This is a genomic window from Pseudomonas sp. B1-22 (assembly GCF_050474425.1).
GTDB lineage: Bacteria > Pseudomonadota > Gammaproteobacteria > Pseudomonadales > Pseudomonadaceae > Pseudomonas.
On sequence record NZ_JBCHVH010000006.1, the window covers coordinates 391,984 to 615,448 of the forward strand.

General features: G+C 66.2%; 208 protein-coding genes, 1 pseudogene and 5 riboswitches (1 of these 214 cut by a window edge). Of the genes and pseudogenes, 100 read left to right on the forward strand and 109 right to left on the reverse strand.

The window, feature by feature from the left end; all coding sequences use genetic code 11:
- The 4 genes from ACQ5BL_RS23800 to ACQ5BL_RS23815 form a co-directional block, all read left to right on the forward strand.
- A protein-coding gene (locus ACQ5BL_RS23800; protein WP_243805265.1) for a sensor histidine kinase crosses the window boundary here: on the forward strand, positions 1-1,557 show its 3' portion. Its footprint begins 333 nt before the window's first position; only the last 1,557 of its 1,890 coding nucleotides appear in the window; the start codon falls outside the window, past its left edge; its stop codon occupies positions 1,555-1,557.
- On the forward strand, positions 1,554-2,879 hold the full coding sequence (locus ACQ5BL_RS23805; RefSeq protein WP_430293299.1) for a sigma-54-dependent transcriptional regulator: 1,326 nt from the start codon (positions 1,554-1,556) through the stop codon (positions 2,877-2,879). Before ACQ5BL_RS23800 ends, ACQ5BL_RS23805 begins: the two co-directional genes overlap by 4 nt.
- A 157-nt stretch (positions 2,880-3,036) precedes the next feature.
- On the forward strand, positions 3,037-3,486 hold the full coding sequence (locus ACQ5BL_RS23810) for a hypothetical protein (RefSeq protein WP_207884517.1): 450 nt from the start codon (positions 3,037-3,039) through the stop codon (positions 3,484-3,486).
- A gap of 1,124 nt (positions 3,487-4,610) precedes the next feature.
- Positions 4,611-4,853 (forward strand): hypothetical protein, encoded by a 243-nt coding sequence (locus ACQ5BL_RS23815; RefSeq protein ID WP_243805264.1) that lies wholly within the window; start codon positions 4,611-4,613, stop codon positions 4,851-4,853.
- Between the two features lie 8 nt (positions 4,854-4,861).
- Here the strand turns inward: ACQ5BL_RS23815 and ACQ5BL_RS23820 are convergent, their stop codons facing one another.
- Complete coding sequence (locus ACQ5BL_RS23820; protein WP_243805263.1) at positions 4,862-5,473, reverse strand: class I SAM-dependent methyltransferase; 612 nt, start codon at positions 5,471-5,473, stop codon at positions 4,862-4,864.
- A gap of 230 nt (positions 5,474-5,703) precedes the next feature.
- Between ACQ5BL_RS23820 and ACQ5BL_RS23825 the strand changes: the two genes are divergently transcribed.
- From ACQ5BL_RS23825 to prpF, 5 genes are all read left to right on the forward strand, one after another.
- Positions 5,704-6,426 (forward strand): GntR family transcriptional regulator, encoded by a 723-nt coding sequence (locus tag ACQ5BL_RS23825; RefSeq protein WP_207884520.1) that lies wholly within the window; start codon positions 5,704-5,706, stop codon positions 6,424-6,426.
- The gene (gene prpB, locus ACQ5BL_RS23830) at positions 6,423-7,310 is read left to right on the forward strand and encodes a methylisocitrate lyase (protein WP_243805262.1); all 888 of its coding nucleotides are present in this window, start codon (positions 6,423-6,425) and stop codon (positions 7,308-7,310) included. The genes ACQ5BL_RS23825 and prpB overlap by 4 nt, the downstream gene beginning before the upstream one ends.
- A 193-nt stretch (positions 7,311-7,503) precedes the next feature.
- On the forward strand, positions 7,504-8,664 hold the full coding sequence (gene prpC / locus ACQ5BL_RS23835; RefSeq protein WP_243805261.1) for a bifunctional 2-methylcitrate synthase/citrate synthase: 1,161 nt from the start codon (positions 7,504-7,506) through the stop codon (positions 8,662-8,664).
- Positions 8,664-11,273 carry a Fe/S-dependent 2-methylisocitrate dehydratase AcnD gene (gene acnD / locus ACQ5BL_RS23840; protein ID WP_243805260.1) on the forward strand — a complete coding sequence of 870 codons (2,610 nt, stop codon included), beginning with the start codon at positions 8,664-8,666 and terminating at the stop codon, positions 11,271-11,273. The genes prpC and acnD overlap by 1 nt, the downstream gene beginning before the upstream one ends.
- Before the next feature lie 132 nt (positions 11,274-11,405).
- The gene (gene prpF, locus ACQ5BL_RS23845) at positions 11,406-12,593 is read left to right on the forward strand and encodes a 2-methylaconitate cis-trans isomerase PrpF (RefSeq protein ID WP_243805259.1); all 1,188 of its coding nucleotides are present in this window, start codon (positions 11,406-11,408) and stop codon (positions 12,591-12,593) included.
- Between the two features lie 306 nt (positions 12,594-12,899).
- Here prpF and ACQ5BL_RS23850 read toward each other — a convergent pair whose 3' ends face one another.
- From ACQ5BL_RS23850 to ACQ5BL_RS23860, 3 genes are read right to left on the reverse strand one after another with little or no spacing between them, the layout of a single operon-like run.
- Positions 12,900-13,490 (reverse strand): LON peptidase substrate-binding domain-containing protein, encoded by a 591-nt coding sequence (locus ACQ5BL_RS23850; RefSeq protein WP_243805258.1) that lies wholly within the window; start codon positions 13,488-13,490, stop codon positions 12,900-12,902.
- Between the two features lie 18 nt (positions 13,491-13,508).
- Positions 13,509-14,222, reverse strand: coding sequence for an LrgB family protein (locus tag ACQ5BL_RS23855; protein ID WP_243805257.1), 714 nt, complete (start codon positions 14,220-14,222; stop codon positions 13,509-13,511).
- Complete coding sequence (locus ACQ5BL_RS23860) at positions 14,222-14,584, reverse strand: CidA/LrgA family protein (protein WP_243805256.1); 363 nt, start codon at positions 14,582-14,584, stop codon at positions 14,222-14,224. Before ACQ5BL_RS23860 ends, ACQ5BL_RS23855 begins: the two co-directional genes overlap by 1 nt.
- 185 nt (positions 14,585-14,769) lie before the next feature.
- Between ACQ5BL_RS23860 and ACQ5BL_RS23865 the strand changes: the two genes are divergently transcribed.
- From ACQ5BL_RS23865 to ACQ5BL_RS23880, 4 genes are all read left to right on the forward strand, one after another.
- Complete coding sequence (locus ACQ5BL_RS23865) at positions 14,770-15,225, forward strand: MaoC family dehydratase (protein ID WP_243805255.1); 456 nt, start codon at positions 14,770-14,772, stop codon at positions 15,223-15,225.
- A gap of 80 nt (positions 15,226-15,305) precedes the next feature.
- A complete protein-coding gene (locus ACQ5BL_RS23870; protein WP_152220258.1) occupies positions 15,306-15,518 on the forward strand; it encodes a TM2 domain-containing protein in 213 nt (70 codons plus the stop codon).
- A gap of 85 nt (positions 15,519-15,603) precedes the next feature.
- A complete protein-coding gene (locus ACQ5BL_RS23875) occupies positions 15,604-17,322 on the forward strand; it encodes a C13 family peptidase (protein WP_243805254.1) in 1,719 nt (572 codons plus the stop codon).
- Positions 17,323-17,363: 41 nt separating this feature from the next.
- Complete coding sequence (locus tag ACQ5BL_RS23880; protein ID WP_207884530.1) at positions 17,364-18,005, forward strand: oxidoreductase; 642 nt, start codon at positions 17,364-17,366, stop codon at positions 18,003-18,005.
- Between the two features lie 328 nt (positions 18,006-18,333).
- On the opposite strand, the gene ACQ5BL_RS23885 is transcribed toward ACQ5BL_RS23880, so the two are convergent.
- From ACQ5BL_RS23885 to ACQ5BL_RS23910, 6 genes are all read right to left on the reverse strand, one after another.
- Positions 18,334-18,621 carry a YceK/YidQ family lipoprotein gene (locus tag ACQ5BL_RS23885; RefSeq protein ID WP_243805584.1) on the reverse strand — a complete coding sequence of 96 codons (288 nt, stop codon included), beginning with the start codon at positions 18,619-18,621 and terminating at the stop codon, positions 18,334-18,336.
- A complete protein-coding gene (gene ubiX / locus ACQ5BL_RS23890; protein ID WP_243805253.1) occupies positions 18,611-19,240 on the reverse strand; it encodes a flavin prenyltransferase UbiX in 630 nt (209 codons plus the stop codon). Before ubiX ends, ACQ5BL_RS23885 begins: the two co-directional genes overlap by 11 nt.
- 65 nt (positions 19,241-19,305) lie before the next feature.
- Positions 19,306-21,120, reverse strand: a complete 1,815-nt coding sequence (locus ACQ5BL_RS23895; protein ID WP_243805252.1) for a DUF4034 domain-containing protein — start codon at positions 21,118-21,120, stop codon at positions 19,306-19,308.
- On the reverse strand, positions 21,120-22,670 hold the full coding sequence (locus tag ACQ5BL_RS23900; RefSeq protein ID WP_243805251.1) for a M48 family metallopeptidase: 1,551 nt from the start codon (positions 22,668-22,670) through the stop codon (positions 21,120-21,122). Before ACQ5BL_RS23900 ends, ACQ5BL_RS23895 begins: the two co-directional genes overlap by 1 nt.
- A gap of 162 nt (positions 22,671-22,832) precedes the next feature.
- The gene (gene mpl, locus ACQ5BL_RS23905; RefSeq protein ID WP_243805250.1) at positions 22,833-24,185 is read right to left on the reverse strand and encodes a UDP-N-acetylmuramate:L-alanyl-gamma-D-glutamyl-meso-diaminopimelate ligase; all 1,353 of its coding nucleotides are present in this window, start codon (positions 24,183-24,185) and stop codon (positions 22,833-22,835) included.
- Positions 24,186-24,644: 459 nt separating this feature from the next.
- Positions 24,645-26,558: a sigma-54-dependent Fis family transcriptional regulator gene (locus ACQ5BL_RS23910; protein WP_243805249.1), complete on the reverse strand. Its 1,914-nt coding sequence runs from the start codon at positions 26,556-26,558 to the stop codon at positions 24,645-24,647.
- A 320-nt stretch (positions 26,559-26,878) separates the two neighbouring features.
- Here ACQ5BL_RS23910 and exaC point away from each other — a divergent pair, with 320 nt between their 5' ends.
- On the forward strand, positions 26,879-28,399 hold the full coding sequence (exaC, locus tag ACQ5BL_RS23915) for an acetaldehyde dehydrogenase ExaC (RefSeq protein WP_243805248.1): 1,521 nt from the start codon (positions 26,879-26,881) through the stop codon (positions 28,397-28,399).
- Between the two features lie 291 nt (positions 28,400-28,690).
- On the opposite strand, the gene qhpR is transcribed toward exaC, so the two are convergent.
- Positions 28,691-29,743 (reverse strand): AraC-like transcriptional regulator QhpR, encoded by a 1,053-nt coding sequence (qhpR, locus tag ACQ5BL_RS23920; RefSeq protein WP_243805247.1) that lies wholly within the window; start codon positions 29,741-29,743, stop codon positions 28,691-28,693.
- Between the two features lie 324 nt (positions 29,744-30,067).
- On the opposite strand from qhpR, the gene eat reads away from it, so the two are divergent.
- From eat to ACQ5BL_RS23965, 9 genes are all read left to right on the forward strand, one after another.
- A complete protein-coding gene (gene eat, locus ACQ5BL_RS23925; RefSeq protein WP_243805246.1) occupies positions 30,068-31,435 on the forward strand; it encodes an ethanolamine permease in 1,368 nt (455 codons plus the stop codon).
- A gap of 11 nt (positions 31,436-31,446) precedes the next feature.
- Positions 31,447-32,841, forward strand: a complete 1,395-nt coding sequence (locus ACQ5BL_RS23930; RefSeq protein ID WP_243805245.1) for an ethanolamine ammonia-lyase subunit EutB — start codon at positions 31,447-31,449, stop codon at positions 32,839-32,841.
- Positions 32,842-32,856: 15 nt separating this feature from the next.
- Positions 32,857-33,654 (forward strand): ethanolamine ammonia-lyase subunit EutC, encoded by a 798-nt coding sequence (gene eutC, locus ACQ5BL_RS23935; protein WP_243805244.1) that lies wholly within the window; start codon positions 32,857-32,859, stop codon positions 33,652-33,654.
- 284 nt (positions 33,655-33,938) lie between these two features.
- The gene (locus ACQ5BL_RS23940) at positions 33,939-34,403 is read left to right on the forward strand and encodes a GNAT family N-acetyltransferase (protein WP_207884539.1); all 465 of its coding nucleotides are present in this window, start codon (positions 33,939-33,941) and stop codon (positions 34,401-34,403) included.
- A gap of 83 nt (positions 34,404-34,486) precedes the next feature.
- Positions 34,487-35,371, forward strand: a complete 885-nt coding sequence (locus tag ACQ5BL_RS23945) for a substrate-binding periplasmic protein (protein WP_243805243.1) — start codon at positions 34,487-34,489, stop codon at positions 35,369-35,371.
- 202 nt (positions 35,372-35,573) lie between these two features.
- The gene (locus ACQ5BL_RS23950) at positions 35,574-36,233 is read left to right on the forward strand and encodes a DedA family protein (protein ID WP_207884541.1); all 660 of its coding nucleotides are present in this window, start codon (positions 35,574-35,576) and stop codon (positions 36,231-36,233) included.
- Positions 36,234-36,239: 6 nt separating this feature from the next.
- Positions 36,240-37,058, forward strand: a complete 819-nt coding sequence (locus ACQ5BL_RS23955; RefSeq protein WP_243805242.1) for a zinc-dependent peptidase — start codon at positions 36,240-36,242, stop codon at positions 37,056-37,058.
- A gap of 80 nt (positions 37,059-37,138) precedes the next feature.
- Positions 37,139-37,669, forward strand: coding sequence for an inorganic diphosphatase (gene ppa, locus ACQ5BL_RS23960; protein WP_243805241.1), 531 nt, complete (start codon positions 37,139-37,141; stop codon positions 37,667-37,669).
- Positions 37,670-37,965: 296 nt separating this feature from the next.
- Positions 37,966-38,592 carry an START domain-containing protein gene (locus ACQ5BL_RS23965; protein WP_243805240.1) on the forward strand — a complete coding sequence of 209 codons (627 nt, stop codon included), beginning with the start codon at positions 37,966-37,968 and terminating at the stop codon, positions 38,590-38,592.
- Positions 38,593-39,620: 1,028 nt separating this feature from the next.
- Here ACQ5BL_RS23965 and ACQ5BL_RS23970 read toward each other — a convergent pair.
- From ACQ5BL_RS23970 to ACQ5BL_RS24005, 8 genes and pseudogenes are all read right to left on the reverse strand, one after another.
- Entirely contained in the window at positions 39,621-40,067 is a 447-nt protein-coding gene (locus tag ACQ5BL_RS23970; protein ID WP_243805239.1) for a hypothetical protein, read from the reverse strand.
- Between the two features lie 160 nt (positions 40,068-40,227).
- Positions 40,228-40,347: pseudogene (locus ACQ5BL_RS23975) on the reverse strand (transposase); the annotation flags it as partial.
- Between the two features lie 198 nt (positions 40,348-40,545).
- Positions 40,546-40,818 (reverse strand): DUF6966 domain-containing protein, encoded by a 273-nt coding sequence (locus ACQ5BL_RS23980; protein WP_243805238.1) that lies wholly within the window; start codon positions 40,816-40,818, stop codon positions 40,546-40,548.
- A gap of 449 nt (positions 40,819-41,267) precedes the next feature.
- Positions 41,268-41,540 carry a YrhB domain-containing protein gene (locus ACQ5BL_RS23985; protein ID WP_243805237.1) on the reverse strand — a complete coding sequence of 91 codons (273 nt, stop codon included), beginning with the start codon at positions 41,538-41,540 and terminating at the stop codon, positions 41,268-41,270.
- Positions 41,540-41,926, reverse strand: a complete 387-nt coding sequence (locus tag ACQ5BL_RS23990) for a toxin glutamine deamidase domain-containing protein (RefSeq protein ID WP_347881012.1) — start codon at positions 41,924-41,926, stop codon at positions 41,540-41,542. The genes ACQ5BL_RS23985 and ACQ5BL_RS23990 overlap by 1 nt, the downstream gene beginning before the upstream one ends.
- A gap of 49 nt (positions 41,927-41,975) precedes the next feature.
- Positions 41,976-42,488, reverse strand: a complete 513-nt coding sequence (locus ACQ5BL_RS23995; RefSeq protein WP_243805236.1) for a hypothetical protein — start codon at positions 42,486-42,488, stop codon at positions 41,976-41,978.
- Positions 42,488-55,264 carry a filamentous hemagglutinin N-terminal domain-containing protein gene (locus tag ACQ5BL_RS24000; protein WP_430293300.1) on the reverse strand — a complete coding sequence of 4,259 codons (12,777 nt, stop codon included), beginning with the start codon at positions 55,262-55,264 and terminating at the stop codon, positions 42,488-42,490. The genes ACQ5BL_RS23995 and ACQ5BL_RS24000 overlap by 1 nt, the downstream gene beginning before the upstream one ends.
- A 105-nt stretch (positions 55,265-55,369) precedes the next feature.
- Positions 55,370-57,070 carry a ShlB/FhaC/HecB family hemolysin secretion/activation protein gene (locus ACQ5BL_RS24005; RefSeq protein WP_243805234.1) on the reverse strand — a complete coding sequence of 567 codons (1,701 nt, stop codon included), beginning with the start codon at positions 57,068-57,070 and terminating at the stop codon, positions 55,370-55,372.
- Between the two features lie 351 nt (positions 57,071-57,421).
- Between ACQ5BL_RS24005 and ACQ5BL_RS24010 the strand changes: the two genes are divergently transcribed.
- The 17 genes from ACQ5BL_RS24010 (at position 57,422) to ACQ5BL_RS24090 (ending at position 74,035) form a co-directional block, all read left to right on the forward strand.
- Positions 57,422-57,667: an exodeoxyribonuclease VII small subunit gene (locus ACQ5BL_RS24010; protein ID WP_081517239.1), complete on the forward strand. Its 246-nt coding sequence runs from the start codon at positions 57,422-57,424 to the stop codon at positions 57,665-57,667.
- Positions 57,664-58,551 (forward strand): (2E,6E)-farnesyl diphosphate synthase, encoded by an 888-nt coding sequence (gene ispA / locus ACQ5BL_RS24015; protein WP_243805233.1) that lies wholly within the window; start codon positions 57,664-57,666, stop codon positions 58,549-58,551. The genes ACQ5BL_RS24010 and ispA overlap by 4 nt, the downstream gene beginning before the upstream one ends.
- Positions 58,552-58,686: 135 nt before the next feature.
- A complete protein-coding gene (locus tag ACQ5BL_RS24020; protein WP_207884740.1) occupies positions 58,687-59,355 on the forward strand; it encodes a GntR family transcriptional regulator in 669 nt (222 codons plus the stop codon).
- Between the two features lie 113 nt (positions 59,356-59,468).
- On the forward strand, positions 59,469-60,413 hold the full coding sequence (locus ACQ5BL_RS24025) for a 4-hydroxyproline epimerase (RefSeq protein ID WP_243805232.1): 945 nt from the start codon (positions 59,469-59,471) through the stop codon (positions 60,411-60,413).
- Positions 60,410-61,522, forward strand: coding sequence for an NAD(P)/FAD-dependent oxidoreductase (locus tag ACQ5BL_RS24030; RefSeq protein WP_243805231.1), 1,113 nt, complete (start codon positions 60,410-60,412; stop codon positions 61,520-61,522). The genes ACQ5BL_RS24025 and ACQ5BL_RS24030 overlap by 4 nt, the downstream gene beginning before the upstream one ends.
- Positions 61,515-61,751 carry a (2Fe-2S)-binding protein gene (locus ACQ5BL_RS24035; protein WP_243805230.1) on the forward strand — a complete coding sequence of 79 codons (237 nt, stop codon included), beginning with the start codon at positions 61,515-61,517 and terminating at the stop codon, positions 61,749-61,751. The genes ACQ5BL_RS24030 and ACQ5BL_RS24035 overlap by 8 nt, the downstream gene beginning before the upstream one ends.
- Positions 61,748-62,995, forward strand: a complete 1,248-nt coding sequence (locus ACQ5BL_RS24040; protein WP_243805229.1) for an NAD(P)/FAD-dependent oxidoreductase — start codon at positions 61,748-61,750, stop codon at positions 62,993-62,995. Before ACQ5BL_RS24035 ends, ACQ5BL_RS24040 begins: the two co-directional genes overlap by 4 nt.
- 167 nt (positions 62,996-63,162) lie before the next feature.
- The gene (locus ACQ5BL_RS24045; protein WP_243805228.1) at positions 63,163-63,915 is read left to right on the forward strand and encodes an AraC family transcriptional regulator; all 753 of its coding nucleotides are present in this window, start codon (positions 63,163-63,165) and stop codon (positions 63,913-63,915) included.
- 237 nt (positions 63,916-64,152) lie between these two features.
- Positions 64,153-64,965, forward strand: coding sequence for a transporter substrate-binding domain-containing protein (locus tag ACQ5BL_RS24050; RefSeq protein WP_243805227.1), 813 nt, complete (start codon positions 64,153-64,155; stop codon positions 64,963-64,965).
- A gap of 22 nt (positions 64,966-64,987) precedes the next feature.
- On the forward strand, positions 64,988-66,754 hold the full coding sequence (locus tag ACQ5BL_RS24055; protein ID WP_243805226.1) for an aconitase X: 1,767 nt from the start codon (positions 64,988-64,990) through the stop codon (positions 66,752-66,754).
- The gene (locus ACQ5BL_RS24060; RefSeq protein WP_243805225.1) at positions 66,754-67,419 is read left to right on the forward strand and encodes an amino acid ABC transporter permease; all 666 of its coding nucleotides are present in this window, start codon (positions 66,754-66,756) and stop codon (positions 67,417-67,419) included. Before ACQ5BL_RS24055 ends, ACQ5BL_RS24060 begins: the two co-directional genes overlap by 1 nt.
- A 12-nt stretch (positions 67,420-67,431) precedes the next feature.
- Positions 67,432-68,082, forward strand: a complete 651-nt coding sequence (locus ACQ5BL_RS24065) for an amino acid ABC transporter permease (protein WP_207884596.1) — start codon at positions 67,432-67,434, stop codon at positions 68,080-68,082.
- Entirely contained in the window at positions 68,075-68,797 is a 723-nt protein-coding gene (locus tag ACQ5BL_RS24070; RefSeq protein WP_207884597.1) for an amino acid ABC transporter ATP-binding protein, read from the forward strand. Before ACQ5BL_RS24065 ends, ACQ5BL_RS24070 begins: the two co-directional genes overlap by 8 nt.
- A 36-nt stretch (positions 68,798-68,833) precedes the next feature.
- On the forward strand, positions 68,834-69,865 hold the full coding sequence (locus tag ACQ5BL_RS24075; RefSeq protein WP_243805224.1) for a trans-3-hydroxy-L-proline dehydratase: 1,032 nt from the start codon (positions 68,834-68,836) through the stop codon (positions 69,863-69,865).
- A gap of 123 nt (positions 69,866-69,988) precedes the next feature.
- Entirely contained in the window at positions 69,989-70,906 is a 918-nt protein-coding gene (locus ACQ5BL_RS24080) for a dihydrodipicolinate synthase family protein (RefSeq protein ID WP_243805223.1), read from the forward strand.
- 155 nt (positions 70,907-71,061) lie between these two features.
- Positions 71,062-72,435 (forward strand): fosfomycin efflux MFS transporter AbaF, encoded by a 1,374-nt coding sequence (abaF, locus tag ACQ5BL_RS24085; RefSeq protein WP_279577214.1) that lies wholly within the window; start codon positions 71,062-71,064, stop codon positions 72,433-72,435.
- Positions 72,436-72,448: 13 nt separating this feature from the next.
- On the forward strand, positions 72,449-74,035 hold the full coding sequence (locus ACQ5BL_RS24090) for an aldehyde dehydrogenase (NADP(+)) (protein WP_243805222.1): 1,587 nt from the start codon (positions 72,449-72,451) through the stop codon (positions 74,033-74,035).
- A gap of 257 nt (positions 74,036-74,292) precedes the next feature.
- On the opposite strand, the gene ACQ5BL_RS24095 is transcribed toward ACQ5BL_RS24090, so the two are convergent.
- Complete coding sequence (locus ACQ5BL_RS24095) at positions 74,293-75,297, reverse strand: Ldh family oxidoreductase (RefSeq protein ID WP_243805221.1); 1,005 nt, start codon at positions 75,295-75,297, stop codon at positions 74,293-74,295.
- Positions 75,298-75,551: 254 nt separating this feature from the next.
- Here ACQ5BL_RS24095 and dxs point away from each other — a divergent pair, with 254 nt between their 5' ends.
- On the forward strand, positions 75,552-77,456 hold the full coding sequence (dxs, locus tag ACQ5BL_RS24100; RefSeq protein WP_243805220.1) for a 1-deoxy-D-xylulose-5-phosphate synthase: 1,905 nt from the start codon (positions 75,552-75,554) through the stop codon (positions 77,454-77,456).
- 41 nt (positions 77,457-77,497) lie between these two features.
- Positions 77,498-77,681, forward strand: a riboswitch (cobalamin riboswitch).
- Positions 77,682-77,773: 92 nt separating this feature from the next.
- Positions 77,774-79,645 carry a TonB-dependent receptor domain-containing protein gene (locus ACQ5BL_RS24105; protein ID WP_243805219.1) on the forward strand — a complete coding sequence of 624 codons (1,872 nt, stop codon included), beginning with the start codon at positions 77,774-77,776 and terminating at the stop codon, positions 79,643-79,645.
- A gap of 341 nt (positions 79,646-79,986) precedes the next feature.
- Here the strand turns inward: ACQ5BL_RS24105 and ACQ5BL_RS24110 are convergent, their stop codons facing one another.
- Genes ACQ5BL_RS24110 through ACQ5BL_RS24125 form a run of 4 tightly spaced genes read right to left on the reverse strand, consistent with a single transcriptional unit; the run spans position 79,987 to position 83,621 of the window.
- On the reverse strand, positions 79,987-80,586 hold the full coding sequence (locus tag ACQ5BL_RS24110) for an HAD family hydrolase (protein WP_243805218.1): 600 nt from the start codon (positions 80,584-80,586) through the stop codon (positions 79,987-79,989).
- The gene (tesB, locus tag ACQ5BL_RS24115) at positions 80,583-81,452 is read right to left on the reverse strand and encodes an acyl-CoA thioesterase II (protein WP_207884607.1); all 870 of its coding nucleotides are present in this window, start codon (positions 81,450-81,452) and stop codon (positions 80,583-80,585) included. Before tesB ends, ACQ5BL_RS24110 begins: the two co-directional genes overlap by 4 nt.
- A gap of 13 nt (positions 81,453-81,465) precedes the next feature.
- The gene (locus ACQ5BL_RS24120) at positions 81,466-83,082 is read right to left on the reverse strand and encodes a SagB/ThcOx family dehydrogenase (protein WP_243805217.1); all 1,617 of its coding nucleotides are present in this window, start codon (positions 83,080-83,082) and stop codon (positions 81,466-81,468) included.
- Positions 83,079-83,621, reverse strand: coding sequence for a GNAT family N-acetyltransferase (locus tag ACQ5BL_RS24125; RefSeq protein ID WP_243805578.1), 543 nt, complete (start codon positions 83,619-83,621; stop codon positions 83,079-83,081). Before ACQ5BL_RS24125 ends, ACQ5BL_RS24120 begins: the two co-directional genes overlap by 4 nt.
- A gap of 210 nt (positions 83,622-83,831) precedes the next feature.
- Between ACQ5BL_RS24125 and ACQ5BL_RS24130 the strand changes: the two genes are divergently transcribed.
- Together ACQ5BL_RS24130 and ACQ5BL_RS24135 are read left to right on the forward strand one after the other, a co-directional pair.
- Positions 83,832-85,037 carry an MFS transporter gene (locus tag ACQ5BL_RS24130; protein ID WP_243805216.1) on the forward strand — a complete coding sequence of 402 codons (1,206 nt, stop codon included), beginning with the start codon at positions 83,832-83,834 and terminating at the stop codon, positions 85,035-85,037.
- 87 nt (positions 85,038-85,124) lie between these two features.
- Complete coding sequence (locus tag ACQ5BL_RS24135; RefSeq protein ID WP_243805215.1) at positions 85,125-86,048, forward strand: histone deacetylase family protein; 924 nt, start codon at positions 85,125-85,127, stop codon at positions 86,046-86,048.
- Here ACQ5BL_RS24135 and ACQ5BL_RS24140 read toward each other — a convergent pair.
- Positions 86,033-86,533, reverse strand: a complete 501-nt coding sequence (locus ACQ5BL_RS24140; RefSeq protein WP_243805214.1) for a hypothetical protein — start codon at positions 86,531-86,533, stop codon at positions 86,033-86,035. The two genes, ACQ5BL_RS24135 and ACQ5BL_RS24140, sit on opposite strands and share 16 nt — an antisense overlap.
- Before the next feature lie 337 nt (positions 86,534-86,870).
- On the opposite strand from ACQ5BL_RS24140, the gene ACQ5BL_RS24145 reads away from it, so the two are divergent.
- Both ACQ5BL_RS24145 and ACQ5BL_RS24150 read left to right on the forward strand, forming a co-directional pair.
- Positions 86,871-88,112 (forward strand): TIGR03862 family flavoprotein, encoded by a 1,242-nt coding sequence (locus ACQ5BL_RS24145; RefSeq protein WP_279577213.1) that lies wholly within the window; start codon positions 86,871-86,873, stop codon positions 88,110-88,112.
- Between the two features lie 59 nt (positions 88,113-88,171).
- Positions 88,172-88,777 (forward strand): GNAT family N-acetyltransferase, encoded by a 606-nt coding sequence (locus ACQ5BL_RS24150; protein WP_243805212.1) that lies wholly within the window; start codon positions 88,172-88,174, stop codon positions 88,775-88,777.
- A 116-nt stretch (positions 88,778-88,893) separates the two neighbouring features.
- Here the strand turns inward: ACQ5BL_RS24150 and ACQ5BL_RS24155 are convergent, their stop codons facing one another.
- From ACQ5BL_RS24155 to ACQ5BL_RS24195, 9 genes are all read right to left on the reverse strand, one after another.
- On the reverse strand, positions 88,894-90,369 hold the full coding sequence (locus ACQ5BL_RS24155) for an aldehyde dehydrogenase family protein (protein ID WP_243805211.1): 1,476 nt from the start codon (positions 90,367-90,369) through the stop codon (positions 88,894-88,896).
- 25 nt (positions 90,370-90,394) lie between these two features.
- Positions 90,395-91,213 carry an ABC transporter permease gene (locus tag ACQ5BL_RS24160; protein ID WP_207884615.1) on the reverse strand — a complete coding sequence of 273 codons (819 nt, stop codon included), beginning with the start codon at positions 91,211-91,213 and terminating at the stop codon, positions 90,395-90,397.
- A gap of 1 nt (position 91,214) precedes the next feature.
- Positions 91,215-92,126 carry an ABC transporter permease gene (locus tag ACQ5BL_RS24165; protein WP_207884616.1) on the reverse strand — a complete coding sequence of 304 codons (912 nt, stop codon included), beginning with the start codon at positions 92,124-92,126 and terminating at the stop codon, positions 91,215-91,217.
- Positions 92,127-92,257: 131 nt separating this feature from the next.
- Positions 92,258-93,400 carry an ABC transporter substrate-binding protein gene (locus tag ACQ5BL_RS24170; RefSeq protein ID WP_207884617.1) on the reverse strand — a complete coding sequence of 381 codons (1,143 nt, stop codon included), beginning with the start codon at positions 93,398-93,400 and terminating at the stop codon, positions 92,258-92,260.
- A gap of 51 nt (positions 93,401-93,451) precedes the next feature.
- Positions 93,452-94,567, reverse strand: a complete 1,116-nt coding sequence (locus ACQ5BL_RS24175; protein WP_243805210.1) for an ABC transporter ATP-binding protein — start codon at positions 94,565-94,567, stop codon at positions 93,452-93,454.
- A 425-nt stretch (positions 94,568-94,992) separates the two neighbouring features.
- A complete protein-coding gene (locus ACQ5BL_RS24180) occupies positions 94,993-95,811 on the reverse strand; it encodes a LuxR C-terminal-related transcriptional regulator (protein WP_207884619.1) in 819 nt (272 codons plus the stop codon).
- Between the two features lie 169 nt (positions 95,812-95,980).
- Positions 95,981-97,348 (reverse strand): DEAD/DEAH box helicase, encoded by a 1,368-nt coding sequence (locus ACQ5BL_RS24185; protein ID WP_243805209.1) that lies wholly within the window; start codon positions 97,346-97,348, stop codon positions 95,981-95,983.
- 50 nt (positions 97,349-97,398) lie between these two features.
- Positions 97,399-97,875, reverse strand: a complete 477-nt coding sequence (locus ACQ5BL_RS24190) for an NYN domain-containing protein (protein WP_243805208.1) — start codon at positions 97,873-97,875, stop codon at positions 97,399-97,401.
- 77 nt (positions 97,876-97,952) lie between these two features.
- The gene (locus ACQ5BL_RS24195) at positions 97,953-98,639 is read right to left on the reverse strand and encodes a DUF2076 domain-containing protein (protein ID WP_243805207.1); all 687 of its coding nucleotides are present in this window, start codon (positions 98,637-98,639) and stop codon (positions 97,953-97,955) included.
- Positions 98,640-98,782: 143 nt separating this feature from the next.
- Between ACQ5BL_RS24195 and ACQ5BL_RS24200 the strand changes: the two genes are divergently transcribed.
- Positions 98,783-99,451 carry a YciC family protein gene (locus tag ACQ5BL_RS24200; RefSeq protein WP_347881011.1) on the forward strand — a complete coding sequence of 223 codons (669 nt, stop codon included), beginning with the start codon at positions 98,783-98,785 and terminating at the stop codon, positions 99,449-99,451.
- Between the two features lie 90 nt (positions 99,452-99,541).
- A complete protein-coding gene (locus tag ACQ5BL_RS24205) occupies positions 99,542-99,982 on the forward strand; it encodes a VOC family protein (protein WP_243805205.1) in 441 nt (146 codons plus the stop codon).
- 111 nt (positions 99,983-100,093) lie between these two features.
- Here the strand turns inward: ACQ5BL_RS24205 and ACQ5BL_RS24210 are convergent, their stop codons facing one another.
- Both ACQ5BL_RS24210 and ACQ5BL_RS24215 read right to left on the reverse strand, forming a co-directional pair.
- Positions 100,094-100,942, reverse strand: coding sequence for an SDR family oxidoreductase (locus tag ACQ5BL_RS24210; RefSeq protein ID WP_243805204.1), 849 nt, complete (start codon positions 100,940-100,942; stop codon positions 100,094-100,096).
- A 10-nt stretch (positions 100,943-100,952) separates the two neighbouring features.
- Entirely contained in the window at positions 100,953-101,192 is a 240-nt protein-coding gene (locus ACQ5BL_RS24215; RefSeq protein ID WP_207884625.1) for a CDGSH iron-sulfur domain-containing protein, read from the reverse strand.
- Positions 101,193-101,316: 124 nt separating this feature from the next.
- Here ACQ5BL_RS24215 and ACQ5BL_RS24220 point away from each other — a divergent pair, with 124 nt between their 5' ends.
- Together ACQ5BL_RS24220 and ACQ5BL_RS24225 are read left to right on the forward strand one after the other, a co-directional pair.
- Positions 101,317-102,399 (forward strand): endonuclease/exonuclease/phosphatase family protein, encoded by a 1,083-nt coding sequence (locus ACQ5BL_RS24220; protein WP_243805203.1) that lies wholly within the window; start codon positions 101,317-101,319, stop codon positions 102,397-102,399.
- A 104-nt stretch (positions 102,400-102,503) separates the two neighbouring features.
- Entirely contained in the window at positions 102,504-103,268 is a 765-nt protein-coding gene (locus ACQ5BL_RS24225; RefSeq protein ID WP_243805202.1) for a substrate-binding periplasmic protein, read from the forward strand.
- Between the two features lie 151 nt (positions 103,269-103,419).
- Here the strand turns inward: ACQ5BL_RS24225 and hrpB are convergent, their stop codons facing one another.
- A complete protein-coding gene (gene hrpB / locus ACQ5BL_RS24230; RefSeq protein ID WP_243805201.1) occupies positions 103,420-105,951 on the reverse strand; it encodes an ATP-dependent helicase HrpB in 2,532 nt (843 codons plus the stop codon).
- 194 nt (positions 105,952-106,145) lie between these two features.
- On the opposite strand from hrpB, the gene ACQ5BL_RS24235 reads away from it, so the two are divergent.
- From ACQ5BL_RS24235 to ACQ5BL_RS24245, 3 genes are read left to right on the forward strand one after another with little or no spacing between them, the layout of a single operon-like run.
- A complete protein-coding gene (locus tag ACQ5BL_RS24235; protein ID WP_207884629.1) occupies positions 106,146-106,562 on the forward strand; it encodes a polyribonucleotide nucleotidyltransferase in 417 nt (138 codons plus the stop codon).
- Between the two features lies 1 nt (position 106,563).
- Positions 106,564-107,076: a DinB family protein gene (locus tag ACQ5BL_RS24240; RefSeq protein ID WP_243805200.1), complete on the forward strand. Its 513-nt coding sequence runs from the start codon at positions 106,564-106,566 to the stop codon at positions 107,074-107,076.
- Positions 107,076-107,972, forward strand: a complete 897-nt coding sequence (locus tag ACQ5BL_RS24245) for a cation diffusion facilitator family transporter (protein ID WP_243805199.1) — start codon at positions 107,076-107,078, stop codon at positions 107,970-107,972. The genes ACQ5BL_RS24240 and ACQ5BL_RS24245 overlap by 1 nt, the downstream gene beginning before the upstream one ends.
- 6 nt (positions 107,973-107,978) lie before the next feature.
- Here the strand turns inward: ACQ5BL_RS24245 and ACQ5BL_RS24250 are convergent, their stop codons facing one another.
- Positions 107,979-109,172 (reverse strand): DUF6515 family protein, encoded by a 1,194-nt coding sequence (locus ACQ5BL_RS24250; protein ID WP_243805198.1) that lies wholly within the window; start codon positions 109,170-109,172, stop codon positions 107,979-107,981.
- A gap of 439 nt (positions 109,173-109,611) precedes the next feature.
- Here ACQ5BL_RS24250 and ACQ5BL_RS24255 point away from each other — a divergent pair, with 439 nt between their 5' ends.
- Complete coding sequence (locus ACQ5BL_RS24255) at positions 109,612-110,091, forward strand: Lrp/AsnC family transcriptional regulator (RefSeq protein ID WP_152220126.1); 480 nt, start codon at positions 109,612-109,614, stop codon at positions 110,089-110,091.
- A 713-nt stretch (positions 110,092-110,804) separates the two neighbouring features.
- On the forward strand, positions 110,805-111,008 hold the full coding sequence (locus tag ACQ5BL_RS24260; RefSeq protein WP_207884632.1) for a DUF2788 domain-containing protein: 204 nt from the start codon (positions 110,805-110,807) through the stop codon (positions 111,006-111,008).
- A gap of 27 nt (positions 111,009-111,035) precedes the next feature.
- Here the strand turns inward: ACQ5BL_RS24260 and ACQ5BL_RS24265 are convergent, their stop codons facing one another.
- Positions 111,036-111,602, reverse strand: a complete 567-nt coding sequence (locus tag ACQ5BL_RS24265; protein WP_243805576.1) for a pseudouridine synthase — start codon at positions 111,600-111,602, stop codon at positions 111,036-111,038.
- Between the two features lie 147 nt (positions 111,603-111,749).
- On the opposite strand from ACQ5BL_RS24265, the gene ACQ5BL_RS24270 reads away from it, so the two are divergent.
- A complete protein-coding gene (locus tag ACQ5BL_RS24270; protein WP_243805197.1) occupies positions 111,750-112,796 on the forward strand; it encodes an MBL fold metallo-hydrolase in 1,047 nt (348 codons plus the stop codon).
- Between the two features lie 93 nt (positions 112,797-112,889).
- Here ACQ5BL_RS24270 and deoC read toward each other — a convergent pair whose 3' ends face one another.
- The 6 genes from deoC to ACQ5BL_RS24300 all read right to left on the reverse strand — a co-directional run bounded on the left by deoC (position 112,890) and on the right by ACQ5BL_RS24300 (position 118,492).
- On the reverse strand, positions 112,890-113,666 hold the full coding sequence (gene deoC / locus ACQ5BL_RS24275; RefSeq protein WP_243805196.1) for a deoxyribose-phosphate aldolase: 777 nt from the start codon (positions 113,664-113,666) through the stop codon (positions 112,890-112,892).
- A gap of 58 nt (positions 113,667-113,724) precedes the next feature.
- Positions 113,725-115,209 (reverse strand): AMP nucleosidase, encoded by a 1,485-nt coding sequence (amn, locus tag ACQ5BL_RS24280; protein ID WP_430293301.1) that lies wholly within the window; start codon positions 115,207-115,209, stop codon positions 113,725-113,727.
- 312 nt (positions 115,210-115,521) lie between these two features.
- Entirely contained in the window at positions 115,522-115,806 is a 285-nt protein-coding gene (locus ACQ5BL_RS24285; protein ID WP_243805195.1) for a type II toxin-antitoxin system RelE family toxin, read from the reverse strand.
- On the reverse strand, positions 115,799-116,077 hold the full coding sequence (locus ACQ5BL_RS24290; RefSeq protein WP_207884637.1) for a type II toxin-antitoxin system Phd/YefM family antitoxin: 279 nt from the start codon (positions 116,075-116,077) through the stop codon (positions 115,799-115,801). Before ACQ5BL_RS24290 ends, ACQ5BL_RS24285 begins: the two co-directional genes overlap by 8 nt.
- A gap of 100 nt (positions 116,078-116,177) precedes the next feature.
- Complete coding sequence (locus ACQ5BL_RS24295) at positions 116,178-117,827, reverse strand: acyl-CoA dehydrogenase family protein (protein WP_243805194.1); 1,650 nt, start codon at positions 117,825-117,827, stop codon at positions 116,178-116,180.
- Positions 117,824-118,492 carry a TetR/AcrR family transcriptional regulator gene (locus ACQ5BL_RS24300; RefSeq protein WP_243805193.1) on the reverse strand — a complete coding sequence of 223 codons (669 nt, stop codon included), beginning with the start codon at positions 118,490-118,492 and terminating at the stop codon, positions 117,824-117,826. Before ACQ5BL_RS24300 ends, ACQ5BL_RS24295 begins: the two co-directional genes overlap by 4 nt.
- Positions 118,493-118,876: 384 nt before the next feature.
- Here ACQ5BL_RS24300 and ACQ5BL_RS24305 point away from each other — a divergent pair, with 384 nt between their 5' ends.
- Positions 118,877-119,896, forward strand: coding sequence for a branched-chain amino acid aminotransferase (locus tag ACQ5BL_RS24305; protein WP_207884640.1), 1,020 nt, complete (start codon positions 118,877-118,879; stop codon positions 119,894-119,896).
- Between the two features lie 180 nt (positions 119,897-120,076).
- On the opposite strand, the gene ACQ5BL_RS24310 is transcribed toward ACQ5BL_RS24305, so the two are convergent.
- On the reverse strand, positions 120,077-122,467 hold the full coding sequence (locus tag ACQ5BL_RS24310; RefSeq protein WP_243805192.1) for a hybrid sensor histidine kinase/response regulator: 2,391 nt from the start codon (positions 122,465-122,467) through the stop codon (positions 120,077-120,079).
- A gap of 210 nt (positions 122,468-122,677) precedes the next feature.
- Here ACQ5BL_RS24310 and ACQ5BL_RS24315 point away from each other — a divergent pair, with 210 nt between their 5' ends.
- From ACQ5BL_RS24315 to ACQ5BL_RS24330, 4 genes are all read left to right on the forward strand, one after another.
- On the forward strand, positions 122,678-123,475 hold the full coding sequence (locus ACQ5BL_RS24315; protein WP_243805191.1) for a hydroxymethylpyrimidine/phosphomethylpyrimidine kinase: 798 nt from the start codon (positions 122,678-122,680) through the stop codon (positions 123,473-123,475).
- A gap of 28 nt (positions 123,476-123,503) precedes the next feature.
- Positions 123,504-124,133: a thiamine phosphate synthase gene (gene thiE / locus ACQ5BL_RS24320; protein ID WP_243805190.1), complete on the forward strand. Its 630-nt coding sequence runs from the start codon at positions 123,504-123,506 to the stop codon at positions 124,131-124,133.
- Positions 124,134-124,175: 42 nt separating this feature from the next.
- The gene (gene hemL / locus ACQ5BL_RS24325) at positions 124,176-125,462 is read left to right on the forward strand and encodes a glutamate-1-semialdehyde 2,1-aminomutase (RefSeq protein ID WP_243805189.1); all 1,287 of its coding nucleotides are present in this window, start codon (positions 124,176-124,178) and stop codon (positions 125,460-125,462) included.
- Between the two features lie 213 nt (positions 125,463-125,675).
- Entirely contained in the window at positions 125,676-126,221 is a 546-nt protein-coding gene (locus ACQ5BL_RS24330; RefSeq protein ID WP_207884645.1) for a tetratricopeptide repeat protein, read from the forward strand.
- A 144-nt stretch (positions 126,222-126,365) separates the two neighbouring features.
- Here the strand turns inward: ACQ5BL_RS24330 and ACQ5BL_RS24335 are convergent, their stop codons facing one another.
- Positions 126,366-126,698, reverse strand: a complete 333-nt coding sequence (locus tag ACQ5BL_RS24335) for a DUF1820 family protein (protein WP_430293302.1) — start codon at positions 126,696-126,698, stop codon at positions 126,366-126,368.
- Between the two features lie 138 nt (positions 126,699-126,836).
- On the opposite strand from ACQ5BL_RS24335, the gene miaB reads away from it, so the two are divergent.
- From miaB to lnt, 5 genes are all read left to right on the forward strand, one after another.
- A complete protein-coding gene (gene miaB, locus ACQ5BL_RS24340; protein ID WP_243805188.1) occupies positions 126,837-128,174 on the forward strand; it encodes a tRNA (N6-isopentenyl adenosine(37)-C2)-methylthiotransferase MiaB in 1,338 nt (445 codons plus the stop codon).
- A 105-nt stretch (positions 128,175-128,279) separates the two neighbouring features.
- The gene (locus ACQ5BL_RS24345) at positions 128,280-129,281 is read left to right on the forward strand and encodes a PhoH family protein (protein ID WP_243805187.1); all 1,002 of its coding nucleotides are present in this window, start codon (positions 128,280-128,282) and stop codon (positions 129,279-129,281) included.
- On the forward strand, positions 129,274-129,735 hold the full coding sequence (ybeY, locus tag ACQ5BL_RS24350) for an rRNA maturation RNase YbeY (RefSeq protein WP_243805186.1): 462 nt from the start codon (positions 129,274-129,276) through the stop codon (positions 129,733-129,735). The genes ACQ5BL_RS24345 and ybeY overlap by 8 nt, the downstream gene beginning before the upstream one ends.
- A 20-nt stretch (positions 129,736-129,755) precedes the next feature.
- Positions 129,756-130,595, forward strand: coding sequence for an HlyC/CorC family transporter (locus tag ACQ5BL_RS24355; RefSeq protein WP_207884650.1), 840 nt, complete (start codon positions 129,756-129,758; stop codon positions 130,593-130,595).
- Positions 130,596-130,864: 269 nt separating this feature from the next.
- Positions 130,865-132,397, forward strand: a complete 1,533-nt coding sequence (gene lnt / locus ACQ5BL_RS24360; protein ID WP_243805185.1) for an apolipoprotein N-acyltransferase — start codon at positions 130,865-130,867, stop codon at positions 132,395-132,397.
- Positions 132,398-132,540: 143 nt separating this feature from the next.
- On the opposite strand, the gene ACQ5BL_RS24365 is transcribed toward lnt, so the two are convergent.
- Both ACQ5BL_RS24365 and ACQ5BL_RS24370 read right to left on the reverse strand, forming a co-directional pair.
- Positions 132,541-133,302: a YdcF family protein gene (locus tag ACQ5BL_RS24365; protein ID WP_243805184.1), complete on the reverse strand. Its 762-nt coding sequence runs from the start codon at positions 133,300-133,302 to the stop codon at positions 132,541-132,543.
- 42 nt (positions 133,303-133,344) lie between these two features.
- The gene (locus tag ACQ5BL_RS24370) at positions 133,345-133,788 is read right to left on the reverse strand and encodes a hypothetical protein (RefSeq protein WP_243805183.1); all 444 of its coding nucleotides are present in this window, start codon (positions 133,786-133,788) and stop codon (positions 133,345-133,347) included.
- A 235-nt stretch (positions 133,789-134,023) separates the two neighbouring features.
- On the opposite strand from ACQ5BL_RS24370, the gene leuS reads away from it, so the two are divergent.
- The 3 genes from leuS to holA all read left to right on the forward strand — a co-directional run bounded on the left by leuS (position 134,024) and on the right by holA (position 138,414).
- The gene (leuS, locus tag ACQ5BL_RS24375; protein ID WP_243805182.1) at positions 134,024-136,645 is read left to right on the forward strand and encodes a leucine--tRNA ligase; all 2,622 of its coding nucleotides are present in this window, start codon (positions 134,024-134,026) and stop codon (positions 136,643-136,645) included.
- 80 nt (positions 136,646-136,725) lie between these two features.
- On the forward strand, positions 136,726-137,340 hold the full coding sequence (lptE, locus tag ACQ5BL_RS24380; RefSeq protein WP_207884655.1) for an LPS assembly lipoprotein LptE: 615 nt from the start codon (positions 136,726-136,728) through the stop codon (positions 137,338-137,340).
- 36 nt (positions 137,341-137,376) lie between these two features.
- The gene (gene holA, locus ACQ5BL_RS24385) at positions 137,377-138,414 is read left to right on the forward strand and encodes a DNA polymerase III subunit delta (protein ID WP_207884656.1); all 1,038 of its coding nucleotides are present in this window, start codon (positions 137,377-137,379) and stop codon (positions 138,412-138,414) included.
- 170 nt (positions 138,415-138,584) lie between these two features.
- On the opposite strand, the gene ACQ5BL_RS24390 is transcribed toward holA, so the two are convergent.
- Positions 138,585-138,935, reverse strand: coding sequence for a YciI family protein (locus tag ACQ5BL_RS24390; RefSeq protein WP_243805181.1), 351 nt, complete (start codon positions 138,933-138,935; stop codon positions 138,585-138,587).
- Positions 138,936-139,113: 178 nt separating this feature from the next.
- Between ACQ5BL_RS24390 and arfA the strand changes: the two genes are divergently transcribed.
- The 3 genes from arfA (at position 139,114) to ACQ5BL_RS24405 (ending at position 141,147) form a co-directional block, all read left to right on the forward strand.
- Positions 139,114-139,266 (forward strand): alternative ribosome rescue factor ArfA, encoded by a 153-nt coding sequence (arfA, locus tag ACQ5BL_RS24395; protein ID WP_207884748.1) that lies wholly within the window; start codon positions 139,114-139,116, stop codon positions 139,264-139,266.
- A gap of 71 nt (positions 139,267-139,337) precedes the next feature.
- Positions 139,338-139,637 (forward strand): hypothetical protein, encoded by a 300-nt coding sequence (locus ACQ5BL_RS24400; protein ID WP_243805180.1) that lies wholly within the window; start codon positions 139,338-139,340, stop codon positions 139,635-139,637.
- A 247-nt stretch (positions 139,638-139,884) separates the two neighbouring features.
- Positions 139,885-141,147, forward strand: coding sequence for a lytic murein transglycosylase (locus ACQ5BL_RS24405; protein ID WP_243805179.1), 1,263 nt, complete (start codon positions 139,885-139,887; stop codon positions 141,145-141,147).
- Positions 141,148-141,189: 42 nt separating this feature from the next.
- Here ACQ5BL_RS24405 and lipA read toward each other — a convergent pair whose 3' ends face one another.
- From lipA to ACQ5BL_RS24465, 12 genes are all read right to left on the reverse strand, one after another.
- Complete coding sequence (lipA, locus tag ACQ5BL_RS24410) at positions 141,190-142,185, reverse strand: lipoyl synthase (RefSeq protein WP_243805178.1); 996 nt, start codon at positions 142,183-142,185, stop codon at positions 141,190-141,192.
- A gap of 5 nt (positions 142,186-142,190) precedes the next feature.
- A complete protein-coding gene (gene lipB, locus ACQ5BL_RS24415) occupies positions 142,191-142,835 on the reverse strand; it encodes a lipoyl(octanoyl) transferase LipB (RefSeq protein WP_207884665.1) in 645 nt (214 codons plus the stop codon).
- Positions 142,835-143,134: a DUF493 domain-containing protein gene (locus ACQ5BL_RS24420; protein ID WP_207884666.1), complete on the reverse strand. Its 300-nt coding sequence runs from the start codon at positions 143,132-143,134 to the stop codon at positions 142,835-142,837. The genes lipB and ACQ5BL_RS24420 overlap by 1 nt, the downstream gene beginning before the upstream one ends.
- Positions 143,135-143,324: 190 nt before the next feature.
- Positions 143,325-144,482, reverse strand: a complete 1,158-nt coding sequence (locus ACQ5BL_RS24425; RefSeq protein WP_207884667.1) for a D-alanyl-D-alanine carboxypeptidase family protein — start codon at positions 144,480-144,482, stop codon at positions 143,325-143,327.
- A 96-nt stretch (positions 144,483-144,578) separates the two neighbouring features.
- A complete protein-coding gene (locus ACQ5BL_RS24430) occupies positions 144,579-145,607 on the reverse strand; it encodes a septal ring lytic transglycosylase RlpA family protein (RefSeq protein WP_430293303.1) in 1,029 nt (342 codons plus the stop codon).
- Positions 145,604-146,626 carry a lytic murein transglycosylase B gene (mltB, locus tag ACQ5BL_RS24435; RefSeq protein ID WP_207884750.1) on the reverse strand — a complete coding sequence of 341 codons (1,023 nt, stop codon included), beginning with the start codon at positions 146,624-146,626 and terminating at the stop codon, positions 145,604-145,606. The genes ACQ5BL_RS24430 and mltB overlap by 4 nt, the downstream gene beginning before the upstream one ends.
- 8 nt (positions 146,627-146,634) lie before the next feature.
- On the reverse strand, positions 146,635-147,738 hold the full coding sequence (rodA, locus tag ACQ5BL_RS24440) for a rod shape-determining protein RodA (protein ID WP_207884751.1): 1,104 nt from the start codon (positions 147,736-147,738) through the stop codon (positions 146,635-146,637).
- A gap of 44 nt (positions 147,739-147,782) precedes the next feature.
- Positions 147,783-149,672, reverse strand: coding sequence for a penicillin-binding protein 2 (mrdA, locus tag ACQ5BL_RS24445; RefSeq protein WP_207884669.1), 1,890 nt, complete (start codon positions 149,670-149,672; stop codon positions 147,783-147,785).
- Positions 149,673-149,687: 15 nt separating this feature from the next.
- Complete coding sequence (gene rlmH / locus ACQ5BL_RS24450; protein ID WP_015475414.1) at positions 149,688-150,155, reverse strand: 23S rRNA (pseudouridine(1915)-N(3))-methyltransferase RlmH; 468 nt, start codon at positions 150,153-150,155, stop codon at positions 149,688-149,690.
- Positions 150,156-150,162: 7 nt separating this feature from the next.
- On the reverse strand, positions 150,163-150,516 hold the full coding sequence (gene rsfS, locus ACQ5BL_RS24455) for a ribosome silencing factor (RefSeq protein ID WP_207884671.1): 354 nt from the start codon (positions 150,514-150,516) through the stop codon (positions 150,163-150,165).
- A gap of 20 nt (positions 150,517-150,536) precedes the next feature.
- Positions 150,537-151,193, reverse strand: a complete 657-nt coding sequence (gene nadD / locus ACQ5BL_RS24460) for a nicotinate-nucleotide adenylyltransferase (protein WP_207884672.1) — start codon at positions 151,191-151,193, stop codon at positions 150,537-150,539.
- On the reverse strand, positions 151,193-152,458 hold the full coding sequence (locus tag ACQ5BL_RS24465) for a glutamate-5-semialdehyde dehydrogenase (RefSeq protein WP_243805177.1): 1,266 nt from the start codon (positions 152,456-152,458) through the stop codon (positions 151,193-151,195). The genes nadD and ACQ5BL_RS24465 overlap by 1 nt, the downstream gene beginning before the upstream one ends.
- A gap of 360 nt (positions 152,459-152,818) precedes the next feature.
- On the opposite strand from ACQ5BL_RS24465, the gene ACQ5BL_RS24470 reads away from it, so the two are divergent.
- A complete protein-coding gene (locus ACQ5BL_RS24470; RefSeq protein ID WP_243805176.1) occupies positions 152,819-154,045 on the forward strand; it encodes an alpha/beta fold hydrolase in 1,227 nt (408 codons plus the stop codon).
- A gap of 191 nt (positions 154,046-154,236) precedes the next feature.
- Here the strand turns inward: ACQ5BL_RS24470 and ACQ5BL_RS24475 are convergent, their stop codons facing one another.
- A complete protein-coding gene (locus ACQ5BL_RS24475) occupies positions 154,237-155,091 on the reverse strand; it encodes a class I SAM-dependent methyltransferase (RefSeq protein WP_243805175.1) in 855 nt (284 codons plus the stop codon).
- 63 nt (positions 155,092-155,154) lie between these two features.
- Between ACQ5BL_RS24475 and ACQ5BL_RS24480 the strand changes: the two genes are divergently transcribed.
- Positions 155,155-155,874, forward strand: a complete 720-nt coding sequence (locus tag ACQ5BL_RS24480) for a DNA-3-methyladenine glycosylase (protein WP_243805174.1) — start codon at positions 155,155-155,157, stop codon at positions 155,872-155,874.
- Positions 155,871-157,187 carry a bifunctional DedA family/phosphatase PAP2 family protein gene (locus tag ACQ5BL_RS24485; protein ID WP_243805173.1) on the forward strand — a complete coding sequence of 439 codons (1,317 nt, stop codon included), beginning with the start codon at positions 155,871-155,873 and terminating at the stop codon, positions 157,185-157,187. The genes ACQ5BL_RS24480 and ACQ5BL_RS24485 overlap by 4 nt, the downstream gene beginning before the upstream one ends.
- Before the next feature lie 3 nt (positions 157,188-157,190).
- Here the strand turns inward: ACQ5BL_RS24485 and ACQ5BL_RS24490 are convergent, their stop codons facing one another.
- Positions 157,191-158,105, reverse strand: coding sequence for a LysR family transcriptional regulator (locus ACQ5BL_RS24490; RefSeq protein WP_243805172.1), 915 nt, complete (start codon positions 158,103-158,105; stop codon positions 157,191-157,193).
- Between the two features lie 103 nt (positions 158,106-158,208).
- Here ACQ5BL_RS24490 and ACQ5BL_RS24495 point away from each other — a divergent pair, with 103 nt between their 5' ends.
- A complete protein-coding gene (locus ACQ5BL_RS24495) occupies positions 158,209-158,496 on the forward strand; it encodes a putative quinol monooxygenase (RefSeq protein ID WP_243805171.1) in 288 nt (95 codons plus the stop codon).
- An 11-nt stretch (positions 158,497-158,507) separates the two neighbouring features.
- On the forward strand, positions 158,508-159,521 hold the full coding sequence (locus tag ACQ5BL_RS24500; RefSeq protein WP_243805170.1) for a zinc-binding alcohol dehydrogenase family protein: 1,014 nt from the start codon (positions 158,508-158,510) through the stop codon (positions 159,519-159,521).
- A 102-nt stretch (positions 159,522-159,623) separates the two neighbouring features.
- On the opposite strand, the gene ACQ5BL_RS24505 is transcribed toward ACQ5BL_RS24500, so the two are convergent.
- The 13 genes from ACQ5BL_RS24505 to nrdR all read right to left on the reverse strand — a co-directional run bounded on the left by ACQ5BL_RS24505 (position 159,624) and on the right by nrdR (position 169,595).
- Positions 159,624-160,430: a cobalamin-binding protein gene (locus ACQ5BL_RS24505; protein ID WP_243805169.1), complete on the reverse strand. Its 807-nt coding sequence runs from the start codon at positions 160,428-160,430 to the stop codon at positions 159,624-159,626.
- Complete coding sequence (locus ACQ5BL_RS24510) at positions 160,430-160,846, reverse strand: MFS transporter (protein WP_243805168.1); 417 nt, start codon at positions 160,844-160,846, stop codon at positions 160,430-160,432. Before ACQ5BL_RS24510 ends, ACQ5BL_RS24505 begins: the two co-directional genes overlap by 1 nt.
- Complete coding sequence (ribA, locus tag ACQ5BL_RS24515; protein WP_207884683.1) at positions 160,843-161,472, reverse strand: GTP cyclohydrolase II; 630 nt, start codon at positions 161,470-161,472, stop codon at positions 160,843-160,845. The genes ACQ5BL_RS24510 and ribA overlap by 4 nt, the downstream gene beginning before the upstream one ends.
- Positions 161,473-161,589: 117 nt before the next feature.
- Positions 161,590-162,237 (reverse strand): retropepsin-like aspartic protease family protein, encoded by a 648-nt coding sequence (locus tag ACQ5BL_RS24520; protein ID WP_243805167.1) that lies wholly within the window; start codon positions 162,235-162,237, stop codon positions 161,590-161,592.
- Positions 162,238-162,242: 5 nt separating this feature from the next.
- Positions 162,243-162,986 carry a substrate-binding periplasmic protein gene (locus tag ACQ5BL_RS24525; RefSeq protein ID WP_207884685.1) on the reverse strand — a complete coding sequence of 248 codons (744 nt, stop codon included), beginning with the start codon at positions 162,984-162,986 and terminating at the stop codon, positions 162,243-162,245.
- Positions 162,987-163,051: 65 nt separating this feature from the next.
- Positions 163,052-163,567 (reverse strand): phosphatidylglycerophosphatase A family protein, encoded by a 516-nt coding sequence (locus tag ACQ5BL_RS24530; protein ID WP_207884686.1) that lies wholly within the window; start codon positions 163,565-163,567, stop codon positions 163,052-163,054.
- Between the two features lie 2 nt (positions 163,568-163,569).
- A complete protein-coding gene (thiL, locus tag ACQ5BL_RS24535) occupies positions 163,570-164,529 on the reverse strand; it encodes a thiamine-phosphate kinase (protein WP_243805166.1) in 960 nt (319 codons plus the stop codon).
- A 102-nt stretch (positions 164,530-164,631) separates the two neighbouring features.
- A complete protein-coding gene (gene nusB / locus ACQ5BL_RS24540) occupies positions 164,632-165,054 on the reverse strand; it encodes a transcription antitermination factor NusB (protein WP_243434567.1) in 423 nt (140 codons plus the stop codon).
- Positions 165,055-165,104: 50 nt separating this feature from the next.
- Positions 165,105-165,581, reverse strand: a complete 477-nt coding sequence (gene ribH / locus ACQ5BL_RS24545) for a 6,7-dimethyl-8-ribityllumazine synthase (RefSeq protein ID WP_081517125.1) — start codon at positions 165,579-165,581, stop codon at positions 165,105-165,107.
- A gap of 230 nt (positions 165,582-165,811) precedes the next feature.
- The gene (gene ribBA, locus ACQ5BL_RS24550) at positions 165,812-166,918 is read right to left on the reverse strand and encodes a bifunctional 3,4-dihydroxy-2-butanone-4-phosphate synthase/GTP cyclohydrolase II (protein WP_207884689.1); all 1,107 of its coding nucleotides are present in this window, start codon (positions 166,916-166,918) and stop codon (positions 165,812-165,814) included.
- A gap of 16 nt (positions 166,919-166,934) precedes the next feature.
- Entirely contained in the window at positions 166,935-167,603 is a 669-nt protein-coding gene (locus tag ACQ5BL_RS24555) for a riboflavin synthase (RefSeq protein WP_243805165.1), read from the reverse strand.
- Between the two features lie 156 nt (positions 167,604-167,759).
- Positions 167,760-167,922, reverse strand: a riboswitch (FMN riboswitch).
- 111 nt (positions 167,923-168,033) lie between these two features.
- On the reverse strand, positions 168,034-169,134 hold the full coding sequence (ribD, locus tag ACQ5BL_RS24560; RefSeq protein ID WP_243805164.1) for a bifunctional diaminohydroxyphosphoribosylaminopyrimidine deaminase/5-amino-6-(5-phosphoribosylamino)uracil reductase RibD: 1,101 nt from the start codon (positions 169,132-169,134) through the stop codon (positions 168,034-168,036).
- Positions 169,131-169,595, reverse strand: a complete 465-nt coding sequence (nrdR, locus tag ACQ5BL_RS24565) for a transcriptional regulator NrdR (protein ID WP_207884752.1) — start codon at positions 169,593-169,595, stop codon at positions 169,131-169,133. The genes ribD and nrdR overlap by 4 nt, the downstream gene beginning before the upstream one ends.
- Before the next feature lie 139 nt (positions 169,596-169,734).
- Here nrdR and ACQ5BL_RS24570 point away from each other — a divergent pair, with 139 nt between their 5' ends.
- The 3 genes from ACQ5BL_RS24570 to trxA all read left to right on the forward strand — a co-directional run bounded on the left by ACQ5BL_RS24570 (position 169,735) and on the right by trxA (position 171,921).
- Entirely contained in the window at positions 169,735-170,190 is a 456-nt protein-coding gene (locus tag ACQ5BL_RS24570; RefSeq protein ID WP_243805163.1) for a YbaY family lipoprotein, read from the forward strand.
- A complete protein-coding gene (locus ACQ5BL_RS24575; protein WP_243805162.1) occupies positions 170,187-170,843 on the forward strand; it encodes a class I SAM-dependent methyltransferase in 657 nt (218 codons plus the stop codon). The genes ACQ5BL_RS24570 and ACQ5BL_RS24575 overlap by 4 nt, the downstream gene beginning before the upstream one ends.
- 208 nt (positions 170,844-171,051) lie before the next feature.
- Positions 171,052-171,921 (forward strand): thioredoxin, encoded by an 870-nt coding sequence (gene trxA, locus ACQ5BL_RS24580; RefSeq protein WP_243805161.1) that lies wholly within the window; start codon positions 171,052-171,054, stop codon positions 171,919-171,921.
- Between the two features lie 91 nt (positions 171,922-172,012).
- Here the strand turns inward: trxA and ACQ5BL_RS24585 are convergent, their stop codons facing one another.
- Positions 172,013-172,360, reverse strand: a complete 348-nt coding sequence (locus tag ACQ5BL_RS24585) for a hypothetical protein (protein ID WP_243805160.1) — start codon at positions 172,358-172,360, stop codon at positions 172,013-172,015.
- A 129-nt stretch (positions 172,361-172,489) separates the two neighbouring features.
- Between ACQ5BL_RS24585 and ACQ5BL_RS24590 the strand changes: the two genes are divergently transcribed.
- The 6 genes from ACQ5BL_RS24590 to ACQ5BL_RS24615 all read left to right on the forward strand — a co-directional run bounded on the left by ACQ5BL_RS24590 (position 172,490) and on the right by ACQ5BL_RS24615 (position 176,998).
- Positions 172,490-173,068, forward strand: a complete 579-nt coding sequence (locus ACQ5BL_RS24590; RefSeq protein WP_243805159.1) for a DUF2796 domain-containing protein — start codon at positions 172,490-172,492, stop codon at positions 173,066-173,068.
- Positions 173,069-173,084: 16 nt separating this feature from the next.
- Positions 173,085-173,792, forward strand: a complete 708-nt coding sequence (locus ACQ5BL_RS24595) for an ABC transporter ATP-binding protein (RefSeq protein WP_243805158.1) — start codon at positions 173,085-173,087, stop codon at positions 173,790-173,792.
- Between the two features lie 2 nt (positions 173,793-173,794).
- Positions 173,795-175,060: an ABC transporter permease gene (locus ACQ5BL_RS24600; protein ID WP_243805157.1), complete on the forward strand. Its 1,266-nt coding sequence runs from the start codon at positions 173,795-173,797 to the stop codon at positions 175,058-175,060.
- 152 nt (positions 175,061-175,212) lie between these two features.
- Complete coding sequence (locus tag ACQ5BL_RS24605; RefSeq protein WP_243805156.1) at positions 175,213-175,731, forward strand: DUF3299 domain-containing protein; 519 nt, start codon at positions 175,213-175,215, stop codon at positions 175,729-175,731.
- A 133-nt stretch (positions 175,732-175,864) separates the two neighbouring features.
- Positions 175,865-176,584 (forward strand): OmpW/AlkL family protein, encoded by a 720-nt coding sequence (locus tag ACQ5BL_RS24610; RefSeq protein WP_207884700.1) that lies wholly within the window; start codon positions 175,865-175,867, stop codon positions 176,582-176,584.
- A 57-nt stretch (positions 176,585-176,641) separates the two neighbouring features.
- Complete coding sequence (locus ACQ5BL_RS24615) at positions 176,642-176,998, forward strand: SirB2 family protein (RefSeq protein ID WP_243805155.1); 357 nt, start codon at positions 176,642-176,644, stop codon at positions 176,996-176,998.
- On the opposite strand, the gene ACQ5BL_RS24620 is transcribed toward ACQ5BL_RS24615, so the two are convergent.
- The 4 genes from ACQ5BL_RS24620 to ACQ5BL_RS24635 all read right to left on the reverse strand — a co-directional run bounded on the left by ACQ5BL_RS24620 (position 176,979) and on the right by ACQ5BL_RS24635 (position 181,184).
- Positions 176,979-177,926 (reverse strand): NAD-dependent epimerase/dehydratase family protein, encoded by a 948-nt coding sequence (locus tag ACQ5BL_RS24620; RefSeq protein ID WP_243805154.1) that lies wholly within the window; start codon positions 177,924-177,926, stop codon positions 176,979-176,981. The two genes, ACQ5BL_RS24615 and ACQ5BL_RS24620, sit on opposite strands and share 20 nt — an antisense overlap.
- The gene (locus tag ACQ5BL_RS24625; RefSeq protein WP_207884703.1) at positions 177,919-178,803 is read right to left on the reverse strand and encodes a sugar nucleotide-binding protein; all 885 of its coding nucleotides are present in this window, start codon (positions 178,801-178,803) and stop codon (positions 177,919-177,921) included. The genes ACQ5BL_RS24620 and ACQ5BL_RS24625 overlap by 8 nt, the downstream gene beginning before the upstream one ends.
- A 141-nt stretch (positions 178,804-178,944) precedes the next feature.
- On the reverse strand, positions 178,945-179,523 hold the full coding sequence (locus ACQ5BL_RS24630) for a DUF934 domain-containing protein (RefSeq protein ID WP_243805153.1): 579 nt from the start codon (positions 179,521-179,523) through the stop codon (positions 178,945-178,947).
- The gene (locus ACQ5BL_RS24635; RefSeq protein ID WP_243805152.1) at positions 179,520-181,184 is read right to left on the reverse strand and encodes a nitrite/sulfite reductase; all 1,665 of its coding nucleotides are present in this window, start codon (positions 181,182-181,184) and stop codon (positions 179,520-179,522) included. Before ACQ5BL_RS24635 ends, ACQ5BL_RS24630 begins: the two co-directional genes overlap by 4 nt.
- Positions 181,185-181,528: 344 nt before the next feature.
- Here ACQ5BL_RS24635 and ccoG point away from each other — a divergent pair, with 344 nt between their 5' ends.
- Positions 181,529-182,938, forward strand: a complete 1,410-nt coding sequence (gene ccoG, locus ACQ5BL_RS24640; protein WP_243805151.1) for a cytochrome c oxidase accessory protein CcoG — start codon at positions 181,529-181,531, stop codon at positions 182,936-182,938.
- Positions 182,939-183,024: 86 nt separating this feature from the next.
- A complete protein-coding gene (gene mapR / locus ACQ5BL_RS24645) occupies positions 183,025-184,434 on the forward strand; it encodes a GntR family transcriptional regulator MpaR (RefSeq protein ID WP_243805572.1) in 1,410 nt (469 codons plus the stop codon).
- A 296-nt stretch (positions 184,435-184,730) separates the two neighbouring features.
- Here mapR and cobM read toward each other — a convergent pair whose 3' ends face one another.
- From cobM to ACQ5BL_RS24665, 4 genes are all read right to left on the reverse strand, one after another.
- Entirely contained in the window at positions 184,731-185,477 is a 747-nt protein-coding gene (gene cobM / locus ACQ5BL_RS24650; RefSeq protein WP_243805150.1) for a precorrin-4 C(11)-methyltransferase, read from the reverse strand.
- Positions 185,474-185,890 carry a cobalamin biosynthesis protein gene (locus tag ACQ5BL_RS24655; protein ID WP_243805149.1) on the reverse strand — a complete coding sequence of 139 codons (417 nt, stop codon included), beginning with the start codon at positions 185,888-185,890 and terminating at the stop codon, positions 185,474-185,476. Before ACQ5BL_RS24655 ends, cobM begins: the two co-directional genes overlap by 4 nt.
- Before the next feature lie 69 nt (positions 185,891-185,959).
- A complete protein-coding gene (locus ACQ5BL_RS24660) occupies positions 185,960-186,670 on the reverse strand; it encodes a CbtA family protein (protein ID WP_243805148.1) in 711 nt (236 codons plus the stop codon).
- A 127-nt stretch (positions 186,671-186,797) separates the two neighbouring features.
- Complete coding sequence (locus ACQ5BL_RS24665; RefSeq protein ID WP_243805147.1) at positions 186,798-186,986, reverse strand: CbtB domain-containing protein; 189 nt, start codon at positions 186,984-186,986, stop codon at positions 186,798-186,800.
- A gap of 104 nt (positions 186,987-187,090) precedes the next feature.
- Positions 187,091-187,305: riboswitch (cobalamin riboswitch) on the reverse strand.
- Positions 187,306-187,376: 71 nt separating this feature from the next.
- Positions 187,377-187,571, forward strand: a riboswitch (cobalamin riboswitch).
- Between the two features lie 235 nt (positions 187,572-187,806).
- Here ACQ5BL_RS24665 and cobW point away from each other — a divergent pair.
- Together cobW and cobN are read left to right on the forward strand one after the other, a co-directional pair.
- Positions 187,807-188,859 carry a cobalamin biosynthesis protein CobW gene (gene cobW / locus ACQ5BL_RS24670; protein WP_243805146.1) on the forward strand — a complete coding sequence of 351 codons (1,053 nt, stop codon included), beginning with the start codon at positions 187,807-187,809 and terminating at the stop codon, positions 188,857-188,859.
- Between the two features lie 97 nt (positions 188,860-188,956).
- Positions 188,957-192,688 (forward strand): cobaltochelatase subunit CobN, encoded by a 3,732-nt coding sequence (gene cobN / locus ACQ5BL_RS24675; protein WP_243805145.1) that lies wholly within the window; start codon positions 188,957-188,959, stop codon positions 192,686-192,688.
- Between the two features lie 271 nt (positions 192,689-192,959).
- On the opposite strand, the gene ACQ5BL_RS24680 is transcribed toward cobN, so the two are convergent.
- Positions 192,960-194,057, reverse strand: a complete 1,098-nt coding sequence (locus ACQ5BL_RS24680) for a 3-deoxy-7-phosphoheptulonate synthase (protein ID WP_243805144.1) — start codon at positions 194,055-194,057, stop codon at positions 192,960-192,962.
- 305 nt (positions 194,058-194,362) lie between these two features.
- Positions 194,363-194,497 (reverse strand): hypothetical protein, encoded by a 135-nt coding sequence (locus tag ACQ5BL_RS24685; protein ID WP_279577211.1) that lies wholly within the window; start codon positions 194,495-194,497, stop codon positions 194,363-194,365.
- A gap of 143 nt (positions 194,498-194,640) precedes the next feature.
- On the opposite strand from ACQ5BL_RS24685, the gene ACQ5BL_RS24690 reads away from it, so the two are divergent.
- The gene (locus ACQ5BL_RS24690; protein ID WP_243805143.1) at positions 194,641-195,648 is read left to right on the forward strand and encodes an ATP-binding protein; all 1,008 of its coding nucleotides are present in this window, start codon (positions 194,641-194,643) and stop codon (positions 195,646-195,648) included.
- Between the two features lie 2 nt (positions 195,649-195,650).
- Positions 195,651-196,304, forward strand: a complete 654-nt coding sequence (locus ACQ5BL_RS24695; RefSeq protein ID WP_243805569.1) for a vWA domain-containing protein — start codon at positions 195,651-195,653, stop codon at positions 196,302-196,304.
- 65 nt (positions 196,305-196,369) lie between these two features.
- Here ACQ5BL_RS24695 and ACQ5BL_RS24700 read toward each other — a convergent pair whose 3' ends face one another.
- Genes ACQ5BL_RS24700 through cbiE form a run of 3 tightly spaced genes read right to left on the reverse strand, consistent with a single transcriptional unit; the run spans position 196,370 to position 199,407 of the window.
- Complete coding sequence (locus tag ACQ5BL_RS24700; protein WP_243805142.1) at positions 196,370-197,098, reverse strand: cobalt-precorrin-6A reductase; 729 nt, start codon at positions 197,096-197,098, stop codon at positions 196,370-196,372.
- Positions 197,095-198,192: a cobalt-precorrin-5B (C(1))-methyltransferase gene (locus ACQ5BL_RS24705; protein WP_243805141.1), complete on the reverse strand. Its 1,098-nt coding sequence runs from the start codon at positions 198,190-198,192 to the stop codon at positions 197,095-197,097. The genes ACQ5BL_RS24700 and ACQ5BL_RS24705 overlap by 4 nt, the downstream gene beginning before the upstream one ends.
- A 3-nt stretch (positions 198,193-198,195) precedes the next feature.
- On the reverse strand, positions 198,196-199,407 hold the full coding sequence (gene cbiE, locus ACQ5BL_RS24710; protein WP_243805140.1) for a precorrin-6y C5,15-methyltransferase (decarboxylating) subunit CbiE: 1,212 nt from the start codon (positions 199,405-199,407) through the stop codon (positions 198,196-198,198).
- Between the two features lie 70 nt (positions 199,408-199,477).
- Positions 199,478-199,722: riboswitch (cobalamin riboswitch) on the forward strand.
- An 86-nt stretch (positions 199,723-199,808) separates the two neighbouring features.
- Here cbiE and cobG point away from each other — a divergent pair.
- From cobG to ACQ5BL_RS24745, 7 genes are all read left to right on the forward strand, one after another.
- A complete protein-coding gene (cobG, locus tag ACQ5BL_RS24715) occupies positions 199,809-201,152 on the forward strand; it encodes a precorrin-3B synthase (protein WP_243805139.1) in 1,344 nt (447 codons plus the stop codon).
- Complete coding sequence (locus tag ACQ5BL_RS24720; RefSeq protein ID WP_207884721.1) at positions 201,145-201,771, forward strand: precorrin-8X methylmutase; 627 nt, start codon at positions 201,145-201,147, stop codon at positions 201,769-201,771. The genes cobG and ACQ5BL_RS24720 overlap by 8 nt, the downstream gene beginning before the upstream one ends.
- Positions 201,771-202,511, forward strand: coding sequence for a precorrin-2 C(20)-methyltransferase (locus tag ACQ5BL_RS24725; protein ID WP_207884722.1), 741 nt, complete (start codon positions 201,771-201,773; stop codon positions 202,509-202,511). The genes ACQ5BL_RS24720 and ACQ5BL_RS24725 overlap by 1 nt, the downstream gene beginning before the upstream one ends.
- Complete coding sequence (gene cobJ / locus ACQ5BL_RS24730; RefSeq protein WP_243805138.1) at positions 202,511-204,172, forward strand: precorrin-3B C(17)-methyltransferase; 1,662 nt, start codon at positions 202,511-202,513, stop codon at positions 204,170-204,172. Before ACQ5BL_RS24725 ends, cobJ begins: the two co-directional genes overlap by 1 nt.
- 265 nt (positions 204,173-204,437) lie before the next feature.
- On the forward strand, positions 204,438-204,935 hold the full coding sequence (locus tag ACQ5BL_RS24735) for a sigma-70 family RNA polymerase sigma factor (protein WP_243805137.1): 498 nt from the start codon (positions 204,438-204,440) through the stop codon (positions 204,933-204,935).
- Positions 204,932-205,897, forward strand: a complete 966-nt coding sequence (locus tag ACQ5BL_RS24740; protein ID WP_243805136.1) for a FecR domain-containing protein — start codon at positions 204,932-204,934, stop codon at positions 205,895-205,897. Before ACQ5BL_RS24735 ends, ACQ5BL_RS24740 begins: the two co-directional genes overlap by 4 nt.
- Positions 205,898-206,075: 178 nt before the next feature.
- Positions 206,076-208,520 carry a TonB-dependent siderophore receptor gene (locus tag ACQ5BL_RS24745; protein WP_243805135.1) on the forward strand — a complete coding sequence of 815 codons (2,445 nt, stop codon included), beginning with the start codon at positions 206,076-206,078 and terminating at the stop codon, positions 208,518-208,520.
- A gap of 159 nt (positions 208,521-208,679) precedes the next feature.
- Here ACQ5BL_RS24745 and ACQ5BL_RS24750 read toward each other — a convergent pair whose 3' ends face one another.
- The 3 genes from ACQ5BL_RS24750 to ACQ5BL_RS24760 all read right to left on the reverse strand — a co-directional run bounded on the left by ACQ5BL_RS24750 (position 208,680) and on the right by ACQ5BL_RS24760 (position 210,949).
- On the reverse strand, positions 208,680-208,868 hold the full coding sequence (locus ACQ5BL_RS24750) for a hypothetical protein (protein ID WP_207884727.1): 189 nt from the start codon (positions 208,866-208,868) through the stop codon (positions 208,680-208,682).
- A gap of 176 nt (positions 208,869-209,044) precedes the next feature.
- The gene (gene ssb / locus ACQ5BL_RS24755) at positions 209,045-209,542 is read right to left on the reverse strand and encodes a single-stranded DNA-binding protein (RefSeq protein WP_207884728.1); all 498 of its coding nucleotides are present in this window, start codon (positions 209,540-209,542) and stop codon (positions 209,045-209,047) included.
- An 18-nt stretch (positions 209,543-209,560) separates the two neighbouring features.
- On the reverse strand, positions 209,561-210,949 hold the full coding sequence (locus ACQ5BL_RS24760; RefSeq protein WP_207884729.1) for an MFS transporter: 1,389 nt from the start codon (positions 210,947-210,949) through the stop codon (positions 209,561-209,563).
- A gap of 214 nt (positions 210,950-211,163) precedes the next feature.
- Here ACQ5BL_RS24760 and uvrA point away from each other — a divergent pair, with 214 nt between their 5' ends.
- Positions 211,164-213,998 (forward strand): excinuclease ABC subunit UvrA, encoded by a 2,835-nt coding sequence (gene uvrA, locus ACQ5BL_RS24765; protein ID WP_207884730.1) that lies wholly within the window; start codon positions 211,164-211,166, stop codon positions 213,996-213,998.
- Between the two features lie 119 nt (positions 213,999-214,117).
- On the opposite strand, the gene bfr is transcribed toward uvrA, so the two are convergent.
- From bfr to rpsH, 15 genes are all read right to left on the reverse strand, one after another.
- Positions 214,118-214,582 carry a bacterioferritin gene (gene bfr / locus ACQ5BL_RS24770; RefSeq protein WP_243805134.1) on the reverse strand — a complete coding sequence of 155 codons (465 nt, stop codon included), beginning with the start codon at positions 214,580-214,582 and terminating at the stop codon, positions 214,118-214,120.
- A gap of 133 nt (positions 214,583-214,715) precedes the next feature.
- On the reverse strand, positions 214,716-216,164 hold the full coding sequence (katA, locus tag ACQ5BL_RS24775; protein WP_243805133.1) for a catalase KatA: 1,449 nt from the start codon (positions 216,162-216,164) through the stop codon (positions 214,716-214,718).
- A 261-nt stretch (positions 216,165-216,425) separates the two neighbouring features.
- Positions 216,426-216,815, reverse strand: coding sequence for a 50S ribosomal protein L17 (rplQ, locus tag ACQ5BL_RS24780; protein WP_015475338.1), 390 nt, complete (start codon positions 216,813-216,815; stop codon positions 216,426-216,428).
- A gap of 43 nt (positions 216,816-216,858) precedes the next feature.
- Positions 216,859-217,860 carry a DNA-directed RNA polymerase subunit alpha gene (locus ACQ5BL_RS24785; protein ID WP_009617182.1) on the reverse strand — a complete coding sequence of 334 codons (1,002 nt, stop codon included), beginning with the start codon at positions 217,858-217,860 and terminating at the stop codon, positions 216,859-216,861.
- Positions 217,861-217,882: 22 nt separating this feature from the next.
- Positions 217,883-218,503, reverse strand: coding sequence for a 30S ribosomal protein S4 (gene rpsD, locus ACQ5BL_RS24790; protein WP_207884733.1), 621 nt, complete (start codon positions 218,501-218,503; stop codon positions 217,883-217,885).
- Between the two features lie 16 nt (positions 218,504-218,519).
- Positions 218,520-218,909 (reverse strand): 30S ribosomal protein S11, encoded by a 390-nt coding sequence (rpsK, locus tag ACQ5BL_RS24795; RefSeq protein WP_003093689.1) that lies wholly within the window; start codon positions 218,907-218,909, stop codon positions 218,520-218,522.
- An 18-nt stretch (positions 218,910-218,927) separates the two neighbouring features.
- A complete protein-coding gene (gene rpsM / locus ACQ5BL_RS24800) occupies positions 218,928-219,284 on the reverse strand; it encodes a 30S ribosomal protein S13 (protein ID WP_017521894.1) in 357 nt (118 codons plus the stop codon).
- Between the two features lie 130 nt (positions 219,285-219,414).
- Positions 219,415-219,531: a 50S ribosomal protein L36 gene (gene rpmJ, locus ACQ5BL_RS24805; RefSeq protein WP_014854209.1), complete on the reverse strand. Its 117-nt coding sequence runs from the start codon at positions 219,529-219,531 to the stop codon at positions 219,415-219,417.
- Between the two features lie 24 nt (positions 219,532-219,555).
- Complete coding sequence (gene secY, locus ACQ5BL_RS24810) at positions 219,556-220,887, reverse strand: preprotein translocase subunit SecY (protein ID WP_207884734.1); 1,332 nt, start codon at positions 220,885-220,887, stop codon at positions 219,556-219,558.
- The gene (gene rplO, locus ACQ5BL_RS24815; protein ID WP_152219918.1) at positions 220,888-221,322 is read right to left on the reverse strand and encodes a 50S ribosomal protein L15; all 435 of its coding nucleotides are present in this window, start codon (positions 221,320-221,322) and stop codon (positions 220,888-220,890) included.
- A gap of 3 nt (positions 221,323-221,325) precedes the next feature.
- Entirely contained in the window at positions 221,326-221,502 is a 177-nt protein-coding gene (gene rpmD / locus ACQ5BL_RS24820; RefSeq protein WP_016490545.1) for a 50S ribosomal protein L30, read from the reverse strand.
- Between the two features lie 2 nt (positions 221,503-221,504).
- Positions 221,505-222,005 (reverse strand): 30S ribosomal protein S5, encoded by a 501-nt coding sequence (rpsE, locus tag ACQ5BL_RS24825; protein ID WP_009617173.1) that lies wholly within the window; start codon positions 222,003-222,005, stop codon positions 221,505-221,507.
- Between the two features lie 3 nt (positions 222,006-222,008).
- Positions 222,009-222,359, reverse strand: a complete 351-nt coding sequence (rplR, locus tag ACQ5BL_RS24830) for a 50S ribosomal protein L18 (protein ID WP_152219916.1) — start codon at positions 222,357-222,359, stop codon at positions 222,009-222,011.
- Between the two features lie 10 nt (positions 222,360-222,369).
- Positions 222,370-222,903 carry a 50S ribosomal protein L6 gene (gene rplF, locus ACQ5BL_RS24835; RefSeq protein ID WP_152219913.1) on the reverse strand — a complete coding sequence of 178 codons (534 nt, stop codon included), beginning with the start codon at positions 222,901-222,903 and terminating at the stop codon, positions 222,370-222,372.
- An 11-nt stretch (positions 222,904-222,914) separates the two neighbouring features.
- Positions 222,915-223,307 (reverse strand): 30S ribosomal protein S8, encoded by a 393-nt coding sequence (gene rpsH, locus ACQ5BL_RS24840; RefSeq protein WP_015475331.1) that lies wholly within the window; start codon positions 223,305-223,307, stop codon positions 222,915-222,917.
- Positions 223,308-223,465: the final 158 nt, after the last annotated feature.

Consider the following 223,465-nt stretch of genomic DNA (forward strand, 5'->3'; position numbering starts at 1 on the left):
GCCGGTAGCCGCGCCATCTACCTGCTGGACACCTCCGGACGGGTGCTGGCCACCAGCAACTGGCAGAACGTGGACAGTTACCAGGGCGAGGACCAGTCGTTCCGCGCCTACTTCCAGGACGCCATGGCGGGCCGGCCGGGACGCTTCTACGGCATGGACAGCACCACCGGCGAGCCCGGCTACTACCTGGCCCACGGTCTGGTCAGCGGCGACCAGATCATCGGCGTGGCGGTGGTCAAGGTGAAGATGGAAGCGCTCGAAGAGCGTTGGCAGAAAGCCCGCCTGCAAGCCTTCGTCAGCGACGAGAACGGCATCATCATCCTCTCCAGCGATCCCGCCTTGCGCCTGAAGGCCGTGCGCCCGCTCAGCGCCGACGACAAGGAACGCATGGCGCGCAGCCTGCAGTACTACTGGTGGGCGCTCAACGAATGGCAGCCGCTGGCACGGCGCTCGCTGGGCGATGGCGTGGAGGAAATCAGCTTCCCGCCGCAGTCGCCCGAAGCCGACGGCCACAACCCGGTCAGCTACCTGATGCAGACCCGCCGTCTCAACGACACCTCGTGGAACTTCACCCTGCTCAGCCCGCTGCACGACGTGCGCCGCGAAGCCATGATCCACGGCATGCTCGCCGCCCTGGGCTTCGCCCTGCTGGCCTTCCTGCTGATCGCCTCCAACGAGCGGCGCAAGGTCATCGCCACCCGCCTCGCCGCCCGCGAGGCGCTGGAGCAGGCCAACAACGCCCTGGAGCGGCGCATCGCCGACCGCACCAGCGACCTGCGCGCCAGCAACCAGCACCTGCGCGAACAGATCCGCGAACGCCGCCAGGCCGAAGACACCCTGCGCAAGGCCCAGGACCGACTGGTGCAGGCCGGCAAGCTGGCGGTGATCGGGCAGATGTCCACCAGCATCGCCCACGAACTCAACCAGCCGCTGGCGGCGCTGCGCACCCTCTCGGGCAACACCGTGCGCTTCCTCGCCCGCGGCAAGCTGGACGTCGCCAGCAGCAATCTGGAAGTCATCAACGAGATGGTCGACCGCATGGGCCGCATCACCGCCAGCCTCCGCGCCTTCGCCCGGCGCGCCGACGACCACGGCCAGGCCGGCCTGGGCAAGGCGGTGGATGCCGCGATGATGGTCCTGCAGGTGCGCCTCAAGGAGGTGCCGGTGAGCCTGCACCGCGACTTCCCCGACGCCCGTCTGGCCATCGACCAGACCCGTCTGGAGCAGATCCTGGTCAACCTGATCGCCAACGCCCTGGACGCCATGAGCCCGCAGGACGACCGCCAGCTCTGGCTCGAAGGGCGCGCCGAGGGCGACCGCTATCGCCTGATCGTGCGCGACAACGGCCCCGGTATCCCTCAGGACGCCCGCGCGCACCTGTTCGAACCCTTCTTCACCACCAAGCCCGGCGAACTCGGCCTGGGCCTGGGCCTGACCCTTTCGGCCAGCCTCGCCACCGCCGCCGGCGGTAGCCTGGGCGTGACCTACCCGGAGGCCGGCGGCACCGCCTTCGAGCTCTACCTGCCGCTGCTGCCTGCCCTGGAGAACCCCGCATGAGCGAAGAATCCCTGCGCGTCCTGATCGTCGAGGACGACCCGCACGTACTGCTCGGCTGCCAGCAGGCGCTGGCCCTGGAAGACATCGACTGCGACGGCGTGGGCAGCGCCGAGGAAGCGCTGAAGAAGATCGGCGCCGATTTTCCCGGCATCGTCGTCAGCGACATCCGCATGCCCGGCATGGGCGGGCTGCAACTGCTGGAGAAGCTCAGGGCGCTGGACCCCAGCCTGCCGGTGGTGCTGATCACCGGCCACGGCGACATCGCCATGGCGGTGAAGGCCATGCGTGACGGCGCCTACGACTTCATGGAGAAGCCCTTCTCCCCCGAGAAGCTGGTGGACACCGCGCGCCGAGCCCTCGCCCAGCGCGCGCTGACCCGCGAAGTCAGCCAGCTGCGCCGCCAGCTCGCCGGCAAGCAGGCCCTGGAAAGCCGGCTGATCGGCCGCTCGCCGGCCATGCAGGCGCTGCGCGAGCTGATCGCCAACGTCGCCGACACCTCCGCCAACGTGCTCATCGAAGGCGAGACCGGCACCGGCAAGGAACTGGTCGCCCGCTGCCTGCACGACTACAGCCGGCGCCAACCCAAGCCCTTCGTCGCGCTCAACTGCGGCGGGCTGCCGGAAAGCCTGATCGACAGCGAAATCTTCGGCCACGAAGCCCACGCCTTCACCGGCGCCGGCAAGCGCCGGATCGGCAAGATCGAGCACGCCGACGGCGGCAGCCTGTTCCTCGACGAGATCGAGAGCATGCCGCTGAACCTGCAGATCAAGCTGCTGCGCGTGCTGCAGGAACAGCAACTGGAACGCCTGGGCTCCAACGAACTGATCCGCGTGGACTGCCGGGTGATCGCCGCGACCAAATCCGACCTCGCCGCCATGGGCCGCGACGGCAGCTTCCGCAGCGACCTCTACTACCGCCTCAACGTCATCACCCTCAACCTGCCGCCGCTGCGCGAACGCCGCGAAGACATCCTGATGCTCTTCGAGCACTTCCTGCAGCAGTCCTCGCTGCGCTTCGACCGCCCGGCACCGGCCATCGACAACACCACCGCTGCCACCCTGATGGCCCACGACTGGCCGGGCAACGTGCGGGAACTGCGCAACGTCGCCGAACGCTTCGCCCTCGGCCTGCCGGTGCTGGCCGGCGGCAACCTCGGCCCGGATGCCGGCGAGCCGCGCTTCGCCGAGGCCGTGGAGGCGTTCGAGAAGAGCCTGCTGTCCGCCGCCCTGGAACGCTACGCCGGCAACCTCAGCCAGGCAGCGGCGGCCCTGGGCATGGCCAAGACCACGCTGTTCGACAAGGTGAAGAAGTACGGCCTTTGACCTGTAGGAGCGGACCATGCCCGCGATCCGGCCGCAGGCCGGCCTGTTACGCATTCGCGGGCGTGGCCCGCTCCTACACGATGCATTCCCATTGATCTGCACCGCCCGGTCCCGGACACTATCGCCCTTTGAACCGGCCGCACGAGCGGGAGCCCCCATGTCCACCCAAGCCGAAACCCTCTGGAACCAGCTCTGCGCCGATGCCGGCGTCGACCCGCAGCAGCGCATGGCCGCACGCCGCGCCATCCTCGCCAGCGCCGATGCACTGGACGCCGACGTCTACCGCCCGGACGACAACGACCCGGACGCCGAAGAGCTGGACATGGGCAGCGCCAAGGTGCTCTTCCTCGGCCCCTTCGAAGCCCCCGTCGAGTGGGATGCCGCCGAGCGCGAAGACTTCTTCGACGACGCCGACCCTGCGCTGTTCTTCAATGCACGCCTCGAATCCGAGGCCGAGCCGGGCACGCCGGGCTTCTTCGTGCCGGAGATCGGCGATTTCCTGGCGGTGATGGACGGCGGCAAGATCCAGATGTATTTCCTGCACGACTGGAGCGAAGACAACGACGGCTGCACCTGTGTGCTGATCCGCGACGATATCCAGCTCTGATTCCGCAGGTGCGCCCCATGGGCGCGAATCGCGGGCATCGCCCGCGCCTGTTGCGCCGGCGTTGAATTGTAGGAGCGGACCTTGTCCGCGAAATCCATCGCGGCGGAATCCGCGCCGACAGGTGAACACCACCGTCTCGTGCCCGCCCCTGTGCTGCGGCATTCATCCTGCAACGCGGGGATGGCGGTGGGACTTCGCGGACAAGGTCCGCTCCTACGAAAAGCCCCTCCCCCGGCTCTGGCTCTGGCTCTGAAGACTTCCAGAGAAACGCCCGCGCACTCCGACTGCCCCGTTCAGGAGGCCTCGTTGAAGCGCAGTTTCAGGGGTTGAGCGACATGGATGTCGCGAGAGCTGCGATGGGCCAGGGACGGCCCTTCGCAGCGGGCCCCTGAAACTTCGCTTCAACGAGGGAATTTTTCGCCCCAAGCGAAAAACCGGATGTCCGGGGCAAGACCTTTGCCTCCTTTGGGGCGTTTGCCAAAGGAGGTCGCCCGAGGGGGCGAAACAAGAAGTCCCAGCGCACGCTGAAGCGGCGCGGAACACCGAAATCAAAAGCATCGCGGACAGAGTCCGCTCCTACATTGTTTTTGGATCCCCGCGTTCGCGGGGGATGACGCTGAGGAGCGTGAATCACCCCCATCACTCCCGCGAACGCGGGAGCCCAAAAGATAGTTGCTCCTACGAGATCAAGCCCCCTCACCCTGACCCCGGCTGCGCGCCCCGCTCCTCAAGCGGGAAAGGGAACCGTTCGGTGCAGGATGAAACCACAGCGTGAGCCAGCACAATCTGCCCCCTCTCCCTCCGGGAGAGGGTTGGGGTGAGGGCATGCGCTGGCACGGGCTTCCAAGAAGACAGTTGTTCCTAGTCCAGCCCCGGTAAGGGCGTCTGGCGATCCCCCCCGACGCTATACGCCATTTGTCCTCGCTCTCAGGCGCTCCGCACTCCACGTCGATGCCGTTCGAGGCTTCCGCCAAGGACCGGGCGGCAGCCTTTTCCGCGTCGCCGTCGGACGAGCTCGTGGGATAAAAATAATTTCCTACAAATTAACCAGATGTCTCTGATGAATTTTGCACAGGGCGGATGTCTAGAGTAGGCACCCCATTTTCCCCACCGGACCATCCGCCATGCACACCGATCCCGACAGCCTCTGGGTCGAAGTGGAGACCTGGTCTCCCTACCGCCCGCAACGCATTCTCCACGGCCGTATCAGCCGCGAGCACTTCCTCGCCCTGCACGAAGGCCATGCGCCCGCCATGGTGCGCCTGGACGACTGCCAGAACGGCGAGGCGCCCAGCGGCGCCGTATCGGACCTGTTCCTCGCCAGCTCGCACATCCTCAGCGTCACCCCACTGCACCGCGCCGCCTGAGAGCCCGCTCAGTCGGCCACGCCACGATAGACGTAGGTCATCGGCCGCGGCCCCGGCAGGTAGTCCTGGACCAGCTCGCGCAGCATGAAGCCGCCGTCCTGGATCAGCGCCGGCATGTCGCGATCGAGGTGACAGCCGCCGGCCAGCGGCTTCCATACCGGGGTCAGCCGGTGCTGCCAGGCGCGCACGCTGGCGTCCGGCGCCAGGCCGTGTTCGCAGAAGAGGAACTCACCGCCGGGTTTGAGCACCCGACGCATTTCCTTCAGCGCCGCCACCGCATCGGGAATGCTGCACAGGGTGAAGGTGCAGACGATGCTGTCGAAGCTGCCGGAGTCGGCGCGGATCTCGCCCAGCTCCAGCGCCACCATCTCCACCGGAATGCCGATGCGCGCCACGCGCTCGCGGGCGAGCTTCTGCATCTGCGCCGCCGGGTCGACCCCGACGATTGTCGACACTTTCGCCGGATCGTAGAACGACAGGTTCAGCCCGGTGCCCATGCCGATCTCCAGCACCCGGCCGTGGGCGCGCGGCACCAGCAGCGAGCGCTGCTTCATCACATCGCCCAGGCCGCAGGCGAAATCGATCAGCCGGGGCAGGACATAACGGTCGTAGAGTTGCATGCGCGCGATCTCCGCTTTTCCCCTGATCCTAGCGGCCTTCAGCGGCGCCGGCTCAGCGCCTGACGAGGGGATATCCGCCAACTTCGCGGGCGACAGCGCCGACTGACCAATCCCCTTGGGCATAAACCCAAGGGGTTGTTAGACGATTGTCGACACTTCATCAAATCTTGATTGACCCAGAGGCTTTCGAGGGGTAGCTTTCGCCGCACATCAAGAAGATTGTCGACACCATGAACGATAGCCTGACTCTGCCAAGCCCCGTTTCCGACGACAGCGAGACCCTCTCGGAACACGTGTTCCGCAAGATCCAGTCCGCCATCGTCAAGGGCGAGATTGCCCCCGGCAGCAAGATTTCCGAGCCGGAACTGGCGCGCACCTACGGCATCAGCCGGGGCCCCCTGCGCGAGGCGATCCACCGCCTGGAAGGCCAGAAGCTGCTGGTGCGCGTGCCGCACGTCGGCGCGCGGGTGGTGTCGCTGAGCCATGAGGAGCTGCTGGAGCTCTACGAGATCCGCGAATCCCTCGAAGGCATGGCTTGCCGCCTGGCCGCCGAGCGCATGAGCCAGGCCGAGATCGACGAACTGCGCCGCGTGCTCGACACCCACGAGCGCGACGAGGCCTTCCAGGCCGGCCGTGGCTACTACCAGCAGGAAGGCGACTACGACTTCCACTACCGGATCATCCAGGGCAGCGGCAACCGCACCCTCACCCGCATGCTCTGCGGCGAGCTGTACCAATTGGTGCGCATGTACCGCCTGCAGTTCTCGGCGACGCCCAACCGGCCGCGCCAGGCCTTCGCCGAGCACCACCGGATTCTCGATGCCATCGCCGATCGTGACGGCGAACTGGCCGAGTTGCTGATGCGCCGTCACATCGGCGCCTCGAAACGCAATGTGGAGCGTCACTACCTGGACGCCCAAGCCAAGACAGCCAACGAACGAGGTGAACAATGAGCTACAAGACCGCCGGCCAACGTTTCCGTGACGCCCTTGCCGAAGAAAAGCCGCTGCAGGTGATCGGCGCGATCAACGCCAACCATGCCCTGCTGGCCAAGCGCGCCGGCTTCAAGGCCATCTACCTCTCCGGTGGCGGCGTGGCGGCGGGTTCCCTCGGCCTGCCGGACCTGGGCATCAACACCCTGGACGACGTGCTCACCGACGTGCGCCGCATCACCGACGTCTGCGACCTGCCGCTGCTGGTGGACATCGACACCGGCTTCGGCCCCAGCGCCTTCAACATCGAGCGCACCGTGAAGAGCCTGATCAAGGCCGGCGCCGCCGCCGCCCACATCGAGGACCAGGTCGGCGCCAAGCGCTGCGGCCACCGTCCGGGCAAGGAAATCGTCTCCACCGAGGAGATGGCTGACCGCGTGAAAGCCGCTGCCGATGCCAAGACCGACCCGAACTTCTTCCTGATCGCCCGTACCGACGCCATCCAGGCCGAAGGCGTGGACGCCGCCATCGAACGCTGCCTGCGCTACGTCGAGGCCGGCGCCGATGCGATCTTCGCCGAAGCCGCCTATGACCTGCCGACCTACAAGCGCTTCGTCGACGCGCTGAACGTGCCGATCCTGGCCAACATCACCGAGTTCGGCGCCACCCCGCTGTTCACCCGCGACGAGCTGGCCTCGGTCGGCGTGGCCATCCAGCTGTATCCGCTGTCGGCCTTCCGCGCCGCCAACAAGGCCGCCGAAGCCGTGTACACCGCAATCCGCCAGGAAGGCCACCAGCAGAACGTGATCGAGCTGATGCAGACCCGTGCCGAGCTGTACGACCGCATCGGCTACCACGCCTTCGAGCAGAAGCTCGACGCGCTGTTCGCCGCTGGCAAGAAGTGAGATGAACCGGCGAATCGGGCCCCGTGCCGGATTCGCCTTTGTTTCTGGGTCCCCGCGTTCGCGGGGATGACGAAGCAAGCGAACGTAGGGCGCATAACGCCGCAGGCGTTATCCGCCGACCAGATTCGAACCGAAACCTCGGCCCATGCCGGGGGACAAGAGCAAGCAACCGGATTTGATGAGGAGACACGCGATGAGCGCTACCGCAGAAACCACCACCGGCTTCAAGCCGAAGAAGTCCGTGGCCCTGAGTGGCACCGCCGCTGGCAACACCGCCCTGTGCACCGTCGGCCGCACCGGCAACGACCTGCACTACCGTGGCTATGACGTCCTGGACTTCGCCAACCGCTGCGACTTCGAGGAAATCGCCCACCTGCTGGTCCACGGCAAGCTGCCCAACGCTGCCGAACTGGCCGGCTACAAGGCCAAGCTGAAGGCCCTGCGCGGCCTGCCGGCCGGCGTGAAAGCCGCCCTGGAAACCCTGCCGCCCTCGGCCCACCCGATGGACGTGATGCGCACCGCCGTGTCCGTGCTCGGCTGCCTGTCGCCGGAGAAGGACGACCACAACCATCCTGGCGCCCGCGACATCGCCGACAAGCTGATGGCCTCCCTGGGTTCCGCCCTGCTCTACTGGTACCACTTCAGCCACAACGGCAAGCGCATCGACGTCGAGACCGACGATGAGTCCATCGGCGGCCACTTCCTGCACCTGCTGCACGGCCAGAAGCCGCGCGAGTCCTGGGTGCGCGCCATGCACACCTCGCTGAACCTGTACGCCGAGCACGAGTTCAACGCCTCCACCTTCACCTCCCGCGTGATCGCCGGCACCGGCTCGGACATGTACTCCTGCATCGCCGGCGCCATCGGCGCGCTGCGCGGCCCGAAACACGGCGGCGCCAACGAGGTGGCCTTCGAGATCCAGAAGCGCTACGACAACCCGGACGAAGCCGAGGCCGACATCCGTGCCCGCGTCGAGCGCAAGGAAGTCGTGATCGGCTTCGGCCACCCGGTCTATACCGTGTCCGACCCGCGCAACAAGGTGATCAAGGAAGTCGCTCACCAGCTGTCGAACGAGCAGTCCAACACCAAGATGTATGACATCGCCGAGCGCCTGGAAAGCGTGATGTGGGAAATCAAGAAGATGTTCCCCAACCTCGACTGGTTCAGCGCCGTCAGCTACCACATGATGGGCGTGCCCACCGCCATGTTCACCCCGCTGTTCGTGATCGCCCGCACCGCCGGCTGGTCCGCCCACGTCATCGAGCAGCGCATCGACGGCAAGATCATCCGCCCGAGCGCCAACTACGTTGGCCCGGAAGATCTGAAGTTCGTGCCGCTCAAGGACCGCAAATGATGAACACTCAATTCCGCAAACGCCTGCCCGGCACTGCGCTGGATTATTTCGATGCCCGCGAGGCGGTCGATGCGATCCAGGCCGGCGCCTGGGACAAACTGCCCTACACCTCCCGCGTGCTCGCCGAACAGCTGGTGCGCCGCTGCGAACCGGAAGACCTGACCGCCTCCCTGGAGCAGCTGGTCTACCGCAAGCGCGACCTGGACTTCCCCTGGTACCCGGCGCGCGTGGTCTGCCACGACATCCTCGGCCAGACCGCGCTGGTCGACCTCGCCGGCCTGCGTGACGCCATCGCCGAGAAAGGCGGCGACCCGTCCAAGGTCAACCCGGTGGTGCCGACCCAGCTGATCGTCGACCACTCGCTGGCCGTGGAAGCCGCCGGCTTCGATCCGGATGCGTTCGAGAAGAACCGCGCCATCGAGGATCGCCGCAACGAGGATCGCTTCCACTTCATCGACTGGACCAAGACCGCGTTCAAGAACGTCGATGTGATCCCGGCCGGCAACGGCATCATGCACCAGATCAACCTGGAGAAAATGAGCCCGGTGATCCAGGCGCGTGGCGGCGTGGCCTTCCCCGACACCTGCGTCGGCACCGACTCGCACACCCCGCACGTGGACGCCCTGGGCGTGATCGCCATCGGCGTCGGCGGCCTCGAAGCCGAGACCGTGATGCTGGGCCACCCGTCGATGATGCGCCTGCCCGACATCGTCGGCGTCAAGCTCACCGGCAAGCGCAAGCCGGGCATCACCGCCACCGACATCGTCCTGGCGATCACCGAGTTCCTGCGCAAGGAGCGCGTGGTCGGCGCCTACGTCGAGTTCTTCGGCGAGGGTGCGGACAGCCTGTCCATCGGCGACCGCGCGACCATCTCCAACATGTGCCCGGAATACGGCGCCACCGCCTCGATGTTCTACATCGACGGCCAGACCATCGACTACCTCAAGCTCACCGGCCGCGAGCCCGAGCAGGTGGAGCTGGTGGAGAACTACGCCAAGACCCTCGGCCTCTGGAGCACCGCGCTGGAGACCGCCGAGTACGAGCGCGTGCTGGAGTTCGACCTGGGCAGCGTCGTGCGCAACATGGCCGGCCCGTCCAACCCGCACCGCCGCCTGCCGACCTCGGCGCTGGCCGAGCGCGGCATCGCTGACGAAGCCAAGCTGCAAGCCGGCAAGGGTGAAGAAGCCCAGGGCCTGATGCCCGACGGCGCGGTGATCATCGCCGCCATCACCAGTTGCACCAACACCTCCAACCCACGCAACGTCATCGCCGCCGGCCTGGTGGCGAAGAAGGCCAACGCGCTGGGCATGGTTCGCAAGCCGTGGGTGAAGACCTCCTTCGCGCCGGGTTCGAAAGTCGCCAAGCTGTACCTGGAAGAAGCCGGCCTGCTGCCGGAGCTGGAGAAGCTCGGCTTCGGCATCGTCGCCTATGCCTGCACCACCTGTAACGGCATGTCCGGCGCGCTGGACCCGGCGATCCAGAAAGAGATCATCGACCGCGATCTGTACGCCACCGCCGTGCTCTCGGGCAACCGCAACTTCGACGGCCGTATCCATCCCTACGCCAAGCAGGCCTTCCTCGCCTCGCCGCCGCTGGTGGTCGCCTACGCCATCGCCGGCACCGTGCGCTTCGACATCGAGCAGGACCCGCTGGGCACCGACAAGAACGGCAACCCGGTCACCCTGAAGGACCTCTGGCCGTCCGACGAAGAGATCGACGCCATCGTCGCTTCCAGCGTCAAGCCCGAGCAGTTCAAGCAGGTCTACATCCCGATGTTCGACCTGGGCAGCGTTCAGGAAGCCGAAAGCCCGCTGTACGACTGGCGCCCGATGTCCACCTACATCCGCCGCCCGCCGTACTGGGAAGGCGCGCTGGCTGGCGAGCGCACGCTCAAGGGCATGCGTCCGCTGGCGATCCTGCCGGACAACATCACCACCGATCACCTGTCGCCTTCCAACGCCATCCTGGCGGACTCGGCCGCCGGTGAATACCTGGCGAAAATGGGCCTGCCGGAGGAGGACTTCAACTCCTACGCCACCCACCGCGGCGACCACCTGACCGCCCAGCGCGCCACCTTCGCCAACCCGCAGCTGGTCAACGAAATGGCCGTGGTCAACGGGGAAGTGAAGAAGGGTTCGCTGGCCCGCGTCGAGCCGGAAGGCAAGGTGATGCGCATGTGGGAAGCCATCGAAACCTACATGAACCGCAAGCAGAACCTGATCATCGTGGCCGGCGCCGACTACGGCCAGGGCTCGTCCCGCGACTGGGCGGCCAAGGGCGTTCGCCTGGCGGGCGTGGAAGTGATCGTGGCCGAAGGCTTCGAGCGCATCCACCGCACCAACCTGGTGGGCATGGGCGTGCTGCCGGTGGAGTTCAAGCCGGGCACCACCCGCCTGACCCTGGGCCTGGACGGCACCGAGACCTACGACATCAAGGGCGATGTGTCGCCGCGCTGCGACCTGACCCTGGTCATCCATCGCAAGAGCGGTGAAGTCGTCGAAGTCCCGGTCACCTGCCGCCTGGACACCGCCGCCGAAGTGAAGGTGTACAACGCCGGCGGCGTGCTGCAGCGCTTCGCCAAGGACTTCCTCGAGTCGTCCGTGGCGTGATGCAACGGCTCCGGCACGCCACGCGGCGTGCCGGATCGAACCCTGTAGGAGCGGGCCATGCCCGCGACCGGCCTCCGCGCGGGGATGTCGCGGGCATGGCCCGCTCCTACATTGAACTGCCAGGAATATCCCATGCCCCACGTACCCCAAGTGAAGATCCCCGCCACCTACATCCGCGGCGGCACCAGCAAGGGCGTGTTCTTCCGCCTGCAGGACCTGCCCGAGCGCTGCCAGGTGCCGGGCGAAGCCCGCGACAAGCTGTTCATGCGCGTGATCGGCAGCCCCGATCCGTACAGCGCGCACATCGACGGCATGGGCGGCGCGACCTCCAGCACCAGCAAGTGCGTGATCCTGTCGAAAAGCACCCAGCCGGACCACGACGTCGACTACCTCTACGGGCAGATTTCCATCGACAAGGCCTTCGTCGACTGGAGCGGCAACTGCGGCAACCTCTCCACCGCCGCCGGCTCCTTCGCCATCCACGCAGGCCTGGTCGATCCGTCGCGCATTCCGGACAACGGCACCTGCGTGGTGCGGATCTGGCAGGCCAACATCCAGAAGACCATCATCGCCCACGTGCCGATCACCAACGGCCAGGTGCAGGAAACCGGCGACTTCGAACTGGACGGCGTGACCTTCCCCGCCGCCGAGATCGTGCTGGAGTTCCTCGACCCGTCCGACGACGGTGAAGACGGCGGCGCCATGTTCCCCACCGGCAACCTGGTGGACGACCTGGAAGTCCCCGGCATCGGCACCTTCAAGGCGACCATGATCACCGCCGGCATCCCGACCATCTTCGTCAATGCCGAAGACATCGGCTACAAAGGCACCGAGCTGCGCGAAGCGATCAATGGCGACCCCGAGCAACTGGCGCGCTTCGAGAAATTCCGCATCGCCGGCGCCCTGCGCATGGGCCTGATCAAGACCCCGGAAGAAGCCGCGACCCGCCAGCACACGCCGAAGATCGCCTTCGTTGCGCCGGCCAAGGACTACGTTACTTCCAGCGGCAAGCAGGTGCAGGCCGGCGACGTCGATCTGCTGGTACGCGCGCTGTCCATGGGCAAGCTGCACCACGCCATGATGGGCACCGCCGCCGTGGCCATCGGCACCGCCGCCTCCATCCCCGGCACCCTGGTGAACCTCGCCGCCGGCGGTGGCGAACGCAGCGCGGTGCGCTTCGGCCACCCCTCCGGCACCCTGCGTGTGGGCGCAGAGGCCAAGCAGGTGAACGGCGAATGGACCGTGACCAAGGCCATCATGAGCCGCAGCTCGCGCATCCTCATGGAAGGCTGGGTTCGGGTGCCGGGCGATTCGTTCTAAGCGCTCGCCCTGCCCGTAAAAGCACAAGGCCCGCACTCGCGGGCCTTGTCGTTCCAGGTCACGTAGGAGCGGATTCATCCGCGATGCTCTTGCGCGGTGCCGAGGCCGATCGCGGACGGAGTCCGCGCACCGCATCCCCCCTGTAGGAGCGGGCCATGCCCGCGATCGCGGACAAGGTCCGCGTTTCCATGAACACACCGCGCCGACAGGTTGAATGGGCATTCCCCGGCAACGGCGCCTGTCGGCGCCATCGCGGGCATGGCCCGCTCCTACAGGGTGTAGCCGGTGTGCAGCGTGAGCCGGCGGTCAGGCGACGAAATCGCCCTGCAACTGCTCCAGCAGCACCTGGATGCGCGCCAGGCGCACGGTAGGGTCATCCATCTCCAGCAGCACCTGCTTCTGGTCGCGCTCGAAGGGCAGCAGGTAGGCGAGCTGGCAGGCCAGTTCCTGCTGGCCGTTGACCTCCCCGCCCATCTCCAGCGCAGAGACCATCGGGTGCATGGACAGCGCCTCGAGCAACGCCGCGAGGTCTTCATGTTCCTTGGTCAGCGGCTGGTCGGGCATCTCGTCCAGCCACTCCACCTCGGCCACGGTCAGCTGGTCCGGCTGCACATTGGCGGAGAGCACGCGGAAGCGCCGCCCGCCCTCGACACGAATGCCCAGCAAACCGTTCGGGCGCTGCTGCCAATCGCGGATCAGCGCCTCGCAGCCAACCAGGCTATAGCGCTCCGGCGCATCGCCGACTTCCTCGCCCTCGACGATGGCCACCACGCCGAACCCGCCGTTCTGCTTCATGCAGCGGCCGATCATGTCCAGGTAACGCGCCTCGAATATCTGCAGGTCAAGGCGGCAGCCGGGAAACAGCACGGTGTTGAGGGGGAACAGCGGGAAACTCATGGACACTCCGTCGATTCGTCAGGCGATCAGCGCTACCGCCAACGGTAGCAGCACAGCAGTCGCCACGCCCATCAGGCTCATCGCCAGGGCGGCGAAGGCGCCGCACTCCTCGCCTTCCTGCAGGGCACGGGAGGTGCCCACGGCGTGGGCGGTCATGCCCAACGCCATGCCCTGCGCAGCCGGGTGATGGACGCCCACGCGGCGCAGCAGTTCCGGGCCGAGGATGGCGCCGAGCACGCCGGTGATCAGCACGAACACCGCTGCCAGTGCCGCCACGCCGCCGATCTGGCTGGCCACCAGCATGGCAATCGGCGAAGTCACCGACTTGGGCGCCAGGCTCATCAGCAGCTCGTGGTCGACGCCGAACAGCCAGCCCAGGCCGATGCCCAGACCGGTGGCGAACAGGCCGGCCACCACCAGGGTGATCAGGGTCGGCCAGAACAACTGGCGAATGCGCTTGAGGTTGAGGAACAGCGGCACCGCCAGCGCCACGGTGGCGGGGCCCAGGAGGATGGTCAGCACCTTGGCGCTGGTGCTGTATTCGGCATAGTCGATGCCGCAGGCCAGCAGCACGCCGATCACGATCAGCATCGACACCAGCACCGGCTGCAGGAACACCCAGCGCGTGCGCTCGTAGGCGGCCAGCGCCAGTTGATAGGCCCCCAGGGTGACGCCGACGCAGAACAGCGGATGATGAATGACGGAGGAAACCGCGCCTTGCCAGTCGACCATCAGGCGCTCTCCTTCTGCTTGCGCTGGCGGTCGATGAGCTTCTGCATCAGCCAGCCGGCGAACACGAAGGACACCAGCAGCGACAGTGCAAGCGCCCCGGCGATGGCCCAGAAGTCCGCGGCAATCTGCTTCGCATAGGCCATCACTCCGACCGCCGCCGGCACCAGCAGCAGCGGCAGGTAGCGCAGCAGCGAGGAGGCCGCCTCGTTCACCGGCTTGCCCACCTCGCCGTTCCACACCAGGAAGGCGAACAGCAGCACCAGCCCAATGATGGGGCCGGGAATCATGTGCAGGATGAGAGCATTCAGACCCGTGCCGAGCAGTTGGAACAGCACCAGCCAGGTCAGGCCGCGTAACAGCATGGGGACATCTCCAGCGCAAGGAAGCGCCATTATGCCCAGCCGTGCGGCGCTATGGCACGGCATTCGCCCAAAGCATGAATCGCCAAGTGTGCTTGACCATCCCCGGTGCCCATGCTGATCTACGGGCTGCTTTACGACCTGCTGGACGCACTTAGAGAAGAAAAAACGCATTCCCCGGAGGAAACATGGCATTCGTACCCGTAAGCGCACTGAAGGACTACATCGGCAAGGACCTGGGCCACTCGCAATGGATCACCATCGATCAGGAGCGCATCAACCAGTTCGCCGAATGCACCGAGGACCACCAGTTCATCCACGTCGACCCGGAAAAGGCGAAGAAGACGCCGTTCGGCGGCACCATCGCCCATGGTTTCCTCTCCCTGTCGCTGATCCCCAAGCTCTGCGAAGGGCTGCTGGTACTGCCGGAAAATCCGAAAATGGTGGTCAACTACGGCCTCGACAGCGTTCGATTCATCCAGCCCGTGCCGGTCAACTCCCGCGTACGCCTGCAGGTGACCATCAGCGACATCACCGAGAAGAACCCCGGCCAATGGCTGATCAAGGCGCGCTGCACCCTGGAGATCGACGGCCAGGCCAAGCCGGCCTACATCGCCGAATCCCTGAGCCTGTGCTTCGTCTGAAACATTCCTTGACGGTTATGGATTAGACTGTCGGAGGCCGCAGGTTCGCGCGGCCTCCGGCAACTCACAAGGACAGTCCCATGACCGAAAAACGCATTCTCCCCGCCTTCCTGCTGTGCTTCTTCCTCGGCACCTTCGGCGCCCACCGTTTCTATGTGGGCAAGATCGGCACCGGCATCCTGCAGATCCTCACCCTGGGCGGCCTGGGCATCTGGACGCTGGTCGATTTCATCATGATCATCGTCGGTGCCTTCAAGGACAAGGAAGGCAACAAGCTCACCCAGTGGACCTGATCGGGAGCCACTGAAAAAAGCCCGCGCCCGCGGGCTTTTTTACGTCCACACTGAAACCGCGCCCCACCGCAATTCGAGACATCCCATGCCACGCCACCTCCTGCCCCTCGGCCTCGCCCTGCTCCTTGCCGCCTGCGGTGAAGGCGAGCCCCTGACGCCGCCCGACGGCCGCCTGCCCGATGGCGCGCGCTATCGTGGCGATCTGGTGAACGGCCAGTTACAGGGAAAAGGCCGCCTGGATTACCCCAACGGCGCCTGGTACGACGGCGAGTTCGACAAGGGCCTGCAAAGCGGCCAGGGCAAATGGCACGGCGGTGACGGCTCGACCTATGTCGGCGGCTTCCGCGAGGGTCTGTTCGAGGGCCGGGGGCACCTGCAATTTGCCGACGGCAGCGACTACGAGGGCCAGTTCAGGAAGGGCGAGTTCGACGGCGAAGGCCGCCTGACACAGGGCAAGACCCGCTACAGCGGCGGCTTCCGCAAGGGCCGCTACGACGGCGCCGGCACCCTCGAACTGCCCGACGGCACCCGCCACCAGGGCTGGTTCGCAAGCGGCGAAGCCAACGGCGAAGGCGCACGCGTGGACAGCCTCGGCAACCAGTACACCGGGCAGTTCAAGAACGGCACGCTCAACGGCAAGGGCACCTTCCGCGACGATGCCGGCGATCACTACAGCGGCGAATTCCGCAACGACCAGTTCGACGGCAAGGGGCGCTTCGAGAACCTCGCCGGCGACGTCTGGCTGGGCACCTTCAAGGAAGGTTCGCTGGATGGCGAAGGCGAGTTCCTCGGCAGTGACGGCAGCCGCTACCAGGGCGGGTTCCGCCAGTGGCGCTTCGACGGCAAGGGCACCCTCAGCCAGGCCGACGGACAGGTCTACCGCGGCGGCTTCGCCCGCGGCGAGTACGCAGGCGAGGGCACCCTCACCCGCAGCGACGGGAACGTCCAGCGCGGCAGCTGGAGCGGCGGCCAGCGCATCCGCGACGAACGCGGCGCGCTGCTGCCCAACGCACTGGAAATCGGTCTGCTGGAACAGGGTCTGTTGCTGAACAAGGCGCTGGCGGCCATCCCGCCGTCCACACCAGCCATCGAGCTCTACGGCCTGAGCGTCGGCGGCGACGGCAAGCAGAGCGTCTTCCTGCGCGAGGCCGATTATGTCGCCAACCTGCTGGGCAAGCGCTTCGGCGCCCAGGGCGTGGTGACCCTGGTGAACCACCGCGACCACCTCACCGACCGGCCGATGGCCACCCGCGAAAGCCTGACCCGCACCCTGCGCACTCTGGCCGAGCGCAGCGGGCCGGAGGACCTGATCTTCATCTACCTGACCAGCCACGGCTCCAGCGACCACCAGCTGGTGCTGGACATGCCCGGCCTCAAGCTCAACGACCTCCCGGCCAGCGAACTGGCCACCCTGCTGGCGCCCTTGAAGGACCGCTACAAGGTGCTGGTGATCTCGGCCTGCTACAGCGGTGGCTTCATCCCTGCGCTCAAGGACGACAAGACGCTGATCATGACCGCCGCCCGCGCCGACCGCGTATCCTTCGGCTGCTCCGAAGAAGCCGACTTCACCTACTTTGGTGACGCGCTGTTCGCCAAGGCCTTCCAACAGACGGACGATCTCAAGGAAGCCTTCGCGATAGCCAGCGACACGGTCGCCCGGCGCGAGAAGGAGGAACAGTTCGAAGCGTCGGAACCGCAACTTTGGGCGCCGCCGGCGGTTCTAAACCATTGGAAGGCCCTGCGCGCGCAGCAGCGACGCGGGCCGCTGGATGCCAAGAGCGTCGCCGTACAGGCAAAACAATAGGCCGGCAACTAAGCTTGTCAGTGTGTCAGGGAGAAACACAGATGTACTCAACACCGACGAATATCCTGCTTGCCGGAGCGACCGGTCTTACAGGTGAACACCTGCTCGACCGCATGCTCAACGAGCCCACCGTCAAGCGCGTACTGGCTCCCACCCGACGGAAGCTGGCCGAACACCCGCGCCTGAAGAACCCCATCGGCCCGCTGGCCGAACTGATTCCGGACCTGACCGGACCGGTGGATACCGTGTTCTGCTGCCTGGGCACCACCATCAAGGAAGCCGGCTCCGAAGAGGCCTTCCGCGCCATCGATTTCGACCTGCCGCTGGCGCTCGGCGCACGCGGCCTGGAGCTGGGCGCGCGGCACTATGTGGTGATCAGCGCGCTGGGCGCCGACAGCAAATCGTCGATCTTCTACAGCCGGATCAAGGGCGAACTGGAAGACGCCCTGCGCCAGCAAGGCTGGCCGCAGCTGACCATCGCCCGCCCTTCGCTGCTGCTGGGCCAGCGTGAAGACGTCCGCCTGGCCGAACTGCTCGCCGCCCCCTTCGCCCGCATCCTGCCGGGCAAGCTGCACGGCATCGAAGCCTGCGCCCTGGCCCGTGCGCTCTGGCGCCTGGCGCTGGAAACCGGCAAGGGCACCCGCGTCGTCGAGTCGGACGAACTGCGCCGGCTGGGCAAGTAATCCCGCACGCACATTCGCGCCCCAGTCCGTAGGGCGTACAACCGTTCGCGGTTGTACGCCGTTTCACCGCGCTCATCGTCGACGCCACGGCCAACCCCGGAGCGCCCTGTCGCTAAGGCCAATCGGCGTATAACGTTGAACGCTGTACGCCCTACCGCACCGAGCGCCCCAGGATACCCGTAGGAGCGGGCCATGCCCGCGAAAGCGCCCCTGGGGCGTTCCTGCCAGGGAATGCCCATCCATCACCCACCTGAAGTGCGACCGAGTGGACGCGGACCGTGTCCGCGATCGCGGGCATGGCCCGCTCCTACAGGGAGAGTCCGGCGACTCAGTTCCCGCCACGCACCTGCAGGCCGACGCCCAGCTCCGCGGCAATCGAGAACGGCAGCAGCAGCGTATCCAGCAACGCGCTGCCCGGCAGGTCGAAGCCCGGATAGGCCGGCGCCTCGGCGCCGAAGCGGTCCATCGGGCAGCAGCCGCCATTGAGCGAATACCAATCCAGCCGGGTGCCGGCATAGATCAGCGGCGCACCTGGCTTGCTGGCATTGAGGGTCTTCACGGTGGCGCAGCCGCCCAGCTGCAGCAGCAACAGGGCGGCGAGCAGCTTATTCGTCACTGACAAGATGGTGTTCGCCCCAGCGCGGCAGCATGTCCTGGGGAATGCCCAGCTGATTGAGGATGCGCGCGACGACGAAGTCGATCAGGTCGTCCACCGTCTGCGGCTGATGGTAAAAGCCCGGCGCCGCCGGCAGGATCACCGCGCCCAGGTTGGACAGCTTGAGCATGTTCTCCAGGTGGATGCTGGAGAACGGCGCCTCGCGCGGCACCAGGATCAGCTGGCGGCGCTCCTTCAGTGCCACATCGGCGGCGCGTTCGATCAGGTTGTTGCAGGCGCCGGTGGCGATGGCCGAGAGCGTCCCCGTCGAGCAGGGCACCACCACCATCGCGCTGGGCGCACCGGAGCCGGAGGCGACCGGGGCCATCCAGTCTTCCTTGCCGTACACACGAATCTGCCCAGGGGCGGCGCCGGTGTATTCGCTGAGGAAGGCCTGCATCGCCTGCGGCTTGCTCGGCAGGGTCACGTCGGTCTCGGTGGCCACCACCAGCTGCGCAGCCTTGGAGATCAGGAAGTGCACCTCGCGGTCTTCCTGCACCAGGCAGTCGAGCAGGCGCAGGCCGTACTGGGCGCCGGAGGCGCCGGTCATGGCGAGGGTGACGCGTTCGGCTCCACTCATAATCCGTCTCCGGAACACTATTGGCGGCACATAATAGCGGCCGGAGAGGGATTCGTAAGCTGCCGTCAGCCCCAGAAGTCAGGAATCTCGCTCTGCCGGCGCAGCGTGGGCAGGCGACCGAACAGCTTGCGCAGGCGCCAGCCGAGCCAACCACGCGACACCTGGCGGCGAATGCTGCGCAGTTCGTCGCTGAAGCGCTGGTCGACCTCGACCGTACCGTCCTTCTGCCATTTCAGCAGGCGTTCGATCTCCTCGTTGAGGTACTTCATCGTGGCCCACTCGTGCTTGTTGGTCTCATGCAGCGAAACGCAGTAGGACAACGACGCATCGGCGTGGAAGGTACTCACCAGCAGCGCGTTCAGCACCTCGTAGGCCTGCTGGTGATCGACCCGGCCGAACCAGCCTTCGGCCAGGCCGCGTCCCAGGGCATAGGCGCAATCCGTCGACTCCAGCGCACCCTGGCTCAGCCAGAGCAGCGCCTCGTCCGCCCGCTCCTGCTCCCAGCACTCGCGCGCCATGGCGCGGATTGCCTTACTGTCGCCGCTCTCGGCGGCCTGCAGACGTACCTCCCGCAGCAAGGCCACATCCTGACTGCCCGAACGCAACAGGAAGCCCTGCAATTCCGAGGCGGCCGAACGCTGCCCGCGCTCGCCAGCCAGCCGATACAGGCGAACGATCTCATCGTGCTGACCAGTACCTTCGCAGCGCTCGAGCAAGGCCGCCAGCCGCATTGGGGCTTCCGCGCTGCCCTCGGCGATGGCCTGACGGTAGAGACGCTGCGCCTCTGCCGGCCGGTCTTCCGCTTCATGGAGGGCCGCGCAGGCGCAAGCCATCTCCGCCCGGCGCTCGGCGCGATCAGCCAGCTCCAGGCCGCATGCATACCAGTACAGGGCCTGCGCGGTATCGCGTGCCACCCCACCCTCGCCCTCTTGCCAGCTGATGCCGAGGAAGCGCGCGCACCAGTATCCATACTCCCCGCCCAGTTCGGCGCCACGCTGCACGTGCGGCAATGCCTCGGGAAGGCGCCTGGCATCATCGAGGGCGACGCCGAGGCGGAAGCGGTACTCAGCACTGTCCGGCACGGCCGCCACGGCAGCCTCCCAGGCGGCCAGCGCGGCTTCAGGGCGCTCCAGTTCCTTGAATAGGTAGGCGCGGTACTCCTGGATATCGCCAGTACCGCCTGGCGTCACGGCCAACGTCAGCGCTTCGTCGAGGACCTGCAAGGCCTGTGGATAGTCGGACTCCCAGTAATACAGGTAGTTGCCGCGCCACCAGAGGTGCAGGGAGCGCAGGCGCTGACGCTGCATGGCCGATTCGAGCACGGTTTCGGCCTGATCCAGCAGCGCTTCCATATCCGCCAGGCTGCCGCCCCAGCGCGGCTCGCGAATGGCCTGGATCTCCCGCCAGCCACCGAACCATTGCGGGTCTTCCACCAACAGGCGGCTGAAATAACGCTCGGCGGCCGTACGGCTGCCTTGAATCTTCTCGCGCTCCATGAGGCAGGCCAGTGCGATCCCGGCCGGTACGCCGAGTTCCAGGGCACGCAGCAGGTGATCGCGGGCGGCACCGTAGCCGGCGTTGACCTTCTCCCATTGCTCGGCGCTGACCTGGTCGGCGGTCGCCGTTCCGCGCGCTGCACGCGCTTGATTGCCCAGCCGTACCCCTTGCGCGAGATGCGCAACGGCGCTATCGGGAAATTGCCCGAGCCAGGCATCCAGCTCTGCTCCGCTGTCAGCGCAGGCATCGATGAAATCGCTCCAGGCCGCTTGTTGTTCGATGCCAGGCTGCTCGCGATATTGCGCAATCCGCTCGGCTGCCAGCCTCTCCAGTTCGGCGAAATCCTGTACCTGCAGCAGGGACTCAATGGTCGTGGCCAGCATCACGCAACCTCCCCGGTACGGCGCAATAGCACCTCCATCATCTTGTGGCGCAGGGGGTCATCGGCGAAATGCTCCATCAGAACGCTCGCAGCCTGGCCACGCAGTTGCGGGTCGAGGCGCATGCACTCGAACAAGGTCTTCACCGCCTGCGTCTGTGCCTCGCCGAGATTGCGGCGCGCCCAGGCCAGCCGGCTGAGTGCATGGGCGGGATGCTGCTGGATGAACTGCCAGACCTCGTCGTCGGGGTTGGCGACTTCATCGGCATCGATACGTGCGACCAGCAGGTCCCAGGCTTCGTCATCGTTCAGAGCGGTGGCATCGCGGCCTTCCAGTTCCGCGCGGCGCTGACGCTGCTCGCGCAGGTTTTCGTGACGCGAGCGCCAGGCCTCGCCGACCGACTCGGCCCAGCGCTGATCGAAGCCGTCGAGCACCGTCGCCAGGCGTTCGCCGAACCAGGATTCGGCGGCCGTGCGTTCCGCCACCGGCGGCAGCGACTGGCCAACCCCCAGGTAATGGGTGGTATCGAACTGCAGTGCGGCCAGTCGGTCGCGCAGAGCCGGGTGAGTGTCCAGCGCGGCGGTTTCTTCGTGCAACGCATCGCGCAGCAGGTCAGCCGCGAGGTCGTCGTTATGCGTCTCCCGCACCAGAGCAGGCAGCCGCGACCAGGGGCGCACCTGCTGGGGGTCGGCCTGCTCGCCGACCTGACCGTGAATACGCGGCCAGAAATCACGGTGAATGTAGTTCTCTGCCACCCGCAGGCGCATCAGCGCCTGGGCGGCGGGCGTGGCGCCGATCAGTTGGCTGCCGGCACGGTCGGCGGCATATTCGGAGGCACGGCACAGGGCGAAAGCCAACTGGTCGAATCGGGGGATGTACCAGTTCAGCAGGCGTCCCAGCCAGCGCGACGGCCAGTCGTCCCATTGGCCAGCCTGCTGCAGCAACTCCAGCAGGCGCCAGCGCAGGCGATAGACGAAGGCGTCGAAGCGCGAGGGATGCCCGGAGATATGCCCGTACTCGTGCGCCACTACCGCCAGAGCCTCATCCTCGGAGAGAGTCTGGATCAGCGGAACCCCGAGGCCGATGTAGTGCTGGCGGATGAACAGGAACCAGAACCCGGCCAGCGGGCGCGACATTGCGTAGGCATTCATTTCGTCGATGAGGAACACGCCGCTGATGCGCGGGCCCTTCATTTCCCGGCGCATGCGCTCCAGCGCCTCGAACAGCGCGGGAGCTTCATCGCGTTGCAATTGCCGCCCGGACGGCTTGGGCATCCGCCAGCACAGTGCGCGAACACTGATGCGCAGCATGCCCCAGAGCGGCAGAAGGAGCAGCCAGACCACCTTGATCAGCTTGGCGGCAACGACCCAGGCCTTGCCGGTGGCCAACAGCAGCGCCAGCAATGCCAACACGCCAAGCGAGCCCAACACGATCAGACCGAAGAGCAGCAGCCCCAGCAACAACTGGAGCAGCACCTTGAAGCGGAAAAGCATGGGGTGACGATGCAGAAAGGCTTCCTGGCGATGCACCAGGTTGAGGTCGAGCGCGGGCATGGTCGCATCCTTTTCGGGTATGACGGCCGAGGACTCCTCCCCCGGCCGGCGATGGGGCAGACGCCAGTGGAAAACAGGTTATCCACTGGCGCACATCGCCAGAAAGGTCACTGTCCTAAGACAATGCCTTTCCACATTGTAGGTCTTGTCTGAAAACCTGGCTTAGCCCTCCAGCGCCTGGGCCAGCTTGCCGTGCAGGCCGCCGAATCCGCCGTTGCTCATGATCACCACCTGGGTGCCCGGCGTGGCGATGGCCTTCACGCCCGCGATGATCGCGTCCAGCGAATCGCATACTTGCGTGGGCACGGTGGAGCTGGCGACGGTGGCGGCCAGGTCCCAGCCGAGATTCGGCGGCGCGTACCAGAACACCTTGTCGGCCTGCACCACGGACTCCGGCAGGCCGTCGCGGTGGGCGCCAAGCTTCATGGAGTTGGAGCGCGGCTCGACCACGGCGATCACCGGCGCATCGCCAACGCGCTTGCGCAGGCCGTCGAGGGTGGTGGCGATGGCGGTCGGGTGGTGGGCGAAGTCGTCGTAGATGGTCACGCCGTTGACTTCCGCGACCTTCTCCATGCGCCGCTTGACGCTCTTGAAGGCCGACAGCGCGGCGCAGCCCAGCTCCGGCACCACGCCCACATGGCGGGCCGCCGCGAGGCAGGCCAGGGCGTTGGCGACGTTGTGCTGGCCGGTCAGTTCCCAGTCCACGGTGCCCTGCACCTGGCCGTCGAACAGCACCTCGAAGCGCGAGCCGTCCTCGCTGAGCAGGCGCGCCTGCCACTGGCCGCCTTCGCCGGTGGTTTGCACCGGGGTCCAGCAGCCCATGTCGATCACACGCTTGAGCGCGGTTTCGGCAGTGGGATGGATGATCAGGCCTTCGCCGGGAATGGTCCGCACCAGGTGGTGGAACTGCCGCTCGATGGCGGCGAGGTCGGGGAAGATGTCCGCGTGGTCGAATTCCAGGTTGTTCAGGATCGCCGTGCGTGGGTGGTAATGGACGAACTTGGAGCGCTTGTCGAAGAAGGCGCTGTCGTACTCGTCGGCCTCGACCACGAAGAACGGGGTGCCGCCCAGGCGCGCGGAGACGCCGAAGTTCTGCGGCACGCCGCCGATCAGGAAGCCCGGACTCATGCCGGCATGTTCCAGCACCCAGGCCATCATGCTGCTGGTGGTGGTCTTGCCGTGGGTGCCGGCGGCGGCCAGGACCCAGCGGCCCTGCAGCACGTGGTCGGCCAGCCACTGCGGGCCGGAGACATAGGGCAGGCCCTTGTTCAGCACGTATTCCACCGCCGGGTTGCCGCGCGACAGCGCGTTGCCGACCACTACCAGGTCCGGAGCCGGCTCCAGGTGCGCGGGGTCATAGCCCTGCATCAGCTCGATGCCCTGGGCTTGCAGTTGGGTACTCATCGGCGGATAGACGTTGGCGTCGGAACCGGTCACGCGGTGGCCAAGCTCCTTGGCCAGGACGGCCAGCGACCCCATGAAGGTGCCGCAGATGCCGAGGATGTGGATATGCATGCAGACTCCTGCAATCAAGCCTTTCAAGGCGCTTCGAATGGGCGGCAGAGTAGCACAGCGCGCGCCCGCGCGGCCCGCCGCCGGGGCATCAGACGACGAGGTGGGGAGGCGGTTCCCGGTGGGCGGGGAATGTTGTCACGGGAACGAACCGTAGGGCGTACAACCGTTCGCGGTTGTACGCCGATACACCGTTGTTTGCCGCCAGCGCCTGGTTAAGTCCGGAGCACCCTGCGATCAAGGTCAAACGGCGTATAACGTCGAACGTTATACGCCCTACGCTCCTTCGGTGAGGGGGCGAAGTCAGCCGGGGGAATCCACCTCAAGCCTGACATCTGTTCGCGAGCAAGCTCGATCCTACGAAGAGCATGTGTGCCGAACCTGTAGGAGCGAGCTTGCTCGCGAACCGCATGGCACAAAGCCAATCGCGGACGGAGTCCGCTCCTACGGTGACCGTCCCGTTCAGGTCCTGCGGCTCAGCCCGTGCCGGTTCAGCTTTCGGTACAGCGTATTGCGGCTGATGCCCAACTGCTGCGCCACCCGGCTGACGTGCCAGTGATGCGCTTCGAGCACTTCCAGCAGCGCCAGGCGCTCGGCATTGCCCAGCGCATCGCCACTCTCCTCGCTCACAACAACCGGCATGGCAGCAGCGGGAGTCGGCGTACGGCGCAAATCCGGCGGCAGGTCGGCCATCTGGATACGCCCGCCCTCACACAGTGCGCACAGCGTGCGCAGCACGTTGCGCAACTGGCGCACGTTGCCCGGCCAGGGGAAGTCCAGCAGGTGCCGGCGCACGTCGTCGTCCAGGCGCACGCTGCGGCCCTTGCTCTCCTCGGCCAGCAGATGGTCGAGCAGCGCGCCGCGGTCTTCGCGCTCGCGCAGCGGCGGCAGCGCGACGACCAGGCCGTTGAGGCGGTAGTAGAGGTCTTCGCGGAACTGCCCGGCGGCCACCAGCGCTTCCAGGTCGCGGTGACTGGCGCTGATCAGGCGGATGTCCACGTCCTGCGGCTCGCCGCCGATGGGCACCACCTGGCGCTCCTCCAGCACGCGCAGCAGGCGCGTCTGCAGGGCCAGCGGCATGTCGCCGATCTCATCGAGGAACAGGGTGCCGCCGTCGGCCTGTTGCAGCTTGCCGCGCATGCCTTCCTTGCGCGCGCCGGTGAAGCTGCCGCCGCGATAGCCGAACAGCTCGCTTTCGATCAGGGATTCGGGAATCGCCGCGCAGTTCAGCGCGACGAAGGTCTTGCTGGCGCGTTCGCCGCCCTGGTGCACGGCGCGGGCGAAGGCTTCCTTGCCGGTGCCGGTCTCGCCCTGCAGCAGCAGCGGCACGTCGTGGGCGTAGACCTTCAGCGCACGGCGGAAATCATGGGCAAGTTGCGGATCGTCAATGCACAGCCCCTTCGCCAACGGCGCACGCGGCAGCACCGGCGCGGCGACAATGGGGCGCTTGCCACGCAGCAGTGCGAACAGCGTGCGGCCGGAATGGGTACGCAGCGGCCAGCTCGCATTGGGCTGCGGATCGGCGCGGCTGAAGAGATCGTCCAGCCGGCAGTCGAAGAATTGTTCCAGCGAACGCCCGAGCAGGCTCTCGCGATGGCTGCCAAGCAGGTTGATGGCGCTCTGGTTGGCCGCCTGGATGCGGCCGGCACCGTCGAACGCGATCATGCCTTCGCTGAACAGGCCGAGGCCGTCCGGCTGCAGGTGGAAGCGCAGCAGCCACTGGTCCTCGAAATGGCGCAGGAAGTAGCAGCTCTCGATAGCCTTGGCCGAGAGGTTGACCAGCGCCATGGTGTGGAACTGGCTTTGCCGCGACACCTCGCTGCGCGCGGAAGACACATCCAGCACCGCCAGCAGATCGCCCTGCGGGTCGAACACCGGGCTGGCCGAGCAGGTCAGGCCGGTGTGGCGGCTGCGGAAGTGCTCGTCCTGGTGGATGGTCAGCGCCTGGCGCTCGACCAGGCAGGTGCCGATACCGTTGGTGCCTTCGCTGGCCTCGCTCCAGTCGGCTCCGAGCCACAGGCCGGCCTGTTCGAAGGTGCGCCGTTCGGCGGCCTCGCTGACGCAGTTGAGGATGACGCCACGGGAGTCGGTGAGGAGGACGGCATGGCCGGCGCCGGAAAGCTGCTGGTGCAGGCTGTTCATCTCGCCGCTGGCGATTTCCAGCACCTGCTGCAGGCGCTCGCGGCGCTCCAGCATGCGGGCATGTTCCAGCACCGTGGGCGCCATGGTCTGCGCCGGGTCCAGGTGGTACTGCTCCAGGCAGCGCATCCAGGAACGGGCGATCGACGGATCGGCGCCGGGATCACCGGCACGGACGCGGCCCTCGGCGACGGTCATGACCTGGCGGGCGTGGCGGCTCATATCGTTGGCACGCATTCTTGTTGTTCTCCGCAATGGGGACGGGGAGGCAGCCCCGAAGGTCCGTCGCCGTCATGAATCGGCCACGAACCTCGGACAGCATCCTCCACGCGTCCGGGCAATGCAACGCTTGTCCGACCGTCAGGTCACGACTGTCACGGATACGGGACAAAGTGTCACGGCGCACTGTCCCGAGCGTGTCACAGCGGGCTTTTCGACTTCCCCAGACGAAAGCCTCGAGGCCTAGTGCGGCGCGGATTGCGCTGGCATGGCCCGGCCCTTGCTCTACGCTTGATCAACGTCCTCCCCAACAAGCACAAGACCCAGGAGATTCGACCATGCGTTATGCCCATCCCGGTACCGAAGGCGCCAAGGTTTCCTTCAAGGCGCGCTACGGCAACTACATCGGCGGCGAATTCGTCCCGCCGGTGAAGGGTCAGTACTTCACCAATACTTCGCCGGTGAATGGCCAGCCCATCGCCGAATTCCCCCGTTCCACTGCCGAAGACATCGACAAGGCACTGGACGCCGCCCACGCCGCCGCCGACGCTTGGGGCCGCACTTCGGTACAGGACCGCTCGAACATCCTGCTGAAGATCGCCGACCGCATCGAACAGAACCTGGAACTGCTGGCCATCACCGAGACCTGGGACAACGGCAAGCCGATCCGCGAAACCTTGAACGCCGACATTCCGCTGGCCGCCGACCACTTCCGCTACTTCGCCGGCTGCATCCGCGCCCAGGAAGGCTCCGCCGCCGAGATCAACGACAGCACCGTCGCCTACCACATCCACGAGCCGCTGGGCGTGGTCGGGCAGATCATCCCGTGGAACTTCCCGCTGTTGATGGCTGCCTGGAAACTGGCCCCGGCCCTGGCCGCCGGCAACTGCATCGTGCTCAAGCCGGCCGAGCAGACCCCGCTGGGCATCTGCGTGCTGATGGAACTGATCGGCGACCTGCTGCCCAAGGGCGTGCTCAACGTCGTCCAGGGCTTCGGCCGCGAGGCCGGCGAGGCGCTGGCCACCAGCAAGCGCATCGCCAAGATCGCTTTCACCGGCTCAACCCCGGTGGGCTCGCACATCCTCAAGTGCGCCGCCGAGAACATCATCCCGTCGACCGTGGAACTGGGCGGCAAGAGCCCCAACATCTACTTCGAAGACATCATGCAAGCCGAGCCGACCTTCATCGAGAAGGCCGCCGAGGGCCTGGTGCTGGCCTTCTTCAACCAGGGCGAGGTGTGCACCTGCCCGTCCCGCGCGCTGGTACAGGAATCCATCTACCCGCAGTTCATGGAAGTGGTGATGAAGAAGGTCAAGGCGATCAAGCGCGGCGACCCGCTGGACACCGACACCATGGTCGGCGCCCAGGCTTCCCAGCAGCAGTACGAGAAGATCCTCTCCTACCTCGACATCGCCCAGCAGGAAGGTGCGCAGGTGCTGACCGGCGGCTCGGTCGAGAAGCTCGATGGCAGCCTGTCCACCGGCTATTACATCCAGCCGACCCTGCTCAAGGGCAACAACAAGATGCGCGTGTTCCAGGAGGAAATCTTCGGACCGGTGGTGGGCGTCACCACCTTCAAGGATGAGGCAGAGGCGCTGGCGATCGCCAACGACACCGAGTACGGCCTGGGCGCCGGCCTGTGGACCCGCGACATCAACCGTGCCTACCGCATGGGCCGTGGCATCAAGGCCGGCCGCGTGTGGACCAACTGCTACCACCTGTACCCGGCGCACGCCGCGTTCGGTGGCTACAAGAAATCCGGCGTGGGCCGCGAGACCCACAAGATGATGCTCGACCACTACCAGCAGACCAAGAACCTGCTGGTGAGCTACGACATCAACCCGCTGGGCTTCTTCTGATCCACCCGCCCGGCGCGCGCCGGGCATTCTCTCCAATCGATCTTTGCGCGGCCTGCGGGCCGCGCTTTTTTATGTCCGGGGAAAAGTCATCGGTGAGCTGCTTTTCGTAGGAGCGGACTCCGTCCGCGATGGTATCCGGCGCGCCGCGAACCTATCGCGGACGGAGTCCGCTCCTACGCAAGGTTTAAGCATCGTACGGACCTGTAGGAGCGGGCCATGCCCGCGACCCGTATGCAGGCCGCCGGCATGGCCGGCGATCGCGGGCATGGCCCGCTCCTACCTTAGGAAATCTCAGCTGGCGTCGCTGCGCCACTGCCGGGGGCTGACCCCGAACCAGCGGCGGAAGGCACGGGAGAAGGCGCTGGTCTCGGAATAGCCGAGCAGCGGCGCCAGTTCGGAGATGGGCCGCTGGGGCTGGCGCAGGTAGTGCAGCGCCAGCTCTCGGCGGGTGTTTTCCACCAGTTGGCTGAAGCTCAGCCCGGCCTCGCGCAGGCGGCGCTGCAGACCTGCCGTGGTGAGTTCGAGTTGCTCGGCAATCATCTCCAGCGACGGCTCGCCTTCGCTCAATGCCAGGCGAATCTGCGTACCGGCATCCTCCACCAGATTGGGCGCGCCGCCCTGCTCGCCCAGGCGACGGATCACGTCCTGCACCAGGAACAGCAGGTTGGCGTCACGCTCGGGCATCTGCCGGCCGTAGAGGTCGCGCTTGGGAATCAGCATCGAGTTGCAGCCACGCTGGAACAGCACCGGCGCATCGAACACTCGGCCATGCTCCTGCCAGCCTTCCGGCCGTGCGTGCTCGAAGCTCACCGCACGCGGCGCCCAGGTGGGGCCGAGCGCATGGCGCATCAGGTTCAGCGCCATGCCCAGGGTCAGCTCGGCGTCCTGGCGGCGTTCGAGGATGGCGCCATGGCGCACCTGGTAGTCGAAGCGGTAGCACTCGCCGCAATCCACCAGGCGGATCAGGGTGTCGTGCTGGTGATAGGGAAAGGCCGCGGCGAAGTTCTTCAGCGCGTCTTCCAGCGTCTCCGAGCAGAGCCCCACATAGCCCAGCAGGCCCAGCTCGCGGGGCCGGAACTGCTCGCCATAGCGCAGCCCGAAGTTGTCGCAGCCGGACTGCCGCGCCGCTTCTTCGAGCACCTGGCAATAATTGGTCAGCGCCAGGCTCAGGGTGGGATGCAGCAGGCGCTCGGGATCGATACCCGCACGGCCGAAGACCCTGTCGATGTCGCCACCCTGGTCGCCGATGAAGCGGCCAAGACCGCTGGCGGCAGCGGACAGCACACCGATGTTGTTGGCCAGAGGCACGCTCAGGCCGGGATGGGAAAACAGGGGCTGGCTCATGACGGTTACCGATCTTGTTATGAAACACGCAAGCAGGTTGCCCCCTGAATAGCGGGGGCTGTTTTACAAAGCAAATCCCGTGCCTCACAGCCATCGCACAAAACGCGAACACAGCGCCACGCCTGGCTTGCAGGTGCCACCCCATGGGGCAGCTGGCACGATTCCGGCACCATGTTCGGGCGTTTCACCCTGTGTGGGGCGATGAGTAACAGCAAGTTGACCCTGCACGGCAAAAGCCGGTTCCAGCGGTCAAGTCTAACGGGGCTTTGCGCCACTACCATCGAGGCTCAGGTATCCGTCCACGCCCCTTGCGGCAGAGGAATCATGATGAGCGCATCACAACTAAAACCGACGCTTGGAACCTTGCATCTCTGGGGGCTCGCCGTGGGCCTGGTGATCTCCGGCGAGTACTTCGGCTGGAGCTACGGCTGGGCCGCCGCCGGCACCCTGGGCTTCCTCGTCACCACGCTGATCGTCGCGGTGATGTACACCTGTTTCATCTTCAGCTACACCGAACTGACCACCGCCATCCCCCACGCAGGCGGCCCCTTCGCCTACAGCCTGCGGGCCTTCGGCAAGACCGGCGGGATGATCGCCGGCATCGCCACCCTGATCGAGTTCGTCTTCGCCCCGCCGGCCATCGCCATGGCCATCGGCGCCTACCTCAACGTGCAGTTCCCCGGCCTCGACCCGCGATGGGCGGCCACGGGCGCCTACGTGATCTTCATGACCCTGAACATCCTCGGCGTAAGCATCGCCGCCACCTTCGAGCTGGTGGTGACCTTGCTGGCCGTGGCTGAACTGCTGGTGTTCATGGGGGTAGTGGCGCCGGGCTTCAGCTTCAGCAACTTCGTGCTCAACGGCTGGGCCGGCTCCGACGTATTCGGCGCCCCGGCGATGGCCGGCATCTTCGCCGCGATCCCCTTCGCCATCTGGTTCTTCCTCGCCATCGAGGGTGCGGCCATGGCCGCCGAGGAAGCCAAGGACCCGAAACGCACCATCCCGCGCGCCTACATCGCCGGCATCCTGACCCTGGTGGCGCTGGCCATCGGCGTGATGATCTTCGCTGGCGGCGTGGGCGACTGGCGTGCCCTGTCGAACATCAACGACCCGCTGCCGCAGGCGATGAAAGCCGTGGTCGGCAACAACTCCACCTGGATGCACATGCTGGTGTGGATCGGCCTGTTCGGCCTGGTGGCGAGCTTCCACGGCATCATCCTGGGCTACTCGCGGCAGTTCTTCGCCCTGGCGCGCGCCGGCTTCCTGCCGCGCGGCCTGGCCAAGCTGTCGCGCTTCCAGACCCCGCACCGCGCCATTCTCGCCGGCGGCGCCGTGGGCATCGCGGCGATCTTCAGCGACGGCCTGGTCAGCTTGCAGGGCATGACCCTGACCGCCGCGATGATCACCATGAGCGTGTTCGGCGCCATCGTCATGTACATCATGAGCATGTTCAGCCTGTTCAAGCTGCGCCGCAGCGAGCCGGACCTGGAGCGCAGCTTCCGCGCGCCGGGCTACCCGGTGGTGCCGGCGATCGCGCTGGTCCTGGCGCTGGTCTGCCTGGCCGCGATGCTATGGTTCAATAGCGTCATCGCCTCGGTGTTCCTGGTGCTGATGATCGGCGGCTGCTCCATCTGCAGCATCGTCATCAGCCTCAATCGCGGCACCGACGCATCGTTCGCCAGCCAGGGTTGAGGAGAAGCGTCATGTCCGGATTCGCCCACAGCGTCGGTGGCCAGACCTGGCGCTTCGACAGCCTGCGCGAGGTGATGGCCAAGGCCAGCCCGGCGCGCTCCGGCGACCGGCTCGCCGGAGTCGCCGCCAGCAGCGACGCCGAGCGCGTCGCCGCGCAGATGGCGCTGGCCGACATCCCGCTCAAGCGCTTCCTCGACGAAGCGCTGATCCCTTACGAGAGTGACGAGGTCACCCGGCTGATCATCGATACCCACGACCGCCAGTCCTTCGCGCCGGTCAGCCACCTCACGGTGGGAGGCCTGCGCGACTGGCTGCTCGGCGATGCGGCCGACGAAACCAGCCTGCGCGCCCTGGCGCCGGGGCTGACGCCGGAAATGGCGGCGGCGGTGTCGAAGATCATGCGCGTGCAGGACCTGGTGCTGGTGGCGCAGAAAATCCGCGTGGTCACCCGCTTCCGCAACACCATGGGGCTGCGCGGGCGCATGTCCACGCGGCTGCAGCCCAACCACCCCACCGACGACCCGGCCGGCATCGCCGCCAGCGTGCTCGATGGGCTGCTCTACGGCAACGGCGACGCCATGCTCGGCATCAACCCGGCCACCGACAGCCTGCAGTCGATCTGCACCCTGCTGGAGATGCTCGACGCGATCATCCAGCGCTACGAGATTCCCACCCAGTCCTGCGTGCTGACCCACGTCACCAGCTCCATCGAAGCGATCAACCGCGGCGCGCCGCTGGACCTGGTGTTCCAGTCCATCGCCGGCACCGAAGCGGCCAATGCCAGCTTCGGCGTCAGCCTGTCGATCCTCAAGGAAGGCTACGAGGCGGGGCTGTCGCAGAAGCGCGGCACCCTGGGCGACAACCTCATGTACTTCGAGACCGGCCAGGGCAGCGCGCTTTCGGCCAACGCCCATCACGGCGTCGACCAGCAGACCTGCGAGACCCGCGCCTATGCGGTGGCGCGGCACTTCAAACCGTTCCTGGTGAATACCGTGGTCGGCTTCATCGGCCCGGAGTACCTGTACAACGGCAAGCAGATCATCCGCGCGGGCCTCGAAGACCACTTCTGCGCCAAGCTGCTCGGCGTGCCCATGGGTTGCGACATCTGCTACACCAACCACGCCGAAGCCGACCAGGACGACATGGACATGCTCCTGACCCTGCTGGGCGTGGCCGGCATCAACTTCATCATGGGCATCCCCGGCTCCGACGACGTGATGCTCAACTACCAGACCACCTCCTTCCACGACGCGCTCTACGTGCGCCAGACGCTGGGCCTGCGGCCGGCGCCGGAATTCGAGGCATGGCTGGCGCGCATGGAAATCCTCCGCCAGCAGGACGGCCGCGTGCAGATGGCCGGCCAACTGCCCGGCGCCTTCCGCCACGCGCTCGCGCAACTGTCCTGAGTTGAGGAGTCTTCGATGAGCGACAGCTTCACCCCCAACCCCTGGCAGGAACTGCGCCGCCTGACCTCCGCGCGCATCGCCCTGGGCCGCGCCGGCACCAGCCTGCCGACCGGCGCGCAACTGGATTTCCAGTTCGCCCATGCCCAGGCGCGCGACGCCGTGCACCTGCCCTTCGACCGTGACGGCCTGGCCCGGCAACTGGCCGAGCGCGGCCGCGAAACCCTGCTGCTGCACAGCGCTGCCGCCGACCGCGACACCTACCTGCAACGGCCCGACCTGGGCCGCCGTCTGAACGAAGAATCGGCGGATATCCTGCGCCGGCACGCCGATCGCCATCCGCAAGGCTACGACCTGGCGGTGGTGATCGCCGACGGGCTCTCCTCGCTGGCCGTGCAACGCCACAGCCTGCCCTTCCTCGAACGCATGGAAGAACAGGCGCGCAACGAAGGCTGGAGCCTCTCGCCGGTGGCACTGGTGCAGCAGGGCCGCGTCGCCGTGGCCGACGAAGTGGCCGAGTTGCTGCGGGCGAAGATGGTGGTGATCCTGATTGGCGAACGCCCCGGCCTGTCGTCGCCAGACAGCCTCGGCCTGTACTTCACCTGGGCGCCCAAGGTCGGCCTGAACGACGCCTACCGCAACTGCATCTCCAACGTGCGGCTGGAAGGCCTGAGCTACGGCCTGGCCACCCACCGCCTGCTCTACCTGATGCGCGAGGCCTGCCGCCGGCAACTGTCGGGGGTGAATCTGAAGGACGAGGCGGAACTTCCGACACTCGAAGGCAGCGGGCCGGGGGCGAATTTCCTGCTGACCTGAATGCCCGTCCGCTGCGTAATGCACTCCTACATTTCCGCGCGGAACAAAAACACCCCGTAGGAGCGGACTCCGGCCGCGATGGCCTCCGGCGCGATTCGGACCTATCGCGGACAAAGTCCGCTCCTACGCCCCTGGCGCCCTACCTTGCCAACCACTCCAGATCAAACGCTTGCTTGGATTGCGTTTTCAACAATTTCTGGTGCAGCATCGGACAAGATGGCTATCCGCTGGCATAGCCCCTGCATTGCCATACCAGCCCATTCACACCACGCCGAGGCCCGCCCATGCGTATCGTGCAAGCCACGCTCGACCACCTCGATCTGCTCGCGCCGCTGTTCGTCAAATACCGCGAGTTCTACGGCATGCTCCCCTACCCCGAATCCTCGCGGAAATTCCTGGAGAAGCGCCTGCGCCGCAAGGAATCGGTGATTTACCTGGCCCTGCCGGATGACGACGACAGCAAGCTGCTGGGCTTCTGCCAGCTCTACCCGAGCTTCTCCTCGCTGTCGCTCAAGCGCGTATGGATCCTCAACGATATCTATGTCGCCGAGGAAGCCCGCCGCCAGCTGGTGGCCGACCACCTGCTGCAGACCGCACGGCAGATGGCCCGCGAGACCCAGGCCGTGCGCATGCGCGTGTCCACCAGCGTCAACAACGAAGTGGCGCAGAAGGTCTACGAGTCCATCGGCTTCCGCGAAGACACCGAGTTCAAGAACTACATCCTGCCGATCAGCGACGACCTGACCTGACGGCAGACCCGGGGCCCGCTGGAATCGGCGGGCCAGGCGCACTAGAGTGATGACCGGCCATCACCTCGCCATCAAGGGATTCCATGCGTCGCGCCCTGCTCTTCAGTCTCCTCTTCGCGCTCCTGTGCACCGGCAGCCAGGCGCAGACCCTGCGCATCGCCACGCTGGACTGGGCGCCGTACGTCGGCCCTGACCTGCCCGGTCATGGCCTGGCCAGCCGCATCCTCGACGAAGCCCTGGCGCTCAATGGCGACAAGGCCGAGCTGGTCTTCCTGCCCTGGCAACGGGCGCTCAACGAAACCCGCGAAGGCCGTTTCGACGCGCTGATGCCGGCCTACCTCTCCGCCGACCGCAGCCGTGACTTCTACACCTCGATGCCGCTGCTGGATTCCCAGCTGGGCTTCTTCCGTCGCCGCGACCATGCCATAACGATCACCCCCGGCGACCTCGACAGCCTGCGTCCCTACCGCATCGGTGTGGTGCGCGGCTACGTCAACCAGAGCGCCTTCGACGCCGCCGACTTCCTCAACAAGGAAGTGGTCAGCAACGACTGGCAGAACCTGGAAAAGCTCCTGCGCGGCCGCATCGACCTGGCCGTAGCGGACCGCTACACCGGCTATCAACTGCTCGACCAGAACGCCCCGGCGCTGCGCGACCAGCTGGTGTTCGTGGAACCGCCGCTGGACATCAAGCCACTCTACGTCCTGGTTCCCAAAAACCGTCCGGAAGGCGAAGCGCTGGCCGCCAGCCTCGACCGCAGCCTGCGCACCCTGCGGCGCAGTGGCCGCCTGCAGCAACTGATTGCCGAGGCGCACCTGGAAACCGCCATGCGCACCCAGGAAGTGGCGGACCACCCCGTCGCCAAGCAGCTACCGGTGCCCGCCACATCGCCCGCGCAGCACCTCGGCGCCGCCCAGGGCCCGGCCCCCCTGCCGGAGTTGCTGAGCTGGCAGGCCAGCCTGCTGTGACACAGGCCTGCGCCAGGGCGGAGGGCTCAGGCACATTTGTCACAGCGCGTTTCCATCATCGCCCCAACCGAATTTTCACCTTCGACCTGTAATATCCTGAGTTGACGTTCGTCGCAGGACGCGATGAACCGCGTTTCCGGCGCGCAACCGTCCCTATAATGCGCACCCCGGACGTTCACCCCGCTGTCAAAACAGGCTTCTCATGGATTTCAACCCGATCGACCTGATTCTCCACCTCGACACCTACCTGTCGCTGGCGGTGGCCAACTATGGCACCTGGATCTACGCCATCCTCTTCCTGGTGATCTTCTGCGAGACCGGCCTGGTGGTGACGCCCTTCCTGCCGGGCGACTCCCTGCTGTTCATCGCCGGCGCCATCTGCGCCGCCGGCGGTATGGACCCCTGGCTGCTCGGCGGCCTGCTGCTGCTCGCGGCGATCAGTGGCGACAGCACCAACTACGTGATCGGCCGAACGCTGGGCAAACGCCTGTTCAGCAACCCCGACTCCAAGGTGTTCCGCCGCGACTACCTGGACCAGACCCACGCCTTCTACGAACGCCACGGCGGCAAGACTGTGACCCTGGCGCGCTTCCTGCCCATCGTCCGTACCTTCGCGCCCTTCGTCGCCGGCATGGCCTACATGCCTTACCTGCGCTTCCTGGCCTTCAGCGTGGCCGGCAGCATCGCCTGGGTCGGCGGCCTGGTGACCCTGGGCTACTTCTTCGGCAACGTGCCGTTCATCAAGCAGAACCTCTCGCTGATGATCATCGGCATCATCGCCTTCTCCCTGCTGCCCATGATCATCGGGGTCATCCGCCACAAGCTGCGCCCCTCGGCCAAGGCCCAGACCGGCGAGCGCTGATCGCCCATGTGGTCCTTCAGCGACTGGCGCCGCCGGCGCTTCCTCGCCCGCCATCCGCTCGACGCGCAGCTGTGGGCGCAGGTACGCCGGCACCTGCCGATCCTCGACGGCCTGAACGATGACGAACTGCGCCTGCTCGGCGAGCGGGCGCTGCTGTTCCTGCGCGACAAGCACCTCTCCGCCCTGCCCGGCGTCGAACTGGACGACTTCCGTCGCCTGCTGCTCGCCACCCAGGCGCAACTGCCGCTGCTGCACCTGCCGGAGCTGAACTGGTACCAGGGCTTCCACGAACTGGTGCTCTACCCCGACGACTTCGTCAGCCCGCAGAAGCACCGCGACCCGGCGGGCGTCATCCACGAGTTCGACGACGAGCGCGCCGGCGAAACCTCGCTGCAAGGCCCGGTGATCCTCGCCTGGCCCGGCGTGGAAAGCGGCGGCGGATGGGACGCCTACAACCTGGTGATCCACGAACTGGCGCACAAGCTGGACATGCTCAACGGCGACGCCAACGGCCTGCCGCCGCTGCACCGCGACATGCGCGTCGCCGACTGGGCCTCCGCGATGCAGAGCGCCTACGACGACATGAACCGTCACCTCGACCGCGACCCGCAGGCGCACACCGCCATCGACCCTTACGCGGCCGAAAACCCGGCGGAGTTCTTCGCCGTCACCAGCGAGTACTTCTTCACCGCCCCGGACCTCCTTCAGGAGGCCTATCCCAAAGTCTATGAACAGCTTTCGCTGTTCTACCGGCAAGATCCGCTTTCGCGCCTGAAGCAGCTTCAGCGCGAACACCCCGAATATCAGGAAACTCAGGCGCACTAGGCGATGTCTGTGGCTTGGACACGGCAATCTGCCTATAATCCGCCGCACTTTTTCGGCCCGACCATTATCTGGAGTCGTCCATGAGCTACAGCAGCATCCCGGCTGGCAAAGACCTGCCGAACGACATTTACGTCGCCATCGAGATCCCGGCCAACCACGCGCCGATCAAGTACGAAATCGACAAGGACACCGACTGCCTGTTCGTCGACCGTTTCATGGCCACCCCGATGTTCTACCCGGCCAACTACGGCTACATCCCGAACACCCTGGCCGACGACGGTGACCCCCTGGACGTGCTGGTCGTGACCCCCTACCCGGTCGCTCCGGGCTCCGTGATCCGCGCCCGTCCGGTCGGCGTGCTGAACATGAGCGACGAAGCCGGCGGCGACGCCAAGCTGATCGCCGTACCGCACGACAAGCTGACCGTGCTGTACAAGGACGTGAAGGAATACACCGACCTGCCGGCCCTGCTGCTGGAGCAGATCAAGCACTTCTTCGAGAACTACAAGGATCTCGAAAAGGGCAAGTGGGTGAAGGTCGAGGGCTGGGGCGACGCCGACCAGGCTCGCGACTACATCACCAAAGCCGTCGCCGCCTATCAGGCCAAGTGATGGTCGCGCGGACCATCCGCGCAGAAAGAAGCCCCGCCAATGCGGGGCTTTTTCATGACCGGGATTAGGCTTTTCGTTCCGACTTTGCTACCATCTGCGCCCCGCACGCAGCTCACTGCGTTGCCACAGAATCAAGGCGGTCTGCCGTACCAGAAGTAAGGTTGGACCACCCCCTGAAAGCCGGCCACAAGCCGGCTTTTTTAATGCCTGCGAAAAGCCCCACCACCGCTCGCCGGCCATTGCGCCCGTGTCACCCCATGCGCCTAAGATCGGTCTATCTCCTGGGGAACGCCGCCATGAAACGCCTCTCGCTGCTCATCGCCCTGCTGCTGACCGCCCCGGCCATCGTCCAGGCCCAGGCGGAGCACTGGCAACTGGCGAAGGAAGAGAATGGCATCCGTGTCTACCTGAGCGACGTGCCAGGTTCGCAGTACAAGAGCTTCCGCGGCGTGACACTGGTGAAGTCCGACGTCGCCACCCTTGGGCACTTGCAGGAGAACCTGCGCGTTTCCTGCGCCTGGCTCTATGCCTGCGCACAGATGCGCCTGCTCAAGTACAGCGACGAAGCCATCTGGGTCTACCTCGACACCAAACTCCCCTGGCCCGCCGCGCCCCGTGACCTGGTGCTGCAAGTCACCACCGAGGAAACCCCGGACGGCGGCATGATCCGCCATCTCCAGGCGGCGCCGGACTACATTCCGCCGGTGAAAGGCCGCATCCGCGTGCCGGTACTGTCCGGCACCTGGCGGATGGTCCCCAAGGGCCCGAAGCTCACCGAAGTCACCTACCAGATGCGCGCCGAACCTGGCGGCAACGTGCCGTCCTGGCTGGCGAACCAGTTCGTGGTAGATGCCCCGTTCGAGTCATTACGGATGCTGAAGGTGGTGGCGGAGCACCAGGGGATAAGAGATGTTGGGTACTAGAGCAAAGAGCAGAGGGGACAGCTCTATTCCCTGTACTCTAATCCTGACTCACCAGCCCGTTTTAGAGTAGAAAAATAAATCTTTCCCCTTTTCCACTATATTGGAGAAATAAGTCTATCCGCTCTTCAGCTATTTGCTGCGCAGAAGCTTTCGCAAAGATGGGCGTGGGTCTAGATCCATCCTACAACCATTTTTCGCTGAAGAGTCCAGCCAAACCAAGATCTGTTTCAGCGACTCGGTGTCCGTGGGATTCTCCGCGCTACCTAGTATGTATTCGGCTTCGGCTCGGAATTGTTTCTGTGAAAGTAGAACAGGTTGAGCGGTCGAGCTTGCGAAGCACTCACTGACGGCGAGTGGAAATGGATAATACGCTTGAGCTGGATCGTTTTTCGTTAGAGAGAGGGAAAGAGTCTGAAGGGCAGACTGATGCTCAGGGCTTGAATCATCGAAACGCAGATAAGCCTCGTTGCACTTTCTGAATTCCACTACAGCCGCAGCCACAAAGCCTTTTCTGGCCCAAGACTCCAGTAGGGAACAGGTACGATCACGAGTTTCACCACTAACTCCCGTCACACCCAGGGTCAATAGTGCCTGATAAAGAGCAGCGGCCGGATGCCCCTGTTCGGCAGCCCGTTCAAGATTGCTATTGACACTTCTTTTAGCTGCCTCCCAGGCTACTGGGGAAGTTCGTGTAGTGTTGCTGAGAAGTTGTTGCACATGCTCTATGCCCACAAGAGCCTGTTGATAATGCTGCTCGGCTTCGGCGGAGATAGTTCCGGCCAATATCTGACAACTGACACATGCCAAACCCAGCGCGAGTAGCATGATGGTTATTTTGTGCACATGCATAATTTAAAAAGTTGATAGAGATTTAATAAAAAATAAGAAAAAATGGGACAGACGTATTCTTATCATTCCATTCCAACTCCCCAATCAGATCTAGAGCAGAAAAATACCCCCCTTTTAGTGCATGGAATAATGCAGCGAGCAGGAGGATAATTCCCTGCTCTCAAGGTTAAAAAGGCTCGCTAACTTCCTTCTTTCTTGAAGATAAATTTAGCGGAAACCAAATGTTGCTCATCCACCGAAACAGAGCAGTCTCTACCAATCTCAGTTCGACTACTCCCGCCAAGAACTGGGGTGCATTTTAGAAACACCCGCTTACCCTCGTAATCACGCTCAATACCTTTTGTAGTCTCGCTAGCCAGCGCAGACATGAATTTGCGATTCCAAGGGCCAAATTTAATTTCAGGCTCACCGTGCATGAAGAATCCTGAAGTTAGGGCAGAACAAAGCGTCCCTACCATACGCTCACCATCAATGATGTTTGCGTCTTCGTGGCAATATAGCAGACCGGTATCAGAGGCCTCCATTGTGGCGGGGCCTCGGTTTGTCCACGTTTCCGGCTTGAATTGGGCACATCCACCTAGAACAGTTACAGACACAATTGGCAGAAAAACCGAGAGCCTTTTCATAATTCCTTATCCGGTACTGATCCGACTATTGAGTAATCTGTTACATGCTGGGAAATCGACAAAAAAGAGCGACCAAGAAGGGACAGATTTATTTTCTGCACTCTAATCCTGACTCACCAGCCCGTTTTAGAGTAGAAAAATAAATCTGTCCCCTTTTTCCAAGGTCTGAAAGGTAACGTTCATAGTCTTCCCGCTCAACAAAGACCACCTGCCGATTATGGCCTCGCTGCACTATGTGGTGGGGGTAATTTGGCAACATGACACGGCCAATCCTAGGCATTGCTCTCTCCGTACGTCCTTGGCTTCGGAGCAAGACTGCCACGCCTAACTCATCGCAGTCTCCTTCACAGCGGCCGAGATTAGAGTAGGAAAAATAAATCTGTCCCCTTTTCGCATGATATGGAGCGGCCTCGTAGTCCAGCCGGCGCATAGCGCCTGCGCTTTCGCCCGCCCCCGTAGCCCCTTTTGCACTTAAGCTTTACTTTATCCCTTTACAAACCTCATACAGCCGGGTCCGCAGCGAGTCAAACTCATTATTCTCCGCAACAAGAACTTTTCGATCTCTATAGAGAACGACATCATTTAACGACCCCATCCCTCCATACATGGAGATCAATTTCAATGACATCCCGACAGGATCTTCATCAAAACTCAACCTAACACTCTCAAGAGCGACCGCCCAATCATCCACCCCACCCACACCAAGGAGCTCAACCATTCTCTTCAGAATCACACCGACATCATTTTGCATAATCATTTCAATGGACTCGAATTTATCACTTCAACCCCATCAATCATCCAGGGCTTCTGAATTACTATTTGTTGCGTTCCACCAGTATAGAAGCCTCCCTGAGCTCCTACCTCACCTACATACACTTTCGTTCCTGCAGGTATCTTTACTTCAAAAGTCGTATCTAGCGGAGACTTCGCTCCACCTGGCCACTCAGGTAGTACAGCCTTATCGATTCGGGTTTGTATAACTCCCAATGGCGGCTCGCTACTAAAAAATTGCCCAAGCGGCTTATCGGCAGTCCCTGCACGATAAAGCACCGTGTCTTTCTCAAGAGTAACAACAGAGTATCGGCCGCCAGAGAAAGTTTCAGCTATATTATCGGCCAATGGCCCAGGCTTAACTGCTGAATAGGTGCCCTCAACTCGTCCAAGAGTTGATAGCCCGCCTATCTCTTTTGCACTATTGGATTACGCCAACTTTCCTTTAGCGTAATCATCAAGGTACTCCTTCAGTGGCTTCGCGGTCCCGAGAACATGCAACTCCCCGCTCTGTTTATCAATCAGAAATGGACCATTTCCGGCTAACTGGGCCGATGGATTACCAGTATCCAAATATTCTTCGGAGTCAAAGCAAAAAAACCACCCTTCTGAAAACTCACCCTCTTGAGTTATTCGCAAAGGTATTTCTGAGTCGCTCAGATACTCCTTAGCCCGCGCCAACGCATATTCATAGGTAACCATCAATTAGTCCTCAACAGTTGCAACGTCTTGAAATCACTCAGATTCGCAGGCTTGCCTGTCTGCCCATCGAGGTAACGAACAACACCGTTCTGGTTTACCACGTTAAACACGTGACCTGGCTGTCCCGGACCATAAGAGCCAAAGACGATACCGCGTGCACCATCACCTGCGCTGGTCATTTGCTGACTAATACTCTCGGGCGCCGATACGCTGCCAAATTTAGCTCCAAACTGTTTTTCCAATACAGTCAACGGAACCCCTTTGGTGGAGCTAATCGGCAAAGCTGATGCAGGGTTCCCTGCCAAAGTGGCGTCCGTAGCAATCGAACAGTTAACGCAGTTGTGAGTACGACCAGCTTCTGGATATCCAGGATTGACATTCCGAATCGAACCGGCCGTTTCGTCGAGTGCGCCAGTCGCTTTTGCAGCACCGGGGTTAAATCAGGCCAAACCCTCGCAATTGCTCCTGGCTTGCAAACGCCAAACCACCTACCTCAACCCTAGATCCATCTGAATACTGCGAGCACCCACACACATCACACTGGTAAGCCAGAAGACCATTATTTCTACCTATGAATGCACGCATCCATTCATTTCCGCACCTAGGGCACTCCTTATTAACCTCTATAGTTATCAAAGCTTCCAGTGTGTCCCGTAGAAAGCGCGCAACAGACTCCGTTTCATTTGGTTTATAGCTAAGAATGGCTTTCTTGACATGATCGATGTCGCCATGCTTGAGCGATGAATAATCTACAGGCATTGAGCTTTCATCGATCTCTACAAAGCTACTAAGCCCATAAGCAGAGAATGGCTCGGATTCACTCAAATTAATATTGGTTCTTATCCAGAAAAGAATCGCGCTAAGCAAGTCTCTCAATGAGGACTGCTCATTTAATTGCACGACCGCCAGCTGCAGCTCTCTCCAAATACTCACAGGTATAGATTTCATCAGTTCGGCGCCTTGACTGGGAATGCCGTTATCAGGTTTCCAGCCCTATCAGTAAACACCTTTATGACTGAGGTGGGAACACCACCATCTTTCAAGGTAGAGGTGCCAATCACCCTCCCCACATCGACAGTTCTTACAAACTGCCCATCCGGCATGGCAGTGACTGGTGATTTAACTACGGAGCTACTCTGCAAAATACCTTTCAATTCACTTGGACTGACTGTAAATACAGAGCGCGAGTTTGACACTTCTACATCAAAATGTCCTTTCAGAACATGGTCAAAACCTGCGGACACCGGATTGCCGTTGTCTCGCAGTGGAGTAGTTGCAGTGCGGCCATCGGCAATATTTATACGAGACTGCACCCGTCCCGGTATCTGAGCAGCCGCCTCACTTGCCCCTTTTGCAACCAGCTTATTAAAGCTACTGCCACTACCACCAATCAAGCCACCAGCTGCCGACTGAGCCAATGCCATCTTGAGCAGTTCAGTCGTACCGCCTGTCTGAGCAAGATACTCGGAGGTGGCTGTATCCATCGCCATGCGGTTCGACTGAATATAGTTAGTCGAGATGACGGCTTCCAACCCTACCGTTTGGGCCTTGTGCAGACTCAGCGCCAGCTCGACGTTCTGCGGGTCTTCCGCCATCAGACGGGCCGCGATCTTTCCGCACGCAGCCAAGTCGCTCTGGCAAAGGGAGGGGAATGCGTTGTTGCGTTGTTGATCCAGCTCTGCATAAGACAGGCCAATACGATCTTTACAGTCCGTATCCTTTCCACATCCCTGGATTTTTCTGGCCATCTCATCCAGTTCTTCGTGGAAGAGATAGTTGTACTGCGTTGAGTTCTTGGCGGCCCAAACCCCGGTTTCAAGCTGGTCAGTGCTGGCGTTCTGGATGACAGCCGCCGTGGCGACCAGCCCGACCAACTGGGAGCTGGTCGTCAGCAGTTGCTCTCGTTGGTCCGGGCTCAGCTTTTTGAAGGTGCCATCGAGGCTCGCAACCATCGCCTCGTTGGCGCCAGCAGCCACCGCGCCTGTGGCGAAGTCTCCACCGCTGACGACCGAGGCCAGGCCACCCATCAATGCATGCATGGCCACCATTGGAGCGCTTCCAGGGGCATAACCATTGATGGCCCCAATGTCACCCACCTGATTGAAACCAGCCGCTGCGAAGGTGTTGTAGAGGCTGTTCTTCAACGCATCACCAAAGCTACCGCCTTGGTCCAACGCTTGGCTCAACGCTGTGCTGGTGAAGTTCTGCATGCCCTGGCTGGCAGCGAAACTACCAACGCCACCCCAACTGCTCAGATCGGCAACTGTCTTACCTCCCACGATCTTTGTATGTGTATCTGCCCCACTCAAGCTGTTGAAGTACTCCGCCGTCAGCCCGCCTGTCAGGCTGGCAATCGCCATCTGCTTAAGGTTGTCGCTGCTGAAGCTGTCGCTGAGTACCTTGCCCAAGTCGCCCTTGTTGTTGATCAGGCTGACGCCAGCCGTTCCTGCGAGGCTGCCAGCAGCCCCCACACCGGCGCCCATGGCAAAGGTTCCCCCCGCCACTCCCGCGCCACTGAGCGCCCCCGCCGCCGCCATCCCGCCAATCGCCGCCGCCGCAATGGCCACGGCCAGTTGCGTGGCCGGGCCCATGCCGGACTGGCTGTAGCTGTAGGAATCATGGAATTCCTTCACCGCCCGCCAATCCACATCCCCACGGGCCTCGGCATCCTTCAGCCACGCCAGGTTCGGGTCGGCCTTGACCATCGCGTCGATGGCCTGGCTGACCGACTGCTGGTCGATCTGCTTGTAATCGATCTTCAGCCCGTCCACGGCCTTGATCGCCAGGTTGCCCTGGGCGATCAGTTCGCTCTGGCGCAGGCTTTCGTCCGTTTTTCCCTTGCCGCTGGAGCTGCTCCAGGACAGGTCGCTGTTTTCCTTGCTGTGCGCCTCCTGGTGCAGGTCCTTGACCGCTTCAAAGGTCACCGCCCCGCCGCTGACGATGGCGATGTCATTGCCGCTGTCGAGCTTGGCGGCCTGGTATTTCTGGTCGCCGCCGCTGAGCAGGGTGATGTCGCCGCCAGCGCTGATTTCACTGCTCACCGCTTTGACGTCGGTGACTTCGTCGTGGCGGGTCTGCTTGCTGCCCCAGGAGCCTTTGTCCTTCTTGTCGTAGAGGCTGTAGTCGCTGTCGTTGGCGGCGAGGACTTTGATCTTGTCGCCGGCCACCAGGTAGGCTTCGTTGCCGGCGCCGATCTTGCTGCTGATCAGGGTGAGGTCCTGGCCTGCGCTGATCAGCACATCGCGGCCAGCGCTCAGTTCGGTGCCGCGCTGGGTGACGTGGTCTTCCTGGGCGGTGACTTTCTTGCTCTTGTCGTAGCTGTGCTGCTCGTCGGCGGCGGAGGCCAGGGTGACGTCGCGGCCGGCGCTCAGGCCGGCGTCGCGGCCGACTTCGATGCGGCTGCCGACGACGCTGATGTCGCGCCCGGCTTCGACGGTGAAGTCGCGGCCGACGCTGATGTCGCTGCCCAACTGGGTGGTGCTCTGATTGAAGTTGCGGCCGCTGGTGCGGCTGTTTTCCAGCTCGACGCTGTGCAGGTTGATGTCGCGCCCGGCCTGCATCGAAAGGTCGCTGCCGCTGCTGATCGCGCCGCCAAGGTTGTTGATGTCGCGGCCGGCGCTGATCTCCAGTTTGCCGGCGGCTTCGATACGCGCGGTGCTGTCGGCGAAGCTCTGGGTCCAGGTGCGGTTGCCGATGCCGCCTTCGTGCACGGTGACGCTGCGCTGGTTGATCACGTCGCCGGTGAGGGAGGTGAGGCTGACGTCGCGGCCGCTGATTATGCCGCCCTGGTGGTTGCTGAGGTTGTTCAGGGCGAGCAGGTCGAGGCGTCCGCTGGCTTCGATCAGACCCGTGTTGTCGAGGTTGGCGGCGCTGGCGGACAGGTTGCCGCTGGCGCGCAGGGTGCCTTGGTTGACCAGGTTGCCGCCGCTGATGAGGGACACGTCGTTGCCCATGATCAGCGCGCCGTTGGGGGCGAGGCGGTTGTTGGCCTGGGCCAGGTAGAGCACCGGGACCAGGACCTTTTCGCCATTCACCTCGGCCTCTTCGAGCCAGACGAGGTCATGGGTCAGCGCGGCGACCTGTTCCGCGGTGAGGGCGACGCCCAGGCTGAGGTGGACCTTGTCCTTGTAGGCGATGGCGTTGTCCATCAGGTACTTGAACAGGTTTTCGTCATCGGTGATGCCGTTGATGTAGCGCTGGCCGGTGCGGGCGACCACGGCGTCGCGGATCAGGCGCTGTTCGTAGAGGCCATCGCCCAGACGCTTCTGGGATTTGTCCGGGTCGTAGCCAAGCAGGCCCAGCAGGTAGTCGGAGCTCAGGAAGCTCTTGAGGCTGGTGAGCTCGGGGTTGGTTTCGATGAGGTATTTGTGGCGGTTGTCCGGGCGCGCGGTGCTGGGCACACCCTGGACCTGGGCGACGCTCAGGGAGGCGCCGGCCGCTGCACCCTGGGCAATGGCGCCGTTGCTCAGTTGCACGGTGTCGGCGGTGCCGGTGGTACCGCTGATGCGCTGGACGTCGCCGCTCATGCCGGTGCCGCCGCTGCGCGGGATGTCGCCGCTCGTGCCGCTGGCGTCGCTGCGCTGGATCTCGCCGGTCATGCCGGTGGCGCCGCGCTGGATATCGCCGGCCAGGCCGATGGCGTCGCTGTCGCGCTGGATGTCACCCGCCTTGCCGGTGGCGCTGTCGAGGGCGCGCTCGCGTTGGGACAGGCTGATGCTTTGGCCGGCAAAGTCGTAGCTGCCACCAGCACTGATGGTCTGGGCGCTGCTTTGGCTGCCTTCCTGGCCGCTCAGGCGGAACAGGCCGTTGCTGCCGGTGGGCAAGGTGAAGCCCGGCAGGGTGATGGGGTTGACCTGTTGCTGGGCGAGGTCGGGCGGCAGTTGGGCATTGAGGGCGACTACCGTGGCGGTATTGCCGCTGACGCCGGTCTCGCCCACGCGGGAGGCGCCGGCCGATTGCGAAATGCCTTCGCGGATGACGCTGTTGGTGAGGTCCTGGGTGGCGTTGATGGCGACATTGCCGCCGGCCTGGACCACGGCGTTGACGAACGAGCTGCCGGGGCTCTGGACGATCAGTTCGTCAAAGACGGGGGCGTTCTGGACTACTGCCGGAGCATCGACCCGGGCGCCCGGCTGGTAGTGCGGCAACTGGAAGTCGGCGAAGGGCGAAGCGCCGGGGAATTCAACGCGAATGGAGCCGAACTGGCCAAAGCGAGTCGCTTCCCGGCCACCGGCGCGGATGGTGACCAGCTCCAGCGACTCGTCCCAATCCCGGTTCCAGAAGTGGAGGTTCGGACGTGTCATGTCGCCGCTGGGCGAGCGTAGGCCTGAGTCGTAGTCCGGGTCGTTCGCGGCGTTATACGCCATGACCTGGTTCCAGAAGCTCACGGCGGCTGAGAGATCGCCATAAGCGCCCGAGGTACTGTATGGAATCTCGAAGGAGCGCCGCACGGAGTAATCGCCAATGGCGACGCCGCTGTTAGTGAAGCTGTCCAGCCTCATGGCGATGTTGCCGCTGGCGGCGATCGTCGATGCCTGGTTGAGCAGGCTCTGGCCTTCGATGTTCAGATTGCCGCCCGCGCTGATGGCGGCCGAGGGAGAGCTTTCGCCCAGTTCGCCCCGGTAATTCTCGACCCAGACCAGATGGCTGCTGGGAACGCGGGTTTCGCCGATCTGCGGGGCTGCGGTGCAGTCATAACAACGCACGCCGATGGCCGCGGACAGCAGCTCGCCGGCCGTGGTGTTGAGCACGTCGGTGCGGTTCTCCGTCGTGCGGACCCGCAGGCTCATGTCGCCCAGGCTTTCCAGGGTTGCCGAGATGTTTTTCAGCGCGCCGGCCAGAGCGTCCGGGGTGGCTCCGGTGATATCCAGGTCGCCCAGGCTGTAGATGTCGGCGTAGCGGTTGGTGAGCGTGCCGCCTACGCGCAGGGCCATGTCGTCGCCGCTGAAGATCAGCGCGCCGCTCAGTTGGCCGTCATTGGTCAGGTCGCCGGTGTTGATTTGCAGGCGCCCGGTGCTGCCGAGGGTGGCGAAGTTGTTCAGCGCCCCAGTGTTGGCGGTGAGGTCGCCGGTGGCGGTGATGCGGCCGTGGTTGTCGAGCTGGCTGGCGCCGAGGGTGAGGTTCTGCCCACCGGCGATGCTGCCGTTGTTGGCGAGGTCGATGCGGTTGGCGGAGAGGTTGAGCGCGCCCAGGCTGGTGACGCGACCGGCGCCGCTGTAGGTGCCGGTCAGCTGGATGTCGAGGGTGCCGTCGCTGGCCAGCAGGCCATCGTTGTTCCAGTTGCCGCCGCGCCCGGTCAGGGCCTGGCTGGCGAGCAGCTTGCCGCTGGCGGTCTGGGTGAACTGGCCGATGTTGAGGTTGAGCCAGCCAGCCTGCAGGACACTGCTGTTGCTCCAGCTGTCGGCGGTGATATCGAGGTGGCCGGTGGTGATGAAGCTGCCGCCAGCCTGGACGATCTGCCCGGCGTTGACGCCGAACTGCCCCGTGCCAACGTGCAGGAAGGTACCGCCGTCGTTGGCGAGCCCGCCGAGGCTGAGCGCCAGGTCGGTGTTGGCTGTTTCCAGTCGGCCATTGCGGTTGTCGAGGTAGCCGGCGTTCAGGGTGGTGCTACCGCTCTGGCCCAGGGCGCGCAGGCGGCCGCCCCGGTTGTCGATGGCGCCAGCGCTGAGGCTGAAGCTGCCGCTGCTTTCGATCAGGCCGTTCTGGTTGAGCAGGCTGTTGCCCAGGCTGAAGTCGAGGGTATGCGCGCCGACTTGGCCGCCCTGGTTGAGCAGGGTATCGCCACGGACACTGAGCAGGTTGCCGGCATAGAGGCCACCCCCCTGGTTGTCGACGGTGGTGGTGGTGATGCGGTTGTCGCCCGTCACGGCGGAGAGGTGACCGCCTCGGTTGTCGAGGCCGCCATTGGCGGTGATGTCGAGTTGCTGCGCCTGAGTGATGCCGGCGTTGTTGTTGAAGGAACCGGTGAGCAGGCGTAGCAGGCCGGTAGCGCTGTAGAGGATGCCGCCGGCGCTGTTGTCGAGGCTGTCGCTTTGCAGCAGGAGCTGGCCTGCGCGGCTCTGGATGCGCCCTTGCTGGCTGTTGTCGAGCAGGCCGGAGAGTTGCAACTGGGCATCGCGCTGGCTATTGAGCGTGCCGCCTTGATTGCGCAGTTGGCCGGCCTGGAGGGCAATCGCGCCGCTGGCGCTGTGCAGCAGGCCGTCGGCGCTATTGTCGAGCGTGCCGGTGCCCAGGTTCAGGGTCAGGTCCTGCTGGCTGGCGAGGGTGCCGCGCTGGCTGTTGTCCAGGGACCCGGCGGTCAGCTCCAGGCGTTGCTGGCTGGCCAGTTGGCCGCCCCGGTTGTTCAGGCTGGCAGCGCGCAGCAATAGTTCACCGCCGCTGGCGAGGCGTGCGTTGTTGGCGTTGATCAGGGCGCCGCTGAGGGTGCCGTGCAGGGCGCCCTGGCTGAGCAGCAGGCCGCCACTGTTGTCGAGGCTGCGGGCGGTAAGGTCGAGACTACCGGCGCTGATCTGCCCGCCCTGGTTGAGGATGTCAGTCTGGGCCAGGTTCAGCGCCAGGTGCTGCTGGGCGTTGATCAAGCCGCCGGTGCTGTTGTCCAGCATGCCGGCGATGGCCAGGTCGAGGTTCTGCTGGCCGGAGAGGATGCCGCCCCGGTTGTCGAGGTTGGCCGCGCGGATGTGCTGATCGCCCAGGCTGACCAGGGCGCCTTCGCCGTGGTTGTCGAGCTTGCCGCTCAGGGTGAGTTCCAGGCTGCCCTGCTTGCTGGAAAGGGTGCCGCTGGCGCTATTGTCGAGGTCGGCGGCATTGATGAGCAGGCCTTGCCAGCCGGAGAGCAGGGCCTGGTTGGCGTTGCGCAGGGCGCCTGTGGTCAATTGCAACTGGCCGGCGCTGATGATCCGGCCGGCATCGCCGTTGTCGAGGCTGGCGGCGCTCAGCTGGAAGCTGTTCTGGCTGGAGATTTCGCCGCCCCGGTTATCCAGGTGGCGCAGGTTATCGATGCGCAGCAGGCCGCCGACGCTGAGGACGGCGTTGCGGTTGTCGAAGTCGCTGCCGGCCATGTCGAGCGTCAAGTCGCCACCGGTGATCAACCGGCCCTGCTGCTGGATCAATTGCTGCACGCGCAGTTGCAGTTCGCCGCCAGAAGAGAGTTCACCGCCCTGGCTGTTGTCCACACGGCTGGCGGAGAGTTCCAGCCGACCCTGGGTGGTGATGAGTCCGGCGCGGTTGTCGAGGGTCAGGGCCTCCAGGCTCTGGCCTTGCTGGCCGCTGAGGATGCCGTTGCGGTTATCCAGGTCGCCGGCCGTAGCATTGAGCTGGCCCTGGGCGATGATGCGGCCGCCCTGGTTATCGGTGGCGTGGGTAGCGAGTCTGAGTTCCTGGCCTGCGGAGAGGCTGCCGGCCTGGTTGTTCAGGCTGGCGCTGGTGACGCTGAGCGAGCTGCCCGCCGCCAGGGCGCCGTCAGCGTGGTTGTCCAAAGCGCCATCGAGGCTGGCCTGGATTGCCCCCTGGCTGGCGAGGGTGCCGCCCTGGCTGTTGTTCAGGTCGTGTGCGTTCAGCTGAAGCTGATTGCGGCCAAAGAGGACGCCGGCCTGGCTGTTGTCGACTGTACTCTGGGCCCGCAGGGTAAGCACATCGCTGGAGAGGATGCGGCCGCCCTGGTTGTTCAAGTCGGCCAGGGCAAGCAGGACGCTCTGCTGGCTGGAGAGTTCGCCGCCGTTGCTGTTATTCAACTGCGCCAGGTTGCGCAGCAGCAGCGCCCTCGGCGTGGCGAGCAGGCCACCGGCGCTGTTGTCGAGATTGCCGCCGGCAAAGTCGAGATCGATGCCGCTGCTGCCGATCAGTCGTCCTGCGCCATGCTGATCCAGCGCCTTGACCTGTCCGCTCACGCGGCCGGCCACCTCGATGCGCCCCTGGCCGCTGTTGTCCACGCGCGCCTGGACGAGCAGCAGATCGGCGCCGCCGAGGATGCGACCGGACTGGCTGTTGAGGAGGTTCGTGCCGCGCAGGCCGAGTGCGCCCTTGGCGCTGATCACGCCGCCCTGGCGGTTGTCGAGCGTCTGCGCGTTGACGTTCAGCGTGCTGTCGGTCAGCAGTTTGCCGCCCTGGTTGTTGAGGATGCTGCTGGTGACGGCCACGGCGCCGCCGCTGGAGAGCACGCCGGACCGGTTGTCCACCTGGGCCGCGTTGACGTTCAGGGCTCCCTCGCTGATCAGTTGGCCGCCGGCCTGGTTATCCAGCGTCCCGGACAGCTCCAGGTGAATGTCGCGCTGGCTGCTAAGCAGGCCCTGGCGGTTGTTCAGGTTGCCGCCGCGCAGGGTCACGCCGCCCTGCCCGATCAGGTCGCCCGCCTGGTTGGCCAGGTTGTCGCTGCGCAGTTGCAACAGGTCATCGCTGGCGATGCGGCCGGCGCTGTTGTCGAGCTGGCCGGCGTCGATGCTCACGCGGGTGCGGCTGCTGATCTCGCCGCCCTGGTTGAGCAGTTCGGCCGCCTGCAGTTCGATGCCCTGCAGGGCGCCGATCCAACCGTCCTGGCGGTTGTCGATGGAATGAGCAGTGAGGTTCAGCGCGCCTTCGCTGAGCAGCTTGCCGCCCTGGTTGTTCAGGGCGGTCAAGTGCAGGGCGAAGCCCTGTTGGCTGGAGACTTCACCGCCGACGCTGTTGTTCAGCTGCGCCAGGTTGCGCAGCAGCAGCGCACCGGGCGTGGCGAGCAGGCCAGCGACACTGTTGTCGAGGCTGCCACCGGCGAAGTCGAGGTCGATGCCGCCGTTGCTGACCAGTTGCCCGGCGCTGTGCTGGTCCAGGGTCTGGATCTGTCCGGTCACGCGCCCCACCGCTTCGATGCGGCCGTGGTCGCTGTTATCCACACGGGTCTGAGCGAGTAATAGATTGGCACCGCCAAGGATGCGCCCGGACTGGCTGTTGAGCAGGGTTGCGCCGCGCAGGTTGAGTGCGCCCTTGGCGCTGATCACGCCGCCCTGGCGGTTGTCGAGGCTTTGTGCGGCGACGTTCAGTGCGGCGTCGCTGAGCAGCTTGCCACCCTGGTTGTTCAGGGTCGCCGATTGCAGGGCCAGGTTGCCCTGGCTGGACACCTCTCCTCCGGCGCTGTTGCTCAGCTGCACCAGGTTGCGCAGTTGCAGGGTGCCCGCGCTGGCGAGCAGGCCACCGGCGCTGTTGTCGAGTGAGCCACCGGCGAAGTCGAGGTCGATGCCGCCGTTGCTGACCAGTTGCCCGGCGCTGTGCTGGTCCAAGGTCTGGATCTGCCCGCTGACGCGCCCTACCGCTTCGATGCGGCCTTTGTCGCTGTTGTCCACGCGGGTATGGGCGAGCAACAGGTCGGCGCCGCCGAGGATGCGCCCGGACTGGCTGTTGAGCAGCGCCGCGCCGCGCAGGGTGAGTGAGCCCTTGGCGCTGATCACGCCACTCTGGCGGTTATCGATAGTCTGCGCGGTCAGGTTCAGCGCGCCGTCGCTGAGCAGCTTGCCGCCCTGGTTGTTCAGCCCGGAAAGGCTCAGGGCGAAGCCCTGTTGGCTGGAAACTTCGCCACCGGCGCTGTTGTTCAATTGCGTCAGGTTGCGCAGCAGCAGGGCGCCCGGCGTGGCGAGCAGGCCACCGGTACTGTTGTCGAGTGAGCCACCGGCGAAGTCGAGGTCGATGCCGCCATTGCTGACCAATTGGCCGGCACCGTGCTGATCCAGGGTCTTAACCTGGCCAGCGACACGCCCCACCGCTTCGATGCGGCCTTTGCCGCTGTTGTCCACGCGGGTGTGGGCCAGTTGAAGATCGGCACCGGCCAGGATGCGCCCTGACTGGCTGTTGAGCAGACTTTCGCCGCGCAGGTCGAGCGCGCCCTTGGCGCTGATCACGCCGCCCTGGCGGTTATCGAGGGTCTGTGCGGTCAGGTTCAGGGCGCCGTCGCCCAGCAACTTGCCGCCCCGGTTGTCCAGGGTCGCCAGGTGCAGGGCGAAGCGCTGTTGGCTGGACACCTCACCGCCGGCGCTGTTGTTCAGTTGCGCCAGGTTGCGCAGCAGCAGTTGACCAGGGGTGGCGAGCAGGCCGCCGACGCTGTTGTCGAGGCTGCCACCGGCGAAGTCGAGGTCGATGCCGCCGTTGCTGACCAACTGCCCGGCGCCGTGCTGATCCAGGGTCTGGACCTGCCCGGTCACGCGCCCCGCCGCTTCGATGCGGCCTTTGTCGCTGTTGTCCACGCGGGTGTGGGCAAGCAGCAGGTCGGCACCGCCAAGGATGCGCCCGGACTGGCTGTTGAGCAGCGTGGTGCCGCGCAGGCTGATCGTTCCCTTGGCGCTGAGTACGCCGCCCTGGCGGTTGTCCAGGGTGGGCGCAGTAACCATCAGCGTGCGGTCGGTGACCAGTTGACCGCCCTGGTTGTTCAGCGTGGTGCTGGTGACCTTCACCGGACCGCCGCTGGAGAGTAAGCCGACGCGGTTGTCGATCTGGGTGGCACTAAGGCTCAGGGCGCCTTCACTGAGCAGCTGACCGCCGGACTGGTTGTTCAGCGAATCGGTGAGGGCCAGGTTGAGGTCGCGCTGGCTGCTCAGCTTGCCGCCCTGGCTGTTGTCCAGAGTACGACTGGTGACGCTCAAGCCCCCCTGCCCCACCAGGCTGCCCGCGCGGTTGACCAGGTTGTCGCCCTGCCACTGAAGTTGGCCGTCGCTGACGATACGGCCGGCGCTGTTGTCGACGCTGGCGATACGCAGGTTCGAAACGCCGCGACTGGAGATTTCGCCGCCCTGGTTGAACAGCGCGTCGGCTTGCAGCTCGATGCCCTGCATGGCGCCGATCCAGCCACCCTGGTGGTTGTCGATCTGTTGGGCCGATACCTGCAGGTACGCCTCGCTGAGCAACTCGCCGCCGTTTTGGGTCAGGCTGCCGACCTGGGCATTGAGGTCGCCCTTGGCAGCGATCTGCCCGCCCGCCGCGTTGGCGACGGTGCGCGCATGCAGTCGCAGGGCGCCGTCGCTCTGGATCGCCCCGGCGTTGTTCAGGCTGTCGAGCGTGAGCTGTGCCCCCTGGCCCGCGCTGACCAGGCCCTGGTCGCGGTTGTCCAGGCCGCTGCCGGTGAGGTTCAGGTGGGTTGCGCTGACGACGCTGCCGGCTCGATTGTCGAGCTGGTCTGCATTGAGGCTCAGCGCGCCCTGGCTGGAGACCCGGCCTCCCCGGTTGCTCATCTGCCCGGCGTTCAGACGTTGATCGCCAGCACTGACCAGGGTGCCGTTCCGGCTGTTGTCCAGCGTGCCGCTGATGTCCGCCACCAGGGCGCCACGGCTACTGAGCGTGCCTCCCTGGTTATTGAGGCTGCCCAGTTGCAGGCTCAGGGTCTGCTCGGCGCTGAAAAGGCCGAAGCGGTTGTCCAATGAGCCGCCGCGGACCTGGATGGACTGCGCGCCGACCTGGCCATTGACGTTGCTCAGCTGTTGAGCGGAGAGGCTCAGGGCATTGCCAGCCAGCACACGGCCCTGGTTGTTCAGGGTGGTGGCGCCCAGCGTGGTGTTCGCCCCACGCAGGCTGCCGCCCTGGTTATCGAGAGTGCCGCTGGCATTGACATCGAGGCTGCGGCTGGCAACCACGCTGCCGCTGTTGCGCACGTTCTGCGCGTTGATCGCCACGTCGCCCTGGGCATTGCGGCTGTTGTCCGGATTGATCCCGGCCTCGACGATGCCGCTGTTGCTGACCTGCGCGCCATGCAACTGGATACGTGAGCCCGCCGCCAGTTGCCCCTGGTTATTCAGTGCGCCGTTGGCCTGCAGTTCGACGTTGCCCGCCGCATAGGCCGGCGCGTTCACGCTGATGTCCTGCGCCTTAGCCCGTAGGCTACCGGCCGTGCTGGTCTGCGCCAGGCTCAGCTGGCCATTGGCATCGATCCGGATATCGCCGGCACTGGCGGCCATGTTGCCGGCCAGCTTTACGCCCACGCCCTGCTCGGTGCCCACCAGGCGGATCGCCCCGGCGTACATGCCGCCCAGCGCGGAGCTGTCGATGGCCAGTTGCGGCTTGGCGCTGCCGTTGTCGGGCTTGGCGGTGGCGGCCAGGGTTTCGGCGTCTACCTGGTTACGACCGGTGACGACGTCCAGTTGGTTGGCGTACAGGTCGGCGTTGAGCTTGGCGCTGCGGGTGATCAACTCGAAGCGGTCGAGGTTGGAAGCATTGAGCCCGGCGCCTTCGATGGCGATGTCGCCACCGTCGACGTCGTAACCTTGCAGGCGCCCGCCATTGAGAATCGGTTTGCCGGTAGTGAGGGTGGCGCGCGGCGTATTGATGAAGCCGCAGCCGTTGCAGGTGATGCCGTTGGGGTTGGCGACTATGACGTGGGCACTCTGCCCCGCTACTTCGGTATAGCCACGTAGCTGCGAGGGGTTGGCCCCGTTGACTTCGTTGAGAATCTTCTGCGCGGCCCCGCCCTTGAGGTTGGGGTTGCCGATGATGATGCCGCCCAACTGGGTGGACTGGGTCTTGCCGGTGGCGTTGTTGAGGATCAGGCCTTTCTGGCCGACGTTATAGTCGCTGAACTTGTTATGGGAGAGACCCGCGCCGTTGGGTGTGGCGATATTCACCACCGGCACGCCGTTGCCCGCCGCGCCGATCTGCGTATTGCCGCCCGCCGCCGCATCCACCGCCAGTTCGGCCGCCGCCGCGACGATAGGATTGAGGATCAGAAGGCCTGACAGGACGCTGGCGATCAGTTTGCAGGCGGGGTGGCGAATGTCCATTTTGCGCGTCTCGTCGCAGAAAACCGGGACGCGAACACTAACGGGCAGTCACAAAGCATCCGAGTCGGCGCCTTCCTGACTGTTTGTGCGATCCGTCTGCACTCGTCAGAAGAATAAATCGAGGCGGAAATAAACCGGGTGCTCCCGGCGCTCGACGATGTCGGGGCGCTCCAGCGAGTGCGCCAGGGTCACGGAGGCGGCGGCGTACTGGCCGCGCGCACTGAATTCCACGCCCTGGCCGCTCATGCGCCCGGAGAGCTCCGGGTTGTAGCGGCCGTGCTCGATGGCGCCGAAGTCGTAGGCGTAGGCCACGCCGTATTCCTGCAGCCAGGGCAGCAGCGGTTCCCAGGTCACGGCGCGGCGCCAGCGCAACTGGTTGCGCCAGTAATAACCGGAGTCGCCGGAGAGGGTCTGGTCCTTGAAGCCGCGAATCGAGGTGAGACCGCCCAGGCTGATGCGCTGCGGACTGTAGAGCACGTCTTCGCTGTGCTGGCCGGTGGCGAGGCTTTCGAAGCTGAAGGCTTCATCCCACAGTTTGAACGGCTGCAGGTAGCTCAGGGTCAGGCTGTATTTGTTGTAGCGAGCGGCGGGGCTGCCGTGCGGGGAATCATGCTCGTCGTCCTGCGCGCCAAATGCACCGACGCCCCGCTGCCAGCCGGCATCGAGGTTGACGAAGGCGCTACCGATACGCCGGCCATGGTTGAGACCCAGGCGCGCCTCGCTGAGATGGGTGCTGGAGACATCCAGCAGGGTATCGTCGATGTAGTTGCGGGTGCGCTGGTGGCTGAGGCCAAAGTTGATGGCGGTCTTGCTCACATCGTCGCGGTGGATCACCCGTTCGGCGCCCAGTTGGTGGGTCTCGTTGTCACCGTCGTACTTGAAGGCGAAGCCGCTGTCCTCGTTGCGGGTGCGGTAGTAGTTGCGGCTGTAGCTGTAGTTGAAGGTCCACCAGCCGTAGGGGACGCTATACCACAGGCTCTGGTTGTCGGAGTGCTTCCAGTGGTCACTGACCACATCCTGCCCGGCGCGCAGGCCGAACTGGTCGGCCAGGCCCAGCGGGCTATCCCAGTCCAGTCCAACCCCGGCCTGCTGTTCGCCGGAGGTGGAGTCGCCGTTGTTGTCACGGCTGGCCGACACGCGCCAGGGTTTGCTGCGCTCGCCCTTGAGCTGCACGCGGCTGCCACCGACTTCCTTGCCCGGCACCAGTTCCATCTGCGCCTGACGCGAAGGCAAGCGGTTGATCTGATCGACCAGTTGCTCCAGATCGCGCAGGTTCAGCACGTCCCCGGTATGGCCGGGGAAGGTCATGGCCAGTTCGCGTGGAGAGGCCAGCTCGGACTGGTCGAAGCCCTCGAAACGACCCTCGACCACAATGATTTTCAGCTCGCCTTTGGAGAGGTCCTGCTGCGGCAAGTAGGCACGGGTGGTGACGAAGCCACGGCTCAGGTAATGGTCGGTGATGCCCTTCAGCAGCTCGTTGAGTTGGTTAACCCCCAGGCAGCGATTGCGATAGGGCGCGAGCAGGGCTTCACGGGCGCGTTCGTCGAGGTGCTCGGCACCTTCGAGGGTGATGGTGCGGATGGTGAAGCAGCGTGTATCCGGCGCAGTGGAGGCAGGCGCCTCGGTGGGAGCCTTGCCGGGGAGTTGCTGGAGTTCTTCCAGGCGCTGGCGCTGTTCCCGCAGGAGTTGTTCCTGGCGTTGGCGCTGGAGGTCATTGTCACCCGGCGTGGAGAACGGCTCGGCCAGCACACCGGTCGCCAGGCAGAACAGACAGGCTGGCAACCAGTAACAACGGAGATTGGGCATCCTTTCGCCTCCTGGATTTAGCCAATGGCCAGACTTTGGGGGGCGAAATTTGAGCACGCAGGGTCAGGAATAATTGCAGGAATACAACCTCAAGAACCGTAAGAGCAGTCTGAACAACCTCAAGCAAAACACCGCAATAAAGACCACGAAACGGATTACAAACAGGCAAATTCTGACAGCCAAAGCCCTGCAGGGGCCGACCGGGCCAGAGGCACGAGCTCTCGCCAAGGAGCCCCTTCTGGAGTGATCCGAGAAGCAAAGCAGACTGCTTCGCCCCGCCTGTGAATTTGCCCGCAAACCCCGTCTCTGCTAGTGTCGCGAGGTTTCCGAATCCCCCGCCGAGATGTCCGCATGGCCCGCAAGAAAGCTTCCCTCGACTTCGAACAGTCCCTCGCCGAGCTGCAAACGCTGGTGGAGCGCCTGGAAAGCGGCGAGCTGTCGCTGGAGGATTCGCTGGGCGCCTTCGAGCAGGGCATTCGCCTGACCCGCGATTGCCAGGCGGCGCTGACCCAGGCGGAGCAGAAGGTACAGATCCTGCTGGAACGCGACGGCGAGCTGAGCGAGGCACCCTTCGATCCGGAAGGCGACGACGCATGATCGCCGCCTACCAGGCGCGCTGCCAGGCGCGTGTCGATGCTGCGCTGGAAACCCTGTTCGTCGCCCCCCGTGAAGAACTCACCCGCATCTATGCCGCAATGCGCTACAGCGTGGTCAACGGTGGCAAGCGCGTGCGCCCGCTGCTGGCCTACGCTGCGTGTGAAGCACTTGGTGGCGAGCTGGAACGCGCCGACGGCGCAGCCTGCGCGGTGGAGCTGATCCACGCCTATTCCCTGGTGCACGACGACCTGCCAGCGATGGACGACGACGACCTGCGTCGCGGCCAGCCGACCACCCATATCGCCTTCGATGAAGCCTGCGCGATCCTCGCCGGCGACGGCCTGCAGACGCTGGCCTTTGAGGTGATTGGTAACGCCCAGCTCAACCCGCAGGACGCCCAGACCCGCCTCGATATGCTGCTGATCCTGACCCGCGCCGCCGGCTCCGCCGGGATGGTGGGCGGCCAGGCGATCGACCTCGAATCGGTCGGCCGCAAGATCGACCAGGCCGCGCTGGAAACCATGCACCGGCACAAGACCGGCGCGCTGATCGAGGCCAGCGTACAGCTTGGCGCCCTGGCCAGCGGCCGCGTCGGCGCCGCCGATCTGGAAGCGCTAAGCCGCTACGCCCGGGCCGTCGGCCTGGCCTTCCAGGTGCAGGACGACATCCTCGACGTGGAAAGCGACACCACGACCCTCGGCAAGACGCAGGGCAAGGACCAGGCCAACGACAAGCCCACCTACCCCGCCCTGCTCGGCCTCGATGCCGCCAAGGCCTATGCCCTGACCCTGCGCGACCAGGCGCTGGCCGCGCTGGAAGGCTTCGGCGACTCCGCCGAGCCGCTGCGCGCGCTGGCGCGCTACATCGTCGATCGCCGCAACTGACCCCTGTTACCGGCACGCGCCTTGCGTGTCCATTGCCGTGAAGCGCCCGATCACCGGGCCCTCCCAGTGCTGCGCCCGTTTCGTATACAATATTCGACAACAGCCACCTGATCGGAGCGCATCGTGACGCTACCCCTGCGCAACGCGCCCAACCTGGGCATCGTCCCTTCCGCCTCGGAGATCATCGCCAAGCATCTGCGCGAGGCGATCATTTCCGGTCAGTTGCCGGAAAACGAGCCGATCCGCCAGGACGACATCGCCCAGGTGTTCAACGTCAGCAAGATTCCCGTGCGCGAGGCGCTCAAGCGCCTGGAGGCCGAGGGCCTGGTGGAATTCCAGCGCAACAAGGGCGCGCTGGTGACCAAGATTTCCGAGCCGGAACTGGCGCAGATGTTCGAGGTGCGGGTGATCCTCGAAGCCCAGGCGATCCGCCTGGCGGTGCCGAACATGACGGCGGAGACCTTCGAGCGCGCCGAGCGCATCTGTGCCGAGTTCGTCGGCGAGGATGATGTGGGCCGCTGGGCCGAGCTGAACTGGGAGCTGCATGCCTGCCTTTACGAACCGGCGCAGCGGCCGTACCTGATCGGCCTGATCCGTTCGATCCACGACAAGCTGGAACGCTACCTGCGCATGCAGATGAGCCTGTCCGCCGGCAAGGAGCGCGCGGATCACGAGCACCACGACATCCTCAACGCCTGTCGTGCTGGCGACGGCGAGCTGGCCGCGCGGCTGCTGGAAGAGCACATCAACGGCGTCTGCCGGACCCTCTACGAACACCTGCCGAACCGTCCCTCGCCGAGCTGACCGGCACCTCTCCCTGTGCCGATTTCATCATCGGCACAGGGGAAAATCCTCAAGCGCCCGCCTCCCCCGCCGCGCCACCCTAGGGTCAACGACAAGACACCCCAGGGGGCAGCATGAAACGCATCCAGGTTCTCGATTCCCACACCGGCGGCGAACCCACTCGCCTGGTGCTCGACGGCTTTCCCGATCTGGGCAAGGGCAGCATGGCCGAGCGCCGCGCGCTGCTGGCCAAGGAGCACGACGACTGGCGCGCCGCCGCCGTGCTGGAGCCGCGCGGCAGCGACGTGCTGGTCGGCGCGCTGCTCTGCGAGCCGGTGGACCCGGGCGCCTGTGCCGGGGTGATCTTCTTCAACAACACCGGCTACCTGGGCATGTGTGGCCACGGCACCATCGGCCTGGTGGTCTCGCTGGCACACCTGGGGCGCATCGGGCCCGGCACGCACAGGATCGAGACACCGGTGGGCACTGTCGAAGCGACCCTGCACGACGACCGCTCGGTGAGCGTGCGCAACGTGCCCGCCTACCGCTACCGCAAGCAGGTGCCGGTGGAAGTGCCCGGCCATGGGCGGGTGCACGGCGATATCGCCTGGGGCGGCAACTGGTTCTTCCTGATTTCCGATCACGGCCTGCGCGTGGCCGGCGACAACCTGGAGGCCCTCACCGCCTACACCGTCGCCGTGCAGAAGGCTCTGGAAGACCAGGGCATCCGTGGCGAAGACGGCGGGCTGATCGACCACATCGAACTGTTCGCCGCCGACCCCGAAGCAGACAGCCGCAACTACGTGCTCTGCCCCGGCAAGGCCTACGACCGCTCGCCCTGCGGCACCGGCACCAGTGCCAAGCTGGCATGCCTGGCGGCCGACGGCAAGCTCGCTGCCGGCGAGCCCTGGCGCCAGGCCAGCGTGATCGGCAGCCAGTTCGAAGGCCGCTTCGAATGGGCCGGCGAGCCGTCCGAAGGGCGCATCATCCCGACCATCCGTGGCCGCGCCAACATCAGCGCCGAGGCCACCCTGCTGCTGGAAGAGGACGATCCCTTCGCCTGGGGCATCCGCCCGTGAGCGATGCGGACATCATCGTCATCGGCGCCGGCATCGTCGGCGCCGCCTGCGCCCATGCCCTCGCCCGTCGCGGACTGGACGTGCTGGTGCTGGACGCGCGCCTGCCCGGCGCCACCGCCGTCGGTATGGGCCACTTGCTGGTACTCGACGACAATGCCGCCGAACTGGCCCTGAGCGACTACTCGCTGCAGCGCTGGCGCGAGTGGGGCCGCGACATGCCCGCCGAGTGCGCCTACCGCAGCAACGGCACGCTGTGGCTGGCCGCCAATGACGAGGAGATGGCCGAAGCCGAGCGCAAGTTCGCCGTACTGCGCGAGCACGGCGTGGCCGCAAAACTGCTGAACAGCACCGAACTGCTGCGCGAAGAACCCGAGCTGCGCAGCGACCTGCACGGCGGCCTGGAGATCACCGGCGACGGCATTCTCTACGCGCCGCGCGCCGCCGCCTGGCTGCTGGAATCGGCGCCCAGACCGATCCGCCAGCGCCAGGCGAAAGTGGTGGAAATCGACGAACCCCGCGTGCGCCTCGACAGCGGCCAGTGGCTGAGCGCCAGGGCCGTGGTGCTGGCCAACGGCATCCAGGCCGGCGAGCTGTGCCCCGGCCTGCCCATCGAGCCGAAGAAGGGCCACCTGCTGATCACCGACCGCTACCCCGGCAAGGTGCGCCGCACCCTGGTCGAGCTGGGCTACGTGACCAGCGCGCACAACGCCAGTGGTCCCTCGGTGGCCTGCAACATCCAGCCGCGCCCCACCGGTCAGCTGTTCATCGGCGCCTCGCGCCAGTTCGGCACCACCGACCCGCAGGTGGAAGGCTGGATGCTGGCGAAGATGCTGCGCCGCGCCGTGGACTACATGCCTGGCCTGGCGAATCTCAATGTGATTCGCAGCTGGACCGGCTTCCGCGCCGCCAGCCCGGACGGCCTGCCGCTGGTAGGCGAACACCCGCAGCGCCCCGGCCTGTGGCTGGCGGTCGGCCACGAAGGCCTGGGCGTGACCACCGCCCCCGGCACCGCCGATCTACTTGCCGCGCAGCTGTGCGACGAGCCGCTGCCGCTGGCCGCCGAACCCTATTCCCCGCACCGCTTCCTCGGAGTCACCGCCCATGCCTGAGCTGATCCTCGACGGCCGCCCGTTGCGCGTCGTCGCCGGCACCACGGTCGCCGCCGCACTCGCGCAGCGCGGCGACGGCACCACGCGCACCTCGGTCAGCGGCCAGCGTCGCGCCCCGCTGTGCGGCATGGGCGTCTGCCAGGAATGCCGGGTGAACATCGACGGCCAACGCCGCCTGGCCTGCCAGACCCTGTGCCGCGATGGCATGCAGGTGGAGAGCCGCCCATGAACGCTGCGGCCGATATCGTCATCATCGGCGCCGGCCCGGCAGGGCTGTCCGCCGCCCTCGCCGCCGCACCGAGCGGCGCCAGCATCGTCATCCTCGATGACAACCCGCTGCCCGGCGGGCAGATCTGGCGCGACGGTCCGAACGCACATTTGCCGCGCGCCGCCACCGAGCTGCGTGAGCGCGTCGCCGCCTGCGCCAATATCCGCATTCACAACGGCACCCGCGTGGTCGCGCTCGCCGGTGAACACGGGCTGCTGCTGGAAGACTTCGAGCGCGGCTGGCGGCTGGACTATCGCAAGCTGATCCTCTGCACCGGCGCCCGCGAACTGCTGTTGCCCTTCCCCGGCTGGACGCTGCCCGGCGTGACCGGAGCCGGCGGTTTGCAGGCGCTGATCAAGGGTGGCGTGCCGGTGGACGGTCAGCGCGTGGTGATCGCCGGCAGCGGCCCGTTGCTGCTGGCCAGCGCCGCCACCGCGCGCAGCAATGGCGCGAAGATTCTGCGCATCGCCGAACAGGCGTCCTGGCCGGCGCTCGCACGTTTCGCCATGAAGCTGCCGCGCTGGCCGAACAAGCTGCTGCAGTCCTTCGGTCTGTACGACCGCGCCTACCGCGCCGACAGCCATGTGGTTGCCGCGCTGGGCACGGATCAGCTGGAAGGCGTGCGCCTGAACCAGGGCGGCAAGACGGTGGAGATCGAATGCGACCGGCTGGCCTGCGGCTTCGGCCTGATCCCCAACGTGCAGCTGGGCCAGGCGCTGGGCTGCGCCATCGAGAACGGCGCGATCCGTATCGACGCCTGGCAGGCGACCACCCGTGCCGGTATCTACGCGGCGGGCGAATGCACCGGTTTCGGCGGATCTGAACTGGCGCTGGTGGAAGGCCGCATCGCCGGCCACGCGGCGGTGGGCGAGCACGAAAGTGCCCGTGCGCTGTGGCCGCAGCGCCAGCGCTGGCAGCGCTTCGCCGATGCACTGCGGCGCGACTTCGCCCTAGATCCACGCCTGAACCAGCTGGCCGAACCGGACACCCTGGTCTGCCGCTGCGAGGACGTGCCCTACTCGGCGCTAGCCGGCAAACCCGACTGGACCGCCGCCAAGCTCGCCAGCCGCTGCGGCATGGGCGCCTGCCAGGGCCGCGTGTGCGGCGCAGCGGCCAAGCAGCTGTTCGGCTGGCAACCGCCGGCGCCGCGCCCACCCTTCAGCCCGGCGCGCGTCGATACGCTGCTGCAACTCGCCGAAGACTGAAGAGCCGCACTCATCCCGTAGGGCGCATAACGCCTCTGGCGTTATCCGCCATCCGCCTGCGGACGCAAGCAAAGATGGCGGATAAAGCGTTCCGCTTTATGCGCCCTACCATCTCGTCACTTTGTCCCGTATCTTCAGCCGTGTTCCGTCAGCCAAGCCGCTCCCCGATGCACGACCTGATTCCCCAGGGCGCCCGCGACCTGGACAGCCTGCTGCAGACCCTGCGGCAGATCGCCCCGCTGCTCGATGCCATGCCCGGCGTGGTGTTCTTCATCAAGGACACCAGCGCGCGCTACGTGCTGGTCAACCAGACCCTGGCGCGGCGTTGCGGTGTGAAGGACGCAAGCGAGTTGCTCGGGCGCACCGCCGAAGACGTCTTCCCTTCGCGCTTCGGGCCGATCTATACCGAGCAGGACCGCCGCGTACTGGATACCGGCGCGCAGCTCAGCGACCAGTTGGAACTGCACCTCTATCCCGCGCGCCAGCCGGGCTGGTGTCTGACCCACAAGCTGGCCCTGCGTGACGCGGGCGGCAAGGTGATCGGCATGGCCGGGATCTCCAGCGACCTGCAGGCGGCGCAGTCCACGCACCCGGCGTACCAGCGCCTGGCGGCGGTGGATGCGCATATCCGCGAGCACTTCGACAAGCCGATCAACCTCAGCGAACTCACCGAACTGGCCGGGCTCTCCGTCGCCCAGCTGGAGCGCCACTGCAAGCGCATCTTCCAGCTCACGCCGCGGCAGATGATCCACAAGGCCCGCCTCGGCGCGGCCACCCGCCTGCTGGCGGAAGACCTGCCGATCACCGAGATCGCCCTGCGCTGCGGCTACACCGACCACAGCGCCTTCAGCCGCCAGTTCCGCGCCCTCACCGGGCTGTCGCCGACCCAGTACCGCGAGTCGCAGACCACAGTGCGCTGATGCGCAGTGCTTCGATTCGGGGCAGCGAAACACTCGCCTGCTTCATTCGGTAACAGCCTTCAGAAACATCCTCCAGACGCCTCGCCCGCCTTCGAATGGCCCGCCCCCTCAACGGCGGGGCCTGCGCCCCTCGGCTCCCCTTCGGACGATTTCTGGCACATGCCTTGCTCTAGAAAATATCGTATACGAAATCCCTAATACAAAATCACTGCCCAACACAGACCCAGAGAGGCCCCCATGAAATTCAGTCGAATCGCTGTAGCCCTCACCGCTGTTGCCAGTACCTTCCTTATCAGTCAGGCCCAGGCCGACAAGCTCGACGACATCATCGAATCCGGCAAGCTGCGCTGCGCGGTGACCCTGGACTTCCCGCCCATGGGTTCGCGCGATGCGCAGAACAACCCGGTGGGCTTCGACGTCGACTATTGCAACGACCTGGCGAAAGTCCTCGGCGTGACCGCCGAAGTCGTCGAGACGCCTTTCCCCGACCGTATTCCCGCGCTGGTTTCCGGCCGCGCCGACGTCATCGTCGCCTCCACCTCCGACACCCTGGAGCGTGCCAAGACCGTGGGCATGACCGTGCCCTACTTCGCCTTCCAGATGGTCGTGCTGACCCGCGAAGACACCGGCATCAACAGCTATGCCGACATCAAGGGCCGCCCGGTGGGCAATACCAGCGGCACCTACGAAGCCATCGCCCTGGAGAAGGACGTGAAGAAGTGGGGCAACGGCAGCTTCCGCGCCTACCAGACCCAGAACGACACCATCCTCGCCGTCGCCCAGGGCCATATCGACGCCACCGTGGTCACCAACACCGTCGCCGCCTCCACCCTGAAGTCCGGCAAGTACAAGGGCCTGAAGGTGGCGGGCAACGCCCCCTACGTCATCGACTACGTGTCGCTGGCCGCCCAGCGCAACGAGTTCGGCCTGATCAACTACCTCAATCTGTTCGTCAACCAGCAGGTGCGCACCGGCCGTTACGCCGAGCTGTACGAGAAGTGGGTTGGCGGCAACCCGGTCGAGCTCACCGTTCCCCACGTGTACTACTGACGGCGGACCGACGATGTCTTCGATGCACACATCAGACGTTGCGGATGTGGCTCTCACCGGCCGCGTCCTGATGGGCGGCAGCGCCGAGGGGGCGTTGTTGTACGCGGGGACGGGGCTGAGCCTGTGGGGGGGCGTCGATCCCTACACGAGCGAAGTCATCGACCGCCACCACCCGCTCAGCGGCAGCCTGCTGTCCGGCCGGGTGCTGGCGATCCCCAGCGGACGCGGCTCCTGCACCGGCAGCAGCGTCATGCTGGAAATGCTGCTCAACGGCCACGCGCCCGCGGCCCTGCTGCTGGCCGAACCGGACGAAATCCTCACCCTCGGCGTACTGGTGGCGCAGGTGCTGTTCGGCCGCGCGATCCCGGTGCTGTGCCTGGGGCGCGAAGGCTTCGAACGGCTTGCCGGCGGCGTCTGGGCACGCATCGAAGACGGTCGGGTAACACTTCACCCACAACGCCCCGCCGACGATTGGCGGGGTGTGATGGCCAGCGATGCCGGGCCACTGCCCGAGGGCCTGGCGCTGGACGCCGATGACCGCGCGCTGCTCGACGGCGCGCACGGCAAGGCCGCACAAGCTGCCATGCAGATTCTCCTGCGCATGGCTGCATTGCAGGGCGCCAAGGACCTGCTGGACGTGACCCAGGCGCATATCGACGGCTGCATCTATACCGGCCCCGCGAGCCTGCGTTTCGCTCGCCAATTGGTCGAGTGGGGTGCCAAGGTGCGCGTGCCGACCACCCTCAATTCGATTTCCGTGGACCACCGCCGCTGGCGCGAGCTGGGGGTCGACAAGGACTTCGGCGAGCCCGCCAGCGCGGTGGGCGACGCCTACATGGCGATGGGCGCGCAGCTCAGCTACACCTGCGCGCCCTACCTGCTGGACAGCGCCCCCGGTCTTGGCGACCAGGTGGTCTGGGCCGAGTCCAACGCCGTGGTATACGCCAACAGCGTGCTCGGCGCGCGCACCCTGAAGTACCCGGACTACCTCGACATCTGCATCGCCCTCACCGGCCGCGCGCCGAACGTCGGCAGCCATCGCGACGAAGGCCGGCTGGCCACGCTGCGGGTGGATGTCGAGCTGCCGGCGGCGCACGACGAGTCGATCTACCCGCTGCTGGGTTACCACATCGGTTCGCTGTGCGGCAGCCGCATCCCGGTGGTCGACGGCCTGCAACCGCTGGCCCCGGACAGCGACGCGCTGAAAGCCTTCGGCGCGGCCTTCGCCACCACCTCGGCTGCGCCGATGTTCCATATCGCCGGCGTGACCCCGGAGGCGCCGGACGTTGCCACCGCCTTGGGCGGACAGGCGCCGCGCCTGCAGTTGCGCGTCACCCCGGCGGACCTGGTCGCCACCTGGCGCGAGCTGGACCGCGCCAGCGAGCCGACCGTGCAGCTGGTATCCCTGGGCAACCCGCACTTCTCCGCCAGCGAATGCGCCAGCCTCGCAGCGCTGCTGGCCGGGCGCCGCAAGCATCCGGACGTGGCGCTGGTCATCACCCTTGGCCGCGCCGTACAGGAACAGGCACGGGCGGCGGGCCATGTGCAGGTGCTGCAGGACTTCGGCGCACTGCTGGTCAACGACACCTGCTGGTGCATGCTCGGCGAGCCGATCATCCCGCCGCACTGCACCACGCTGATCACCAACTCGGCGAAGTACGCCCACTACGGCCCGGGCCTGGCTGGCCGGCAGGTTCACTTCGGCAGCCTGGCCGCGTGCGTTGAGGCGGCCTGCAGCGGCCGTGGCGACGGCGGCGTGCCGGCCTGGCTGGGCGGGGAGGCAGGCTGATGTTCAATTACAGCTTCCACTGGCGCTCGGCCTTCCAGGCCCTGCCGGACATGCTCGGCGGCGCCCTGGTGACCCTGGAAACCGCCGCCCTGTCGATGCTGCTGGGCGTGCTCATCGCCCTGCTGCTGACCGTCATGCGGCAGATGAAGAATCCGTGGCTGAAGGGCTTCGCCGACACCTGGGTATCCATCGCACGCAACACGCCGTCGCTGTTCCAGATCTACATCCTGTACTTCGGCCTGGGCTCCTTCGGCCTGCACGTCAGCTCCTGGGTGGCGCTGCTGGCGGGGATCACCTTCAACAACGCCGGCTACCTCGCGGAGAACTTCCGCGGCGGCCTCAAGGCCGTGCCGGACACCCAGATGCGCGCCGCGCGCTCGCTGGGCATGAGCGCCTTCCAGGCGTACCGGCTGATCGTCATTCCGCAGCTGTTGCGCATCGTCTTCTATCCGCTGACGAACCAGATGGTCTGGGCGGTGCTGATGACCTCCCTGGGCGTGGTGGTTGGGCTGAACAACGACCTCACCGGCGTGACCCAGGACTTCAACGTGCGCACTTTCCGCACCTTCGAATACTTCGCCCTGGCCGCGGTGCTCTATTACGTCATCGCCAAGGTCATCGTGGCGGCCGCCCGCCTGCTGGGCTGGCGTCTGTTCCGCTACTAAGGGAGGCACGGCATGTTCGAAACGAGCTTCACCGCCAATGACCTGCAGTTCCTCCTCCAGGGGGCCTGGGTCACCGTCAAGCTGACCGTCGCCGCGATGCTCATCGGCACCCTGGCCGGCGTGCTGCTGGGCTGGCTGCGCGCCACCCTGCCACGCGCCAGCCTGCCGCTGGGCTGGTTCCTCGACCTGTTCCGCAGCGTGCCGCTGCTGATCCAGTTCGTGCTGTTCAACTCGCTGAAAAGCATCGCCGGGCTGAACTGGAGCGCCTTCTCCGTCGGCTGCCTGGTGCTGGGCATCTACGCGGCGGCGTACTGCACCGAGATCGTCCGCAGCGGCATCCTCGCCGTGCAGCCCAACCTGCGCCGCGCCAGCCGCTCGCTGGGGCTCTCGTACTGGCAGGACCTGCGCTACATCGTCCTGCCGCTGGCCACCCGCGTGGCCTTCCCCGGCTGGCTGAACCTGGTGCTGGGGGTGATGAAGGACACCGCGCTGGTCATGTGGATCGGCATCGTCGAGTTGCTGCGCGCGTCGCAGACCATCGTCACGCGCATTCAGGAGCCCCTGCTGGTGCTGTGCATCGCCGGGATCATCTATTACCTCATGAGCTGGGTGGTGGCGCGCCTCGGCACCCGTCTGGAAAGAAGGTGGCAGGAAAATGATTGAAATCGACAACGTGCACAAAGCCTACGGCGACCTCGAAGTGGTCAAGGGCGTGAGCCTGAGCGTGAAGAAGGGCGAAGTGGTCTCGATCATCGGCGGCTCGGGTTCGGGCAAGTCCACCCTGCTGATGTGCATCAACGGCCTGGAGCCGATCCAGAAGGGCAGCATCCGCGTCGACGGCACCGAGGTGCATGCCAAGGGCACCGACCTGAACAAGCTGCGGCAGAAGATCGGCATCGTCTTCCAGCAGTGGAACGCCTTCCCGCACCTCACCGTGCTGGAGAACGTGATGCTCGCCCCGCGCAAGGTGCTCGGCCAGAGCAAGGAGGAAGCCGAGGCGATGGCGGTGAAGCAGCTCAGGCACGTGGGCTTGGGCGACAAGCTCAAGGTGTTTCCCAACAAGCTTTCCGGCGGCCAGCAGCAGCGCATGGCGATCGCCCGCGCGCTGGCCATGTCGCCGGACTACATGCTGTTCGACGAAGCCACCTCGGCGCTCGACCCGCAACTGGTGGGCGAGGTGCTCGACACCATGCGCCTGCTCGCCGAGGAAGGCATGACCATGGTGCTGGTGACCCACGAGATCCGCTTCGCCCGCGATGTATCCGACCGCGTGGCGTTCTTCCGCAACGGGCTGGTCCACGAGATCGGCGCGCCGGAGCAGGTGATCGGCAATCCGCAGCGGGCGGAAACGGCGGAGTTTCTTCGTTCGGTGAACTGACCCCATCCATTGGCCCAATCGCAAAGGGAGAGAGACATGCGTTCGAGCAAGATCATCCACGTGGTCAGTTGCCACGCCGAAGGCGAGGTTGGCGACGTCATCGTCGGCGGCGTCGCCCCGCCGCCGGGCGACACGGTGTGGGCACAGTCGCGCTGGATCGCCAGCGACAACACGCTGCGCAACTTCGTCCTCAACGAACCGCGCGGCGGCGTGTTCCGCCACGTGAACCTGCTGGTCCCGGCCAAGGACCCGCGCGCGCAGATGGCCTGGATCATCATGGAGCCGGCGGACACTCCGCCGATGTCCGGCTCCAACTCGCTGTGCGTGAGCACCGTGCTGCTCGACAGCGGCATCCTGCCGATGCAGGAGCCGCAGACCCGCCTGACCCTGGAGGCCCCCGGCGGCCTGATCGAAGCCGTGGCCGACTGCAAGGACGGCAAGGTGCAGCGCGTCGAAGTGCGCAACCTGCCCTCCTTCGCCGACAAGCTCGACGCCTGGATCGAGGTGGAAGGCCTGGGCTCGCTGCAGGTGGACACCGCCTACGGCGGCGACAGCTTCGTCATCGCCGACGCCCACGCCCTGGGCTTCAGCCTGCACGCCTCGGAAGCCGCCGACCTGGTCGCCACCGGGCTGAAGATCACCCATGCGGCGAACCAGCAGCTGGGCTTCAAGCACCCGGAAAACCACGACTGGGCGCACATCTCCTTCTGCCAGTTGGCCGCCCCGGTGGAGCGCATCGATGGCGTGCTGCACGGCCGCAACGCGGTGGTGATCCGCCCCGGCAAGATCGACCGTTCGCCCTGCGGCACCGGCTGCTCGGCGCGCATGGCGGTGCTGCATGCCAAGGGTCAGCTGAAGGACGGCGAGCGTTTCGTCGGCCACTCGATCATCGGCTCGCAGTTCCACTGCCGCATCGACGGCCTCACCGACGTCGGCGGCAAGCCCGCCATCCACCCGCGCATTGCCGGGCGTGCCTGGATCACCGGCACCCACCAGCACCTGCTCGACCCGGACGATCCGTGGCCCGAAGGCTACCGGCTCTCCGACACCTGGCCCAACGGCTACTGATTCAAACCGAACCCTTTTCGCCGCGTAGCGGCACCCAACAGGCTCGCGCAGCGGGTCGAACCACGAAATGCAGCGGACATCTCCAACCCATTTCGTATACGAAATACGCCAATTGGAGGCAACATGAGCAAGAAGGTTAATTGGAGCGGTGTATTCCCTGCGGTCACCACTCAGTTCAACGATGATTTCTCGGTCAACCTGGACGCCACCCACAAGGTGATTTCCAACCTGGTGCGCGACGGCGTATCCGGGCTGGTGGTGTGCGGCAGCGTGGGCGAGAACACCTCGCTGACCATCGAGGAGAAGATGGCCGTCACCGAGGTCGCCAAGGACGCCTCCGGCGGCCGCGTACCGGTGATCTGCGGCATCGCCGAGTTCACCAGCCACGGCGCCTCCCAGGTGGCCAAGGCGGTGCAGAAGGTCGGCGTCGACGGCCTGATGGTGATGCCGGCGCTGGTGTATTCCTCCAAGCCGCACGAGACCGCCGCGCACTTCCGCAGCGTGGCCACCGCCACCGACCTCCCAGTGATGGTCTACAACAACCCGCCGATCTACAAGAACGACGTCACCCCGGACATCCTCATCTCCCTGGCCGACTGCGAGAACATCGTCTGCTTCAAGGACAGCTCCGGCGACACCCGTCGCTTCATCGACGTGCGCAATGAAGTGGGCGACCGCTTCATCCTCTTCGCCGGCCTCGACGACGTGGTGCTGGAGAGCATCGCGGTGGGCGCCGAAGGCTGGATCTCCGGCATGTCCAACGTCTTCCCGCAGGAAGGCGAGACCATCTTCCGCCTGTGCAAGGCCGGCCGCTTCGAGGAAGCCATGCCGATCTACGAATGGCTGATGCCGATCCTCCACCTCGATGCCCGTCCGGACCTGGTGCAATGCATCAAGCTCTGCGAAGAGATCGCCGGCCGCGGCACCGCCCTCACCCGCCCGCCGCGCCTGGCGCTGCAAGGCGCCGACCGCGAGCACGTCGAGCGGATCATGGCCAAGGCCCTGGCCACCCGGCCGAAGCTGCCTGACGTAGGGCTCTGAGTTATTCGAGACAGCCCTCTCCCAGAGGAAGAGGGGACTGTTCGTGCCGGCTGAGCGCCTTGTCTTCGCCGGCATGAACAGCTCCTCCCTCCGATAGAACAGAGGCGCAGACAACCTACCCTCTTTCCACCGTGGACCAACGGAGCCCCACCGCCATGACCTCCACGACTACCGCCGCATCCCGTGACCTGTCCCGCGAAACCACCCATGCACCCGCCGGCCTGAAGCGCGTGGTCGCCGCCGCCATGGCCGGCACCGTGGCCGAGTGGTACGAATTCTTCCTCTACGGCACCGCCTCGGCGCTGGTCTTCGGCCAGTTGTTCTTCCGCCAGACCGACAGCCCCATCGACGGCATCATCGCCGCGTTCGCCCTCTATGCCGTGGGCTTCCTCGCCCGGCCGCTGGGCGGCCTGGTGTTCGGTCACTACGGCGACAAGCTGGGCCGCAAGCACCTGCTGCAGATCAGCCTGATCGTCGTCGGTATCACCACCTTTCTCATGGGCTGCCTGCCCACCTTCGAGACCATCGGCTACGCCGCGCCGGTCCTGCTGGTGCTGCTGCGGCTGATCCAGGGCTTCGCCTTCGGCGGCGAATGGGGCGGCGCGATCCTGCTCGTCTCCGAACACAGTCCGGACGACCGCCGGGGCTTCTGGGCCAGTTGGCCGCAGGCCGGGGTACCGGCCGGCAACCTGGTGGCGACCGTCGCCCTGTTGCTGCTGTCCACCGGCCTGTCGGAGCAGCAGTTCCTCGAGTGGGGCTGGCGCGTGGCCTTCTGGTTCTCCGCCGTGGTGGTGCTGATCGGCTACTGGATTCGCAGCCGGGTCGATGACGCACCGATCTTCAAGGAAGCCCAGGCGCGCCAGCAGCATGTCCAGCAGGCCCAGCTCGGCGTGGTGGAAGTGGTCACCCGTCACTGGCGCGCGGTGCTGGTCGGCATCGGTGCACGATTTGCCGAGAACATCCTCTACTACACCGTGGTCACCTTCTCGATCACCTACCTCAAGCTGGTGGTGCACAAGGACACCTCGCAGATCCTCCTGCTGATGTTCGGTGCGCACCTGCTGCACTTCTTCATGATCCCGCTGATGGGCTACCTGTCCGACATCGTCGGGCGCAAGCCGGTGTACCTGACCGGCGCGCTGCTCACCGCGCTGTGGGGCTTCGTCGGCTTCCCGATGATGGACACCGGCAACGACTGGCTGATCATGGCCGCCATCGCCCTGGGCCTGGCCATCGAGTCGATGACCTACGCGCCCTATTCGGCGCTGATGGCCGAGCTGTTCCCCACCCACGTGCGCTACACCGCCCTGTCGCTGTGCTACCAGGTGGCGCCGATCTTCGCCGGCTCGCTGGCGCCGCTGATCGCGGTCAGCCTGCTCAAGCAATACAACAGTTCCACCCCGATCGCCTGGTACCTGGTCGGCGCCTCGCTCATCTCCCTGGTCGCCGTCGGCCTGACCCGGGAAACCCGCGGCAAGTCGCTGCGCGAGGTCGACGCCGAAGCCGCCGCCCGCCACGCCCAATCCTGATCCGGAGTCCCCGATGACAGTCGAATTCGCCCACAACTTCATCGCCGGCCGCCGCAGCGGCGCCGGCAGCCTCCACCTGCAAAGCCTCGACGCCACGACCGGCGAGGCCCTGCCCCGCGTCTTCGTCCAGGCCACAGCCGAGGAAGTGGACGCCGCCGCGCTTGCCGCCGAAGCCGCCTTCCCGATTTACAGCCGCCTGCCCGCCGAGCGCCGCGCCGAATTCCTCGACGCCATCGCCGGGGAGCTGGAGGCGCTGGGCGACGACTTCGTCGCCACCGTCTGCCGCGAAACCGCCCTGCCCGCCGCACGCATCCAGGGCGAGCGCGCTCGCACCGCCAACCAGATGCGCCTGTTCGCCAAGGTGTTGCGCCGTGGCGACTTCCTCGGCGCCCGCATCGATCGCGCGCTGCCTCAGCGCCAGCCGTTGCCGCGCCCGGACCTGCGCCAGTACCGCAGCGGCGTCGGCCCGGTGGCGGTGTTCGGCGCCAGCAACTTCCCCCTGGCCTTCTCCACTGCCGGTGGCGATACCGCCGCCGCACTGGCTGCGGGCTGCCCGGTGGTGGTGAAGGCCCACAGCGGGCACATGGCGACCGCCGAATGGGTGGGTGAAGCCATCGTTCGCGCCGCCGAAGCCACCGGGATGCCGGCCGGGGTGTTCAACATGATCTACGGCGGCGGTGTCGGCGAGGCGCTGGTGAAGCACCCGGCGATCCAGGCGGTCGGCTTCACCGGATCGCTGAAGGGCGGCCGTGCCCTGTGCGACCTGGCCGCTGCACGCCCGCAGCCGATCCCGGTGTTCGCCGAAATGAGCAGCATCAACCCGGTGCTGATCCTGCCGGCCGCCCTGCAAGCGCGCGGCGAGCAAGTCGCTCGCGAGCTGGCCGACTCGGTGGTGCTCGGCTGCGGCCAGTTCTGCACCAACCCCGGCCTGGTCATCGGCATCGCCTCAACGGCCTTCAGCCTGTTCACCGCCCAGCTGATCGCCGAACTCGGCCAGCGTCCGCCACAGACCATGCTCAACGCCGGCACCCTGAAGAACTACGAGCAGGGCCTGGCGCGCCTGCACGCCCACCCCGGCGTGCGCCACCTCGCCGGGCAGGCGCAGGAAGGCCGGCAGGCACGACCGCAGCTGTTCCAGGCCGACGCCCGTCTGCTGCTGGAGGGTGACGAGTTGCTGCAGGAGGAAGTCTTCGGCCCGACCACCGTACTGGTGGAAGTCGCCGACGAGGCCGAACTGCGCCGCGCCCTGGTGGGCCTGCACGGCCAGCTCACGGCGACCCTGATCGCCGAGCCCTCCGACCTCGAACACTTCGCCGCGCTGGTGCCGCTGCTGGAACGCAAGGCCGGGCGCCTGCTGCTCAACGGCTACCCGACCGGCGTGGAAGTCTGCGATGCCATGGTCCACGGCGGCCCCTACCCGGCCACCTCCGATGCCCGCGGCACCTCGGTGGGCAGCCTGGCCATCGACCGATTCCTGCGCCCGGTGTGCTACCAGAACTACCCCGATGCGCTGTTGCCCGACGCGCTGAAGGACGCCAACCCGCTGGGCATCGCCCGGTTGGTGGATGGCGAGACGACGCGGGAGGCGATTACCCGCTGAGGGTTCGTTGGTGAGGGAGTGAACTGTCGGCCAGTCCCTGCCGATGCTCAGCCCCGGCCTTGCGCCGGGGCTTTTTTATGCACGGGATTCTGGCCAAACGGCTCTTCGTAGGAGCGGACTCCGTCCGCGATGACTCCACGACGCGCCGGATCCCATCGCGGACGAAGTCCGCTCCTACCGTTCAGGCACCGCGCCAACCTGTAGGAGCGCGCCATGCGCGCGATCGCGGGCTTGGCCCGCTCCTACAGGGATATGAATTATTCCAGCAGCCTGCGCAGGTCGGAATGCAGCGAATCGCTGATCTCCACGCCCTCGGCTAGGCTGCGTTTGCGCGCGGCGAAGCGCCGTTGCGACGGCAGGCGCGCGCCCATGTCGACGATGGATTCGAACAGGGTTTCCGCCCGTGCCAGATGCTGCGCGGCATCGGCGCCAAGGAAACGCGCCGGGTCCAGCGCAATCAGCAACTCGCCGTGGTAAGGCGAGGACTTGGTCCCGGCATCGAACACTGTGGATTCGGCACTGGTCAGGTCGCCGATCAGCGGGCCGGCGATCAGCTCGACCATGGTCGCCAGCGCCGAGCCCTTGTGCCCGCCGAAGGTCAGCATGGCGCCGTCGAGCACGGCGCTCGGGTCGGTGCTGGGATTGCCCTGGGCATCGATACCCCAGCCCAGCGGAATCGCCTTGCCCTCGCGCTCGTGCAGCTGGATTTCCCCCCGTGCCACCACCGTCGTGGCGAAGTCGAACACGTACGGATCAAGCTCGCCGCGCGGCCAGCCGAAAGCAATGGGATTGGTGCCGAACAACGGCCGCGTGCCGCCAGCCGGGGCCACGTAGGCCTGGGCCGGCGTGACCGCCAGGGCGACCAGGCCATGGGCGGTGATCCGCTCGATCTCCACCCACAGCGCCGAGAAGTGCACGCAGTGGTTGATCGCCAGCGCGGCAATGCCCTGGCTGCGGGCTTTCTCCACCAGTTTCGGCAGGCCGAGGTCGAAGGCGCACTGCGAGAAGCCGCCCCTGGCATCCACGCGCACCAGCGCCGGCGCAGGTTCGGACAGCTCCGGCACGGCATCGGGCACCACCTTGCCGGAACGCGCCGTATGGATGCAGCCCAGCAACCGCCACACGCCGTGGGACGTGCAACCATCGCGCTCGCCCGCCAGCACGGTGTCTGTCACCGCCTGCACATGGGGCTCGCTGAATCCATGCCGGCGCAGGATCGCCACCGACAGTTCGCGCAATTCTTCCAGGGTCAATCGGGTCACGCCGTCCTCCTCAATCCTTACCAGTGGTTTCCACCCGCTGCGGCAATCCGCCACCGGACCGGGCAGGTCTACAGTGGCCGCTCAGGCGGCGCATCGCTTGCGCGCAATCGGCAGCCCTGGCGACGATTTCAGCACAGCTTCCGGGCGACACCCCGACTATCCGGTCAGCAAAAGGATTGGCCCCACGTTGCTTGGGGCAATCGGGCGCTTCGGGTAAACTGCCGCATCTTTGCCTTCTCATAACGATCAGCCTGATGCCCACGACGTTCCACGAGATTCCCCGCGAGCGCCCTGCCACGCCCCTGCTCGACCGCGCCAGCACGCCGGTCGAGCTGCGCCGGCTGGGCGAGGCGGAGCTGCTGACCCTCGCTGACGAACTGCGCCAGTACCTGCTGTACAGCGTCGGCCAGACCGGCGGCCACTTCGGCGCAGGGCTCGGCGTGATCGAACTGACGGTCGCCCTGCACTACGTCTTCGACACCCCGGACGACCGGCTGGTGTGGGACGTGGGCCATCAGGCCTACCCGCACAAGATCCTCACCGGCCGCCGCGAGCGCATGGGCACCCTGCGCCAGAAGGACGGCCTGGCCGCCTTCCCCCGCCGCTCGGAGAGCGAGTACGACACCTTCGGCGTCGGCCACTCCAGCACCTCCATCAGCGCCGCCCTCGGCATGGCCATCGCCGCGCGCATGCAGGGCTCGGGCCGCAAGTCGGTGGCGGTGATCGGCGACGGCGCAATGACCGCCGGCATGGCCTTCGAGGCGCTCAACCACGCGTCGGACGTGAAGGCCAACATGCTGGTGGTCCTCAACGACAACGACATGTCGATCTCCAAGAATGTGGGCGGCCTTTCCAATTACCTGGCCAAGATCATCTCCAGCCGCACCTATTCGAGCATGCGCGAGGGCAGCAAGAAGATCCTCTCGCGCCTGCCCGGCGCCTGGGAGATCGCGCGCAAGGTCGAGGAACACGCCAAGGGCATGCTGGTCCCCGGTACCCTGTTCGAAGAGCTGGGCTGGAACTACGTCGGCCCCATCGACGGCCATGACCTGCCGACCCTGATCGCCACCCTGCGCAACATGCGCGACCTGGACGGCCCGCAGTTCCTCCATGTGGTGACCAAGAAGGGCAAGGGCTTCGGCCCGGCCGAGGTCGACCCGATCGGCTACCACGCCATCACCAAGCTGGAGCCGATCAAGGCCCCGGCGGAACCGAAGAAGCCGTCCGGACCCAAGTACTCCAGCGTGTTCGGCCAGTGGCTGTGCGACATGGCAGCCCAGGACCCGCGCCTGGTCGGCATCACCCCGGCGATGAAGGAAGGCTCCGACCTGGTGGCCTTCGCCGACAAGTTCCCGGACCGTTACTTCGACGTCGCCATCGCCGAGCAGCACGCCGTGACCCTGGCGGCCGGCATGGCCTGCGACGGCGCCAAGCCGGTGGTGGCGATCTACTCCACCTTCCTGCAGCGCGGCTACGACCAGCTGATCCACGACGTCGCGGTGCAGAACCTCGACGTGCTGTTCGCCATCGACCGCGCCGGTCTGGTGGGTGAAGACGGCCCGACCCACGCCGGCAGCTTCGACCTCTCCTACCTGCGCTGCATCCCCGGCATGCTGGTGATGACCCCCAGCGACGAGAACGAACTGCGCAAGCTGCTCACCACCGGCCATCACTTCGAAGGCCCGGCGGCGGTGCGCTACCCGCGTGGCACCGGCCCCAACGCCACCATCGAGGCGGCGCTGGAACCGGTGGAGATCGGCAAGGGCGTGCTGCGCCGCGAAGGCAAGGCCGGCAAGGTCGCCTTCCTGGTGTTCGGCGTGCAATTGGCGGAAGCGCTGAAGGTCGCCGAGCAGTTCGACGCCACGGTCGCCGACATGCGCTTCGTCAAGCCGCTGGACGAGGCACTGGTGCGCCAGTTGGCCGCCAGCCACGAACTGCTGGTGACCCTCGAGGAAAACGCGGTGATGGGTGGCGCCGGCGCCGCCGTCAGCGAGTTCCTCGCCCGCGAAAACATCCTGCAGCCAGTCCTGCACCTGGGCCTGCCGGACTACTACGTCGAGCATGCCAAGCCGGCGCAGATGCTCGCCGAGTGTGGTCTTGACGCCACCGGCATCGAACGCTCGGTGAGCGCTCGCCTGGAGGCGCTCGGCAACCGCTGAGCGCATGCCTCTCCCGGAGTATTGCCAGTGACGGGCGCACCTGAGTAAGGTGCGCCCGTTTTCGTTCGAGGTAACGGGAAGCAGGTGAAAGACCTGCGCTGCCCCCGCAACGGTAACCGACCGCAGGCCCCGGCCTGCCGCGCTGCGAACCGCCACTGTGCATCCGCATGGGAAGGCCGCAGGCGTGAGCGTCGGCAGCCCGGAGACCGCCCTCGTACGCCCCGACAGGTGTTGCGGAGGGCCGCACCGTCAAGTGCGGTCTGCCGCCCTTGCCACGCCCTCCTCGAAAGTCATCCGCCCGCTTTTGAGGACGTTCCATGAAACTGACCCGACTCGCCCTGGCCACCGGCCTGCTGCCCGGCCTGGCCTTGGCCGACGCCAGCGTTCCGACTGGCGATATCTATGCCATGCCGGCGCTGGTGATCACCTCCGGCCGCCAGGCCCAGCCGCGCATCCAGGCGACGTCCGCCAACAGCGTGTTCACCCGCAAGGAGATCGAGCAGTTGCAGGTGCGCAGCGTGCCCGAGCTGCTCAAGCGCGTGCCCGGCGTACAGATCGGCAGCTCCGGCGGCGTAATCTCGTATTCCGTGCGCGGCACCAGCACCGCGCAGACCCTGGTGCTGGTCGACGGCCAGCGCATCGCCTCGGCCAGCAGCGGCATCGCCCGCCTGGACTACCTGAGCATCGACAACATCGAGCGCGTGGAAGTGACCCGCGGTCCGCGCTCCTCGCTGTACGGCGCCGATGCCATCGGCGGCGTGATCCAGATATTCACCCGCCACGGCGAAGCCGGGCTGCACCCGGAAGTGCGCCTTGCCGCCGGCAGCCACGGCACCTTCGAGCGCAGCGTGAACCTCTCCGGCGGCGATGAGCGCACCACCTACAGCCTGGGTGGCAGTCTCGACGAGAGCGATGGCTGGGACCGCACCAGCGACAACGTCGGCGCCGACAGCGACGACGACGCCCAGCGCAACAAGGCCGTGCACCTGAACCTCAACCACCGCCTCAACGAGGACTGGAAAGCCGGCCTGAACCTCAACGACCAGCGCGGCAAGAACGAGTACGACGACGCCTACAACTTCGAGCCGGGTTCTCCCCGCGACGAGTTCCGCGTCAGCAGCTACAGCGCCTACCTCGACGGCCAGCTGACCGACATCTGGGGCAGCCGCCTGGAGCTGGGCCGCAGCTTCGACCGCAACAAGGCCGTGGGCGCCGCCGACAGCTGGAACAACGGTTCCCTGGAAACCACCCGCCACTCGGCGAGCTGGATCAACCGCCTACAGCTGGACGCGGCCAACCAACTGGCGCTGGGCGCCGACTGGTATGAAGACAAGGTCGACGGCAGCACCGTGTTCGCCGAAGACAGTCGCGAGAACCACGCCGTCTTCGCCCAGCACAGCTTCAAGGGCGAATCCTTCGGTACCGAGCTCGGCCTGCGCCACGACGACAACCAGGCCTACGGCACCCAGAACAGCTGGAACGCCGCCTTCAGCCTGCCGGTGGGCGACCACCAGAGCTGGATCGCCAGCTACGGCGAAGGCTTCCGCGCACCGACCTTCAGCGACCTCTACTACCCCGGCGCGGGCAACCCCAACCTCAAGGCCGAGACGTCAAAGACCTACGAGTTGCAATGGCGCGGCGACTTCTCCGGCACCCAGCTGGAGGCCTCGCTGTACCGCACCGAAGTCGACGACCTGATCGCCTGGGACAGCGCCAGCAACCAGCCGGAGAACATCGCCAAGGCGCGCATCGACGGCTTCGAGGCCAGCGTCGCCCGCGAGGTACTAGGCTGGCAGGCCAACCTGGGCCTGAGCCTGATCGACCCGCGCGACCGCGACACCGGCCACACCCTGCCCTACCGCGCGCGCCGCACCCTGAGCCTGGACCTCGACCGCCAGTTCGGCGCCTACGGCGTCGGCGGTTCCTGGCGCGCGGTCAGCCAGCGCTACGACGACGCGGCCAACACCCGCGAACTCGCCGGCTACGGCGTGCTCGACCTGCGCACCAGCTGGCTGGCCAGCAACGAACTGCGCTTCGACCTGAAGCTGGATAACGCACTGGACCGCGACTACACCCTGGGCGACTACCTGCGGCCGACCAGTCCGATGGACTTCATGGGTGAAGCGCGCCCGTACCAGGAGCCGGGCCGCACCGCGCTGCTGGCGGTGACCTGGACGCCGGAGCTGTAAGGCTCCACGCCGGGACTCCGAAGGGTGCTCCGAAGCCCGGCCCGCGCGTAGGAGCGGATTTATCCGCGATGATCCGGCGCGGCCGGATACCGATCGCGGACGGAGTCCGCTCCTACGCAATATCCAACATCTGTAGGAGCGGGCCATGCCCGCGAATCGCGCCCATGGGGCGCTCCTACGGGGAACAATGGCGCGGAAGTCGTTAACCGTAGGGCGCAAACCTGGAACAGGTTATCCGCCGATAGCCCAACAACATGACACCGGACTCAACCTGTAGGAGCGGGCCATGCCCGCGATTCGCGCCCATGGGGCGCTCCTACAGGGGATATCGGTATCCGGGCCTACACCAGAACGCCCGCCATCCGCCCCAGCTCCGCGCAATCCTGCGCGTGCCAGTCGGTCAGCTCCGGCCAGGGGTTCTCTGCCAGGTTCACCAGCGCACTGTGCGCCCCGGCCGCGCGGGCGCAGTCGAGGTCGAAGCGGTAGTCGCCGACCATCAGCATCCGCTGCGGCGCCACGTCCCAGCGCGCCGCCAAACGCAGCAAGCCGTCCGGGCTGGGCTTCGGATCGGCCTCGCCACGGCCGAGAACGTCCTCGGTGGCGAAGCAATCGCCAATGCCGATGGCCTCCAGAGTGATCAATGCCAGTTCATGGGCATTGCGGGTCAGGATGCCCAGTCGATAGCCCACGCCATGCAGCGCGCGCACCAGCGCCACCGCACCGGGCGCGGCGGTGGAGGCCACCGCCAGCTCGCGTTCGTGCTCCAGCAGCCAGGCATGCTTGGCCGCCGCCTCGTCCTCTGGCAATGCCGCAAGGTGCGAGAGGATGTCGTGCTCCTGGGGAATCCCCAGGGCCCGCTTGATCGCCGGGAAATCGTGCACCGCCAGGGTCAGGGTGCCGTCCATGTCGAACACCCAGTGGCGGATTTCGTCGAGTCTCACGACCAGTCCTCGCGGTGGCGGATCAGGCCTTCCTGGGTCGCCGAAGCCACCAGCTGGCCGTCACGGTTGAACACGCTGCCGCGCACGAAGCCACGGCCGTTGCCGGCCCACGGACTGTCGATAGCGTAGAGCAGCCACTCGTCCGCGCGCAGGTCGCGGTGGAACCACACGGAATGGTCGATGGTGGCGACCTGCATGTCCTTCTGCCACACCGAGCGGCCGTGGGGCAGCAGCGAGGTGGTGAGGAAGCCGAAGTCCGAGGCGTAGGCGAGGATGTACTTGTGCAGCGCCGGCACGTCCGGCAGCTTGCCGTCGGCGCGCAGCCAGAGGTACTTGATCGGCTCGCCGACCAGCGGGTCGTAAGGATCGTTCTGGGTGACCGGGCGGATCTCGATGGGCTTGGGGTACAGCAGCTTGTCGCGGATCAGCTCGGGGAACTGCTCGGCGCTGCGCCGCTTGAGTTCGGTGTCGGTGGGCAGGTTTTCCGGGCCGACCACGTCGGGCATGCTGATCTGGTGCTCGAAGCCTCCCTCGTCGGTCTGGAACGAGGTGCTCAGGGCGAAGATCGGCTGGCCCTTCTGGATCGCGGTGACGCGGCGGGTGCTGAAGGTGCCGCCATCGCGCACGCGGTCGACCTGGTAGACGACCGGTTTGCTCGCGTCCCCCGGGCGCAGGAAGTAGCCGTGCATCGAGTGCACGTGGCGCTCCGGGTCCACCGTCTGGCTGGCCGCCGAGAGCGCCTGGCCGAGCACCTGCCCGCCGTACAGCTGGCGGAACCCGAGTTCCTGGCTCATGCCGCGGAACAGGTTCTCTTCGATCTGCTCCAGGCTCAGCAGAGCCACCAGGTTGTCCAGGATCTGGGTCATGCGCTTTATTTCCTCAATTGCGGTCTTGCTGAAGTGGGAGTCGGCGTGGCGACGGATAAGCGGGAAGGCTGGTGAGGCGTTCATCCCATACCGCGCGGCCGATGGTGAAATGATAGAGGCTGACCGGGCAGTCCGGACCGCCGCCGAGCAATTCGTCCAGCGCCGGGTCGAAATAGCAGCCGATGCCGGTGCCCGACAGGCCCGCCGCTTCGGCCTCCAGATAGAGCAACTGGCCGACCTGCCCGGCCTCCCAGTAAAGGCGCGGATAAGTCCAGGCACCTTCGGCCAGGGCAGCATCGAGATCGGCGAGCATGGCGAAGGCGGCACAGCCATCGCTGGCGATGTCCTGCCCGCAGGAGAGGAAGGCCGACAGGCCGCGCGCATCCCCTTCCAGCAGGCGATACAACGGCAGGCCCGACTCGCGGACCGGCTGCCACTGGAAGTCTTCGCGCAAGCCGCCCGGCTCCCGACCGCTGCGGCCCAGCCAGTAGAGCCCCGGCGCCAGGTCCTGGACGCGGTGGACGAAGAGCAGCAGGTCAATGCGCGCCGGCTCGCCGGTGCAGGCGAACGGCACCGGCGAATTTTCCGGCATCAGGCGGCGCAGCCAGGCATACAGCAGTTCGGCATGAATGCCGCTGCGGCCGCCCATGGATTGCGCGCTGCGCCGCCGATGCAGGATCGGGCGCAGCGGCAGACCGGGGTTCTCCACCACGGATTCGGTTTTCGGCGTTGACCAGTCGCGAGCCGGCAGCGCGGGCGCGCGACACAGCTGGTGCACCCGCTCCAGCTCCGGCCAGTGCCGGTAATCCCGCGAGAGGCGATTGGGCGTGCCGGCCAACGGCAGCTCGGCCAGCCCCTTGATCAGGTCACTGGGCAGCGGGAATTCGTCGGATTGTGCCGGGCCGATCCACAGCAGCGCATCGGCGAACTCGTGTTCGCTGAAGCCTTCGCGGTCGAGGCCGACCAGCACATCCAGTCGCGCTTCGGCAACACCGCGCAACAGGCGCACCTCCCAGCCCTGGATCGCCGCGGCGATGCCGAGGCAGGCCAGCGCGTGGCCGAGGTCGTGATTGCAATAGCGATAGGCGCGCTCGCCGTACTTCCAGGCCTCGCGCCAGGGAATGCTCGCCAGTGCCAGCAGGAAACCGCCGGAGGGCAAGGCATCGTTCAGTTGTTTGGCCAGCGGCGCCGGCAGCTCGGCGCGCACTTCCAGCACATGCTCATCAGCGCTGTAGTGCGCCAGCAGCGCGACGTTATCCACAGCCCCGGGAGGCAGCAGCATATAGGCTTCGGTCGGGTGAAGGTTGCCGCTGGAGGGGTTGACCCGCAGCGCCCAGCGATTGCCGCCGGCCTCCTTCCAGGCCGAGATCGCCAGGCTGTCGTAGAGCAACTGCGAAACACTGTGCAGATTCAGCGGCGCCGGCCTGCCGATGGGGCCGGCGAACGCTTCGTCGTAGCCCGGTGACTCCTCCTGCGGCCGATGCAGCAACTCGATGAGGCGCGTGTCGGCATAACGGCGGAACGGCGCCGGCTGGGTCGCCCAGTCCAGCTGGCCAGGGCCGGGAGCGAAGCGCTCCGGGCGGTGGCAGCTGAGCGAGTGGTAGGCGCGCACGCCGTCTTCAGACTTCATGGGCGACGAATCCGGTAGAGCACGTGCCGACGCAGTGCATGACCTTCCGGCAGGCGCGGATGCTCGAAGTCGCCGGCCTCGTCACGCTGCATGCCCAGGCGCTGCATCAGGCCTTGCGACGGCAGGTTGGCCGGCACGGTGAAGGCCACCACTTCCTCCAGCCCCAGGCGCTCGAAAGCGAACGCCAGCGCCGCGCGGGCCGCTTCCAGCGCGTACCCCTGACGCCAATAGGCGGTATTGAAGCGCCAGCCGATTTCCACCGCCGGGGTGAAAGGCGCGTCGAAGGACACGCGCGCCAACCCGAGCACACCGATGAACGCTTCATCCTCGCGGCGCTCGACTATCCACTGGCCGAAGCCGTGCTCGTCGAAGTGCAGCAGGATGCGCGCCGCCAGCAGGTCGCTGTCCTCGCGGCTCAGGCAGGCGGGGAAGTGCTGCATCACCTCGGCATCGGCGTTCAACGCAGCGAAGGCCGGCAGGTCGGCGGCGCGCCAGGGCCGCAGCCGCAGGCGCTCGGTGGTCAGGCTGGGGATATCCATCGACAGGCCTTGGTTTTTCATCGGAGCACCATGATACCCGTAGAAAGGTCTGACAGACGCAGCCCGTCCGGCCAGCGCAATCGTTTCAGCAAAGCACCGTCCGCTTCTGGTATTTTTGTCCCACTCTCGCTGTCGGTCACTGCCTTGACCCTGCCCTGCGCAGACAGCCGCGCCGCCACGGCGCACCTCGAAAAAGACCAAGGAAAATCCATGACGACCTCCACCACCGGACTGCACCGCAGTACGGCCCTGGTGCTTTTCGCGCTTGCCGTCGGCGGCTTCGCCATCGGCACCACCGAATTCGCCACCATGAGCCTGCTGCCCTACTTCGCCCCGGCCCTGGGCATCGATGCCCCGACCGCCGGCCACGTGATCAGCGCCTACGCGCTGGGCGTGGTGGTCGGCGCGCCGCTGCTGGCGGTGCTCGGCGCGCGCCTGCCGCGGCGCACCCTACTGGTGCTGCTGATGGGGCTGTTCGCCGTGGGCAATGGTCTGAGCGCCCTGGCGCCGACCTACCACTGGATGCTGCTGTTCCGCTTCATCAGCGGCCTGCCCCATGGCGCCTACTTCGGCATCGCCGCGCTGGTCGCCGCCTCGGTGGTACCGCCGCACCGGCGCACCGTCGCGGTCGGGCGGATGTTCCTCGGCCTCACCGTCGCCACCATCATCGGCGTGCCGCTGGCCAACTGGCTGAGCCAGGCCGTGGGCTGGCGCTGGAGCTTCGCCCTGGTCGCCGCGCTAGGCATCGCCACCATGATCTGCGTGCGCCTGTTCGCGCCTCACTCGCCGGCCGAGCCGGATTCCAGCCCGCTGCGTGAGCTGGGCGCGCTCAAGCGCGGCCAGGTCTGGCTGACCCTCGGCATCGGCGCCATCGGCTTCGGCGGATTGTTCGCGGTATACACCTACCTGGCTGACATCCTCGGCGCGGTCACCCACGTGTCCCCCAGCATCGTGCCGCTGGTGATGGCCGTGTTCGGCATCGGCATGACCCTGGGCAACCTGTTCATCCCGGTGCTCGCCGACCGCGCCGTGATGCCCACCGCCGGCGGCCTGCTGGTGTGGAGCGCGGTGGTGCTGGCGATCTTCCCGTTCACCGCGGGGAACATCTGGACCATCGGTATCTGCGTGTTCTTCGTCGGCTTCGGCGGCGCCCTCGGCACCGTGCTGCAGACCCGCCTGATGGACGTCGCCGAAGACGCCCAGGGCCTGGCGGCGGCGCTGAACCACTCGGCGTTCAACTTCGCCAACGCGCTGGGCCCGTACCTGGGCGGCCTGGCCCTGGCCGCCGGCTACGGCTGGACCTCGCCGGGCTGGGTCGGAAGCCTGCTGGCCATCGGCGGCTTCGTGCTGTGGTCAATTGCGGTAGCCACCAGCCGCAGCGCCCAGCGCGACACGGCGCTCTCCAGCGAAGGTTGAATGCAAGAGGGCCGGCGCAATGCCGGCCCTTTCGTCTGCGCACTCCGCCGACGTACCCTGTGGCGTCTCCTCCGATCTGCCGACGCCATGCCGCTGCCCCTGGTCTACCACGACGACTACAGTCCGCCCTTTCCGGACAACCATCGCTTCCCGATGGAGAAGTTCCGCCTGCTGCGCGATCACCTCGTCGACAGCGGACTGACCCGTGACGCCGAGCTCCTGCGCCCGGAGCTCTGCCCGGCGGACGTCCTCGCCCTGGCCCACGACCGCGCCTACATCGAGCGCTATTGCAGCGGCGAGATGAGCCGCGAGGAACTGCGCCGCCTCGGCCTGCCCTGGAGCGAAGCCCTGGCAAGGCGCACCGTGCGGGCAGTGGGCGGGTCGGTGCTGAGCGCGGAACTGGCGCTGCAACACGGCCTGGCCTGCCACCTGGCCGGCGGCACGCACCACGCGCACCATGACCACGCCTCGGGCTTCTGCATCTTCAACGACCTGGCGGTGATCAGCCTGTACCTGCTGGAAAGCGGCAAGGCCAACCGCGTGCTGATCTTCGATTGCGACGTGCACCAGGGCGACGGCACCGCGCGCATCCTGGAGAACGTCCCGGACGCGGTGACGGTGTCATTGCACTGCGAGAAGAACTTCCCGGCACGCAAGGCACAGAGCGACTGGGATATTCCCCTGCCGCTGCACCTGGGCGATGCCGAGTACCTGAAAGTCGTGCAGGAAGCGCTGGACTACCTGCTGCCGCTGTACCAGCCGGACATCGTGCTCTACGACGCCGGTGTGGACGTGCACAAGGACGATGCCCTGGGCTACCTGCAACTCACCGACGCCGGGCTGGCGGCCCGCGACGAACACGTCATCCGCCGCTGCCTTTCCAGCGACATCCCGGTGGTGGGTGTGATCGGCGGCGGCTACGACAAGGACCGCCAGGCCCTGGCGCGGCGCCACGGCATCCTGCACCACAGCGCCAGCCGGGTGGCGACGGAGCTTCAATTGATACGGTAGCGCGAATTGCTGGTGTCCATCCGCGAGGGAAGGCGCTGCTGCTCCCAGCGCGCCAGTTCCTGCTCGGAGAACCCCAGCAGGACCGCCGCACGTTGCCGGGCGTCCGCGCCAAAGACCTTCTCGCAGACCGCCATTACCTGCTCCGGAACGTGGTGCTTGAGCAGCTCCTGGGCGCGCAGCGGGCCGGCGTACTCCAGGTAACGCGGCAGGAAGCGGCTCCAGTTGGTGAACACATAGAGGTTGTGCAGCGCCACCTGCAGCGAGATGCGTTCGAGCAGCTTCTGCTCGAACTTCAGCTTCGACTGCCGGATGTTCTTTTCCAGGCGCACCAGCATGTGCGCCACGGCTTCGTTCAGCAGGTCACGAATCTCTTCGCTGGGCAGCCGTCGGATGACGATATCAACGCCATTGACGCGCACTCGGGTATCGTTGCCCTCACCCCACAGGTGGGCTTCATGGGCACGGAGGTAATCACGCACTTTCATCGTCAGACAGGACCGTATTTGCAACTGGCCGGCATGCTGACGGATTCACAAAAGCGCCAGAATCAGGCGTCCTCCTCATCCCCTGTAGGAATTGTCGCAATCACTACTGAGTGAGAACCAGAAGGCAGCGCGATACGCAGCTCCCATGAATGCTTCGGCCCCGCTCCCGCGGTTGTCCACGGCAACTGTGGAGCAGCCTGTGGATAAGCTGCGGGAAAGCACATGCAGCGCCGATGCACACGGCCTTCGGCGGCACTGGTTGGAAAATGTTCAGCCGGCAAGCGAAGCCGCTGCGCTAGAATTGCGCCCCGACCGCCCTTCCCCGCCTGGCCACCGCATGATCCACACCTCCGCCCCCGCTTCCCGTACCGCTGCCATCGTCGGCGGAGGCCCCGCAGGCCTCATGGCCGCCGAAGTCCTTGCCGGCGCCGGGGTGAAGGTCGAGCTGTTCGACGCCATGCCCTCGGTCGGGCGCAAGTTCCTGCTGGCCGGCGTGGGTGGCATGAACATCACCCACTCGGAGGCACGCGAGCCGTTCCTGTCGCGCTATGGCCAGCGCGCACAATCCCTGGCGCCGCTGATCGACGCATTCGACAACCAGGCGCTGTGCCAATGGATTCATGGCCTGGGCATCGACACCTTCGTCGGCACTTCCGGCCGCGTCTTCCCCACCGACATGAAAGCCGCACCGCTGCTGCGTGCCTGGCTCAAGCGCCTGCGCGACGCCGGCGTGGTTATCCACACCCGCCACCGCTGGCAAGGCTGGGATGCCGACGGCGCGCTGTTGATCGACAGTGCGGAAGGCCAGCGCAGCATCGCCGCCGACGTCACCGTGCTCGCGCTCGGCGGCGGCAGCTGGCAGCGCCTGGGCTCCGACGGCGCCTGGGTGCCGCTGCTGGCCGGACGCGCTGTGGATATTTCGCCGCTGCGCCCGGCCAACTGTGGCTTTGAGGTGGAAGGCTGGAGCGAGTTCTTCCGCGACAAGTTCGCCGGCGCGCCGGTCAAGCCGGTGGCCCTGTGCGTGGCCGGCGGCGAACCGCGCCAAGGCGAGTTCGTGGTCACCGCCGGCGGCATCGAGGGCAGCCTGGTCTATGCGCTGTCCGCCGCCATCCGCGAACGCATCGAGCAGACCGGCAGCGCGACGGTGCACCTCGACCTGCTGCCTAACCGCAGCCTGGAACAGGTGGCGAAGGCCGTGGCCCAGCCGCGCGGCTCCAAGTCCATGGCCAACCACCTGCGTGGCCGCCTCGGCCTCGACGGCGTGCGCGCCGGGCTGTTGCGGGAGTTGTCCACAGCCGCCGACTACGCCGATCCGCAGCGCCTGGCCACGCTGATCAAGGCCCTGCCGCTGACCGTGGTGCGCACCCGCCCGCTGGACGAAGCCATCAGCAGCGCCGGCGGCGTGACCTTCGAGGCCCTGGACGAAGCCCTGATGCTCAAGGCGCTGCCGGGGGTGTTCTGCGCCGGCGAGATGCTCGACTGGGAAGCGCCCACCGGCGGCTACCTGCTCACTGCCTGCTTTGCCAGCGGCCGCGCCGCCGGGCTCGGCGCCCTGCGCTGGTTGCAGCGGAATAACTGAGCACTGCGAAACTGGAACTATAGTGCTAGATTTCAGACTCCCATCCAGGAGTCGCCTGCATGCCGCTGACCTTCCGCCGTGCCCGCCCCGATGATGTCGACGCCGCCATCCCGCTGATTTACAGCTCCGGTCCCGACGCCTTCGACTACGCCTTCGCCCGTCCCGGCCGCAACAGTGCCCAGGACTTCCTGCGCTACGCCTTCCTCCAGGGCGGCGGCCAGTTCGGCTGGCGACAGCATTGGGTCGGCGAGCGCGACGGCGAAGTGGTGGCGGCGGGGACGGTGTTCGGCGGCGAGGTAAACCTGGGCTACATGCTCGCGGCCACACGGCAGATATTCGGCTACTTCGGGCTGGGCGCGCCGAGGGTGATAGTGCGGGGCCTGCAACTGGAACGGATCATCTGCCCGCCACCCCGCAAGACGCTATATCTCGCGCACCTGGGCGTCACTCAGGACCTGCGCGGCGAAGGGCTGGGCAGCCAGTTGATCGATCACTTCCTGCAATGCGGCCGTCACGCCGGCCTGCCGATGGCAGCGCTGGATGTGTCGGTGGCCAACCCCAGGGCCCAGGCGCTCTACGAACGTTTCGGCTTCAGCGTGCAGGCCGAGCGCACCTCGACGCTGCCGGGCGTTGCCAGCCATCGCTACATGCAGCGGCCGTTGTGAGCCAGCCCCGGACATAGGGTGTACAAGCGTTCGCGGGCATGGCCCGCTCCTACAGGGGGCTTCGGCAAGCTCTTGTAGGAGCGGGCCATGCCCGCGACGCTTTTCAGGGGAAGCCGTCAGCCCTTCAGGTACCACCCCCACGGCTGATCCGAGATGTACTCGGTCACCTGCTTTACTTCCAGGTAGTTCTCCAGCCCCCACACGCCCAGCTCGCGGCCGATGCCGCTCTGTTTCATGCCGCCCCAGGGCGCCTGGGTGAAGGTCGGTTGCGAGCAGTTGACCCAGACGATCCCCGCGCGCAGTCCGTCGGCCACCCGCGCGGCGCGCTGCGGGTCGCCGGACATCACCGCGCCGGCCAGGCCGAAGCGGCTGTCGTTGGCCAGGCGCAGCGCCTCGGCTTCGGTCTTGAAGCGCTTCACGCAGAGCACAGGGCCGAAGATTTCCTCGCGCCAGATCAGCGCCTCCTCGGTCGGCTCGTCGAAGATCGCCGGCTCGATGAACCAGCCTTCGTCCAATCCCGCCGGACGCTTGCCACCGGTGAGCAGCCGGGCACCGCCGGTACGACCGCGTTCGACGAAGCCGAGCACCTTCTCGTGCTGCCCCTGGCTGACCAGCGGGCCGAGCAGCACGCCCGGCTGCATACCGTTGCCGATGCTGATGGCGCGGGTCGCCTCCACCAGCCGCTCGATCAGGCGCGGGGCGATACCTTCCTGCACCAGCAGGCGCGAGGTTGCGCTGCACACCTGGCCCTGGTTCCAGAAGATGCCGAACAGAATCCACTCCACCGCCGCCTCGACGTCGCTGTCGTCGAAGACGATGAAGGCCGACTTGCCGCCCAGCTCCAGGCTGACGTTCTTGATGTCCTGGGCCGCCGTCGACATGATCCGCGAGCCGGTCGGCACGCTGCCGGTGAAGGCCAGCTTGTCCACGCCCGGATGCTGGCTGAGCGGCCCGCCAGCCTCGGCGCCGAGGCCCGGCAGCACGTTGAGCACGCCCGCTGGCAGGCCCACGGCGTCCGCCGCTGCGGCCAGTTCCAGCGCGCTCAACGGCGTCAGCTCGGAGGGTTTGAGCACGCAGGTGGCGCCCGCCGCCAGGGCCGGCGCAACCTTCCACGCGGCCATCAGCAGCGGGTAGTTCCAGGGGATGATCTGCCCGGCCACGCCCACCGGCTCCTGGCGGATGCGGCAGCGGAAACGCTCGTCGGGCAGCGGCAGGATCTGGTCCTGGCGCTCGTCCAACTCCCGCGCCAGCCCCGCGTAGTAGCGGAAGCAACCGATGGCGTCAGCCACGTCCCACTGCGCCTCGGGCAGCGGCTTGCCGTTGTCGCGTACTTCCAGTTCGGCCAGGGCCTCCTGGTTGCGTTCCAGTTCGCCGGCCAGCGCCTCCAGCCATTCGGCGCGCTCGGCGCCACGGCTCTGCCCCCAGCCGCGATTGAACGCGGTACGTGCGGCGCGCACCGCGTGATCGACGTCTTCCTCGGTCGCCGCCGGCACTTCCTGCAGGGGCTGGCCGGTGGCGGGGTCGAACGTGGTGAAGCGGCCACCCAGGTCCGGCCTGACCCACTGCCCATTGATGTAGAGCTGGTCGCGCATCCTTCAGTCTCCTTGAAGTCGGCCCTCAGGCGGCCTGAACGCCGGTGCGGCGGTTCTGCAGGTAGCGAGAGGTGAACAGCAGCGCCAGCGAGGCGCAGATGATCACCGTGGAGATGGCGTTGATTTCCGGCGTGATGCCGCGACGGATCGACGAGAAGATGTAGATCGGCAGCGTGGTCTCGGAGCCGGCGACGAAGAACGCGATGATGAAATCGTCGAAGCTGAAGGTGAACGCCAGCAGGAAGCCGGCGAGGATGGCCGGGGCGATCTGCGGCAGGGTCACCCGCCAGAAGGTATCCAGCGGCGGCGCGTAGAGGTCGGCGGAGGCTTCCAGCAGCGACTTGTCCATGGCCTCGACGCGGGTGCGGACGATCACCATCACCAGCGCCATGGTGAACAGCGAGTGCGCCGCCATGACCGTGCCGAAGCCCATGTTGAGTTTCGGCAGGCCGATGTCCAGCAGCGCCAGCAGCGGGTTGAGCACGTCGAACAGGGTGATGAAGGCGATCAGCGTGGCGATGCCGATGACGATGCCCGGCACGATGATCGCGCAGTAGGTTAGCGCGTCGAACAGCAGGCGCACGCGCTTGCCGACCCGCTGCAGGCCGAACACCGCGAGGGTGCCGAACAGGGTGGCGATCAGCGCCGAGCAGGTGGCGATCAACGCGCTGTTGCCCAGGGCCTCCATGATGAACGGGTTGCCGAAGGCGCGGCCGAACCACTGCACCGAGCAGCACTGGAAGCTCAGCCCGCTGCGCCCGGCATTGAAGGCGAAGAGCATGATCAGCGCGATGGGCGCGTAGAGGAACAGGTAGACCGAGGTGGAGTAACTGCGCAGCCACATGTCAGAGCACCCCGTCGTTGCGCGAGCCGCCGTAGCGGGCCACGAGTTTCAGATACACGCCGATGATCACCAGCATCATCGCCACCAGGGTCATCGCCACCGCGCTGCCGAATGCCCAGTTGCGCGATTGCAGGAACAGGTCGACCAGCGCGTTGCCGACGAAGAACACCTTGCCGCCGCCAAGGATCGCCGGAATCAGGAACTCGCCCATGAGCAGGATGAACACCAGCATCACCCCGGTGATCACGCCTGGTGCGGAGAGCGGCAGGGTGATCCGGCGGAAGGTCTCGAAGGCGCTCGCACCGAGGTCGCCGGAGGCTTCCAGCAGGCGCTTGTCGAGCTTCTCCAGGGTCACGTAGATGGGGAACACCATCAGCGGAAGATAGCCGTAGACGATGCCGATCAGCACCGCGTAGGGCGTGTTGATCAGGCGCACGTCGGCGATGCCGAAGGTCTCCAGCAGCGCCGGGATGCCGCGGCCGCTGAGCAGGAAGATCCAGGCGTAGGTGCGGATCAGGAAGCTGGTCCAGAACGGCACGATGACCAGCGTGAGCAGCAGCGACTTGTTGCGCCGCACCTTCACCGCCAGGAAGTAGGCCAGGGGGTAGGCCGCCAGCAGGCACGCCAGGGTGCCCAGTGGCGCCAGGGTCAGGGTGTTCCAGAAGGCCTGGGCGCGGGAGCCGAGGTTCAGGTAGTTCTCCAGCGTCAGCCCGCCGCCGTAGCCACCCACGGCGCTCCGCTCGCCGACGCTGAAGACCAGGATGATCACCAGCGGCATCAGGAGCAGCAGCAGGAACCACAGGGTGGACGGCAACAGCAGCAGGAGCGTGACGCGTCGGCCGAGGCTTTTCGCGCGCGAGACCGGGGGCGTCGCCCGGGTCTGCGGCAACGGTGCGCTGACAGCGATGTTCATGTTCGATTCCCTACGCATGGATTTGCACGAGGCCGCTTTCGTAGGAGCGAGCTTGCTCGCGAACGAATTCCCCGGCAGCTCGGAAGCTGGGCGGGTTCGCGAGCAAGCTCGCTCCTACAAGAGCATCGTCCTCAGGCGGCCTTGAACCGCGCCATCAGTTCGGCGCGCGCCGGGCTGGTGAGGGTCGCCGCGGCGCCGAACTCCAGCGGCGCCAGCCGCTCGGCCGCCGGGTACATGATCGGGTCGTCGAGCATCTCCTTCGAGAGCAGCGCATCGACGCGCTTGTCGCCGCTCGGGTAGCCGTGGGAGAGCACCTCCAGCTTGTTGTGCTGCGGGTCGAGCAGGTAGTTGATGAACGCGTAGGCGGCATCGCGGTGCTCGGCGCTCTTGGGAATGGCGAAGAAGTCGCTCCAGATCTCGCCGCCTTCCTTGCCCAGCACGAAGGTCATCTCCGGGTTGTCGCGGTGCAGCTGGGAGGCGTCGCCGGTCCAGGCCATGGCCATCCAGGCGTCACCGTTGCGCAGCGAGGGCTGGATGTCGGAATTGATCGCGAACAGGTGCGGCTTGGCCTGGATCAGCAGCTTCTCGGCCTCGGCCAGCTCCTTCGGGTCCAGCGAGTTGAAGCTGTAGCCGTAGTACTTGAGCGCGTTGCCGATGGCGGTGAGCTGGTAGTCGTGGACGATGGTGCGGCCCGAAGCGCTGGTCAGGGTCAGGTCCCAGAATTGCTTCCAGGAATCCGGGTTGCCCTTCACGTGGCTAGCGTCATAGACGATGCCGGTGGTGCCCCAGTTCTTCGGCACCGCGTAGACCTTGCCGTCCACCGTGCCCTGGGCCATGAAGCGTTCCTCGAAGGCCTTGGGGTCGAAGTTGGGAATGCGCGAGAGGTCCAGCGGTTCGATCAGCCCGAGCTGCACGTAGGTGCTGATGGTGTAGTTGGTCGGCACGAAGACGTCCCAGCCGCTGCCGCCGGCCTGCAGCTTGGCGAGCATCTCCTCGTTGGAGCCGAACACGTTCATCTGCACCCGCGCGCCGGTGGCCTTGGCGAAGGCATCGAAGTTCTCCTGGCTGTGGTAGTTCGGCCAGGTGGCCAGGGCCAGGCGGTCACCGATGTTGCTGCCCTCGGCGGCGTAGGCCTTGCCGCTCAGCAGACCGGGGGTGTTGGCGGCGACCACCGCCATCGCCAGCCCGAGGCCGGTCCTGCCGAGAAACTCGCGCCGCGTGATGGAGCCGTTTTCCCAGCTGCGCATCGTCTTGATGAAACTCTTCTTGTCCATCGTCACTCCCCGCCTGTCTGCTGATTATTCGTCGTTAGGGTTGGATCGTTCTCAGAGCGCCATCGCCAGGGCGCTCGCCTGGTTCCAGCCGACCTGCACCGGCGCGCCATGCTCGAAGGCTTCCGCCTCGCCGCCCGCCTTGCGCGGCACGCGCACGCAGACGATGCCGAAGGCGTCGGTGCGCACGCGGTATTCGGTGAGGTTGCCCAGGTAGATGCGGTCTTCGACGCGGCCCTTCAGGCGCACGTCGCGCTGCAACTCGGAGTCGGCGGCGGCGATGCCGACCAGCTCCGGGCGCACCGCGATGCAGCCTTCGGCCTGGGGTGCGAGCGAGGGGCCGGTGGGCGTCGCCGGGCTGCTCAGTTCCAGCCCGGCCGGGGTACCCAGCACCACCCGCTCGCCATCGAAGCGGCGCACGGTGCCGGAGAACAGGTTGGATTCGCCGATGAAGTCGGCCACGTAACGGCTCGCCGGGGTTTCGTAGAGCGCTTCGGGGGTGGCGGTCTGGATGATCAGGCCGTCCTTCATGATGCTGATGCTGTCGCTCATCGACAGCGCCTCTTCCTGGTCATGGGTGACCAGTACGAAGGTGATGCCGACCTCACGCTGCAGACGCAGCAGCTCCGACTGCATCTCCTTGCGCAACTTGCGGTCGAGCGCGGCGAGCGGCTCGTCGAGCAGCAGCACGGTGGGCTTGTTCACCAGCGCGCGGGCCAGCGCCACGCGTTGCTGCTGGCCGCCGGAAAGCTCGTGCGGCTTGCGTGTGCCGAAGCCGGAGAGGCGCACCATTTCCAGCGCCTCGTCGGCCATGCGGCGCTGCTGCGCGCGGTCCGGGCGCGGCGTGCGGTAGCGCAGGCCGTAGGCGATGTTCTCGGCCACCGTCAGGTGCGGGAACAGCGCGTAGTGCTGGAACACCATGTTCACCGGGCGCTGGTGCGCCGGCACCCCGGCCACCGACTGGCCGGCCAGCAGCACTTCGCCTTCGCTGGGCTGTTCGAAGCCGGCGATCATCCGCAGGGTGGTGGTCTTGCCGCAGCCGGAGCTGCCGAGGAAGGAATGGAAGGCGCCGCGCTTCACCCTGAAGCTCAGCCCGTTGACCGCCGGCACGCTGCCGTAGCGCTTGACCACGTTACGGAATTCGATATCGAAGTCCTGACCGCTTTCCATCACCGCGCTCCCACTTTGTTCTTGTTGGGGCTCACGCTAGCAATGGGGCTTTCGGGGTGTATATATCCCTCGGGGGATAGATGGCGGGATTGGGCTCCTCGCTACGCACTCGTGCAATGGGCTCTCCCTGTAGGAGCGCGCCATGCGCGCGATCGCGGGCATGGCCCGCTCCTACAACGGGCACCCCGAGCTGAGGGTAACTGTAGGAGCGAGCTTGCTCGCGAACGAGATTCCCCGGCAGCTCCAATGCTGGGCGGTTCGCGAGCAATAACGATGGCGTCCCCCTCGCTCCTACAAAAGATATCCTCCGGCAACTCCGGCGCTGGCCGGTCACGTAGGGCGCATAACGCCTCAGGCGTTATCCGCCGCGAGCAACGCAACCAGAGGCAACGGCGGATAACCGTGAACGGTTATTCGCCCTACCGTCAGCCGACCGCCCGCATCCCACCCGCCGCATCGCGCCCCGCCAGTTCGCGGATGAACAGCCCGAGCAGCTCCGACTGGCTGCCGATGCCGAGCTTGGCGTAGATGTTCTTGCGGTGGATCTTCACCGTGCCGGGGCTGATGTCCAGTTGCTCGGCCACCGAGGCGCTGGAGTGGCCGCGCAGCAGCAGCTGGACGATCTCCTGCTCGCGGGCGGTGAGCACCTGCGCGCCGAACTGGTCGAAGGCCTCGCGGATCTGATAGTCCAGATCCTGCTCCGGGCGCGGTTGCGCGCGGCGCAGTTCCCAGGCCTCGCGCACCACCTGCTCCACGACCGGCCGCGCGCACTCCAGCAGTTGCATCTCGTCGCGGCTGAAGGCCGGACTGGAAGTCTTGCGCATCAGCGAGAGCACGGCGGTGGCGCCATCGGCGAGGTCGATGAAGAAGGCGATCTCCTCGGTCAGGCCGGTCTGCTGGTAATACGTCTGGTAGTACTCGCCCAGGTAGAAGTGGTCCGGCGCGAACTGGCGCAGGCGCCACAGCCCCGGCGCCTGCTGGCGGGTGCAGGCGAGGTAGAAGGGGTCGAGCAGGTAGGGGCCGACCTGGTAGTCCTCGACATAGACATGACGGACATCGGCCGGGAAAGTGTCGAACAGGTCCAGCGGCCGGTGGTTGCCCTCATAGACGAAGAGCACGAAGTTATCCACCGTGCAGACCTGCTGCAGCCACTGGCTGAGACCGAGCAGACGCGGACGACCGGGGGCCAGCGGGAGCAGATGGGCGACTCCGCCGGTCCAGGCTTTGAGTTCCTTGTGGCGCATGGGCTGTCGTTCTTGTTGTGTGCGCGATGGGCACACTATAGGCGTTCGGGATTCCACACGGAAATGCAGCTTTTGCGCCACACCCCGCAAAGCCCCGCCACGCCTGGCGACAGCAGCAGATTCAGCCTCCGGCGCGCACCGCGATGAGGCAGGCGCGCGCCTTGTCGGCTCAGGGGCGACGACCGCCCTTGCCGCCCGGCTTGCCAGAGGACGACTTGCCGCCAGCCGGCTTGCCACCGAGGCCAAAACCCGGCGCCTTGCGCACCGCCTTGACTTGCGGCTTGTCGTCCAGCAGCGAGCCGAGGTGCACCTTGCCCGGCTTTCCTTCCGGCACCTTGGGTTGCTTGGGCTTCTTCGGCTTCTTCATGACCTGGCCGCCGGGCGCGGTGACGGGCACCCGGTGCTCCGCCTCGAAACCGTCTTCTTCCTTGCGCTGCAGGGTCTGGCCGATCAGCGTCTCGATGGCCGCCAGCTGCTGTACTTCATCGGCGCAGACCAGCGAGATCGCCTGGCCGCTGGCGCCGGCGCGGCCGGTCCGGCCGATGCGGTGCACGTAATCCTCGGGGACGATGGGCAGGTCGAAGTTGACCACCAGCGGCATCTCCTCGATATCCAGGCCGCGCGCGGCGACGTCGGTAGCGATGAGGAAGTCCACCTCGCCGGCCTTGAACCGCGCCAGGGCGCGCAGGCGCGACGGCTGTGGCTTGTCGCCGTGGATCGAGTCAGCGCGGATGCCTTCGCGCTGCAGCAGGTCGACCAGTTCGTCGACGCCCTTGCGGGTCTTGGCGAACACCAGCGCCTGGCGCCAGCCCTGCTCGCGCAGCAGGTGCAGGAACAGCTCGGCCTTGCGTTTCTTGTCCACGGTGAGCAGGTGCTGCTTCACCGTTTTCGCCGCCGTGTTGCGCGGCGCCACGTCGATGGTCAACGGGTCGCGCAGCAGGGTGCGGGCCATCTGGCGGATGGCGTCGGAGAAGGTCGCGGAGAACAGCAGGGTCTGCCGACGCCTGGGCAGCGCGGCGAAGACTTCGTCCAGCTCGCGGGCGAAGCCGAGGTCGAGCATGCGGTCGGCCTCGTCGAGCACCAGGGCCTGGAGCTGGGTGAATTTCAGGGCGTTCTGCCGGTACAGGTCGAGCAGGCGGCCGGGGGTCGCCACCAGCACGTCGACGCCCTTGCGCAACTTCATCATCTGCGGGTTGATGCTGACGCCGCCGTAGGCCACGGCAGTGCGCAGCGGTACGTGCTGGCCGTAGGCGCGGAAGCTCTCGTGCACCTGCTCGGCCAGCTCGCGGGTCGGCACCAGCACCAGCGCGCGGATCGAGTTGGCGGCCACCTGCGGACCTTCCTGCAGCAGCTTCTGCAACAGCGGCAGGGCGAAGCCGGCGGTCTTGCCGGTGCCGGTCTGGGCGGCGGCGAGCAGGTCGCGGCCCTTGAGCACCGCGGGGATGGCCTGGGCCTGCACCGCCGTCGGGTTCTGGTAGCCGAGCCCATCGAGGGCGCGCAGGAGGGGGTCGATCAGGCCAAGGTTGGCGAAGGTCATGGAGCGCTCGCAGAAACGATTCGGAATGGGCGGCATTGTAGCCGCAAGGGTCAGGAACGCAGCAGCAGCGAGCCTTCGATGGGCACGTAGCGGCTGGCGGCACGGATCAGCGCCTGGGCGGTGAGGCCCGGAACGCCGTAGGCGGTGGCGTCGGTGCCGCCGGCGCGGACGCGGTCGAGCAGCAGGTCGAAATCGCCGTCGCCGGAGGCCAGGACGATCTCGTCCACGTTCGGCGCGGCGTCGAGGATGTCGATGGTGATGCCCACGTCCCAGTCACCCTTGGCCGAGCCGTCGGCGCGCTGGATATAGGGCTTGAGCTTCACGGTGAAGCCGAGCTTGCGCAGGATCTGCTGGAACTGCTGCTGCTTCGCGTCGCCCCGGTCGATGGCATAGGCGTAGGCCTGGACGATGCTGCCCTGGGCGCTCAGCTCGGCCCACAGGGCGGCATAGTTGAAGTGGCAGCCGTAGGCCTGACGCACGGTGTAGTAGAGGTTCTGCACGTCGGCGAACAGGGCGATGGTCTTCAACGATGACTCCGGGACACGAACAGCGGGGGCGCATTATCGGCACAGCGCGCGGCCCCCGCCAGTCCCGGCGGGCGGGATCAGCTGAACATGTCGCCGTCGTCGTCGAAGAAGCCGGAATCGCCGCCATCGTCGTAGTTACCGCCGTTGTCGGCGTAGCGATCGCCGCCACCCAGCGCGTCATCGAAGTTCGACGGCTCCGGTTGCACCGGCTGTTCCTGGATCACTTCGACGATTTCCTGCGGCTGGTTGTGGTGGAACATGCTGGTCAGCAGGTCCGCCACCATCACGCCACCGGCCACGCCGGCCGCGGTCTGCAGCGCGCCGCGCATGAAGCCGCCGCCTTGCGGGGCAGCCTGGGCGGGCGCGGAAGCAGGACGGAAATCATTGGGGTTGCTGGCGTAGCTCGCATTGCCACCGGGCTGGGAGAAACGCGTCTGGCCCCAGCCGTCCGGGCGCTGCTGCGCTTGCGCGGGGCGCGATTCCTGGCCCTGGCCGCCGCCGAACAGGCCGGCGAGGAAGCCGCCGCTGCTGGGGCGATTCTGCTGGACCTGGGCTTCGAGCTCCTTGACCCGCTGGTCCAGGCGCTTGATCGCCGCTTCCTGGATCAGCATCGCCTGGGCCATGTAGTACGGCGCCGCCGGCTGCTGCACCAGGTGCCGGTTGATCTGCGCCTCGGCCTGGGCGTCGCGCGGCGCGGTCTGCGCCTCGGCATCGCGCAGGCGGGCGAACAGACCATCGATCAGGGATTGCTCTTCGGAATTCATGGCAGGCCTCGAGTGAGCGGGGTATGGAACAGAAGATTGGATCAGGACGGCAAAAAACAAGTTCCGCCGACTGAAATGTCCTACCTTCAACTGAAGGTTTGCTTAAGTTAGAGTCGAGGCCCGTCGATCCGTCTCCCATGCCGATGAATCCCATCTCAGTCCTGCGCGACACCTGGTTCTTCTTCACCCGTCACATCGGCACACTGCTACCGCTGTGCCTGCCGTGGATCATCGTGGAAACGCTGGTCCAGCAGCAGATCGACGTTGCCGTCGACTCGCAGAACTTCGCCCCCTGGGGCATGGCCGCCGGGCTGGTGTTCTATCCGCTGTACACGGCCAGCCTGATCCTCTTCATGATCGACGCCGGCGAGGGGCGCGAGCGGGGAGTCCGCGAGCTGTGGAATGCGGCGCTGCGGCTGTGGCCGGCCTTCGCCCTGCTCTCGGCGCTGAGTTCGCTGCTGATCCTGGTGGGCCTTGCGCTCTACGTGCTGCCGGGGCTGTTCTTCATGGTCAAGATGACCTTTTCCGAGTTCCTCCTGGTGCAACGCGGCAATTCGCCCATCGACGCCATGCGCGAGAGCTTCCGCCTGACCACCGGTCACTTCTTCCTGCTGCTCACCACCACCCTGGTGATCCTTGCGCCGGTCTGGATGGCGGAGGGCTGGATCACCCAGGTCGCCCAGGACTCGCCCGGCCTGGGCGTGCTGCTGCACTCGCTCAGCGGCTTCTTCCAGCTGCTGGTGACGGTGGCGGCCTACCGCATCTTCATCCTCGGCCCCGGGCGCGAGGAAAACGAAGGGCGTGAGGCCTGAGGCCCGCAGCAATCGGCAACACTTCCCCACGGCGAACGGTTCGTTCGCCTTCTACGCTGGAGCCTCCCGCCTTTTGACTGGAGGTTCCCCGTGAGCGACCAACCGAGCTATCCGCCCAGCTGCCTTTCGCACATTTCCATCGGCACCAACGACTACGCCCGCGCCAAGGCGTTCTACGACGCGGTGCTACCCACCCTGGGCTGCCGGACGATCATGGAGCACCCCGGCGCCGTGGCCTATGGCCGCGAATTCCCGGAATTCTGGGTACAGACACCGATCGACGGCCGCCCCGCCAGCGTCGGCAACGGCACCCACTTCGGTTTCATCGCCAACACCCGCGAGGCGGTGGACGCCTTCTACCAAGCCGCGCTGGCCGCCGGCGCCACCGGTGACGGCGCACCCGGCCCGCGCCCGCTCTATGGCGAGCCCTACTACGGCTGCTTCATCCGCGACCTGGACGGGCACAAGATCGAGGCGGCGTTCTGGGACATGGAACTGGCGGGCAACGCCCACGACTCGCACGCGCACTGAGCTGATTGATATCCCTGTAGGAGCGGGCCATGCCCGCGATCCATGAGCAGGGCTCACGGCGCAACGCCTGACCGCGCGGACCTTGTCCGCGTTCGCGGGCATGGCCCGCTCCTACGACAACCGTCTGCGCCCCGGCTTGAGCCCGGACATCTTCGGCACCAGCAGCTTCTCGAACAGCCTTGGGAAGAACCGCGCCAGCAAGCGCGCCCGCCAGTTGACGTTGGACAAGACCAGCAAGCGCTTGCGGCGCAGCGCGCCCTGGTAGATCGCCTCGGCCACGTCGCGCGGCGATGCCACTTCCGCCCCCAGCACCACCGCCGGCTGACGGATCACCGAGCCATCGCCGACCAGCGCGTTCTTGCGCAGGTCGGTGGCGGTGAAGCCTGGGCACGCCAGGGTGATCGCCACGCCCGTGCCGTCCAGCTCCATGCGCAGCGTGTCGAACAGCCCATGCAGCGCATGTTTGCTGGCGTTGTAGGCGCTGCGGTAGAGCAGCGGCGCGAAGCCGGTCAGCGAACTGAGCACGACGATCTGCCCGCGCCGCGCCAGCAGGCTCGGCAGCGCCGCCTGGGTACAGTGCAGCGCGCCGTAGAAATTCACCGCCATGACCCGTTGGAACACCCCAAGGTCCGTGTCGGCAAACTGGCTGCGATGGGTGATGCCGGCGTTGTTCACCAGCACGTCGATACCGCCGAAGCGCTCGATGGCCAGCGCCACGCAGCGACGCACCGCTTCGGCATCGGCAATGTCACAACGCAGGCCGAGGGCCTCGACGTTGTGATGCTCGCGCAGGTGCTGCACCAGGCTGTCCAGCGCCGCCTGGTCGAGGTCGAGGATCACCAGGTGCGAGCCGGCCTGGGCGAAGCGCAACGCCAGGGCGCGGCCGATCCCCGAACAGCCGCCGGTTACCAGCACGACCTTGTGCCGATAGGCCTGGTGGGTGAACAGTTTGCGCGGCATGGGATCGTCCTCAGAGGGATGCATGGGTCCCGTCGCAGCACGGCGGCGTGTGGGTGTGCTTGCAGCCGCAGAAGAACAGCAGCTCGTCGCGTGGGGCGTGGTACTTCAGCGGAAAAAGGCCGGTGCCCTTGTGCGAGCCGTCGCAGAACGGCTGGTTGGCGCTACGGCCGCAGCGACACCAGAAATAGTCTTCGCCGGCATGGACCTCCACCGCAAAGGGCCCACGCTGGGCAATCAGCGCCTCGGTCATGGGATGAACCTCCCGGCGCCGTCGCGCCTCAAGGTACAGAATGACTCGCCAAAGGAAACGCACAGGTGAAATGCGCGGTCACAGACACTATCCTCTCGCACATCAAGGATAGTCCCTAAGCTGAATGAACCTCTCGTTGCCGCGCCGCCTCCTGTTCCTGCTGCTCGTCCTCCTGCTGCTCGCCGCCACCGCCGGCGCCTGGCTGACGGCCTGGCATCCCGCCGACCGCGAGGCGGTGGCCGCGCAGTGCCGCGCACCGGCGCCGCAACTGCAACCGGGGCAGACGCTCAAGGTGATGACCTGGAACGTCCAGTACCTGGCCGGCAAGCGCTACATCTTCTGGGACGACCTGCCCGACACCACCGGCCCGGACGACAAGCCCAGCGCCGAAGACATCGCCTACAGCCTCGACGAAGTGGTGCGGGTGATCCGCGAGGAAGCGCCGGACATCGTGCTGCTGCAGGAAGTCGACGACGGCGCGGCGGCCACCGGCAAGCAGGACCAGCAGGCGCTGATCGGCGACCGCCTGACCGACCTCTACCCCTGCTCCACCGCCGCCTTCGACTGGAAGGCGCGCTTCGATCCCAACCCTCACGTGTTCGGCAGCGCCGGACGCAAGCTGGTGACCTTCAGCCGCTTCCAGATCGCCAGCGGCGAACGCATCGCCCTGCCGCAGCGTTCGTCGATTCCGCTGCTGCGCCTGTTCGCCCCGCAGCCAGCCCTGCTGCAGAGCGACCTGCCGATCCGCGGCGGCGGCCAGCTCAGCGTGATCAACACGCGCCTGGAGCGTCCCAACGGCGACGACACCCCGCAGCGCCAGGTCGAAGCGCTGGAAGCCCACCTGAGCACCTTGCAGGCCGCCGGCCGGTCCTGGCTGCTGGGCGGCGACCTCGGCCTGCTGCCGCTGGGGCAGTACCCCTACCTGCCCGAAGTGCTGCGCGCGCCCTACCGCGCCAACAGCGAGCTGAACCTGCTGGCGGCGCGCTTCCCGGTGATCCCGGCAGTGCAGGAGTCCAGCGGCGCCGAGCAGGCGCAGTGGTACACCCACTTCCCCAACGACCCGCGCGTGCACGCCCCCGATCGCACCCTCGACTACCTGATCTACAGCCCCCGCCTGAGCCGCCTCGATGCCGGAGTGCGACGCGACGACACCCTGCGCATCTCCAACCACCTGCCGCTCAACGGGCGCTTCCTGCTGCCGCACTGAGGGCTGCGGCACGCCCTCGCCGGCCGGCGCTGGACAAGCACGCCGGCACCGACGCATGCTGCGCCCGCCGCGCACAATAACGACAAGACTCCCCGCAGGTAGCCATGCTTTTTCGCCGTATCGCCTGGCTGTTCGCCATGCTGTTCTGCCTACACGCCCATGCCAGTGGCACTCCGAGCCTGGCCGACCGCCTGCCGCGCCCGCTGCCGGTGCTGGAGGTGGGTTACTACGAATTCCCGCCCTATACCTACACCGCTTCCGACGGCAGCACCCGTGGCAGCGGCGCCGAGATGGTCCGGCACATCCTGCGCAAGGCCGGCTACCGCGCCCGCTTCCGCTCGCTGCCCAGCGCGCGCCTGTACCTCGGCCTGCAGGACGGCAGCGTGCAACTGTGGGCCGGCGCGCCCGGCAAGCCCGAGCTGGCCGGCAGCACCCTGGAGTGCGAGCGCACGCTCGGCCACGTCGACCTCAACCTCTACCGCCTGGCGTCTCGCGCAGCGCCTCAGCTGCCGCAGGGCCTGAGCGGCGCCCGGATCATCCTGATCAGCGGCTACAGCTACTGGAAGCCGGTCACCGACCTGCTGGACGATCCGCACCTGAAACTGGAACTGCACCGCACCAGCACCCATGTGGCGGCCTTGCAGATGCTCGGCCTGCAGCGCGGCGACTACCTGATCGACTACCAGGCGCCGGTGGAGCAGGCCTGCCGCGAACTGGGGATGGCGCCGCTGGCCTTCGACCGGCTGTACAGCGTGCCGACCAAGCTGATCGTCTCCCGCCGCGCGCCCGATGCCGAACGACTGCGCGAACAGCTGGATAACGCCTACGACGCGTTGAAGGCGGAAGGCTATGAGATGGAGTTGCCCTGAACTGGGAAGGCGGGCATTGCGTAGGAGCGGACTCCGTCCGCGATTGCCCCGCACCGTGCCCGAACTTCACGGATGAGTTGGCGCTCAACCTGCAGGAGCGCCCCATGGGCGCGATCGCGGGCATGGCCCGCTCCTACAGTGAGCACAGCGGTCACGTCCCGCGCGGCTTCGCCCGCGCCGTCGGCTCGGCGATCAGCGGATCATCCGGCCAATAGTGCTTGGGATAGCGCCCCTTCAAGTCCTTCTTCACCTCGGCATAGGTACTGCGCCAGAAATTGGCCAGGTCCTGGGTCACCTGTACCGGCCGCTGCGCCGGCGACAGCAGGTGCAGCTTCACCGCCAGCCGCCCGCCAGCGATGCGAGGGGTGTCGGCCAGGCCGAACAGCTCCTGCAGGCGCACCGCGAGCACTGGAGGGAATTCGGTGTAGTCCAGGCGGATGTTCGAACCGGACGGCACCTGCAGTGTGCGTGGCGCCAGCTCGTCAAGGCGCTGTGGCAGCGGCCAGGGCAGCACGTTGTGAAGAATCCCGGCCAGTTCCAGGTTGGCGAAGTGCGCCAGCCGCGAAACCTTGCCCAGGTACGGCAGCAGCCAATCCTCCAGCGAATCCAGCAAGGCGGTATCGCTGACGTCCGGCCATTCGCTCTCGCCCTTGCTTTCCAGGTCCAGCCGACGCAGCAAAGCGACCCGCGCCTGCCACTGGCGCAGCTCCGCGGTCCACGGCAGCAGCTCCAGGCCCTTGCGCCGCACCAGCCCGAGCAGTGCGCGACTGCGCGCTTCCTCGTCGAGCGACGGCAAGGCTTCGGTGGCCAGCACCAGCTCGCCGACCTTGCGCTGGCGCTCGGCACGCAGCACGCCTTCGCGCTCGTCCCAGTCCAGCTCGTCGTGGACGCTGACCTGCTCGGCGAGGATCGACTCGAACAGCGCAGGCTCCAGCGCCGCCGCCAGATAGATGCGCTCCTCGCGCTGGCCCTGGCGGCTGCCCAGGTCGGCGATCACCAGCCAGGGCTCCTTCATCAGCGCATCCGGCTCGCCGAACAACGCGGCACGACCGTTGGCCAGTCGATATTCGCCACCACCGGCACGACGCTGGCGGGCGATGCGGTCCGGGTAGGCGAAGGCCAGCAACCCGCCGAGCCAGCGCGGATGATCCGGATCGCTCACCGGCTCGCGGGCCGGACCGCGCAAGTAACCCTTGAATTGCCGCGACAGTTGCCGCACCCGCTGCACCGCGCCACGGCTGGCGCGCGGGGCGTTCTGCTCGCCGGCCAGCAGGGCGATGCGGTGGTGCAGGTCGGCGTCGTTGCCGCGCAGGATGTCCCGCTCGCCCAGCAGCGCGGCGAGGTCGCAAGCCAGCAGCCCCAGGCCCAGGGCATGGCCGCGCAGCAGCAGATGGGCAATGCGCGGATGCGCCGGCAGCTCGGCCATCGCCTGGCCGTGGGGCGTCAGGCTGCCACCGCCAGTGCGGGACGCCAGGGCGCCGAGACGCTCCAGCAGGTCGAGGGCCTGTGCATAAGCGGCGGCGGGCGGCAGGTCGAGCCAGGCCAGCTCCTGCGGGGCAACGCCCCAGCGCACCAGCTGCAGGGCGAGACCGGCCAGATCGGCCTGGAGAATTTCCGCCGTGCCATAGGCCGGCAACTGGTCATGTTGCGCTTCCGACCACAGCCGGTAACAGGCGCCCGGTTCCAGGCGTCCGGCACGGCCCGCGCGCTGTGTGGCGGAGGCGCGGGAAATGCGCTGGGTGTCCAGGCGGGTCATGCCGCTGCCCGGATCGAAGCGCGGCACCCGCGCAAGACCTGCGTCCACCACCACGCGCACGCCGTCGATGGTCAGGCTGGTTTCGGCAATGTTGGTCGCCAGCACCACCTTGCGCTTGCCCGCCGGCGCGGGCTCGATGGCGGCGCGCTGGGCATCGAGGTCCAGCTCGCCGTGCAGGGGGCAGATGAGAACTTCGGAGCGACCGGCCAAGGCCTCCCCCAGTTGCTCGGCCACCCGGCGGATCTCCGCCTGGCCGGGCAGGAACACCAGCAGGCTACCGGACTCGTCGGCCAGCGCCTGCTGCACCGTCTGCACCACGCGCGGTTCGATGAACTCGCCGGCCTGCCAGGGGCGGCCCCAGCGAATATCCACCGGGAACATGCGGCCCTCGCTGCGCACCACCGGCGCGTCGTCGAGCAGCGCGGACAGGCGCTCGCCCTCCAGGGTCGCCGACATCACCAGCACCTTCAGCGGCGGCTCGTCGCGCAGCAGCGCGCGGCCGTTGAGGGTCAGCGCCAGGGCGAGGTCGGCGTCCAGGCTGCGTTCGTGGAATTCGTCGAAGATCACCAGGCCGACGCCGTCCAGCGCCGGGTCATCCTGCAGGCGGCGGGCGAGGATGCCCTCGGTGACCACTTCGATGCGCGTCTTCGGGCCGACCTTGCTGTCCAGGCGGATGCGGTAGCCGACGGTTTCGCCGACCTTCTCGCCCAACTCGGCGGCCAGGCGCTCGGCAGCGGCGCGAGCGGCCAGGCGACGTGGCTCCAGCATCAGGATCGATTGCCCGGCCAGCCAGGGCTCACCCAGCAGCGCCAGCGGCACGCGGGTCGTCTTGCCGGCGCCGGGCGGCGCTTCCAGCACCACTTCATGGCGCGCGGCCAGGGCCTGGCGCAGGGCTGGAAGGACGCTGTCGATGGGAAGGGCGTTCATGCCGGCTCCGTAAGAATCAAACTTCACAAGGCGGTAACCCGGCTTACGCGGGAGGGCGGCGATTATACCGGGCGAACCGCAAGGTCAACTCGGCAGTCTTAGAAGCAACGAGCTCGCCACATAGTGCGAATACGCCAGCAGTGGAAGCGGGCTCGTTGATATAGTTACCGGCATCATCCTCCCGGAGGTTCTCCATGCGTCTCGCTACCCGTGTGTCCTGCGCGGTTCTTTGCGCCACCCTGTTCAGCCAACTGACGGCCTGCGGCACGATTTTCTACCCCGACCGCCGCGGCCAGATCGACGGCCGCATCGACCCGGCTATCGCGGTCTTCGATGCCATCGGTCTGTTGTTCTACATCATCCCGGGCCTGATCGCCTTCGGCGTAGACTTCGCCACCGGCGCGATCTACCTGCCCGATGCCAAGTACTCGGTCGCGCCGGAAAAGCTCAAGGATGCAGTGAGTGAAGACGGTACCGTCGACAAGGCTAAACTCAAGGCGATCATCGAGCACGAAACCGGCCGCAGCCTGCCGCTGGACGACCCGCGTCTGATCCAGCGCAGCGGCAGCCTCCAACAACTCGCCAGCCTGGGTCTGCACCCGGAGGCCTGATATGCACGGCGCTCTCGCTTCACACCTTCAGCAACTCCTGGCGTACCACCAGTGGGCCTACGACCGCATCCTGGAGGCCGTCGCGCCCCTGGACGAGGCGGCCTACCGCGCGCCGCGCGGGCTGTTCTTCGACAGCCTGCACGGCACCCTCAACCACCTGGCGGTGGTCGATCGCATCTGGTTCGCCCGTGTGCAGCGAGAGCCCTGGCAATTCGAACGTCTTGACGCCGAAGCAGCGCCCGACCGCGCCAGCCTCGCCGCCTTCCTCAAGGACGGCGGCGACGCCTGGCGGCTGTGGCTGAGCAAGCAGAGCGATGCCACCCTCGGCGCCCAGCTGGATTACCGCAACATGGCCGGGCAGGGACATCGCCAGAGCCTGGCCAATATCGTCCAGCACCTGGTCAACCACGGCACCCACCACCGTGGCCAGATGAGCGCGGCGCTGACCGCCATGGGTCAGAAGGCACCGCTGCTGGATTACATCTACTTCCTGCCCAACCGCCTGGACACCTGATGCTCAAATACGCCAGCCACTCCCACCTCATGCGGCTGGCGACCTTCGCGTCGCTCGGCGTGGCCATCACCCTGGTGGTGGCCAAGGCCATCGCCTGGTGGTTCAGCGGCTCGGTCAGCCTGCTCGCCGGCCTGACCGATTCGCTGCTCGACGGCGCCGCCTCCTTCCTCAACCTGCTGGCGGTGCACTACGCCATCCGCCCGGCGGACGACGACCACCGCTACGGCCACGGCAAGGCCGAATCGCTCTCGGGACTGGCCCAGGCGCTGTTCATCGCGGTGAGCGCAGTGCTGGTGGGCACCCAGGCCATCGACCGCCTGCAGCATCCGCAACCGGTGGAAGCCGCCGGCTGGGGCATCGCGGTGATGTTGCTGTCCCTGGCGCTCACCGCCGCCCTGCTGATGGTGCAGGGGCACGTGGTGAAGATCACCGGCTCCAACGCCATCCGCGCGGACTCGCTGCACTACCGCTCGGACCTGCTGCTCAACGGCAGCATCCTGGTCGCCCTGCTTCTGGCGCAGTTCGGCTGGCAGCAGATGGACGCGATCTTCGGCCTGGGCATCGCCCTGTACATCCTCTGGAGTTCCTTCCAGATCGCCCGCGAATCCGTGGCCGTGCTGATGGACGAGGAGCTGCCGCCGGACGTCAGCACGCGCATGCTCGAACTGGTGCGCGAGGTGCCCGGCGTGCTCGGCGCCCATGACCTGCGCACGCGGATTTCCGGCACCCACTGGTTCGTCCAGCTGCACCTGGAACTGCCCGGCGAACTGACGCTGTCCAAGGCCCATCTGCTGTGCGACGAGGCGGTGCTGGCGATCCACAAGGAGTTCCCGCGGGCCGAGGTGCTGGTGCACGCCGACCCACAGGAAGTGGTGGGCAAAGAGACCATCAGTTGAAGAGCATCAGTTGACGCTGTAGCCGCGTCCGCTCAGGCAGGCGCCCAGGGCGCGGCGATAGTTGTCGGCGACGTAGGCCGGCGGCGCATAGCTCGCCGAGGCCGGGTCGAAGCCGCTCTGGCTGGCGGCCCACTGATGGCATTCGTAGCGGTCGCGAGCCTGCTGATCCTGCCCCTGGCCATACAGCGGGTAGGCAATCACGTCGTAGGACGACTGCGCCACCAGCGGTTGCTCCATCGGCGGCGCCACCACTTCGTAGTCCTGCGAACTGGCCTGCCACAGGTAGTAGGTCCCCGCCACCAGGAAGTAACCGATACTGCCGATCCACACCTGCTCGGCGTAGGACGGCAGGTAGCGCACCCGAACGCCATAGGGCGGCGTCACCACCACGTAGCGCGAGCCATAGGGGCGGTACCAGTAGCCGTCATCGAAGTAGTAATCGGCGCCGCGATACGGCACCCGGTAATGCCCTGCCGGCACGCTGCTCACCACATAGCCCGGACGCCAGTACGACGGGTGCGGCCCCCAGTTGCCGTGGGACGGCGGCGGACGCCCCTGCCAGCCACCGGGCGGCGGGCGCGAGCCGCCTTGCCAGCCTGGCCGGCCGGAATGCTCGCCCTGCCACTGGGTGGTGCCGGCACCGATGGGACGGCCTTTCCACTGGTCGTTGCCGCTGGGCGGGGGAATCCCCGGATTGGCGTTATTGACCGGAGGACGCCCCACCCATTGCCCACCGTTGTTGCCCGGTGGGTTGCCATGCCAGTCGTGATCGCCCCGAGGGTTGCCCTGCCATTGGCCGCCATTGTTGGCGGGTGGGCGCCCCTGCCACTGGCCGTTGGCATTTCCCTGAGGATGGCCTTGCCATTGACCGTTGCCGTTCCCCTGAGGATGACCTTGCCACTGACCATTGCCGTTCCATTGCGGACGGCCCTGCCACTGGCCATTGGCGTTGCCTTGGGGATGCCCCTGCCATTGCCCGCCGGTCTCCTGTGCCGGACGCTGCTGCCAGTTGCCCATGGGGCGGGCGGGCCCTTCGTGGGACATCGGCGTCCGCCCGCCTCCGGCAGTGTTGCCCTGGCTGGAGGCGGGTCGTCCCTGGGACGGACCGGACAGGTCCGGTGGCTCGGCCGCCAAGGCCTGGGCGGCAATGGCCAGGGAGAGCACGGCAACCCCGGCGAACGGCCAGATGCCCGACTTCATGGACTCCTCACTTCGGCCTGGGCCGAAAACAGTGATGCGACATTGCCATAGACCACGGTGCAGACCGCGTATTGCAAGGCGCTGAGTAAAGTCAGGGTAAAGATGGCAGAGAAATCGCGGGCAAGAAAAAAGGGAGGCTCGTCAGCCTCCCTTCCGGAATCTCGTCCTGCTCGTCGCTGTTGGCGCCGGCTCACCTCGCTCCGCCTTCTGGGCAGTGCGTAGCCCGGTGGCCGGCGCGATCCTGTTGGGTCGGCGGGCCGCGAAACGCCTGATTGGGCGGATCGCAGGGGACGTGATGTCCGGGCTGTGAATCTGGAAGAAATACTACGGCGACAGAGCGAGGAAATGATTGCTAAGATTGCTCATATAGGCATCACTACAGCAACAAATAACTAAAAATTAAGCCACAAGCGCAACCCAATAGAAATACGAGGCTTTCATGGACAAGCTGGACCGTTACGACCTGCGCATTCTCGCCGAACTGCAGCGCGACGCGCGCATCTCCAACCAGGAGCTGGCCGAACGCATCGGCCTGTCGCCCTCCCCCTGCTCGCGGCGGGTCAAACAGCTGGAAGACGACGGCTACATCGTCCGCCAGGTCGCCCTGCTCGACAGCAAGAAGCTCGGCCTGAGCCTCACCGCCTTCGTCCTGATCGGCATGGACCGTCACACTCCCGAACGCTTCGAGCACTTCCAGCAGATCATCGGCAAGTGCCCGGAAGTGCTGGAGTGCAGCCTGGTGACCGGGATGGACGCTGACTACCAGCTCAAGGTGATGGTGCCGGACATGGAGCGCTACCAGCACTTCCTGCTGGGCACCCTGACCCGCATCGAAGGGGTGACCAGCGTGCGGTCGAGCTTCGTGCTGCGCAATGTGCTGGCGAGTACCGAGCTGCCGTTGGATCACTTGCGGGTTTGATCGTCGGCTGATCGCGGACAGAGTCCGCTCCTACGTGGGCGCCATGCGTCGGTGTTTACCGATGAAATTGGCGTCGTCCGCGACGGATTTCGCGGACAAGGTCCGCTCCTACGAGATCACCACCGCTTTGGCTCTTGATGACTTCCAGAGAAACGTCCGCACGCACCGGAGCGCCCCTTCAGGAGGCCGAGCGGAATCGGAGTTTCAGGGGTTGAGCGGCATGGATGCCGCAAGAGCGCTGTCGGGCCAGGGATGGCCCGTCAGCGCGTGCCCCTGAAACTTCGATGGAGCGAGGGAACCCCGGCGAAGCCGGGGCCGGATGATGGGGCAAGACCTTTGCCCACTTTGGGGCGTTTGCCAAAGTGGGTCGCCCGAGGGGGCGAAACTCAATGCATCCGCGCACACCGCAGCGGCGCAGAAACACACAACCCTATGCAAACTCCCGCGGGGCTTAGCTCACTACTGAAAAACCAGACCTGCGACATAGCAGCGCACCTACCATCACGCCCGCCACATCCGAACCCGGAAATTTCCCCACCAACCGCCCCGCAGCGCGAACTTCCCCGGCCATTCGTCCCCATCACGGCAACAACTGATCAATTTCTGAACATCACTGATCAGTATTCATCCAGATGCGTATAATGCGCGCCTTCTCACCACCACCTTCAGCCCCGGCGTCCCTCGGACAACCTCCGCACCGGGCAGGAGCAGCAATGAACGAAAGTTTCGAAGACTGGATGATGTACGGCCTGGTCAGCGGCCTGATCCTGTTCATGGCCTTCATCGTCTGGGATCTGGCGAAGAAGTCCAAGGCCGGCCGTATGGGCACCATGGTGCTGTTCTTCGCCCTGGGCCTGGGCGTACTCGGGTTCCTGATCAAGTCCGTCGTCGTCGCGGGACTCGAAGGCGGCTTCTGACGCCCTCTCCCGCGCTCGCCCCGGCTCTCAGAGGTCGGGGCTGACGTCCCGCCACTGCCCCGGCTGCAAACCGTCCAGGCTCCACGGCCCGATCCGCACGCGCACCAGGCGCAGGGTCGGCAGACCGACGGCTGCCGTCATCCGCCGCACCTGGCGGTTACGCCCTTCGCGAATCACCAGTTCGAGCCAGGCCGTCGGCACCGATTTTCGGAAGCGCACCGGCGGGTTGCGCTCCCACAGCTGCGGCTCGTCCAGCCGCCGCGCCTCGGCCGGCAGGGTCGGGCCGTCATTGAGCTGCACGCCCTTGCGCAGCTGTTCGAGCTGCTCGTCGCTGGGCTCCCCTTCCACCTGTACCCAATAAGTCTTCGGCAGCTTGTGCCTGGGATCGGCGATACGGGCCTGCAGGCGACCGTCGTTGGTCAGCAGCAACAGGCCTTCGCTGTCGCGGTCCAGCCGTCCGGCGGGATAGACGCCCGTCACCTCGACGAAATCCTTCAGGGTCGCCCGGCCCTCGCTATCGTTGAATTGAGTCAGCACGTCGAACGGCTTGTTCAGAACGATCAGCCGCGGCTGTGCCGGCGGCGCCTTGGCCACGCGGCGTGGCGCAGGACGGGAAGCGGGACGACGAGAGGTGGGACGGGGCGGACGGGACATGGCGAAAAGACTGGTAACCGGAGATGGGGGTGAAGCGAATGCCCGGCATGCTAGGTTGTGCCGAGCCCTCCCTGCAAGAGCACACCCATGAGCCACCCCACCTGGCTGATTACACTGCGCAACCTCAGCGGCCGCCTCGGCGCCCGCTACCGTGGCCCGCAGACCGCGAACTTCGACGGCCAACGCTTCCATAACCTCGACCGCCAGCCGCACCACGGCCTGCGCGCCTTCCTCAAGTGGCAGCGCGAGCGCGGCCGGCAGACGCCCTGGGTCGACCAGCCGGGCCCGGCCATACGCCCGGACGTGGCAGCCCAGGTCAGCGGCCAGGAACTGCGCGTGACCTACATCAACCACGCCACCCTGCTGATCCAGCATCGCGGGCTGAACATCCTCACCGACCCGCTGTGGTGCGAGCGCACCAGCCCGTTCAGCTTCCTCGGCCCGCGCCGCCATCACCCGCCGGGACTGGCGCTGGACGAGCTGCCGCCGATCAACCTGATCCTGGTCAGCCACAACCATTACGACCACCTGGACATCGGCAGCCTGCGCGAACTGGCGCGGCGCTTCCCGGAAGCCAAGGTGGTGACCGGACTGGGCAACGGCGAGCTGATCCGCGCCTGCGGCTTCACCGACGTGGCGGAGCTGGACTGGTGGCAGAGCCTGCCGCTGCCCGAAGGCATGCTGCTCACCGGCGTGCCGGCACAGCACTGGTCAGCGCGCTCGCGGCGCGATACCAACCGCACGCTCTGGCTGGGCTTCGTACTGGAGTCACCGGACGGCCCGGTGCTGTTCCCCGGCGATACCGGCCTGGGCGAGGAATTCAAGCTGATGCACCAGCGCTTCGGCCCGATGCGTTTCGCCGCCCTGCCCATCGGCGCCTACGAGCCGCGCTGGTTCATGCGCCATCACCACATGAACCCGGACGACGCCGTGCAGGCGCACCAGCAGCTGGACTCGCAGTGCAGCATGGCGATTCACTTCGGCACCTTCCGCCTGAGCGACGAAGGGCAGTTCACGCCGGTCAGCGACCTGGCCCGGGCGCTGGAGCAGCACGGTGTCGAGCCGCAGCGCTTCCGGGCGCCCAAGCCGGGGGACCAGTGGCACATCGCACCACTGTCGTGGGTAACCTTGTAGGAGCGAGCTTGCTCGCGAATCGCGGGCATGGCCCGCTCCTACAGGCTCATCCGGCGTAGGAGCGGACTCTGTCCGCGATTGACCACCAAACAATCAGTAGTCGCGAGTGGACACCGGCTGCGCATCCACACCCAGCTCGCGCAGCAGATCATCCAGCAGTGACGAAGCCCCGAAGCGCAGGTGCTCCGGGGTGATCCAGCCAGCGCCGAAGCGCTCTTCCACCAGCGCCCGGTAACCCAGCGCGTCGGCCAGGGTGCGCAGGCCGCCGGACACCTTCAGGCCCACCTTGCCGCCGTCCTCCTCGATGCATTCGAGCATCACCCGCACCGCTTCCGGGGTCGCGTTGACCGAGGCCTTGCCGGTGCTGGTCTTGAGGAAGTCCGCGCCACCGGCGATGGCTTCGCGGCAGGCCGTGCGAATCAGTTCCGGATCATCCAGCTCACCGGTTTCGAGGATGACCTTGAGGCGGTGATAGGGACCGCACAGCGCCTTGCAGGCGCGGATCAGCTCCACCGCACCGGTCGGATTGCCCGCCTTGAGCCGGCGCCACGGGTAGACCAGGTCTATCTCGTCGGCGCCTTCTGCCAGGGTCTTGCGCACCTCCTCCGTCACGTCGGCCTGCGGCGCGTTGCCGGCGGGGAAGTTGCACACGCTGGCGACCTTCACACCGCGTCCGCCCAGGGTATTGAGCGTGCGCCGGGCAACATGCGCCAGCTTCGGCCAGACGCACACCGCCGCCACTTCGCCGTAGGGCGTCAACGCCCGCCGGCAGAGGTCGACGGTGCTTTGCAGATCATCGCCAGCGTTCAGCGAGGTCAGGTCCAGCAGGGCGAGCACACGGCCCGCCGGGGTCTTGCGGGGATCGGTCATCGGTAGCCACCTCCTGCGGCTGGCGACGGGGCAGCCGGTGCCCCGCCGCGCTTTGGGATCAGCGGAACGGCGGCTCGTCGAAACTGCGCAGCTTGCGCGAGTGCAGCGAGTTGAGCTGGGTGCGCAGCAGGTCGACGGCGGCGATGCCGATCGACAGGTGCTGGCTCACCGCACGCTGGTAGAAGGCCGTGGCCGCGCCGGGCAGCTTGATCTCGCTGTGCAGCGGCTTGTCCGAGACGCACAGCAGCGTGCCGTAGGGCACCCGCAGGCGGTAGCCCTGGGCGGCGATGGTGCCACTCTCCATGTCCACCGCAATGGCCCGCGCCAGGTTGATCAGCGGGCGCTCCTGGGCCCAGTGCAGCTCCCAGTTGCGGTCGTCGTAGGTCAGCACGGTGCCGGTGCGCAGGCGACGCTTGAGCTGCTCGCCGCGTTCGCCGGTGACCAGCGCCGCGGCCTCCTGCAGCGCCACCTGCACCTCGGCCAGCGCCGGGATCGGGATGTGCGGCGGCAGCACGCGGTCGAGGATGCCGTCGCGGCGCATGTAGGCGTGGGCCAGCACATAGTCGCCGATGGTCTGCGACTGGCGCAGGCCGCCGCAGTGGCCAACCATCAGCCAGCAGTGCGGACGCAGCACGGCCAGGTGGTCGGTGATGTTCTTCGCGTTGGACGGGCCGACGCCGATGTTCACCAGGGTCACGCCGTCGCCGTCCTCGGCGATCAGGTGGTAGGCCGGCATCTGGAAGCGGTGCCACTCGACGCTGGCGACGATAGCGTTGGCCTCGCCCTCGTCCATGCCTCGCTCGATGATCACGTTGCCCGGCAACACCATGCGCACGAAGCGCGGGTCGTCGCGCAGGCGCTCGATGCCCAGGTGGATGAACTGGTCGACGTAGCGGTGGTAGTTGGTCAGCAGGATCCACGGCTGCACATGGCGCCAGTCGCTGCCGGTGTAGTGCACCAGGCGGCGCAAGGAGAAGTCGGTGCGCGCGGCGTGGAACAGCGACAGCGGCATCGGGTCGGCGTTCTCCCATTCATAGAGGCCGTCGGCGATGCCATCGGAGGTGGCGGACAGGTCCGTACTGGGGAACACCCGCGCCAGTTCGGCGGCGGTCACGCCCGAGCCGCCCAGCTCGTCGCCCTGTTCCACCACGTAGGGATAGGGAATGTTCTGGTCGCTGACGCCGACTTCCACCCGCACGGTGAAGTCCTCCATCAGCGGGCGCAGCTGCTCCAGCAGGTATTTGCGGAAGGCCTTGGGCTGGGTAATGGTCACCGCGTAGGTGCCCGGCACCTGGACCTTGGCATAGGCGCGGGTGGTAGACGGCACCTCGCCCTGGCAGAGGTAGACCACTCGCAACTCCGGGTAGCGGAACAGGCTGCGCTGCTCGGCGTCGGGCACCGTGCGCTCCTTCAGGTAGCGCTTGAGCGCCTGGTTCAGGGCGCCGGTGGCACGCTCGTGGAGCACGGCCAGTTGATCGACGGCCTCTTCGGCGGTCTGGGCGACGAAGCATTCGTCGCCAGTCGAAAGACTCATGGTGGGCATCCTGTCTGAACGATCAGCTCCATCTTGCCTGCTTCCGTCACAGAAAGGGATGACAGATTCCCTACCAGCAGGATGAGCGGAAAGGTGGAATCAACCTTATGACAGAATCCGTGACCGTGAGTGCGGATGGCAGCGCCAATGAACCGGTGTCTGATCCGTTTTCCTATATCGCGTGACAGAGCTGCCGGCAGTGCCTTGTTTGCCCAGGCGCCATCGAGTGGGGCGACCATGAAACGGCCATCGGCATCCCGGACATCCCCGGAGCGGCCACCGGCGCATACAAGGCGCGTAGCAGCCGAGCGCTAAAAGCGCTCAACGCTTTTTCGCGGTCTCATATACGGCGGAGCGCTCGCGTTTACCAACAGCCAGGACGAGTACTACCACCCGATCATCCTCGACCCGATAAACAAGCCGATAGCCCGCCGAACTCAACTTGATCTTGTAGCAGTCCTTCATGCCATGCAGCTTGTCGGCCTGAACGCGAGGGTGCAGCAGACGCTCAGCCAGCTTGCGAGTGAATTGACGGCGAATGTCCTGGTCGAGCTTCTTCCACTCGCGCTGAGCTGAAGTCTCGAACTCCAGGCGGAACTCAGGCATCCGAATCCTCGAATACGATGTCGTCGCCTTCGATTCGCGCCTTGATGGTGGGTTCGCCAGCCTCGATACGCTCGCGAGCCAGCTTGGCCATCTCCAGATCTTCGATGTAGTCGAGCATGGCCTCGTAACGCTCAGCAGGGACCATGTAACCCATCACCCGGTTGTGGTTGAGCACGGCTACCGCCTCCCCCTCCGCGCCACTGAGTACGGCGGACGGGTTCTTCTTCAGCTCCGAGACGCTGACGGCAACATTGGCGAGGATATTTTGCATGAAATCAGTCTCCAAACAGGTCTTTATTCTGGTCAATTTGAAGAACTGACGCAACTGATACGCCTGTGCGAGCCATCCCCGCCTGTGCGGGGATTTTTCCTCACGCCAGATGCGGCGTCGCCCGCGCCACCAGCGCTTCCACATCCACCCCGCGCGGCAGGGTGCCGTAGACGCGGCCGCCGTCGCTCAGGCGGCTGGCGATGAAGGCGTCTGACACCGTCGCGTTGCCCGCCTCCAGCAGCAGCTTGGCCTGCAGGGCGACCGCCACGTTTTCGGTGAGCTGGCGGGCGCGGTACTGGATGTCGTGGGTGTCGGCGAAGGACGCCTTGAGGTTGCCAATAAAGGAAGCGAGTCGCGCATCGCCGTGGCCATCGCCCAGCTCGGCGAACAGTGCGTCGAGCACGCCGGGCTCCTTCGACAGCGCGCGCAACACGTCCAGGCACTGCACGTTGCCCGAGCCTTCCCAGGTGGAGTTGACCGGTGCCTCGCGGTACAGGCGCGGGAGAATGGTGTCCTCGACGTAGCCGGCGCCGCCCAGGCATTCGGCGGCCTCGTTGATCATCGCGGGGGCGCGCTTGCAGATCCAGTACTTGCCCACGGCTGTGACCAGGCGGGCGAACTTGTCTTCCTGTTCGTCATGCAGACGGTCCAGGGCGCGGCCCATGCGCATCGTCAGCGCCAGCGCGGCTTCGCTTTCCAGGGCGAGGTCGGCCAGCACGTTCTGCATCAGCGGCTGCTCGGCCAGCACGCGACCGCCCACCTGGCGGTAGGCGCAGTGGTGCGCGGCCTGAGTCAGCGCCTGGCGCATCAGCGAGCTTGAGCCGATCATGCAGTCGAAGCGGGTCATGGCGACCATTTCGATGATGGTCGGAACGCCGCGGCCTTCCTCGCCGATCATCCAGGCCAGCGCGCCACGGTACTCGACTTCGCTGGAGGCGTTGGACCAGTTGCCCAGCTTGTTCTTCAGGCGCTGGATGTAGAACTCGTTGCGGCTGCCGTCCGGACGGTGACGCGGCAGCAGGAAGCAGGTCAGGCCCTTGTCGGTATAGGCCAGGGTAAGGAAGGCGTCGCACATCGGCGCCGAACAGAACCACTTGTGGCCGACCAGTTCGTAGGCCTGGCCCGGGCCGGGGATGCCTAACGGGTAGGCGCGGGTGGTGTTGGCGCGCACGTCGGTACCGCCCTGCTTCTCCGTCATGGCCATGCCGATGGTGGCGCCACTCTTCTGCTCGATGGGCAGGTTGCGCGGGTCGTACTGGGTGGCGAGGATTTTCGGCAGCCATTTCTCGGCAATATCCGGCTGCAGGCGCAGGGCCGGCACGCTGGCAAAGGTCATGGTCAGCGGGCAGCCGGTGCCGGCTTCGGCCTGGCTGTGCAGGTAGCTGAGGCCGGCGCGGGCGACCTGGGCGCCGGCGCGCGGGTCGGTCCAGGGCATGGAGGGAATCCCGGCTTCGATCGACGCGCGCATCAGCTCGTGGTAGGCCGGGTGGAATTCCACCAGGTCGATGCGATGGCCGTAGCGGTCGTGGGACTTGAACACCGGCTTGTTCTCGTTGGCCAGGAAGCCCGCCGCCATCAGCGGCCCGCCGGCCAGCGCACCGTAAGCGTCGAGTTTCTGCTCGGCCCAGCCGCCCTCGTAGCGGCGCACCCATTCCTGCAGCGGCAGGTCGATGCGGTAGAGGTTGGCTCCATCCAGCGGCGGTACCTGGTTGGTCACTTCATGGGTTTCGGCGTACTCGTGCAGGCTCATGGCTGATCCTCCTTGGCAGGCGTTTGCAGGGCGGAAAGGGACGCACCGACGGCGCGCAGGCAGAAATGGACGAGGGCATCGCTGACATCCGCCAGCGACGCGCCGGGCTGGCCGGCATCCCGCGCGGCGCGTGCCGGCGGCGACAACGGCCCGACCAGGGCCTCGGCGATGGCGCCGACCAGGCAGGCGGCGACCAGGTGAACGGGCTGGAACGGGAATTCGCCCTGGGCGATGCCCTGCTCCAGCAACTGCACGAACAGCGCCGCGTAGGCTTCGCGGTAAACCAGGCGCTGCTCGTCGACTTCGGGGTCGACCGGTTCGGCGATCAGCGCAAAGGCCAGCTGGCGGCTGCCCCAGGCGCGCGCGGCGAACTGGCGCAGCCCGCGCGTCAGGCGTTCGGTGGCGCTGCCGGGCGCATGCAGCACCTTGGCCAGGGCATCGACTTCGTGCTGGCTGGCGCGGGCGAAGACTTCGGCGGCCAGCTCTCCCTTGCCGCGAAAATGCCGGTACAGGCTGCCGGTGGCGATGCCGGCGTCGTCGGCCAGGGTCTGCATGGTCAGCGCGGCGAAACCGCCGTCGGCTACCCGGGCCAGCGCCAGGGAAAGTATCCGCTCGCGTTCCTCGACGTCTCGGCGCAGGCGCGCTTCGGTGACACGGTAGGCCATGCTCTGAATCCGGATTCAGGACTTTCAAGCAGTGAACCATGCTTCATTTCTTACCCAAAGGGGCAAAAGCGCCAGCGGTAGTGCCTATCCGGACAAGACTGTGCAACCTCCGTTCGGGGGTGTCGCACGGTTCCCGATGCGACTGATGGCAGGGATATTCGCCTGCAAGTGCCGACAGCCGCGATTATCGCCGGTATCATGGCAAGTCCTGGTGGAGTCCTGGTGGCGACCATCACGCGGAGAACGCCGTTCCCGCCGCGCAGCCGAATCCTGGTCGATCCAGGCCGCGCCCGCCGTCAGGGTCCCGAAGTCATCTGTCCGGACGCTCGCCTGCCACTCCCTTGCAGGCGAAAGCGGCCGGTAATCCCATTGAATGAGGCAACCATGGAACAAAAAGACATCGATTGGGGCTCGCTCGGATTCGATTACATCAAGACCGATTTCCGCTACATCTCCCATTGGCGCGATGGTCTGTGGGACGACGGCAAGCTGACCGAGGACAACACCCTGCACATCAGCGAGGGTTCCACGGCGCTGCACTACGGCCAGCAGTGCTTCGAAGGCCTGAAGGCCTACCGCTGCAAGGACGGCTCGATCAACCTGTTCCGCCCGAACCAGAACGCCGCGCGCATGGCGCGCAGCTGCGCCCGCGTGCTGATGCCGCAGGTGTCCGAAGAGCAGTTCATCGATGCCTGTAAGCAGGTCGTCCGCGCCAACGAGCGCTTCATTCCCCCGTACGGCTCCGGCGGCGCCCTGTACCTGCGCCCGTTCGTGATCGGCGTTGGCGACAACATCGGTGTGCGCCCGGCCCCGGAGTTCATCTTCTCGGTGTTCTGCATCCCGGTCGGCGCCTACTTCAAGGGCGGCATGAAGCCCCATGACTTCATGATCTCCACCTACGACCGCGCCGCTCCCCAGGGCACCGGCGCCGCCAAGGTCGGTGGGAACTACGCCGCCAGCCTGCTGCCGGGCTCCCAGGCCAAGAAGGCCGGTTTCGCCGACTGCATCTACCTCGACCCGGCCACCCACAGCCGCATCGAGGAAGTGGGCTCGGCCAACTTCTTCGCCATCACCCACGACAACGAGTTCGTCACTCCGCGCTCCAGCTCCGTGCTGCCGGGTATCACCCGTCTGTCGCTGATGGAGCTGGCCGCCCAGCGCCTGGGCCTGAAGGTGATCGAGGGCGACGTCGAGATCAACGACCTGGCGCGCTTCAAGGAAGCCGGCGCCTGCGGTACCGCTGCCGTGATCACCCCGATCGGCGGCATCCAGTACAACGACAAGCTGCACGTGTTCTACAGCCGCGATGAAGTCGGCCCGGTGACCCGTCGTCTCTACGAAGAGCTGACCGGCATCCAGACTGGCGACGTCGAAGGCCCGGAAGGCTGGGTCGTCAAGGTCTGAGCCTGACTGCTCGTTAACGAAAAACGCCGCGCTACCGGAAGGTAGCGCGGCGTTTTTTATTGGGCTGGCAGAGGGATTTGGGATCGCGTAGGAGCGGACTCCGTCCGCGATGCTGTCCGGCGCGAGGCGTGGCCCATCGCGGGCATGGCCCGCTCCTACAGGGACGGTGCGCGCTGATCGTCACGCGTGGCTGGTCAACGCCGGCTGGCACAGCAGCCAGTCATGCAACAGCGTCTGCAATTCCTCGAACTTCACCGGTTTGGCCAGGTAGTCGCTCATCCCGGCGGCCAGGCAGCGTTCGCGGTCGCCGCTGTGGCTGTGGGCGGTGATCGCCAGCACCGGCAAATCGCTGCAACCGGGCAGGGTGCGCAGGGCGCGACAGGTCGCGAAGCCGTCCATCACCGGCATCTGGCAGTCGAGCAGCACCGCATCGACGGACTCGCGGCGCAGCAGGTCGATGGCTTCGGCGCCATTGTCGGCAGTCCGCACGCGGTAGCCGAGCTTGAGCAACATGCCACGGATCACCAGCTGGTTGATGGCGTTGTCCTCCACCACCAGCACGGTGCACTGATCCGGACCACGCAGCGCCTGGCCACCCGCGCGGCGTGGCGGCGGCGCGATGCTCTGCACCGGCTGGCCGACCTGCAGGGTCAGGCTGAAGCAGCTGCCCTGCCCCGGCGCGGACTCATGGGACAGCTCGCCACCCAGCAGCGCCACCAGCTTGCGGCACAACGCCAGGCCGATGCCCAGGCCGCCGTACTCGCGGGTCAGCGAACCGTCGAGCTGATGGAAGCGCTGGTAGAGCGAGCCATCCGACGGCGTGGTGAACCCGATCCCGCTGTCCTGGACCTCCAGGCGCAGCGCCAGTCCTTCCGCGTTGGGCGTACCGCTGATGCGCAGGCTGACGCCGCCGTGGTGGGTGAACTTGATGGCGTTGTCGATCAGGTAACCCAGCGCCTGAGCCAGTTTGCCGGCATCGCCTTCGAGGGTGTCGGGAAGGCTCTCGTCCAGTTGCAGCTCGAAGCGCAGCCCGCGCTCCTCGGCGCGCGGCGCGTACTGCGCGCGCAGGCCATCGCACAGGCCTCGCAGGCTGAACGGCTCGCGGCGCGGATAGAGCTTGCCGGCCTGCAGTTCGAGCAGCGCGAGGATGTCGTTGACCATGCGCATCATGTCCCGCGCCGAGCCGTTGGCGGTCTTGTGGTACTGCGCCAGCTCGACATCCATCGGCACCGTCTGCATCAGTTCCAGCGAGCCGATCACCCCGCTCATGGGCGTGCGCAGTTCGTGGGTGACAGTGGCGAGGAACTCATCCTTCAGGCGGTTGCTGCTGGCCAGTTCCAGGTTGAGTTGCTCCAGCTTGCGGCTGGTTTCCTGGAGGATGCGGGTGCGCTCTTCCTTCATGGCGTTGATGCGATCCGCCAGCGCCAGGGACAGCAGGCCCACCTCCAGCGCCGAACCGATCTGGCTGGCGTACATGGTGAGGAAGATGTTGGGCAGCAACCCCAGGACCATCAGCGTGTTGACCACGCCGCCGAGCAGGAAGGCGGTCCAGGCGAAGATGAAATAGCGTGCCACCCGCATGCCGCGCAGCCAGGCGAGGATGCCGGCGGTGAAGATCACCACGGTGAAGGCCAGCGCCAGGTAAGTGGCCAGGCGCAGGGCGACGGCGTAGCTGACGGTCAGCGCCAGGGTCATCACCAGCGCGCCGACAGCCATCAGCACCAGCAGCAGGCGGTCGATCCACAGGCTGTGCTCGCGGGTATGCAGGAAGCTGCGGGCGAACTGGCAGCCGAACAGGCCGGCCGAGCCGATCAGGAAGGGCGTGGAGGCGTTGGCCCACCAGGGGCTGTTGGGCCAGAAGTATTCGATGCCGGCGCCGTTGACCGAGATCTGGTAGAAGCCGAACGAGGCGATATAGAGGATGTAATAGAGGTAGCTGGTGTCGCGGACGCTGAGGAAGATGAACAGGTTGTAGATCAGCATCACCAGCAGCACGCCGTAGATGATGCCCAGCACGTAGATGCGGCCCGGCTGTTCTTCCAGGTAGGCCTTGGGCGACCAGAGCGTCAGCGGCGCCTGGATCGAGCCCTGGCTTTCCAGGCGCAGGTACACCCGCAGCGGCTGGCCGGGCTCCAGCTTGAGGTCGAACAGGTAGTTGTTCTGGCGGATCGGTCGGCTGGCGAACGGCAGGGTATCGCCGGTACGCTGGGCGAGCTTGAAGCCGCCCTTGCCGTCGGGCAGGTACAGGTCGAGCTTGTCCAGCGGCGGGTAGGCCAGTTCCAGCAGCCAGTTGGCGGGGTCATGGGAAGCCTTCGGCTGGTAGTCGAGGTCCAGGCGCAGCCAGAACACCGAGCGCGAGTAGCCGGCATTGAGCACGTCGCGCTCGTGCCGGCGGAAGCTGGCGGCCAGCGCCGGGGAGCTGATCTCCGTGATATCGGCCGTGCCGCGCACATCCTCGAACACATCCATTGCCCGGCCCAGCGGCAATTGCCCGACATGCTCGTCGAAGGTGATGGCGTTCGCCATCGGCGAGAGAAGAAGAACGATCAGGAAGATCAGCCAATGCCGCATGGTGCCCCGCAGTGCCGCCGACAGCCGCGCCGGGGAGCCCCATCTCCCGCTTCGGCGCGCCGTAGAGGCGTTGTGTTGGAATCGGCGAACTCTAGCACAGGCCTTGTGCCACGTGGCATTCGGCCACTCAACCCGGAGGGCCCTGCGAGCGACGCGGATCGGACCGTTCGGTCAGCTCAAGGCCACATTTTGGTGATAAGCTCCCGCGCCATGAAAACGCCAACCTCCCGTCCCGTAGTGCTCTGCCTGTCCGGCCACGACCCCAGTGGCGGTGCCGGCCTGCAGGCCGATATCGAAGCCCTGATCGCCCAAGGCTGCCACGCGGCGCCGACCGTCACCGCACTGACCGTTCAGGATACCGTCAACGTTTCCGACTTCCGCGTGCTCGACCGCGAGTGGGTGCTGGCCCAGGCCAACGCCGTGATCGCCGACATGCCGGTGGCGGCGGTCAAGCTGGGCATGCTCGGCTCGGTGCAGATGGTCGACACCGTGGTGGAGATCATGCAGTCCCTGCCGGGCGTGCCGCTGGTCTGCGACCCGGTGCTGCGCGCCGGCGGTGGCGGTTCGCTGGGCAAGGACGACGTCGGCTATGCCATGCGCGAGCGGCTGCTGCCGATCGCCGCCATCGCCACGCCGAACCTGCCTGAGGCGCGCATCCTCGCCGAACTGCCCGAGGGCTCGGCCGACGAGTGCGCGGAGAAGCTGCTGCCGTTCATTCAGCACCTGCTGATCACCGGCGGTCATGGCGACGAATCCGAAGTGCACAACCGCCTGTACACCCGCGACGGCCAGCGCCACACCTTCACCTGCCAGCGCCTGCCGGGCAGCTACCACGGCTCGGGCTGCACCCTGGCGAGCACCCTCGCCGGCCGCCTGGCCCTGGGCGAGGAACTGGTGAGCGCGGTGCGCAGCGCCCTGGACTACACCTGGCGCACCCTGCGCGACGCGGAAGCCCCTGGCCACGGCCAGTACGTACCGCGCCGCCTGCCGCTGGACTACTGCAACTGATCCAACCGCTCCAATGATCGAGGCCTTGATGAAACTGCGCGGACTCTACGCCATCACCGACAGCCAGCTGCTCGACGGCGGCCGCCTGCTGCCCTACGTCGAAGCGGCCCTGAAAGGCGGCGCCAAGCTGCTGCAGTACCGCGACAAGTCCGACGATGCCTCGCGCCGCCTGCGTGAAGCCGAAGCGCTGCGCGACCTCTGCGCGCGCTACGGCGCCACCCTGCTGATCAACGACGACGCCGAACTGGCCGCACGCCTGGGCGTCAGCGTGCACCTGGGGCAGACCGACGGCTCGCTGGCCGCCGCCCGCGCCCTGCTCGGCCGCGACGCGGTGCTCGGCGGCACCTGCCACGCCAGTCTCGAGCTGGCCGAACAGGCCATCGCCGACGGCGCCAGCTACGTCGCCTTCGGTCGCTTCTTCAATTCCCAGACCAAGCCGGGCGCGCCGGCCGCCAGCGTCGAACTGCTGGAACAGGCCAAGGCCCGCTTCAACGTGCCGCTGGTGGCCATCGGCGGCGTGACCCTGGACAACGCGCCCGAGCTGATCGCCCGTGGCGCCGACATGATCGCCGTGATCCACGCGCTGTTCGCCGCCGACACTCCGGCCGAAGTCGAACAGCGCGCCCGCGCCTTCAGCCAATTCTTCGAAACCCGCTGAGCGCCCACGCGCCCGGCACCCGACAGCTTCGCGAGGTTCCCCATGTCCCGTTCCGAAACGCTTTTCGCCAATGCCCAGAAACACATCCCCGGTGGCGTGAACTCGCCGGTGCGCGCGTTCAAGAGCGTCGGCGGCACCCCGCTGTTCTTCAAGCACGCGGAAGGCGCCTACGTGGTGGACGAGGATGACAAGCGCTACGTCGACTACGTCGGCTCCTGGGGCCCGATGATCCTCGGCCACAGCCACCCGGACGTGCTCGACGCCGTGCGCAAGCAGCTCGACCACGGCCTGTCCTACGGCGCGCCGACCGCGCTGGAAGTGGAAATGGCCGACCTGGTCTGCTCCCTGGTTCCGTCCATGGACATGGTGCGCATGGTCAGCTCCGGCACCGAAGCCACCATGAGCGCCATCCGCCTGGCCCGTGGCTACACCGGCCGCGACAGCATCATCAAGTTCGAAGGCTGCTACCACGGCCACTCCGACAGCCTGCTGGTCAAAGCCGGCTCCGGCGCCCTGACCTTCGGCGTGCCGAACTCCCCCGGCGTGCCGGCGGCCTTCGCCAAGCACACCCTGACCCTGCCGTTCAACGACATCGCCGCCGTGGAAAAGACCCTGGCAGAAGTCGGCAAGGAAGTGGCGTGCATCATCGTCGAGCCGGTCGCCGGCAATATGAACTGCGTACCGCCGGCCCCGGGCTTCCTCGAAGGCCTGCGCCGCCTGTGCGACCAGCACGGCGTGGTGCTGATCTTCGACGAAGTGATGACCGGCTTCCGCGTTGCCCTGGGCGGCGCCCAGGCGCACTACGGCATCACCCCGGACCTGTCGACCTTCGGCAAGATCATCGGCGGCGGCATGCCGGTGGGCGCCTTCGGCGGCAAGCGCGAGATCATGGAGCAGATTTCCCCGCTCGGCCCGGTCTACCAGGCGGGCACCCTGTCGGGTAACCCGCTGGCCATGGCCGCCGGCCTGACCACCCTGCGCCTGATCAGCCGTCCGGGCTTCCACGACGAGCTGACCACCTACACCACCCGCATGCTGCAAGGCCTGCAGGAGCGCGCCGACGCCGCCGGAGTACCCTTTGTGACCACCCAGGCGGGCGCCGCCATGTTCGGCCTGTACTTCACCGGCGCGGACGACATCGTCACCTTCGAGGACGTGATGGGCAGCGACGTGGAACGCTTCAAGCGCTTCTTCCACCTGATGCTGGACGCCGGCGTGTACCTGGCGCCGAGCGCCTTCGAGGCCGGCTTCACCTCCATCGCCCACGGCGAAACCGAGCTGAAACTGACCCTGGACGCCGCCGAGCGCGCCTTCGCCGCACTCAAGTAAGCCCGGGAAGGCGCCCGAACGGGCGCCTTCCGCTTTGCCCCATTGTTATTCCCGCGTTACACCCGTCCTCGCTGTTCTTACCGCCGCAGCAGAAAAATCAGAAAAGAAGGTAAAGACTTTGTAAGGAAGCGCCTGCTTATTTCATAATGTGAAAGCTGGCGCAATTCGCCGGCCGGGCTTTGCCCGCCCCGATTCTGGAGGCCGCTGTTCCCCATGTACCGCACCGGTCGTACCCTGCTCCTGGGTTGCCTGTTGCTCGCCTTCCCCCTGCTGACCCAGGCGGGCGGCAACTCGCTGCTGATTCCGGCGACCGGCCGCTGCGTCCTCAATACCGTCCCCGAACAGCTGCAACAGGCTCTGGCCAGCTGCCAGCAGGCCGCCAATGGCGGCGATGCGCAAGCGCAGTACGAACTGGGCGAGTTCTATTACACCGGCGACCTCGCCCCGCGCGATTTCCAGGCAGCCTTGCACTGGTTCGAGAAAGCCTCGCTGCAGGGCCATGCCAATGCCCAGCTGCGCCTGGGCACCATGTTCTTCCGCGGTGAAGGGGTGAAGGCCAATAACGTGCAGGCCTACATCGTCTTGAAGATGGCCGCGGTGAACGGCGCCGAAGACGCCATGGACAGCGCCGACCTGGTCGCCGAGCAGATGAACAAGGATGAGCTGGACATCGCCACCAAGGTGCTCGGGCAGATTTTCCGCAACTACCTCATCGAACTGCAGACCGCCGGCAACTCGCCGTTCTCGCCGCTGCCCTGACTCACGCCAGGTTCACATACGCTGTAGGAGCGAGCTTGCTCGCGAACAGGACTATACGGCTGACTTCGGTGCTGGGCGGTTCGCGAGCAAGCTCGCTCCTACAAGATCAAGAGCCCCTCACCCCACCTGAATAGTGAGAGTGAATCAGCTGTCCTTGCCCGGCATCGGCATGGGGAACGGCATGACGTTGCCGCTGATCTTGGCCTCGCTGATCTTCGCGGTGCCCAGGCGCTCCACTTCGTCGATGCGGATGATCGAGTGCAGCGGCACGAAGCTGCGGATGACGCCGTCGAACTGCGCCTTCAGCTTCTCCTCGCTGGGGTCCACCACCACCTGGGTGCGCTCGCCGAAGACGAACTCATCGATCTCCAGGAAGCCCCACAGATCGCTTTGATAGATCTGCTTGGCGTACATCTCGTACACCTGGCCCTGGTTGAGGAAGACCACCTTGTAGATCGGGTTCTCGCGCTTGCTCATGAACGAAGGATGACAGCTTTGCAAAATGGGCACGCAGCATAGCACAGCCGCGCCCTCGCCACTCAGCCAGCGGTGGCAGACGCCCGCGCCGAGGCATATAATGCGCGGTCATTTTTTAACCAGCTCAAGACAGATTCCATGGCCAAGAAGCTTTTCATCCAGACCCACGGTTGCCAGATGAACGAGTACGACAGCTCGCGAATGGCCGATCTGCTGGGTGAACACCAGGCCCTGGAAATCACCGAGAAGGCCGAAGAAGCCGACGTCATCCTGCTCAATACCTGCTCGATCCGCGAGAAGGCGCAGGAGAAGGTGTTCTCCGAGCTGGGCGCCTGGCGCGCACTCAAGCAGCAGAACCCGAACCTGGTGATCGGCGTCGGCGGCTGCGTGGCCAGCCAGGAAGGCGCGGCGATCCGCGAGCGCGCGCCCTACGTCGACGTGGTCTTCGGTCCGCAGACCCTGCACCGCCTGCCGGAGATGATCGACGCCGCCCGCACCACCCGCAAACCGCAGGTAGACGTGTCCTTCCCGGAAATCGAGAAGTTCGACCGCCTGCCCGAACCGCAGGTCAACGGCCCCACCGCCTTCGTCTCGGTGATGGAAGGCTGCAGCAAGTACTGCACCTTCTGCGTGGTGCCCTACACCCGCGGCGAGGAAGTCAGCCGGCCGTTCGACGACGTGCTCGCCGAGGTGATCCACCTGGCCGAGAACGGCGTGAAGGAAGTCACCCTGCTGGGCCAGAACGTCAACGGCTACCGTGGCCAGACCCACGACGGACGCATCGCCGACTTCGCCGAACTGATCCGCGTGGTCGCCGAGGTCGATGGCATCGAGCGCATCCGCTACACCACCTCGCACCCGCTGGAATTCTCCGACGCGCTGATCGCCGCCCATGCCGAAGTGCCGCAACTGGTGAAGTTCGTCCATCTGCCGGTGCAGGCCGGTTCCGACCGCATCCTCGCGGCCATGAAGCGCAACCACACCGCGCTGGAATACAAGTCGCGCATCCGCAAGCTGAAGGCGGCGGTGCCGGACATCTGCATCAGCTCGGACTTCATCGTCGGCTTCCCCGGCGAAACCGAGCAGGACTTCGAGCAGACCATGAAGCTGGTGGAAGACGTCGGCTTCGACTTCTCCTTCACCTTCATCTACAGCTCGCGCCCCGGCACCCCGGCCGCCGACCTGGTCGACGACACCCCGGAAGAGGTAAAGAAGCAGCGCCTGCTGACCCTCAACAGCCGCCTGCAGCAGCAGGGCTTCGAGATCAGCCGACGGATGGTCGGCACCGTCCAGCGCATCCTCGTCACCGACTATGCCAAGCGCGACCCGGGCCAGCTGCAAGGCCGTACCGAAAACAACCGCGTGGTGAATTTCCGCTGCGACAACCCGCGCCTGATCGGCCAGTTCGTCGACGTGGAAATCTACGAGGCGCTGCCCAACTCCCTGCGCGCCACCCTCGTGGAAGCCCATCACTGATCATCGACCGCTGAATGCCCCGATGGCGTCCGAACTTTCGTACTCGCTCGCCCGGGGTTATTCTTCGACCATTCCCCTTTCGCAATACGGCGACTTAGAGAACCCTTGAACGCCCCTCTGGATATCCATCGTTTCATGCTCGAACCTTTCGAGGCCCGCAGCTTTGCCAACCTGTGCGGGCAGTTCGACGAGCATCTGCACCAGATCGAGAAGCGCCTCGACATCGAGATCCGCAACCGTGGCAACCAGTTCGAACTGGTCGGTGAGCCCGAGCGCACCCAAGCGGCCGAAAACCTGCTGCAGCGCCTCTACCGCGAAGTGCAGAACGGCACCGAGCTGACGCCCGACATGGTTCACCTGTTCCTGCAGGAATCCGGCCTGGAAGACTTGGCCAACGCGCCCGAAGCGCCCCTGGTGACGCTCAAGACGCGCAAGGCGCACATCCGCCCGCGCGGCGCCAACCAGCAGCGCTACGTAAAGGCCATCCTCGATCACGACATCAATTTCGGCATCGGCCCGGCCGGCACCGGCAAGACCTACCTCGCGGTGGCCTGCGCCGTGGACGCCCTGGAGCGCGAGCAGATCCGCCGCATCCTGCTGGTGCGCCCGGCGGTGGAAGCCGGCGAGAAGCTCGGCTTCCTGCCCGGTGACCTGTCGCAGAAGATCGACCCGTACCTGCGCCCGCTCTACGACGCGCTGTACGAGATGCTCGGCTTCGAGACCGTGGCCAAGCTGATCGAGCGCCAGGTGATCGAAGTCGCGCCGCTGGCCTACATGCGCGGCCGTACGCTGAACAACAGCTTCATCATCCTCGACGAAAGCCAGAACACCACGATGGAACAGATGAAGATGTTCCTCACCCGCATCGGCTTCGGCTCCACCGCGGTGATCACCGGCGACGTCACCCAGGTCGACCTGCCGAAAGGCACCCGCTCGGGCTTGAAGCACGTGATGGAAGTGCTGCGCGACGTGCCCGGCATCAGTTTCACCCACTTCAAGTCCAAGGACGTGGTGCGCCACCCGCTGGTGCAGCGCATCGTCGATGCCTATGACGCGTACGAGAACCGCCTGACCGGGGTCGAGAGCCAGGGCGGCAAGCATGCTTGAGCTGGACCTGCAGATTGCTTCCGAAGCACCCGGCCTGCCGAGCGAAGCCGACTTCCGCCGCTGGTGCGAACTGGCCCTGCGCCAGCGCCAGAACGACTCGGAGCTGACCATCCGCCTGGTGGATGAAAGCGAAGGCCGCGAACTGAACAAGACCTGGCGACACAAGGACTACGCCACCAACGTACTGTCCTTCCCCGCCGACGTTCCCGACGAGCTGCTGGACATCCCGCTGCTCGGCGACCTGGTGATCTGCGCCCCGGTGGTGCAGCGCGAAGCCGCCGAACAGGGCAAGTCCGTCGAGGCCCACTGGGCTCACCTCGTTATCCATGGTTGCCTGCATCTGCTCGGCTACGATCACATCGAAGATGCCGAAGCCGAGGAAATGGAAGGCCTGGAACGGGAATTGCTGGCCGAACTGGGTCATCCGGACCCGTATGCGGCCGACGAAGAATAAACGCCAACGAGCAAGGAAAGATGAGCGAAGACCGATCGAGCAATGGGCACAAGTCGTGGTTGGACAAGATCACCCAGGCTTTTGCCCATGAGCCGAGAAACCGCCAGGAGCTGCTTGAGCTCCTGCGCGAAGCCCACGACAACAAGCTGCTGGACAGCGAGGCGTTGTCCATCGTCGAAGGCGCGATCCAGGTGGCCGACCTCCAGGTCCGCGACATCATGATCCCGCGCTCGCAGATGATCTCCATCAAGTCGACGCAGAAGCCCGCCGACTTCCTCCCCGCCATCATCGAAGCGGCGCATTCGCGCTACCCGGTGATCGGCGAGAGCCTGGACGACATCATGGGCGTCCTGCTGGCCAAGGACCTGCTGCCGCTGATCCTTCACGACCAGAACCACGCCTTCAACATCAAGGATCTGCTGCGCCCGGCCACCTTCGTGCCCGAGTCCAAGCGCCTGAACGTGCTGCTGCGCGAGTTCCGCGCCAACCGCAACCACATGGCCATCGTCATCGACGAATACGGCGGCGTGGCGGGCCTGGTGACCATCGAGGACGTGCTGGAGCAGATCGTCGGCGACATCGAGGACGAGCACGACGTCGAGGAAGATAGCTACATCAAGCCGCTGCCCAGCGGTGACTTCATCGTCAAGGCGCTGACCCCGGTGGAAGCCTTCAACGACTTCTTCGGCGCGGAGTTCTCCGACGATGAATTCGACACTGTCGGCGGTGTGGTGATGAGCGCCTTCGGCCACCTGCCCAAGCGCAACGAGACCACCGAGCTGGGCGGCTTCCGCTTCCGCGTGCTCAACGCGGACAGTCGCCGGCTGCACCTGCTGCGCCTGACCCCGCTGCAGGACTGAGCGCAGGGCGTACAACCGTTCGCGGTTGTACGCCGTTACACCACCCCGTAGCGGAGCCCCTGCCCTTGTAGGAGCGAGCTTGCTCGCGAACCACCCAACGCCGGAGTCGCCGGCGAACCCGTTCGCGAGCAAGCTCGCTCCTACAAATCCCCACCGCTCCTGCAACATCACATTGCAGATGGCTCATGGCTTTTGGCCCCCATCCCCATAGCCTACCGTTCGTCTCTCCATTACTCTTGCGCATCGCTTAACCGCCACAAGGATTCCCGATGCGCTGGATCACCCGCCCCGGCCTGCCAGGCCATTTGCTCGCCCTGGCCGCCGGCGCGCTCACCCCGCTGGCCCTGGCGCCGTTCGGCTACTGGCCGCTGGCGCTACTGTCCCTCGCCCTGTTCTACCTCGGCCTGCGCGGCACCACCGCCGGCTCCGCGCTGTGGCGCGGCTGGTGGTATGGCTTCGGTGCGTTCATCGCCGGCACCAGCTGGATCTACTTCAGCATCCACGACTTCGGCGGTGCCTCGGGGCCGCTGGCCGCCTTCCTGGTGATCGGCTTCAGCGCCGGTGTGGCCTTCTTCTTCGCCCTGCCCGCCTGGGCCTGGGTGCGCCTGTTCCGCCGCAACAACGCGCCGGTCAGCGACGCGCTGGCCTTTGCCGCGCTGTGGGTGGTGCTGGAGCTGTTCCGCAGCTGGTTCCTCACCGGTTTCCCCTGGCTCTACGCCGGCTATAGCCAGCTGGAAGGCCCGCTGGCCGGGCTTGCCCCGATTGGCGGCGTGTGGCTGGTGTCGTTCAGCATCGCCCTCAGCGGCGCGCTGATCATAAACATCCCGGCGCTTACCCAGCGCCCCGCGCGCCTGGTCGCCGGCCTGCTCCTGCTGATCGCGCCCTGGGCGCTCGGCATCGCCTACAAGGGCCATGCCTGGACCACTCCGGCCGGCGCCCCGCTGAAGGTCGCCGCGCTGCAGGGCAACATCGCCCAGGAAATGAAGTGGGACCCGAAGGCCGTTACCCACCAGCTGGAGCTGTACCGCGACCTGACGGCCGAGCAGAACGGCTTCGACCTGATCGTCTGGCCGGAAACCGCCGTTCCCGTGCTCAAGGACCAGGCCGCCGGCTACCTGGCGATGATCAATGAGGTCGCCACCGCCAAGAAGGCCGCGCTGATCACCGGGGTTCCGGTGCGCCAGAAGACCGCCGAGGGCGTGCGCTATTACAACGGCATCACCGTGGTCGGCGACGGCAGCGGCGACTATCTCAAGCAGAAGCTGGTGCCCTTCGGCGAATACGTTCCCCTGCAGGACATCCTGCGCGGCCTGATCGCCTTCTTCGACCTGCCCATGTCCGACTTCGCCCGCGGCCCGGCCGACCAGCCGCTGCTCAAGGCCAAGGGCTACAGCGTGGCGCCGTACATCTGCTACGAAGTGGTCTATCCGGAATTCGCCGCTGAACTGGCAGCGCAGAGCCAGCTGCTGCTGACCATCAGCAACGACACCTGGTTCGGCACGTCGATCGGCCCGCTGCAGCACCTGCAGATGGCGCAGATGCGCGCCCTGGAAGCCGGGCGCTGGATGGTGCGCGGCACCAACAACGGCGTCACCGCGCTGATCGACCCGTTCGGCAAGCTGGCGGTGCAGATCCCGCAATTCCAGCAAGGCGTGCTGCACGGCGAAGTGGTACCAATGCAAGGCCTGACGCCCTATCTGAAGTGGCGCGTCTGGCCGCTGGTGATCGTTGGCGCGGTGCTGCTGGTGTGGGCGCTGGTCCGTCGGCGGACGCATCCGGAAGAGCGCCGGCTGTTCCGCTGATCGCAAAAAGGGCCTCGTGAGAGGCCCTTTTTCATTCACGGGACAGAATTCGATCTGACCGTAGGAGCGGACTCCGTCCGCGATAGACCCGCATCGCGCCGGAAGCCTTCGCGGACGAAGTCCGCTCCCACGAAAGCCTGGCATCATCGATAGAACAACCGATACCCCACCAACCCGATCGCCTCGTTGAGCAACTGCTCGCTCTGCCAGACCGCCCGCCCTTCCGGCAGCCAGCCACCCAGCGGCCGGGCATTGTCCACGCCGATATACCCCACCGGCGCCGGCACCACCTCGAGTCCAGCATGTTCGAAGCTCCACAGCGCACGCGGCATGTGCGTCGCGTGGGTCACCAGGACCACGCGTCGGATGCCCGCTTCGCGCAGGATGGGTGCGCTGAGCAGGGCGTTCTCCCAGGTGGTGCGACTCATCCCTTCCTGCCAGCGCACCTCGACGCCGTAATCGTCGCTCAGGCTGCGAGCCATGATGTAGGCCTCCGAAGGCGGCGTACCGTAGTGCAGTCCACCCGAGGTCAATACCGGCAAGCCACTGGCCTTGGCCAGGCGAGCGGCGTAGCGCAGCCGCTCGTAGGCCATCAGGCCGGGCTGGTCCTCGTCCCAGGCGCGGTCGCCGCGCATCCGGCCGGCACCCAGTACCACGATGGCATCGGCGCGCTGCGCCAGCCCCGCCCAGTCCGCCTGCTTCAGCGGCGCCTGTTGCTCCAGCAGGCGCGCGCCCCACTCCACGGTCACCGGCAGGCTCATCACCAATAGGCCGAGGAAACCGCTGAAGAAGCACAGGATGGAGAGGCGAGGAAAACGCCGGCGCAGGACAAACGCCAGGAGCAGCAGCAGAAGCAGCAGTCCCGGCGGCATCAGAATCTGTTTGAGGATGTAGCGAAGCGGCATTGGCGACTCCTTGTCGAGCGCCAAGCCTAACGGATCACCGCGCTATCCGCGCGCTTTCGCGTTGCGGAACAACTGGGAACCACAGGACGTGCAGGGCAACACACCCTGGCTGCGGCTCCAGGCCACCGGCGTGCCGCACAACGCGCATTGCAACTGCTGCGGATGCGGGCGCCCGATCAGCCGCGGGCGGCTACTGGGCGGGGCAACGTGACGCGGCGGCCGGGAGGCCCGTGCCGGCCCCTGCTCCAGTAGCGCCAATTCCTCGGCAGCGGCGTGCCAGCCGCGCAGCCAGTTCACATCCTGATCGAGGTAGGCGCGGATCAACTCCATCTCCGCACTGCTCAAGCCGCGCAGTTCCAACTCGACAGGGCACTCATCCCTTAAACGTTCGGCGGTATCGGCCTCATCCAGGGCCAGCGCCAGTCGTTGCAGCAACCGTTCATACAGACCCGAACCCGAAGCACTTGTGCGATGCAACTCAGCCATCAGTCACCTCAAGACAGGCGGAAACCTCCCGCCTTCAGGCAAAGCTTAGCGGCCCACCCCGCGCCACACCGAGCGTGCGACAAACGGCGCGGGCTACCGGCTCGGGGAGGGGTCATGTATGCTACGAGGCTTTCTGTAGCCACCGGGCCCATGTCGTTTCAGGGGTCGGTTGAGCGGAGGGCCACTCGACCTCCCTGGCTGCACACTTCTTTTCCGTACAGGTTCAAATCGCGCCATGCACGAGCAATATCAGCCCCTCGAGATCGAATCCCAGGCCCAGAACTTCTGGAACGAACACAACTCCTTCCGCGTCGACGAAGTCGCCGGCAAGGAGAAGTTCTACTGCCTGTCGATGTTCCCGTATCCGAGCGGCAAGCTACACATGGGGCATGTGCGCAACTACACCATCGGTGACGTGATCAGCCGCTACCACCGCATGCAGGGCAAGAACGTCCTGCAGCCGATGGGCTGGGACGCGTTCGGCATGCCGGCGGAAAACGCCGCGATGAAGAACAACGTCGCACCGGCGGCCTGGACCTACGACAACATCGCCTACATGAAGTCCCAGCTGAACAGCCTGGGCCTGGCGATCGACTGGTCCCGCGAAGTCACCACCTGCAAGCCGGACTACTACCGCTGGGAGCAGTGGCTGTTCACCCGCCTGTTCGAGAAGGGCGTGATCTACCGCAAGAACGGCACCGTGAACTGGGACCCGGTGGACCAGACCGTACTGGCCAACGAGCAGGTCATCGACGGCCGTGGCTGGCGTTCGGGCGCGCTGATCGAGAAGCGCGAAATCCCGATGTACTACTTCAAGATCACCGCCTACGCCGAAGAGCTGCTGTCCAGCCTCGACGACCTGCCGGGCTGGCCCGAGCAGGTCAAGACCATGCAGCGCAACTGGATCGGCAAGTCCCGCGGCATGGAGATCGCCTTCCCCTATGACCAGGCTTCCATCGGCGAAGCCGGCCAGATGAAGGTCTTCACCACCCGTCCGGACACCCTGATGGGCGCCACCTACGTCGCCGTGGCCGCCGAGCACCACCTGGCCACCCTGGCCGCCCAGCGCGATCCGTCGCTGCAGGTGTTCATCGACGAATGCAAGCGCGGCGGCGTCGCCGAAGCCGACATCGCCACCCAGGAGAAGAAAGGCGTCGCCACTTCCCTGTTCGTCGAGCACCCGCTGACCGGCGAGAAGCTGCCGGTGTGGATCGCCAACTACGTGCTGATGACCTATGGCGAAGGCGCCGTGATGGCCGTTCCGGGCCACGACGAGCGTGACTTCGAGTTCGCCAACAAGTACGCCCTGCCGATCAAGCAGGTGATCGCCCAGGTCGGTGCCGACAACGACTTCGAACCGACCGTCTGGAAAGAGTGGTACGGCCTGAAGGACGACAGCGTCGTCACCGTCAACTCCGGCAAGTACGACAGCCTCGGCTACCAGGCCGCGTTCGACGCCATCGGCGCCGACCTCGCCGCCAAGGGCCTGGGCCAGGCACGCACCCAGTTCCGCCTGCGCGACTGGGGCATCAGCCGCCAGCGCTACTGGGGCTGCCCGATCCCGATCATCCACTGCGACGCCTGCGGCGACGTACCGGTTCCAGCCGACCAGCTGCCGGTGGTCCTGCCCGAGGACGTGGTGCCGGACGGCGCCGGTTCGCCCCTGGCCAAGATGCCCGAGTTCTACTCCTGCAGCTGCCCGAAATGCGGCCAGCCGGCCAAGCGCGAAACCGATACCATGGACACCTTCGTCGAGTCGTCCTGGTACTTCGCCCGCTACGCCTGCCCGCAGTTCGAAGACGGCATGCTGGACAAGAAGGCCGCCAACTACTGGCTGCCGGTCGACCAGTACATCGGCGGCATCGAGCACGCCATCCTCCACCTGCTCTACGCGCGCTTCTTCCACAAGCTGATGCGCGACGAAGGCCTGATCGACTCCGACGAGCCGTTCAAGAACCTGCTGACCCAGGGCATGGTGGTCGCCGAGACCTACTACCGCACCAACCCGAACGGCAGCAAGGACTGGTTCAACCCGGCCGACGTGGAAGTCGAGCGTGACGCCAAGGCCAAGGTCATCGGCGCGCGCCTGAAGACCGACGGCCTGCCGGTGGAAATCGGCGGTACCGAGAAGATGTCCAAGTCCAAGAACAACGGCGTGGACCCGCAGGCCATGATCGACGCTTACGGCGCCGACACCTGCCGCCTGTTCATGATGTTCGCCTCGCCGCCGGACATGAGCCTGGAGTGGTCCGACTCCGGCGTCGAAGGCGCGAGCCGCTTCCTGCGCCGCGTCTGGCGTCTGGCCCAGTCCCACGTCAACGCAGGTCCTGCGGGCGCCGTGGACAAGTCCACGCTGGACGATGCGCAGAAGGCCATCCACCGTTCCATCCACCTGGCCATCCGCCAGGCCAGCCAGGATGTGGGCCAGCACCACAAGTTCAACACCGCCATCGCCGCCGTGATGACCCTGATGAACGTGCTGGAAAAAGCCCCGACCGAATCCGCCGCCGACCGTGCCCTGCTGCAGGAAGGCCTGGAAAGCGTCACCCTGCTGCTCGCCCCGATCACCCCGCATATCTGCCACGTGATCTGGCAGGAACTGGGCAAGGACGGCGCCGTGATCGACGCCAGCTGGCCGCAGGTCGACGAAGCCGCCCTGGTGCAGGACAGCCTGCAACTGGTGGTACAGGTCAACGGCAAGCTGCGTGGTCACATCGAAGTGGCGGCCAGTGCCAGCCGCGAAGAAGTGGAAGCCCTGGCTCGCGCCAACGAGAACGTACTGCGCTTCACCGACGGCCTGACCATCCGCAAGGTGATCGTGGTTCCGGGCAAGCTGGTCAACATCGTGGCCAACTGAAAACGACGCTGGAAAAGACCTATTCGCCCGTGGCACCTTGGCCACGGGCACCCCGGATCAACAGGAGTGAGGGAAGCTTGATGAAACGTATCCTGACCAGCCTCGCGCTGATCGGCCTGGCCAGCGTGCTGAGCGCCTGCGGTTTCCAACTGCGCGGCCTGGGCGATACGAACTTTGCGCTCAAGGAAGTCGACCTGACCGCCCGTAACGCCTACGGCGAAACGGTCACGCAACTCCAGCAGGTTCTCGAAGGCAGCGGCGTGAAAGTCGTTTCCCGCGCGCCCTACCACGTCATCCTCGCCCGCGAGGACGTGACCAGCCGTACCGTCAGCTACACCAGCTCCGCACGCAGCGCGGAGAACCAGCTGACCAACACCCTGGACTACGAAATCCGCGGCACCAACAACCTGCTGCTGCTGAACGGCCAGGTCCAGGTGCGCAAGGTCTACGTACAGGATGAGAACAACCTGGTTGGCTCCGATCAGGAAGCCGCGCAGATCCGCGAAGAAATGCGCCGCGACCTGGTCCAGCAGATGGCCATGCGCCTGCAGATGATCACCCCGGCCCAGCTGGATGAACTGCAGCGCAAAGCCGACGCCAAGGCCAAGGCCGAAGCGGATGCGCAGAAGGCCGCGGACGACGCCGCCAAGGCGCAGCCGCAGCAGTCGCCGATCGAATTCCCGAAATCCGAGTGACATGCAGGGGCCGGACGATCCGGCCCCTTTTTCATCATGAAGCTCAATCCCGGACAACTCGCCAAGCACCTGCAGGGCAACCTCGCCTCCGTCTACGTCGTCAGCGGTGACGAGCCTCTGCTCTGCCAGGAAGCCTGCGACGCCATTCGCGCGGCCTGCCGCCAGCGTGATTTCGGTGAACGCCAGGTATTCAACGCCGAAGCCAACTTCGACTGGGGCCAACTGCTCGAAGCCGGCGCCAGCCTTTCACTGTTTGCCGAAAAGCGCCTGATCGAGCTGCGCCTGCCCTCCGGCAAGCCCGGCGACAAGGGCGCGGCCATCCTCCTGGAATACCTGCAGCGCCCGCCGGAAGACACCGTCCTGCTGGTCAGCCTGCCCAAGCTCGATGGCAGCACGCAGAAGACCAAGTGGGCCAAGGCCCTGATCGACGGCGACGTCGCCCAGTTCATCCAGATCTGGCCCATCGACGTGCACCAGTTGCCGCAATGGATTCGCCAGCGCCTGTCCCAGGCCGGCCTTGCCGCCAGCCAGGAAGCGGTGGACCTGATCGCCGCTCGGGTGGAGGGCAACCTGCTGGCCGCCGCCCAGGAAATCGAAAAGCTCAAGCTGCTGGCCGATGGTCAGCAGATCGACGCCGCTACCGTCCAGGCGGCGGTCGCCGATAGCGCGCGCTTCGACGTGTTCGGCCTGATCGATGCCGCCCTGAATGGCGAAGCCGCCCACTGCCTGCGCATGCTCGAAGGCCTGCGCGGCGAAGGCGTGGAGCCGCCGGTGATTCTCTGGGCCCTGGCCCGGGAGATCCGCGTGCTGGCCAGCCTCGCTCAGCAGTTCAGCCAGGGCGTTCCCCTGGACAAGGCCTTCAGCCAGGCCCGCCCGCCCATCTGGGACAAACGCCGTCCACTGATGAGCAAGGCCCTGCAACGGCACACCGCGCCACGCTGGAACCAGATGCTGCAGGATGCCCAACTGATCGACGCACAGATCAAGGGACAGGCGCCGGGCAATGCCTGGAGCAGCCTCGCCCGTCTGGCCCTGCTGGTCGCCGGGCAGCGCATCAGCCTGCCATCGGCCTAAAGCCAAGACTACCGCCACACCCCAACCAGGAGCGAGCTTGCTCGCGAACAGCGTCTAACGCCACAGCGTTAGACCCTACAGCGACAGGCTCCCACCTCCACGAGGCTTCAGCGCGGTCATTCGCGAGCAAGCTCGCTCCTACAAAAAGCCGAGGGCAAACGCCGTCGGCGCTACTCCCACTCGCGCACCTGCCGCACCTCCACACAGCCCAGGCGTCCCGGCGGAATCTTCGCGGCGATGCGCTGGGCTTCCTCCATGTCCCTGGCCTCGATCAGGTAGAAGCCTCCGAGCTGCTCCTTGGTTTCCGCGAACGGCCCGTCGGTGATCGCCAGCTTGTCGCCCTGGCCACGCAAGGTGCTGCCGGTGGCCGTCGGCAGCAGCGCATGGGCGGCGATGTAGTTGCCGCTGCGCCGCAGTTGTTCGCTGTAGGTCATACAGTCGTCGACGATGCCGCGCAGCTCGGCCTCCGGCAGCTCAGCCGCCTTGCGCTCGTCGAAGTAGATCATGCAGAGAAACTTCATCACCTTGTCCTCCATTCTTGTCCGTGGCGTCAAAAAGTTCACCGCAGCCAGAGTAGCCCCGATAGCCGTCATCTGGCCTTGGCCCATCCGCCGACTGACCAAAGGTATTGGACAAGCGTGCCAATCAGGCAGAACATGCGCGCGCCGGCAAAGGGCCGGTATCGATGAGGACATCATGATGGCGAAGAAATCCAAACGGCCGAACAAGGCCAAATCCCTGGTCGCGCAACCGCTGTTCCGCAGCCGCCAGGAAACGCCCCTCAAAGGCAAAGGCAGCTACCGCCGCGAAGCCTCCCACAATTGGGAGGCTTCTTCGCTTCTGGCGGCCTGAAACATCGGAAAAGCTGAACCACCCCGCCCTCCCGCTTTCAACCGGACAGCCACGCCCCTGGAGGTCCTGCCATGAAAGCCCCGCTCATCGCCACCATCCTTATCCTGCCCTTCAGCCTTCATGCCCATGCCTTCTGCTCCGACCAGGAAGCCGAGGCCAAGGGCAAGCAAGTCGCCGCCAAGGTCACCGAAGTCACCCGCAGCGATCCCCAGCGCGCGCAGAAGCTCAACGAAAAACTCGCCGAAATGAAGAAGGCTCGCTCCAGCGAAGAGCGTCCGGACGACTGCGCCGCCTACGACGAGATGCTCAAGGAGCTGAGCCAGAGCGCACCCAAGGTCGATCAGGAAACCGGGGCCCAGCCCAAGCAGTAAGTGCCGCGACTCCCGTAGGAGCGGACTCCGTCCGCGATCCGGCCGGCAGGCCAGCCCCGTATAGCCATCGCGGACAAAGTCCGCTCCTACAAAACAAGCTGCCACCACCCGACAAGTGCAAACCCGATAGGGGAATTTTCGCCCTGCGCAGCCATCCAACCCTACAACCCCCGCTTCTGCCCGCCGCAGACGCGTCACAGTGGTCATGTTATGGTGGCCGCTCGCCTGCCAGTACTCGAGGAGAGCAATGCGCAAGCCCGTTCCAACTGTTATCGGCCAACGCTGCCTGCTCGTCGCCGTGACCCTGGCCTCGCTCGGCCTGCTGACTGCCTGTACGGAGCCGCCGCCCAAGGACTCCGCCGCCAGCGTGCAGGCGCAACCTACGCAAAGCTTCGCCCAGTGGCGCGACGGCTTCCGCGTCCAGGCACTCGCCGCCGGCATCAGCGCACAGACGTTCGATACGGCGTTCCAGGGCATCGAGCCAGACGACTCGGTGGTGACCGCCGACCGCAGCCAGCCCGAGTTCACCCGCCCCGTCTGGCAGTATCTGGAAAGCGCCGTCTCCCCAGCGCGAGTGCGCAATGGCCAGGACCAGTTGCTGCAGAACGCCGAGGCACTGCAACGCATCGACAACACCTACGGCGTCGACCGCGAAGCCGTGGTGGCCATCTGGGGCATGGAAAGCAACTTCGGCCAGCAGATGGGCAGCAAGAACGTGATCCGTTCACTTGCCACCCTGGCCTACGAAGGCCGCCGCCCGGACTTCGGCCGTGACCAGCTGATCGCTGCGCTGCAGATCATTCAGCACGGCGACGTGCCATCAAGCAACATGATCGGCTCCTGGGCCGGCGCCATGGGCCAGACCCAGTTCATCCCCACTACCTATAACCGCTACGCCGTGGACTTCGACGGCGACGGCCGCCGCGACATCTGGGACTCGCCCACCGATGCCCTGGCCTCTACGGCGAATTACCTGAGCACGTCCGGCTGGAAACGCGGACAAAGCTGGGGCTTCGAGGTGCGCCTGCCGCCGGGCTTCGACTATGCCCAGGCGGACATGGATATCCGCAAACCGATGAACGAGTGGCTGCGGCAGGGCATCAAGGTGGCCGGCGGCATCCTGCCCAGTGACCCGCAGGCCAGCGTCTCGCTGCTGCTCCCGGCGGGCTATCGCGGCCCGGCCTTCCTGGTGACGGACAACTTCCGCGCCGTCCTCAAGTACAACAACTCCACTTCCTACGCCCTTGCCGTGGGCCTGTTGGCAGACAGCTTCAAGGGCGGCGGCAAACTGGCGGCTCAGTGGCCCGTGGGCGATGTCCCGCTCAGCCGCTCCGAGCGTATCGAACTGCAGGAGCTGCTGGCCAGGCACGGCTATCAGCCAGGAACCGCCGACGGGATCATAGGCGCCAATACGCGCAAGGCGATCCGTGCATTCCAGCACTCCGTCGGCTCGCCGGCGGACGGCTATCCGACCCCGGCCCTGCTCGGCCAGCTCCGGCAGAAGGCATAAACAAAAAAGGCGCCCGAGGGCGCCTTTTCATTGAGCCAGGGCTCAGCCGATCTTGGTGCCGTGCGCCTGCTGGTCGGCGTGATAGGACGAGCGCACCAGCGGACCGGAGGCGACGTTCTTGAAGCCCATCTTCTCGCCTTCCTCGGCGAACCAGGCGAAGGTGTCCGGATGCACGAAGCGCTGCACCGGCAGGTGGTTGCGCGAGGGCTGCAGGTACTGGCCGAGGGTCAGCATGTCGATGTCGTGCTCGCGCATACGCTGCATGACCTCGATGACTTCCTCGTCGGTTTCGCCCAGGCCGAGCATCAGGCCGGATTTGGTCGGCACGTGGGGAACCATTTGCTTGAACTTCTGCAGCAGGTCCAGCGACCACTCGAAGTCCGAGCCCGGACGGGAGGACTTGTACAGGCGCGGCACGGTTTCCAGGTTGTGGTTGAACACATCCGGCGGCTCCTGGGCGGTGATTTCCAGGGCGATGTCCATGCGCCCGCGGTAGTCCGGAACCAGGGTTTCCAGCTGGATGCCGGGGGACAGCTGGCGGATTTCCCGCAGGCAGTCGGCGAAGTGCTGGGCGCCGCCGTCGCGCAGGTCGTCGCGGTCCACCGAGGTGATCACCACGTACTTCAGGCGCAGGTCGGCGATGGCGATGGCGAGGTTCTTCGGCTCATCGACGTCCAGCGGCTTCGGCCGGCCGTGGCCGACGTCGCAGAACGGGCAGCGACGGGTGCAGATGTCGCCCATGATCATGAAGGTGGCGGTGCCGCCGGAGAAGCATTCGCCGAGGTTCGGGCAGGAGGCTTCCTCGCAGACGCTGTGCAGCTTGTGCTTGCGCAGCAGTTGCTTGATGCGGTCGACCTCGGGGGAAACCGGGATGCGCACGCGAATCCAGTCGGGCTTCTTCGGCAGTTCGTCGGTGGGGATGATCTTCACCGGAATGCGCGCGACCTTTTCCGCGCCACGCAGCTTGACGCCGACTTCCACCTTGCCCGGCTTGGCGGCCGGGGCGGCCTGACCTGGGTTATCCACAACAGTGCTCATCTAGGTTAGATCCCGCCCGTTAGGGTCTTCTGTGCTGCGTAGCCAAGGCGCTGGACGAGTTCGCCACGCAGGCGCTCGCGCACATCGGCCAATGCGATGGGGCCCGCCAGCTGGCTCAGCTGGGTCATGGCCATGCCTGCGTAACCGCAGGGATTGATGCGTCGAAAGGGTTCCAGGTCCATGTCCACGTTCAGTGCCAGGCCGTGGAAGGAACGGCCGTTGCGAATGCGCAGGCCGAGGGATGCGATCTTCGCGCCGTCGACATAGACGCCCGGAGCATCGGGTTTGGACACGGCTTGCACGCCATAACTGTCCAGCAGGCCGATGAGGCTTTGTTCGATGCGCGAGACCAGGTCGCGCACGCCGATACCGGAACGGCGCACGTCGAGCAGCAGGTAGGCCACCAGTTGGCCGGGGCCGTGATAGGTCACCTGGCCGCCACGGTCGACCTGGACCACCGGGATGTCGCCGGGGAACAGCACGTGCTCGGCCTTGCCGGCCTGGCCCTGGGTGAACACGCGCTCGTGCTCCAGCAGCCAGACTTCATCCGGGGTTTCAGCACCACGCTCGGCGGTGAAGCGCTGCATGGCGTGCCAGGTCGGCTCGTAAGGGAGGATCCCCAGCTCACGAAAGCCCAGCGTTTCGCCCATCAGAGCACCATGTGGACGCGGCCGGTGGCGCGCAGGTCTTTATGGATGTTCTGCAGTTGGTCGACACTGGTGGCGGTGATCAGCAGCTGCACGGACAGGAAGCGGCCGTTGCGGCTGTCACGGGAGACCAGGGTAGTGACGTCGAGGTCGGGCGCGTGGCGCTGGATGATCTCGACGACCAGATCGGAGAAGCCTTCGCCAGCATCGCCAATGACCTTGATCGGATAGCGTTCACAGGGGAACTCGATCTTCGGCGCGGGCTGTTCGGTCGTGTCGACAGTATCAGGGGTATCAGTCATGGCACTCGCGGGCGGGTAGCCCGCCTCCGCATGAGCGCCCAGGATGGAGGCGCTCCGGGTGGATCGGACGACGGCTGCCGGGCCACGGGGGGACCGCGCAGTCGCAGGCGGGCATTTTACCCGAGTTTGCGACTGCGCGTGAGGATCAATCCCGGCTTTGTATACAAAAGTGCAAGGCCGGGACGGGCGGTCAGTTGAACAGGCCGTAGAAGAACAGGCGCAGGCTGTCCCACATGCGGCGGAAGAAGCCACCTTCCTCGACGGCGTTCAGGGCTACCAGGTCGGAGGTACGGACGACCTTGTCACCCAGTTTGACTTCGACCTTGCCGATCACCTGACCCTGCTGGATCGGAGCCATCAGGCTCGGCTCGACGACCATGTTGGCCTGCAGCTGCTTGAGCTGGCCGCGCGGTACGGTCATGGTCAGGTCTTCGGCCAGGCCGGCTTTGACTTCGTGCTCGGAGCCCTTCCAGACCATGGCCTTGGTCAGTTCGGCGCCCTTCTTGTAGAAGGTCTGCGATTCGAAGAAGCGGAAGCCGTAGGTCAGCAGCTTCTGGGTCTCGGCGGCGCGGGCCTGCTCGCTGTTGGTACCGAACACCACGGCGATCATGCGCTGGCCGTCACGCACGGCGGAGGCCACCAGGCAGTAGCCGGCCTCGTCGGTGTGGCCGGTCTTCAGGCCGTCGACGGTCTTGTCGCGCCACAGCAGCAGGTTGCGGTTGGGCTGCTTGATGTTGTTCCAGAGGAACTCTTTCTGCGCGTAGATGGCGTAGTGGGTCGGCTCGCCATAGATGATGGCGCGGGCCAGGATCGCCATGTCCTTGGCGGAGGAGTAGTGCTCCGGGTTGGGCAGGCCGGTGGCGTCCATGAAGTGGGAATTGGTCATGCCCAGCTTCTGCGCGGTGGTGTTCATCATGTCGGCGAAGGCGTCTTCGCTGCCGGCGATGTGCTCGGCCAGGGCGACGGAGGCGTCGTTGCCCGACTGGATGATGATGCCGTGCAGCAGGTCGCTCACCGAGACCTGGGAGCCGACCTTGATGAACATGCGCGAACCACCGGTGCGCCAGGCATGTTCACTGACGGTGACCTGGTCGTTTTCACCGATGCGGCCGCCTTCGATTTCCTTGGTAGCGATGTAGGCGGTCATCAGCTTGGTCAGGCTGGCCGGAGGCAGGCGTTCGTCGCCGGCATTCTCGACGAGGATCTGGCCGCTGGCGCCGTCCATCAGGACCCAGGCTTTGGCCGCCAGTTGCGGCGCGGCGGGAACGACTTCAGCGGCCCAGCTGGCCACGGGGGCGCTGAGCAGCACAAGCAATGACAGACGTTTGGCGATGTTGAAGATGTTCATCCGTTTCTCTGGGGTTCACTAATGGTCAAACAATCCCCTTGGGGGGAACTCGTTGCCGCGGCCTCTGCGTGCCGCTGCGGCGCGTGCGGTGGAATCTCAGTCCAGGTGCACGAGCTTGGGTTGGCCAAGGTTGGCCACACGGATGCTGTCCTGCATCCGGCTTGCTTCATCCTGCGTGTTGATCGGTCCCAGGCGCACTCGGTACAAGGTCTGCTGGTTGACCACGACCGAGCTGATAAAGGATTTCGCCCCCGTCAGGCTGCCGACCTTCTCCTTGAGAAGCTCCGCAGCGTCCGGGTTGGCGAAGGCACCCACCTGGAGATACAGGCCATCGGCTGGTAATGAAGCGTTTTTTTTTGAGTCGATCTGAACCGGCGCCAAGGGCGCTGCGTGCTGCGCGGGCGGCGGGGTGTAGGTTTCGATCGGTTGCGCCATGGCCACGGCCTGGGGCTGCGCAGCGGACGGCTGCGGCGTTGCCATCTTCGGCAGTGCCATGATCATCGGCTGCGATTTGCCCTGGGAGGCCCACCAGCGATCCGGATCGATACCCTCGACCTTGACCCGCGCGGTGCCAGTTTCGGCGTAACCAAGTTTCTTCGCCGCGGCGAAGGACAGGTCGATCACCCGATCGGAATAGAACGGGCCACGGTCGTTGACCCGGACGATCACGCTCTTGCCATTGTCCAGGTTGGTCACGCGGACGTAGCTGGGCAGCGGCAGGGTCTTGTGCGCAGCGGTCATGCCGTAGAGGTCGTACTGCTCGCCGTTGGCGGTGGCCTGGCCGTGGAACTTGGTGCCGTACCAGGACGCCGTACCCACGACGTTATAGGTGCGCGCGTCGTTCATCGGGTAGTAGGTCTTGCCCAGCACGGTGTAGGGGTTGTTCTTCACCGGGCCGTTATGCCGCATCGGCACCGCGTCGGGGATACGCGAGACGTCGACATCCCACCAGGGCGCGCCGTCGCGGTGCGGGCGGTTGTAGTCGTAGGGGCCGGAAATGCCGCTGCTGGCCACCGGCTGCTGCTGGGGCGCACGGTTACCGGTACAACTGGCGAGGAACATGGTGCTCAGGCCAACGCAGGCGGCCAGCGACCAGAGGCCGGGACTTGCGATTCGCTTGCTCAATGGACACCTCGCGCCTTGGCGATCTCGCCAGCCAGCTGATGGACCGCCATGGCGTACATGGCGCTGCGGTTGTATCGGGTGATCACATAGAAGTTCGGCAGGCCGACCCAGTACTCGGTGCCCTGGTCGCCTTCCAGGCGCATGGCGGTGACCATCAGGTCGTCGCGCAGCACGTCATGGGTGCGCCAGCCCTGAGAGCGTAGCTGACCGAGGTTCAGCTGCGGGTCCAGGCCCTGGGTGAGCGCGTCCTCGGCAGTGGAGGTGCCGATTTCCGCCTGCGACACCACCGGTTCGCCGGTGTGCCAGCCGTGCTGCTTGAAGTAGTTGGCGACGCTGCCGATGGCATCGGTCGGGTCGCTCCAGATATTGATGTGGCCGTCGCCGTCGAAGTCCACGGCGTAGGCGCGGAAGCTGCTCGGCATGAACTGCGGCAGGCCCATGGCGCCGGCGTAGGAGCCGGTCAGGCTGAGCGGGTCGACCTGCTGTTCGCGGGCCAGCAACAGGAACTGCTTGAGCTCCTTGCGGAAGAAGTCGGCGCGCGGCGGGTAGTCGAAGCCCAGGGTGGACAGCGCGTCCATCACCTTGAAGTTGCCGGTGTTGCGGCCGAAGAAGGTTTCGACACCGATGATGGCGACGATGTACTGGGCCGGCACGCCGTATTCCTTCTCGGCGCGGGCCAGGGCCTCGGCGTTCTGGTTCCAGAAGTCCACGCCGCGGTTGATGCGCGCGTCGGTGACGAAGATCGGACGGTATTCCTTCCAGGTCTTGACCCGTTCGGCGGGGCGGGAGATGGCGTCGAGGATGGACTGCTTGCGCTCCACGTCATGGAAGAGACCCATGAGCTGTTCGCCGGCGAAGCCGTACTCACGGGTCATTTCGCTGACGAACTCGGCAACCTGGGGCGAACCATCGTAATCGCCCGCGGCAGCGGCACCGGACATGCCGATCGCCCCCGCGAGTCCGACCCAATGCACTCCCCTGGAAGCCCAGGCGCGCAATACTTGCATCCCTTTCTTCACTCTTGTCATCAAACCTGGGCGATCCACTTGCGATGGGTATGGATCGACATCAAAACCCCGAACCCTGACATCAGGGTCACCAGCGAAGTTCCGCCATAACTAATGAAAGGCAGCGGCACCCCCACCACTGGCAACAGCCCGCTGACCATACCAATGTTGACGAACACATACACGAAGAAGGTCATGGTGATGCTGCCGGCGAGCAACTTGCCGAACAGCGTCTGCGCCTGGGCGGTGATCCACAGCCCCCGGTAGATCACCAGCAGGTACAGCACCAGCAGGAGGCACACTCCGACCAGGCCGAACTCTTCGCCGAGCACGGCAATGATAAAGTCCGTGTGGCTTTCGGGCAAAAAATCCAGATGGGACTGTGTACCCAGCAGCCAGCCCTTGCCGAACACGCCGCCCGAGCCGATGGCCGCTTTCGACTGGATGATGTTCCAGCCGGTGCCCAGCGGGTCGCTCTCCGGGTCGAGGAAGGTCAGCACGCGCTGCTTCTGGTAGTCGTGCATGACGAAGTACCACATGGCCACCGCCACCGGCACCGCCGCCGACACGGCCGTGATGATCCAGCGCCAGCGCAGGCCGCCGACGAACAGCACGAAGGCGCCGGAGGCCAGCACCAGCATGGCGGTGCCCAGGTCAGGCTGCTTGAGGATCAGCACGAAGGGCACCACGATCAGTGCCAGGCCGATCAGGCTGTGCTTGAAGCCCGGCGGCAGCGAGCGCTTAGACAGGTACCAGGCGATGGTCATGGGCATCAGCAGCTTCATGAACTCCGCCGGCTGGAAGCGGATGACGCCGGGGATGTTGATCCAGCGGGTCGCGCCCATGGCGTTGTGGCCCATCACGTCCACCACCACCAGCAATGCCACGCCGATCAGGTAGCCCAGCGGCACCCAGCGCGCCAGGAAGCGCGGCTCGATCTGCGCCAGGACGAACATCGCGCCCAGGCCCAGGCCGAAGGACGAAGCCTGCTTGATCAGCAGGTCCCAGCTCTTGCCGCTGGCCGAATAGAGGACGAACAGGCCGACGGAGACCAGGGTCACCAGCAGCAGGAGCAGCAGGCCGTCGATGTGCAGACGCTGCAGCAGGCTGGAGCGCCGCTTCATCACGTCTTCGTTGGACAGCGTGCGGTCGAAATTGCCGTTCTTGGTCATGGCTTGGCTGCCTCCGCCGTGGCCTGAGGCTGGTATTCAGGTTTGAGCTTGCCGTTTTCGTCGAGCAGCCAGGCATCCATGACCTGCTTGAGCACGGGCGCGGCAACGCCGGAGCCGGACTCGCCGTTCTCCACCATCACGGCCACCGCGATCTGCGGGTTGTCCGCCGGCGCGAACCCCACGAACAGGGCGTGGTCGCGATGCCGTTCGAGGAGCTTGGAGCGGTCGTACTTCTCGCCCTGCTTGATCGCCACCACCTGCGCCGTACCGGACTTGCCGGCGATGCGGTAGACGGCGGTGGCGCCGACCTTGTGCGCGGTGCCGCGGGCGCCGTGGACCACCTGCTGCATGCCGTTGTCGACCAGACTCCAGTTGTTCGGGTCCTTGAGCAGGATGTTGGGCATCGGCTCGGGGTCCACCGGCGGCTGGCCGTCGATGGTCTTGGCCAGATGCGGACGGATCCACTTGCCCTTGTTGGCGATCAGCGATGTCATCTGCGCCAGCTGCAGCGGCGTGGCCTGCATGTAGCCCTGGCCGATCCCCAGGATCAGCGTCTCGCCGGGGAACCAGGCCTGGCGGCGCAGCGCGCGCTTCCACTGACGCGAGGGCATCAGGCCTTCAGCCTCGCCGTACATGTCCAGGGCGACGCGCTGGCCGAAGCCGAACTCGCTCATGTAGTCGTGCAGGCGGTCGATGCCGAGCTTGTGGGCCAGGTCGTAGAAGTAGGTGTCGTTGGACCGCATGATCGCGGTTTCCAGGTTCACCCAGCCGTCGCCGGTGCGGTTCCAGTTGCGGTACTTGTGGTCGTAGTTCGGCAACTGGTAGTAGCCGGGGTCGAACACGCGGGTGGCGGGCGTCACCACGCCGGCGTCGAGGCCGGCGATGGCCACCGCCGGTTTCACCGTCGAGCCCGGCGGATACAGGCCACGCAGCACGCGGTTGTAGAGCGGACGATCCTCGGAGTCGCGCAGGGCCGAGTAGTCCTTGAAGCTGATGCCGGTGACGAACAGGTTGGGGTCGTAGCTCGGCTGGCTGACCATCGCCAGCACCTCGCCGGTGGACGGCTGGATCGCCACGATGGCGCCACGGCGGCCGGCCAGGGCCTCCTCGGCCTTGGCCTGAAGCTTGCTGTCGATGCTCAGTACGATGTCGCGGCCGGACACCGGCTCGGTGCGCTTGAGCACGCGCAGCACGCGGCCACGGGCGTTGGTCTCGACTTCCTCGTAACCCACGGTGCCGTGCAGTTCGTTCTCGTAGAACTTCTCCACGCCGGTCTTGCCGATATGGTGGGTACCGGAATATGCCACCGGGTCGAGCTTCTTCAGTTCCGCCTCGTTGATCCGCCCGACGTAGCCGACCGAGTGGGCGAAGTGTTCGCCCAGCGGGTAATGGCGGACGAACTGCGCGGTAACGTCGACACCGGGCAGGCGGTACTGGTTCACCGCGATGCGGGCGATCTGCTCTTCGGAGAGCTCGAACATGATCGGCACCGGCTCGAACGGCCGGCGACCCTGCTTCATGCGCTTCTCGAAGATGGCCTGGTCTTCCTCGGTCAGACCGAGGATGTCCACCAGCGCCTTGAGCGTTTCCTGCAGGTTCTCGGTGCGCTCGCGGGTGATGGTCAGGCTGAAGCTGGGGCGGTTGTCGGCGATGATCACGCCGTTGCGGTCGAAGATCAGGCCACGGTTCGGCGGAATCGGCTGGACGTGGACGCGGTTGTTTTCCGACAGCGTCGAGTGGTAGTCGTACTGCGTCACCTGCAGGTGATACATGCGCGCCACCAGCACCAGGGCGAGCAGGAAGATCGCCACCCCGCCGACGATGACGCGGGCGCGGACCAGGCGGGCGTCCTTCTCGTGGTCCTTGAGCTGTATCGGCTGCGGCATCGAAAACGGCTACGACTACTTGTGGTAGGGGTGCCCGGACAGAACCGTCCAGGCGCGGTAGATCTGTTCGCCGACCAGGATACGCACCAGCGGGTGCGGCAGGGTCAGCGGCGACAGCGACCAGCGTTGTTCGCTGCGCGCGCAGACCTCCGGCGCCAGGCCTTCCGGCCCGCCGACCATGAGGTTGACGGTGCGCGCGTCCAGGCGCCAGCGGTCGAGCTCCTGCGCCAGCTGGGGGGTGCTCCAGGGCTTGCCTTCGACTTCGAGGGTGACGATCCGTTCCCCGGGCTGGACCTTGCTCAGCATGGCCTCGCCTTCCTGGCGGATCAGCCGCGCCACGTCGGCATTCTTGCCGCGCGTGTTCAACGGGATTTCCACCAGCTCCAGGGACAGCTCCGAGGGCAGGCGCTTGACGTACTCGGCCCAGCCCTCTTCCACCCAGCGCGGCATGCGCGAGCCCACCGCGATCAGACGCAGACGCACGGCGGACTTACTCGGCGCTGTGGTGAGCGCGGCTCTGCTCGGCGCCCTGCCACAGGCGCTCCAGGTCGTAGAACTGGCGGGTGGCCGGCTGCATGACATGGACCACGACGTTGGCGAGGTCGATCAGGACCCACTCGCCGCCTTCCTGGCCTTCGCTGCCGATGGGCTTGACGCCCTGCTCCTTGACCTTCTCCAGCACGTTGTCGGCCAGCGACTTGACCTGACGGCCGGAGCTGCCGGTGGCGATGACCATGACGTCGGTGATGCTGGTCTTCTCGCGCACGTCGATGACGGTGATGTCTTGCGCCTTGAGATCTTCCAGGGCGGCGATGGTCAGTTCGACCAGTTGTTCGGTTTGCATTGAATGACTCTCTAACTTGATCAGTGAGGGGCCTGGTACAGGCCGTGTGCCTCGATATAGTTCAACACCGCGTCCGGCACCAGGAAGCGCGCGGAGCGCCCCTGCGACAGGAGTAGGCGAATCTGGGTGGCGGAAACCGCCAGCGGCGTCTGCCAGACGAAGGTGATCTGCCCGGCCGGGCCAGCCATCGCCTTCGGGTCGGCAACACTGCGCGCCGCCAGCAGGTCGCGCAGGTCTTCCGGCGGCTCGCTGTCGGCATCCGGGCGCTGCAGCACGACGACATGGCAGTGCTCCAGCAACTCTTCCCAGCGATGCCAGGTCGGCAGGCCGCAGAATGCGTCCCAGCCGACCAGCAGGAACAACTGGTCCTGCTCATCCAGCTCCCCACGCAGCGACTCCAGGGTGTCGATGGTGTAGGAGGGTTTGTCACGTTTGAGCTCGCGGTCGTCCACCACCAGCGGCGCCACGTCGGCCACCGCCAGTTCGACCATCGCCAGCCGCTGTTCCGCGGACACCTGCGGGTTGCCACGGTGCGGCGGACGGGCGTTGGGCATCAGGCGCAGTTCGTCGAATGCGAACTGCTCGACCATCTCCACCGCGCTGCGCAGGTGGCCGATGTGCACCGGATCGAAGGTGCCGCCAAACAGGCCGATCCGCCGGGGACGCGCCTTCTTCATCAGGTGCGCACGTGCCCGTCGCCGAACACCACGTACTTCTCGCTGGTCAGGCCTTCCAGGCCGACCGGGCCGCGGGCGTGCAGCTTGTCGGTGGAGATGCCGATCTCAGCGCCCAGGCCGTACTCGAAACCATCGGCGAAGCGGGTCGAAGCGTTCACCATGACCGAGGCCGAATCCACTTCGGTCAGGAAGCGGCGGGCGTCGGTGAAGTTCTCGGTGATGATCGCGTCGGTGTGCTGCGAGCCGTAGGTGTTGATGTGCTCGATGGCCGCGGCGAGGCTGTCGACGATACGAATCGACAGGATCGGCGCGTTGTACTCGGTGCGCCAGTCTTCCTCGGTGGCTTCCAGCACGTCGGCGCCCAGCAGCGCGCGGGTGGCGGCGTCGCCGCGCAGTTCCACGCCCTTGTCGCGGTAGATGGCGGCCAGCGGCGGCAGCACGCGGTCGGCGATGCCGGTGTGCACCAGCAGCGTCTCCATGGTGTTGCACGGCGCGTAGCGCTGGGTCTTGGCGTTGTCGGCGACGCGAATGGCCTTGTCCAGGTCGGCGGCGACGTCGATGTAGACGTGGCAGATGCCGTCCAGGTGCTTGATCACCGGCACCTTGGCGTCACGGCTGATGCGCTCGATCAGGCTCTTGCCGCCACGCGGAACGATGACGTCCACATACTCGGGCATGGTGATCAGCGCGCCGACGGCGGCGCGGTCGGTGGTTTCCACTACCTGCACGGCACTCGCCGGCAGGCCGGCAGCGGCCAGGCCGGTCTGGATGCACGCAGCGATGGCCTGGTTGGAATGGATCGCCTCGGAACCACCGCGCAGGATGGTCGCATTGCCCGACTTCAGGCACAGGCTGGCGGCGTCGATGGTCACGTTGGGACGGGATTCGTAGATGATCCCGACCACGCCCAGCGGCACGCGCATCTTGCCGATCTGGATGCCGGACGGCACGTAGCGCATGTCGCGGATCTCGCCGATGGGGTCCGGCAGCGTGGCGACCTGACGCAGGCCTTCGATCATGTCGTCGATGCGCGCCGGAGTCAGGGCCAGACGGTCGAGCATGGCTGGCTCCAGGCCATTGGCGCGGCCGTTGGCCAGGTCCTTTTCGTTGGCTTCGGTCAGCTGGGCGCGGGCGGCGTCCAGGGCATCGGCAGCGGCCAGCAGGGCTTGGTTCTTCTGCGCGGCCGTGGCGCGCGCGACAACGCGCGACGCTTCACGGGCGGCGCGGCCCAGGCGGCTCATATAGTCGAGAACGGACTCGGTCATGATCTAACGCGTCTGCGTGAGGGAAATGCGCGATTATAGCGGGAGCGCGCCCTTACCGGCCAGCCGCAGCAGCCGGCCGGTAAACAGGCCGTTTCGCGCCCGTCCGGGTAACGCCGCCCCTGCGCGCCATCAGGCGCCTGGCGGCGGAACGGTGACACCCGGGCCGCTCTCCTCGCGCATCGCCCCCCGAAGGTTGGGTAAACAAATTCGTATCCACTGTTTACTTTGCTCAGGGCCTGCAGTCGTTTCGCATCGGCCTCGCCTGAACGGCTGCAGGCCCTGGTGCGAAATGCCCCCGTGCCTCCATCACACGGCGCCAGGGAAGAACAACAAGAGGCGGCCCACCGCCGGAGAACTGCCATGCGCTACCGCACCGATTACAGCGCCCAGACGCTGACCGCCGCCCCGGCGGTGCTCGACCTGGACGGTTGGCAACTGCACTACCAGGCCTTCTCCTCGCGGGAAGACGATCCCCGCCCGCCCGTGCTGCTGCTGGGCGGCGCGTTCCAGAGCTTCCGTTCCTTCGCCAGCGAGGTCTCCGAACTGCTCGCCGGGCACTCGGTGATCCTGCTCGACCTGCCCAGCCAGGGCGGCAACCTGCAACTGGCGCCGCAGCTGAGCCTGGAAGATCTGGCCGACCTGATCGCCGCCTTCGCCGAAACCCTGCAACTGCCGCCGCTGATGCCCATCGGCCTGTCCTACGGCTCGGCGCTGGCGGCGCTGTTCGCCGCGCGCCATCCCCGGCGCTGCGCGCGCCTGCTGCTGGCCGGCATCACCGCCTTCGGCCGCCCCGGCGCCCGCGCGCTGCTGGAGGAAGCCCTGGCGCGCCTGGAGCTGGGCGAGCAGGAACCCTTCGCCCACGGCGTGCTGACCGGCCTGATCAACCCGCTGCGCCTGGCCGATACCGGCGTTTCCCCGGTGTTCCGCAAGGCCCTGCTACGCCAGTTGCAGCGCCTGACCCCGGCGGAAATCGAGCGCTACCGGCAGAACAGCCAGCGCCTGCTGGCGTTCGGCGGCTTCGATCGCCACCCGCAGTGCCCGACCCTGGTGCTGGCCGGCGAGTACGACCATTTCACCCAGCCGTGGGAGCACGCCGAGTTCGCCCATGCCTGTGCGGACGCGCAATTCGCGTTGATCCACAATGCCGACCACCTGGCCCAGTTCGAGCGCCGCGATGCCTGTGCGCGGCTGTATAACCCCTTCCTGCGCGGTGAGCCGCTGCCGCGCAGTGCGGCGGGTAGTACGCGCTTCCAGCGCCAGCAGCTGCTGCATCTGGAGCGCCGCTTCGAGCCGCGCCTGGCGCCGGCAGACACCCGCGCCGTGCTACGTAATGGCAGCGGTGGCGAATGGCGCTGTGAACTCGCGGAACTGGGGTATTTCGGCGGGCTGATCCATGTTGATCTGCCGGCCGATCGCCCCATGCGGGGCTGGAAGCTCGCCGCCGCCGGACTGCCGGAGCTGGACATCCTGCCGCTGCGTCGCACGGCCGACGGCCTGGCCTTCATCTTTGCCCATGGCGACCCGCAGGCCAGTGCGGCGCTGGCGGCGATGATCGTGCCGATGCAACAGGGAGCGTGTGCGGCTTGATGGTTCGTCGCTCGGGCTGCCCTCACCCCTACCCTCTCCCAGAGGGAGAGGGGGCCGTTCGGAGCGACCCGGGAACCCTGATGTTCCGCTTGCTGCCATGTCAGTCCCCTCTCCCTTGGGGAGAGGGTTAGGGTGAGGGGTTTTGGTCCACGTAGAACCCGCCCGTAACGCGCAAGCACTTGAGGAATCGATTAAACCCGCGCCTCGATCACCCGCACCAGACTCGGCATCCGTCCCTTCGGCAAGCCCAGCCCCGCGCCTTCCACCTGCGGATCGAGCACGCCCACCCGGCCAAAACCACAACCGATGAACGCCTGCTCGATCTCGTCAGCACTGCGGTAATGCAGCGGATAACCACCCCGCGTCAGCCGCCCGATCAGCCCCACGCCCCAGCGAATCTGTCGGTAACGCGGATGCTCGCGCAGGTCGGGATAGAGCTCGGTCAGGTAGGTCGCCTCCGGGAATACCCGCAGCGCCTCCGCCAGCCGTCGCCAGAAGCCCTCGATCACCGGCCGCTGAAAATAGTTCACCAGGCCCTCGGTGATCACCACCACCGGGCGCCCCGGATCGAGCCCGGCCAGCAAGGCTCCCAGGCTCTGCTCCCCCTGTTCGGCGAGGATATCCACAGGGCGGACGCGGTGCTGGCCGTCCAGCCAGCCCTGCTCCTCCAGCAGCGCCGACTTGCGCGCGGCCATGGGCGGCAGGTCGGCCTCAAGGTAGGTGAGCTGTGGATAACGCTGGCGGAAGCGCCGACCACGGGGCGACAACCCGCAGGCGATCTCCACCACCTGGGTGACCCCGCGCTGCTCGATGGCCTGGGTCAGCCGCGCATCGATCAGCAGGTGACGTTGCAGCAGGAAGTCTTCGATGTTCAGCCCGAAACCGATGCGCGCGCCCCAGTTGATCGGCGCCACGCAGCCGTGCACCCAGCGGCCGAAGGTCGTGGCGAAGGCCGGATCGGCCAGTTGGTGACGGAACCAGACGTAGCCGGTGTAGTGCGCGCTGGGGGTGATGTGGGCACTGTCGGCCCGGACGCGTTCAGTCATGGTTAAGATTCTTGTTGTTATCATTCCCCAGCCTAAGACCGGCTCTCCTGGCCCGACAATCCGATGCCCGACGAACCCAACCTAAGTTTGCCCTGGCCCGACGCCAATCCCCTGCCGGATACCTTCTTCAACCGCGACGCGCTCACCGTCGCCCGCGAACTGCTGGGCAAGGTGATCCGCCACCGGGTCGGCGAGCTCTGGCTGTCCGCGCGGATCATCGAGACCGAGGCCTATTACCTCGCGGAAAAAGGCAGCCACGCCTCCCTCGGCTACACCGAGAAGCGCAAGGCACTGTTCCTCGACGGCGGGCACATCTACATGTACTACGCGCGCGGCGGCGACTCGTTGAACTTCAGCGCCGGCGGCGCCGGCAACGCGGTGCTGATCAAGTCCGGGCATCCGTGGATGGACCGCATCTCCGGCGATGACGCCCTGGCCCGCATGCGCCAACTCAACCCGGCCACCGACGGCAGCGAGCGCCCGATCGGCAAGCTCTGCGCCGGCCAGACCCTGCTCTGCCGCGCCATGGGCCTGAAGGTCCCGGACTGGGACGCCCGACGCTTCGACCCGCAGCGGCTGTTCGTCGACGACCTCGGCGAGCATCCCGCGCAAGTCATCCAGGCCGCGCGCCTGGGCATTCCCCATGGACGCGACGAACACCTGCAATACCGTTTCGTCGATGCCGCCTTCGCCCCCTTCTGCACGCGCAACCCGCTGCGCCGCGGGCAGGTCGAAGGACGCGACTACCACCTGCTCGGAACCCAGGACGAATCCCACCGATGATCGACCTTGCCGCCTTCAACACCTGGATGGCCACCCACCCGCAATGGCTCGCCGGGGTCCTGTTCCTCGTCGCCTTCCTCGAATGCGCCGCGATCATTGGCATCATCCTGCCCGGCGTGGTGATGCTCTTCGCCATCGCCGTGCTGGCCGGCAGCGGCATCCTCGGCCTGGGCGAGACCCTGGCGCTGGCGTTCTTCGGCGGCCTGCTGGGCGATGTCTCGTCCTACTGGATCGGCCGCCACTTCCACCAGGACATCCGCCGCCTGCCGGTGCTGCGCCATCACCCGGAATGGCTGGCCGGTGCCGAAGGCTTCTTCGCCCGCTACGGCGTCGCCAGCCTGCTGGTGGGCCGCTTCATCGGTGCCCTGCGGCCGTTCCTGCCGATGATCGCCGGGATGCTCGATATGCCCTTCGGCCGCTTCCTCGCCGTCTCGGTGGTGGCCGCGGCCGGCTGGTCCATCGCCTACCTGGTGCCCGGCTGGGCCACCGGCGCGGCCATGCGCCTGCCGCTGCCGGAAGGCTTCTGGGCGGAGGCCGGGGTGGTCGCCGCCTGCATCGCCACCGTCTTCGCCCTGATCCTCCACGCCGAACTGCGCAGGGAGCGCAACGCGCCGCTGATCGGCGCCCTCGGCTGCTTCGCCCTGCTGATCGCCATGCTGATCGGCTGGCCGTACCTGGACGCCCTCGACAAGGGACTGATGACACTGGTGCAGGAGCATCGCCAAGCCTGGCTGGACGAGGTGATGGTGGCCGTCACCCGGGTCGGCGACTTCCGCACCCAGTTCATCGCCGGCGCCCTGCTCGCCCTCCTCCTCGCCCTGCTGCGCCTGTGGCGCCATGCGATCTTCGCCGCCGCCACCCTGATCGGCACGGCGCTGCTGAACGGCACCCTCAAGCACCTCTTCAGCCGCGCCCGCCCCGAGGTGATCGCCGACCCGCTCTCCGCCTTCAGCATGCCCAGCGGCCACGCCTCGGCGTCCTTCGCCTTCTTCCTGGTACTCGGCGTGCTGGCCAGCCGCGAGAAAAGCCCCCGCGTGCGCCTGACCTGGATGTTGCTGGCGGTCATCCCGGCAGCGTTCATCTCCATCTCGCGGGTCTACCTGGGCGCCCATTGGCCCAGCGACATCATCGCCGGCGCCCTGCTCGGCGCCTCGGTGTGCGCCGCGTGCCTGTGGCTGAGCCAGCGGCGCCTGGAGCTGCCGGCCCTGGCGCCGCGCATCTGGTGGAGCCTGCTGCCGGCGGCCATGGTGCTGCTGGCAGTGGCCAGCGCCTGGGGACTGTCAGCGGCTATCCACCGCTACGCGCCGCTCTGACGCCTACGCCCAGGGGCACCCACGCATCAGTTCCGCGCAGCGCAGCTGGACGAACTCCCGCAGTTGGGTCACCGCCCGGCTGAGCTGGGCGCGGTGGGTGCAGAACAGGTTCATCGGCGTGGCCTCGCCCAGGTAGTCCGCCAGCGCCACTTCCAGCCGGCCGGCGCGCACGTCGGCCGCCACGTCCAGCCAGGACTTGTACACCAGCCCCTGCCCCGCCACGGCCCAGCGCCGCACCACGTCGGCGTCGTCGCAAAGACGGTCGCCGCGCACCGTCACCTCGTGCTGCCTGCGGCTGTCGCTGAAGCGCCAGCGCTCGTGGGCGCGCCCTCCCAGCATGTAGAGCAGGCAATTGTGCTTTTGCAGTTCGTCCGGGTGGGTCGGCTTGCCGTGGCGGGCGAAGTACTCCGGCGCACCGCAGAGCACCCGGCGGTTGTCCGGGGCCAACGGCAGCGCCACCAGATTCGAGTCGCCCGGCAGCCCAAGGCGGAAGGCCACGTCCACCGGCTGGCGGTAGAGATCGGCCTGGCGGTCGCTGATCAGCAGGCGCAGGCTCATCCGCGGGTGCAACGCCTGGAACTCGTCGAGCCAGGGCAGCAGCACGTTGCGGCCGAAGTCCGACGGCGCGGAAACCTGGAAGTTGCCGGCGATTTCGCTCTTGCCGCCGGCCAGCAGTTGGCGTCCGTCGTCCAGGCTCTGCAACGCGGCGCGGGCGTGGGCCAGGTACAGCTCGCCCTCGGCGGTCAGGCGCAGGCTGCGGGTGGAGCGGGCGAACAGGCGCACGTCCAGCTCGCTTTCCAGGCGCTTGAGCGCCGCGCTGGCCACCGCCGGCGACAATTCCAGCTCGCGGGCGGCGGCGGAGAGGCTGCCGCGCTCGGCGGTGCGGACGAAGATCTGCAAGTCGTCGAAACGCAGCATTTTCAAAATTCCTTTGAAAGAGCCTCTCTACTTACGCGGTTTTTCTTGCCGGCGAAAGAGAGCAGCATGCCCTCACCTTCCCCGCCCCACTGGAGAAACCCGGATGAGCCTGACCCTGATCGCCATCATTCGCGCCAAGCCCGGCCGCGCCGACAGCCTGCAACAGCGCCTGCACGCCATGCTCGCGCCATCCCGCGCCGAAGCTGGCTGCCTGCAGTACGACCTGCACCGCGACATCAAGGACGCCGACCTGATCTACATGATCGAGCAATGGCGCGATGACGAAGCCCTGGCCGAACACGAGGCCAGCCCGCACTTCCAGGCCTTCGTGAAGGCCGTCGAACCTGACCTTGCGGAACTCGATATCCGCCTGATGAACCGTATCGATTGAAGGACTGCCCCATGAAAGCCATCGGCTACACCCAGAGCCTGCCCAGCAGCGACCCGAACGCCCTGCTCGACATCGAATTGCCGGAACCGACGCCCGGCCCGCGCGACCTGCTGGTGGACGTGCGCGCCATCTCCGTCAACCCGGTGGACACCAAGGTGCGCCAGCGCGCCCAGCCCGCCGAAGGCCAGTACAAGGTGCTCGGTTGGGACGCCGCCGGTGTGGTCCGCGCGGTGGGCAGCGAAGTCAGCCTGTTCAAGCCGGGCGACAAGGTCTGGTACGCCGGCGACCTGACCCGCCCCGGCAGCAACGCCGAGCTGCAGCTGGTGGACGAGCGCATCGTCGGCCCGATGCCGCAGAGCCTGGACTTCGCCCATGCCGCCGCCCTGCCGCTGACCACCATCACCGCCTGGGAACTGCTGTTCGACCGCCTGCAGGTGGCCGAGGGCAACGCCAGCGCCGGGCAGGGCCTGCTGATCGTCGGCGCCGCCGGCGGCGTCGGTTCGATCCTTACCCAACTGGCGCGCCAGCTCACCGGCATGACCGTGATCGGCACCGCCTCGCGCCCGGAAACCCAGGAGTGGGTACGCAACCTCGGTGCGCACCATGTGATCGATCACCGCAAACCGCTGAGCGAGGAACTCAAGCGCATCGGGGTCGGCGAAGTCACCCACGTCGCGAGCCTCAACCAGACCGAGCAGCACCTGGCCGAGATCGTTGCCAGCCTGCGCCCGCAGGGCCGCCTGGCGCTGATCGACGACCCGGAGAAGCTGGATGTGCGCCTGCTCAAGCAGAAGAGCCTGTCGCTGCATTGGGAGTTCATGTACACCCGCTCGATGTTCCAGACCGACGACATGATCGAGCAGCACAAGCTGCTGCAGCGCGTGGCCGGGCTGATCGACAGCGGCGTGCTGAAGACCACCCTGGGCGAGCACTTCGGCCGGATCGACGCGGCCAACCTGCGCCGCGCCCATGCGCTGCTGGAGAGCAACACGGCCAAGGGCAAGATCGTGCTGGAGGGGTTCTAAGCCAGGTGCGCCCATCGGCTTTGTTCGCGAGCACGCTCGCTCCTACGAAGAGCGCACCGGCGCAGACCTGTAGGAGCGAGCTTGCTCGCGAACCGGCCCGGTTCAGTCCGCGACCTTGGCCCCCGCCAGCAACCGGCAGAGCTTCTCGGTGGCATCGAGCATGGCGTAGCTCGGCCGCTCCAGGTTCTTGTCGGGGATCGGCCAGAGCTGGCCCAGGCGGGTGGCGGTCAGTTGCGGCATCTGCGTCCAGGATTGCAGTTCGGCATGGCTGCCGCCCAGGATCACCTCCGGATCGCGCGCCAGCACGGCCTCCTGGCTGACCTGCGGCGCCGGCAGGCTGAGGTCGGCGAACAGGTTGCGGCCGCCGCACACGCCCAGCGCATCGCTGATGATCTGGTTACCGCCCAGCGTGTACAGCGGACGGTTCCAGACCTGATAGAACACCTTCAGCGGCCGCTCCCGCCGGTACTGGCTACGCAGCGCCTGCAAGCGCTCCTCGAACTGCCGCGCCAGGGCCTGCCCCTGCTCCTGCCGCCCCAGGCGCTCGCCCAGATCGCGCAATTGCCGCGCGACATCGTCCAGGCGATGGGGATCGGCGAGATAGACGGGAATACCGAAGGATTTCAGCTGGGCCAGTTGCGCGTCCGGCACCGCGCCCGGCCAGACCAGCAAGAGGTCGGGGCGCAGGGCCAGCACCTGCTCCAGGTTCACCTGGCCGTAGCGCCCCACCGAAGCCAGGCCATCCAGTCCCGGCGGACGCGGCCCGCCGTCGAGCACGCCAACCAGCCGGTCGGCCGCGCCCAGTTCGAGCACCATGTCGGTCAGGGAAGGCGCCAGGCTGACCACCCGCTCCGCGGCCGCCAACGGCAAGGCCAGCAGCAGCGTGAGCAGGCAGAGAATGCGGCGCATCAGACGAGCTGGCGGGGAATACGGTACAGCCAGAGGATGACCAGGCTGGCCAGCCCCAACAGCAGGACGGCCACGCCGCTCAGATTGACCAGCACCGCCAGGGCGCCAATCCAGGCCGGCAGGCTGCCGACCAGTACACCACGGCGTTGCGCGGCGCCCAGCGCCTGCCAGGCCGCCGGCTCGTCAGCCGTGTCGCGGGCATTCTGCGCAGCGACCAGCGCACGCTTGTAGCCACGGAACAGCGGCAGGGTGAGGAACATCGAGATCAGACCGGCTACGAAAGCCGGCGTGGCCAGCGCTTCCGGCCAGCCCGTTTCACCCGCCAGCGCCAGCAACAGGTGCTGCGGCGCCAGCGCGAGGGCCAGCAACAGCCACCAGATCAGATTCAGCCGGCGCCGGGCGACGGCGCGGTTCACGAAGCGGAAACCTCGGCCTCGGCTTCGCCCTGGTGCATGTTGCCCAGCATGTGGCCGAGCTTGCCGGCCTTGGTCGCCAGGTAGCGCTTGTTGTGCGGGTTCAGGCCCTTCTGCAGCGGCACGCGCTCGGCGACGGTCAGGCCGTAGCCTTCCAGTGCTTTCACCTTGCGCGGGTTGTTGGTCATCAGCTTCAGCGAGCAGACGCCCAGGTGCTTGAGCATCGGCAGGCACATCGCGTAGTCGCGCTGGTCGGCGCCAAAGCCCAGGGCCAGGTTGGCTTCCACGGTGTCCGCCCCCTCGTCCTGCAGGGCATAGGCGCGGATCTTGTTGAGCAGGCCGATGCCGCGGCCTTCCTGACGCAGGTACAGCAGCACGCCGCGACCTTCCTTGGCGATGGCGGCGAGCGCGCCTTCGAGCTGGAAACCGCAGTCGCAGCGCAGGCTGAACAGCGCGTCGCCCGTGAGGCACTCGGAATGCAGACGCCCCAGCGCCGGCTGGCCGTCGTCGAGCTGGCCCATGGTCAGGGCGACGTGTTCCTTGCCGGTTTCCTCATCGAGGAAACCATGCATGGTGAACTCGCCGAAGGGGGTGGGCAGCTTGGAGGCGGCGACGAAAACGACAGACACCGGAAACTCCTGAAAGATTTATCTATGGAAGGAGGACCGGCATTGTAGCAGCAGCGCCGGCCGCACCGTCATTGCGAATTCTGCAAGATAAGCATCGACGCTATCGATGGAAGCGCCTCAGTGCTTGGCCTGGATGTACATCATGCCCTGGTCTTCACGCCAGCCGACGCGGTTTAGATAGCTCATACCGAGCAGGATTTCGGTGGGGAACTCACCTTCCAGCACCACCGCCTCGACGCCCAGCACCTCAACGCCACCGAGCTTCACGCTGTTGAGCGAAATACGCCATCCCTTGGCCGTACCACTGGCGGTGGACGCCATCATCGGCGTGCCAACGGCGCGGTAGTCGATGCCCAGGCGGCGCGCCTGGCCTTCGTTCATCGCCACGGTGGTGGCGCCGGTATCCACCAGGAACTGCGCACTCTGGTGGTTGATGGTGCCGGAAACCCAGTAATGGCCGCCGGTGCCGCGGGCGATGCTCATTTCGGTGCGTGCCGCCGGTGCCGAATAGCCCTCGCCGTTGTACTCGCGCTCCAGCTCGTAGGTTTGCTCCGCGCCACCGACACGCAGCACCGCCTTGTGGGCATCGGCACTGACCAACTGGACACCATCCGGACCGGTCTGCCCCACCTTGAGCAGTTTGCGCTGGCCATCGATGTTGAGCACCGCAGCTCCTGGGAACAGCCCCACCACCCGCACCTGGGGCGCAGCCAGCGCCAGCGCGGAACAGAGGGAGAGGCACAAGAGCAGGAACAGACGCGGCATCACGATCACTCCTTGGGTGGCAGCAGCGGCTTGAGTGGGGCATAGGGCCAATCCCAGCGGGCGAACAGGCGCTCCAGCTCACCAGTGCGGTAGAGCACCTGCATGCGCGCATCGAACAGACGCGCGAGCGCGCGGCCACGTTCGTTGTTGGCAAAGCCAAGATACAGCGGAATCGAGGCGACTTCGGTGATCCGGTAGGCGCTGGCATCGACGCCCTTGCCCTGAAGCATCTCCTCGAGCTCGGGGCGGGCATCGATGAAATAGTCGATCCGCCGGCTGTCGAGCATCGGCAGTGCAGAGCTGCGACGCTGCAACTCGTTGCGCTGGCTTACGTGCTCCAGGTAACGGTCGAAGGAATAACCGCGCATCCAGGCCAGGCGGTAGCGGTCCAGGTCCACCGGCTTCGGTACCGGCGACGCCTTGAGCCCCAGCGCGCCGATCGGGTCGACGTCGAAAGGCCAGCGCGGGTAGATCACATTGCTGATTTCATCGCGATAGGCACCGACCCAGGCATCTGCCTCGCCACGCTGCACCAGTCCGACCGAGCGCACATAGGGCTCGCTGCGCGGGACCAGGCGCACGCCCTCCGGCTCGTACAGGGCGCGCAGCAGGTCCCAGGCCAGCCCGCGACCATCGGCCTGGGTGTAGTTGGCCCACGCCTCGCTGGCGACGCGGATTTCAGTGGGCGGAGCATCAGCCAATGCCGGCAACCACCACAGCATGCAGAGCAGGCACAGCAGTCGGCGCATCGATCGTCCTCAGAGCCTGTTTCCAACGCAGCATGGGCAAGCGCAGGCAGACATCGGACCGGCCCTCAGATCAGCCAGCGGGCCCAGCCCCATGTCAGCCCCTGCATCACCAGCCAGGCGAATACGCCGGCCAGCACATCGTCCAGCATGATGCCCACGCCGCCATGGACGTTGCGGTCGATCCAACTGATCGGCCAGGGCTTGGAGATATCGACGATGCGGAACACCACGAAACCCACCAGCAACCACCACCAACCCTCCGGCACCAGCCAGAGGGTGATCCACATGCCGACCATCTCGTCCCAGACGATCCCTTCGTGGTCGTGCACGCGCAGATCGTCCGCGACCCTGCCGCACAGCCAGAAACCGAACAGCATGGTCACGCCCAGCATCAGCCAATACCCCCAGTCCGGGAGCATCTGCCACAGCGGTATGAAGGGTAGCGCAACCAGCGAACCCCAGGTGCCGGGCGCCTTGGGCAAGGTGCCGGAACCGAAGCCGAAGGCCAGGAAATGCCAGGGGTTGCTCCACACCGAATGGGGCACGGGCTGCGCGGGAGCCTGGTTGGGGTGTTCTGTCACGGTCACTCCATGAAATGCAGGTAGCCGCCCTGGCGCGGCGTGATATCGGTGCCCTGCCCGTCCAGCACGCGGACACCGGAGCCGGCCTCCACCCTACCGACCACGCGCAGGGTCGGCCAGTTCGCCGAAAGTGCCGGCAGATGCTCGGCAGGCAGGGTAAAGGCAAGCACGTAGTCATCGCCGGCGCCCAGCTTGAGCTGCTGTGCGCGCTCGGCGCCCAGCAAGGCTTCCAGCGCGGGACTCTCGGGCAGTTTGTCGGCTTCGACGATGAGCGCCACGCCCGAAGCGCAGGCGATGTGCCCGCAGTCGGCGAGCAGCCCGTCGGAAATATCCAGCGCCGCCGTGGCCTTGCCGCGCAGCGCCTGACCAAAGGCCAATTGCGGCTGCGGCGACCAGTAGCGCGCCAGCAGCGGCTCGGCGATGGCCGCCTCGGCGGTCAGCTCGCCCAGCACCAGTGGCAGGGCACCGCCCGCCTCGCCCAACGCACCGCCAACGCAAAGCAGGTCGCCCGGCCGCGCACCGGCACGGGTGATCGCCTGCCCGGCGGGCACGCCGCCGAACACGGTGATCGTCATGGACAGCGGGCCGCGGGTGGTGTCGCCGCCGATCAGCGCCATGGCGCATTCCTGAGCCTTCAGGTTCAGGCCGCGGGCGAAACCCTCCAGCCAGGCCGGATCGGCCTCGGGCAGGGTCAGGGCAAGGGTGAAGCCGATGGGCGATGCACCCATGGCCGCCAGGTCGCTGGCGGATACCGCCAGGGCTCGCTGGCCGAGCAGGAAGGGATCGCAGACGGCCGGAAAATGCACGCCGACGACCAGGGTATCGGTAGAGATCGCCAGCTGTTCGCCGGCTTTTGGCGCCAGCAGCGCGCAGTCATCGCCGATCCCCAAGGCCACTGCCTCGCCACCGGCCGCACAGGCGGCCGAGGCGAAGTAGCGACGGATCAGCTCGAACTCACCCATGCTCAGAACCTGTTCAGGATCTGAAGCGGGAGGCCGTCAGCGGAACGTAGAGCAGCGCATGGATTCCGATCACGGTCTCGCAGTAGGAGCATGGACAGGTTCTCAGCGCTTGGCGCCACGCAGTTCCGCTGCGCGCAGGCGCGGAGCGAGCTTGTCCAGCACACCGTTGACGAACTTGTGTCCGTCGGTGGCGCCAAAGGTCTTGGCCAGCTCGATGCCTTCGTTGATCACTACCTTGTACGGCACGTCCAGGCGGTTGCGCAGCTCGTAGGTGGCCAGGCGCAGGATGGCCAGTTCCACCGGGTCGATCTCTTCCAGCGCACGGTCCAGGCAAGGGGTGAATTCCTTGTCCAGATCGCTCTTCAGGCGCGGCACGCCGTGCAGGATCTCGTGGAAATAGGCGCCGTCGACATCGCTGAAGTCGTTATCGACGCGGAAAGCCGCTTCGATCTCGTTGAGCGGCTGGCCCGCCATCTGCCAGGAATACAGGGCCTGCACCGCGAGGCTGCGGGCCTTGCGACGCATGGCGATCTTGTTCGGCTTGGCGGGCTTTGCCGGAGTGCCGCTGTCCTGGCTCACTTGGCCTCCAGCTGCGACAGCAGGCTCACCATTTCCAGGGCGGACAGGGCAGCTTCGGCGCCTTTGTTGCCGGCCTTGGTGCCGGAGCGCTCGATGGCTTGTTCAATGGAGTCGACGGTCAGCACGCCGAAGGCGACCGGCACGCCGAACTGCAGGGAAACCTGCGCCAGGCCCTTGGTGCACTCACCGGCTACGTATTCGAAGTGCGGGGTGCCGCCACGGATCACCGCGCCGAGGGCGATGATGGCGTCGAACTCGCCGCGCTGGGCGACTTTCTGGGCTACCAGCGGGATTTCGAAGGCACCCGGGGCGCGGATCACGGTGATTTCGCTCTGGGCGACGCCGTGGCGAACCAGCGCGTCGATGGCGCCTTCCACCAGGCTTTCCACCACGAAGCTGTTGAAGCGGCCAACCACCAGGGCAAAGCGGCCTTTGGGGGCGATGAAGGTACCTTCGATGGTCTTCAGGGTCATGGGCAGGTCTCGTCTGTTAAAGAGCCGGAACGTTCAGTAACGCTCCGCAAATAGGGTAGAAGAACGGCACCGCCGTGCCAGGGCACGGCGGCGGGGTTCATTCGGATAGTCCTGAGCACATCGCGAGGGCAGGCCTGGCATGTACGGAATCGCCGGAAACACGCAGTTTACTGGAGTAAACGAGCATTTCGAGGCGATTCCCAACGCGGCCCGACCAAGCGCAGCCGCGATCAGTGCTGCCCGTCAGCGGGCAGGTATTCTACAACTTCCAGGTCGAAACCGGATATCGCGTTGAAGCGCATCGGCGCCGACATCAGGCGCATCTTGCGTACACCCAGGTCGCGCAGGATCTGCGAACCGGCACCCACGGTGCTGTAGGTGGTGGTCGGCTTCTGCACCGGCGCGTGGGCGTTGGTGATCTCGCGAACGTGCGCCAGCAGGTCTTCGCCGCCGACCTGGTGGCCGAGCAGCAGGACCACGCCGGTGCCGGCCTCGGCCACCTTGGCCATGGCCGCGCGCAGGCTCCAGCGGCCCGCCTGGTTGACCATCAGCAGGTCGCGCAGCGGGTCGGGGTTATGCACACGTACCAGGGTCGGCTCTTCCGGGCAGACGTTGCCCAGGGTCAGCGCCAGGTGCACGTCGCCTTCCACGGAGTCGCGGTAGGTGATCAGGTTGAACTGGCCCAGTTCGGTGTCCAGCTTCTGCTCGGAGAGGCGCTCGACGGTGCGCTCGTGGATCAGGCGGTAGTGGATCAGGTCAGCGATGGTGCCGATCTTGATGCCGTGCTGCTGGGCGAACTCTTCCAGTTCCGGGCGACGGGCCATGGTGCCGTCGTCGTTCATGATCTCGCAGATCACACCGGACGGCTCGAAGCCCGCCATGCGCGACAGGTCGCAGGCCGCTTCGGTGTGACCGGCGCGGGCCAGCACACCGCCCGGCTGAGCCATCAGCGGGAAGATGTGACCGGGGCTGACGATGTCGGCGGCGACGGCGTTCTTGGCGGCGGCGGCCTGCACGGTGCGGGCGCGGTCAGCGGCGGAGATGCCGGTGGTGACGCCTTCGGCGGCCTCGATGGAGACGGTGAACTTGGTGCCGAAACCGGAACCGTTGCGCTGCACCATCAACGGCAGGCCGAGGCGTTCGCAGCGTTCGCGGGTCATCGGCATGCAGATCAGGCCACGGGCGAAGCGCGCCATGAAGTTGATGTCTTCGGTGCGGACGCACTCGGAGGCGATGATCAGGTCGCCTTCGTTCTCGCGGTCCTCGTCATCCATGAGGATGACCATCTTGCCCTGACGCATGTCGTCGAGCAGTTCTTCAATGCTGTTGAGTGCCATACGGGGACAAGCCTTATCAGTGTTTCAGAAAGCCGTTTTCGGCCAGGAATGCTTCGGTGATGCCGCCAGCGCCGGCAGCGGGTTCGGCGGCCTTGTCGCCCAGCAGCAGGCGCTCCAGGTAGCGCGCCAGCAGGTCCACCTCGAGGTTGACCAGGCGACCGGCGCGGTAGTCGGCCATGATGGTTTCCTGCACGGTGTGCGGGACGATGGTCAGCTCGAACTCGGCGCCATTGACTGCGTTGACCGTCAGGCTGGTGCCGTCCACGGTGATCGAGCCCTTGAGCGCGATGTACTTGGCCAGCTCGCGCGGCGCGCGCACGGTGAACTGGATGGCGCGGGCGTTTTCCTCGCGCTTGACGATCTCGCCGACGCCGTCGACGTGGCCGCTGACCAGGTGGCCCCCCAGGCGGGTGGTCGGGGTCAGGGCCTTTTCCAGGTTCACCCGGCTGCCGATCTTGAGCTGCGCGAAGGCGGTGCGCGCCAGGGTCTCGCGGCTGACGTCGGCCCAGAAGCCGTCGCCGGGCAGCTCGACGGCGGTCAGGCAGATGCCGTTGACCGCGATGCTGTCGCCGAGCTTGACGTCGGCGAGGTCGAGCTTGCCGGTCTTCACGTACAGACGGACGTCACCGCCCTTGGGAGTGATGGCGGCGATGCTGCCGATGGATTCGATTATGCCGGTGAACATGGGGCCTCCCACACGGCGAAGGCGGCTGGCCGGCAGGCCCGCGATGCCAACTGGGAACGATGTTGCATGGTGGCGAACTCCTGTTTTGGTTAGAAAACAGGGCGTATCGGATCGAAGGGATTTCGCGGACGTGCGCAGGCACGCCCCGTTGGCTCATCCCGTTCTCTCTTCATCCGGACTGTTACCGTCGGCCCCGGAATCACACCGGGTCTGCTGACCTTGCCCTTGCGGCGAACCGGTCCGGGCAAGCGCTCGCGGGCTAGGCGTATTGCACGCCATTACCGCCGGTGGGGACTTGCACCCCGCCCTGAGAACGTCAATCGCGGTCGTTTACAACGTCAACCGCGTGTGGCGTTTTACCACAGGCGGGCACAAGTCGGAAGGTTCTGTTTATTCCGCCCCCGTATTCGCCGGGTGGCGAACGCGGAGATCAGCGCGGGCGCGCCGTGACCAGCCAGTCGTCGCCCACCGCGCGGATGTCGCTGATCTTCAGCTCGCGGGATTGCGCCATGCGTTCCAGCGGCAGCTCCAGCAGCGGACGCGCGGAGGAGCCGAGCAGCTTGGGCGCCATGAAGATGCAGTATTCGTCGACCAGCCCCTGGCGGGCGAAGGCGCCGGCCAGGCGCGGGCCGGCTTCCACCAGCACCTCGTTGACGCCACGGCGGCCCAGTTCGGCCATCAGCGCAGGCAGATCGACCTGGCCGTCAGCGCCGGCCAGGACCAGCAATTCGTGGCCGGCCTCGGCGTAGCCCGGGGCTTGCCGCGTGCTGACCACCAGCGCCGGCCCCGCCTGGAAGAAAGCCGCGCTGAGCGGCACCCGCAGACGGCCGTCGATCAGTACGCGCAGCGGCGGGCGGCGCATCGCCAGCTCGCTCTGCTCGGCATCCAGCCCGAGTTCGGCGCGGCGGACCGTCAGCCGTGCATCGTCCATCAACACGGTATCGGCGCCGGAGAGCACGACGCTCGACTGCGCACGCAACCGCTGCACAACCCGACGCGCCGCCGGACCGGTGATCCACTGGCTCTCGCCGCTGGCCATCGCGGTGCGGCCGTCCAGGCTCATCGCGAGCTTCACACGGACGAACGGCAGGCCGGTCTCCATGCGTTTGAGAAAGCCCTGGTTCAGCGCGCGCGCTTCGCTCTCCAGCACGCCGGAACGCACCTCGATACCCGCCTCGGCAATACGCTTCATGCCGCTGCCGGCTACCTGCGGATTGGGGTCCTGCATGGCGGCCACGACCCGAGCCACGCCGGCCTTCACCAGCGCATCGGCGCAGGGCGGCGTACGGCCAAAGTGGCTGCAGGGTTCCAGGGTGACATAGGCGGTGGCGCCACGCGCCTTGTCGCCGGCCTGGCGCAGGGCGTGGACCTCGGCATGCGGCTCACCGGCGCGCACGTGCCAGCCTTCGCCGACCACTTCGCCTTCACGCACGATGACGCAGCCCACACGAGGATTGGGATGGGTGGAGTACCAGCCCTTGCGCGCCAGCTCGATGGCGCGGGCCATCCAGAACTCATCCAGCGCTCTCATTCCTTGGACGGCTCACGGGCCAGGCGCTCGATTTCCTCGCGGAACTCGTTGAGGTCCTGGAAGCGGCGGTACACCGAGGCGAAGCGGATGTAGGCGACTTCATCGAGCTTCTGCAGCTCGGCCATCACCAGCTCCCCCAGCACCCGCGACTTCACCTCGCGCTCACCGGTGGCGCGCAGCTTGTGCTTGATGTGCGCCAGCGCCTCCTCCAGCCGTTCGATGCTCACCGGGCGCTTCTCCAGCGCGCGTTGCATGCCGGCACGCAGCTTGTCCTCGTCGAACGGCTGACGGCTGCCGTCCTGCTTGATCAGGCGCGGCATGACCAGTTCGGCGGTCTCGAAGGTGGTGAAGCGCTCGCCGCAGTTCAGGCATTCGCGGCGACGGCGGACCTGATCGCCTTCGGCGACCAGCCGCGAATCGATGACTTTGGTGTCGTGGGCGCCGCAGAAGGGACAATGCATGGCGGGTCTTGTACGAATGAGGGAAAGGCTCATGGTAGCGCATCGCTCCGCCGATGAAACCCTGGCTCCCCCGAGACAAGCCGAACGCTTTAGGCTATACAGGCGCCCGCCTGGAAATGTGCCGCGATGGAGTCCGCCCATGTCCGCCCGTCTTCTCTGCCTGTCCCTGATCGCCCTGCTCGCTGCCTGCTCCAGCGACAAGCCGGCACCTGCCCCGCAGGCTCCGCAATCCGCGCCCGCCCGCGCTGCAGCGGCCGAATCCCCCATACCGGCCAACATGCGCGCGCTGAGCGGCCAGCTCAGCAGCCGCCAGGGCTACCTGCCCGCCGGCGGTGAAGTGGAACTGGCGCTGCTGGTGATCGATGAGCGCGACCGCCCGCAGCAGTTGCTCTCCAGCGAGAAGCTGATCGCCACCGGCCAGGCGCTGCCCTTCCGCCTGGTGTTCAACCCGCAGTCCTTCCCAAGCGGCGCCCGCGTCGAGCTGCACGCCCGCGTCTCGCAGTCTGGCCAGCTCGCCTGGCGCCTGCCGCCGGTACGCATCACCCAGCCGGAGACCCTGGCCCTCGGCGAGCTGCGCCTGGAGCGCGCGCCGTGACCGCGCCGCTGCCACTGCAGCAAGCTCTGAGCGAACTGCTGGGCGATGCCCGCCTGGTCGCCGAGCGCCTGCCCGGCACCGACATCGAGCTCTGGCTGATCGACGCGCAGAACATGGATCGCGCTTTCAGCCCGGACGAGACCCGGCGCATCCTCGAAGACCCGCCCTACTGGTGCTTCTGCTGGGCCAGCGGACTGGTGCTGGCGCACTGGCTGGCCGAAAAGCCGGAATGGGTGCGCGGCAAGCGCGTGCTGGATTTCGGCGCGGGCTCCGGCATCGCCGCCATCGCCGCCGCGAAAGCCGGCGCCGCCGAAGTGGTGGCCTGCGACCTCGACCCGCTGGCACTGCTGGCGTGCCGCGCCAATGCCGAGCTGAACGGGGTCGAGCTGAGTTACTCGGACGATTTCTTCAAGGAAGCGGATCGATTCGACCTGATCATCGTCGCCGACGTGCTCTACGACCGCGCCAACCTGCCGCTGCTGGACGAGTTCCTCAGCCGTGGCCGCGAAGCCCTGGTGGCCGACTCGCGGGTGCGCGACTTCAGTCATCCGCTGTACCAGCGCCTGGGAGTTCTCGAAGGCTGCACCTGGCCGGACCTGGCCGAGCCGGCCGAATTCCGCCATGTCAGCCTGTATCACGCCACACGCGGATAACGCCGCCGTGGTGGGTCGAGCGATCGCGGACGAAGTCCGCTCCTACGCGTGTCCTTGCGCCGCGCTCACCGGTTACGTAGGAGCGGACTCCGTCCGCGATGGTTTTCCGCCCACACCACCGCCTGGCCGGACTGGGTTGTTTCCGTTCCAGAGCGCCCCCACTTATAGTGGCAATCACCCTCATCGCCCCACTCGCCCGAGATTCCCCATGAGCGATACGCCCTACATCTTCGACGCCAGCATCGCCAACTTCGATCAGGTCGTCATCGAGAACTCCTTCCACAAGCCGGTCCTGGTGGACTTCTGGGCCGACTGGTGCGCCCCGTGCAAGGCATTGATGCCGCTGCTGGCGCAGATCACCGAGTCCTACCAGGGCGAGTTGCTGCTGGCCAAGGTCAACTGCGACATCGAGCAGGACATCGTGATGCGCTTCGGCATCCGCAGCCTGCCCACCGTGGTGCTGTTCAAGGATGGCCAGCCGGTGGACGGCTTCGCCGGCGCGCAGCCCGAATCGGCGATCCGCCAGATGCTCGAACAGCACGTACAGCCCCCGGCTCCGGCCGCCGCCGACCCGATGGAAGCCGCGCAAGCCGCCTTCAACGAAGGCCGCTTCGCCGAAGCCGAGGCCCAGCTCAAGGCCCTGCTGGGCGAAGACAACACCAACGCCGCCGCGCTGATCCTCTACGCCCGCTGCCTCGCCGAGCGCGGCGAGTTGGGTGAAGCCGAGACCGTGCTCGGCGCGGTGAAGAGCGACGAGCACAAGCAGGCGCTGGCCGCCGCCAAGGCCCAGCTGACCTTCCTGCGCCAGGCCGCCGACCTGCCGGACGCCGCCGCGCTGAAGACCCGCCTGGCCGCCGATGCCAACGACGACGAAGCCACCTACCAGCTGGCCGTCCAGCAACTGGCCCGCCAGCAGTACGAGGCAGCGATGGACGGCCTGCTCAAGCTGTTCGTGCGCAATCGCAGCTACGGCGAAGACCTGCCGCGCAAGACGCTGGTCCAGGTGTTCGACCTGCTGGGCAATGATCACCCGCTGGTGATTGCCTACCGCCGCAAGCTGGCGAACGTGTTGTACTGATCACCGCACCGTCGCGCTCGCGGCGGCCATACCTGTAGGAGCGGGCCATGCCCGCGATCGCGCCCATGGGGCGCTCCTACAGGGAACTCGGTCATTCCCCTTCGACCCAGCTGAATACCTGCACGCCCTCGCGTACCTCGATCTTCACCTTCGGGCTATGGCGCAGGCGCACCAGCAATCCCTTCGCCGCCCCTGCACCGCCGGCCAACGCCTCCAGCTCCCCCAGCAATTGCGGACCTTCCGTGCGGCCACTGCGACGCAGCAGGTCCTGCGCAGCCATCCACAGTTGATCGGCCGGACCGCTCGCTGCCGGCACTGGCGCAACAGGCGCCACGGCAGCAGCCGGCAGGTTCTGCGCCAGCCGCGCCCAGTCGGCGTCATCCATTTCCACGGTCAGGTCCACCGGCCAGTCGCCGATGGTGCCCTTGATTCTCAGCATCGCCCTTCTCCTCGCGGCCTTTCGCGCATGCTCCCACGGCGCGGCTATCGCGCCAAACGAACGCTAAGCTGGCTTTAATAATTCATCTGTTATAACGTAACAAAATCATTCATCAGACCGGAGTTTCCCATGCGCCCTCTGCTCCTCGCTGTCGCCCTGCTGCCCCTCGCCGCCCAAGCCAATGACGAACATGAACACGGCAGCCTCGGCAAGCACGAGCATGGCGTCGCCCAGCTCAACGTCGCCCTCGACGGCAAGACCCTGGAACTGGAGATGGATAGCCCGGCGATGAACTTCGTCGGCTTCGAGCACGCCGCCACCAGCGATGCCGACAAGGCCACGGTCGCCGCCGTGCAGGCCCAGCTCAAGCAGCCGCTGCAACTGCTCGCCCTGCCCGCCTCGGCCCAGTGCAGCGTGCAGTCGGTGGAACTCTCCAGCCCGCTGTTCGGCGACGCGCCCAAGGCCGAAGAGGATCATGACCACGAGCATGCCGACGGCGACCACGACGAGCACGAAGGTCATCAGCACGCCGACATCGATGCCCACTACCAGCTGACCTGCGCCCAGCCGCAGGACCTTGCCGGCGTGGATTTCGCGCCGCTGTTCAAACGTTTCCCGGCCACTCAGAAAATCCAGGTACAACTGATCAGCCCGAACGGCCAGAAGGGTGCAGAATTGACCGCCGCCACCCCGACCCTGAACTTCTGATTGTCGACCCAACGAAATGACCGCACTGCTCGAACTCGACAACCTCGGCTTCGCCTGGCCCGGCCAGGCGGAGCTGCTGGACATCCCCGCCTTCGCCCTCGCCCCTGGCGAAACCCTGTTCCTCAAGGGCCCTTCCGGCAGCGGCAAGACCACCCTGCTCGGCCTGCTCGGCGGCGTGCAGCGCCCCCAGCGCGGCAGCGTGAAACTGCTCGGTGAGGACATCGCGCAGATGAAATCGGCGCGCCGCGATCATTTCCGGGTCGACCACACCGGCTACATCTTCCAGCAGTTCAACCTGCTGCCGTTTCTTTCGGTGCGGGAAAACGTCGAGCTGCCCTGTCACTTCTCGCGCAGCCGCGCCGAGCGGGCGACCTTGCGCCACGGCAGTGTGGCCAAGGCCGCCGAAGCGCTGCTCAAACACCTGGGGCTGGGCGATGCGAGGCTGATCGAACGCCGCGCCGACAGTCTGTCCATCGGCCAGCAGCAGCGCGTCGCCGCCGCCCGCGCGCTGATCGGCCAGCCGGAACTGATAATCGCCGACGAGCCGACCTCGGCGCTGGACGCCGACGCCCGCGAAACCTTCCTCCAGTTGCTGTTCGCCGAATGCCGCGAGGCCGGCGCCAGCCTGCTGTTCGTCAGCCACGACCAGAGCCTGGCGACCCTGTTCGACCGCAGCGTTTCCCTCGCCGACCTCAACCGCGCCGCACGCGCTCCGGGAATCTGAGCATGTACCTGTTGCGCCTGGCCCTCGCCAGCCTCTCCAACCGTCGCTTCACCGCGCTGCTGACCATCTTCGCCATCGCCCTCTCCGCCTGCCTGCTGTTGGCGGTAGAGCGCGTGCGCACCGAGGCCAAGGCCAGCTTCGCCAGCACCATTTCCGGCACCGACCTGATCGTAGGCGCCCGCTCCGGCTCGGTGAACCTGCTGCTCTATTCGGTGTTCCGCATCGGCAACGCCACCAACAACATCCGCTGGGAAAGCTACGAGACGGTCACCCACAGCCCGCTGGTGAAGTGGGCGATCCCGATTTCCCTGGGCGACTCGCACCGAGGCTACCGGGTGATGGGTACCGACACCGGCTACTTCGAGCATTATCGCTTCGGTCGCGGGCAGACGCTGGAGCTGGCCGAGGGCCGCCCCTTCGGCCAGGACCTGTTCGATGTGGTGCTCGGCGCCGAAGTCGCGCAAGCGCTGCACTACAAGCTGGGTGACAGAATCGTCCTCGCCCACGGCGTCAGCACCATCGCCCTGGTGCAGCACGACGACAAACCCTTCACCGTGGTCGGCATCCTCAAGCGTACCGGCACCCCCGTGGACCGCACCCTGCACATTTCGCTGCAGGGCATGGAGGCGCTGCACGTCGACTGGAAGAACGGTGTTCCAGCCCGTGGCGCCGCGCGCATCAGCGAAGACCAGGCACGCAGCATGGATCTGCAACCCAAGGCCATCACAGCCTTCCTGCTCGGCCTGAAAAGCAAGGTCGCCACCTTCACCCTGCAACGGCAGATCAACGAATACGACGGCGAGCCGCTGATGGCGATTCTCCCGGGCGTTGCGCTGCAGGAACTGTGGGGACTGATGGGTACGGCGGAGAAGGCGCTGTTCGTGGTCTCGCTGTTCGTCGTGCTGACCGGCCTGATCGGCATGCTCACCGCCATCCTCACCAGCCTCAACGAGCGCCGCCGCGAAATGGCCATCCTGCGCTCGGTGGGCGCACGGCCCTGGCACATCTTCGGCCTGCTGGTAGCCGAGGCCTTTGCCTTGGCGCTAGCCGGCGTGGCGCTGGGCACCGGCCTGCTCTATGCCGGCATCGCCGGTAGCCAGGCGTACGTGCAGGCGAACTACGGCATCTTCCTGCCACTGGCGTTGCCCAGCGCCTATGAATGGTCGCTGCTGGGCGGCATACTCCTGGCCGCGCTGCTGATCGGTTGTGTGCCGGCCTGGCGCGCCTATCGGCAGTCGCTGGCCGATGGATTGTCGATCCGCCTCTGAGAGCCAGTCCATGAGCGGCTGCGCGTCGGCAGAACTGCGTTGGAAATGGGCCAGGGATGCTCATTTACAAGATGTAAACTCCGCTCCCTGTCCAATTTCCGCCTTGTTCTGCGCTAGCTCGCTCGCCCATGAACAGACTCTGAGGAAGCCCCATGCGCCGCCTGTTGTTCCTGCTGCTGATGCTGACCAGCGCCGCCGTGTGGGCGGCGCCGCGCGAGCTGACCTGGCCCGAACTGATCCCCGAGGGCGCGCCGCCGCCCCCGCCGCCAGTGCCTCTGCATGACTTGTCCAAGCTCTCCGATGTGCTCAATTCGGAGAGTGGCCCGGCCGTTAAGCAGCAGACACCCAACGCCCCGGTGGTGCAGGCGCTGGACGGGCAGGAAGTGAAGATGCCGGGCTACATCGTGCCGCTGGAAGTGGAAGAGGACGGCCAGACGGTGCGCGACTTCCTGCTGGTCCCCTACTACGGCGCCTGCATCCACGTGCCGCCGCCTCCGTCGAACCAGATCGTCTATGTCCGCGGCGGCAAAGGGGTAAAGGTGGACGAGCTGTACCAGCCGTTCTGGATCATCGGCAAACTCAGCGTAAAGCCCGTGGAAAGTGACCTGGCCGAAGCCGGCTACCAGATGCAGGCGAGCAGCATCGAACCCTACGAGTACACCGGCCAATAAAGCGCGACGCTTAGCCGCACCCCGAGATACTACGAAGCTTGGGGGCTTTATTGAGCCAAATCAAAAGTGCACTTTTAGCACTGTCTACTATGATGGGCACCAACACTTATACCAAAGAGATATGGAGCTCATCATGCGCAAGTCCTGGCTCACCACCTCGCTTCTTGCACTCGCCGTCGCAGCCCCCGTCGTGGCCCAGGCTGACACCATCCGTGGACACAAGGCGGGCGACTTCCTTGTTCGCGGCGGTATCGCCACCGTGGCTCCGGACGACAGCAGTTCCGACATCAAGCTCGACGGCGCCAAGGTCAGCGGCACCAAAGCCACCGTCGACAGCGACACCCAGCTGGGCCTGACCTTCGCCTACCTGCTCACCGACAAGATCGGTATCGAGCTGGTGGCCGCCACTCCCTTCAAGCACCAGGTCGACGTCAAAGGCCTGAACAAGGCCACCGGCCTCTCCGGCCTGGACGGCAAGCTCGCTGACGTCAAGCAGCTGCCGCCGACCGTCCTGCTGCAGTACTACCCCATGGGTGGTACCAACTCCGCCTTCCAGCCCTACGGCGGCCTGGGCGTGAACTACACCACCTTCTTCGAGGAAGACCTGGCCAGCAACCGCAAGGACCAGGGCTTCAGCAACCTGAAGCTGCAGGATTCCTGGGGCCTGGCTGCCGAACTGGGCATGGACTACATGCTCAACGAGCACGCCTTCGTCAACGCCGCGGTCTGGTACATGGATATCGACACCAAGGCCAGCGTCGACGGTCCGACCGCACTGGGCGTTCAGAAGACCAAGGTTGACGTCGACGTAGACCCCTGGGTTTACATGGTCGGTTTCGGCTACCGTTTCTGACGGAGCAAACATGAAAAAGGCGCCCAAGGGCGCCTTTTTCGCTTTCAGGGAACCGGTATGTACCTCGAACTCAAGGCACTGCACGTCAGCCTCGCCATCATCAGCACCGTCCTCTTCCTGCTGCGTCTGGGGCTGAGCTGGTGGGGCAAGCACCCCTCAGGCTGGCAGCGCGGGCTGCCGCATCTGATCGATACCCTGCTGCTGCTCAGCGCCCTGGGCCTGGTGCACCTGGCGATGCCCTGGCCGCTACCGGTCTGGCTGCAGGCCAAGATCGGCCTGCTGGTGCTCTACATCGTGCTGGCGGCGCTCGCCCTGCGCAGCACTTCGAGGCCACGCAAGACCATGCTCAGCGCACTGGCGCTGGGTTCGCTGGCCGGCATCTTCCTGCTGGCGATCAACAAACCCTGGTGGTGATCAGCCGGGCCAGCCCATCCGCCAGCGGCGTGGGCTCGTCCAGCTGGAAGCGCTCGCGCAGGCGGCCGTTATTGGCGCGGGAATGGCGGATATCCCCGGCACGCGGTGCAGCGTAGGTGACCTGCGGCAGGCCGCCGGTGAGCTTGCCGATTTCGGCCAGCAACTGGTTCAGGCTGGTGGACTGGTCCAGCCCGACGTTGATCGCCGACTCGGCCACGTCCTGCGCCAGCAACGCCTGCACCAACAACTTGACCAGGTCGCCGACGTAGATGAAATCGCGGGTCTGCTCGCCATCGCCGAACACGGTGATCGGCAGGCCCTGCTCAGCGCGCTGGGCGAAGATGCTGATCACCCCCGAGTAGGGCGACGACGGGTCCTGGCGCGGCCCGTAGACGTTGAAGAAGCGGAAGATCGCCGGCTCCAGGCCGTGCTGGCGGCGATAGAAATCCAGGTAGTACTCGCTCGCCAGCTTGTCCGAGGCGTAGGGCGTCAGCGGCGCCTTGGCGGTGTTCTCGTCGATGGCGGCGCCTTCGCCGTTCTGCCCGTAGACCGCGGCGCTGGAAGCGAACAGCACGCGCTGGATGCCTTCCAGGCGCATGGCCTCGCAGAGGTTCAGGGTGCCGATGAAATTGGCGCGGTGAGTGCCCACCGGATCATCCACCGAAGCCTGCACCGACGCGACGGCTGCCAGGTGCGCGACGCCCTGGCAACCGCTGAGCGCGTCACGCAGCGTGGCTTCGTCGGCAACATCGCCAACGATCAGCTCGACGCGGCTGTCGAGGTTCTCGCGCTTGCCGGTGGACAGGTCATCCAGCACCCGCACGGCAAAGCCCCGCGCCAGCAGCGCGTCCGCCAGGTTGGAACCAATGAAGCCAGCACCTCCGGTGATGAGGATCGGCTGCGCGGAGGGGGAAAGACGTTCAGACATGGCGATAGTAACGGTCCAGTAGAGCCGGCAGGCCGGCGCGCCAGGCGCGCGGCTTGATGCCGAAGGTGTGGAGAATCTTCTTGCAGGCGAGCACCGCGTGTTGCGGTTCGTCGCTGGCGTCCGGGCGCGCGGCGTGGGCCTGCGGGCTCGGTTCCTGTACGGCCAGGGTATGGAAGGCGCGGGCTTCGCCCAGCACCACCTGGCCCAGGGACAGGGTGGTGGTGGCCTCCAGGCCGCCGTAATGATAGGTGCCCCACAGCGGCGCCTGGCAGTCGAGCTGCTTGAGCACCGAGAGGATGACCCGCGCGGCGTCGTCCACCGGCGTCGGGTTGCCACGGCGGTCGTCGGCGAGGAACAGTACCTGCTCCTTCTCGGCACGTTCGAGGAAGCGACCGAGCGAGCCTTCGAGACTGTCGTCGATCAGCCAGCCGAAGCGCAGCAGCACGTGGCGCGGGCAGGTCGCCCGGACCCACTTCTCCATGCGCCACAGCGCCTGGCCACGCGGACCCAGCGGCTGCGGCTCGTCCTTCTCACTGTAGGCGGTGGCGCGGGCGCCATCGAACACGCGGTAGCTGGAGGGCTGGATCAGCAGGATTTCGTGGTGCTGGCAGAGTTCGGCCAGACGCTCCACCGCGCGCTCCTGGCTGGCCAGGCGAGCGTCGCTGACGCTTTCGGCCTGGAACCAGTCGAAGTAGTAGGCGAGGTTGATCACCGCGTCGGGGCGGGTTTCGTCCAGCAGGACGGTGAGGCTGGAAGCGTCCCAGCCCCCTTCGGGCGGCCGGGGGGCGAGGAAGCCGATGTCTTCCTCGGCGCCCAGGCGGATCAGCGCCTGTCCAAGGGCATTACCGCCGCCCAACAGCATCAGGCGCATGCGCATAGTCTGGGGTCACTCGAATCCGTGGGTTAGCGCCGGCGCGCACGGGCGCCGGAGGGTGATGACCGCATTTTTCCTGCGCCCCGGCACAGCGTCAAGCGCGGTCGACCCGCTGCAGGCTCGGCCATCCGTGGCCAAAGGCCCTCAGGAGCGGCGACGGAACAGCGGGCGCGGCTCGATCACCGAGCGGCCGTAGAGCACGCTGAGGCCCGCCAGGCCCTTGAGCGCGTCCTCCACCGACTTGTCCTCGCGCACGGCGAAGGCATCGAAACCGCACTGGCGCATGTGCGCCAACTGGTCGCGCAGCACATCGCCCACCGCGCGCAACTCGCCGCGCCAGCCCAGACGGCTACGCAGCAGGTAGGCCAGGCTGTAGCCTCGGCCGTCGCGGAAGCTGGGGAAGTCGATGGCGATAAGCGAAAGTTCATCGAGTCGGCCAACCAACCGCTGGGGATCATCATCCGGCCCCAGCCACACGCCCTGCTTTTGTAGGAGCGAGCTTGCTCGCGAACCGCCCAGCTCTTCAGTTGCCGGGGAATTCTGTTCGCGAGCAATAACGATGGCGTCCCCCTCGCTCCTACAGGAAGCACCGTTCAACCATGTTTCCAGTGGCAGGATCAGGTTTCCGCGCGGCAGCTCTTCCGGCACTTCGCGCAGCAACTCCCAGGTATCGTCCGGCGCCAGCTGCGCCATGCCATCCCGCAGACAAATCAGATTCTTCATGCCGTCACCTCCGCCCGGCGGTAGACCCGCGCCTTGAAAGGCTCCAGACCGATGCGCTCCACCGTCTCGACAAAGCGCTCGCCGGCGCCGCGCTGTTCCACGTAGGTCTGCACCAGCGCCTCGATCACGTCCGGCACTTCGGCGGCACTGAAGGACGGGCCGATCACCTTGCCCAGCGCACTCCTCACACCCTGCGCACCACCGAGGGTGATCTGGTACCACTCGCTGCCGTTCTTATCGACGCCGAGGATGCCGATATTGCCGATGTGGTGGTGGCCGCAGGCGTTCATGCAGCCGGAGATGTTCAGGCTGAGGTCGCCCAGGTCGTGCAGGTAATCGAGGTCCTCGAAGCGTTGTTGAATACCCTGGGCGATGGGGATCGACTTGGCGTTGGCCAGAGCGCAGAAATCGCCGCCGGGGCAGGCGATGATGTCGGTCAGCAGGCCCTGGTTCGGTGTGCCCAGGCCGGCCTCGCAGGCTTCAAGCCAGAGCGCGTGCAGGTCGGACTTGCGCACATCCGGCAGCACCAGGTTCTGTTCGTGGGCAACGCGGATTTCGTCGAAGCCGAAGCGTTCGGCCCAGTCGGCCACCTGCTCCATCTGTTCGGCGGTGGCGTCCCCCGGCGACGCCTCGGCACCCGGCTTGGTGGAGAGCACCACACTGGCGTAACCCGGCACGCGGTGCGGACGCACGTTGCGCGAGACCCAGCGGGCGAACTCGGCGTCGGCGGCCAGAGCACTGCCGTAGGCTAACTCGTCGGCGGACGCATAGACCGGCGGATCGAACGCCGCAGCGACGCGTTGGTACTCATCGAGCGTCAGCTGCGCCTCGCCGTCGCGCAGATGCTGCCACTCCTCCTCCACCTCGCGGGAGAACGCCTCGATACCCAGCGCCTTCACCAGGATCTTGATCCGCGCCTTGTACTTGTTGTCGCGCCGGCCGTGGCGGTTGTACACGCGCAGAATGGCCTCGACGTAGGACAACAGGTGCTGCCAGGGCAGCTCGTCGCGGATCGTCTGCCCCAGCATCGGCGTGCGCCCCAGCCCGCCGCCCACCAGCACCTTCAGACGCAGTTCACCGTCTTCGGCGCGGCGCAGGTAGAGGCCGATGTCGTGCATCATCACCGCCGCACGGTCTTCCTCGGCGGCGCAGAGGGCGATCTTGAACTTGCGCGGCAGGAAGAGGAATTCGGGGTTCACCGTCGACCACTGGCGGAGGATTTCCGCCAGCGGGCGCGGGTCGAGGAATTCGTCGGCGGCGACACCGGCGAAGGCCTCGGTGGTGATGTTGCGCACGCAGTTGCCGGAGGTCTGGATGGCGTGCATCTCGACATCCGCCAGACGTTCGAGGATGTCCGGCACGCGTTCCAGCTCCACCCAGTTGAACTGGATGTTCTGCCGCGTGGTGAAGTGGCCGTAGCCGCGGTCGTGCTCGCGGGCGATCCAGGCCAGGGTGCGCATCTGCTCACTGGACAGCGTGCCGTAGGGAATCGCGACGCGCAGCATGTAGGCGTGCTTCTGCAGGTACAGGCCGTTCTGCAGGCGCAGCGGCAGGAACTCCTCTTCGCTCAGCTCATCGTTCAGGCGCCGTTGCACCTGGTCGCGGAACTGCGCCACCCGTTCGCGCACCAGGGCGCGGTCGTAATCATCGTATCGGTACATCGCCAGGCCACCTTCGGACATCGCGTGGCCGCCTGCTTCTGTCGTCGGGCGCACCACTTCACGGATGACCGAACTATGGCCGGCGCCTGGTGTGCAAAACAGCGGCAGATCGCAGCAGAAAAACCAGATCAGATGAGCCGTAGACCTACTTCGGCGGGCCTGTGACCGGTTGTCGCAACAGGCACTATCACGCGTTCCGTCGAGATGCTCGCCAAGCCCCGTGGCACTGCGGCGCGGGCACTTTTCACCATCTGATATGGTTTTTTCCGGCAAACCTGAATCTGTTTCGGGTGCAGACGGATTCGTACAGTCGCGGCGCCTCTTCCGCCTGATGGGCCACGACAATGAGCGAACGAATCCCCGCGAAGGTCATCGAGATCGACGCACCGCAACGTTTCACCCCGCCACCCAAACCGCTGTCGGCGGTGACTCCGACGGTCTACACCAAGCGCTTCGCCGGGCGCTTCCGCGACCTGCGCCGGCTGGGCGGCGGCCTGCTGTTCCTGCTGTTCTTCGGCACCCTGTGGCTGCAATGGAACGGCCGCCAGGCGGTGCTCTGGGACCTGCCCGAGCGCAAGTTCTACATCTTCGGCGCGACCTTCTGGCCGCAGGACTTCATCCTGCTCTCGGCGATCCTGATCATCGCCGCCTTCGGCCTGTTCTTCATCACGGTGTTCGCCGGCCGCGTCTGGTGCGGCTACACCTGCCCGCAGAGCGTGTGGACCTGGATCTTCATGTGGGCCGAGCAGGTCACCGAGGGCGACCGCAACCAGCGCATGAAGCGCGACGCCGGCCCGGCCAGCGCCGAGAAGGTGCTGCGCAAGAGCGCCAAGCACGGCCTCTGGCTGCTGATGAGCCTGGTCACGGCGATCACCTTCATCGGCTACTTCACCCCGGTGCGCCCGCTGGTGGCGGACCTGTTCACCCTGAAGCTGGATCTGGAAAGCACCTTCTGGGTCGCCTTCTTCGCCGCCGCCACCTACGCCAATGCCGGCTGGCTGCGCGAGCAGGTGTGCATCCACATGTGCCCGTACTCGCGCTTCCAGAGCGTGATGTTCGACAAGGACACCCTGATCATTTCCTACGACGCGGCGCGCGGTGAGTCCCGCGGTGCGCGCAAGAAGGACGCCGATCCCAAGGCCCTGGGCCTGGGCGACTGCATCGACTGCCAGCAGTGCGTGCAGGTCTGCCCCACCGGCATCGACATCCGCGACGGCCTGCAGATAGCCTGCATCGGCTGCGCCGCCTGCGTCGACGCCTGCGACTCGGTGATGGACAAGATGGGCTATGACCGCGGCCTGGTGCGCTACACCTCCGAGCGCGCGCTGGAAGGCGGCAAGACCCACCTGCTGCGCCCGCGCCTGGTCGGCTACGCGGCGGTGCTGCTGGTGATGATCGGCGCCTTCGTCTGGGCACTGGAAGCACGGCCGCTGATCAACCTCGACGTGGCCCGCGACCGCGGCCTGTTCCGCGAGAACGCCGCCGGCGAGATCGAGAACATCTACAACCTCAAGCTGATCAACAAGACCCAGCAGCCGCAGCACTACCACCTGAGCCTCGCCGACGGCGCCGGCTACCGCCTGCAGGGCGTGCCGGAACTGACGCTGCAGCCGGGCGAGATCCGCGACTTCGCCGTCTCGGTCGCCAGCCTGGCACAGGGCAGCGCCGGTGGGTCGGTACCGCTGCACTTCAGGGTCAGTGACGGCAACGAGACCCTCGACGCCGCCAGCACCTTCGTCTCGCCGAGGCGCTGAACATGGCCAGGGAGCTTGGCGTGACCTCGGCGCAGCGCCTAGAGTGGGCGGATTCTTCCGCCCCCCAGGCCGCCGTGCAGGACAAGATGAAGCGCTACGAGAAATTCGCCGATGAAATCGCCGGCCTGATCCGCAGCGGCGTGCTAGCCCCCGGCCAGAAAGTCCCCTCGGTGCGCCACGCCAGCCGCACCTACGGGGTCAGCGCCTCCACGGTATTCCAGGCCTATTACCTGCTGGAGGATCGCGGGCTGATCGTCGCTCGCGCACGCTCGGGCTACTTCGTCCGTGAGCACGTGCAGCGCGCCCTGGCCGAGCCGGACATCGCCCGCCACGACGCGCAGACCACCGAGGTGGACGTCAGCGAACTGGTGTTCTCAGTGCTCAGCTCGATCAAGGACCCGGACACCGTGCCCTTCGGCTCGGCCTTCCCGGCGCCGGAGCTGTTCCCCCTGCCGCGCCTGGCGCGCTCCATGGCCCACGCCGTGCGCGACATGGACCCGCGCTCGGTGGTCGCCGACCTCGCCCCCGGCAGCCACGCGCTGCGCCGGCAGATCGCCCTGCGCTACATGGTCGGCGGCATGCCGCTGCCGGTGGAGGAACTGGTGGTGACCAACGGCGCGCTGGAAGCGCTGAACCTCTGCCTGCAGGTGGTTACCCAGCCGGGAGACCTGGTGGCCATCGAGGCGCCGGCCTTCTACGCCAGCCTGCAGGTGCTGGAACGCCTGAAACTCAAGGCGGTGGAAATCCCCGTGCACCCGCGCGAAGGCATCGATCTGGATGTGCTGACCGACAGCCTCGCGCGCCTGCCGATCAAGGCCTGCTGGTTCATGAGCAACTTCCAGAACCCGCTGGGCGCGAGCATGGCCGAGGACAAGAAACGCGCCCTCGCCGCCCTGCTGGCCCGGCACCAGGTGCCGCTGATCGAGGACGACGTCTACGCCGAACTGTACTTCGCCGCCCAGGCGCCCAAGCCGGTGAAGGCCTTCGACAGCGAAGGGCTGGTGATGCACTGCAGTTCCTTCTCCAAGAGCCTGGCGCCGGGCTACCGGGTCGGCTGGGTCGCCGGCGGGCGCTACGCCGAGCAGATCGAGCGGCTCAAGCTGATGACCAGCCTGTCCGCCTCGGTGCCGGCCCAGGCGGCCATCGCCGACTATCTGCAGCATGGCGGCTACGACCGCCACCTGCGCAAGCTGCGCCACGCCCTGGAAAGCCAGCAGCACGCGATGCTCGCCGCCGTGGCCCGGCACTTCCCCGCCGCCACCCGCGTCACCCGCCCCAGCGGCGGCTACTTCCTGTGGCTGGAACTGCCCGAGCACATCGACGCGCTCAAGCTGTTCCAGCTCGCTCATGCCCAGGGCATCAGCCTCGCGCCGGGACCGATCTTCTCCGCCACCAGACGCTTCGGCCACTGCCTGCGCCTGAACTATGGCCATCCGTGGACAACCCGTAGCGAACAGGCCATGGAAACCCTCGGGCGGATCATTCACTCCTTGTAGGGCAAGTGCTGAAGAACTGATCCGCACATTCGGAAACCTTCTGTACCTGTGCGGCAAGTTGTCGCAGGAATAGTCTGTCAGGCAGGAACCCGGACGAGGGAAGCTGCCATGGATACGGAAGGCCTGATGATCCTGCTGACGGTGTGCGCCGCGCTTGGCGTGCACCTGTGGGTGCGCTGGTACCTGCGGCGCGGGATGCTGCCGCGCTCGGATGAGTGGCGGGCCTGAGCCATTCTTCGTAGGAGCGGGCCATGCCCGCGATCGCGCCCATGGGGCGCTCCTACAAGGACATTCCCCTACGGGCGATACAGATGCGCATGCCCCGCGCTGTACAGCGACGAATCGGCAAACCCCTCCGCTCCCAGCACCTTGCCCACCAGGATCAGCGCCGTGCGCCGGAAGCCCTTGGCCTCCGCCTTGGGCAGGATGTCGCCGAGGGTACCGGTGACCTGGTCCTGGTCCGGCCAGCTGGCGCGATGGATCACCGCGATGGGGCAATCAGCGCCGTAGTGCGGCAGCAGCTCGGCGATGATGTGCGCCAGCTGGCCGACGCCGAGATGGATCGCCAGGGTCGCGCGGTGCTGCGCCAGCTCCGCCAGAGACTCGCCTTCAGGCATCCGCGTCTTGCTCGCATAGCGGGTGAGGATCAGGGTCTGGGAAATGTCGGGCAGGGTGAGCTCACAACCGAGGATCGCCGCGCAGGCCGACGTGGCGGTGACGCCGGGAATGATCTCGTAGGGAATGCCGCTCTCGCGCAGATGGCGAATCTGCTCGCCGATGGCGCCATATAGCGACGGGTCGCCCGAGTGCACACGCGCCACGTCCTTGCCCTCGGCGTGGGCCTGCGCCAGCAACGCGACTATCTCGTCCAGATGCAACTCGGCGGTATTCACCACACGCTCGGCGCTGTGCCCGTCCAGCACCGCCGGCGGCACCAGCGAGCCAGCGTAGAGGATCACCGGGCACGAGCGGATCAGCCGCTGCCCCTTGACCGTGATGAGTTCGGGATCGCCGGGGCCGGCGCCGATGAAGTAGACCGTCATGGCTGCTCCTGTCCGGATTCGACGGGGATGAAGGCCAGCGCACAGGTGGCGTGCTCGCTGCGGCGCTTGCCCACCAGCAGGCGCGCGGAGGCGCCGCCCTGGGCTTCGGCCTGCAATAACGCAGCGGCTTCGGCGATGCTGGCGCTGCCAGTAGCCGCGCGCACCCCTTCCGAGGGCTGGTCCAGGTGCTTCTCGCAGGCCGCCAGTTGCTGCGGTGTGAACAGCACCAGCGGCAAGTCGAGGGCCGCAGCCAAGGCGGTCAAACCCTCTTCGTCAGCCTTCAGCGTGGCGCTCGCCAGCGCCGTGAGGTTCGACTCATCGAGCCCGGCTTCTGCCAGGGTGTCCTGCAGCAGCGCACGTAGCTCATCGAGCGGGCAGCCCCGGCGGCAACCGAGGCCGGCAACCAGCGTCATCGTCACTCTCCTTGAATGAAAAACCCCGCAGTCGGCCGTGCCGGCTGCGGGGTCGAGCATAGCGGTGAATCAGGCCGAGGGGGCGAAACGACGGAACAGCCAGGCGGCTACCAGGCCCAGGGCCGCCCAGAACACCGCGTTGGTGACCAGCGACGCGACGATGAATTCATGGGCCAGGCTCTCCGGCGCGAGGCTGGAATGCACTTCCGGTTGCGGTGCACCGATCACATGGGGCACCACCAGCAGCGCGAGGCCGACGCCACGCAGCAGCCAGTTGCGGCTGAACACCAGCAGCGCGAGACCGGCGGCGGTGGACGCGGCGGTGCCGATCCACCAGGTCTGCCGCAGGGCGAGGTCCGCCGCCGCGGTGCCGGGGACTTCCGGCGGCAGACCGAGGGACGGCGCCAGGGTGAACACGGCGAAACCGGCCAGGCCCCACAGCAGGCCTTCGGAGGTCTTGCCCGGCTCGCGCAGGGTGAACAGGCCGGCCAGCATCAGCGCGAAACCCACCGCGACCACCAGGTTGCCGCCGGTGGTGGAGAGGATGCGTTGCCAGCCGTCTTCCGGCTCCCAGGCTTCCGAGTCATGGTGATGTCCGGCGACGGCACCTTCGGCGTGCTCGTGGCTGTGCTCCTCGACCAGCACGGCGGCCGGCTCGGACTTCTCGTAGGTTTCCGCCTTGAGGATCAGCGGGTAGACCCACAGCAGCTGGACCACGGTCAGCACCAGCGCCGCGATCAGACCGGCGAAACCGGCGGTCTGGGCGATACGTTTGATCATTTTTCCTTTCCTTTTCCTTCTCCGAGCTCTGGGGTCACTCGAGCCAGGCAAAGCGATGCCACGACCGTCTCGTACGAGCAGTCAGAGGCGCATCGACTCGACCGCGCCTACGCGCAGCCGACAGAGGTCAATGGCAGGGGAAACCGGCGCTATGACGAGTATCGTGGGCGGCGTTATGCACCGCTTCCAGATGCGAGAAACCGGCGAAATACACCAGCAGCGCACCGAGCAGGCTGGCGCCGACGGCCAGGGCGATGCGCTTGGAAAGGGGGATGGAAGTGCTCGACGCCTGTTGCGCCAGGATGCTGCTGGACATGAACGTTCCCTCTGAAACTTGAGTAGAGAACGCAGAGGTTGAACGCATTCGAACGCGCCGGATCGGTCGCGCCACGGCCTGCGCCCGCCCACCGCGGGTTTGCCAAAAACGAAGGATTCCAGGCCGGTCTCCGGGCTTGCGATGTCGGCCGATGCGGCCGGGCGGGTCAGCCTTCCCATGCGCGAGCACAGTGGCTACCGATGACCCTTCAATCGCTTACCGTTGCGGGGGCAGCGCCGGACTTGTCCTTGCGGACGCACCGGCTTCCCGTTTCACCTCGCGCACGACGGCGCGAGACACCTGAAACCGCGCTAGCTGACCACGAAGCCCCGCGAGCGTCAACCGCGCGGCAACCGATCCCCGGCGATTGACCGCCCCGTCATCGCTGCGTAGCCTTCTGCCCTTCGAGGTTCTCCGGCACTGGCCGGAGCTAAGAGGGAACGTGGAAATCTTCGGATGCGCCACGGCTGCCCCCGCAACTGTGAACAGCCTGTTCTTTCACACGCCACTGCCGACTACGGCGGGAAGGCGAAAGGACAATCAAGGGCTGTGAGCCAGGAGACCTGCCTCGTGACTGGTTTTCGATCTGCTGCGCGTCGGCTCTGCTGCGTTGGAAGATCGCCGTGGACTGCTCAGTGACTACAGTCAACTCCGCGTCCCCGGCGATCCTCCGCCTTGCCTGGCTCTAGCTCGCGAGATCCAGAACGAGTTCGTTATCAACAGACAACCGGGCGGGGTGATCCGGTGGCGACCTTCGTTGCGCGGCGAACCCGTGCGCGCGCCCTTCATCCGCCTTCAAACTTTCGCTTGCGAGGCGCGCATGAAAACCCTGGCCAAACTCCCCGTCACCATCGTCACCGGCTTCCTCGGTGCCGGTAAGACCACCCTGCTCCGCCACATGCTCGATAACGCCGAAGGCCGCCGTATCGCGGTGATCGTCAACGAATTCGGCGAGCTGGGCATCGACGGCGAAATCCTCAAGCAGTGCTCCATCGGGTGCAGCGAAGAAGAAGCGGTCGGCCGCGTCTTCGAACTGGCCAACGGCTGCCTGTGCTGCACCGTGCAGGAAGAATTCTTCCCGGTGATGCGCGAGCTGGTGGCGCGCCGCGGCGACCTCGACCAGATCCTCATCGAGACCTCCGGCCTGGCCCTGCCCAAGCCGCTGGTGCAGGCCTTCCAGTGGCCGGAAATCCGCAACGCCTGCACCGTGGACGCGGTGATCACCGTGGTCGACAGCCCCGCCGTGGCCGCCGGCACCTTCGCCGCCCACCCCGAGCAGGTGGACGAGCAGCGCAAGCAGGACGCGAACCTGGACCACGAATCGCCGCTGCACGAACTCTTCGAAGACCAGCTGGCCAGCGCCGACCTGGTGGTGCTGAACAAGGCCGACCTGCTGGATGCCGAAGCGCTGGCCCGTGTGCGCGCCGAAGTCGCCGAGGAACTGCCGCCGGCGGTGAAGATCGTCGAGGCCAACTCCGGCCAGCTGCCACTCTCGGTGCTGCTGGGCCTGAACGCCGAGGCCGAGCTGCACATCGACAGCCGCCCCACTCATCACGACCACGAAGGCCATGAAGACCACGATCACGACGAGTTCGACTCCTTCCACGTCGACCTGCCGGAAGTGGAAGAGCGCGCCCTGCTCGACGCGCTGAATGCACTGGTCGAGCGTCACGCCGTGCTGCGCATCAAGGGCTTCGTCGCCATCCCCGGCAAGCCCATGCGCCTGCTGGTGCAGGGCGTCGGCAAGCGCTTCGACAAGCACTTCGACCGCGCCTGGCGCAGCGATGAAACCCGCGGCACCCGCCTGGTGGTGATTGGCCAGGAACTGGACCAGGCCACCATCGCCAACGAACTGCGTACCGCCCTCTCTTGATCGTGTAGGAGCGAGCTTGCTCGCGAACCTGGCCCCGCTGCGGAGGTTGGTTCGCGAGCAAGCTCGCTCCTACGAAGAGCCACCACCGAGCACGCCCATGCACCTGCTGCGCACCCAACCCGGCGGCTTCGTCCCCGACGACGGCATCGCCCACCTGGCCCAGACGCCCGCCGAGCTGGTGATCCTCTGCAGCGGCGATTCGCACCTGGCACTGCTCGCCGAGGCGGCGCGCGAGTTGCCGGAGGACTACCCGAGCCTGCGCCTGGCCAACCCCATGCAGTTGCAGAACCACGCCTCGGTGGACCTCTACGTCGACGAGGTGCTGCAGCACGCCAAGGTCATCCTGATCTCGGTGCACGGTGGCGTCGGCTACTGGCGCTACGGCATGGAGCAACTGGCGGCGCTGGCCGAGCGCGGCGCCACGCTGATCGCGGTGCCCGGCGACGACAAGCCCGACCCGGAGCTCAGCGCGCTGTGCAGCGTCGCGCCGCAGGATGCCGAACGCCTCTGGCAGTACCTGCGCCAGGGCGGCATGGACAACGCCCGGCAGTTCTTCGCCTGCCTGGCCAACCGTCATCTGCAACGCGACTACGCCTGGAGCGAGCCCCGGACGCTGCCGCGCGTGGCGGTCTATCACCCGCACGTCGGCAGCTGCGACCTCGCCCGCTGGCAGGCCGACTGGAGCCCCGCGTGCCCGGTCGCCGCGCTGCTGTTCTACCGCACCCACCTGCAGGCGGCGAACACCGGCTTCATCGACACCTTCTGCGAACGCCTGCAGGCCCAGGGCATCAACCCGCTGCCCATCGCCGTGGCCAGCCTCAAGGAAAGCGCCTGCCTGGAGGCGGTGGAAAGCCTGCTGGATGCCGCCGACGCCGAGCTGATCATCAACACCACCGGCTTCGCCCAGTCGAACCCGGAGGCACCGCAGGACCGCCCCTTCCGCCGCGACGTGCCGGTGCTGCAAGCCATCTGCTCGCTGGACAACCACGACCTCTGGCGCGCCAACCCGCAGGGCCTCGGCCCGCGCGACCTGGCCATGCACATCGCACTGCCGGAGCTGGATGGCCGCATCATCACCCGGCCGATCAGCTTCAAGGGACTGGCCTGGCGCAGCGAGCGCAGCCAGAGCGACGTGGTCTGCTACCTGCCGCACCTGCCGGGCATGGATTTCACCGCCGAGCTGGCGCGGCGCTGGATGCTGCTCTCGCGCAAGACCAACGCCGACAAGCGCGTGGCGCTGATCCTGGCCAATTATCCGACCCGCGACGGGCGCATCGGCAACGGCGTCGGCCTCGACACGCCGGCCGCCGCGCTGAACATCCTGCGTGCGCTGGAGGCGCAGGGTTATCCGGTCGCCGGCCTGCCCGACTCCGGCACGGCACTGATCCAGCAGTTGCTCGGCGGCGTCAGCAACGACCTCGACAGCCTCGACCTGCGCCCCTGCGCGCAGAGCCTGGCGCTGGACGACTACCTCGCCTGCTTCGCGCGCCTGCCCGAGGCCAACCAGCAAGCCGTGCGCGAACGCTGGGGCGAGCCGCAGCAGGACCCGATGTTCCGCAGCGGCCGCATGATGATCGCCGGCCTGCGCCTGGGCCTCGGCTTCGTCGGCATCCAGCCGGCGCGCGGCTACCAGCTCGACGCGGCGGCGATCTACCACGATCCGTCGCTGGTACCGCCCCACGGCTACCTGGCCTTCTACTTCTGGCTGCGCGAGGTATTCGGCGCCGACGCGGTGATCCACGTCGGCAAGCACGGCAACCTCGAATGGCTGCCGGGCAAGGGCGTCGGCCTCTCCGAAGAATGCTGGCCGGACGCGATCCTCGGCCCGCTGCCGAACCTTTACCCGTTCATCGTCAACGATCCCGGCGAAGGCGCCCAGGCCAAGCGCCGCGCCCAGGCGGTGATCATCGACCACCTGATGCCGCCGCTGACCCGCGCGGAAAACTACGGCCCGCTGCGCGACCTCGAACGCCTGGCCGACGAGTACTACGACGCCTCCCTGCTCGACCCGCGCCGCGCCACTGAATTGCGCGGCGACATCCTCAGGCTGGTGCGCGACACCGCGCTGGACCGCGAGCTGGGCTTGCAACTGAGCGACGATCCGGAAAGCTGGCTACCGCAGCTGGACGCCTACCTGTGCGACCTCAAGGAATCGCAGATTCGCGATGGCCTGCATGTGTTCGGCGAGTCGCCCGTGGGCGACTTGCGCCGCGATACGCTGCTGTCGCTGGTACGCATTCCACGCGGCGACGGGCGCGGCGGCAACACCAGCCTGCTGCGCGCGCTGAGCGAAGACCTGCAACTGGGCCGCGACCCGCTGGATGAAGCTTTCGCCGAGGCCTGGGAAGGTCCGCGTCCGGACGTGCTGCTCGCCGTGAGCGACGAACCCTGGCGCAGCAACGGCGACACCCGCGAGCGCCTGGAGCTGTTCGCCCTGCGCCTGATCGACGGCCATGTGAGCGCCCCCGGCCTCGCCAGCGCGGCGGTCCTGGCGCAACTTCACCAGCAGATCGCACCAACCCTGGATGCCTGCGGTGCCAGCGAAATCGGCCACCTGCTCGCCGGCCTCGACGGCCGCTTCGTCCCGCCTGGCCCCAGCGGCGCGCCCAGTCGCGGGCGGGTCGATGTGCTGCCCACCGGGCGCAACTTCTTCACCGTGGACGTGCGCAACCTGCCCACGCCCACCGCCTTCCGCCTCGGCTTCCAGTCCGCCAGCCGCCTGCTCGAACGCCACCTGCAGGACCACGGCGACCACCTGCGCCAGCTCGGCCTTTCGGTGTGGGGCACGGCGACCATGCGCACCGGCGGCGACGACATCGCCCAGGCCCTCGCGCTGCTCGGCGTACGCCCGGTGTGGCAGGCCGGCAGCCAGCGCGTGGAGGATTTCGAAATCCTGCCGATCACCCTGCTCGACCGCCCGCGGGTCGACGTGACACTGCGGGTCTCGGGCTTCTTCCGCGACGCCTTCGCCAACCTGATCCGCCTGTTCGATGCGGCCGTGCAGGCGGTCGCCGCGCTGGATGAACCGGATGACCTGAACCCGCTGGCCGCCCGCGTGCGGGCCGACCAATCACGCCTGGTGAGCGAAGGCCTGGAAACTGACGAAGCACGCCGCCAGGCCGGCTGGCGCATCTTCGGCGCGCAGCCCGGCGCTTACGGCGCCGGCGTGCAGGGTGTGATCGAGTCCCGCCAGTGGGACAGCCGCGCCGACCTCGCCGAGGCCTACCTGAACTGGGGCGGCTACGCCTACGGCGCCAGCGACGACGGCACCCCGGCGCGCGAACGCTTCGCCCAGCGCCTGTCCGGCCTGCAGGCGGTGCTGCACAACCAGGACAACCGCGAGCACGACATCCTCGATTCCAACGACTACTACCAGTTCCAGGGCGGCATGCTCGCCGCCGCCGAGGTCATCCAGGGGCAGTCGCTCGCCAGCTACCACGGCGACCACAGCCAGCCGGACAACCCGCGCATCCGCACCCTGAAGGAAGAACTCGGCCGCGTGGTGCGCGCCCGCGCGGTGAACCCGAAATGGATCGCCGGCATGAAGCGCCACGGCTACAAGGGCGCCTTCGAACTGGCCGCGACGGTGGACTACCTGTTCGCCTTCGACGCCACCAGCGAACTGGTGGACGACCACCAGTACCGCCTGCTGGCCGACGCCTACCTGCTGGACGACGACACCCGCGAATTCATCCGCCAGCACAACCCCGAGGCCCTGCGCGACATCGCCGAACGCCTGGTGGAAGCGCAGCAGCGCGGGTTGTGGGAGGAGCCGGGGGAATATCGGGAGACGCTGGAGAATCTGCTGGTGGACAGCGAGGAGCAGTGAGGAGGGGGCGCGCCATCGAAGAGACCTGCGCTTCGGCGCGAATGCATCCCCTCACCCCAGCCCTCTCCCGGAGGGAGAGGGAGCAGATCGTGCCGGCTGACGACATAGTTTCATCCTGCACCGATCAGTCCCCTCTCCCGCTTGAGGAGCGGGGCGCGCAGCCAGGGTTAGGGTGAGGGGCTTTTGATCCTGTAGGAGCGAGCTTGCTCGCGAACATTGCCCCGCAGTGGAGGCGGGTTCGCGAGCAAGCTCGCTCCTACAAAAAATGCGTTCAGCCGCGGCGCAGCCGCTCCGCCGCGTTCAGCAGTAAGGCCTCGGTGCCGCTCCAGCCCAGGCAGCCGTCGGTGATCGAGACACCGTAGCGCAGCTCGCCAGACAGCAGCTGGCAGCCGTCGAACAGATGACTCTCCAGCATCACGCCGCGCAACGACGCGTCACCGGCCAAGCGCTGGTCGAGCACGCTGTCCAGCACCGCCGGCTGGCGCAGCGGGTCCTTGCCGCTGTTGGCGTGGCTGCAATCCACCATGATGTTCGGCTCGAGACCGAGCTTCTCCAGTCCCTGGCGAATCTGCTGCACGCTGGCCGCATCGAAGTTCGGCCCGGCATGGCCGCCGCGCAGGACCAGATGGGTATCCGGGTTGCCCTGGGTCTGCACCAGCGACGGACGGCCCAGCGCATCGATGCCGAAGTGCTGGTGCGGGTGCGCCGCCGAGCGCATGGCGTCGGTGGCGATGCCGATGCTGCCGTCGGTGCCGTTCTTGAAGCCCACCGGCAGATCGAGGCCACTGACCATCTCGCGGTGCACCTGGGATTCGCTGGTGCGCGCACCGATGGCGGCCCAGCCCAGCAGGTCGTCGAAGTAACCGGCCACCAGCGGTTGCAACAGTTCGGTGGCGATCGGTAGGCCGCGTTCGAGCATGCCCAGCATCAGCCGGCGCGACAGTTCCAGGCCGCCGGCCATGTCGCCGCTGCCGTCCAGTTGCGGGTCGTAGACCAGGCCTTTCCAGCCGACGGTGGTGCGCGGTTTTTCAACGTAGGCGCGCATCACCAGCAGCAACTGGTCGCTCACCTGCGGCGCCAGTTCGGCGAGGCGGTCGGCGTATTCGAGGGCGGAAACGGGGTCGTGCAGCGAGCAGGGGCCGATGACGACCAGCAGGCGCGGATCTCGGCCATCGAGCACGGCGCGGATTGCCTCGCGGCCTTCGCGGACGCGGTGGGCCATGGCGGCGGACAGCGGCAGGCGCTGACGCAGTTCGGCGGGGCTCGGCAGCGTCTGTTCGCGGCGGCGGGCGGAGGGCAGCGGCAGGTCGAGGACTTCGGCGGAGGCTGCGTGTTCGGGGCGGATCAGGGCGGAGGTGGAAGCGTTCATCTGACTGGCATCCTTGGCCGGCGCGGTGGTCTTTCCGCGCTCGGCGCTCTATCTAAGTGTTCGTGGCAAGGCTCGTTGGGTGGCGCGCAGCGCGCTGCTAAATCGCCAGTCGGAGTTGCGGTAATAGCGGTAATAGGTGGTGTTCATGTGTCGATCCTCTGTCCGGGCGTTTTGGCCCGATTCAATTGGTTGGCAATGCGTTGGCCTTGTGGGCCGGAAAAACAAAAACCCCGGTCGGGTTGCCGACCGGGGTTTGAAGAATCTCTCTGGTTGGCGACCCTGCTTGCTAGGGCGCCTGTGGGGTATCAGGCGCGCCTTTGGCTAAACCAATACCCATAGAAGAAATAACCGACAGCCGCGGCCAGAACCTGCGCACGAGCAACCACGGAGCCGATGGCACCGAGGCGGGCGAGGGACTGGATGAACAGGCTGGACGGCATGATGTTCTCCGTGGAATGGAAGCCAACTTACTGCATCGCGGGGCGCCGATCAATGATTTGAATCTATCGATCCGATGGACACCGGTCGCACCTCCTACTCCCGGTTCGCTACCATGCACGGACGAAATCCGCAGGAAATCCCCATGAGCACCCTTCCCCATTTCCCACTGGCCGCCGTCGTCGGCGCCGATGAGCTGAAGCTGGCCCTGTGCCTGGCGGCCATCGACCCCGCCATCGGCGGCGTGCTGATCGAAGGGCCGCGCGGCATGGCCAAGTCCACCCTGGCGCGCGGCGTCGCCGACCTGCTGGACGGCGGGCGCTTCGTCACCCTGCCGCTGGGCGCCAGCGAGGAGCGCATCGTCGGCACCCTCGACCTGGACGCAGCGCTGGGCGAAGGCCGCGCGCAGTTCTCCCCCGGCGTGCTGGCCCACGCCCACGGCGGCGTGCTCTATGTGGATGAAGTGAACCTGCTGCCCGATCACCTGGTCGACCTGCTGCTCGATGTGGCCGCCAGCGGGGTCAACCTGATCGAGCGCGACGGTCTGTCCCACAGCCACCTGGCGCGTTTCGTGCTGATCGGCACCATGAACCCCGAGGAAGGCGAACTGCGCCCGCAACTGCTGGACCGCTTCGGTCTCAAGGTGCAGTTGGAAGGTACGCCCGCGCCGAGCGAGCGCGCCGAGATCGTCCGCCGCCGACTGGCCTTCGATGCCGACCCGCAGGCTTTCCTGAATCAGTGGCGAGGCACGCAGCAGGCTCTGCAACAACGCTGCGCTGAAGCGCGTGGGCAACTCGCAGCGATTCCGCTGGATGACACAGCACTCGATGCAATCGCCGAGCGCTGCCACGCCGCCGGCGTCGACGGTCTGCGCGCCGACCTCGTCTGGCTGCGTGCCGCCCGCGCCCACGCCGCCTGGCGTGGCGCCCACGCCATCGCAGCGCAGGACATCGATGCGGTCGAGCACTTCGCTCTTGCCCATCGCCGCCGCCATTCAGCGCCGCAATCGACCACACCGCCGCAGTCGTCTTCCAGCCAGCCGCAGGCACCGTCCACGGCTTCCAACGGCGAAGGCCAGTGGGGTGAACTCCCCGCCCAGAGCGTCGCCATGGGTCAGCGCCGGCAACTGACGGGCTGGCCAAAAAAGCCCTGAGCATCCGCCCGCGCCAGGCCCCAGGCGCGGATGCCAACCCCCGACCCGGCCAGCTCGCCGGCGGCCGCAGCGGCGCCCGCCAATCGGGCGCGCACGGCCGCATCGACTGGCCGGCCACCCTGCGCAACGGCCGCCCGCAACGCCGCGCCGATCTCGTTCAACGCGCCCGCAGCCGCAAGCCCGGCGAACTCTGGCTGGTGATAGTCGACGCCTCCGCCAGCACCCGCCGCCACGGCGCCCTCGCCCAAGCCAAGGGGCTGCTCGCCGACACCTTCGAACAGGCCTACCGGCAACGCGCACGCCTCGCCGTGCTGCATGCCACCGGCGCACAACCGCGCTGGCTGTGGCAGGGGCAGAAGGCTTCGGTGCAATTAAAGGAGTGGCTGGAACAACTCGGCGCGGGTGGCGGCACGCCGCTGATCGAGGCGCTCAAGCAAGCCCGCGAATGGCTGGACAAGCGCCAGAGGCAGAAGCCCGGCGAGCATCAGCGGTTGCTGGTACTCACCGATGGACGCTTGCAGGACTGGCCGGCGTTACCTGCGATGACCTGTCCGACGTTGCTGGTGGATATCGAGGGTGGCTCGGTGCGGCTGGGGCGGGCGCGGAAGCTGGCGGAACAGCTCGACGCGGACTATCGGCCGATCGCCGAGCTCTGAGAATCGGCCTACCCGCAGCTTGCACAACCCCATCCAGATTCATCGACGGCCGCCAGATCGCCCCGTCAGTTACCCAGAAACTGCTCCAGCGCCATCCACAACGCCTCGACACTCTCGAACTCCCGGTCCACCGCCGGCAACTGCGGCCGCGCCAGGATCAGCACCGGCACGCCCCGTTCGCGGGCGACCTGGAGCTTGGGCTCGGTGGCCTGGCTGCCGCTGTTCTTGCTGACCAGCACGTCGGTGCCCAGTCGAGTGAACAGTTCGCGCTCGCCATCCAGGGTGAAAGGGCCGCGCGTGCCCAGCACTTCGGCGCGCGCGTTGCCGGGCAGGCTTTGCAGGCAGCGCACGGTCCAATGCTGGTGGGCGGGAATCTCGTCCAGGTGCTCCAGCGGCTCGCGGCCCAGGGTGAACAGCGGACGGCGGAAGTCCTTGAGCGCCTCGATCAACCCCGGCCAGTCTGCTACCTCGCGCCAGTCGTCCCCAGCCCCGGTCTGCCAGCCGGGGCGGCGCAATGCCCAGCAGGGGACGCCGGCCAACTGCGCGGCGCGGGCGGCGTTGGCGCTGATCTGCGCGGCATAGGGATGGGTCGCGTCGAGCAGCAGGTCGAAACCGCGTTCGCGGATGAAATCGGCGAGGCCCTCGGCGCCGCCATAACCGCCCACGCGCACTTCGCAGGCGAGGTCATCCGGCACCTTGCCCAACCCGACGAGGCTGTAGAGATGTTGCGGGCCAAGACGACGGGCGATAGCCAGCGCCTCGCCGATTCCGCCCAGCAGCAGGATGCGTTTCATCGCACCTCCAGCGCTTCGCCGACCAGATTGCCCTGACGGTCGATGGCAAAAACTTCCAACGCCACTTCGAGAGGCACAATGCGACGGGCGAAAGCCAGCGCGCGGGCGCAGACGGCGTCGCCCAGGGCGATGCCCTCGGCGCTGCACAGCGCCAGCGCCTGCTGGCTGGTATTGGCTTCGCGCATGCGCTGTTGCAGCTCATCCGACGCGCCGATCTCCGCCGCCCATTCGGCCAATTGAGGCAGGTCGATGCTGGAGTGACGGCTGTGCAGGTCCATGTGGCCGGCCGCGAGCTTGCTGATCTTGCCGAAGCCGCCACAGACGCTGAAGCGCTCCACCGGCGCCTTGCGCAGATGCTTGAGCGCGGCCCCGGCGAAGTCGCCCATCTCGATCAGCGCGGTATCGTCGAAACCGTAGCGCCGGCGCATGGCGTCCTCGCTGGCGTTGCCGGTGCAGGCGGCCAGGTGGCGGAAACCATTGGCGCGGGCGACGTCGATGCCTTGCTGGATCGAGGCGATGTAGGCCGAGCAGGAGAACGGCCGGACGATGCCGGTGGTGCCAAGGATGGACAGCCCACCAAGGATGCCCAGGCGCGGATTCATGGTCTTGAGCGCCAGCTCGGCGCCACCCTCGACATTGATCGTGACCTCGAAGCCGCCGGCATAACCGCACTCGACGGCCAGCGCAGCGAGGTTGTCCTGCATCATCTGGCGCGGCACCGGGTTGATCGCCGGCTCGCCCACCGCCAGCACCAGGCCGGGCTTGGTCACGGTGCCGACGCCTTCGCCCGCATGGAAGCGCACACCTGGCTCGGCGCTCAGAGTGACCTGTGCAAAAACCAGCGCGCCGTGAGTCACATCCGGGTCGTCACCGGCGTCCTTCAACGTGCCGGCTTCGGCGCCGTCGGCGGTGAGCCGGCAGAACTCCAGGCGCAGGGTGGCGACGCGCTCCTTGGGCAGGGCGATCTGCGCCGCATCGCTGGCCTCGCCGGTCAGCAGCAGGCGCGCCGCCGCCAGGCTGGTGGCGGTAGCGCAGCTGCCGGTGGTGTAGCCGCTGCGCAGCGGGCGGGGTTCCTCGTGGGTTTCTTCACGCATGCTTCAGTCGGCCAGCGGTTTCCAGACTTCCAACAGGGTAATCGGCAACGCCGCGCGCCAGGTATCGAAACCACCCAGCGGCTGGGCCTGGGCCACGGAAAGACGGGTCAGTTCGCCGCCAATGCGTTCGCGCCAGCCCACCAGCGTCGCCTCGCTCTGCAGCGTGACGGCATTGGCCACCAGGCGACCGCCGGGCTTGAGCTGCTCCCAGCAGTGCTCGAACACGCCGGGCACGGTCACGCCGCCGCCGATGAAAATGGCGTCGGGGCGCTGAAGCCCCAGCAACGCATCCGGCGCGGCACCGCAGACCAGTTGCAAGGCCGGTACACCGAGCGCATCACGGTTGAAGCGAATGTGTTCCTGGCGCCCCTCGTTGGCTTCGATGGCGAGCGCGCGACAGCTCGGATGCGCACGCATCCATTCGATGCCGATGGAACCGCAGCCGGCGCCGACGTCCCAGAGCAGTTCGCCGGGCCTCGGCGCCAGCCGTGCCAGGGTCACGGCGCGCACATCGCGCTTGGTCAGCTGGCCGTCATGGCGGAAAGCATCATCCGGCAGGCCCGTGGTCAGCGGCAGGCGCACGGCATCGACGCCCGCCACGCACTCCACCGCCACCAGATTCAGCGCGGCGGTCTCGCTGAGCGACCAGTCGCTGGCCAGTCCGTCGATGCGCCGCTCGGACTCGCCGCCCAGATGCTCCAGCACGCTGATCCGGCTCGGGCCGAAACCACGCTCGCGCAGCAGCGCGGCGATGGCCGCGGGGCTCTCACCGTCATTGCTGAGAATCAGCAGCTTCACGCCGTCATGCACCTGAGCCTGGAGCGCGGCCAATGGGCGCGCCACCAGCGACAGCAGCGTGCAGTCCTGCAGGGCCCAGCCCATCCGCGCTGCCGCCAGCGATGCGGAGGACGGCGCAGGAAGTACGAGCATTTCCCCGGACGGAATCTGCCGCGCCAGGCTCGCTCCGACACCGAACAGCATCGGGTCACCGCTGGCCAGCACGCAGGTCGGCTCACCGCGCCGGCGCAGTACCGGCTCCAGGCTGAAGGGGCTCGGCCAGGCCTGGCGGTTGGCGCGCAGGCAATGCGGCAGCAGCTCCAACTGGCGCGGCGCACCGATCACCTCGCTGGCGGCAAGCAGGGCGCGGCGCGCGGCCTTGCCGAGGCCGGCGTAACCGTCCTCGCCGATGCCGACGATGGTCAGCCAGGGCGTCATGGGAATTCCTCTGAAGGGATGCGACGATCGATCCGACGGGCAGGCTTGTTCCGCCCTCGGGCAAAGCAGGCATAATACCCGCATCGTCGGTGCTCGTAGGACGCTTCGCATGGATCAGCGATGCATCCGGGAGCCGAAGAGGGAACACGGAAAAAACCGTGGCTGCCCCCGCAACTGTAAGCAGCGAGTCCGCGCAACTCGATCGCCTGGCAGGGCAAGTGCCCGCTGCCGTCGATCTGGCCACTGGGTTACCGGGAAGGCCGCGCTGGATGAGGACCTGCCAGCCAGGAGACCTGCCGACGAGACCAGTCGCGCGTGCAGACATCGAGCGGGGTGTATCGGTGTCGTGAAGTCCCCTTGGGGGATTCGCAGGTCACCGCGACCCAGCCCTGGTGACCTCAGTGCAAGATTCCTCAGCTCCGCCCGTCCGCCCGCATGCCTGCCCCGGCCTGCTGCGCATCGTGGCCTCCCGCGATGGCGGCATTTGCCGCATCAAGCTGCCCTGTGGGCAACTCGATTCTCGCGCCGCGCGCGCCATCGCCCAGGCAGCCGAACAGCATGCCGATGGAGTGCTGGAAGCGACCAACCGCGCCAACCTGCAGATTCGTGGCGTGCACGCGGGCGCCGAAAGTGCGCTGAGCCACGCGCTGCTGGCTGCCGGTCTCGGGCCGCGCGAGTTGGCGGCAGACGATGTGCGCAACCTGCTGGTCAGCCCGGCGCTCGGCCTCGACGCCACGTTTTTTGACGCTGCCCCGCTGGCCCGCCAGTTGCTCGATCTGCTGGAACGCACGCCGCGCTTCCACGGCCTGTCGCCCAAGTTCGGCATCCAGCTGGACGCCGGCGAAGCGCTGGCGATGCTGGAACACCCCAACGATATCTGGCTGTCGGCCATGTCCGACGACGCGGCGCTGCTGTTCGCCTTCGGCCTGGCCGGTTGTCCGCCGCAACGCGAGACCGATCCCCCCGCCCTCGCCGCCGTTTCCGCGGAGCAGCTTCCGCTGCTGGTGGAAACCCTGCTGCACCTGTTCCTCGATCTCGCCGGCGACGGCCAGACGCGCATGCGCCAGCTGCGCGAGATGCTCGGCGACGATGTACTGCTGGAGCGTCTCCAGCAACGCCTGCCCTTCGCACTGCAACTCGGCCCGGCGGTGGATAACTGGCGACGTCCTGCACCGCAGCCCTTCGGCCACCTCGGAATTCAGCCCCAGCGCCAGCCGGAACGCGTCATGGTCGGTGCGGGATTCGTCCTCGGACGTCTCGACAGCACCACGCTGTTCGGCCTGGCCGATCTCGCCGAGCGCTTCAGCGGCGGACAGCTGCGTCTGACGCCCTGGCAAAGCCTGATCCTTCCCGACGTTGCACGGGCCGATGCCGCCGTCGTGCTCGCAGCGCTGGCGAATATCGGGCTGGTGATCGATGCCGCCCAGCCGCTCTCACGCGTCGTCGCCTGCAGCGGCTCGACTGGCTGTGCACGCGGGCTGGCCGACACCAAGGCCGACGCCCTGCGCCTGGCCGAACGCCTGCGCCACCCGCCGCCGCCTGGCGTGCACCTGTGCGGCTGCCCGCGCTCCTGCGCCGCCGCCCACGTCGCCCCCTATACCCTGCTGGCCGTCGCCGACGGCCGCTATGACCTGTTCCGTCGCGCCGATGGCGTGGCCGGCTTCGGCCAGCCGCTGGCGCGCAACCTTTCCCTCGAGGCCGCCGGCGATCTGCTGGCCGCACCCGGAGCTCCCCTTGATGCTTGATTACATCCGCGACGGCCAGGCGATCTACCGCCAATCCTTTGCCACCATCCGCGCCGAAGCCGACCTGTCCGGCATCCCCGCTGACCTGGAAAAACTCGCCGTGCGGGTGATCCACGCCTGCGGCATGGTCGACGTCGTGCAGGACCTGCGCTTCTCCGCCGGCGCCGGGGCCATCGGCCGGGCGGCGCTGGCCGCCGGCGCGCCGATCCTCTGCGATGCGCGGATGGTCGCCGAGGGCATCACCCGCGCGCGCCTGCCGGCGCACAACGAGGTGATCTGCACCCTCAATGACCCGGATGTCCCGGCGCTCGCCCGTGAGCTGGGCAACACCCGCTCGGCGGTGGCGCTGGAGCACTGGCGCGAGCACCTGGAAGGCAGCGTGGTGGTGATCGGCAACGCGCCGACCGCCCTCTTCTACCTGCTGGAAATGCTCGACGCCGGCGCACCGAAACCGGCGCTGATCCTCGGCTTCCCGGTGGGCTTCGTCGGCGCCATGGAATCCAAGGACGCCCTCGCCGCCGACAGCCGCGGCGTGCCCTACGTGATCGTCCGCGGTCGCCGTGGCGGCAGCGCGATGGCGGCCGCGGCGGTGAACGCCCTGGCCACGGAGGTGGAGTGATGACCGGCCGCCTTATCGGCCTGGGCGTCGGCCCGGGCGACCCGGAACTGCTGACCCTCAAGGCCCTGCGCCTGCTGCGCGCGTCCCCGGTGATCGGCTACTTCGTGGCCAAGGCCAAGCACCACGCCGGCCAGGGCGGCAACGCCTTCGCCATCATCGAGGAACATCTGCTGGAGTCGCAGCAGCGCCTGCCGCTGGTCTACCCGGTGACCACCGAGAAGCTGGAGCCGCCGCTGACCTACGAAGGCGTGATCAGCGACTTCTACGACACCGCCGCCGAGCAGGTGGCCGCGCACCTGGAGGCCGGCCGTGACGTGGCAGTGATCTGCGAGGGCGACCCGTTCTTCTACGGCTCCTACATGTACCTGCATGACCGTCTTTCGGAACGGTATGACACCGAAGTCGTACCCGGCGTCTGCTCCATGCTCGGCAGCGCGGCGGTGCTCGGCGTGCCGCTGGTGTACCGCAACCAGAGCCTGTCGGTGCTGTCCGGCGTGCTGCCGGAAGAGGAACTCAAGCGCCGCCTGGCCGACGCCGATGCGGCAGTGGTGATGAAGCTCGGCCGCAACTTCGACAAGGTCCGCCGCGTGCTGCGCGAGCTGGGCCGTGACGGCGGCGCCCACTACGTCGAGCGCGCGACCATGCGCGAGCAGCGCATCGTCGCGCTGGACGACGTCGACCCGATGGCCTCGCCGTACTTCTCGATGATCGTCATCCCCGGCCAACGGTGGAACGGCTGATGCGCGCTGCCATCGTCATTCTCGGCCAGGGCGCACTGGCCACCGCACAACGCGTCCAGGGCGTTTATCCACAGGCGCGTGTGCTGGGTCTGAAGGACCGCGTCGAAGGCGCCGATGAGTCCTACGCGAACTTCGGCGATACCCTGCGCCAGCTCTACCGCAACGACACCCCGATCATCGCCCTGTGCGCCGCCGGCATCGTTATCCGCACCCTCGCCCCGCTGCTCGCCCCCTCAATGGCAGACAAAGGCGCGGAGCCGCCGGTGCTGGCCGTCGCCGAAGACGGCAGCGCCGTGGTGCCGCTGCTCGGCGGGCTGGGCGGGGTGAACCGCATGGCCCGCGAGATCGCCGCCGCATTGGACGTTGCGCCAGCGATCACCACCAGCGGCGAACTGCGCTTCGGCGCCTGCCTGCTCGATCCACCGGAAGGCTACGCGCTGGCGGACATCGAACAGGGCAAGCGCTTCGTTTCCGACCTGCTGGGCGGCGACACCTTGCGCATCGAAGGCGACGCGCCCTGGCTGGACGAGCTGGACCTGCCGCTGGCCGACGACGCCGCGCACACCCTGTGCATCGATGCCCGCGCCGAGGGCATCGCGCAGAATGAGCTGCGCATCCATCCGCGCATCGTCCTCGCCCATGTCACGCTGGTGGACGCGCAGCTTCCCGAACGCATCCGCCAGGGCCTGGCGCAGGCGGGCCTGGCCGAAGCATCGCTGGCGGCACTGCTGGCGCCGCGCTGCCGCATGGCCGATCCGGCGCTGGCCGAGGCCGCCCGCGAGCTGGGCGTGCCACTGCGCTTTATCCACAGCGAAGACGAACTGCCGCCCGCCGTGTTGCACGGCGACTCTTTCCATCTGCATCGCACCACGACGCCCGCCGAAGCCGAGCGCATCGGCCAGCCACGCGGGCGACTCAGCGTGATCGGCCTCGGCCCCGGCGCCAGCGACTTCATGATCCCCGCCGTGCGCCGTGCGCTGGACGAAGCCCAGGACCTGCTCGGCTACGAGACCTACGTGAAAATGGCCGAGCCGCTGCGCGACGACCAGGTGCGCCACTGCACCGACAATCGCGAGGAAATGCAGCGCGCCCGCCACGCCTTCGAACTGGCCGCCAGCGGCCGGCGCGTGGTGGTGATTTCCTCCGGCGATCCGGGTGTGTTCGCCATGGCCGCCGCAGTCATGGAAGCGTTGCACGAGAGCAGCAATCCCGATTGGCATGGGGTGGAGCTGGAGGTGCTGCCGGGCGTGTCCGCGGCGCTGGCCGCTGCCGCAAAAGCCGGTGCGCCGTTGGGGCATGATTTCTGTCTGATTTCCCTGTCGGACAACCTGAAACCCTGGGAAACCATCGAGAAGCGCCTGGACCATGCCGGCGCCGCCGACCTGGCCATGGCCTTCTACAATCCCATCTCCAAGGCGCGTCCGTGGCAACTGGGCCGTGCGCTGGAGATCGTCCGCCGCCATCGCACACCGGAAACGCTGGTGGTGCTCGGCCGCGACATCGGCCGGCCGGCCGAGGCGCTGCGCGTCGTCAGCCTTGGCGAGCTGGTGCCAGAGATGGTGGATATGCGCACCCTGGTGATCGTCGGCTCGTCGCTGACCCGACGCTTCCCTCGCGCCGGTGGTGGGGACTGGGTGTATACGCCGCGCTGGTATCGCTGAGCCCCACCACAATCGCTCAATGGCGCTCGCGTAGGATGGCGTGGAGCGAAGCGATACCCATCGATGGCCGACAAGTCACGTTGATGGGTATCGCAAGCTCCACCCATCCTACGAGCTGAGACAAACCTGTAGGAGCGCCCCATGGGCGCGATCGCGGGCATGGCCCGCTCCTACAGGGAACATCGACGCTTCAGACACATCTTGCAAATGACCAGCGCCTTGCTGAAAATGCGATGAATTATCATTTGCATCAACCAGCGCATTCATGCCCTCCACCTCCGACGTCCAGTCGCTCTACAGTGACCATCATGGCTGGCTGCACCGCTGGCTTCGCGGCCGGCTGGGCAATGCCGCCGATGCCGCCGACCTGGCCCAGGACACCTTCGTGCGTGTGCTGCTCAAGCCCGAGCGCAGTGAACTGCGCACCCCGCGCGCCTTCCTGCGGACCATCGCCCGTGGCCTGGTGATCGACCACTGGCGCCGGGAAGAACTGGAACGCGCCTACCTCGATTCCATCGCCCATCTGCCGGAAGCGGAAGTACCATCGGCCGAGGCACGGCAAAGCATCCTGCAGTTGCTGGAAGCCATCGCTCGCCTGCTCGACGGCCTCAAGCCCAAGGTGCGCCGCGCCTTCCTGCTGGCCCAGTGCGAGGGCGTGCCCCACGCACGGATCGCCGAGGAGCTGGGCGTCTCGGTGCGCTCGGTGGAGCGCTACGTCGCCGAGGCGCTGTTCCACTGCTACCAGCTGCGGTACGCCGAGTGACCGGCGCCAGCACTGCGCCCGATCCCCGGGTGGTGAAGCAGGCGATCCAGTGGACCCTGCGCCTGAACGGCAATGCCGATGCGGAATTGCATAGCGCCTGCCAGCACTGGCGCCAGGCCGATCCCGAGCACGAAGCCGCCTGGCGGCGGGTGCAGACGCTGAATAGCGAACTGGCTGCCAGTTACCAGGCCGTTCCGGGCGCCCACGCGGTGCTGGAAAACACCACCCAGCGTCTGCAGCGGCGCCAGGCGCTCAAGCTGCTGTCGACCTTTGCCCTCGGCGCCTCGGCGCTGTGGCTGGCCCGCGAGGTCGCGCCCTGGCAACGCTGGCTGGCCGACTACAGCACCGTCACCGGCGAGCGCCAGCGCTTCACCCTAGCCGACGGCAGCCTGCTGCAACTGAACACCGACAGCGCAGTGAACCTGCGCTTCGACGCGCGCCAACGTCTGCTGATACTGGAGCGCGGCGAGATGCTCGTCAGCGCCGCCCGGGACGTCGCGCGCCCGCTGCGGGTGCGCAACCGCGACGGCCTGTTCGAAGCCCTGGGCACCCGCTTCGTGCTGCGCCAGGACGAGCGCTCCACGCGCCTGAGCGTCGAGGACGGTTCGGTGGCCATCGCCCCGCGCGTGCGCGGCCAGACCACCGCCATCGCCGAAGCCGGGCAGACCTACGCCATCAACGGCGACAGCGCGCTGCTGGCTGAGCGCAGCAACATGGACAGCAGCGCCTGGGTTGACGGCCTGATCGTCACCCGCGACATGCGCCTGGCGGACTTCCTCGCCGAGATCGGCCGCTACCGACACGGCCACCTGCATTGCGATGCGAGCGTAGCCGACCTGCGGCTGTCCGGCGTGTTTCGCCTGGACGACACCGACAAGCTGCTGGCCCTGCTGCCGCAGACGCTGCCGGTGCAGGTGGAAAAGCGCACGGACTGGTGGGTGACGGTGAGCGCGCGCGGCTGACGGCGAACTCCCCGTGTAGGAGCGCCCCATGGGCGCGATTCGCGGGCATGGCCCGCTCCTACATTCAGATTTCAAACCATGCCTCCCTCAATCGAGATTTATTTTTGTCGGGTTTTGCCGCCTCGGCCGGCAAGGAGGAATAACCCGATCATTTCCCTTGTCCACGGAATATCCCGCCATGCGAGCCGTCCACCTCCCGACCTCTTCCCCCGCCCAGCCCCGCGCCAGTCGGCTGACCCATGCCGTGCGCGGTGCGCTGCTGTGCGCCAGCCTGGGGGCCAGCCTGCCGCTGAGCACCCTGGCCGCCGATGCCGCCGCCATCACCAGCAGCCGCACCTATGCGATTCCGGCCGGGCCCCTGGGCGAGGTGCTGAACAACTTCGCCCGCGAGGCGGGCATCACCCTGTCGGCCACTCCGGAGCAGACCCGTGGCCTGAACTCGGCCGGGCTGAACGGCACCTATTCGGTGGAGCAAGGCCTGTCGCGCCTGCTGGCGGACACTCCGCTGGAAGCGCAGGACCAGGGCGACGGCAACTACGTGCTGCGCGCCGCCGCGCCGAGCGACGTGCTGGCGATGCCATCCAGCGACGTGTTCGCCCTCGGCAACGCGCTGGGCGCGGAAGACGGCTACCTGGCGACCCACAGCCAGATCGCCACCAAGACCAGCAAGTCGCTGCTGGAAACCAGCCAGAGCGTCTCGGTGATCACCCGCGAACAGATCGACGACACCGCCTCGAAGACCGTGCAGCAGGCCATGCGCTACACCCCCGGCATCTTCACCGGTCAGGTCGGCGCCTCGAACCGCTACGACTATGTGGTGATGCGCGGCTTCGCCGACAACAGCGTGGACAACATCTACCTCGACGGCCTGAAGGCCATGGGCGACAGCGGCACCTTCAGCTCGATGCAGGTCGACCCGTACTTCCTCGAACGCATCGACGTGCTCAAGGGCCCGTCCTCGGTGCTCTACGGCCGCAGCCTGCCCGGCGGGCTGGTGGCGCTGACCAGCAAGAAGCCGCTGTACGAGGACTACCACCAGATCACCGGCACCGTCGGCAACATGGGCCAGAAGGAAATGGGCTTCGACTTCAGCGGCCCACTGGATGAGGAGAAGCGCATCGCCTACCGCCTGGTCGGCCTGGGCAAGGGTTCGGACACCCAGTTCGACCACGTCAAGGAAGAGCGCTACGCCATCGCCCCGACCCTGGCTATCGACTTCACCGAGGACACCAGCCTGACGTTGCAGAGCTACCTGCAGCACGACCCGAACGGCGGCTACCACGGCGGCGTACCGGCGGACGGCACGCTGTTCCATCACAACGGCCGGAAGATCTCCCGCGAGTTCTTCGACGGCGAGCCAAGCAAGGACGACTTCGACCGCACCCAGCGCATGTTCGGCTACCAGCTGGAGCACCGTTTCGACGACGTCTGGACCGCGCGGCAGAACTTCCGCTACCTGGACTCCGACGTCGATCTCTCGCAGGTCTATGCCTACGGCTGGACCGCGCCGGACGAGAACACCCTGAACCGCTACTTCTCCGGCGCCCGCGAGCACCTGCAGGCGTACATCGTGGATAACATGGCGCAAGCCGAATTCGACACCGGCGCGGCCAGGCACACCCTGCTGATGGGCCTGGACTACCAGCGCCGCCGCACCGCCGTGGACTGGCGCTCCGGCTCGGCCCAGCCGCTGGACGCATTCGACCCGCACTACGGCAACGACGCCATCAGCTACTACCCGGACGACAACCACACCCGCCGCCTGGAGCAGACCGGCGTCTACCTGCAGGACCTGATCGACATCGACAACTGGCGCTTCTCCCTCGGCATGCGCGAGGACTGGGTAACGGTCGAGGACAAGAACCGCAGCACCGGCAGCAAGGCCGACGACGACTGGAAAAAATTCACCGGGCGCATCGGCGCGCTGTACCTGTTCGATAACGGCGTTGCGCCGTACATCAGCTACTCCGAGTCGTTCAACCCCAACGCCTACTCCGACCAGTCCGGCACGCCGCTGGAGCCGACCGAGGGCAAGCAGTGGGAAGCCGGCCTGAAGTTCCAGCCCGAGGGCAGCCGCAGCCTGTACACCGCGTCGATCTTCCACATCACCCAGGAGAACGTCGCGTCGAAGGAGCCGCAGGACAACTTCTACACCTCCGTGGGCGAAGTGCGCTCCCAGGGCCTGGAGCTGGAAGCCCACACCCAGGTCAGCGACAACCTCAAGGTGCTCGGCAGCTACACCTACACCGACATCACCTACACAAAATCGCTGGACGGCAACCAGGGCCACACCCCGAACCAGGCGCCCAAGCACATGGCTTCGCTGTGGGCCGACTATGGCTTCGACGCCGGCCCGCTGGACGGCCTCTCCATCGGCGGCGGCGCCCGCTACGTCGGCGAGACCTGGGCGGACAAGGAAAACACCCTGCGCGTACCGGACTACACCTTGGTGGATGCGCGCATCGGCTACGACCTGTCCCGCGTCGGCCTGAAAGGCCTGGACGTCAGCCTCAACGCCAACAACCTGCTGGACAAGGACTACGTGGCGTCCTGCTACAGCCTGGACTTCTGCTACTTCGGCGAGAAGCGCAACGTCACCGCGACGGTGAATTACCAGTTCTAATCGGTTCGCCGGGCGACACTTCTTTTGTAGGAGCGAGCTTGCTCGCGAACATCTCGGCACCGCGACCGCCGGGAAATCTGTTCGCGAGCAAGCTCGCTCCTACAGTAATTTCAGCCCATGAGCCCCGTGGCGCGGCCGTCGCCACGGGGCTTTCCTGCTTCAGAACTCTGCGGCGTGGCGGTGACGCACCTCCAGTTCCAGGGAGGCGCGATAGGCGTGCGCCTCGCGCTCGGTGTGGAAGATGCCGACCAACTGGCCTTCCTGATACACATCCCAGCAACGCCCGCCCAGGGCGCGGAACTCGCGGGATTTATGGTCGTCGTCACGCTCGGTCACTGTAATGCTCATGTCTTTTCTTCTCCGGTTTTGCCGTACATCAAGGCAATGCCAGAATCATTTAATTAGCTAGCTAATTAAATACTCGCTTTCGAGAAAGACTGTTACGAGCAATCGCCCAAACGGACGTCCCAGAAACGCAAAAGCGCAGCTCGAAGGCTGCGCTCTTGGGAGACGAACCGTCCGGTTTAGAACGGAATGTCGTCGTCGAAGCTGTCGTAGTCCGGAGCCGGTTGCGGCGCGGGCTGGGACTGCTGCTGCGGGGCCGGACGCGGCGCCTGCTGCGGACGCTGCTGCGGCTCGCGGGGAGCGCGCGGAGCGTCGTCACCACCGGCGCCCGGACGGCCGCCGAGCAGCTGCATGTTGCCGTTGATGTCGACCACGATCTCGGTGGTGTAACGGTCCTGGCCGTCCTGCCCCTGCCACTTGCGGGTACGCAGGCTGCCTTCGACGTAGATCTGCGAACCCTTGCGCACGTACTCGGCGACGATTTCCGCCAGGCGACCGAAGAACACCACGCGGTGCCACTCGGTACGCTCCTGCTGCTGGCCGGTCTGCTTGTCCTTCCAGCTCTCGCTGGTGGCCAGGGTGACGTTGGTCACCGCGTTGCCGTTGGGCATGTAACGGGTTTCCGGATCACCACCGACGTTACCCACCAGAATGACTTTGTTAACCCCACGGGCCATGACGCTCTCCTAAAGGCTTCAGCACGTCGCCTGCTCGGCGCCGGCCAGGCGCTCGAGGGACGTGCGATCAACTTGTTGGGAATCTACTTTGACATAAGCGGCGGCCTCTTCGATGACCACCATCACATCGCTCACACCGGGCAATGCCTTGAAACGCTCGGCCAACGAGGCATCGCGCAGCGCCTCATCGGACAGAGGCAGGCGAATGCTCGTTACATACGGCGGTTCACGCATGGTAACAGCAATTGCCAGCCAGATGGCAGCAAGCACGGCGCAGCCGATGAATACCCCGTTCAAGCCGCCGTGCTGGAACATCCAGCCACCCAGGATGCCGCCCACCGCGGCGCCGAGGAACTGGCTGGTGGAGTACACCCCCATCGCCGTGCCCTTGCCGCCGGCGGGCGACACCTTGCTCACCAGCGACGGCAACGAGGCCTCCAGCAGGTTGAACGCAGTGAAGTAGACGATGATGCCGAACACCAGTTCCTGCAGGCTGTCGCCGAAGGCCCAGAAGTACAGCTCGCAGAGCATCAGGGTCGCCACCGCGCCGCTCAGGACGCGTTTCATCTGACGCTTCTTCTCGGCGTAGATGATGAACGGCACCATGCCGAAGAAGCCGACCAGCAGCGCGGTCAGGTACACCCACCAGTGCTGCTCCTTGGGCAGCCCGGCGCGCTCCACCAGCGCCAGCGGGAGCGCAACGAAGCTGGCCATGAGGATGGCGTGCAGGACCAGGATGCCGGCGTCCAGGCGCAACAGCTCGCCGTTCTTCAGGGTCGGGATCAGCGACTGCCTGGCCACGCTGGATTCGCGGTGCTGCATGCGGTGATCCGGCGTCGGCACGACGAACAGGATGATCAGCATGCCCACCAGCGCCATGCCGGCGGTGAACCAGAACAGGCCGTGCAGGCCGAACCAGTGGGTCAGCACCGGGCCGGCAACCATCGCCACGGCGAAGGACACGCCTATGCTCATGCCGATCATGGCCATGGCCTTGGTACGGTGCTGTTCGCGGGTCAGGTCGGAAAGCATCGCCATCACGGCGGCGGAAATCGCCCCGGCGCCCTGCAGCACCCGGCCGGCGATGATGCCCCAGATGGAGTCGGCATTGGCCGCCAGTGCGGCACCCGCCGCGAACACCAGCAGGCCGACGACGATGATCGGCCGGCGGCCGATACGGTCGGAGAGGGTGCCCAGGGGAATCTGCAGGATGGCCTGGGTCAGGCCGTAGGCGCCGATGGCCAGGCCGATCAAAGCCGGCGTCGCGCCGGCGAGGTCCTGCCCGTAGGTCGCCAGGACCGGCAGGACCATGAACATGCCGAGCATGCGGAACGCGAAGACCAGGGACAGGCCGGCGGCCGCGCGGGTTTCGGTGCCACTCATGCGCTCAGTGTGGGAATCGTGCATAAACCCCTCATGGGAAGACGGATGTCGGGGATGCGCTTCAGTGCCCCCGTGACGGCGTGCCCCTGCACTCCGCGAAGGGCCGGCTGTCGCCAACGCCGAAAAATAGCCGGGCATTCTACCAGTCCTGCTGCTTGCCAGCACACTCGCGCGACTTTGCCGCATACGGACGGCCAGCCGTATACTCAGCGGTTTTCGCCCGCCATGCGAGGCCGCTGTGGACAAGATCCTCATCCGTGGGGCACGTACCCACAACCTGAAGAACATCGACCTGACCCTGCCGCGCGACAAGCTGATCGTGATCACCGGCCTGTCCGGTTCCGGCAAGTCCTCCCTGGCCTTCGATACGCTCTATGCCGAAGGCCAGCGCCGCTACGTGGAGTCCCTGTCGGCCTACGCCCGGCAGTTCCTCTCGATGATGGAAAAACCCGACGTCGACACCATCGAAGGTCTGTCGCCGGCGATTTCCATCGAGCAGAAATCCACGTCGCACAACCCGCGTTCCACCGTGGGTACCATCACCGAGATCTACGACTACCTGCGCCTGCTTTATGCGCGCGTGGGTATTCCGCGCTGCCCGGACCACGACATCCCGCTGGAGGCGCAGACCGTCAGCCAGATGGTCGACCAGGTGCTGGCGCTGCCCGAAGGCCGCAAGCTGATGCTGCTGGCCCCGGTGATCCGCGAACGCAAGGGCGAGCACCTGGCGGTATTCGAGGAAATGCGCGCCCAGGGCTTCGTCCGTGCCCGTGTCAACGGCAAGCTCTATGAGCTGGACGAGCTGCCCAAGCTGGACAAGAAGCTCAAGCACTCCATCGATGTGGTGGTGGACCGCTTCAAGGTGCGTGGCGACCTGCAGCAGCGCCTGGCGGAGTCCTTCGAGACGGCGATCAACCTGGCGGACGGCATCGCGCTCGTAGCCCCCATGGACGATGAAGAAGGCGAGGAGATGATCTTCTCCGCCCGCTTCGCCTGCCCGGTCTGCGGACACTCCATCAGCGAACTCGAACCCAAGCTGTTCTCCTTCAATAACCCGGCCGGCGCCTGCCCTACCTGCGACGGCCTGGGCGTGAAGCAGTTCTTCGACGCGCGGCGGGTGGTCAACGGCGAGCTGACCCTGGCCGAGGGCGCGATCCGCGGCTGGGACCGGCGCAACGTCTACTACTTCCAGATGCTCGGTTCGCTGGCCGGGCACTTCGGCTTCAGCCTGGAGGAGCCCTTCCAGGATCTCGATCCGGAGCACCAGAAGTTCATCCTCAACGGTTCGGGCCGCGAGAACGTCGAGTTCCGCTACCTCAACGACCGTGGCGACATCGTCAAGCGCGCGCACCCGTTCGAGGGCATCCTGCCGAACCTGGAGCGCCGCTACCGCGAGACCGAGTCGGCCACCGTGCGCGAGGAGCTGGCCAAGTTCCTCAGCACCCAGCCCTGCCCGGATTGCCACGGCACCCGCCTGCGCCGCGAGGCACGCCACGTCTGGGTGGGCGACAAGACGCTGCCGGCGATCACCTCGATGCCGGTGGGCACCGCCTGTGAGTACGCCGAGAGCCTGACCCTCACCGGCCGCCGCGGCGAAATCGCCTCGAAGATCCTCAAGGAGATCCGCGAGCGCCTGCAGTTCCTGGTCAACGTCGGCCTCGACTACCTGACCCTGGACCGCAGCGCCGACACCCTGTCCGGCGGCGAGGCGCAGCGTATCCGTCTGGCCAGCCAGATCGGCGCCGGCCTGGTGGGCGTCATGTACATCCTCGACGAACCCTCCATCGGCCTGCACCAGCGCGACAACGAGCGCCTGCTGGGCACCCTCACCCACCTGCGCAACCTGGGCAACACGGTGATCGTGGTTGAGCACGACGAGGATGCCATCCGCCTCGCCGACTACGTGGTGGACATCGGCCCCGGCGCCGGCGTGCACGGCGGGCAGATCGTCGCCGAGGGCACGCCGCAACAGGTCATGGACCACCCGGACTCGGTCACTGGCGCCTACCTGTCCGGTCGCACCAAGATCCTCGTGCCCGCCGAGCGCACCCCGCGCAACAAGAAGCAATTGCTCAAGCTCAAGGGCGCGCGCGGCAACAACCTGCAGAACGTCAACCTGGAAATTCCGGTCGGCCTGTTCACCTGCATCACCGGCGTTTCCGGTTCGGGCAAGTCGACGCTGATCAACAACACCCTGTTCCCGATCACCGCCACCGCGCTCAACGGCGCCACCACCCTGGAAGTCGCGCCCTACGAATCCTTCGACGGCCTGCAGCACCTGGACAAGGTGGTGGACATCGACCAGAGCCCGATCGGCCGCACCCCGCGTTCCAACCCGGCGACCTACACCGGGCTGTTCACGCCGATCCGCGAGCTGTTCGCCGGCGTGCCGGAAGCCCGCTCGCGCGGCTACGGTCCGGGGCGTTTCTCGTTCAACGTCAAGGGCGGCCGCTGCGAGGCCTGCCAGGGCGACGGCGTGATCAAGGTGGAGATGCACTTCCTGCCGGACATCTATGTCCCCTGCGACGTCTGCAAGGGCAAGCGCTACAACCGCGAGACCCTGGAAGTCCGCTACAAGGGCAAGAGCATCACCGAGGTGCTGGACATGACCATCGAGGACGCCCGCGCGTTCTTCGACGCCGTGCCGGCCATCGCCCGCAAGCTGCAGACGCTGATGGACGTCGGGCTGTCGTATATCAAGCTGGGCCAGAGCGCGACCACTCTCTCCGGTGGCGAGGCGCAGCGGGTGAAGCTGTCCCGCGAGCTGTCCAAGCGCGATACCGGCAAGACCCTGTACATCCTCGACGAGCCGACCACCGGCCTGCACTTCGCGGACATCCAGCAACTGCTCGACGTACTGCACCGCCTGCGCGACCACGGCAACACCGTGGTGGTGATCGAGCACAACCTGGACGTGATCAAGACCGCCGACTGGCTGGTCGACCTCGGCCCCGAGGGCGGCTCCAAGGGCGGCCAGATCATCGCCACCGGCACGCCGGAGCAGGTTGCGGAGCTGGCGGTGTCGCACACCGGGCACTTCCTCAAGCCGCTGCTGGAACGCGATCGCGCCTGATCCGCACCGGCATGAAAAAGCCCCTGCTGCCCATCGGCGCAGGGGCTTTTCTTTGGGCTCTTGTAGGAGTGGGCCATGCCCACGATTCGCGCGCATGGCGCGCTCCTACAAGGTGCAGATCAGATCTGCGATTGCAGGTAGTTCTCCAGGCCGATCTTCTGGATCAGGCCGAGCTGCTGCTCCAGCCAATACGCATGGTCTTCCTCGGTGTCGGTCAACTGCACGCGCAGGATGTCGCGCGTGACGAAGTCCTGGTGCTGCTCACACAGCGCAATGCCCTTGGCCAGCGCTGCACGCACGTGGCGCTCCAGCTTCAGGTCGGCCTCGAGCATCTCCGGCAGGGTCTTGCCCGGATGGATATCGTCCGGGCGCATACGCGGTGTGCCTTCGAGCAGCAGGATGCGGCGCAGCAAGGCGTCGGCGTGCTGGGTTTCCTCTTCCATCTCGTGGTTCAGGCGCTCGTAGAGCTTGGTGAAGCCCCAGTCCTCGTACATGCGCGAGTGGATGAAATACTGGTCGCGAGCGGCCAGCTCACCGGTCAGCAGCGTGTTGAGATAATCGATAACCTCGGCGTGGCCTTGCATCAGCCTTCTCCCTGGAACGTGACAGCCAATTAAACGGCGCTATGGTCCAGCCGGGCATGACCGGGGTCAAGCCCGGCCTTGGCCTGAAACGAAGCCGCCCTCCGAAGAGGGCGGCTTATCCTGACGCCTGAGCTTAGTTCAGCTTCAAGTCCAGCGCCTTGGCGACACCTTCGCCGTAGGCCGGGTCGATCTTTAAGAACAGCGCGAGCTGGCGACGCTGGATGGCTTCCGGCACACCTGCCATGTCACCGGCGATGTTCGCGTACAGACGCTGCCGCTGCGGCTCGTCGAACAGGCGGAACAGCGCGGCCGGCTGGCTGTAGTAGTCGTCGTCCACCCGGTGGTTCCAGTGGTCGGCGGTGCCTTCCAGGGTCAGCGGCGGCTCGGAGTAGTCCGGCTGCTCCTGCCACTGGTTGAAGCTGTTCGGTTCGTAGGTGACGGTCATGTCACCGTTATTGCCGTCCACCCGCATGGCGCCGTCGCGGTGATAGATGCGCGGGTTGTTGCGCGCAGCATTCACCGGGATCTGGTGGTGGTTCACGCCCAGGCGGTAGCGGTGTGCATCGCCGTAGGAGAACAGGCGGCCCTGGAGCATCCTGTCCGGCGAGAAGCCGATGCCGGGAACGATGTTCGCCGGACTGAAGGCGGACTGCTCGACCTCGGCGAAGTAGTTCGCCGGGTTGCGGTTCAGCTCGAAGTAGCCGACCTCGATCAGCGGGTAGTCGCCGTGCGGCCAGACCTTGGTCAGGTCGAACGGGTTGTAGCGGTAGGTCGCCGCCTCCTTCTCCGGCATCACCTGCACGTACATCGTCCAGCGCGGAAAGTCACCGCGCTCGATGGCGTCAAACAGATCACGCTGCGAGCTCTCGCGGTCGGCGCCTACCAGCTTGGCGGCTTCCTCGTTGCTCAGGTTCTCGATGCCCTGCTGGGTCTTGAAGTGGAACTTGACCCAGAAGCGCTCGTTGCTGGCGTTGATGAAGCTGAAGGTGTGGCTGCCGAAGCCATGCACGTGACGATAGCTGCGCGGCAGGCCCCGGTCGCTGAAGTCGATGGTCAGTTGGTGCAGCGCTTCGGGCAGGTGAGAAAAGAAGTCCCACTTCAGGGTCGCGTTGCGCAGGTTGGTGCGCGGATCACGTTTCACCACGTGGTTCAGGTCGGGGAATTTCAGCGGGTCGCGGAAGTAGAAGACCGGGGTGTTGTTGCCCACCAGGTCCCAGTTGCCTTCCTCGGTGTAGAACTTCAGGGCGAAGCCGCGGATATCGCGCTCGGCGTCGGCCGCGCCGCGTTCGCCGGCAACGGTGGAGAAACGCAGGAACAACGGGGTCTGCTTGCCAACCTCGGAGAACAGCTTGGCGCGGGTGTAGCGGGTGATGTCATGGGTGACGGTGAAGGTGCCATAGGCAGCAGAGCCTTTGGCGTGCATGCGACGCTCAGGAATCACCTCGCGGTCGAAGTGCGCCAGTTTCTCCAGGAACCAGACGTCCTGCAGCAGCATCGGACCCCGAGGGCCGGCGGTCTGGACATTCTGGTTATCGGCGACCGGCGCTCCAGCGGCAGTCGTCAGGCGGGTCTTGTCGCTCATCGTTACTCTCCTCAACGGCGGGTGCGGTATCCACTGCTCACGGAAAGGTGAGTGCGGTCCGACATCCCATCGGACAATTAAGCGCCCCCACGACCGCTGGCAGTTGATCCAGCTCAGGCGCCGTGGAAGTCGGCGTGATCAGGATCGGCGAAGAGCGACTTAGCATCCAATTTATTGATTTGAGGCGATCGATAGAGAAAAACTTTTCTCCAGGCGATAAAAAACCGGGCACAGGGCCCGGTTTCTTATAAGGCGTAAACCTTACTCTGCAGCTTCTACTGCTTGGCCGCCAACAGCGCGGTCAATCAGTTCGACGTATGCCATGGGGGCATTGTCGCCGGCGCGGAAGCCGCACTTCAGGATGCGCAGGTAGCCGCCCGGACGGTTGGCGTAGCGCTTGCCCAGTTCGTTGAAGAGCTTGCCTACGGCTTCTTTCGAACGGGTACGGTCGAAAGCGAGACGACGGTTGGCAACGCTATCCACTTTAGCCAGGGTGATCAGCGGCTCGGCAACGCGACGCAGTTCCTTGGCCTTGGGCAGGGTGGTTTTGATCAGTTCGTGTTCGAAGAGCGACACAGCCATGTTCTGGAACATAGCCTTGCGGTGCGCGCTGGTGCGGCTCAGGTGACGACCACTTTTACGATGGCGCATGGTTCAATTCCTTTCCAAACTTTACGTTCGGTAGCTACGACGATCAGGCAGTAGCCTTGTCGTCTTTCTTGAGACTTGCCGGCGGCCAGTTGTCGAGGCGCATACCGAGGGACAGACCGCGAGAGGCCAGAACGTCCTTGATTTCGGTCAGGGACTTCTTGCCCAGGTTCGGCGTTTTGAGCAGCTCTACTTCGGTGCGCTGAATCAGGTCACCGATGTAGTAGATGTTCTCTGCCTTCAGGCAGTTGGCCGAACGGACGGTCAGCTCAAGGTCATCGACCGGACGCAGCAGGATCGGATCGATCTCGTCTTCCTGCTCTTCAACGACGGGCTCGCTGTCGCCTTTGAGGTCCACGAACGCTGCCAGCTGCTGTTGCAGGATGGTAGCGGCGCGACGGATAGCCTCTTCAGGGTCCAGGGTGCCGTTGGTTTCCAGATCGAGGACCAGCTTGTCCAGGTTGGTACGCTGTTCGACACGGGCGTTCTCGACCACGTAGGCAACACGACGTACGGGGCTGAACGAGGCGTCGAGCTGAAGACGGCCGATGCTACGGCTTTCGTCTTCATCGCTCGAACGGGCATCAGCCGGCTCGTAGCCACGGCCACGAGCGACTTTCAGCTTCATGTTCAGCGCACCGTTATCGGCCAGGTGGGCGATAACATGGTCACCGTTGACGATCTCGACATCATGATCCAGCTGAATATCGGCAGCGGTCACCACACCCGAGCCCTTTTTCGCCAGGGTCAGCGTCACTTCGTCACGGCCGTGCAGCTTGATGGCCAGGCCTTTCAGGTTGAGCAGGATCTCGATGACATCTTCCTGCACACCTTCGATGGCGGAGTACTCGTGGAGTACGCCGTCGATCTCGGCCTCGACTACTGCACAGCCAGGCATGGAGGACAACAGGATGCGACGCAGCGCGTTGCCCAGGGTATGGCCGAAACCACGCTCGAGGGGCTCGAGGGTGATCTTGGCGCGGGTTTGGCTGACCACCTGCACATCGATGTGACGGGGGGTCAGGAACTCATTTACCGAACTCTGCATGGATGCACCTATTTTCTAGCCCTTACTTGGAGTAGAGCTCGACAATCAGGTTTTCGTTGATGTCGGCGGACAGATCGGCACGAGCCGGAACACTTTTGAAAGTGCCGGACTTCTTGTCGCTATCCACTTCGACCCACTCAACGCGACCGCGCTGGGCGCACAGGTCCAGAGCTTGGGCAATGCGCAGCTGGTTCTTCGATTTCTCGCGAACAGCAACGACGTCGCCTGCTTTGACCTGGTAGGACGGGATGTTCACGGTCTGACCGTTCACGCTGATGGTCTTGTGGGACACCAGCTGACGGGATTCGGAACGAGTGGAACCGAAGCCCATACGGTAGACGACGTTGTCCAGACGGCACTCGAGCAGCTGCAGCAGGTTCTCACCAGTGGAGCCCTTGCGGCGGGACGCTTCCTGATAGTAGCCACGGAATTGACGTTCCAGAACGCCGTAGATGCGGCGGACTTTCTGCTTCTCGCGCAGCTGCAGACCGTAGTCGGACAGGCGACCACGACGCTGGCCGTGCTGGCCAGGAACGTTTTCTGCTTTGCACTTCGAGTCGAGGGCGCGGACGCCACTCTTCAGGAACAGATCAGTGCCTTCGCGGCGGGACAGTTTGCACTTGGGACCAATGTAACGAGCCATTTCTCACTGTCTCCTATTACACGCGACGCTTTTTCGGCGGACGGCAGCCGTTGTGCGGGATCGGGGTTACGTCGGTGATGCTGGCGATCTTGTAACCGCAGGCATTCAGCGCACGTACAGCCGACTCGCGGCCCGGGCCCGGGCCCTTGACGTTGACGTCGAGGTTCTTCAGACCGTATTCCAGAGCAGCCTGGCCGGCACGCTCGGCCGCTACCTGGGCAGCGAACGGGGTGCTCTTACGCGAGCCGCGGAAGCCCGAACCACCGGAAGTGGCCCAGGACAGAGCGTTGCCCTGACGGTCGGTGATGGTAACGATGGTATTGTTGAAGGACGCGTGGATATGCGCGATCCCGTCAACCACCGTCTTTTTGACTTTCTTACGAGGACGAGCAGCAGGTTTTGCCATGACTAAATTCCTAAGCGATTACTTGCGGATCGGCTTACGCGGGCCCTTACGGGTACGCGCGTTGGTCTTGGTACGCTGACCGCGAACCGGCAGACCGCGACGATGACGCAGACCGCGGTAGCAACCGAGGTCCATCAGACGCTTGATGTTCATGTTGATTTCGCGACGCAGGTCACCTTCGGTGGTCAGCTTGGCCACCTCGGTACGCAGCGAATCAATCTGCTCTTCGCTCAGGTCTTTGATCTTTGCAGCCGGGCTGATGCCGGTGGCTGCACAGATGCTCTGTGCGGTAGTGCGACCAACACCATAGATGTAGGTCAGCGAGATAACAGTGTGCTTGTTATCCGGAATGTTTACGCCTGCAATACGGGCCATTCAGAAAAACTCCAATTGACAGCTACCCGGCGCCCAGGAAGCCAAGAAAGGGCGCGGATATTAGCGCTGTAAAAACAAATAATCAACCCGGCAGCACACTAGCTGCCGGGTTATAACGCGTGATTCACACTCAGCCTTGGCGCTGCTTGTGACGCGGCTCCGCGCTGCAGATCACACGAACGACGCCTTCGCGACGGACGATCTTGCAGTTGCGGCAAAGCTTCTTAACCGATGCACGAACTTTCATCAGTGACTCCTCGAACCTTACGGGTCAGCGCAGCAGGCCGCTGCCATAGCCCTTCAGGTTGGCTTTCTTCATGAGGGATTCGTACTGGTGAGAAACGAGGTGCGATTGTACTTGGGCCATAAAGTCCATCACAACCACGACCACGATCAGCAACGAGGTCCCGCCAAGGTAGAACGGTACGTGGGCAGCTACGACCAGGAACTGGGGCAGCAGGCACACAGCCGTCATGTACAGGGCACCGAACATGGTCAAACGGGTCAGCACGCCATCGATGTAGCGAGCGGACTGTTCGCCCGGACGAATACCCGGAATAAATGCACCGGACTTCTTGAGGTTTTCCGCCACGTCCTTCGGGTTGAACATCAGCGCTGTGTAGAAGAAGCAGAAGAAGACGATCCCCGCACTAAACAGCAGAATGTTCAGCGGCTGCCCCGGAGCGATCGCTTGCGCGACGTCCTGCAGCCAACCCAGGCCCTCCGACTGACCGAACCAGGCACCCAGGGATGCCGGGAACAGCAGGATGCTGCTGGCGAAGATCGCAGGGATTACACCCGCCATGTTCACTTTCAGCGGCAAGTGGCTGGTCTGGGCGGCAAACACCTTGCGGCCTTGTTGGCGCTTGGCGTAATGCACGGCGATACGACGCTGACCACGCTCGATGAACACAACGAACGCGATGATGGCCACGGCCAGCAGGCCGATGGCGATCAGGGCGAAGATGTTGATGTCACCTTGACGCGCGGACTCGAAGGACTGGCCGATTGCTCGGGGCAGGCCTGCGACGATACCGGAGAAGATCAACATGGAGATGCCGTTGCCGACACCCCGCTCGGTGATCTGCTCACCCAGCCACATCATGAACAGCGCACCCGCCACGAAGGTGGTGACCGACACGAAGTAGAAGCCGAAGTCGTTGGAGAAAGCCACACCCTGGCTGCCCAGACCAACGGACATGCCGATGGCCTGGACGAGTGCCAGAGCGAGAGTTGCGTAGCGGGTGTACTGGCTGATCTTGCGACGCCCAGACTCACCCTCTTTCTTCAACTGCTCCAGCTGCGGGCTGATAGCGGTCATGAGCTGCATGATGATCGATGCCGAGATGTACGGCATGATCCCCAGTGCAAAGATACTCATGCGCTCCAGCGCGCCGCCGGAAAACATGTTGAAGAGGCTAAGAATGGTCCCCTCGTTCTGCCGGAACAGTGCCGCCAAGCGATCAGGGTTGATGCCCGGGACTGGGATATGCGCACCGATCCGATAGACGATGATCGCCAGGAACAGGAAACGCAGACGTGCCCAGAGCTCGGACAAACCACCACCGTTGCTCAGCGCAGAGAGAGCACCTTGCTTAGCCATTTAGTCCTCGATTTTGCCGCCAGCTGCTTCGATAGCCGCACGAGCGCCCTTGGTGGCGCCAATGCCTTTCAGGGTGACTGCGCGAGTAACTTCGCCGGACAGCATGACTTTCACACGCTGTACGTTCTGGTTAATCACGTTGGCATCCTTCAGGGCCTGCACGGTTACGACATCACCCTCGACCTTGGCCAGCTCGGAGGTACGCACTTCTGCGCGATCCAGGGCCTTCAGCGAGTTGAAGCCGAACTTCGGCAGACGACGGTGCAGCGGCTGCTGACCACCCTCGAAGCCCGGAGCGATGGAGCCACCGGAGCGGGAGGTCTGACCTTTGTGACCACGGCCACCGGTCTTGCCCAGACCGCTACCGATGCCACGGCCCGGACGGTGCTTTTCGCGACGGGCACCCGGCGCGGAACGCAGATCGTTCAGTTGCATGGATTAACCCTCCACACGCAGCAGGTAGTAGGCCTTGTTGATCATGCCGCGGTTTTCAGGAGTGTCCTGAACTTCTACGGTGTGACCAATGCGACGCAGGCCCAGGCCTTTGACGCAAGCCTTGTGATTGGCCAGACGGCCGTTCACGCTCTTGATCAGAGTAACTTTGACAGTTGCCATGGTTAGAGAATCTCCTCGACGCTCTTGCCACGCTTGGCCGCTACCGACTCAGGGGACTGCATGTTCTTCAGGCCCTTGAAGGTTGCGTAGACCACGTTCACCGGATTGGTGGAGCCGTAGCACTTCGCCAGAACGTTCTGCACACCGGCCACTTCCAGGACAGCACGCATGGCGCCGCCGGCGATGATACCGGTACCTTCGGAAGCCGGCTGCATGTACACCTTGGAGGCGCCATGGGCGGACTTGGTCGGGTACTGCAGGGTGGTGCCGTTCAGATCAACCTGGATCATGTTGCGGCGAGCAGCTTCCATGGCCTTCTGGATGGCAGCCGGCACTTCACGCGCCTTGCCACGACCGAAGCCCACGCGGCCTTTGCCATCGCCAACCACGGTCAGCGCGGTGAAGGCGAAGATACGGCCACCTTTAACGGTTTTGGCGACGCGGTTCACTTGAACCAGCTTCTCGATGTAGCCTTCGTCGCGCTTTTGATCGTTGTTTGCCATAACTTAGAACTCCAGACCGCCTTCGCGAGCGGCATCAGCCAGGGCCTTGATACGGCCGTGGTACTTGAAGCCAGAACGGTCGAACGCCACCTGAGTGACGCCGGCAGCCTTGGCGCGTTCGGCGACCAGTTGACCAACTTTCTTGGCTGCGTCGATGTTGCCGGTGGCACCTTCGCGCAGTTCCTTGTCCAGGGTCGAGGCGCTGGCCAGGACCTTGCCGCCATCGGCCGCAATGACCTGGGCGTAGATGTGCTGGGCGGAGCGGTACACGCAGAGGCGTACGGCTTCCAGTTCGCGCATCTTCAGGCGAGCCTTGCGAGCGCGGCGCAGACGGGTTTCTTTCTTGACGCTCATTTGCTATGCCCTACTTCTTCTTGGCTTCTTTACGAAGGACGACTTCGTCGGCGTAACGCACGCCCTTGCCTTTGTACGGCTCCGGCGGACGGAAGTCGCGGATTTCCGCGGCGACCTGGCCGACCAGCTGCTTGTCGATACCCTTGATCAGGATGTCGGTCTGGCTGGGGGTTTCCGCTACGATGCCGGCAGGCAGTTCGTAATCAACCGGGTGGGAGAAGCCGAGAGCCAGGGACAGCACTTGGCCTTTGGCCTGCGCCTTGTAACCAACGCCGACCAGCTGGAGCTTGCGCTCGAAGCCCTGGCTGACGCCGATTACCATGTTGTTGACCAGAGCGCGGGTGGTACCGGCCATGGCACGGGTCTGCTGGTCGCCGTTACGCGCAGCGAAACGCAGCTCACCGTTGTCCTGAATGACTTCGACGGACGGATGTACTTTCAGCTCGAGAGCGCCTTTGGCACCCTTGATCGAAAGTTCCTGACCAGCCAGCTTGATTTCAACGCCAGCGGGCAGAACGACGGGGTTCTTAGCAACGCGAGACATGCTGATTCCCCTTAGAACACAGTGCAGAGCACTTCGCCACCGACGCCAGCGGCACGGGCAGCACGATCAGTCATCACACCTTTGTTGGTGGAAACGATCGAAACACCCAGGCCGCCGCGAACTTTCGGCAGCTGGTCTACGGATTTGTACTGGCGCAGGCCAGGACGGCTGATTCGCTTCACTTCCTCGATGACAGGCTTGCCTTCGAAGTACTTCAGCTCGATCGACAGCAGAGGCTTGGCCTCGGCGGTGACTTGGAAATCCGCAATGTAACCTTCGTCCTTGAGGACTTTGGCGACTGCCGCTTTCAGCTTGGAAGACGGCATGCTCACGACGGTCTTCTCAGCCATCTGGGCATTACGGATGCGAGTTAGCATGTCTGCTAACGGGTCCTGCATACTCATGGGCTTAATGCTCCTGATACAAAAGATAAGCCTTCAACTTCATAACTCGCCCTCAAAACGCCAGGCGAACTAAAACCCGGGCTCAGGGGAGCCGGGTATTCTAGAGATCGCTCAAAAACGAATCAAGCCCCACGAGGGGGCTTGATTCGTTAAGCGAT

Bases quoted from the DNA above. Each gene is read 5' to 3' on its own strand.
- ACQ5BL_RS23980 (WP_243805238.1), bottom strand. From the start codon at position 40,818: ATGCAAAATGATGTCGGTGTGATTCTGAAGAGAATGGTTGAGCTCCTT.
- ACQ5BL_RS24750 (WP_207884727.1), bottom strand. From the start codon at position 208,868: ATGAGCATTACAGTGACCGAGCGTGACGACGACCATAAATCCCGCGAG.
- ACQ5BL_RS24150 (WP_243805212.1), top strand. From the start codon at position 88,172: ATGCCGCTGACCTTCCGCCGTGCCCGCCCCGATGATGTCGACGCCGCC.
- nrdR (WP_207884752.1), bottom strand. From the start codon at position 169,595: ATGCATTGTCCCTTCTGCGGCGCCCACGACACCAAAGTCATCGATTCG.
- rplQ (WP_015475338.1), bottom strand. From the start codon at position 216,815: ATGCGCCATCGTAAAAGTGGTCGTCACCTGAGCCGCACCAGCGCGCAC.
- ssb (WP_207884728.1), bottom strand. From the start codon at position 209,542: ATGGCCCGTGGGGTTAACAAAGTCATTCTGGTGGGTAACGTCGGTGGT.
- nadD (WP_207884672.1), bottom strand. From the start codon at position 151,193: ATGAAGAAGGCGCGTCCCCGGCGGATCGGCCTGTTTGGCGGCACCTTC.
- rpsH (WP_015475331.1), bottom strand. From the start codon at position 223,307: ATGAGTATGCAGGACCCGTTAGCAGACATGCTAACTCGCATCCGTAAT.
- ACQ5BL_RS24635 (WP_243805152.1), bottom strand. From the start codon at position 181,184: ATGTACCGATACGATGATTACGACCGCGCCCTGGTGCGCGAACGGGTG.
- ACQ5BL_RS24300 (WP_243805193.1), bottom strand. From the start codon at position 118,492: ATGGCCTACCGTGTCACCGAAGCGCGCCTGCGCCGAGACGTCGAGGAA.
- cbiE (WP_243805140.1), bottom strand. From the start codon at position 199,407: ATGACGCCCTGGCTGACCATCGTCGGCATCGGCGAGGACGGTTACGCC.
- ACQ5BL_RS23970 (WP_243805239.1), bottom strand. From the start codon at position 40,067: ATGAAAAGGCTCTCGGTTTTTCTGCCAATTGTGTCTGTAACTGTTCTA.
- ACQ5BL_RS24215 (WP_207884625.1), bottom strand. From the start codon at position 101,192: ATGACCGAGGCGCTGATTGCCCAGCGTGGGCCCTTTGCGGTGGAGGTC.
- ACQ5BL_RS24370 (WP_243805183.1), bottom strand. From the start codon at position 133,788: ATGGCTGAGTTGCATCGCACAAGTGCTTCGGGTTCGGGTCTGTATGAA.
- ACQ5BL_RS24000 (WP_430293300.1), bottom strand. From the start codon at position 55,264: ATGGACATTCGCCACCCCGCCTGCAAACTGATCGCCAGCGTCCTGTCA.
- leuS (WP_243805182.1), top strand. From the start codon at position 134,024: ATGCACGAGCAATATCAGCCCCTCGAGATCGAATCCCAGGCCCAGAAC.
- ACQ5BL_RS24705 (WP_243805141.1), bottom strand. From the start codon at position 198,192: ATGCGTGAAGAAACCCACGAGGAACCCCGCCCGCTGCGCAGCGGCTAC.
- ACQ5BL_RS24075 (WP_243805224.1), top strand. From the start codon at position 68,834: ATGCGTTCGAGCAAGATCATCCACGTGGTCAGTTGCCACGCCGAAGGC.
- ACQ5BL_RS23815 (WP_243805264.1), top strand. From the start codon at position 4,611: ATGCACACCGATCCCGACAGCCTCTGGGTCGAAGTGGAGACCTGGTCT.
- ACQ5BL_RS24690 (WP_243805143.1), top strand. From the start codon at position 194,641: ATGAGCACCCTTCCCCATTTCCCACTGGCCGCCGTCGTCGGCGCCGAT.
- mrdA (WP_207884669.1), bottom strand. From the start codon at position 149,672: ATGCCGCAGCCGATACAGCTCAAGGACCACGAGAAGGACGCCCGCCTG.
- mapR (WP_243805572.1), top strand. From the start codon at position 183,025: ATGAAGCGCTACGAGAAATTCGCCGATGAAATCGCCGGCCTGATCCGC.
- ACQ5BL_RS24365 (WP_243805184.1), bottom strand. From the start codon at position 133,302: ATGCCGCTTCGCTACATCCTCAAACAGATTCTGATGCCGCCGGGACTG.
- ACQ5BL_RS24600 (WP_243805157.1), top strand. From the start codon at position 173,795: ATGTACCTGTTGCGCCTGGCCCTCGCCAGCCTCTCCAACCGTCGCTTC.
- amn (WP_430293301.1), bottom strand. From the start codon at position 115,209: ATGCCCACCATGAGTCTTTCGACTGGCGACGAATGCTTCGTCGCCCAG.
- ACQ5BL_RS24090 (WP_243805222.1), top strand. From the start codon at position 72,449: ATGACAGTCGAATTCGCCCACAACTTCATCGCCGGCCGCCGCAGCGGC.
- ACQ5BL_RS24050 (WP_243805227.1), top strand. From the start codon at position 64,153: ATGAAATTCAGTCGAATCGCTGTAGCCCTCACCGCTGTTGCCAGTACC.
- ACQ5BL_RS23895 (WP_243805252.1), bottom strand. From the start codon at position 21,120: ATGCTGGCCACGACCATTGAGTCCCTGCTGCAGGTACAGGATTTCGCC.
- ACQ5BL_RS24425 (WP_207884667.1), bottom strand. From the start codon at position 144,482: ATGAACATCTTCAACATCGCCAAACGTCTGTCATTGCTTGTGCTGCTC.
- ACQ5BL_RS24520 (WP_243805167.1), bottom strand. From the start codon at position 162,237: ATGCCGCGTCTGTTCCTGCTCTTGTGCCTCTCCCTCTGTTCCGCGCTG.
- ACQ5BL_RS24615 (WP_243805155.1), top strand. From the start codon at position 176,642: ATGTACCTCGAACTCAAGGCACTGCACGTCAGCCTCGCCATCATCAGC.
- ubiX (WP_243805253.1), bottom strand. From the start codon at position 19,240: ATGAGTGGAGCCGAACGCGTCACCCTCGCCATGACCGGCGCCTCCGGC.
- ACQ5BL_RS24220 (WP_243805203.1), top strand. From the start codon at position 101,317: ATGAACCTCTCGTTGCCGCGCCGCCTCCTGTTCCTGCTGCTCGTCCTC.
- ACQ5BL_RS24630 (WP_243805153.1), bottom strand. From the start codon at position 179,523: ATGAAGAATCTGATTTGTCTGCGGGATGGCATGGCGCAGCTGGCGCCG.
- ACQ5BL_RS23985 (WP_243805237.1), bottom strand. From the start codon at position 41,540: ATGGTTACCTATGAATATGCGTTGGCGCGGGCTAAGGAGTATCTGAGC.
- ACQ5BL_RS24045 (WP_243805228.1), top strand. From the start codon at position 63,163: ATGCACGACCTGATTCCCCAGGGCGCCCGCGACCTGGACAGCCTGCTG.
- ACQ5BL_RS24760 (WP_207884729.1), bottom strand. From the start codon at position 210,949: ATGCACGATTCCCACACTGAGCGCATGAGTGGCACCGAAACCCGCGCG.
- ACQ5BL_RS24725 (WP_207884722.1), top strand. From the start codon at position 201,771: ATGACCGGCCGCCTTATCGGCCTGGGCGTCGGCCCGGGCGACCCGGAA.
- ACQ5BL_RS24525 (WP_207884685.1), bottom strand. From the start codon at position 162,986: ATGCGCCGACTGCTGTGCCTGCTCTGCATGCTGTGGTGGTTGCCGGCA.
- ACQ5BL_RS24010 (WP_081517239.1), top strand. From the start codon at position 57,422: ATGGCCCGCAAGAAAGCTTCCCTCGACTTCGAACAGTCCCTCGCCGAG.
- rpsM (WP_017521894.1), bottom strand. From the start codon at position 219,284: ATGGCCCGTATTGCAGGCGTAAACATTCCGGATAACAAGCACACTGTT.
- rplR (WP_152219916.1), bottom strand. From the start codon at position 222,359: ATGAGCGTCAAGAAAGAAACCCGTCTGCGCCGCGCTCGCAAGGCTCGC.
- ACQ5BL_RS24490 (WP_243805172.1), bottom strand. From the start codon at position 158,105: ATGCTGCGTTTCGACGACTTGCAGATCTTCGTCCGCACCGCCGAGCGC.
- prpB (WP_243805262.1), top strand. From the start codon at position 6,423: ATGAGCTACAAGACCGCCGGCCAACGTTTCCGTGACGCCCTTGCCGAA.
- hemL (WP_243805189.1), top strand. From the start codon at position 124,176: ATGTCCCGTTCCGAAACGCTTTTCGCCAATGCCCAGAAACACATCCCC.
- ACQ5BL_RS24400 (WP_243805180.1), top strand. From the start codon at position 139,338: ATGAAAGCCCCGCTCATCGCCACCATCCTTATCCTGCCCTTCAGCCTT.
- lipA (WP_243805178.1), bottom strand. From the start codon at position 142,185: ATGAGCACTGTTGTGGATAACCCAGGTCAGGCCGCCCCGGCCGCCAAG.
- rsfS (WP_207884671.1), bottom strand. From the start codon at position 150,516: ATGCAAACCGAACAACTGGTCGAACTGACCATCGCCGCCCTGGAAGAT.
- ACQ5BL_RS24465 (WP_243805177.1), bottom strand. From the start codon at position 152,458: ATGACCGAGTCCGTTCTCGACTATATGAGCCGCCTGGGCCGCGCCGCC.
- ACQ5BL_RS23965 (WP_243805240.1), top strand. From the start codon at position 37,966: ATGAAACGCCTCTCGCTGCTCATCGCCCTGCTGCTGACCGCCCCGGCC.
- cobW (WP_243805146.1), top strand. From the start codon at position 187,807: ATGAAAACCCTGGCCAAACTCCCCGTCACCATCGTCACCGGCTTCCTC.
- ACQ5BL_RS24700 (WP_243805142.1), bottom strand. From the start codon at position 197,098: ATGAAACGCATCCTGCTGCTGGGCGGAATCGGCGAGGCGCTGGCTATC.
- ACQ5BL_RS23825 (WP_207884520.1), top strand. From the start codon at position 5,704: ATGAACGATAGCCTGACTCTGCCAAGCCCCGTTTCCGACGACAGCGAG.
- ACQ5BL_RS23855 (WP_243805257.1), bottom strand. From the start codon at position 14,222: ATGGTCGACTGGCAAGGCGCGGTTTCCTCCGTCATTCATCATCCGCTG.
- prpC (WP_243805261.1), top strand. From the start codon at position 7,504: ATGAGCGCTACCGCAGAAACCACCACCGGCTTCAAGCCGAAGAAGTCC.
- ccoG (WP_243805151.1), top strand. From the start codon at position 181,529: ATGAGCGAACGAATCCCCGCGAAGGTCATCGAGATCGACGCACCGCAA.
- ACQ5BL_RS23930 (WP_243805245.1), top strand. From the start codon at position 31,447: ATGTCCGGATTCGCCCACAGCGTCGGTGGCCAGACCTGGCGCTTCGAC.
- ispA (WP_243805233.1), top strand. From the start codon at position 57,664: ATGATCGCCGCCTACCAGGCGCGCTGCCAGGCGCGTGTCGATGCTGCG.
- ACQ5BL_RS24390 (WP_243805181.1), bottom strand. From the start codon at position 138,935: ATGAAGTTTCTCTGCATGATCTACTTCGACGAGCGCAAGGCGGCTGAG.
- rplF (WP_152219913.1), bottom strand. From the start codon at position 222,903: ATGTCTCGCGTTGCTAAGAACCCCGTCGTTCTGCCCGCTGGCGTTGAA.
- exaC (WP_243805248.1), top strand. From the start codon at position 26,879: ATGCGTTATGCCCATCCCGGTACCGAAGGCGCCAAGGTTTCCTTCAAG.
- ACQ5BL_RS24080 (WP_243805223.1), top strand. From the start codon at position 69,989: ATGAGCAAGAAGGTTAATTGGAGCGGTGTATTCCCTGCGGTCACCACT.
- ACQ5BL_RS24405 (WP_243805179.1), top strand. From the start codon at position 139,885: ATGCGCAAGCCCGTTCCAACTGTTATCGGCCAACGCTGCCTGCTCGTC.
- rplO (WP_152219918.1), bottom strand. From the start codon at position 221,322: ATGCAACTGAACGATCTGCGTTCCGCGCCGGGTGCCCGTCGCGAAAAG.
- ACQ5BL_RS23955 (WP_243805242.1), top strand. From the start codon at position 36,240: ATGTGGTCCTTCAGCGACTGGCGCCGCCGGCGCTTCCTCGCCCGCCAT.
- cobN (WP_243805145.1), top strand. From the start codon at position 188,957: ATGCACCTGCTGCGCACCCAACCCGGCGGCTTCGTCCCCGACGACGGC.
- ACQ5BL_RS24285 (WP_243805195.1), bottom strand. From the start codon at position 115,806: ATGCCTGAGTTCCGCCTGGAGTTCGAGACTTCAGCTCAGCGCGAGTGG.
- ACQ5BL_RS24660 (WP_243805148.1), bottom strand. From the start codon at position 186,670: ATGATCAAACGTATCGCCCAGACCGCCGGTTTCGCCGGTCTGATCGCG.
- hrpB (WP_243805201.1), bottom strand. From the start codon at position 105,951: ATGAACGCCCTTCCCATCGACAGCGTCCTTCCAGCCCTGCGCCAGGCC.
- ACQ5BL_RS23940 (WP_207884539.1), top strand. From the start codon at position 33,939: ATGCGTATCGTGCAAGCCACGCTCGACCACCTCGATCTGCTCGCGCCG.
- ACQ5BL_RS24160 (WP_207884615.1), bottom strand. From the start codon at position 91,213: ATGTGGCTGCGCAGTTACTCCACCTCGGTCTACCTGTTCCTCTACGCG.
- ACQ5BL_RS24120 (WP_243805217.1), bottom strand. From the start codon at position 83,082: ATGAAGTCTGAAGACGGCGTGCGCGCCTACCACTCGCTCAGCTGCCAC.
- ACQ5BL_RS24315 (WP_243805191.1), top strand. From the start codon at position 122,678: ATGAAAACGCCAACCTCCCGTCCCGTAGTGCTCTGCCTGTCCGGCCAC.
- acnD (WP_243805260.1), top strand. From the start codon at position 8,664: ATGAACACTCAATTCCGCAAACGCCTGCCCGGCACTGCGCTGGATTAT.
- cobM (WP_243805150.1), bottom strand. From the start codon at position 185,477: ATGACGGTCTACTTCATCGGCGCCGGCCCCGGCGATCCCGAACTCATC.
- ACQ5BL_RS24055 (WP_243805226.1), top strand. From the start codon at position 64,988: ATGCACACATCAGACGTTGCGGATGTGGCTCTCACCGGCCGCGTCCTG.
- ACQ5BL_RS24505 (WP_243805169.1), bottom strand. From the start codon at position 160,430: ATGCGCCGCATTCTCTGCCTGCTCACGCTGCTGCTGGCCTTGCCGTTG.
- ACQ5BL_RS24290 (WP_207884637.1), bottom strand. From the start codon at position 116,077: ATGCAAAATATCCTCGCCAATGTTGCCGTCAGCGTCTCGGAGCTGAAG.
- ACQ5BL_RS23805 (WP_430293299.1), top strand. From the start codon at position 1,554: ATGAGCGAAGAATCCCTGCGCGTCCTGATCGTCGAGGACGACCCGCAC.
- ACQ5BL_RS24680 (WP_243805144.1), bottom strand. From the start codon at position 194,057: ATGAACGCTTCCACCTCCGCCCTGATCCGCCCCGAACACGCAGCCTCC.
- ACQ5BL_RS24595 (WP_243805158.1), top strand. From the start codon at position 173,085: ATGACCGCACTGCTCGAACTCGACAACCTCGGCTTCGCCTGGCCCGGC.
- ACQ5BL_RS24250 (WP_243805198.1), bottom strand. From the start codon at position 109,172: ATGAAGTCGGGCATCTGGCCGTTCGCCGGGGTTGCCGTGCTCTCCCTG.
- rodA (WP_207884751.1), bottom strand. From the start codon at position 147,738: ATGAAGCGGCGCTCCAGCCTGCTGCAGCGTCTGCACATCGACGGCCTG.
- ACQ5BL_RS23870 (WP_152220258.1), top strand. From the start codon at position 15,306: ATGACCGAAAAACGCATTCTCCCCGCCTTCCTGCTGTGCTTCTTCCTC.
- ACQ5BL_RS24235 (WP_207884629.1), top strand. From the start codon at position 106,146: ATGCGTCTCGCTACCCGTGTGTCCTGCGCGGTTCTTTGCGCCACCCTG.
- ACQ5BL_RS24135 (WP_243805215.1), top strand. From the start codon at position 85,125: ATGCCGCTGCCCCTGGTCTACCACGACGACTACAGTCCGCCCTTTCCG.
- ACQ5BL_RS24210 (WP_243805204.1), bottom strand. From the start codon at position 100,942: ATGCCGCGCAAACTGTTCACCCACCAGGCCTATCGGCACAAGGTCGTG.
- ACQ5BL_RS24105 (WP_243805219.1), top strand. From the start codon at position 77,774: ATGAAACTGACCCGACTCGCCCTGGCCACCGGCCTGCTGCCCGGCCTG.
- ribBA (WP_207884689.1), bottom strand. From the start codon at position 166,918: ATGGCACTCAACAGCATTGAAGAACTGCTCGACGACATGCGTCAGGGC.
- ACQ5BL_RS24245 (WP_243805199.1), top strand. From the start codon at position 107,076: ATGCTCAAATACGCCAGCCACTCCCACCTCATGCGGCTGGCGACCTTC.
- thiL (WP_243805166.1), bottom strand. From the start codon at position 164,529: ATGGGTGAGTTCGAGCTGATCCGTCGCTACTTCGCCTCGGCCGCCTGT.
- mpl (WP_243805250.1), bottom strand. From the start codon at position 24,185: ATGCATATCCACATCCTCGGCATCTGCGGCACCTTCATGGGGTCGCTG.
- lptE (WP_207884655.1), top strand. From the start codon at position 136,726: ATGAAACGTATCCTGACCAGCCTCGCGCTGATCGGCCTGGCCAGCGTG.
- ACQ5BL_RS24745 (WP_243805135.1), top strand. From the start codon at position 206,076: ATGCGAGCCGTCCACCTCCCGACCTCTTCCCCCGCCCAGCCCCGCGCC.
- rpmJ (WP_014854209.1), bottom strand. From the start codon at position 219,531: ATGAAAGTTCGTGCATCGGTTAAGAAGCTTTGCCGCAACTGCAAGATC.
- ybeY (WP_243805186.1), top strand. From the start codon at position 129,274: ATGCTTGAGCTGGACCTGCAGATTGCTTCCGAAGCACCCGGCCTGCCG.
- ACQ5BL_RS24610 (WP_207884700.1), top strand. From the start codon at position 175,865: ATGCGCAAGTCCTGGCTCACCACCTCGCTTCTTGCACTCGCCGTCGCA.
- ACQ5BL_RS24555 (WP_243805165.1), bottom strand. From the start codon at position 167,603: ATGTTCACCGGCATAATCGAATCCATCGGCAGCATCGCCGCCATCACT.
- ACQ5BL_RS24470 (WP_243805176.1), top strand. From the start codon at position 152,819: ATGCGCTACCGCACCGATTACAGCGCCCAGACGCTGACCGCCGCCCCG.
- ribD (WP_243805164.1), bottom strand. From the start codon at position 169,134: ATGAGAGCGCTGGATGAGTTCTGGATGGCCCGCGCCATCGAGCTGGCG.
- nusB (WP_243434567.1), bottom strand. From the start codon at position 165,054: ATGCGTCGCAAGGCCCGCAGCCTCGCGGTGCAGGCCCTGTATTCCTGG.
- ACQ5BL_RS24225 (WP_243805202.1), top strand. From the start codon at position 102,504: ATGCTTTTTCGCCGTATCGCCTGGCTGTTCGCCATGCTGTTCTGCCTA.
- rpsD (WP_207884733.1), bottom strand. From the start codon at position 218,503: ATGGCTCGTTACATTGGTCCCAAGTGCAAACTGTCCCGCCGCGAAGGC.
- ACQ5BL_RS24295 (WP_243805194.1), bottom strand. From the start codon at position 117,827: ATGAGCCTGCACGAGTACGCCGAAACCCATGAAGTGACCAACCAGGTA.
- ACQ5BL_RS23860 (WP_243805256.1), bottom strand. From the start codon at position 14,584: ATGCTGTTACGCGGCCTGACCTGGCTGGTGCTGTTCCAACTGCTCGGC.
- secY (WP_207884734.1), bottom strand. From the start codon at position 220,887: ATGGCTAAGCAAGGTGCTCTCTCTGCGCTGAGCAACGGTGGTGGTTTG.
- ACQ5BL_RS24065 (WP_207884596.1), top strand. From the start codon at position 67,432: ATGTTCGAAACGAGCTTCACCGCCAATGACCTGCAGTTCCTCCTCCAG.
- ACQ5BL_RS24310 (WP_243805192.1), bottom strand. From the start codon at position 122,467: ATGCGGCATTGGCTGATCTTCCTGATCGTTCTTCTTCTCTCGCCGATG.
- ACQ5BL_RS24155 (WP_243805211.1), bottom strand. From the start codon at position 90,369: ATGCGCGACCAGCTCTACATCAATGGGCAGTGGGTCAGGCCGGACCTG.
- qhpR (WP_243805247.1), bottom strand. From the start codon at position 29,743: ATGAGCCAGCCCCTGTTTTCCCATCCCGGCCTGAGCGTGCCTCTGGCC.
- ACQ5BL_RS24335 (WP_430293302.1), bottom strand. From the start codon at position 126,698: ATGAGCAAGCGCGAGAACCCGATCTACAAGGTGGTCTTCCTCAACCAG.
- ACQ5BL_RS24500 (WP_243805170.1), top strand. From the start codon at position 158,508: ATGAAAGCCATCGGCTACACCCAGAGCCTGCCCAGCAGCGACCCGAAC.
- eat (WP_243805246.1), top strand. From the start codon at position 30,068: ATGATGAGCGCATCACAACTAAAACCGACGCTTGGAACCTTGCATCTC.
- ACQ5BL_RS23910 (WP_243805249.1), bottom strand. From the start codon at position 26,558: ATGCGTGCCAACGATATGAGCCGCCACGCCCGCCAGGTCATGACCGTC.
- rpsE (WP_009617173.1), bottom strand. From the start codon at position 222,005: ATGGCAAACAACGATCAAAAGCGCGACGAAGGCTACATCGAGAAGCTG.
- ribH (WP_081517125.1), bottom strand. From the start codon at position 165,581: ATGACCCTGAAGACCATCGAAGGTACCTTCATCGCCCCCAAAGGCCGC.
- ACQ5BL_RS24240 (WP_243805200.1), top strand. From the start codon at position 106,564: ATGCACGGCGCTCTCGCTTCACACCTTCAGCAACTCCTGGCGTACCAC.
- ACQ5BL_RS23900 (WP_243805251.1), bottom strand. From the start codon at position 22,670: ATGCCCGCGCTCGACCTCAACCTGGTGCATCGCCAGGAAGCCTTTCTG.
- ACQ5BL_RS23875 (WP_243805254.1), top strand. From the start codon at position 15,604: ATGCCACGCCACCTCCTGCCCCTCGGCCTCGCCCTGCTCCTTGCCGCC.
- holA (WP_207884656.1), top strand. From the start codon at position 137,377: ATGAAGCTCAATCCCGGACAACTCGCCAAGCACCTGCAGGGCAACCTC.
- ACQ5BL_RS24060 (WP_243805225.1), top strand. From the start codon at position 66,754: ATGTTCAATTACAGCTTCCACTGGCGCTCGGCCTTCCAGGCCCTGCCG.
- trxA (WP_243805161.1), top strand. From the start codon at position 171,052: ATGAGCGATACGCCCTACATCTTCGACGCCAGCATCGCCAACTTCGAT.
- lnt (WP_243805185.1), top strand. From the start codon at position 130,865: ATGCGCTGGATCACCCGCCCCGGCCTGCCAGGCCATTTGCTCGCCCTG.
- ACQ5BL_RS23820 (WP_243805263.1), bottom strand. From the start codon at position 5,473: ATGCAACTCTACGACCGTTATGTCCTGCCCCGGCTGATCGATTTCGCC.
- ACQ5BL_RS24195 (WP_243805207.1), bottom strand. From the start codon at position 98,639: ATGAATTCCGAAGAGCAATCCCTGATCGATGGTCTGTTCGCCCGCCTG.
- ACQ5BL_RS24170 (WP_207884617.1), bottom strand. From the start codon at position 93,400: ATGGACAAGAAGAGTTTCATCAAGACGATGCGCAGCTGGGAAAACGGC.
- ACQ5BL_RS24720 (WP_207884721.1), top strand. From the start codon at position 201,145: ATGCTTGATTACATCCGCGACGGCCAGGCGATCTACCGCCAATCCTTT.
- ACQ5BL_RS24035 (WP_243805230.1), top strand. From the start codon at position 61,515: ATGCCTGAGCTGATCCTCGACGGCCGCCCGTTGCGCGTCGTCGCCGGC.
- ACQ5BL_RS23995 (WP_243805236.1), bottom strand. From the start codon at position 42,488: ATGAAATCTATACCTGTGAGTATTTGGAGAGAGCTGCAGCTGGCGGTC.
- ACQ5BL_RS23810 (WP_207884517.1), top strand. From the start codon at position 3,037: ATGTCCACCCAAGCCGAAACCCTCTGGAACCAGCTCTGCGCCGATGCC.
- ACQ5BL_RS24355 (WP_207884650.1), top strand. From the start codon at position 129,756: ATGAGCGAAGACCGATCGAGCAATGGGCACAAGTCGTGGTTGGACAAG.
- ACQ5BL_RS24485 (WP_243805173.1), top strand. From the start codon at position 155,871: ATGATCGACCTTGCCGCCTTCAACACCTGGATGGCCACCCACCCGCAA.
- ACQ5BL_RS23850 (WP_243805258.1), bottom strand. From the start codon at position 13,490: ATGAGTTTCCCGCTGTTCCCCCTCAACACCGTGCTGTTTCCCGGCTGC.
- ACQ5BL_RS24145 (WP_279577213.1), top strand. From the start codon at position 86,871: ATGATCCACACCTCCGCCCCCGCTTCCCGTACCGCTGCCATCGTCGGC.
- ACQ5BL_RS24025 (WP_243805232.1), top strand. From the start codon at position 59,469: ATGAAACGCATCCAGGTTCTCGATTCCCACACCGGCGGCGAACCCACT.
- ACQ5BL_RS24270 (WP_243805197.1), top strand. From the start codon at position 111,750: ATGAGCCACCCCACCTGGCTGATTACACTGCGCAACCTCAGCGGCCGC.
- ACQ5BL_RS24655 (WP_243805149.1), bottom strand. From the start codon at position 185,890: ATGACGCTGGTTGCCGGCCTCGGTTGCCGCCGGGGCTGCCCGCTCGAT.
- ACQ5BL_RS24185 (WP_243805209.1), bottom strand. From the start codon at position 97,348: ATGACCTTCGCCAACCTTGGCCTGATCGACCCCCTCCTGCGCGCCCTC.
- ACQ5BL_RS24685 (WP_279577211.1), bottom strand. From the start codon at position 194,497: ATGCCGTCCAGCCTGTTCATCCAGTCCCTCGCCCGCCTCGGTGCCATC.
- cobJ (WP_243805138.1), top strand. From the start codon at position 202,511: ATGCGCGCTGCCATCGTCATTCTCGGCCAGGGCGCACTGGCCACCGCA.
- katA (WP_243805133.1), bottom strand. From the start codon at position 216,164: ATGAGCGACAAGACCCGCCTGACGACTGCCGCTGGAGCGCCGGTCGCC.
- ACQ5BL_RS24175 (WP_243805210.1), bottom strand. From the start codon at position 94,567: ATGGAAAGCGGTCAGGACTTCGATATCGAATTCCGTAACGTGGTCAAG.
- ACQ5BL_RS24480 (WP_243805174.1), top strand. From the start codon at position 155,155: ATGCCCGACGAACCCAACCTAAGTTTGCCCTGGCCCGACGCCAATCCC.
- ACQ5BL_RS24590 (WP_243805159.1), top strand. From the start codon at position 172,490: ATGCGCCCTCTGCTCCTCGCTGTCGCCCTGCTGCCCCTCGCCGCCCAA.
- eutC (WP_243805244.1), top strand. From the start codon at position 32,857: ATGAGCGACAGCTTCACCCCCAACCCCTGGCAGGAACTGCGCCGCCTG.
- ACQ5BL_RS24255 (WP_152220126.1), top strand. From the start codon at position 109,612: ATGGACAAGCTGGACCGTTACGACCTGCGCATTCTCGCCGAACTGCAG.
- lipB (WP_207884665.1), bottom strand. From the start codon at position 142,835: ATGGGCGAAACGCTGGGCTTTCGTGAGCTGGGGATCCTCCCTTACGAG.
- ppa (WP_243805241.1), top strand. From the start codon at position 37,139: ATGAGCTACAGCAGCATCCCGGCTGGCAAAGACCTGCCGAACGACATT.
- ACQ5BL_RS24305 (WP_207884640.1), top strand. From the start codon at position 118,877: ATGGAACAAAAAGACATCGATTGGGGCTCGCTCGGATTCGATTACATC.
- ACQ5BL_RS24125 (WP_243805578.1), bottom strand. From the start codon at position 83,621: ATGGATATCCCCAGCCTGACCACCGAGCGCCTGCGGCTGCGGCCCTGG.
- rpsK (WP_003093689.1), bottom strand. From the start codon at position 218,909: ATGGCAAAACCTGCTGCTCGTCCTCGTAAGAAAGTCAAAAAGACGGTG.
- ACQ5BL_RS24165 (WP_207884616.1), bottom strand. From the start codon at position 92,126: ATGAACATCGCTGTCAGCGCACCGTTGCCGCAGACCCGGGCGACGCCC.
- ACQ5BL_RS24420 (WP_207884666.1), bottom strand. From the start codon at position 143,134: ATGACTGATACCCCTGATACTGTCGACACGACCGAACAGCCCGCGCCG.
- ACQ5BL_RS24785 (WP_009617182.1), bottom strand. From the start codon at position 217,860: ATGCAGAGTTCGGTAAATGAGTTCCTGACCCCCCGTCACATCGATGTG.
- ACQ5BL_RS24200 (WP_347881011.1), top strand. From the start codon at position 98,783: ATGAATCCCATCTCAGTCCTGCGCGACACCTGGTTCTTCTTCACCCGT.
- dxs (WP_243805220.1), top strand. From the start codon at position 75,552: ATGCCCACGACGTTCCACGAGATTCCCCGCGAGCGCCCTGCCACGCCC.
- ACQ5BL_RS24130 (WP_243805216.1), top strand. From the start codon at position 83,832: ATGACGACCTCCACCACCGGACTGCACCGCAGTACGGCCCTGGTGCTT.
- prpF (WP_243805259.1), top strand. From the start codon at position 11,406: ATGCCCCACGTACCCCAAGTGAAGATCCCCGCCACCTACATCCGCGGC.
- ACQ5BL_RS24625 (WP_207884703.1), bottom strand. From the start codon at position 178,803: ATGCGCATGCGCCTGATGCTGTTGGGCGGCGGTAATGCCCTTGGACAG.
- rpmD (WP_016490545.1), bottom strand. From the start codon at position 221,502: ATGGCAACTGTCAAAGTTACTCTGATCAAGAGCGTGAACGGCCGTCTG.
- bfr (WP_243805134.1), bottom strand. From the start codon at position 214,582: ATGCAAGGCCACGCCGAGGTTATCGATTATCTCAACACGCTGCTGACC.
- ACQ5BL_RS24495 (WP_243805171.1), top strand. From the start codon at position 158,209: ATGAGCCTGACCCTGATCGCCATCATTCGCGCCAAGCCCGGCCGCGCC.
- ACQ5BL_RS24260 (WP_207884632.1), top strand. From the start codon at position 110,805: ATGAACGAAAGTTTCGAAGACTGGATGATGTACGGCCTGGTCAGCGGC.
- ACQ5BL_RS24070 (WP_207884597.1), top strand. From the start codon at position 68,075: ATGATTGAAATCGACAACGTGCACAAAGCCTACGGCGACCTCGAAGTG.
- ACQ5BL_RS24140 (WP_243805214.1), bottom strand. From the start codon at position 86,533: ATGAAAGTGCGTGATTACCTCCGTGCCCATGAAGCCCACCTGTGGGGT.
- arfA (WP_207884748.1), top strand. From the start codon at position 139,114: ATGGCGAAGAAATCCAAACGGCCGAACAAGGCCAAATCCCTGGTCGCG.
- ACQ5BL_RS23865 (WP_243805255.1), top strand. From the start codon at position 14,770: ATGGCATTCGTACCCGTAAGCGCACTGAAGGACTACATCGGCAAGGAC.
- tesB (WP_207884607.1), bottom strand. From the start codon at position 81,452: ATGACCCAGATCCTGGACAACCTGGTGGCTCTGCTGAGCCTGGAGCAG.
- miaB (WP_243805188.1), top strand. From the start codon at position 126,837: ATGGCCAAGAAGCTTTTCATCCAGACCCACGGTTGCCAGATGAACGAG.
- ACQ5BL_RS24735 (WP_243805137.1), top strand. From the start codon at position 204,438: ATGCCCTCCACCTCCGACGTCCAGTCGCTCTACAGTGACCATCATGGC.
- ACQ5BL_RS24330 (WP_207884645.1), top strand. From the start codon at position 125,676: ATGTACCGCACCGGTCGTACCCTGCTCCTGGGTTGCCTGTTGCTCGCC.
- ACQ5BL_RS24475 (WP_243805175.1), bottom strand. From the start codon at position 155,091: ATGACTGAACGCGTCCGGGCCGACAGTGCCCACATCACCCCCAGCGCG.
- ACQ5BL_RS23880 (WP_207884530.1), top strand. From the start codon at position 17,364: ATGTACTCAACACCGACGAATATCCTGCTTGCCGGAGCGACCGGTCTT.
- ACQ5BL_RS24180 (WP_207884619.1), bottom strand. From the start codon at position 95,811: ATGCGCCACAAGGAACTCAAAGCCTGGACCGGCGGAGTCGCCCATCTG.
- ACQ5BL_RS24665 (WP_243805147.1), bottom strand. From the start codon at position 186,986: ATGTCCAGCAGCATCCTGGCGCAACAGGCGTCGAGCACTTCCATCCCC.
- thiE (WP_243805190.1), top strand. From the start codon at position 123,504: ATGAAACTGCGCGGACTCTACGCCATCACCGACAGCCAGCTGCTCGAC.
- ACQ5BL_RS23945 (WP_243805243.1), top strand. From the start codon at position 34,487: ATGCGTCGCGCCCTGCTCTTCAGTCTCCTCTTCGCGCTCCTGTGCACC.
- ACQ5BL_RS23950 (WP_207884541.1), top strand. From the start codon at position 35,574: ATGGATTTCAACCCGATCGACCTGATTCTCCACCTCGACACCTACCTG.
- ACQ5BL_RS24620 (WP_243805154.1), bottom strand. From the start codon at position 177,926: ATGTCTGAACGTCTTTCCCCCTCCGCGCAGCCGATCCTCATCACCGGA.
- ACQ5BL_RS24605 (WP_243805156.1), top strand. From the start codon at position 175,213: ATGCGCCGCCTGTTGTTCCTGCTGCTGATGCTGACCAGCGCCGCCGTG.
- deoC (WP_243805196.1), bottom strand. From the start codon at position 113,666: ATGACCGATCCCCGCAAGACCCCGGCGGGCCGTGTGCTCGCCCTGCTG.
- abaF (WP_279577214.1), top strand. From the start codon at position 71,062: ATGACCTCCACGACTACCGCCGCATCCCGTGACCTGTCCCGCGAAACC.
- ACQ5BL_RS24585 (WP_243805160.1), bottom strand. From the start codon at position 172,360: ATGCTGAGAATCAAGGGCACCATCGGCGACTGGCCGGTGGACCTGACC.
- ACQ5BL_RS24040 (WP_243805229.1), top strand. From the start codon at position 61,748: ATGAACGCTGCGGCCGATATCGTCATCATCGGCGCCGGCCCGGCAGGG.
- ACQ5BL_RS24570 (WP_243805163.1), top strand. From the start codon at position 169,735: ATGTCCGCCCGTCTTCTCTGCCTGTCCCTGATCGCCCTGCTCGCTGCC.
- ACQ5BL_RS24005 (WP_243805234.1), bottom strand. From the start codon at position 57,070: ATGCCCAATCTCCGTTGTTACTGGTTGCCAGCCTGTCTGTTCTGCCTG.